The organism is Marinospirillum alkalitolerans, assembly GCF_045055655.1.
Taxonomy (GTDB): domain Bacteria; phylum Pseudomonadota; class Gammaproteobacteria; order Pseudomonadales; family Halomonadaceae; genus Marinospirillum; species Marinospirillum alkalitolerans.
In genome coordinates, this window is sequence record NZ_JBANFI010000001.1 from 229,266 (window position 1) to 459,951 (window position 230,686).

The window sequence follows — 230,686 nt, forward strand, 5'->3', positions numbered from 1 at the left end:
CTTGCCCAGGACGGTAGAAGCGAGCGGCCCTCTGGCCCAGGAATAAAAAGATTTCGATCTTGGCTACACCGCTCAGCGGTGCCGAGCCAGCGACAGAATAGGTTATTGAAGCATGATGGTAAAAAAGAAAACTGGGGCGAGCAGTCAGATACGGATTATTGCTGGTGAGTGGCGCGGCCGCAAACTGCCTGTTGCCGAGGTCAAGGGGTTACGCCCAACGCCAGATCGAGTGCGTGAAACCCTGTTTAACTGGTTACAGTTTGAAGTGGCCGGTCGGCGCTGCCTGGATGCCTTTGCCGGTACTGGTGCCTTGGGTGCAGAGGCGTTGAGTCGAGGTGCCGCTGGGCTGGTGTTGCTTGAGCGTGATGCCAAGGCGGTCGCGCACCTGCGCCAACATCTGCTCCCTCTTGCGGGTGAGCGTGCGCAGTTGATCGCACAAGATGCTGTGCACTGGTTAGCTACTGCGCCTGTCACGCCCTTTGATCTGGTGTTTCTTGATCCGCCCTTTGCTGCTGGGTTGCATCAACCGGCGTTGGATCAGCTGATCCTGCGTGGCTGGTTGGCACCAGGTGCGCTGGTTTATCTAGAGCAAGGTGCACGCCAGTCGGATGTGCTGCTGCCAACGGGTTGGATCGAAGAAAAAACACGTCAGGCCGGGGAAGTGCGCTACAGCTTATGGCGTCAAGCAGCGTCTTGAGCCGCAGGGGTGGAGAGTCGCTTCGTGTGGTGGCTTTTGGTAAAATAAGCAATCTGGTGGAACCTTAAGATGAAAACAGCCGTCTATGCAGGAACCTTTGATCCGCTCACCTTGGGGCATCAGGATATCATTGAGCGCGCTAGCGAACTCTTTGATCGTCTGATTATTGCCATTGCCGCCAGCCCAGCAAAGCGCCCTTTGCTGAGTTTGCAAGAAAGGGTGGATCTGGCCAAAGAGGTGCTTCAGGCGCACCCGCAGATTGAAGTCTGTGGCTTCTCTGGCTTGTTGATCGATTTGATGCAAGAGCAGGAGGCTCGCTTTATTGTGCGCGGTGTACGCAGTGGGGCCGATGTGGATTACGAACTGCCTTTAGCCCAGTTAAACCGTCAGCTGGCGGGTGTCGAAACGCTGTTCCTTGCACCAACGCCCAGTAAAAGCTTTATTGCTGCATCCTATGTGCGTGAGGTAGCCAGTCTTGGAGGCGATATCTCCGCTCTGGTCAGCCCAAAAGTCGCACAAGTTATTCATAAAAAATATAATGCGGCCAATCCTATTGCGTCGCAAAGCAACTTATAATCTGGCTCAATTGCCACACTCGCTATTTTGAAAAGAGAGGACAAGGTGTATGGCTTTGTACATTACCGACGAATGCATTAATTGCGATGTCTGCGAACCCGAATGCCCCAATGGAGCCATCTCCCAAGGTGACGAGATTTATGTCATTGACCCGAACCTCTGTACTGAGTGTGTCGGTCACTATGACGAACCTCAGTGTGTTGATGTCTGCCCTGTTGAGTGTATTCCTAAAGATCCCAACCATGTTGAAACCAAAGATGAGCTGATGGAGAAGTATCACACCATTACGGCCGCCTTAGGTTAAGATCAGGCCAATCGATCAATCAGGCACTGAGCTTTCAGTGCCTTTTTTTATTTTTTCGATCAGCTTGGCTGTATCGGGATTGCAGTGTCCCCTAGTGGGTCATTATACTTTTTGATCAACTCTTGCTTGGCTTGGTCACGTGAAACCGACTCCTCTGCTGAATAGCTGCTTCACCCTCTTGATGCTGACCGTACTGGTCAGTCGGGTGCTGCTGCCTTTTTCAGTCCCACCTCTGGTGGTGCATCAGAGTGGCTATATTGAGATCTGCTCCTGGCAGGGTGGTTGGTCACGCGTCCTGATTGATGCTGAAGGTCAGCGGATTGAGTCTGAAGAACCTTTCAGCTATTGCCCTCAGTGTGCGCTGGCGGGGTTCACTAGCCCTCCCGAGCGCCCTTATCTAGCAGAACAGCCCTTAGTCTGGTCTTTACGGCACTGGCTTGATCTTGAGGCTAGGCAACCTGCTTCTTTGTCCCTTTCTTTGCCGCCTGCTCGTGGCCCACCTGCTTTTTCCTTGTTGTTGATCTCTTAATCTGAACATCGCTTCTGCTTTTAGAGTGCGATCTCTTCTCTGTTGTCTTGTTCGCGCCGGACTGTGGGTCTGATGCTGCGCATGACACTTATTTTTGTGATGGAAAAAGGAAAAACAATGCCACGTTTTATCGTTCTACTGGCCAGCTTACTGGTGCTTTTTTCGGCGGCGGCTTCTGCTCATGATTTTCGTCTTGGGGAACTGCGTCTGGTGCATCCCTTTGCGACCCCAACGCCGCCGACCGCTGCTGTTGGCGCGGTTTATTTAGATATTGATCATCAAGGGAGTACGCCTCGACGTTTGATCAGTGCCCGAGCGCATATCGCTGAGGTGGTTGAGCTACATGATATGTCCATGCATGACGGAGTGATGCAAATGCGCCAGTTAGAAGTCATAGCTTTACCGGCTGGTGAGGTGACGCGGATGCGCCCAGGCGGTGGTTATCACTTGATGCTGATCGGTTTAAAACAGCCTTTGGTCGCTGGTGAGCGCTTCCCCTTATGGCTGACCTTTGCTGATCTTGGTGAGATACGTGTTGAGGTTTGGGTGGAATCAGCTGCTCAGGGCGGCGCTGCTGCGGATGCGCACCATCATCACCACCATTAAATGAAGGCTGCCCCAGTTGAGCGGGGCAGTTTCAACCTAGTATCACTAAGTGCAAGCGTTAATCAGGGCCTTTTTAAGGCTGCACTAGCTTCACCACTTGAATCTCATCGCGTGGATCGGCTTGTGTCTGATTCACACGGGTGGGCAGTTCGCTGGGGGCTTCAAGTGACATGGCATCAGTAAAGCCGCACTCGATGCATTCGCGGTGCTGCTGTCCGTTTTCCTGCCAAGCTTTGAGACGGTCCATCGTCGCGCATTGTGGGCAGACGGCTCCAGCAATAAAGCGTTTTACTGGCATGGTAGGCTCCTCTCAAACAGATTATCGGATCGAACAGATGACGGGCAGGGCATCATGGATCAACCTCAGGTCCATCCACGATGCCTTGTCTTGGAGCGCTAGTTGACCCAGCGCCGTGCATTGGCAAACAAGCGCTGCCAAGGCCCTTGCGTACCCCATTCATCAGGGTGCCAGGAGTTGTTGATGGTACGCGCCACGCGCTCAGGATGCGGCATCATAATAGTGACACGGCCATCGCGTGACGTCAGACCGGTGATCCCCTCAGGTGAACCATTGGGATTGAAGGGATAGCGCTCGGTTGCACGACCATAGTGATCGACAAAACGCAAAGCCAGCTGCTGCTGAGATTGGAGTTGTTGTTGATCGTCTGCATGTGCAAATTCAGCACGCCCCTCACCGTGTGAGACAGCGATCGGCAGGCGCGAACCCTGCATGTCTTGCAGCAGGATCGAGGCTGACTTTTGCACTTCGACAAGCGCCACCCGAGCTTCAAACTGCTCTGACAGGTTGCGCACAAAGCGTGGCCAATGCTCAGTGCCTGGAATCAGCTCTTTCAGCTGCGATAGCATCTGGCAGCCATTACAGATCCCCAGAGCAAAGGTTTCTTGACGGGTAAAGAAGTTGGCAAAGGCATCGCGCGCTTGGGCGTTGAAGAGGATGGATTTAGCCCAGCCGCCGCCCGCACCCAAAACATCACCATAGGAGAAGCCACCGCAAGCGGCTAAGCCAATAAAGTCGCTCAGGTCACGTTCACCGCTGATCAGCTCACTCATATGCACATCAACGGGCGTGAAGCCTGCACGATAAAAGGCGGCGGCCGTTTCCTGATGGCTATTGACGCCCTGTTCGCGCAGAATCGCCACGCGAGGTGTCTTGTTCAGATGCAGATAGGGGGCAGCCAGGTCTTCGTTGGGATCAAAACTCAGTTTGGCATTCAGGCCCGGATCAGCGGCATCCAGCAGGTTATCAAATTCCTGTTGTGCGCAATCTGCATTATCACGCAGCGCTTGAATACGGTAGCTGGTTTCAGCCCAGAGGCGCTGCCATTGAACACGCGAGGCCTGGAGCAGGTTTTCACCTTCTAACGAGAAGTTGATCTGCTGATCCTGAGTGGGCTGTCCGATGACTTGCACACCCTCACCGAGACCAGCGGCAGCCAGTTGCATCAAGACATCTTCGGTATCGGTCTGGCGCACCTGAATGACCGCCCCCAGTTCTTCATTGAAGAGTGCTGCAAGGGCTTCTTGATGATCTTGCGCCAATAGATCCAGCTTGATCTCTAGGCCAGTATGACCGGCAAAAGCCATCTCCGCCAAACAGGCCAGCAGGCCGCCATCTGAGCGATCATGGTAAGCCAGCAGCTTGCCTTCTTGATGCAAACCTTGGATGACGGCAAAGAAGGCTTTCAGATCTTCAGGATTATCGACATCGGGTGCAAGATTGCCGAGCTGATTGTAAACCTGAGCTAAGGCTGAGCCGCCAAGGCGATTCTGGCCACGGCCCAAATCAATCAGCAGCAGATCTGTCTCACCTTGATCGAGACGCAGCTGGGGCGTGAGGGTGCCGCGTGCTTGAGTGACGGGCGCAAAGCCGCTGATCACCAGCGATAAGGGGGCAGTGATGGCCTTGTCTACGCCTTGTTCATCTTGCCAAACAGTACGCATGGACATGGAGTCCTTACCCACTGGGATGGCGATACCCAGCGCAGGGCAGAGCTCCATACCTACGGCATGAACAGCCTGGTAGAGGGCTTGGTTCTCGCCTGGGTGATCGGCAGCAGACATCCAGTTGGCTGAGAGCTTGATATCACTTAATTGGGCAATCGAGGCGGCCGCCAAGTTGGTGATGGCCTCACCGACGGCCATGCGCGCCGAAGCTGCAGGGTTGATCAGCGCCAAGGGGGTGCGCTCGCCCATCGCCATGGCTTCGCCGGTTTCGCACAGTGGCGTGGTGGTGGTGACAGCACAATCTGCCACGGGCACCTGCCACGGGCCGACCATTTGATCACGCGCTGTCATGCCGCCGACGCTGCGATCACCAATGGTGATCAAAAACTGTTTGCTGGCCACTGTCGGGAGCTGGAGAACACGCTCAGCGGCATCGCGCAGATTCATTGGCGTTAGATCCAAGGCAGGCAAATCGAGCGCTTGAGTGGTGAAGCTGCGTTGCATTTTAGGAGGCTTGCCAAACAGCAGGCTCATCGGCAGATCCACAGGCGCTGTTTTGAAGTGACCGTCTTCAACACGCAGCTCATGAGCAGCAGTGGCTTCACCAACGACAGCATAGAGGGCGCGTTCACGGCGGCACAGGGCATCAAAGGTGGCCAGTTGATCTGGCGCGATGGCCATCACATAGCGTTCTTGCGCTTCATTACACCAGATTTCGAGTGGGCTCATGCCGGGTTCAGCATTGGGCACGGCGCGCAGCTGGAACAGACCGCCACGCTCACCATCTTTGACTAGTTCAGGCAAGGCGTTCGAGAGACCACCCGCGCCCACATCATGAATAAAGCAGATAGGGTTGGCTTCACCGAGCTCCCAGCAGCGGTCGATGACTTCTTGAGCGCGGCGCTCCATTTCTGGGTTATCACGTTGGACAGAGGCAAAATCGAGATCTTCGCTTGAAGAGCCAGTCGACATGGAGGAAGCCGCACCACCGCCTAAACCGATATTCATGGCAGGGCCGCCGAGGACGATCAGCAGTGCGCCAACAGGGATCTCTCCCTTTTCAACATGCTGCGCACGAATATTGCCCAGACCACCGGCCAGCATAATCGGTTTGTGATAACCGCGACGCTCGAGGCCATTGGCACCGAAGGCGTTTTCTTCAAAGGTACGGAAGTAGCCATTGAGGTTAGGGCGGCCAAATTCGTTATTAAAGGCAGCACCACCGAGAGGGCCTTCAATCATGATATCCAGTGCTGAAACGATCCGAGCAGGCTTGCCGTAGTCTTCACCTTCCCAGGGCTGTACAAAATCAGGAATACGCAGATTCGAGACACTAAAGCCTGTCAGGCCGGCTTTGGGCTTGGAGCCTCGACCTGTTGCGCCTTCATCACGAATCTCACCACCTGCTCCAGTGGCAGCCCCCGGGAAGGGTGCAATCGCGGTGGGGTGGTTGTGGGTTTCAACCTTCATCAGAATGGGGGTGGGCTCTTCAACCGCTGTCCACTGGCGTGATGTTGGATCGGGGAAGAAGCGTGGCGCGTCAAAGCCAGCAATTACAGAGGCATTATCCTTATAGGCAGATAAAACGCCCTCAGGTGAGGCTTTAAAAGTGTTGCGAATCATGCCGAACAGCGAGTGGGGGCTGTCTTCACCATCGATGACCCAGCTGGCATTAAAAATCTTGTGGCGGCAGTGCTCAGAATTGGCCTGAGCAAACATCATCAGCTCAACATCATGGGGGTTGCGGCCAAGATCAGTGAAGCTGGTGCAGAGGTAGTCGATTTCATCTTCGGCCAGGGCAAGACCAAGATCACGATTCGCCTGCTCCAACGCCTGACGTCCTTCTTCGAGAAGGGCAATGGTAGTAAAGGGGCGAGGGGCGTTGGTCGCAAAAATCTGCGCGGCTTCCACTGCGCCCTGAAGCAGGGTTTCTGTCATGCGATCATGCAGGAGTTGCCCGAGTGCTTGCTGCTCTTGATGGCTCAGAGCCTGGCTCAGGGTGAGCTGGTACACCACGCCGCGTTCAAGGCGCTCGATCTTGGTTAAACCGCAGTTGTGCGCGATATCTGTCGCCTTTGATGACCAGGGCGATTGAGTGCCTAAGCGGGGCAGCACCACATAGGAAGCCTGTAGCGCGTCAGTGGCGGGTGTTTTGCACTCTTCTGGTGCGCCTAGGAGCTGGGTAAGAAGCTGAGTTTCCTGCTCTGTTAGGGGCGCTTGGATGGCCGCCCAGTGGCGGTATTCGGCGTCGAGTTGAATCACACTGGGGCAGCTGGCTTGAAGCTGCTGTAAGAGTTTGGTGGAACGAAAGGCAGAAAGTGCGGGTGCGCCTCGCAGTTCAAGCATTACGAAAGCCTCATTAGGAGCAGTGAAAGAAAGGATCAAAGCAGAAAAAAACTGCTGCGAATGATAGCGCAAAGCAGCCAGAAGAGCTATGCACTTGCCTGTAGAGTGGGATCTGTGACACTGCGCACAGCAGAAAAGCCATCTCTTTGCTAAAGTTACATAAAAATACGTTATTAGTTGTGAAGAGTAATAAAATCTATCTGATAGATGCAAAGTGTCAATTTTGATTGTTTTTGATGGCATGTTTTAATGCGTTATTTATAGCAGTGTGGCGGCTGCTCGGTTTCTCCTCTCTTCGACCCTGAGGTCGAAAGCTAGGTGTTATGCAAAAGAAGAAAATACTGGTCTGGGCTTTGCTGCTGGCCGGGCTGCTGTTCTGGCTGACACGCCCCAGTGATCAGGATGCCTTGGCTGAAGTGCTCAGTCGTGGTGAGCTGCGTGTGATCATGCCCAACACACCGGCCACCTTTTATGAGTATCGAGAAGGCTACGCTGGATTTGAGTATGAACTGGTGCGCGCCTATGCCGATTATCTCGGCGTCGAGCTGCGTATTCGCCGTGCCAGTTCTCCTGCTGAAATGGAGCAAGCCTTGCTGACGGGGCAGGTTGATCTGGTCGCGGGCGGGGTAGGCGTCACCCAGGAACGTTTGCTGCGCTTTACGCTTTCTCAGCCGTTGCTGCTGGTCGATCAGTTGGTGGTGTATCGTCGTGGTTCAGCGCGACCACGCAGTTGGTCCGATCTCGAAGGTGGTCAGTTGGGTGTGGTGGCTGGTTCGCGTGAAGCCGAGATACTGCGTGAGGCGCAGGCCCTCTTTCCTGAGTTAAGCTGGATGGAGACCACCGAGCTGGATGCTTTGGAGCTTTTGCGTCGTGTGCAAGAGCGAGAGCTGGATTATGCGCTGGTCACCAGTCAAGATTTTAATATTAATCGCTTTTTCTTCCCACAAGTTGGCATCGGTTTTGAACCAGAAGCCCCGACTGAACTGGTCTGGCTGTTGAGCGCGCAGGCACAGGGCGGGCTGGTCAGAACGGTCAATCATTTTCTGAACTGGGCTCAGGAAACGGGCAAGATCGAGCAGATCCGTGAACGCTATTATCAGCATGAAGAGCATCTGGAGTATGTGGGTGCGGCCTTGTTTTTGCGCCATGTTCGCAATCGCCTGCCTTTATATGAAGAGCATTTTCGACTTGCTGGTGAAGCCCAGGATCTGGATTGGCGTCTATTAGCCGCGGTAGGTTTTCAGGAGTCGCACTGGCGTCGTAATGCTGTCTCACCCACTGGTGTGCGCGGTTTGATGATGCTGACTCAGCGCACCGCCGCCGAGCTGGGGGTGAATCGCCTCGATCCTTATCAAAGTATTGAAGGTGGAGCGCGTTATTTACGCCGCTTGTATGATCGAGTGCCAGAGCGTATACCTGAACCTGATCGCCTCTATATGGCGTTGGCGGCTTACAATGTGGGCTTTGGACATTTAGAAGATGCACGCCGAATTACACAAAGCCAAGGCTTTGATCCTGATTCTTGGGAGGATGTCGCGCGCCATCTGCCGCTGCTGGCTGAGCGTGAGTGGTTTCGTCAAACGCGCTTTGGCTATGCGCGCGGGCGCGAGCCGGTGGTGTATGTCACCAATATTCGTCGCTACCTACAGCTGCTGGAATGGTACCAGCTGACGCAAGAGAACTTTATCGAACGTCTTGAAAATCCGGCAACGCGTGCCGATCCAGAAATGGCGTTTGATCATATCCCGCCTTTGAGCTAAACCTTAGTAGGTCAGAGGGATCAGGCAAAACGGCATGAGACTTTTGTTTCAGGCCGTTTTTTTGCGTTTGCACTTCCTTATCTGTACGTAAGATCAATTTTATTGATCTGGAATTAGACTGTGAGTCGAGGTGCTTATGTTTGGTGTTTCTTTCCATCAGCCTGAAAAGCAGGCTTTAGAGCAGAGTATTCTGGCTGTGATTCGGATTGATGAACAGAATCAAGTGGCCTTCTTCAATGCAGCAGCAGAGCGACTCACTGGCTACACAGCGGCGCAAGCCTTGGGCAAGAATGTCGCCTTTCTTTTACCCGATGCGATGCAGAAAAATCATGATCAATGGGTCAATCGACATCGCCAGGGTGGAGAGGATCGCATCGTAGGGAGTTCACGAGAAGTACAGATGCGCCATGCCTCGGGGCGCTTAATCTGGGTTTCTCTGGCCTTGTCTCTGGTCAAGGTAGGACGTAAAAAACACTATACGGCGATGTTGAGAGAGATCACCGCTGAACGTGAAAGCCGTGAAGCTCTGTTTCAAACACTTGAGCAGGCCATTGATGCGGTGGTTTGTATCAATGAGCATAATCTGGTCACTTTTTTTAATCAGGCAGCAGAAACCTTGTGGGGTTATCAGCGCGACGAAGTCTTGGGCCAGAATGTCAAAATGCTGGTGCCGCGTGCGATACAGGGTGAGCATGATGGTTATGTGAATGCCAATCGCACGACTGGGCGCGATAAGATTGTGGGGACCAGTCGTGAAGTGGCAATAGAGCGTAAGGATGGTGAGCAGGTTTGGGGTGCACTGTCCTTATCCAAGGTGCGCCTGCAGGATCGAATTATCTATACGGCTTTTGTGAAGGATGTGACAGAAGAGGTCAAGCAGCGCCAGGAAAGAGAGATGCTCTGCCTCGTCGCCAATGAAACAGATAACGCCGTCATTATTACTGATCCTGAAGGTCGAATCCAATATGTGAATCGAGGTTTTGAGCGTCTTACAGAATATACGCTTGATGAGGTTAAAGGGCGTAAGCCGGGTGCTTTTCTGCAAGGCCCAGAAACTGATTCAGCGACAGTAGAGGTCATTCGCCAGCATATTCAGCGTCGCGAGCCTTTTTATGATGAGATTCTTAATTACACCAAGCAGCGTGAGCCTTACTGGGTTTCTTTATCGATTAATCCCGTTTTTGCCCAAGATGGCAGTCTAAAGAGTTTTATCTCGGTGCAGGCGAATGTGAGCCGCGTGAAGGAGATGGCGATCGATTTCACGAATAAACTGCTGGCGATAGGTAAAGCCTTAATGATCTATGAGATAGATCATCAGCATCGTGTGTTGAATTACAATGAGCTATTTGCTGCGCGTTGCGCTGATCTAGGTGGTGCTGAAGCGGTAATAGGGGCTTTTTCATCTCAGTTGAGTCAGCAGGAGCAGCAGGAGTTAATCAGTCAAGATGAGCTGTCCAAGGTTTTTGAATATGATCACGGCTCAAAGCGTTTTAATCTTGATACGCGGATTGCCGTGATGCGCAACCTAAAAGGCGAGATAGAGCGTTACGTTGTTTTTGGTATCGATATTTCTGCCCGCAAAGCGGTGGTGGCTGAAACACAAAAAGCGATGCAGGGACTGATTGCCTCTAGCCAGACGATTAAAACCATCGTGAATACTATTAACGGTATTTCAGAGCAGACGAATCTGCTGGCCTTGAATGCAGCGATTGAAGCGGCACGTGCAGGTGAACTCGGACGGGGTTTTGCAGTGGTAGCAGATGAGGTTCGGACCTTAGCAGGGCATTCGCGCCAGTCAAGTAATGAAATTGATGGTTTGGTGGGTGAAACTGTTCAACAGATAGAAGCGCTGAATGATCTGTTGCAGCAGATCGATGATTAAAATAAAAAACCGCCTCACTAGGAGGCGGTTGATCTATTTGAGCCTGGGCTTAAACAGAGTAGTACATATCAAACTCAACTGGGTGAGTTGTCATGTTCAGACGGTTCACTTCTTCCATCTTCAAAGCAATGAAGCCATCAAGCATATCATCAGTGAAGACGCCGCCACGGGTTAAGAACTCACGGTCTGCTTTCAGGGCTTCAAGAGCTTCTTGCAGGCTGCCGGCAACTTGTGGAACCTGAGCGGCTTCTTCAGGTGGCAAGTCATAGAGGTTTTTATCCATCGCATCACCAGGGTGAATCTTGTTCTGGATACCATCTAAACCAGCCATCAGCAGTGCAGCAAAGCACAGGTAGGGGTTGGCACCTGGATCAGGGAAGCGCGTTTCGATACGGCGTGCTTTGGGGCTGCTGACGTAAGGAATGCGGATAGAAGCCGAGCGGTTTTTCGCTGAGTAGGCCAGCATCACCGGTGCTTCAAAACCAGGAACCAGACGCTTGTAAGAGTTGGTCAGCGGGTTGGTGATTGCATTCAGCGCCTTAGCGTGCTTGATGATACCACCGATGTAGTAGAGGGCCATTTCAGACAGGCCGCCGTAGCCATCACCAGAGAAGAGGTTGACGCCATCTTTAGAGAGAGACTGGTGAACGTGCATACCTGAGCCGTTATCGCCAACCAGAGGCTTGGGCATAAAGGTTGCTGTTTTACCAAAGGCATGCGCGACATTGTGGACGCAGTACTTCAGGCGTTGCACTTCGTCGGCTTTTTTGACCAAGGTGTTGAAAGCGACACCGATCTCACACTGGTTAGCGGTCGCCACTTCGTGGTGATGCACCTCGATTTTCAGGCCCATCGCCGTCATCGCGTTACACATGGCGCCGCGAATTTCGTGTGAAGAGTCCACAGGTGGCACAGGGAAGTAGCCGCCTTTCACGCGTGGACGGTGGCCCATGTTGCCGCCTTCGATGGTGGCATCAGACGACCAAGCTGCTTCTTCAGAATTGATGTGGTAGGAGGCGCCAGAAATGTCCTGCTTCCATTTCACATCATCAAAGATAAAGAATTCTGGCTCTGGGCCAAAGAAAGCGGTATCGGCAATGCCAGTGGACTTGAGGTATTCCTCAGCGCGGCGTGCCAAAGAGCGAGGGTCGCGCTCATAGCCCTGCATGGTGGCAGGCTCAATGATGTCACACTGTAAAATCAGAGTGGCTTCATCGGTGAAAGGGTCCAGCACAGCAGAAGAGTCATCTGGGCGCATAATCATGTCAGATTCGTTAATGCCCTTCCAACCGCCAACAGATGAGCCATCGAACATCTGCCCGCTTTCGAAAAACTCTTCGTCAACGGAGGCGGCAGGAATCGTGACATGCTGCTCCTTGCCGCGTGCATCGGTGAAACGCAGATCAATCCACTTGACGTCGTGCTCTTTAATAATAGAAAGACTCTTCTCAGACATAATCGCCTCCATCGTTTGGCGTTGGGTAAAACAAGTGATAGAAACACAAGTCCTGTTACTGGGTGTCCCTCATCGGGATACGGAAGCAGCTTGCGTTGTTAACTAAGATTAAGCAAGCTCTGTGCCAAAAAGCCTGCTGCCTCTTTTTTGCCCTTCTTTTGCGCGTTAAGGCGCATCAAATCGGCCCATGGGGTGTTCTGCAAGCCTCATGATGTAGCAAAGGCCCTTTTTTTGCGCACCCTTTTAAGGCTTCCTCTCTTTTATTGCACCAATATAGGGCTTTTGCGGTGGCTTGCCAAAAAAAACGCCCCTTTTGTTAAAAAACTATTCCTGTCATCTTCGAGGCGTTATACTGTTTCGCCCTTTTTTTTAGGTTGGCCGGGCGCGTTCATATCGGGCAGGCCTCCTTTTCGACTACTTCCGGCTGAGCCGGGGAGCTGCTTGTGATAGAAAAACTTCGTAATATTGCCATTATCGCTCACGTTGACCATGGAAAAACGACCCTGGTTGATAAACTCCTGAAGCAATCAGGTACCTTGGATCGTCGTGAAGCTGAAAATGAACGCGTGATGGACTCCAATGATCAGGAGAAAGAGCGCGGTATTACTATTCTGGCGAAAAACACCGCCATCAGCTGGAATGACTACCGCATCAATATTATCGACACCCCTGGACACGCCGATTTTGGTGGTGAGGTAGAGCGAGTACTGTCAATGGTCGACTCAGTACTGCTGATTGTCGATGCGATGGATGGCCCAATGCCACAAACGCGTTTTGTGACGCAAAAAGCCTTTGCGCGTGGCCTGAAGCCGATCGTTGTGATTAACAAGATTGACCGTCCTGGTGCACGTCCTGATTGGGTTGTGGATCAGGTATTTGATCTGTTTGCTAACCTGGATGCGACAGAAGAGCAGCTGGATTTCCCCATCATCTATGCTTCCGCACTGAACGGCATTGCTGGGGACGACCCAGAGAATATGGCCGAAGATATGACGCCACTCTTCCAGGCGGTTGTTGACCTGGTTCCCCCGCCCGCGGTGGATCCTGAGGGGGCGTTCCAGATGCAGATTTCTGCTTTGGATTACTCCAGCTATGTGGGTGTTATTGGTGTTGGCCGTGTGACCCGTGGTCGCGTTCTGCCGAATCAGCAGATCATCGTGGTGGATCGTGAAGGCAAGCAGCGTAAAGCCAAGATTGGCCAGGTCATGACCTATCATGGCTTGCAGCGCAACGAGTCACCTGAGGGTGCTGAAGCAGGCGATATTATCTGTATTACTGGTGTGGATCCGCTCAATATTTCAGACACCCTGTGTGATCCTTCTCAGGTTGAAGCCATGCCGGCCCTGAGCGTTGATGAGCCAACGGTCACCATGACCTTCCAGGTCAACAACTCGCCTTTTGCAGGTAAAGATGGCAAGTTCGTGACCAGCCGTAATATTAAAGAGCGTCTGGAAAAAGAGCTGGTTCACAACGTTGCACTGCGCGTTGAAGAAACCGACAGCCCAGATCGCTTCCGTGTTTCTGGTCGCGGCGAGCTGCACCTTTCTGTTTTGATCGAAACCATGCGTCGTGAAGGTTTTGAGCTGGGTGTATCGCGTCCTGAGGTCATCATTCGTGAGATAGATGGTGTCAAGCAAGAGCCCTATGAAGAGCTGATTGTTGATATTGAAGAGCAGCACCAGGGTTCGATCATGGAAGAACTAGGCAAGCGTAAAGCCCGTTTAACCAATATGAACCCAGATGGTAAAGGCCGTATCCGTCTGGACTTCGTGATTCCTTCACGTGGTTTGATTGGTTTCCGTAACCAGTTTATGACACTGACTTCAGGTACCGGTATTCTGACCAGTATCTTTGATCACTATGGTCCGTTGGCCGAAGGTACAGTTGAGCATCGCATCAACGGTGTACTGGTCTCCATGTGTGCAGGTAAGGTCTTGGCCTATGCCCTAACCACACTGCAAGATCGTGGTCGTTTGTTTGTGGGTCCAGGTGTTGAGGTTTATGAAGGCATGATCGTGGGCATTAACTCACGTGATAACGATATGGTCGTGAACCCCACTAAAGCCAAGAAACTGGATAACATGCGGGCCTCTGGCAACGATGAAACCATTCAGTTAACGCCTCCGGTCAAGTTTAGCTTGGAGCAGGCGCTCGAGTTTATCGATGATGATGAACTGGTTGAAGTGACGCCGAACTTTATCCGCATGCGTAAGCGTTTCTTGACTGAAAACGAGCGTAAGCGCGCGAGCAAGAACTGATTGATCCACTGAAGATCAAGAAGACCAAAAGAGCAGCTGCGAAGCTGCTCTTTTTTTATCTGCTGTGGGGTGGATTGTTGCTAGTCTGGGGATAGGCTGGCTGTTTTCTGACGGCGCTTGAGTGCGCGCAGAATAAAGCGAGCCGGGTTGAGGTGCTCAAGCAGGCTGGTCTCCAGTGGTAGTGGATCGCCCAGTATTTCGCTGGCCAGAAGTTCGGCTGACAGAGGAATACTCGCTAGGCCGCGTGAGCCATGTCCGGTATTGATCCAGAGTCCAGGGTAGTGAAGGGGTGTTGTGTGACCGCTGCCTTGTGGATCGGCTTGCTGCCAGGCTTCGGCTTGCGGTGCAGGCCCGACCAGCGGGAGGTAGTCTGGTGAACTGCAGCGTAACCCAGCACGACCACGCAGCTGGCTTAAATCCATATCACTGATATCCAGCAAATCGGGCAGGGTTGCATCAAGCATGGTGAGATTCGCCAGATGATCTTCTTCTCTGAGTTCGCAATCGATCTGATGCAGGTCAAAGGTGGCACCAAAGCTGAGCTGATCCTCCAGCGGTGGGGTGATATAGCCAGTACCGCAGACCACTGTGTTGGGGCTGGTGAGGGGATGGCCTTGAGTGGGGAGGAGCGTGACCTGACCACGAATTGGCTTGATGGGTAGCCAGGCTGTTTGTTCTAACTGGGTCATGGCATGGCCTGAAGCCAGTACCACCTGATCATAGAAGCTGGTCTGAGTGCCGCTGGTCACCTGCCAACCTTGATTGACTGGGTCATATTCAAGCTGCTCGATAGGATGCTGGGTGAAGACGCGCATTTGATGATCCAGCTTGGCCAGTTGTTGGCACAAGGCATGAGGACGAACCCAGCCTGCGCGCGGGTAAAAAAGGCCAGAATGGTGAATACGCGTTTCTGCCAGATCACTGGCTTCGCGAGCATCGACAGGGCGAACCAGTGCACTTGGAAGATCAAAGACTTCAAGAAAGCGCGCCTGACGCTGAGCTTCCTCGGCAGAATGTGCCAGCTGCAGGACACCCGTGGCTCGCCATAAGCTTTGCGTGGGATCACGCTTTTCGAGCCAGCGTCGGGAGAACTCTAAGCCCGCCAGATAAAAACGGCTGGCCGGTGTATTACTGGCCGCCAGCTTAATATAGAGCACACCTTGGCGATTGCCCGATCCGCCAGAAGCGATCTCCTCTGCTTCATAGACATCCACCTGACAGCCTTTTTTAGTGAGTGCAAAGGCCGTGCTAAGGCCAGCTAAACCCGCACCGATCACTGCAATCTTTTGCGCTGACTGAGGGGCAGGCAGGCTGAAAGCCGCTTGTGAGGTCAGGGGGTGGACTTCCCCCTGATACTGGCCACACAGCATTTCTCTTTTGCGGCCAAATCCGGGAACCTTGCGGACTTCAAAGCCCGCATCCTGCAAGCCGCGCTTGACCAGTCCTGCACTGGTAAAAGTGGCAAAGGTGGTTTGCGCATGACTGCTTCTGGCGAGCGCGTGAAAGAGCTCGGTTGTCCACATCTCTGGGTTTTTGCTCGGTGCAAAGCCATCCAGACACCAAGCATCGACTCGGGCATGGAGTTGTTGCAGGTTGGTGGTGGCATCGCCCAGCAGCAGGTCAAGGGTAATGCGCGGATGGATCTGCAGACGATGAAAGCCGCTAATCGGAAGTGGATAGGCCTCGCGCAGTCTTTTCGCTTCATCGCTGAGCTGGGGCCAGTGACTATGGGCCTGCTCCAGATCCTCCACTGTCAGTGGTAAAAGTTCGGTGCTGATCCAATGCAGGCGCGCTGTTGCTGGCGCACTGTCCAGAAACTTTTTTTGTGCCAGTAAAAAATTGAGGCCAGTACCAAAGCCGGTTTCACCCACCACAAAGGCGCGGCGCTCAGACCAGTTGAGCCAGCGATCAGGCAGCTGGTTATGGGTCAGAAAAACATATTCTGCCTCTTCAAAGCCTTGATCACGTGTAAAATACACATCATCAAAGCGCCGTGAGATGGGGGTGGCATTTTGCCATTGCAAAGAAGGCGCAGTGAGGTGTTCTGGCCTTAAGCAGCTGGGTGCTGTGGGTGAGCTCATCTGCGACACTCCTGATATGACTATTGAGGAAACACCTTCTTAAAAGGTTTGACTTCGACTGAGGCATAGACGCCCGCCAGCTGATAGGGATCAGCTGCTGCCCAAGCCTGTGCCGCTTCGAGGCTTTCAAACTCAGCCACCACCAGACTACCAGTAAAACCGGCGCTGCCTGGGTTCTCTGCATCGATGGCAGGATGAGGGCCAGCCAAGAGCAGGCGGCCTTGGTTTTGCAGGGCTTCTAAACGAGCCAAATGATCAGGGCGTGCCGCCAAGCGGGCCTCAAGACTGTCAGGACGATCGGTACAGAGCAGAGCATAAAACATCAGGCGGTCTCCAAGTAAAAATGTTAATCTAGAAGCTATTCTTCCCTATTTGACATCATTATATGCCCCTTTTGAACTCCCAGTGTGATTATCACTTTCATTCCACTGCATCTGATGGTCAGCTGAGTCCCAGTGAGGTGATCCAGTTGGCCGCTGATCGTGGTTTAAAAGAGGTCGCACTGACGGATCATGATACCTTCGCTGGTTTAGAGGCCGCGCAGCAGCAAGCGGATCAGTTGGGATTGCATCTGATTCCTGGGATGGAGTTCTCCTGCCTCTGGTCGGGAGTCACTATCCATCTGGTGGCCTTGTGGCCGCAAGGCTTGAACGATCAGGCGCGGGAGATCGAGGTCAGCCAGAATCAGGCGCGCTGGGCCAGAGCAGAGCGGATTATTGAACGCTTGAATAAGGCGGAGATGCCGATCACCCTAGATCAGGTTTTGCCCTATTCTGCTGGCCGTGTCCCAGGTCGTCCGCATTTTGCAGCCTGCCTTGTCGAACAAGGCTACAGCAAGAATATGGGGCAGGCATTTCGCCGTTGGCTGGGTGCAGGTAAAATAGCCGATGTCAAAAACGCCTGGGTTGAGCTGGAGCAAGGCGTTGCCTGCTTGAAGGCGGCAGGAGCCTTGGTGAGTCTAGCCCATCCGCTGCGCTACAAGTTGACACGCAGTAAGCGTCAGCGCTTGATCCATGCCTTTGCCCAAGCAGGAGGACAAGCGATCGAGCTGGTCAGCGGTCGTCAGGATGGGCAGCAAACTGCCAGTTTGTTGAAAACGGCCAGCGCACTGGGTTTGATCTGTACCTGGGGCAGTGATTTTCATGGGCCGGGCCCTGCCTGCCCTGCACCAGGAATGTATGCCAGCTTACCTGAGGCTTGTCAGCCAATCAGTCAGGTCAGTGCCTGTTTACTCAATGCTTGAATCAAGGTGAATCATGAGCCAGTTTTTTGAAATCCATCCAGACAACCCACAACAGCGTTTGATTCAGCAGGCCGTGGATATCCTGCGTTCTGGTGGCGTCTTGGCCTATCCAACAGACTCAGCCTATGCTCTGGGCTGCTGCGTCGGTGAGAAAAAGGCCATCGAGCGTATCAAGCGTATTCGCGAGCTGGATGATAAGCACAACTTTACGCTGATTTGTGCTGATCTTTCCGATCTGTCTGTCTATGCCAAGGTCGACAATCAGGTGTTTCGTATGCTGAAGAACACCACGCCCGGCCCCTATACTTTTATTTTGAATGCCACCAGTGAAGTGCCGCGCTTACTGCTGCACCCCAAGCGACGCACTATCGGTTTGCGGGTGCCTGATCACCAGATTACCCGCGCACTGGTGGCCGAGCTGGGCAGCGCTATGATGAGCGTCACCTTGATTTTGCCCGGTGAAACCCAGCCTCTTCATGATGCAGAAGACATCCGTGACCAGCTCTCTAAACTGGTAGATGGCATTATCGATGGCGGGGCTTGCCCGACTGAGCCAACGACTGTGGTCAATCTGTGTACTGGTGTGCCGGAAATCACGCGCGAAGGCCGAGGCGATCTGCGTCCTTTTCAATCCTGATAGGCAGAAGCTGTCTGTCGTGGATGCAAGCAAGTGATGCTCTGGCCTGTGTCTTCAGAGCAGACAGTGGCTGTAGAAGAAGACCTCCCTGCACAAGAAGAAGTGCCTAGGCATGAATGAACCCGTCATCGAGCAAGAAGCCGCTGCTGAGCTGGAGCCTCATCTGCATACCAAGATTGCAGGCGAGCCTTATTTGCAGCTGCCTGAAGACCTGTTTATTCCACCAGAGGCAATGCGGGTGTTTCTGGAAGCCTTTGAAGGGCCGCTGGATTTATTGCTCTATCTGATTCGCAAGCATAATCTCGATATTCTGACGATTAATGTCGCCGAAATTACGCGCCAGTACATGCACTATCTCGATCTCATGCAGGAACTGCAATTAGAGCTGGCAGGTGAGTATCTGGTGATGGCGGCCCTATTGGCCGAGATCAAATCACGCAGCCTGCTGCCTCGTCATCATCATGGCGAAGAAGATCAGGCCGAAGAAGATCCGCGTGCAGAGCTGATCCGTCGTCTTTTAGAGTATGAACGTTATAAAACCGCTGCTGAGCGGCTGGATCAACTGCCGCGTCAAGAAAGAGACCTCTTTCCTGTTCAGCCAGAGCGCCCTGATTTAGCGCAGCGCACCTTGCATCCTGATGTCGATCTACGAGAACTGCTGCTGGTGTTTGGGCAGCTGCTCAATAACAGCGCATTGATGGCGCATCACCAGATTAGCCGCGAACCCCTCTCAACGCGTGCGCGGATGAGCTTGATTCTGGAGCGTCTCGAACAGGCTGAAGCGCATCTCAGTCTGGCCGCTTTTTTTGATCCTGAAGAAGGGCGGGCCGGTGTCGTGGTGGCTTTTATGGCGCTTTTGGAGCTGATTAAGGAGCAGTTGGTGGAGCTGGTGCAGGTTGAGAGTTTTGCGCCGATTTATGCGCGCCTAAAAAAGGAGACCAGTCATGAATGAGACAGCTGCAGACTGGGTACAGTCCAGCCAAGGCGTGACCGACCTGGGCTTGGAGCGTATTCTTGAAGCCGTTTTGCTGGCGGCGCGAGGCCCATTAAATCTGGATCAGCTGCAAGCGCTTTTTGATCCAGAGGAACGGCCTGAACGGCGTGAGATCAAGCAAGCTCTTGAGGCTTTGCAGCAAGCAGCCTTGGGGAGCAGTCAAGAATTAAAAGAAGTCGCCGGTGGCTACCGCTATCAGATTAAGGCCGACTATGCGCCTTGGGTGAGCCGTCTTTGGGAGAGCAAGCCGCCGCGCTATTCCCGTGCGCTGCTTGAAACCCTGGCCTTAATCGCTTATCGCCAACCAGTGACGCGTGGTGAAATCGAAGAAGTGCGCGGTGTGAGTGTCAGCTCGCAGATTATTCGTACTCTTGAAGAGCGTGACTGGATACGCGTGATTGGTCATAGAGAAGTGCCGGGTCGTCCTGCTTTATATGCGACAACCCGCCACTTTCTCGACTACTTTAATTTAACCAGTTTGACGGAGTTACCCGAGCTAGATGAACTTCGTGCTCTGGCCGAACTCGAAACCGAACAATGGCAAGATGAGCTGGATCAAGCACCCGTGAGCCCCTTGCTGCTTGAAGAAGCATCCGATACGGCTATGGACGCTGAAGGCAATGAAGCTGCCGCAGCATCCCCCGTCGCATCAGAAGCCGCCCCATCAACGGCCAGTCGTGAACTGACCTTTGCTGATTTGGCGGCGCGTTTGTCTGATCCCTCAACCTCAGGTTGAAGATTTTATTGATCCCTAACCGTGTGTGAACACCTATGACGAAAAAAACACCCGCGCCGCAAAACAGCGCCGCGACTGCACCAGAGAGCGAAAAGCTCCAAAAAGTTCTTGCGCGTTCAGGCCTTGGCTCGCGTCGAGAAATGGAAGGCTATATCGATGCTGGCCTCGTCACGGTCAATGGCCGTGTTGCTCAGCTTGGCGATCGTATTTCGCCACGTGATCAAGTGACCTTTAAGGGGCGTCCTGTGCCCTTGAAGGCGGAAGAAGATCTGCCGCGTCGTGTGATCATGTACAGCAAGCCAGAAGGTGAGCTGGTGACGCGTAAAGATCCAGAAGGACGTCGTACCGTTTTTGATCACCTTCCGCGCTTGCGGGGTGAGCGCTGGATTGCGATTGGCCGTTTGGATATCAATACCAGTGGTTTGTTGTTATTGACCAATGATGGTGAGCTGGCCAATCGGCTGATGCACCCTTCGCATCAAGTAGAGCGTGAATATGCTGTGCGTGTCATGGGTGAAGTGACTGACGACATGCTCAAAGCCATGCAAGAAGGCGTGATGCTGGAAGATGGCTTGGCTGCTTTCAGTGATATTCAGCTGGTTGGCGGTGAGGGGATCAACACCTGGTACCATGTGGTGATCAAAGAAGGCCGTAATCGTGAAGTGCGCCGTCTGTGGGAGTCTCAAGGTGTGACGGTCAGCCGCTTGAAGCGTGTGCGTTATGGCTCGATTTGTCTCGATAAGCGCACTAAAATGGGTGAGTGGATTGAACTGACGCAAGCTGAGGTTGATGATTTATCCCGTCTTGCAGGTTTAGAAAGCAAAACGGTTGCTGAAATGCAGGCTTCACGTTCTGCGCAAAAGAACCGTTCCAGCGCACGCAAGCCAGTGCATGCTATTGGTCGGCGGCAGCGTTAAAAAGAGCGTCAAAAAAGGAGTTAAAAAGGTTTTTTTGGTTTTTTTTATGCCAAGGGGGTTGCAAGAAGGCAAAAAAAAGCTATTATATGCGCCGCGCTAAGGGGTCGTTAGCTCAGTGGTAGAGCAGTTGGCTTTTAACCAATTGGTCGAAGGTTCGAATCCTTCACGACCCACCAAGCGCGAAAAAAACCTGATGAGGGTCGTTAGCTCAGTGGTAGAGCAGTTGGCTTTTAACCAATTGGTCGAAGGTTCGAATCCTTCACGACCCACCAGAATTCTAAAAGAACCGCCCTCACTAGGGCGGTTTTTTTATGCCTCTATACCGCTTTTTTATGCATTCAGCGCGGCCTCTCTCGACTTTATGCTATGATCCCTTTCTTTTCCCGATCACTGCAAAAGTAAGCTCATCGACCATGACTAGTGTTTATGATCAGCTCCTTGTACGCGAGCATCTTGCCAAGGCCCAGCCTGAGCCAGAACTTTCCCCCGAACAACAGCAGTTTTGGATCGAGCAGATTAAAAAGGATCTGCACGCGCGCAATGCGGTTTTGATCGCGCACTACTACACCCCCGCGGTGATCCAGACGCTGGCTGAACAGACGGGCGGCTTTATTGGCGATTCACTGGAGATGGCCCGCTTTGGTGCCCAGCATCCAGCACAAACCTTGATTGTGGCTGGGGTGCGCTTTATGGGTGAAACTGCCAAGATCCTCTCGCCTGAAAAACAGGTCCTGATGCCGACTCTAGAAGCCACCTGCTCCTTGGATATAGGCTGTGATGCCGAAGAGTTCGCTGCTTTTTGTGCTGAGCATCCAGAGCGTGAAGTGGTGGTTTATGCCAATACCTCCGCCGCAGTAAAGGCCAAGGCTGACTGGGTGGTGACGTCCAGTATTGCCTTGAAGGTGGTCTCTCATCTGCGTGAGCAGGGCAAAAAGATCATCTGGGCACCAGATCAACACCTAGGGCAGTATATTCAGCGCTCCACGGGAGCCGACATGATCCTCTGGAATGGGGCCTGTATCGTTCACGAAGAATTTAAAGCCAAGGGCATACTGGATCTGAAGAAAATCCACCCGACTGCGGCGGTGCTGGTGCATCCTGAATCGCCCCAGAGTGTGGTCGAAGTGGCAGATGTTGTCGGTTCGACTAGCCAGCTGCTCAAGGCGGCCTCGACCTTGCCAAATGAGGTTTTTATTGTCGCGACCGATCGCGGCATCTTCTATAAGATGCAGCAGCAGAATCCGACGAAGCGCTTTTTAGAAGCCCCAACAGCCGGTCAGGGTGCGACTTGCCGCAGCTGTGCGCATTGTCCGTGGATGGCGATGAATAGCCTTGAGCGTTTGGCCGCAACGCTGACCAGCGAGGCGGAGGAGATTCAAGTGCCGCCGCAGCTGATTGAACAGGCGTTGATCCCGCTGAAACGTATGCTGAGCTTTCAGGCTGAATAGTCAGCCCGATGCCCTCAACCCAGCTTCGGCTGGGTTTTTTTATGGGTGGTCGAGGCAGGCTGAGTGCCAGCGGATGCGGGAGCGCCTAGCAGAGGGAGGCAAGCGCGTCTTAAAATGGAAGCTGCACCCTAGGGCTTTTTTATCATCTCGATCTTGCTAAACTGGGGCCAGTGGGCCGATATCAGAGATCCGGCTTCCTTCATCGAGAACAAAAAGGAGAGAAGGCAATGACGAGTCATCCAAGCGCGGTGGTGCTGCCAATTGATGGTTCTGATGGGGCTCTGCGAGCCGTTGAGGCTGCAGGTGTACTGGCGCAGCAGTTTGGCGTTGAGCTTCAGCTGGTGTATGTGTTTTCCCATGAGGCAGTCGATCCTTTTGGCCTGAATGCCTTGGGCCAAACTGGCAAGAGTGCTGATTTTATCGATCCAGATCTGCTTGCACAGATTCAGCAGGAAAAAGCCACGGCCGTTTTTAGGCAGGCAGAAGCTCGCCTTGAAGCCATCAGTGGCCTCTCTGTTGTTGAGGTGACGTTGAAAGGTGATCCGGCGACCCAGCTGTTAGATTATCTAGCCCAACAGGCTGCGCCTTGGGTTGTGATGGGGCGTCAGGGTAAATCAACGCTGAAAGAAATCTTTATCGGCAGTGTTAGTCAAAAGCTGATCCATCGGGCAGGCTGTCCGGTGACCCTGATTAACTAAGCAGCCTTGATGAACGCGGCCTCTTTGGGCCGCGTCGTTCAGCAGAGGCTCCTGAGGCTGCCTGACTTGTCTCATCCACCAGTGATCCAGATGACTAAGCGGCATCACTGGTGGGTAGAAGGGCTCAAAAGCCCGCTGCGGCCAACTCCTCTGCCAGTTGATTCAGCTGAGCCAGCCCCTGAACATCTGTCTCCAGTAATGCCAGTCGTGGACGTGGAAGAGCGGCAAACTGCTGATCGATCTCATCCAGATACAAGGCTTCTTGTGCGCGTCGAGCTTGCAAGAACTGCCCATCAGCTGTTGCCGGCAAAACGCGATTGACCAATACGGCCGCGACAGGGATCTGCGCCTCTTGCAAAGAAGTGATCGCGCGGCGCGTCTCCAGCAAGGGGAGTTTTTCCGGCGTCATGACAAACAAAAAGGCATTCAGCTCAGGGTTTTGAATGCTATGGCGTGCCTGATAAAACAAGCGCCGTCTTTCTAGCAGCACCTGGGCAACCTGCTGTGTCTTTTCTTCTAGATGACGGATGGGCTCCCCTGCATCCAGTGGGCTGGCCAAGTTCTGACCCGCGCGTGGTGTCAGGTGTTCGAGCACCTTCCCCAATTCGGATGATTTTTTGTTGTGTGCCAGCAGGCCATCTGTCCACGCGGCCATGGCTTCAGGCAAGGCCAGCAGGCGCAGGGTGTGGCCTGTGGGTGCTGTATCAAAAATCACCAAATCATACTGATCGGCTGTACTGGTCATGATCTTGGCAATACGTTCCAACAGCGCGGCTTCCTGAGTACCTGGTGAAAGGCGGGTTAGCTGCATTTGCCGCTTCAGCTCTTTGAGCATGGCGGGGGCTGCAAAGTGCTGCATCTGGTTGATAACGCGTTCAAGATGCGCTTCGACTTCCTGATCAGGATCGATCTCGATAGCGTCCAGGCCGGGAAGAATCGCTTGAGGCTGATCACTCAGAGGCTGGTCATAGGCATCCCCCAGGCTATGTGCTGGATCCGTCGAGACGACCAGACAGCGCTGACCTCTTTGGGCTGCCAGTAAGCCCAAGGCCGCAGCGGTGGTGGTTTTTCCAACACCGCCCTTACCACCCACCCATAAAAAACGCCCTTTTAGCAGAGAGGACATGCATCGGCTCCAGACCAGGCATAGCTGCCTGGTGTTATCAGGTCAATGAGGTTCCTTAACAGCAACGGAAGTGATCGAGCGGAGAGTGTTCCATCCCTTGGCGGCAATGCCAATCGTGGAAGCGCTCTAACAGCAGGGGTTGCAGTTCCAAGGTGTAATAGGAGGCAGGATTCTGTATGCCCATCATCTCGGAAAACACGAGCAGCATAAACAGATCATCTTCATCACGGCGCGCTCGGGCTAAAGCACCACGATAGCGCGAAGAGTAGGCTTCTTCGGCAAAAAAACGGGCTTGACTGAGCCAAGCCCGAAGTTTTTCTGCCCGAGAAGGTGATGCGTTTTCTCGGGACATAGGTTTAATCTCCTGGGGCAGCTTGGGCTGTTTCTTGGCGCAAGCGTTTCAAGGTCGCCAAGCATTCCATGATGACCAGCAAGGCAGCACCCAGCACCACGATATCGAGGACCAGCAGGAAGTAGTTGCCCTGTTCATAGAAGGCGCGCAGCTGGGTCAGCAGTGCCAGCACAGTCATCACCAGCAGGAAGACCAGAGGTAATAGGGTATAGATGGCTGGGCGCTTCTGGCGTACCAGAATCACGGTGATCACCAGGAGCGTTAGGCCCGCCAGCAGTTGGTTGGTGGTGCCAAATAAAGGCCAGATGATCAGGCCGCCTGTACCACTGGCACCGCCAGCGCCAAAAGCCAGTAAGAGACAGCTGGCCACAGAGAGCCCAGTGGCCCAAGAGGGTTTTTTCATCCATTCCTGCTGATAGATACTCCCCCACTCTTGGAAGATATAGCGCTGCAAGCGCAGACCTGTATCCATGGTGGTACCAGCAAAGAGCGCGGCCATGACTGTCAGCAGCGTTGCGGCAGTGGTCATATCCAAGCCAAGGCCGTTATGGATGATATAGGCACCACCATCAACAAAGGCACCCACGCCGCCTTGGCCGAAGGCAGTGTAAACTTGCTGCCAGTCAGTCAGTGAGGCAAAACCGGCTGTCGCGGCCAGAATCGCGGCCAGCGCCAGTGAGCCTTCACCCACCGCGCCAAAATACCCAACAAAGCGTGCATCGGTTTCTTTATCCAGCTGCTTGGAGGTGGTACCAGATGAAACCAGACCATGGAAGCCAGAAATCGCGCCGCAGGCAATGGTGACAAACAGCAGCGGTAGGATTGAGGGTGTCCCTGCTGGCAGGTTGTCATTCAGCATGGGTGCCACCATCACCGGATTAAACAGAATCAGCGCACCGTAGAGCACTAAAAGGCCGATAAAGAGCTGTAAGCCATTGATATAGTCGCGGGGCTGTAAGAGTACCCAAACAGGCAGTAGAGAAGCCACGGCGGCATAGGCAAACAGAATCAGTATCCAGATAGCGTTACCAGAGACAGGGCCGACTTCGCTGGGCATTTGGATAGGCGCGCTAGGACCAATGAAGATCAGCGCATAGAGTGCAATGACCCCTAACACAGAAACCAGAGGCAGGCTGAGCAGGCGGCGATAGATCAGCTGACCGATAATCAGTGCCACCAGAATTGCGCCCCAAACAGGCACGACGGCGGTGGGGTAGTTCATCATCAAGTTAGAGATAACTACGGCAAAAACAGCATTCACCATCAAGAGCACGAGAAAAATCACGATCATGAAAATACTGCGTGCTCGAGTACTGACGACTTCGCCGGTCAAAGCACCAATCGATTTGGCCTTGTTGCGTACACTGGCCCAGATGGCACCAAAATCATGCACACCGGCAAAAAAGATGGTGCCTAAAATGACCCACAGAAAAGCTGGGCCCCAGCCCCAGATGACCGCAATGGCAGGCCCAACGATCGGCGCTGCACCGGCCACTGAGGTAAAGTGATGGCCCCACAACACATAGCGGTTGGTAGGCACATAATCTATACCATCCTGATAGGTGTGAGCGGGTGTTTTGAAATTAGGGTCTAAACGATAGATTTTTTCGGCAATAAATTTCGAATAGAAAAAATAGCCGGCAGTCATGCCAGCAATGCCGAGCAAGAGGACAATTACAGCGCTCATGACGCTCTCCTTAGGTTTGTTGTTATGCTTCGCTCTAGCTGCACCGCTTTTATAGCCCAGAGAGAAGGAGCAGGTCAAATTTGCTGTTATGTAGGTGTGGGGCCTAAAACCCTTGTCAGTAAAGGGTTTTAGGCAAGAGGAAGGTTGAGCTAAAGTGGAATGAGATACGAGATGGGCTGCCCAGATTAGCTGGATGGCGTCTCTGATCCCGAGGATGCTGTTTCTTGCAAGGCACGTGGCCAGGCATTGACGATGGCCTTAATAAAGGTGGCCAGCGGAATCGCAAAGAAGACGCCCCAAAAGCCCCAGAGCCCACCAAAGAAGAGCACGGCCAGAATAATCGAGACAGGATGCAGGTTCACCGCCTCAGAAAAGAGCAGGGGTACCAGCACATTGCCATCCAATGCCTGAATAATGCCGTAGATCACGATGACCCAAACAAAATCGCTGGTAAAGCCAAATTGAAAGAGGGCAATCAGTGCGACAGGCAGGGTCACCACTGCGGCACCAATATAGGGCACCAAGACAGAAAAACCGACCAGCAGCGCCAGCAGTTCGGCATAGTTCAAGCCCAGCCAGCTGAAGCAGATCCAGGTCACACCGGCGACAATCAAGATTTCGAGGGATTTACCACGGATATAGTTGGCAATCTGTGCATCCATCTCTTGCCAGATTTGTGTCATCAGCTGGCGCTTACGTGGCATCAAGCTGATGACAAAGTCAGTCAACTTGCGCTGATCCTTGAGCATAAAAAAGACTAGAATCGGCACTAAAACCAGATAGACCAGCCAGGCTAATAGGCTTGGGAGACTGGAAAGAGATAAAGACACCAGCACTTGGCCGATATGGCGTAATTCACGGATGGCATCATTGAGCAGCGAGTTGGCCTGTTCTTGAGAGATCAGCTGTGGATAGCTCTCGTGCAAGCTATTGAGCCAGTCTTGAGTGATACGCAGCATGCCAGGTAGCTCACGAATCAGGCTGACCAGCTGATGCCAGATCATCGGTAACAGCCAGAAGATGGCCGCAACTAACAGACTCATAAACAGGCTGAAAGCGAGTAGAATAGCCAGCATTTCAGGGATCTTCAGGCGTTGCAGCTGTACCACCAGCCCCTGTAAAAGATAAGAAACAACCACCGCCGTCAGAAAGGGCATCAGCATGGAGCCGACAAAAATCAGTGCGGCAAAAAAGAGCGTCAGCAAAAGGGCAAAGATCACGGCCTCTTCATCGGAAAAGTAGCGGTGAACCCAGCCGTGGACAACACCTTTAAATGACATGTGATTTATCCCTTTTCAATTAAGAAGTAGTAGCGTTGATCCTGCTCATGACGTTCCAACATCTGGTGCTCGCTGAGCTGGGTGTAGCTGAATAAATCATCCCAAGAGCCGGGATCGCTGGCAATCACCAGCAGTTTCTGGCCGATCTCTAAACTCTGTAAGGCCAGTTTAGCCTTCAGTAGAGGCAGCGGACAGGCTAAACCTTGGGCATCGAGCTGTTGATCTGCGGTGTGCGCAAGCTGTGTAAAAAGACTGGAATCCATTGGGGTTTGCCTTGTCTGATAAAGTCACCCTAAGATACTGATAATGCCATTGAATGCAATAGGATTTGGAATGCGCCCATTGATGTTGAATCTTCTGTCTTGCTGGCGATTGCGCCTGCGCTTCTTGATCCACGCACTGCAAGGCGGATTGCTCGCCTGTCTGGTGTTGATCGCCCCCTTGCAAGCTGGAGAGGAAACACCTCTGCCAACCCTCGGGCATTCAGGCTCTTATGAGGTGAGCGTGCATCAAGAACACTGGTTGGGTCAGGCTTGGTTACGCCAGTTTCGTGCGCAGGCTCGACTCAAACATGATCCCGTCACCCAGTATTATCTCGAAGAACTGTTACAACGCCTGTCGACCTACAATCCGGCGCTAGAGATCCAGCAGTTGGATGTGCTGCTGGTGGATCAGCCACGCCTGAATGCTTTTGCGGTGCCAGGTGGTGTGGTCGGGGTGAATACTGGCCTGTGGGTCTTTGCAGTGAACGAAGATGAATTTGTCTCGGTGCTGGCGCACGAATTAGCGCATATCAGTCAAAGACACTTTGCCCGACGCCTTGAAGCCAGCCGTAACCTGCAGTGGTCGACGATGGCGGGATTGCTGGCGGGGATTCTGGTGGCCAGTCAAGGCCATGCTGATGCGGGGATTGCCACCATCGCCACAGCCCAGGCAGCCAATATTCAGTCACAACTCGCCTGGAGCCGCTCATTTGAGCAGGAGGCAGATAGAGTGGGGATGGAAACACTGACCGCAGCTGGCTATTCACCTCATGCCATGCCACGGATGTTTGAGCATATGCAGCGCCTTGCTCAATTAAGTGGGCGTGCTCCTGAGTTTTTAATGACGCACCCGTTGACGCAAAGCCGAATCGCCGATGCCTTCTCTCGTGCTGATCAAAGTGGTGAGGCTGATCGTATTACTCACGGACTGAGTTATGAACTGCTGCGGATTCGGCAGGTTTTTGCTCAGTATCCTGAGCCTGAAGAAGCCTGGTCATTCTTGCGCCGTCAGCCACTGAGTGATGTTGGTCGCGGCTATGCACAGCTGCTCAATCAGCGCGATGTCGATGCAGCTGAAGCAGTCTGGCAGACGCTGTTGGCAGCCGAGCCTGAACATTTGATTCTGCAATATCTGCGAATTGAATGGTTGATGCAGCAGCGCAGGTTTGAAAGCGCTGCAAGCCTGCTGGAAGATTGGCTGCGGGTGATGCCCGATTCGGCTTCTTTCTTATGGTTACAGGCTGAGCTGGCGCAAGAACAGCAGGATTGGCAGCAAGCCAGACGTACCCTGCAACGCCTCAGCCAGCTGCGTCCGCGTGATCCGTTTATCTGGTTTTATCTGGCAGAAGCGGCAGGGATGTCTGATCAGCGTGTGCTGGTGCATCAAGCGCGCGCTGAATACTTTCAGCTCACAGGTCGTTTAAGCCAGGCGGCCAATCAAATGGAGCTGGCGATGACGGCGGCTCAAGCTGAGCAGGCCCCTTGGGCGCGTGTTGCGGCGTTGCGTGAAAGGCAAAGAGAACTCCAGACCCTGCGTGAGCGTCTGGAGCAAACTGGCTTTTAATCAGTGGGTTGGTGTGCTGGCTTGCACAGCTTCCAGCACCGCCTGAGCATGCCCAGGGACCTTGACCTTGCGCCACTCTTGCAGCAGTACGCCCTGTTCATCAATTAAAAAGGTGCTGCGCTCTATGCCCCAGTGTTCTTTACCGTACATTTTTTTAAGGCGGATCACATCGAACAAGCGGCACAGTTCTTCGTCCTGGTCGCTGATCAATTCAAATGGGAAGGCATGTTTGGCTTTAAAATTTTCATGGCTGCGCATACCATCACGAGAGACACCGAAAATCAGCGTATTGGCCTGCTGAAAAGCGGGGTAAAGATCACGAAAATCCTGTCCCTCGGTTGTGCAACCGGGCGTGGAATCCTTCGGATAAAAATACAGCACCAGTTTTTTACCCTTCAGCTGAGCTGAGTCTAGCTGCGTTGCGCTGGTCGCGACAGCAGTGAAATGGGGTACTTCCTGGCCGAGTGTGACAGACATGTGTCCTCCAGTATTCAGTCGCTGATGATCAAGGTAGACTATAGCACACAGCTGAGTACGGCCGAATGCCAGTCGGATAGCAGCCTCTTAGGTCGCGAGGCTGGGCACAGAGAGCAGGCAAGACAGCGAGTGTTGGAGACCCCTCTGAGTCAGGGATGCAAACGGCAGGACAAGAAAGCACAGGATCAGAGATACATGACGCCCCTTTTTGGCAGCGGTTGATCAATATTGGAGAAGTAAGATGATTCAAGGTAGTTTAGTCGCACTGGTGACACCTATGACCCAAGAGGGCGAAATTGATTGGCCCGCTTTAGATCACCTGATAGATTTTCATCTTGAGCAGGGGACAGATGGTATTGTGGCCGCTGGTACGACAGGCGAGCCTTCCACCCTGTCCTTTGCTGAGCACTTTGATGTTATTCGCCGTGTTGTGGAGCGGGTACAAGGCAAGATTCCTGTTATTGCAGGTACAGGAGCTAACTCAACCAAAGAAGCAATCGAGCTGACTCGCTATGCCGGAGAAGTGGGCGCTGACTATTGCCTTTCGGCCACGCCCTACTACAACAAGCCCACCCAGGAAGGTCTCTACCTGCACTATAAGGCGATAGCAGAAGCCAGCCGCCTGCCGATTATTCTCTACAACGTTCCTGGGCGAACTGCCGTCGATATGCACAATGAAACTGTGCTGCGCTTAAGCCAGATTGACGGCATTATTGGCCTCAAGGATGCCACGGGCGATCTAGAGCGCGGCAAGGCGCTGATTGATGCTTTGGCCGATCAAGATTTTCTGCTCTTCTCTGGTGATGATGCGACGGCCTGTGATTTTATCTTGATGGGTGGTGATGGTGATATTTCGGTCACGGCCAATGTGGCACCGCGCCAAATGCATGAGATGTGTGTTGCGGCGCTGGCGGGTGATGCCAAGCGTGCACATCAAATCAACACGCGCTTGATGCCTTTGCACTCCAGTTTGTTTGTTGAATCCAACCCGATTCCAACCAAATGGGCTTTGTATGAGATGGGCATGATTGAGCGCGGCATTCGTCTGCCACTGACACCCCTGTCGGAAAAGTACCGCACCACCATCTATGAGGCCTTAGAAATGGCCGGAGTCTTAAAAGGATGAAGCATTTAACCCTGCGTGCCGCTCTGTTGGGCGGCGCTGCACTTTTGATTGTTGGTTGTGCACACCAAGATGCTGAATTTCGTGATCGTAATCGCGACTATCATCAGGCTCAGCCAGCGCACTTCCCCTTGCCGGACGCCTTCTCTGATCGTGCAACCATGCAGGTTGCTGAGCCAGAGGCACGCATTGATCGGCCGCGTCAGGTGCCACGACCAGCCAGCCTGCGTGTGCATGAAGCCGCAGAACTGGTTGAGCGTTTGCAAGAAGATCAGGGCGAATGGCTGCTGATTCAACGCAGCCCGGGTGAAGTCTGGCCAATGCTCTATGCTTTTGCGCAACAACTAGATTTGCCCTTAGAGCAGGCGCAGCCGCGTCAGGGCCTGTTGCAATGGGCTGAAGATCGCGCCAGTCGCCTGCCCGCACAGCGTATTCAGCTCCGCCAAGGTGTGCGCCGTGGTACATCCGAGGTGCGTCTCTTTTCTGTTGTCGATCAAGAGCGCTTAAGTTATAGCGATTATGATCAGGTGCGCTTGATGGCGCTGGAGCAGCATGTGCAAGCCAGCTTGCAGAGTGAGCAGCAGGGTGTTTCCTTGCAGGCTCAGGAGCTGAACACCGCACGTGTGGCCCGTCTGGTAGATCGCGATGGCCGCAAAGTGCTGCTATTGAACCTGGAATTTGAGCGCGCATGGGATGAGCTGTATCGCTTATTGCACAGTCAGTTTGATGATCAAAACCAGCAGCTGGTGGATTTCAACCGTCAGCAAGGCCAGCTCTACATTCGCTATGTGCCTGAGGCCGAACGCCAGAGCGGTTTCTGGGCTTGGCTATGGCGGCGTGCTCCAGCAGCCGATGCTCATTTTTATCAGCTTGACCTGACCGCTTATGGTGAAGAGCTCGATCTGGTGATGAATACGGAGCAAGGCGAACCCGCCCCGCTTGAAGTTGAAGAAGAGCTGCTCTTCTGGATTGAACGTCAGCTGCGCTAAGGGAGGTGGGGTGCGATCTTCAGCACATCTTCACTACACCTCTTTGGGCAGTGGCAGCCAGGGTAATGCGACCCTGGTGACCTTGGGTGCAACGGCGCTGCTGATTGATAATGGCTTTAGTGTCAAAGAACTCAAGCGGCGTCTGGCCCGTGTTGGCTATACACCCGAAGACTTAACCGCCGTACTGGTGACGCACGAACATGGCGATCATATTGCCGGCGTGGGAGCATTGGTGCGGCGCTATCGTCTGCCTCTTTACCTCACCGCAGGCACCCGTATTAGCGGTCGGCTTGGCGGTGAGGTGCCAGACTGGCGGCTCATTCAGCCTGAGCATAGCTTTGCTATTCAGGATATTGAAGTCTGGCCGATCACTGTGCCGCACGACGCCCGCGAGCCAGTGCAGTTTATCCTCGGTGATGGTGCTCATCGTTTAGGTGTACTGACGGATCTGGGCTGTATCACCCCTCATATTGTGCGCCATTATCGACGCTGCCAAGCGCTGATTTTAGAGGCCAATCATGATCCTGTGCTATTAGCCAACGGCCCTTATCCACCTTCTTTAAAAAAGCGTGTTGCGGGTGAGTATGGCCATTTGAGCAATCAACAGGCCGCTGATTTTCTTGCTCAGATGGATCAGGCCCAGCTGAAGGATGTGATTGCCTCGCACTTGAGTGAAAAGAACAATGATCAGCAGCTGGCTCGGACCACTCTGGCCCAATCCCTGTCCACGACACCGGACTGGATCGCTCTGGCGGATCAGGAGGAAGGTTTTGCCTGGCGTGCTTTGGGTGGCTAAAAACTTTGTGTGGCTAAAAACTTTGTGTGGATAAAAGAGGCCGCAGCGAAAAGACTTTTGCTGTCATGCACCAGGCTTGCTGGTAAAATGCCAGCCAATAGAAGCAACACCGAACTTGATGCGGATCGATCCACTGAACCGCCATCACTGACCAACTCTTGCGGAGATAGATGTGGAAAAGCGCGAAGAACTCTACTCAGGTAAGGCTAAGTCTGTTTATAAAACAGATGATGCTGATTTTTTGATTCTCCATTTTCGTGATGATACCAGTGCTTTTGATGGCAAGAAAAAAGAGCAGCTGGCGCGTAAAGGTCAGGTTAATAATCTGTTTAACGCTTTTATTATGGAGAAGCTCAAGGCCGCAGGCATTCCCACGCATTTTGAGCGCTGCTTAAGCGAGCGTGATGCGCTGGTCAAAAACATGCAGATGCTGCCGGTAGAGTGTGTGGTGCGCAATATCAGTGCTGGTAGCCTGTGTCGTCGTCTGGGTGTGGAAGAAGGTCTGGAGCTGAATCCGCCGACCTTTGAGCTCTTCTTAAAGAACGATGCTCAGGGGGACCCAATGATCAACACGGCCTTGTGTGTGACCTTTGGCTGGGCAACAGAAGAAGAGATTCAGCAGATGAAGGCGCTGACTTTCCAGGTCAATGCGGTGCTGAAGCAGCTCTTTGATGAGGCTGGCCTGCTGTTGGTGGATTACAAGCTGGAGTTTGGTTTGTTTAAAGGGCAGATCACACTGGGAGATGAGTTCTCACCAGATGGCTGCCGCCTGTGGGATAAGGCCACGCGTGAAAAGCTGGATAAAGACCGTTTCCGTCAGGGTCTGGGTGGCGTGGTGGAGGCTTATGAAGAGGTCGGCCGCCGTCTTGGCATCGATTTTGATCCCCGCTTCTAAAAGTTGCGGCACCCCTTTGATTCCTGCTGCACCTATCCATCCACCCCAGCCCAGTGCTGGGGTGTTTGTTGATGGGCAGGCATGGCCCTATGAGGTCAATCTAAAGGCTGGAGTTCAACGATTTCCAATGTCTCTGCGTTCAGGTAGCGAAAGCGCACATTATGCTGGGCTAAGGCGACACCGTAGAGGCGCTCAGGTTGCGGCTTTTGATAGGCAGGTTTAGGGTCTTGGCTCAAGACTTGGATCAGCAGCTGCTCTAGCCAAGCACCTTCTGGGTGCACGGCCAGCTGTGCCTGCACGCTGAGGCTGAAGTGCACTGTCAGTGATGTGGGCGCGTCAGGGGCCCAAGCGGCCTGAGCTTCAGGATGCGCATCTGACCATGGCAGATAGGGCTTGATATCAAGAATCGGGGTGCCATCAATCAAATCCACACCTGATAGATGCAGCACCAGCTTTTCTCCTTGTTCAATCCTTTCTAAGCGCACTACCGATAAGCCCAAGCCATTGGGACGAAAGGTGGAGCGACTGGCAAAGACCCCGACCTTCTGATTGCCGCCAAGACGCGGTGGCCTGACCTTGGGCTTCCAACCTTGAGCCTGAGTTTGATGAAAGACAAAAGTCAGCCATAAATGAGAGTAGGTCTCTAGCCCTGCGACGCAATCAGGATGGTTATAGGGTGCGACCAATACCAGCTGCGCGCGTGCTGCCGGTGCTAATCCGGGTTGGCGCGGCACGGCAAACTTCTCGTGATAGCAGGAGCGCAGCCAGCCGATGGGCTCCATCACCCAGCGGCGGTCTTCAGATGCGTGTCTCGACATGGCCGCTAGCTCAGGGTGCCTTGTTTCTGAGGCTGAGAATTGGCCAGCCAGCCTGTTCAGCATGGGCCTTGAGCTGGGCATCTGGATCTACAGCAACAGGATGATCAACCTTGAGCAGCAAAGGCAGATCGTTATGTGAGTCGCTGTAGAAATGGCTGCCTGTGAGATCCAGCTTTTCTGTTGCCAGCCACTCTTCTAAGCAGGTGATCTTGCCTTCACGAAAGCAGGGCGTGCCGGTGATACGGCCAGTATAGCGCTGGTCAAGGATCTCAGGGCGTACCGCGATTAGGTCTTCCACGCCAAGGCGGGCCGCAATCGGTTCGGTGATGAAAAAATTGGTGGCGGTGATGATGACGATCCGATCACCCTGCTGACGATGCTGATCTAAGAGGGCTTCGGCATGGGGCAGCAGCAGTGGCTCGATCTTGTCGCGCATAAACTCTTCGCGCCACTGGTGTAGCTGCTGCAGAGGATGGCGAGTCAGAGGCGCAAGGCTAAAGGCTAGATATTCATGAATATCCAGCGTGCCATCTTGGTAAGCCTGAAGATAAAAATCGTTACTTTTTTTGTACTCTGCGGCATCCACCAGACCGCGTTCGACTAAAAACTGGCCCCATGCATGGTCACTATCACCAGCAATCAGGGTATTATCTAAATCAAAGAGCGCTAAACTCACAGTGCAAGACTCCCAGTAGGTTGAATCAATCGGCTTTTTTTCACTTTATCTCATCGATAAATTGAATCGCTTTCAATCTTTGTGGAACAATAGGTTAAAAAAGTGTAATGAGGGCGTAGCGTGATAGATGACGATGGGTATCGCCCTAATGTTGGCATAATCATTGCGAATGACCAAGGGCAGCTGTTATGGGCCAGACGTTATGGTCAGGATGCTTGGCAGTTTCCACAAGGTGGCATCAAGTATCGCGAGAGCCCAGAACAGGCATTATACCGCGAGTTAAAAGAAGAGATAGGTCTGGCACCAGATCAAGTCAGGCTGTTGGCATCAACGCGTGGCTGGTTGCGTTATCGTTTACCCAAACGCATGATCCGACGGCACAGCCAACCCTTGTGCATTGGGCAAAAACAAAAATGGTTTTTGCTGCAAATTCGTTGCGCAGATACAAAGGTGAGCTTTGATTGCTCAACGCGGCCCGAATTTGATCACTGGCAGTGGGTGAGCTATTGGTATCCGCTAGGGCAGGTTGTTGCTTTTAAAAGAGATGTTTACCGTCGGGCCTTGCTAGAGCTGGCCCCCCACCTGCAGAAGCTGAAATCCAGCTAAGCAGGATCTAAGCCGCTTTGGCGGTCGACGAGGAGAGCTATCGAGTGATGCTGGAGACTTTGCGCAAGATTGTTCAGGAGGTGAGCACGGCACGCAATCTGCAGACGGCCTTATCCATTATTGTACGCCGTGTGCGTAAAGCGATGGGGACGGATGTCTGTTCGGTCTATCTGCTCGATGCCAAACGGGGGCGCTATGTGCTGATGGACACGCTGGGTTTGAATCCGGCGGCGATAGGTTTGGTCAGCTTGGCGCCTTCTGAGGGCTTGGTGGGCTATGTTGGGCAGCGTGAGGAGCCTGTCAATTTAGAAGATGCTCCACAGCACAGCCGTTACCGCTATCTGCCCGAAACGGGAGAAGAAAAGTACCACAGCTTTTTAGGTGTGCCGATCATTCACCAGCGTCATGCTCTGGGCGTGTTGGTGGTACAACAAAAAATCAAGCGGCGTTTCGATGAAGGCGAAGAAGCCTTTTTAGTGACCATTGCTGCGCAGCTGGCAGCCTTGTTGGCGCACGCACAAATCAGCGGCAGCATGAATCTTTTGCCAAGTGGTAAGTTCAGCTCAGCCAGCTTTGAAGGCCTACCCGCCGCACCGGGTGTGGCGATCGGGCAGGCGGTGGTGATTATGCCTGTCGCTGATCTAGATTCAGTGCCTGAGCGGCTCAGTGATGATCTTGATGCTGAAAAATCCAGTTTTCTACAAGCCTTAAGTTGGGTCAGAGAAGATATTCGTGCCGTTGGTGCCAAGCTGGCGAATCGGGTCAGTGCCCAAGAGCAAGCCTTATTTGATGCCTACCTGCAGATGCTCGATGAAGAGTCTCTGGGTGCTGAAGTCATTAAGCGCATTGAAGAAGGCCACTGGGCGCAGGGTGCGCTGGCTTATGTGGTCAAGCGGCATGTGAAGTATTTAGAGAAGGTTGAAGATTCTTATCTGCGTGAGCGTGCAGCGGATATCCGCGATTTGGGGCGGCGAGTGCTGGCCTGTTTGCAAGAAGGCGGTGAAGTCCGTCAGGAGTACCCACCGAATACGCTGTTGGTTGGCGAAGAACTCTCGCCGACGTTGCTGGGTGAAGTGCCCAAAGAAAAGCTACTGGGTTTGATCAGCGTGAAGGGCTCCAGCAACTCGCATCTTGCGATTTTGGCGCGGGCGATGGGCATTCCAGCGGTGATGGGCTTAACTGATCTGCCGTGGGCGCAGCTGGATGGCCAGCAGATGATTCTGGATGGTTACCGAGGCCAGGTGATCACCACGCCTGATGAGCGCAAGGTGCGCCAGTACGAGCTGTTTATTCAAGAAGAAAGAGCGCTGACTGAATCTCTGGAAGCTGAGGCGGGTTTGCCTTGTGTTACTCGCGATGGACATCGCATCCCGCTGATGCTGAATACAGGGCTGGCAGCCGATCATGTGCGTGCCTTGAGCTATGGCGCTGAGGGTGTGGGTTTGTATCGCACTGAAGTGCAATTCATGATGGCCGAACGCTTCCCCAGTGAGCAAGAGCAGGTCAACCTGTATCGCCAGCAGCTTTCTGCTTTTTCGCCGCGTGAAGTGACCATGCGCACTTTGGATATCGGCGGCGATAAGCCCCTTCCGTATTTTCCGATAGAAGAAGAAAACCCCTGTCTTGGTTGGCGCGGCATTCGCTTTACGCTGGATCACCCAGAGGTCTTTTTAAGCCAGGTGCGTGCCATGCTGCGCGCCAGTGAAGGCTTGGATAACCTGCGTATTCTGTTGCCGATGATTTCTTCAGTGCGCGAAGTCGAAGAAGCGCGCGCGCTGATTCGTCGTGCCTGGTCAGAGCTGCGTCAGGATGAAGGGCTGCCTTTGGTGAATCCCAAGGTGGGGGCGATGATTGAAGTCCCAGCGGCCATGTTCCAGATCCAAGCGCTGGCCGAGCGGGTTGATTATCTTTCGGTGGGCAGTAATGATTTAACCCAATATCTGCTGGCGGTGGATCGGGATAATCCGCGTGTCGCTCGTTTGTATAGCGGTTATCATCCTGCCGTGCTGCAGGCCTTGATGCATATTGCTCAGCAGGCGCATGCGGCTCGGATTCCAGTGAGCCTTTGTGGTGAACTGGCTGGCGATCCTGCTGGCGCTATTTTACTGCTGGCGATGGGTTATCAGGGTTTGTCGATGAACCTGGCCAGCCTGCCGCGTGTGAAGGCTGCCATTCGCCGTGTTGATTTACAGCAGGCGCGTGAGCTACTGGCACGGGTGCTCACCTGTGCCAGTACCGATCAGGTGGTTGGACACCTGGGTGTCTTTATGAACGAGCTGGGTTTGGGTTGGCTGGCGGGTCCGAAGGGTTAGCCAGCTGCTGGATGGCCGATGAGTAGCTGAGCTGATCTTTATGGTAGATATCCTCGCGCCACTGAATCTGCCCTTGGTCATCAACCCAGGCTGTCCAGTACATTAAATACACCGCTACGCGAGGAAACACGCGGATATAACGCTCTTCCCCGCTTGCGTAGGTCTCACTGATCCGCTCAGGTGTCCAATGACGACTGGGCGCGAGCAGCGCATCAACAAGCCGTGCTGACTCCTCTAAACGAATACACCCTGCACTGATATCTCTTTGAGCCTGCGAGAAAAACTGGCGGTAGGGGGTATCGTGCAAATAGATCGCCTGCTGATTGGATAAACGAAATTTAGCACGCCCTAGCTGATTAAAACGTCCTGGTTTTTGCACGATGCGATACTGCTGGTTGCCAGAGGTGAAGGCATCATCGGGCAGATCTTCGATATTGACGAAGCGTGCCGGCGTATGCCAGCCCTGTACCAGTGCATAATCGCGTGAGGCGAGGTATTCGGGATTGCTGCGAGCACGAGGAAAAATACGATCCTTGGCGATGCTGTTGGGCACGTTCCAGAGCGGGTTCAGCACCAAAGAGGTCAGCCACTGATTCATAATCGGTGTGCGTTGTCCATCACGTCCGATAATAATGCGCATGGCGAGAGTGCGCTCGCCGTGTTCGATAAATTCAAGCTGCTGATCGGCGAGGTTGATCATCAAATGGCGGGCTTGTAACTCTTGTGGCAAGTGATGCAGGCGTCTGAGGTTATGCGCCAAAATACGCCTTCTTTCTTCAGGGAGTCGATTGAGTGCTGCGCGGGTGGCCTCATCAACGTGTCCTGTCACTGGTAGCGCATGGCGTTGTTGAAAGCGCCTGAGTCCACTGGCTAAAGGGGCATCAAACAGATAAATGGCTTCTGCCACTTCAATCTGGGGTTCGCTTTCTGGCGTTGCTGGCTGGGTTGTTGCCGATACGGATAATGCGCTGAAGTCGGAGGCTGGCTCGATAAGCTGCGGCGTTGCTGGTAGGGGCGGCATCACAAGCTGAGGCTGATAGTCTGCCGAGAGATCGCGCAGCGCGATCAACTGCTCAGCCAGTCGGCGCACTTGTGCATGTGCCTGCTCGGGTGCCAGATCAACATCCACTTGCGGCCAAGGCTGCCCAGTCAGTGCATCGAGCTGATCAAAAGCCTGACGCCAAGGCTGATATAAGTGAGCCACAGGGCGAGTCGAGGCCAGCCGTGCTTCAACCCATCTTTGCAGATTGCCGCTATTTAACGCCCGCAGCCATTCAGGAAAAACTGCAGCGAGATCAGTCGGCACGACTTCATCGGGAAATTGATCCCAGCGTTCATAAGGGTTGGTGATGCCGTGATCCTGATCCTGATCATAGCGGGTCCAATAGCGGCTCAATAAATCCTGCTGGAAGCGAAAAAACAGATCCGTCACCAGCAGATCAACAGCTTGCACTTGGCGTGGACGCAGATCCGTCATGGGTTGTGTCAGGAGTTGATCTAGCTCGCGGTAGCGCCTGATGTAGGGGTGTTCATGATCCAGTGCGAGCCAGGGTTGGAGCTCATAACTGAGTGCGCGTGCAGCGGCAGAAGGCTCGCCTTGACGATCACGCCAGAAGTTATGGAAGGCTGCCTGACGATAGGTGAGCGCCACCAGTTCTGGATAAGTCAGCTGGACCTGCTGATCCCAGCTATCCAGTGTGGAACGCACCCAATGATCGAGAGTCGGATTACTGGCGGGCAGACTGGTTGCGCTCAACGCTGTGCAGCAGAGCCAGAGGCTGCTGATCAGAGCAAAGCGACGTGCTCGGCGGAGGATGCGGGCTGGCTGGGTGAACAAACGAAACATAAGGGCCTAAAAGGTTTTTGACATCAAGAGAATGCGTGATCAGAGCATGCAGACCAAGTCAGATGACTTGTGCTCGTCTGACCTTGAGAGTCTATACGCCGCTCTTTGAGGGTCCACTGCCCTGAGGCTGCACCTTGCTCATACCAGAGGAGTGTTGACGCCCGCGTGCCATAGAGACGCTCTGGTTGCGCTGGATCAACAGCCAAGGGTTGAATATAAAGTGCAGAGAAGGCCAGTTCAAGCCTGGGAGGCAGGCCAGTGTTCGGTAGCTGATCCGATGCAGCGACCTGATCCTGCGCCAGGATGTCCCAAAGGTGCTCAGGATCAGGCTGGGCCTGCCAGTCTTGCAGCTGTTGCTTGAGGCATGCGGTTTTGGGCCAGATCTCACCTAGAGGGGCATTACTCAAGGTGATGATGCCGGGTTCGAGGCGTTGAATGCGCATCTGTGACTGGGCATTGGTGGCATAAAAAGCCTGCTCTAGATCGCCCCAAATCAGATTAAAGCCCGCGTAGTGAGTGCCCTGCGCTGTTAACTTCTCGACCAGTGCCTGTTGGGAGAGGGTCACAGCAGCCTGTACCAGTTGGCCGCGTGATGGTGCGTTTTGTGGTGGCGCAAGATGCAGGTTGCGCAGGTTAGTCAGTGCGGCCCAGCGCCCAGAGCGATGTGCCAGTAGCCAGCTACCACCTGCCTGCTGATCCTGGCCGCCAATGAGTTCAGGCTGCTCTGGCCAGAAATCCGCCGCCCGTGTTGGGCGGGCGAAGAACTCGTCTCGATTCGCCGCCAGAACAAACGGAAAAACTGGGTCTTGCTGCCATAATAGGCCTAGAGTACACATCAGTTCACTCAGTTGAGGTGGCAAGGAAAGGGGCTTGGGTGAAGACTAAAAATTAGCGCTTCACTGCGAAAGATTTTATAGTATAGCGGTTGAGAGATCATCTGCCTGCACGCCTCTTGCGTCAAGCCAGAAGGTGACTCAGCCAATTGATATGTATCCTCTGGAGCTAGCTTTTGACTACACAAGAAAAAGGACCCCCTGTGTCTGATCAAGCGCCGACACTCCAGACATCCAGCTGGTCAACGCGCCAGCGATGGTTAGGACTCATTCTTCCTGTTGCGGGTATTGGGCTGGTACTTTTCGTGGTGATGATGGTGCTGGCTCATCTGAGTCATCGCGCCAGCCAAGACCAGCTTCAGCGGGTTACAGAAGCCAGACTCCTTGAAAGCGCTCAGTTGTATGCACAGGCTTTAGAGGCCGACCTACGTCATCTTGAAGTGCTTGGGCAGCTGGTGGTGCAAGAGACACAGCGCATCCACCATCAGTCCCCGCAAGACCACACTGCATCATTGGTGACTGACTCAGCCTTGCCCGCTGCTGTTTATTTTGCGGATCGAGTGGATCCTCAGCAACGGACCCAGCGTTATCAGCAATGGCAGGTGTTGGCACCTCTCTTGGAGACGCTGCACGCGCGCTCTTCACTGATTCAGCAGATCTACATCAACTATGTCGATACTGCGACGCTGCTTTATCCCTGGACCGATCTAGACGCGCATCTGGTGAATGACCTAGATGTGCGTGATTTTGCCTTTTTCTACCTCGCCGATCCTGAGCATAACCCTCAGCGCGAGCCTGTCTGGACAGAGGCCTACTTGGACCCAGCCGGGCAGGGCTGGGTCGTCACACTCAGTCTGCCTGTGTATGTTGATGATCAGTTCGTCGCTGTCGTGGGCATTGATGTGGCGTTAAACCGGCTGGCACAACGCTTGAAGGCGGCGCCTGTGATTCTCAATGGCTACACCCTGCTGATGTCTGAGGCGGGCCATCTGCTGGTGTTTCCGCCTCAGGTTGAAGGCAGCGGATCGCTGGATGCCTCGGCTTCAGTCCAACAGGAGCGTAACTTTTTTATGCGTCAGGGCATGCGCCCTAATCTGGCCCCCCTGCATATCGACCACTCAGGTTTAACGCCCTTGTTGATTGAAAATCAGCCCTCCTTGGTGAGTTGGGCCAGTTTGGATGTGAATGCGTGGAAGCTTTTGCTGGTGGTGCCTCAGGATCAAGCGCAGGCTATGAGCCAGCAGTTGCAGGTGGATTGGCGCAATATGGTCAGGGGAAGCCTGTTTGCTCTGGTGATGATGCTATTCAGTTTGATCTTCTTTACCGCACGTCATGATCGGCGTTGGCAGGATTTTTGGCGGGCAGGCCATGTCCTACAGCAGCATCCAGCACTCAGTGCTGAGCGTCTTGCTGCGCCGCGTCCGGCCACGAGTTTGATTCAGCAGGTTCATGGCCCATTGCTGATCTGTCATTTTGATGTTGGTGGACGTCTTGTTGAATGTAACCAAGCCTTTGAACGCTTTGCGCAAGAGACACAATCTAACCTGAAGGGTCAGCCACTGGCTCCGCTTTTGGGTATGCGCGATTTGCCGCCGCGTCCTTGGGTGCAGGAGCTAGAACTCCACGCCTCGGCGGGACAAGAGCTGAGCAGCTGGTGGGCGAGTTTGCATACTGATGAGGCTCAGGGTGGCTACCTGATCATGCTTGATATCAGTGACTATCGTCAGTTACAGCAGCAGTTGCAGAGTGAGCGTCAGCGCACGCGTTTTGCCAGCAAGATGAGAGCGGAGTTCTCTCAGGCAGTCGTGAAAGAAGTCTATCGCTTGCTGGAAGAACTCAATCAGGCTGCGGAAGAAGTCAGCAATGCCCCTTGCCAGCAGAAGTTAATCACCATCCAGCGTTTGTTAGATGATCTGAGTGATATGGCCGACACCAGCCTTGCGGAGGAAGGGCAAGAGGCTGCAGCAGAAGAACTGAATCTGCGCCCGTTGATTGATGAAGCCACGCTCAGTATTGAACAGCTATTGCACAAGCAGCAGCGCCAGCTGATCGTAGACTACGCGCCTGATTTTCCCGATCAGATCTCTGTCCAAAGGCGGCGTCTATTGCGTTTGCTGCGTCATCTTTTGCGTCAGGCAGCGCAGTTATCCACCCGTGGTGATCTGCGTCTGGAGCTGAGCTGGCAACCCCAGGAGCCCCGACTCTGCCTGCGCCTGCTCGATGAAGGTGGCGTGCTGCAAGATGAGCAGCGTATAGAGCATTTTCAGGCTGCTGGCCCGATGAGCCCACACTATGATCGTCCCCCCGGATCTTTGGGGCTGGGACAGCTGCTGGCGCGTCAATTGATTCAGGAAATGAAAGGCCAGTTTGAACTGCGTTCACGGCCAGAGGGTGGGGTTGAGTTATTGCTGGCCTTGCCTGCCTCAACGACCTCCGCTGTTGCTGCTGCCCGTGCGCCTATTCTGGTGGTCGATGATGGGCCGGTGAATGCCATGCTGGCATCGAATGTCCTGGAACGTGCAGGCTATCAAGTTGAAGTGGTTGCCAGCGGCATCGAAGCCTTACAGCGTGGTGCAGAGCAGCTTTATAGTCTGGTACTGATGGATATCTTTATGCCAGAAATGGATGGTCTGGAAACCACGCGGCGTTGGCGTCAGCTGCCTAATGCCAATGCACAGATTCCAGTGTTGGCGATTACGGCCAATGCGCTGGAAGAAGACCAGCAGGCTTTTTGGGCCGCTGGACTCAATGATTATCTTGCAAAACCCTATCGTCCACTGGCCTTGCGTCAGCTGGTAGAAAAATGGAGCCTTGGGGCTTCTCCTCTCGATTGACTAGAAGGAATAGATGTGATTTTTCTGATCTATCTTGGCTTGGGTGCCTTCGCTGGCCTCTTGGCGGGTCTCTTTGGTATTGGTGGTGGCTTGATCATTGTGCCTGTCTTGGTGGTCGCCTTTACTTGGTTGGGTTTTTCAACAGAAATTCTGGTCCATCTGGCCGTGGGCACTTCGTTAGCCACCATTATTCCAACCTCGATCAGCTCCACCTGGTCGCATCATCAAAAAGCCAGTGTTGATTGGTCTATTTTCAGTGTTCTGGCACCAGCCATCCTTTGTGGTGCGCTCTTGGGTGCCTGGACAGCCAGCCTGCTTTCGGCTGCGTTGCTGCAAGGGGTGCTCGGTGTTTTTGTGCTGCTGGTTGCCGCTAAGATGGCGTTTAAGCTTGATCCACCTGCGCGTGAGCAGCCAGTGCCACCTTGGGTACTGCTTCCAGCGGGTGGCATCATTGGCTGGGCCTCGGCCATTTTTGGTATTGGTGGCGGGACCTTGAGCGTACCCTTTTTAAGCTGGTGCCGCTTAAATATGCGCTTAGCTGTCGGCACCTCGGCGGCGCTGGGTTTGCCGATCGCTCTTTTTGGCGCACTGGGCAATCTATGGACAGGCTGGCAGCAGCCTGATCTGCCCGCAGCGGCGAGCGGTTTTATCTACTGGCCTGCTTTTCTAGGCATCGTGTTGATGAGCGTGCCCTTTGCGCGTTTGGGTGCTCGTTTGGCGCACTATCTGCCTGAGGCACGCTTGAAGCAACTTTTTGCGCTTTTACTGTTCTGTGTAGGCATCAAATTTTTATTCTTCCCTGCTTAAAGCGTTCAGGGAAGCCAGAGGAGAGACATCAGGTGTTGAATTATCCACAAATTGATCCGGTTGCCTTTAGCCTTGGCCCGATTGCAGTGCATTGGTATGGTCTGAGCTATTTGGCTGCTTTTGCGCTGGCTTGGTGGTTGGCTGAACAACGCCGCGCGCGTTTGGGCTTGAGTCGTGAGCAACTCAGTGATCTGGTCTTTTATTCAGCAATCGGTGTCGTGTTAGGCGGGCGGCTTGGTTCAGCGCTCTTCTATCACTGGGATCGTGTCATGCAAGATCCCTTGTGGCTGCTGCGTGTTTGGGAAGGCGGTATGGCCTTTCATGGTGGTTTACTGGGTGTGGTGCTTGCCTTGTTGATCTTTGCACGCCGCCACCAGCTCAAACTGCTTGCTGTTGGTGATTTCGTCGCGCCAATGGTGCCGATTGGTCTGGCTTTAGGACGTTTAGGGAACTTTGCTAATGGTGAGCTGTGGGGGCGGGTGACCCAAGTACCTTGGGGGATGGTTTTTCCTGGTGCAGGGCCAGATCCCCGTCATCCATCGCAGCTTTATCAGTTTGCTTTAGAAGGCGTGCTGCTCTTTGTTATTTTATGGTTCTTCTCACGTCGTCCGCGCCCAACAGGAAGTATCACCGGGCTCTTTTTGCTTGGTTATGGCAGTTTGCGTTTTCTCGCTGAATTTGCGCGTGAACCCGATGCCCACCTTGGATTACTTGCTGGTCAGCTGAGTATGGGACAATGGCTCTCCTTGCCCATGCTGGTGGTGGGGGGCGGTCTAATCGTCTGGGCCTATCGTTTTTCTGAGGCTGGTGAGCAGGCGACGCTCAAATCCAAAGCTAAAAAAGTATAAATCATCTATAATTTGCGATCGATTAATCAGGTGTAACGAGTTATGCAAGCCTATTTAGATTTAATGCGTCATGTGAGAGAGCAGGGCGTTTTCAAGCAGGATCGTACTGGAACCGGTACTTATAGCGTGTTTGGTTATCAGATGCGCTTTGATCTGCAAGCCGGTTTTCCGCTCGTGACGACCAAAAAACTCCATTTGCGCTCGATCATTCACGAGCTGCTGTGGTTTTTAAAAGGCGAGACCAATATTCGTTATCTGAAAGAAAATGGCGTCTCTATCTGGGATGAGTGGGCGGATGAGCAGGGTGAGCTGGGGCCGGTCTATGGCTATCAGTGGCGTTCATGGCCCAAACCAGACGGTGGATCAGTCGATCAGATTGCTCAGCTGGTTGAGCAGATCAAAACTCAACCTGATTCACGCCGCCTGATCGTATCAGCATGGAATCCTGCTCTGGTGGATCAGATGGCGTTGCCGCCTTGCCATTGTCTCTTCCAGTTTTATGTCGCAGAAGGTCGACTCTCTTGTCAGCTCTACCAAAGATCCGCGGATATTTTTCTGGGCGTGCCTTTTAATATCGCCAGCTATGCCTTACTGGTGCATATGATCGCGCAGGTGTGTGATCTTGAAGTTGGCGAGTTTATCCATACCCTGGGTGATGCACATCTCTATGCTAACCATCTTGAGCAGGCCGATCTGCAACTGACACGGGCACCGCTGGCCCTACCCCAGTTGAAGTTGAATCCAGAACGAACTTCTCTGTTTGATTTTGTTTATGATGATATCGCGATTGAAGGCTATCAAAGTCATCCGCATATTAAGGCCCCAGTTGCGGTTTAAATCGCATGAGCAAGCAAGGGTTTGAGCAGTGAAAAGGCAAAGCGATGAATAGAATAGGAGCGCAGCACGCATGAACAACCAGCGACAAACCCCGATTGCCGTTATTGTTGCTGCGGCTAAAAACTGGGTCATCGGGCATCAGCAAGCTATGCCTTGGTATCTCCCTGAAGAGCTAGGCTATTTCAAGCGTAAAACCTGGGGGAAGCCGATTATTATGGGGCGTGCGACTTTTGAGTCGATCGGTCGTCCTTTACCTGGACGGACGAATATCGTCATCAGTCGTCAGTCGGATTACGCCCCTGCGGGCGTCAAAGTTGTGCCCTCATTGGAAGCCGCTTTGACTCTGGCAGATCAACAGGCGCAAATCGATGGTGCTGAAGAGATCATGGTGATTGGCGGCGGACAAATCTATCAACAGGCCTTTGCATTGGCAGACCGTCTCTATCTGACCGAGGTGGATGCCGAGCCTGAGGGCGATACTTGGTTTCCGGCAGTGCAATGGGATGAGTGGCAGCTGGTGAGTGAGCAGGCTTTTGCAGCAGGAGAAGGCAATCGCTATGCTTACCGTCTGCTCTGCTTGGATCGTCGAGCGGTGACTCCCGCTGAATCATGATAGGGTTAAAGTGGGGCAGTTGGCTGTATCACGTGCATTGATGAGGTGAAAAGGACGTTGCAGCTGAGGCTTTCAGGGAAGTTGATAGGTGATGACAAGGCAAACAAGATGACCTCTCCACAAAAAATTGAGCAGCTTTTTGAACAGTTAAGCTATTACGCCGAGCAGAGCCAACTGACGCAGGCGCAGGCGCAGCAGAGAATTGCTGAACTTGAAGGTGAAAACTCAGCGCTCCATCAGCGAGTGAATCAGCTAGAAGAGCGTTTACAGCTGTTGCGCAGCAAGCTCACGCAGCATTTGCAGCAGGGGCAGCCGCAAACCTGGCTCGCACGCCCTGAGGCCTTGATGGCGATGATTCGTGATACCTTGGGGCTCAACGAACCTGCACCAGAGCCTAGTCAGGCGCCTCAGCAAAATTTAGATGCCCTCTCACCTCAGCAGCGTCTGGCTTATTGGGAGAAACGCTATCCGCGTGCTTTTATGCCGGGTGCACCTCAACCGCTGAAGATAGGTATTCATGAAGAGTTACTGGCGGCAGAAGGTGGTGAGCTCAAGCGGATCCATCGCGCGCTGGCGCACTATGTCAAAGTGCCACGTTATCTGCGCTCAATTCAGGCTGGGGCTGTGCGTTTGGATCTAGAGGGCAATAATGCAGGTTTTGTCACCGCGCAAGAAGCCAGTTTTGCGCAGCAGCAGCTACACCAGCTGGAGCAACAAAAAGAAGAAAAGCGCCAGCAGGCTCGCTTAGATCAGAAACTCAAGCAACTGGTGCAGCGTTAAGCCCTGTGCTGGATGCGGGGCATTTTGATCACTCGGGCAACACCTGGTCTTGTTGTTTTCAGAGCGGTTTAGCTCCAGATTTCTAAAGTTTGGTTCGCCAGTGCCAGCATCAGATCAGAGCGCGTTACCAGCCCGACCAGCTCGCCTTGTGCATCGGTAATCGGCATGGCGCGCACCTTCTGTGCCAGCATCACCCGCGCGATATCCCCGATGTCGGTTTCAGGACTGGCTGTGACCAGCGGTGCGCGGATCAGGGTTTCAGCGCTCAGGTTTTCGAGATCCTGTTCGCGCAGATCGATTTCACCCAGTCCAGAAATCTCCAGTAATAAATCACGATCTTGGAGTACGCCCACCAGCCCTTGTTGTTGATCCACGATGACCAGATAGTGGATCTCTTCCTTTCTGAGCAACGCCAGTGCATCGAGCAGCCCGCCCGTGGCAGGGTAGGTGATGACTGGTGCGCGCATGATCTGCTGTGCGGTAATACGGCGGATCGTTGATTCAGGGTGAGGCTCCATCTTTTTATAAGCGGCGACAGCAGCCCGAGCTGGCTCAGCCTGGCCTTGCTTTTCAAAGCTCTGTAGCTGCTGTTGAAAGCTCACCTGTTGATCAGAGAGGTTTTGACGGTGTTCGGCATCGTCCTGGTCTTCGACCAGTCGGCGGCTGGCCGTGATGGCTTGAGTCTGACGAATACCTGGGCGCTTGAGCAGCTGTTCTTTGGGAGTGTGGATGCGCATTCCCTGTTCGTAAACCGCAAAGACCATAATCTTGCTCTCTGAGTAAATGGGGTGGCTGATCTGCTATCCAGTAACGGATTGCTAAAACGGGTCGCTAAAAACGGGTCGCTAAAAAGGCGTCGGCATGAAAGCATATCGGCCTGATCGCCATTTAGTTTAACCTAAGGCATTGATCCTTCACCCTTCGGACATGATGAGCCAGAGATGCCCATGCAGATTCAACCTTGTGATGCAGAACGTGATGCACCCAGGATACAGGCGATTTTTAATCACGCCATCGAGCAGACAACTGCCTTGTATGAATATCAGCCGCGCTCTTTAGAACAGGTGCAGACTTGGTTGCTGCAAAAAAAGGCCGATCGGCTTCCTGTGCTGGGTCTTTATAGCGCAGCGGACACTCTGCAAGGTTTTGCCAGTTATGGCCCTTTTCGGCCTTGGCCGGCTTTTCAGTACACGGTGGAGCACTCGATTTATTTGCATCCGCAAGCTCAAGGGAAGGGCTTAGGGCGCCCCTTGCTGAGCGCGTTGATTCAAGCCGCTGAAGCCCAGCAGTATCATGTGATGATGGCGGCGATTGATGCCAGTAATCAAGCGAGCTGTGCCTTGCATCAGCGCTTAGGTTTTCAGTGTGTGGGTCGCCTTAAGCAGGTTGGCTATAAATTTGGGCGTTGGCTGGATCTGGATTTTTATCAGCTTCAGCTGATGACGCCTATAGAGCCGACTGAGGCAGGACCTGTGCGCTGAATTTGTGCAGTTGCGAAATAGAATCACTCTTAGCAACTTGCTTGAGGTATAAAAACTCTTCATCGTTCTGACATGGATTTAACTACTCCAAGTTGCTAAGCTAAAGTTAAGCCTTAGCCAAAAGTTGTAGTGAGTCAGAGTCTGTATCAGCGCTTTCTGCCTGAGCTGGATCACACAACACTAGGTTGAGTGTGAGTCCAGCGATGCGAACAACAAGAAAAAAGCGCTGGTGTTTGATAAGCGTTCAATTCAGACAGAGGGAGTCAGACGATGAATGAAGAAGTCTTGTTATTACTTGCTGAAGAACTGGCCATGCGTCAGAACTGGCAAGAAGCTTGGTGCGCTGAAGCAGAAGAGCAAGCTGAGCAGTTGGAGTTAGCTGCTTAATCCGCTGCACTCACCAAGGATAAAAAAACCGAAGCCTGATCCGCTTCGGTTTTTTTATTTGTACGAAGGTCCCTCTTCGTAGAGTGAGGCGATTAACCGAGATACATGATCATCACACCCGCAGCAACAGCCGAGCCGATGACACCGGCCACATTGGGGCCCATTGCATGCATCAGCAGGAAGTTTTGTGGGTTGGCCTCAAGCCCGAGCTTATTCGAAACCCGCGCGGCCATCGGCACTGCAGAAACACCCGCTGAGCCAATCAGCGGATTGATCGGCATCTTGCTCATCTTGTTCATAATCTTGGCCATAATGACGCCGCTGGCAGTACCGATGGCAAAAGCCACAATACCCAGTGCCATAATGCCCAGTGTTTCAACGGTCAGGAAGAGTTCTGCAATCAAACGCGAACCAACAGCCAGACCGAGGAAGATGGTGACGATGTTGATCAAGGCATTCTGCGCTGTATCCGACAGCCGCTCAACCACGCCACATTCACGCATCAGGTTACCCAGACAGAACATCCCCAGTAGAGGTGCAGCTGATGGCAGGAAGAGCGCCACCAAGCCCAGCACCGCGAGGGGGAAGATGATCTTCTCGCGCTTGCTCACAGGGCGCAGTTGCGTCATCACAATGGCGCGTTCTTCTTTGCTGGTCAGTGCCCGCATAATCGGTGGCTGGACAATCGGTACCAGCGCCATATAGGCATAGGCCGCAACCGCAATCGCACCCAATAACTCTGGTGCCAGTACGCTAGACACATAAATAGCCGTTGGGCCATCGGCACCACCGATAATACCGATTGCCGCTGCCTGATTGAGGCTGAAGTCGATGATACCCAGACTGGATAGCGCCACCGCACCCAGCACAGTAGCAAAGATGCCAAACTGAGCCGCCGCACCTAAAAAGAGGGTGCGCGGATTCGCCAGCAGTGGGCCAAAATCAGTCATCGCGCCCACACCTAGAAAGATCATCAGTGGCGCAATACCAGAAGCCACCAGCACTTTATAGAAGATATACAAGAAGCCGTGAGTATATCCCGCTGCACTGACTAGATGATCAATCCGCGCCTGCTGTGCAGGATCTTGCACAGCCGCCAGAGCCTCGAGTAAAACAGGCTTTTGGCTGATATCGGCCACTGTAGCGAAGGGCAGGCTCAGTTCGTTGGCCAGTGCTTGAATCAGTTGTGGATTGTAGTGATAAAGCGCTTGATCGAGCGCAGAAAGAGCCAGACCCGCTTCAGGAATATTGGCCAAGATACCGGCAAAACCAATTGGCAGCAGCAAGAGGGGTTCAAATTTTTTGGCAATTGCCAGGTACAACAGGATCAGACAGACACCAATCATGATCAGTTGGGGGATGGTCAGGTTATAAAGGCCTGAGTTTTCCCACAGCAGAAGGACTTTTTCCATCAGCATGGACTCCACAAAAACAGCAATTAAGAACCCTGTTGGATCAGCAGGCTCAAGCTATCTGAGCCTGCATGAGGTGCAGCAAGGTGGGGTAGATGAAAAAGGATTACAGGGTCAAGAGTGTATCGCCGACCTGAACAGCATCGCCTTCACGAACTGCAACGCTGGCCACTGTGCCTGCCGAAGCCGCACGGATTTCGGTTTCCATTTTCATCGCTTCCATAATGATGACCACCTGATTGGCTTCTACGGCCTCACCTGGCTTGACCAGAATCTTGAAGATGTTGCCGGCCAGTGGCGCACTAATGGCCTCACCTGTGCCAGCCGAAGGTGCTGCAGCGGCGGCAGGAGCGGGGCTGGCTGAGGTGGTGCTGACTTGGGTGATATCCCCACCTTCGCTGACTTCAACCACATAGCTTTGACCATTGACCTTGACTGTATAAACGCCTGAATCCTCAACAGGTGCAGCAGCCGCCTTGGCAGGGGCGGGTGCTGCGCTGGCCGCAGTAGGTGCAGGTTCAAAGGCACTGGCATCACCACGGTTTTTCAGAAATTTCAGACCAATTTGTGGGAAGAGCGCATAGGTGAGCACATCATCAATCTGATTTTCACCTGTGGCCAGCTGAATGCCTTCTTCTTTCGCTTTGGCGGCCAATTCTTCAGCCAGCTTGTCCATTTCGTTGTCGATCAGATCCGCTGGGCGGCAGGTGATGGCTTCTTTGCCTTCCAGAACGCGCGCTTGGAGTTCAGCATTGTAGGGCGCAGGTGCTGCACCATATTCACCCTTCAAAATACCTTGTACTTCTTTGGAAATAGATTTGTAGCGCTCGCCCATCAGTACGTTAATCACGGCCTGCGTGCCAACGATCTGAGAAGTTGGGGTGACCAGTGGGATATAGCCCAGATCTTCACGCACGCGTGGAATCTCAGCCAGCACTTCGTCAAACTTGTCGGCGGCGCCTTGTTCTTTCAGCTGGCTTTCCATGTTGGTCAGCATACCACCGGGCACCTGAGCGACCAGAATGCGTGAATCCGTGCCGCGCAGTGAGCCTTCAAACTGGGCATATTTTTTCCGCACTTCACGGAAGTAGGCCGCGATTTCTTCTAGGGCTTCTAAATTAAGGCCAGTATCCCGCTCAGTGCCTTGCAGCGCGGCGACAACCGATTCAGTGGCTGTGTGGCCATAGGTCATTGACATCGAAGAGATCGCGGTATCAACCCGATCGATGCCGGCTTCGACGGCCTTCAGAATGGTCATATCTGACAAACCGGCTGTGGCGTGCGCGTGGAGCTGCACTTCAAGGCCAGTTTGTGCTTTCAAGCGTGAGACCAGATCAAAGGCGGCATAGGGTGTCAAAATGCCGGACATATCTTTGATATTGATCGAATCCGCACCCATATCTTCGAGGGTTTTGGCGTAATCGACCCACATCTCGGTAGTGTGGACTGGGCTGGTAGTAAAAGAGATGGTGCCCTGTGCATGTTTACCACAGTTTTTGACGGCTTTGATGGCGCGTTCAAGATTACGTGGATCATTCATCGCATCAAAGATGCGGAACACATCAATACCGTTTTTGGCAGCACGCTCGACAAAGCGATCGACAACATCATCAGCGTAATGGCGGTAGCCGAGCAGGTTTTGCCCACGCAGTAGCATTTGTTGAGGTGTATTCGGCATCACTTTTTTCAGTTCGCGGATACGGTCCCATGGATCTTCACCTAAGTACCGGATGCAAGAATCAAAAGTCGCACCGCCCCAGCTTTCAATCGACCAGTAGCCGATTTGATCCAGCTTGGCCGCGATGGGCAGCATATCGTCTAAACGCAGACGGGTAGCAAAGAGGGATTGGTGGGCGTCACGCAGGACGACATCAGTAATACCCAGTTTTTTTGGTGCGCTCGTCATCATGAATACCTGTTGTTAAATTGAGAAATGTTAAAGCGAGAAATCAAAGCTAGTGGGTGACACACAAGCTAGCGTCGCTGGCGATGCAGACGCAGGGCGGCCGAGATCGCGGCAATCACTTCAGGCTGCTGTCCTTGTGCTACATGACCGGCCGCTGGTCGAGCTGCACTAGATGGTGTCGGCGCGGCTTGAGGAAAAAAGCGGTTGATGATTTTAGACATCAGCGTGGTGGCGATGACCAACACGGTGAGAAAGGTAAAGACAAAGCCCATACCGAGCAGCATCAAATTGAAGCCTTCGGTGATCAAATTTTGTTCTTGCATCTCAGTGCCTCTTGGCTATGTCAGATGGCGATCAGTCAAGTGCTGATGACCACTGAATCATTACACAACACGGATTGGAGCAGTTCATCTCATTAACCTTGCACCAGTTTCATTTTTGTAGCAACTACAAGACTGACTACCGGATTTCATCCTGCCCTCAGCGTGGTGGTCTGAGCCTTTGAGATCACTAGACCCTGCATTTTTTACGGGAAAATACGACTTGTGGGTCACCGATGGCAAAAAACTATCTTGTTATAGCGGTTTTTCGGCATAATTCCTTCTTTTTTATCTCTTTAAACCTGCAATGAGGTTGTTTTCACTTGAGTCCACTCCCCCAGCTGGCTTTAGCACCGATGGAAGGCGTCATGGACGCCAAGGCCCGTGATCTCTTAACTCAGCAGCCGGGCTGGGATTTTGCCGTAACTGAATTTGTTCGCGTCACACAAGAGCGTTTACCGGCGAAGGTCTATCATCGCCTCTGCCCTGAGCTGCGACAAAATGCCCGCACTGCCTCTGGAGTGCCAGTGCATTTGCAGCTGCTAGGGAGTGATCCTGAATGCCTGGCCATCAATGCGCAGGTGGCTGTGCGCTGTGGTGCTCAGGTGGTGGATTTAAACTTTGGTTGTCCTGCGAAAATTGTCAACCGTCATGGGGGTGGTGCGCGCTTACTGCGTGCGCCGGATCAGGTTTTTATGGCGGCTGAAGCCGTCGTCCAGGCCCTCGCGCACAAGGTCGATGCACAGGGTGCGCCGATTCGCGTGACGGCCAAAATGCGCCTTGGTGATGAGACCACAGATCTCGCGCTCGCCAATGCCCAAGCGCTGGAAGCCGCCGGTGTGGCTCAGCTGGTGGTGCATGCCCGCACGCGTTTGCAAGGTTATCGCCCACCAGCGCATTGGGAGTGGATCGGTAAGGTGGCCGATGCGGTGCGCCTGCCCGTACTGGCGAACGGTGATCTGTGGACCTTGGCTGATTATCAACGCTGCGTTGCTGTTTCAGGCGTCAAGGATGCGATGTTTGGACGCTCAGCGATGGCCGATCCTTGGCTGGCCGCAGAGATTAAAGCCAGCCTATCGGGTGAGCCACGGCCGCCAACTCAGCTGCGTGATGTGTTGGCTTTGATGGTCTCGAGTTTGCTTTTTGATGAGCACACGGCCGATAAGGTGAAGGTGATGCGCACTAAGCAGTGGCTACTGCTTTTAACCTACCGTTGGGGAGAAGCCGCCAGAGCGGTTTTTGATCAATGTAAGCGTTTGCAAAACACAGCGCAGATAGTGCAGTGCATTCAACTCGTGCTTAAGTCTGATTAAGGCGTTGCTGTTGCTGGTCAAGCGCCCACTGGCAGTGTTCAGCAACCAGTGGGTCGGCACCGATCGAAGAGGCTAGTTTGTGCTCAAGTGCTGCGATGACTTCTAACGAGGCAGGCGCATTCCCTAGAGCCACGGCAATATTACGCAGCCAGCGCGGATAGCCTAAGCGACGGATAGGTGAGCCTTCCGTGTTTTTCAAGAAGGTGGCCTCATCCCAGGCAAAGAGTGTCAGCAGGCTGGCTCGATCCAATGCATGTCGTGGATGAAAATCGGCTTCGGAGGTGGTCGGCGCAAAGCGGTTCCAAGGGCAGACCAGCTGGCAATCATCACAGCCATAGATCCGATTGCCGATCCCAGAACGCAAGTCTTCAGGAATACTGCCTTTGAGCTCAATCGTCAGATAACTGACACAGCGTCGCGCATCCATCTGCCCATCGCCAACAAAAGCTTGAGTTGGGCACACCTGATGGCAGGCCGTGCAAGCACCACAATGGTGGCGACTAAAGGGCGTGTCTGCTGGCAGGGGAAGACCAAGATAAATCTCGCCCAGAAAAAACCAGCTACCGGCCTTGGGGGTGATCAGCATGCAGTTCTTGCCTATCCAGCCAAGACCCGCCAGCTGCGCGATGCCTCTTTCCATGACCGGTGCTGAATCGGTGAAAGCTCGGTGCAGGGGCGCAGGAAAAGCCGCGGCCAGCTCAGGATTGGCCAGTGCCAGTTGGGTTACCTGTTCCGCCAGTTGCGCTAGACGCTTACGAATCAGCTTGTGGTAATCACGTCCAAGTGCATAGCGGCTCACATAGGCTAGGTTTTTATCGGCCAGCTGCTCCATGGCCTGGGTTTCAGGCGGCAGATAATCCATGCGCACACTGATGATTGATAAAACCCCTGGCTCCAAAGCCTGAGGATCAGCGCGCTTGTCGGCATGGCGGGCCATCCACTCCATTTCGCCGTGATAGCCAGCTGCCAGCCATGCGCGAAGATAAGCAGGATGCTCACCCAGATCAACCCCAGTGATGCCACAGGCAGAGAAGCCCAGCTCACGCGCTAGGCGTTTCACTTCTTGGCTCAGTTGAGCAAGGGCAAGATCGATGCTAGAAACAGTCACACAATACCTGGGGAGAGAGGGTCAAAGTAAGCCAAGGGGCGCCATGATAAGCTATTCAACCCACCTGAAACAAATGCACAGCGGTGGCTCGCCTGCTGGTCAGAGTTCATCGCTGAGAAAAGGAGAAAAGATGCGCATCGATTTCTTTAGTGCCCAGAAGTATGACCGTCAGTTTTTTGATGCTTTGAATCATCAGCAGCATCAACTCCACTATTGGGACGCACAGCTGAATGCTGAAACGGCGACCTTGGCACAGGGTGCGGATGCGGTGTGTGCTTTTGTCAATGATCAGCTGGATGCGGCTTGTCTTAGTGTTTTGCAGCAGTTAGGTGTGCGTTGGATAGCCTTGCGTTGCGCTGGTTTTAATCAGGTCGATCTGGCCGCAGCGGCTCGCCTTGGGTTGCCCGTGGTGCGCGTGCCGGCTTACTCGCCCGAAGCGGTGGCAGAGCACACTCTGGCCTTGATGCTGACTTTGAATCGCCATACTCATCGTGCTTTTAACCGCGTGCGTGAAAATAACTTTCAGCTTCAGGGACTCCTTGGTTTTACGCTGCATCGCAAAACCGTCGGTTTGATTGGCACTGGGCAAATTGGCATGGCCACCGCCCGTATTCTGGCCGGTTTTGGCTGCCGAATTCTTGCTTACGACCCCTATCCGCAATCTGAATTGACTGCTCTAGAAGGCCAGTATGTGAGCCAAGCTGAGCTTTTTGCACAGAGTGATGTGATCAGCCTGCATTGCCCGCTGACACCTGAGAATCACCATCTGGTGAATGCGAAGAGCCTGGCCCAGATGAAACCGGGCGTCATGCTGGTGAATACCAGTCGTGGCGGGTTGATTGATACCCAAGCCGCTTTGGATGCCTTGAAATCAGGCCAACTGGGTTATTTGGCATTGGATGTGTATGAGCAAGAAAGCAGCTTGTTTTTTCGAGACCTATCGGACAGTCTGCCAACAGATGATCTCCTCGCCCGCTTAATGACCTTCCCTAATGTGCTGATTACGGGTCATCAGGGCTTTTTTACGCATGAAGCCCTGACCGAAATCGCGCAGGTGACCCTGCGTAATCTTGAACAACTAGAGGCAACGGGGCGGTGTGACAACCAGGTCGGGTTACTCTAGGCTGCAGAAAGGCTACCCAGAGATTGTAATTGGGCCTTCAATTCCTGGGTAGAAATACTCTGGCAGCAGAGTTGAATTAAATGCACTGCAAAGCTGCGTAAATAGTGTCCTTGGCGTAGAGCAAGTTGCGTTGTTTTAAGTGGGAAAAGATTCGTTGAGTTCAGTAGCGCAAGATCACTATCTTTTTGTGGCTGCCAAGCGACCGAGGCAATGATGCCGATCCCCAATCCCAACTCCACGTAGGTTTTGATGACATCAGCATCCAGAGCCGACATGACGATATCTGGCTTCAGGCCGGCCTGTTCAAAAGCGAAATCTATTGATTGACGTCCAGTGTACCCTTGGTGGTAGGTGATGATTGAGTATTGGGCAACGGCTTCCAGTGTCAGATTTTTTTCTTCTAATAGCGGATGGTGTTTGGGTACCACCACAGCATGCTGCCAAGAATGAAAAGGAAAACAGACCAGTGATGGCTCATCATGCAGAGCTTCAGTGGCGATACCGATATCGACCTTCCCGGCCTTTAATAGGCTGACAATTTCTTCCGGCCCGCACTGGTGTAGCTCTAAGTGCACTCGAGGAAAGGTTTTCTTGAACTCAGTAATAATAGAAGGCAACACATAGCGAGCCTGGGTGTGAGTTGTGGCTAGACTGAGATGCCCTTCATCTTCTTCTGTGTATTGCTGAGCGACACGTTTGATGTTAGCGGTATCTAGCAGAATGCGTTCGACAACATCCAGAATTTCTCGCCCTGGACCAGTGAACCCCAGCAGACGCTTGCCTTTGCGCTCAAAGAGTTCGACGCCCAATTCATCTTCTAGGTCTTTAATATGTTTACTTACACCTGACTGTGATGTGAAAAGACTATTCGCGACCTCAGTCAAGTTGAAGTTCTGTCTTGCTGCCTCTCGTATAATTCGCAACTGCTGAAAGTTCATGGTGTGGTGACTTCTCTTTAACAGGAAAAAGTTTATTCTTTGGCGGAATAATAATCTTGCCTGTTTATATCTAAAAATATGATTTATGAATATCCATAGCAGTTTTTCTGCAAAGAATCAGCGTGCTCCTAGTTTAGGTTGTTTAGCATTTTTTGTGCTGAGCAATGCAGTTTTTATTCGTTTTTTTGAGAATCCTGGCGGCTTAGCATCTGCTTCAACCCTGTGATAAGAAACATAAATTTGGAGAAGCGTACGATGCTGAAAAAACTAGCTACAGCGGCTTTAACTTCCGTTCTTCTGGGAACCACCGCACTGGCAAGCGCCCAGACGGTGAGCTTGCTCAATGTGTCTTACGATCCTACTCGCGAGTTCTATCGCGAATACAACACCCATTTTGCGCAACTCTGGCGCCAAAGAACTGGACAGGCAGTGAATATTCGTCAGTCTCATGGTGGTTCAGGATCTCAGGCTCGCTCTGTTATTGATGGTTTGGATGCTGACGTCGTGACTTTAGCCTTAGCCTATGATGTTGATGCCTTGAATCAACGTGCTGATCTTATTCCTGACAATTGGCAGGATCGCCTTCCTTCTAATTCTTCACCTTATACCTCTACGATCGTTTTTTTAGTTCGCCAAGGCAATCCACTGAATATTCAGGACTGGGATGACCTAGTACGTGATGATGTACAAGTCATTACGCCTAACCCAAAGACCTCTGGTGGTGCACGTTGGAACTACCTTGCAGCCTACGGTTATGCTTTGCAACGCTATGGTGATCAAAGTGTGGCCCAAGACTTTGTGCAGCGTATTTTTAACAATGTACCCGTTTTAGACCCAGCAGCTCGCGGTGCCACCAACACCTTTGTACAGCGGCGTATCGGTGATGTGTTCATCGCTTGGGAAAACGAGGCTTTTCTTTCTGTTGAACAGCTAGGGCGGGGGCAGTATGAGATTGTTGTGCCTTCGGTGAGCATATTAGCTGAACCACCTGTCACGGTAGTCGATCGTAACGTGGATCGTAAAGGCACTCGTACCGTCGCCGAAGCCTATTTAGAAGAACTCTACTCTGATCAGGCGCAGCGTATTGCAGGTCGACACTTTTATCGTCCGAGCAATCCAGAAATTGCAGCTGAATTTGCGGATCGTTTCCCGAAAGTGAACTTCTTCACCATTGATGAAGTGTTTGGCGGCTGGGACAAGGCCCAGAACGATCACTTCAATGATGGCGGTATTTTTGATGCCATCCTGGAAAACATTGCGCGTAACCGCCGCTGATGTGAACTCTGCCCACAAGGAGGTGGGCACTGCTGAATCCCTGAGGGACCCATCACGGAGATTGTTAGTTTATGCCACTGTTCAAAAGACAACCCAGTGTACTGCCCGGCTTTCATCTGACGCTGGGTTTTTCTTTGTTGTATCTGACCTTTATCTTTTTTATCCCGGTTGGCGGGTTGTTGCTCTACACCAGCCTGATGAGCTGGGAAGAGTTCTGGCGTGCCATCAGCCATCCTCAGGTGGTGGCTTCTTACCGGCTGTCGTTTTTTGCTTCGCTGATTGGTGCCTCCATCAATCTGGTATTCGGTGCACTGGTGGCCTGGGTGCTGGTGCGTTACACCTTCCCCGGTAAACGTGTGGTGGATGCCCTGATCGACCTGCCGTTTGCCCTGCCAACCGCTGTGGCCGGTATTGCCCTGGTCACCCTTTATGCCAGCACCGGCTGGGTGGGTCAGTATCTGGAGGTCTTTGGCATCCGTGTCGCCTACACCCAACTGGGTGTGGTGGTGGCACTTACCTATATCGGGCTGCCTTTTGTGGTGCGAACCGTACAGCCAGTGCTGGAAGACTTTGAAAGCGAGCTGGAAGAAGCTTCGGCAGCACTGGGCGCTTCACGCCTGACCACCCTGCGCCGGGTGATTTTTCCTACCCTGCTGCCAGCTCTGCTGACCGGCTTTTCCCTGGCCTTTGCACGGGCGCTGGGTGAGTACGGATCAGTGGTTTTCATCTCCGGCAACATGCCCTACCTGACTGAAATCACGCCCTTGCTGATAGTCGCCAAAGCTGAACAGTACGACTACAACGGTGCTGCCGCCATCGGCACCGTGATGTTACTGGCTGCCTTTGTATTGCTGATCATCATCAATGGCCTGCAATGGTGGTCCAGCCGCCGTTTTGCCCACTGAGAAGGGAGATTCATTTCATGTCGTCATCCATCCCCGCAAACACGGCGCTGACACTGGATCGGGCCGGAAGCTGGAAACGCGCCACCGAAGAACCGGACTGGGTACGTCTGTCACTGATTGCTGTGGCACTGAGTTTTCTGGCTCTGTTTCTGGTACTTCCGCTGCTGGTGGTGCTGTACGGTGCCTTTGAACAGGGCTTAGGCGTATGGTACGCCGCCGTCACCGAGCCGGATGCTGCCCACGCCATCCGGCTGACACTATTGGTGGTGGTGATTGTGGTACCCATCAATATGGTGTTTGGTGTGGCCATTGCCTGGGCCATCGCCAAGTTTGAATTCCGTGGCAAACCCCTGCTGCTGGCTGTAATTGATCTGCCTTTTGCCATTTCTCCTGTGGTGGTCGGTTTGATCTTTGTAATTCTGTTCGGCTCGCAGGGTTGGCTGGGTGACTGGCTGAGTGCTCACAACCTGCGCATCATTTTTGCCGTACCCGGCATTGTCATTGTCATTGCCTTCGGCACCCTGCCGTTTGTCGCGCGTGAACTGATTCCGCTGATGCAACAACAGGGCAAACAGGAAGAAGAAGCCTCGCTGACACTGGGTGCCAGCGGCTGGAAAACCTTCTGGTATGTCACCCTGCCCAACATCAAGTGGGGCCTGATTTACGGTGTCATCCTGTGTAACGCCCGCGCCATGGGGGAGTTTGGTGCCGTGGCCATTGTTTCCGGTCGCATTCGCGGTGAAACCAACACCATGCCCCTGCACATCGAAGTGCTTTACAACGAATACATGTTCACTGCCGCTTTTGCCGTGTCTTCGATTCTCACCGGTCTGGCACTGGTTACCATCGCGGTGAAAAGTTTTGTCGAATGGCATGAACATCGCAGCGGCGAAACTGGCTCATCCCATTAAAGATTACAGGACACCCTCATGAGCATCCGAGTCAATCAGATTAACAAGCGTTTTAAAGACTTTGTCGCCGTTGACAATGTCTCACTGGATCTGCCCGAAGGACAACTGACCGCTTTGCTGGGGCCATCCGGTTCTGGCAAAACCACCCTGCTGCGCATCATTGCCGGACTGGAGCAGGCTGATTCCGGTAGCATTGAGTTTCACGGTGAAGACCAGACCCACCAACACGTCAGCGAGCGGGGTGTGGGCTTTGTATTCCAGCACTATGCCTTGTTCAAACACATGACGGTTTTTGAAAACGTCGCCTATGGTCTGACCGTCAAGCCTCGTAAACTGAGACCTTCCAAAGAAGCCATCCGCAAAAAAGTTATGGATTTGCTCGAACTGGTGCAGCTGGACTGGACAGCGCACCGCTTCCCCAATCAGTTATCCGGTGGCCAGCGTCAGCGCATTGCTTTGGCGCGTGCTCTGGCAGTGGAGCCCAAGGTACTGCTGCTGGATGAACCCTTCGGTGCGTTGGATGCCAAGGTACGGGCTGAACTGCGCAGCTGGTTGCGCCGTCTGCACGATGAAATTCACGTCACCAGTGTCTTTGTCACCCATGATCAGGAAGAGGCCCTGGAAGTTGCGGATCGCATTGTGGTGATGAACCACGGGCGGGTTGAACAGGAAGGCAGCCCGGAAGAGGTTTATGATCACCCGGCCAATCCTTTTGTTTATCAGTTCCTTGGCAAGGTTAACCTGTTTCATGCACGCGTGGATCAGGGACAGACCCAGATAGGTGAGCTGCAACTGGCTACTCCTCATCTCAGTGATGCTGCATCTCAGGAGGGGCTGGCCTATATTCGTCCACATGAAATTGAACTGAAAGCAAACAACCCAGAAGGGGATGGCCTGCATGCGATGATCGAAAACGTCACCGTTATCGGGCACACCGTGCGGGTTGAACTCAAGGCCGACGCAGCACCCAACCTGATCACTGCCGAATTACCAAAACAACAGTTCCGAGCACTGGGTCTGTTGCAGGGTGATGAAGCTTGGATCAAACCGCTGAACAGCAAAGTGTTTCTGAAAGAGTCCAACTCGGCGGCCTGAGCCGCCGAGTGACCGGTATCAACGCATGGCTCAGGGATGAGCCAACAATAACCTGAAGACCAAAAATACACTACTTCGTATTTTTTAATACATGCTATCCTATACACAATAAAGCACAAAATAGTGCAGAGGTGTTTTATGAGCATGCATGTAATACTTGCCGAAAAAACCGTCAGCATGACGGACTTACGCAAAAACCCAGCCCAGTACTTTATTAACGAGCCAGTTGCGGTATTGTCCAACAACAAACCTGCCGGTTACATGGTATCTGCTGCCGTTTTCGAACAGCTGCTAAAGGCCGCTGAACAACAGGGAGTACAAACCTTCCGTTCCCGCTTTCGTCCAGAAGAAACCCGGCTCAAGGAAATTGCTGAACAGGGTGCTTCCTTACTGGACAGCGCTTCTGATCAAGACCTGGTGTTTGTGGAATGATCCGGGTGTTTGCCAGTCCGTTGCTGAAACAGCAACTACCCAAACAAGAGCTGGAGAATCTATTGAGTGACTTCAGGCAATACAAGGATTCTGGTGTATTGCCTGATACCTTCGGCAAAGATGTTCCTTATGATCACCCGAACAATCTGCCACTGATCCGCAGCGAAGAAGTTCAACACCTGCATTTGAAACCTGCAAATACTCCTGATTGGCCAGCCCATCTTGCTCCCTTCCGAAGAACCAGCGATATTCATCTGGTCTATTGTCAGGGTGCAATCCACCCGCAGTATTACTACTTAATGTTGATTCTTGCGCCTGATGCGCACCAACAGGCTCGAGATAACAACAGAATGTTCAAGCTGGCCAGAATGGCAGAAAGCTTTCGGCAGCATTACTGAACCCGTTTTGGACACAGTAATGCCGGTGGTTTAGAGTGAATCATGCAACTACGCCAGGGTGGCGATGGACACTTCAGTGGATTTCACCAATGCCAGTACCGGTGTGCCCACCTGCAACCCCAGCTCTTTCACTGAACGGGTGGTGATGACTGAAGTGACAATTCCCGAAGGGGTTTCCACATCCACTTCCGAGACCACCGGACCTTCAATGATTTCCTTCACCACGCCCTGAAACTGATTGCGGGCATTGACTGATTTGATGCTCATATTGTTTCCTCATAAAAGGGTTGGTTACCAAGACCAGCGTAGTTGCGCCAGTTGATGGCCTTCCGGCGCGGATTCGCCGGACTGTTGCTGCAATACCCGGCTCAATACCTGACCGGACAGCGTAGCCACTGCCGGGCTGGAAGGCTCACGTGGACGCTTCAGCGGAATCGCTTGATCCAGCCCAACCTGTCCTTCCTCCAATACAATCACTCGATCACCCAGTTGTACCGCTTCCGCCACATCATGGGTCACCAGTACCACGGTAAAGCCGTGACGCTGCCACAGGCGCTCAATCAGTTGTTGCATTTCCAGTCGGGTCAGGGCATCCAGCGCACCTAGGGGTTCATCCAGCAACAGCAGACGCGGCTGATGAATCAAGGCACGCGCCAGCGCTACCCTTTGCCGCTGACCACCGGATAACTGTGCAGGCCAGGCATCGGCCTTCTCTGCAAGGCCAACCTCAGCCAACACTTGCTGTGCTCGCGGCTTCCAGTCGCCCTTGAGCCCCAGGCCGACATTTTCGATCACGCTTTTCCAGGGTAGCAGTCGATCATCCTGAAACATTAGCCGCACATCCTCGCGCAACGTGGTCAGCGGCTGGCTATTCAGCAATATCTCACCATCACTAGGCGCATCCAGTCCGGCCAGCAGGCGCAACAGGGTGCTTTTTCCGCAACCACTGCGCCCAACCAATGCCACAAACTCTCCGGCCTGTATTTCCAGATCGATGCCTTTGAGTACTTGCAACTCACCAAAATGACGTTTTAATCCTTGCAAGCGTATGGGGTGTCCTGTCACTGCTGGTTTTGGTTCTACCGCAGCATTCATCAGGCTTTTCCTCCGTTTAGGTAGGTGGGGTTCCAGCGCAGAAAATAACGCTCTATGCCACGCACCAGCACATCCGCTAGTTTGCCTAGCAGGGCATAGAGCAGTAGTGTCAGCACCACAATATCTGTCTGCATGAACTCGCGGGCACTCATCGCTAGATAACCGATGCCGGAGCTGGCGGCAATGGTTTCTGCCACGATCAGTGTCAGCCACATAAAGCCCAGTGCATAACGGACGCCCACAAGAATGCTGGATAGAGCACCAGGTAGAATCACCTGACGAAACAGTTCGACATTGCCCAAACCGTAAGAGCGCCCCATTTCCACCAATCCGGTATCCACCGAACGTATGCCGTGCAGGGTGTTGATATAGATTGGGAAAAAGGTGCCCAGCGCAACCAGAAATAACTTGCCCGCTTCATCTATGCCAAACCACAGAATCACCAGCGGTATCAAGGCCAGATGTGGCACGTTACGGATCATCTGGATCAGGCTATCCAGCAGTCGTTCGGAAATCCGAAAAGCACCATTTAGCAAGCCTAGCGCCAGCCCAATGCTACCGCCGATCAGAAACCCCCAACCAGCACGGACAAAGCTGGCCCAGAGGTGAGTCAACAGCTCACCCGTGAGCAGCAAACCCCAGGCAGCTGCTAGCACGTCAGAAGGTGCAGGAGCAATGCGCGTCGAAATCCAACCGTTCTGCACGGCCAGTTGCCAGATCACAACCAGCAGTAGCGGTATCAGCCAAGGCAAGAGCGGATCACCGTAGCGTGCTACTAAGGATTGTCTTGGATGATTCATCGGTTTATTTCCTTTTGCATATCAGGGTTGCCAGATGACTGAAGAGACATCTAGTCGTGTTGGTATCAGCCGTAAATCTGCAAAGGTATCCGCAATCGCCTGTTGGTTAGCCAACACTTCGGCAGACAGAGGCCATTGCACGCCGTAGCCGTAATTGCGCAATGCGGATTCAGTGATGCTCTCAGTCAGCGCGATCTGGGGTGCCAGAATCTGCGCCGCCTCAGAAAAATTTTGTATAACCCACTCACCGGTGGTACGCACTTCTTCCAGTGTCCACAGCAGCACTTCGGGATGGCGGTTGGCATAATGACGGGTGGAAAGATAGAAATTGTAGTTTTGCACCACATCACTGCCATCCACCAGCACGCGGGCGTTGGTCTGGGCAATGGCTGCTGCAGCAAAGGGGTCCCAGATCACCCAAGCATCAATCGAGCCATTCTCGAAAGCAGCCCGTGCTTCAGCTGGGGGCAAGAAAACAACACGCACATCTGAGTAAGCGATGCCTTCGTTTTCTAGCAGGCGCACCAGCAGGTAGTGCACGTTGGAGCCACGATTCAATGCAACACGCTTACCTTTCAGGTCCTTGACGCTGCGAATGCTGGAATTTTGTGGTACTAGTACTTTTTCTGCTTGGGGTGCTGGTGGTTCATTGGCGACATACACTAGGTCGGCTCTTGCCGCCTGAGCAAAAACTGGTGGTGTTTCCCCTACGCAGGCAAAGTCAATACTGCCAACATTCAGACCTTCCAGCATTTGTGGCCCAGCAGTGAATTCAATCCAACGAGTGGAAACTCCAGCGGCACTGAGGCGTGCATCTAAATTACCGCGGGCACGCAGAATCGCCAGATTAGAACCCTTTTGCCAGCCAATACGAAACTCTCTTGCCTGAGTGGTCTGGGCGCGTGCTCCCACAGACCAACTGGCAGTGGTTGCTCCCAGAACACTGGCCGCCACAGCGAGCGAAAGGCTGGAGCGCAGGAACCAGCGCCGATTTCCGATCGCATCCAGTGATGATTGATCCGAGGTCTTTTGTATTTGCTGCTCATTCATGATTTTGCCTTTCCAGAAGAGGGGTGAAATAAAATGCGTTAGAAATAAGCCAAGCCTGGTACACCCAGTAGGGCGCTTGGTTTCTGCCGTGTTGGCTCCGCCACCTGCAGATCCAGAGATTCCAGCACCTCCTCAGCCGCCAGTGCCAAACGTTGTTGCAGGGCTTCGCTCAGTTGGTAGCTACCGTAACCATCCTTTTTCAAATCCTGATCACTGACGTATACACCCGGCAATTGCGAGCGACTTCCTAGGGTGGCCAGAACTGGCTTCAACACATAATCCAGTACCAACAAATGAGCATTGGAACCACCGGTTGCCAATGACAGGGCCAGCTTGTTTTTCAGTCCTTGCTCGGGAATCACATCCAGCAGCAGCTTCAAGCCGCCAGAATAAGCCGCCTTATAAACCGGGGTAGCAAACACGACTGCATCCGCCTCACGAATGGACTGCTGAAAAGCCTTGATGCTCGGATTATCAAACTGGGTATAAACCAGTGCAGATGGATCAAAATCATCCAGCGTCCAGCTTTTCACCTGCGTTCCGGCATCTTTCAGAATCGACTCAAGCTTTCTCAGTAGAAAAATCGAGCGGGATTGTTCCGCTGGGCTGGCTGCGATGGTAACGATGTTCATGGAACCTCCTGATATTGAATTCACGCCAGAAAGCTACCATGCACAAAACCAGTAAAATAAATAATAAAAAACGCTTTGTTATGCAGAAATAAAACAAAGCTGAATCAGTATAAAAATTGCTAAGCAATGCAAGAAAATTCGTTTGTTTTGTGGGATTTAAAAAAGAAAAATGAATAAACGAAAAGTGGACTGACAACCAAGTGAGCCCATTGAATGAATCAATTAAATAAGAGGCATTGCCATGAGTCTTGAAGTTTTCTGGTTTTTACCCACTTCCGGTGATACTCGCTATCTGGGGGCCACCAATACCGGTCGCCCTGCAACTAATGGTTACCTGCGCCAGATTGCGACTACAGCTGAATATCTGGGTTATGACGGCCTGCTGATACCAACAGGTGCCAGCTGTCTTGATCCTTGGGTAGTGGCTTCTTCGCTGGTGCCGGTGACCAGCCGCATCAAACTGCTGGTGGCCTTGCGCACCTCGATCAGCGGCCCCACCGCCAATGCCCGTCAGGCAGCCACCCTGGATCAAGCTCTGAATGGTCGTTTGCTGCTGAATGTGGTGCCCGGTGGTGATGCTACTGAGCTGGCCGCGGAAGGGGTTTATCTGAGCCACGATGAGCGTTATGAAGCCGCTGACGAGTTCCTGACTGTGTGGAAAAAGGTACTGGAAGGGGAAACCGTCGACTTTGAAGGCAAGCATCACATCATCAAGGGTGCCCGCAACTTTTTCCCACCAGTACAGAAACCCTATCCGCCGCTGTATTTTGGTGGCTCTTCCGAAGCCGCCCATGAGCTGGCCGGTCAACATGTGGATGCCTATTTAAGCTGGGGTGAGCCGCCAGCAGCCGTGGCTGAAAAAATTGCTGATGTGCGTGCAAAAGCGGCCAAATACGGTCGTACCCTGCGCTTTGGATTGCGGTTACATGTGATTGTGCGTGAAACGCGAGAAGAAGCCTGGGCAGCCGCCAACCGTCTGATCGAACACCTGGATGATGAAACCATTGCCAGAGCGCAGGAGAACTTCTCTCGCATGGATTCAGTTGGACAGCAACGGATTAGTGCCCTGCATGGCGGCAAGCGTGATCAACTGGAAGTCAGTCCTGATTTGTGGGCCGGTGTCGGTCTGGTGCGCGGTGGTGCCGGTACCGCGCTGGTGGGTGATCCACAAACCATCGTCAAGCGCTTGCAGGAATATCAGGATTTGGGTGTGGATACTTTTGTGCTGTCCGGTTATCCGCATCTGGAAGAGGCTGTGCGTTTTGCTGAACTGGTGTTCCCACTGCTGCCCGGTAAAAAAGCCATCAATGCAGAAGGTGTCTTCACCGGTGGTGCCTTTGATGGGCGTGCCACTCATCGCTCAACCTGAATCACGGAGAATAGCGGCCTCATGACTTCACCCAAAATAATCGACCTGCGTTGCCGTCCAGCTTTTCTGCACGATTTTTTTGGTGCCAACCCGGGTTCGCTCGGGTATGAAACGGCTTGCCATCCTGATGCTGCTGTCTATTACCCCATTTATGAGGCGTGCTCACGTCTGGGTGTACCGGCTTTTCTGATGCCTCTGCTCACCATTCAGGTGCTGGCTGCGAGTTTCGATGCCCTCACAAACCACGCGAGCGCCCAGGTCATGAATCATGCCGCAGCAGGCGGCAGGTATTCACCACTGACCTTATCAACCGGACGCAACAAGGCTTCATGGGCTTCCGGCTGTAAGGTAGCAGCATTCAGCAGTGGCTGAAAAAAACTCTGCAATTGCAGGTGCGCAAAAAAACCGCTGATACCTTCAGGCGTTTTCTGTAGCGGATCAGTGCATCCCCAGATTTTGTGTTGTTCATTTTGAAAGTGTTGTTGCAAGGCATCTAGGGCAAGGTTCATTTTCTTTCCCAAAAAAAGCCGCCATTGTTGGCGGCAAAGTCTGACAATGATGAGGACACACCAAGTTACAGACCCAACCCCATCTCGGAGTGTAAACGACGGTTCTGAGCAAAAAGCTGACCTGCCTTTCCTGCGGTGATCAACTGCTGAAGATCACTGCTGTTGAGCAATGAGCCGCTGACCAGTTGAAAACCAAGATCCAGTAACAGATTCAGTTCCGCGGCTGTTGCAACACCTTCAACCAGCGTTTGCAGGTCATAGCAATCAGCCACTTTCGACCACTTACGAACCAGTATCCAGTCCGTATTCTTCTGCTGTAAATATTGCAGATTCAGTGATACCCACTGTACACCCAAGTCTTTTAACAGGCTTAACTGAGGTAAGTTTGGTTGCTCACAGGCAGCCAGAAGACTGTAACCACGAGCTGCAAAGCTGCTGATGGCCTGCCCTATACCGCTGCAATCATCGCAGGTCGGCAGGTTCAGGCGCAGGATAATCTGCGCTGGTGCCAACCCAAGGCTGGACAACAAACCTTCAAATACCTGGCCGTGCCCGCTGGGTACAGCACTCAGATGGCGAGCGTGCACATCCAGTATCAGTTGCTCTGTGGCACCCTGATGCTGCTGGTTGACATGGTGCAGCGCGTGCAGGGTACGCAGGAAACGATCCAGGAAAATCACATCTTCCGCATCCCAGGTTTGTAAATACAGCACTTCAACTGGTTGCTGCCTTCCAGAGGAATTCGTTACCAGTAGATGACTGTCACTGGCAACGCGTTGTGCATTGGCAATACGAAAAACACGGCTTTGTACTGGGGTGAGTCGCAGCTCGCCTAATTGGGCATAAACAGCCTGCTGCTCATACTCCAATGAAGCGTGGCGACTCAATGCTGCACTGGGATGTAGTGTTTTTAATTGCTGATTCAGATGTTCGATAACAAAGGTTAATGGCATGGCGCTGCTCCAGAAAAACGGTTGAAGGCGTAACAGATGGCAAGTAACAGCAACACATTCGTAGGTTTTTCATGGCAAGCACTCACTCTGTTCTTTTCAGTTCGATCAATTTAATGCGGCAGCGCATGGATCCCAACCAAGAAAAACTGCGTTCCATATTCTTTTTTGCGATGAATGGCTCTTCTTTTATTCTTTTGTGGTCTTAATTTTTTGCTTTAGTCTGAATGACCTTGTCTCACCTGAAAGATCTGGAGCTTTAATTAGAATGCGTTATTTCAAACTGATATCGACTCGTCTTGTTTTTGCTTTTATTTCGAGCTTGCTGTTATTGATGAGTGCAAATACGCCTGCCCGCAGCCTGACTTTAATGAATGTGTCCTATGACCCCACGCGTGAACTCTATCGAGATTACAATGCTTATTTCTCGCAATGGTGGTTAGAGCAAACTGGCCAGCGTGTACAGGTGCGTTTATCCAATGGCGGTTCTGCCAGTCAGGCACGTTCTTTAATGGAGGGGCTGCCAGCGGATGTGGCTACGCTGGCGCTGGCTTATGATATTGATCAGCTGGCTCGTCAGCGCCAGTTGATTCCTGAAGACTGGCAGCACAGATTGCCACACAACAGTGCGCCTTATCAGTCAACCATTGTGTTTTTGGTGCGTGCAGGTAACCCTAAGAATATTCAGGATTGGTCTGATTTGGTGCGTGAGGATGTGCAGGTCATCACGCCGAATCCTAAAACCTCAGGTGGTGCGCGTTGGAACTATCTGGCGGCTTGGGCGTATGCAGAGCAGACCTATGGTGAAGCCGAGGCCTATGCGTTTATGCGTCAGCTTTTCTCACGTGTGCCGATTTTAGACCCAGGTGCGCGCGGGGCGACCAATACCTTTATTCAACGTGGGCAGGGTGATGTGTTGTTGGCTTGGGAGAACGAGGCACATCTTGCGGTGAACAATCTGGCTCCTGGTCGCTTTGAGATTCTGACCCCCTCCGTCAGCATTCTGGCGGAGCCTCCAGTCACGATTCTTGATGCCAATGTTGATCGTCGTGGAACACGGGCGGCTGCACAGGCGTATCTTGAGCAGTTGTATTCCGATGCTGGGCAACAGATCATTGCCCAGCATTTTTATCGTCCCGTTAATCTAGTGATTTTAGAGCAATGGCGTGATCGCTTTCCGCCCCTGCATTTGATCACGCTTGAAGAATACTTTGGTGATTGGCAAACAGTGCATGAACGGCATTTTGCTGCTGGGGCTCTTTTTGATCAGCTTCTGGCCGAGATCGCGAATCAGCGTTAGCGCTGGATGAGTCTGAGGCTCGAATCCCCGCTGCAGAGCTTGATCTTGCAGCGGGGATAGCTTGTCTGAACTTGTTGTGATGAAGGCTTGGTGATCTAGTGGGCAGGCTTCCTAGGCTTCCTAGGCTTCCTAGGCTTCCTAGGCTTCCTAGGCTTCCTGGACTTTCATTTGTGTTGTGGTGAGTAGTTGATCGAGATACTGCCAGCCCTGCTCCCAGCGATGATGGCCAGAGGCACTATTGATATGCCCGACCTGCTCCAGAATCAGGCAGGGTGCTTGCCAGGCGTGCGCTAGGGCGTTGACCCGCGCTGCACTGGCGGCTGGATCATTGGTCGAGCCGATGACTAAAGCCGGGAAGGGCAATGGCTGGCGAGCGATGGGAGCAAAGGGCAGCAGCGCGGCTGGGCAGTTGGGGCGCTCAACATCAGCGGGGGCCACCAGTAGGGCGGCTTGAATCTGAGCGCGCTGTATGGGTGAGGCTTGTGCAGCCCAGTTGACGAGATTGACACAGCCAAGGCTATGCGCAATCAGCACAACAGGGGCATCCAGTTGAACCAGATGCGCACTTAAAGCCTGCTGCCAGTCAGCTGGATCAGGTGCATCCCAGCTTGCTACGCTCAGGCGTGAAGCCGGTTGTAAATGCGTCTGCCAGTGGCTTTGCCAGTGATCAGCCGCTGAGCCTTGCCAGCCAGGAAGAATCAGATAATGGATTGGGCGCATGGTCTTCACCTCGTTGATTTACTCTGGGCGAACTCTAGCGAAAAAAGATCTTCTCAAGAAGGAATAAGAAAAGCTGTTTTTATTCTTTTTAGCGATAAAGGGTGGCTGGGGGGATGCATCAAACCGCGTTGAACGGCACTGGATCAACCCTTCTGGAAGATCTCTAGATAACCGGAAGGCTTTTAGATCACTGGGCAGCTTTTGGATAACAGGAAGGCTTTTGGATAACAGGAAGGCTTTTGGATAACAGGAAGGCTTTTGGATCACTTGGAAGGTGGTGGAGAAAAAGATTGGAGCTTGAAAGTGCAGAGACACTGGGCCTCTGCACTCTTGATCAGCGTATTGACTAGAGCAGCATTGCCGCAGCCCAGCCAAAGGCCAGTAAGGGCAGATTGTAGTGAATAAAGGTGGGCACGACCGAATCCCAGATATGATCATGCTGACCATCCGCGTTCAGACCAGCGGTTGGACCCAGTGTTGAATCCGAGGCAGGAGAGCCAGCATCACCCAGTGCCGCTGCGGTGCCGACCAGAGCAATTGTCGCCAGAGGCGAAAAGCCAAAGCTGATTGCTAAAGGCACATACAGCGCAGCAATAATCGGGATGGTCGAGAAGGAAGAGCCAATACCGAGCGTAATAAATAAGCCCACCAGTAGCATGATCAGAGCGGCTAGCCCCTTATTATCACCGATCAGCTCAACCGAGCTTTCCACCAGCGCGGGGACTTCTCCGGTGGCCTGCATCACACTGGCAAAGCCAGAGGCGGTGATCATAATAAAGCCGACCAGCGCCATCATGCGCATGCCCTCAGTAAACAGATCATCCTGTTCTTTCCAGCGAAAAACACCGCTAAGAGACAAAATAGCAAAGCCGATCAGACCGCCGAGCACCATCGAATCATATTTTAACTGCACCACCAGTGTGGCCAGTACCGCCGCGATGATTATCCCCCACTGCCAAGGTTGCAGGCGTGGTGGCACCGTCGTGGTTTCTGCGTCTGAACCTGCCTGCTGCACACCAACTGGGCGAGCCTCATACTGTCTTTTCTTGCGATAGCTAAAGAAAACAGCCGTGATCAGGCCAAGCAGCATACCGCTAATCGGAATCAGCATCGCCAAGGGCACTGTTGCGGCCTCAAAGGTGATCTCAAATTCTTCTGCTGCGGCGTTCAAATTGCTAAGCAGAATATCGTTTAAGAAAATCGCACCAAAACCTACAGGCAGCAGCATATAGGGTGCGGTAATGCCGAAGGTAATGACACAGGCGACAGCGCGGCGATCCAGCTCCAGACGATTAAAGATTGCCAGTAATGGCGGAATCAGCACCGGGATAAAAGCGATATGCACTGGCAGAATATTCTGGGAACTGATCGAGACCAGCAGAATCAGACCCAGCAGGCTGATCGCAAAAAAACGGCCTGTCTGTGCAGCATTTTGATTGGCACGGCCAATCAGCAGTGAGGCCAGACGCTCAGTGACCCCAGAGCGGGCCAGTGCCACCGCGAAAGCTCCCAGCGCAGCATAGGCGAGTGCAATACCTGCACCCTTGCCTAAACCAGCATGAAAGGCTTCCATGACTTGATCTAAACTCAGTCCACTGACCAGACCGCCCAATAATGCTGCAACGATCAAGGCGAACACCACTGAGATGCGCGCGAGACTGAGCACCACCATGACCAAAACGGCCAAAATGACTGCGTTCATGATTTTTCCTTCATTTAAAAATGCGCTAGGGTAGCAGAAAGGTTTTTGACTGTCTCTGAGCGTCAAACGTCAGTTTAAAATAAGGAGATGTCGATATGGCTCTTTTCGCTTGGCCACCTGCTTCTGGCAATCTAGCTGTCAGTTGGCCGCTGTATTCTGCTGCAGCCATTCAGACGCTGGATCGTTTGGCGATAGAGGCAGGCGTCGCTGGTTTTAGTCTGATGCAAGCCGCTGCACGCCAAGCCTGGCAGCTAGTACAGCAGCGCTGGCCGAAGTGTCAGCGTTTGGCGGTCATCTGCGGTGCGGGCAAAAACGGGGGCGATGGTTTGATGCTGGCGGTCTTTGCTCAGCAGGCTGGTGTTGAGGTGGATATCTACTTGGCGCAGCCGATGCAGCTACAGATCGAAGAGGTCGCCTTGGCCTGGCAGGCGCTACAAGCAGCGGGATTGCAAGCAAGACAGGTGGCCGCGCATCAGGCTGATTTAGAAGGCTATGATGTGTTGGTCGATGGTCTATTGGGTGTCGGGCTACAGGCTGAGTTGCGGGATCCCTATGTGGCGTGGATAGAGCAGATCAACAGCGCTAGTTGTCCTGTCTTGGCACTGGATCTCCCCTCGGGTTTAAATGCCAATACGGGTCAGCCGAGTCCAATCGCTGTGGTCGCGGAAGTCACCTTAACTTTTATTGGCTGGAAGCTCGGGCTCTTTACTGGGCGCGGGCGAGATTATGTTGGCGCCCTCTTTTTGGCTGATCTGGGGGTGCCTGCGCGTGTTGCCACTCCACCTGCGCCGCTGGCCGAGCTCAGAGACAAGCTGCCCGCACTCAAGCGTCCAGCCAGTGCCCATAAGGGGCAGCAGGGCAAGGTGTTGGTTTTAGGTGGTGAGATGGCCGGTGCGGCGCTATTGGCGGCCCAGGCAGCTTTGCGCTCAGGGGCGGGGCGGGTCAAATTATTGCTGCCTCCTGATCTGGTGACGCTAGTGATTGCCGCTCAGCCAGAGCTGATGGTACAAAGCTGGACGCCCTCTCAAGCAGAGGTGCTCAAGGCGGCGCTCGCCTGGTGCGATGTACTGGTGATCGGTCCGGGTCTGGGGCAGCAAGCCGATGCCCAGACTTTATATCAGGCCGCTCTGGCTTGGTCTGGCCCGACAGTGATGGATGCGGATGCATTGAATCTGTTGGCGCAGCTGGGAGGGGTGTTGGATGCTGAGACAGTGATCACGCCGCATCCGGCGGAAGCTGCGCGTGTGCTGGGTTGCTCTGTCGAGGTTGTAGAGCAGGATCGCCTAGCTGCGGTGAAGCAGTTGGCGCAGCAGACGCAGGCTCAGGTGGTGCTAAAAGGCTCAGGAAGCTTGATCGCCAGTGCCTCAGGTGAGCGACCCTGTTTATGTCCCTTGGGTAACCCAGGTATGGCGGTGGCTGGGATGGGGGATCTGCTCACTGGTTGTATTGCCGCCTTAATGGCGCAAGGGCGCACGCCTTATGAGGCCGCCTGTCAGGGTGTGCTGCTCCATGCTTGGGCAGGAGATCAGGCTGCGGGATCATCTCCTGTCGGACTCCTTCCCAGTGATCTGTTAACATATCTAAGACTTGGCGTGAATGGCATGAAGGAGTCAGCGCAAGCATGAAAAAAAGCTATTTTCTTGCCGATGAGGCCGCCCAGCTGGCGTTGGGTGCTCAGCTGGCGAATGTTCTCCATCAAGGTGTGGTTTTTCTTGAGGGCGATCTGGGTGCGGGTAAAACCACCTTGGTTCGCGGCATCATCCAGGCCTTGGGGCATCAGGGAGCAGTAAAGAGCCCGACCTATACGCTGGTCGAGCCTTATCTACTGGCAGAGCGCCAGGTTTATCATTTTGATCTCTATCGTCTGGCTGATCCTGAAGAGCTGGAGTACATAGGTATTCGTGATTACTTGCAGCAGGAGGCCTTGTGCCTGATCGAGTGGCCCCAAAAAGGGCAGGGTTTCTTGCCCCAGCCTGATGTGCTGCTCACCCTGCATGTGCAGTCTTCTGGTCGTTTGTTGGAAATTCAGGCGCTGACTGAGTCAGGGCGTTCGGTGCTGACGCACTTGATGGACACTGAGTCGAGCTTTTTATGAAGTCTGTTTGTGCACTGTTGAATCGGCGCTGGCTCTCACTCTGCTTGTTGCTGCTTTTTTTTACGGCGGATCTGCAAGCCCAGCAGCGTATTGAAGGCTTGCGTGTCTGGCCCGCGCCGGATCATACGCGCTTGGTTTTTGATTTAAATGGCCCGATCCAGCATCGGGTTTTTATGCTGGAGAATCCGCGCCGCTTGGTCATTGATATGCAACAGGTGCGCCTGAATAGTCCCCTCAGCCCAAGCCTAGATGGCACGCCGATTCAGCGGGTACGCTCTGCGGTGCGGGATCAGCATCATCTGCGTGTGGTCTTGGATTTATCGCAAGAGGTACAGCCGCGCAGCTTCTTATTGCGCCCGAATCAGCAGTATGGGCATCGTCTGGTTGTTGATCTGGTGATGCCTGACCAGGTGTCTCCGACCCAGCGTGCGGCCAGTGTTGCGCGACAGGCACAGCGGGGGCGTGATCCAAGACGGATCGTGGTCGCGATCGATCCAGGGCATGGCGGTGAAGATCCAGGGGCCATCGGGCCAGCAGGAACGCGTGAAAAGTTGGTAGTCTTTGCGATCGCGCAGGAAGTCGCGCGTCTTTTGGATGCCGATCCTGCGTTTGAGACCGTCCTGACGCGAACCGGTGATTACTATGTTGGGTTGCGTCAACGGGTCGAAATAGCGCGTGAGGCGCGTGCTGATCTTTTTGTCTCGATCCATGCGGATGCCTATCGTTCACCCCAGCCACGCGGCTCGTCTGTATATGTGCTTTCTCAGCGTGGGGCAACTTCAGAATCCGCGCGCTGGCTGGCTGATGCAGAAAACCGTGCGGATTTGATTGGCGGTGTTGAGGGCTTGCTCACCTTGGATGATAAGGATGAAGTGCTGGCGAACGTGCTGGTGGATTTGTCGATGACCGCGACCCTGTCAGAAAGCCTCAATGCGGGTGGGCGTGTTTTGCGCCAGATGGGGCAGATTAATCGCCTGCATAAGCGCAATGTGGAGCAGGCCAATTTTTTGGTCCTGCGCTCGCCTGATCTACCCTCGATGCTGATTGAGGCCGGATTTATCTCGAATCCGCAAGAAGAGCAGCGGCTGCGTGATCGTCAGTATCAACGCCAGATGGCACGCCAGATTGCACAGGGTATCCAAGAGTATTTTCGTGATCACCCTCCACCCAACACCCTGTTGGCGGCACAAGAGTCTCCTGCGCGTGATTACGTGATTCGCCGAGGGGATACCCTGTCAGAAATTGCGCGGCGCAATGGTGTGGATATCGGAGAGTTACGCCGCTTAAACGGCTTGAGCAATGATGTGATTCAAGTTGGGCAACGTTTAAGGATTCCCGCTTCATGAGCCAGAATCTTGATGTTTTAAACCACAGTATTCATGTTTTATCGCCTCGCTTGGCGAACCAGATCGCCGCAGGTGAAGTGGTCGAGCGTCCGGCATCCGTGCTCAAGGAACTGGTCGAAAACAGCCTGGATGCTGGCGCCACCCAAATTGATATTGAACTGGATCAAGCCGGCATTAAGCGTCTGCAAGTCAGGGATAATGGACGGGGGATCTCTGAAGCGGATTTACCTCTGGCTCTCGCTCGTCACGCCACCAGCAAGATCACCACGCTGGATGATCTGGAGGGTGTCGCCAGTCTGGGGTTTCGTGGTGAGGCCCTGGCCTCGATCAGCTCCGTCTCGCGTCTTGAACTCACCTCGGCCACTGCCAGTAAGGCGCAGGGCTGGCGTGTAGTGGCCGAGGGGCGTGAGATGCAGGCGCGGGTTTCACCTGCCCCTCACCCGCAAGGCACAACGCTGGTGGTGCGTGATTTATTCTTCAATACGCCAGCAAGACGCAAGTTTCTGCGCACTGAAAGAACAGAACTCAATCATCTAGAAGAAACCTTTCGCCGTTTGGCCTTATCGCGCCATGATGTGGGTTTTACACTCCAGCATCAGGATAAGTATTTATATCGCCTGCCTGCTCTGGCGGCATCGGAGGGCTTGGATGCGCCGCCGCTCGCGGCCCGTTTGGGGCAACTCTTGGGGCGTGAGTTTTTAAGCCAATCCTTGCAGCTGGATCAGCAGGCCAGCGGGATACGCCTCTGGGGCTGGGTTGGCCTGCCAGTCTATGCGCGTGCTCAGGCAGATCGTCAGTATTTCTTTGTGAATGGTCGTGCGGTACGCGATAAGCTGGTGGCACATGCGGTGCGTCAGGCGTATAAAGATGTGCTCTATTCTGGTCGTCATCCGGTGTTTGTGCTTTATCTCGAACTCGACCCGCGTGTGGTGGATGTGAACGTGCATCCCACCAAACATGAAGTGCGTTTTCGCGATGGGCGCTGGGTGCATGATTTTATCTTTTCCAGCTTGCATAAGCGCTTGTCGGGTGCCTTGATCGGACAGGAGTCCTTGTCGGTTGAGCCATCGAGCCAGCAGGCAGCTGATAGCTTGTTGCACAGCAGTAGCTCACCTGCTGCGGCTGCACCGTCGCCTTGGCCGACATTGAGTGAACAGTCAGCGCTCAGCCTGCAGGTGCGAGAAAGTGCGCCGGTACAGCGTCCATCGCCTACAGCTGATGGCAGCACCTTGGCTTTTTATGCGGCTCTGGCTGAGCCTGCAACCGCTGGGGTGCCAGAAACCGCGCCGTCTACGACTCAGCAGCCTGCGGCCAACACCCTGCCGCCTTTGGGTTATGCGCTGGCCCAATTACATGGCATTTATATCCTGGCGCAGAATCAGCAGGGGCTGGTGGTGGTGGATATGCATGCCGCGCATGAGCGTATGACCTACGAGCGCCTGAAACAAGGTTGGCTAGAGCGGCCCTTGGTGGCTCAGCCTTTACTCGTGCCGCAAAGTCTTTCGGTGACTGAAGAGCTGGTGCAGGTGGCGCAAGAGCAGCAGGCAATTTTGGCTGATCTGGGTGTGGAGCTGGCGGTGCTGGGCCCGGATACGCTCGCGGTGCGCTGCCTTCCTGCTCTACTGAGGCAAGAGCGAGGTTTTGAGCCTCTGGTGATTGCCCTGCTGGAGGAGCTGGCGCGCTTTGGCACCAGTCATCAGCTGGAGGCGGCTATCAATGAAGTGCTGGCAACATTGGCTTGTCACACCTCAGTGCGTGCAGGCCATCAGCTGAGCCTGGCCGAGATGAACGCGCTCCTTCGCCAAATGGAAAGCACTGAACGCAGTGATCAATGTAACCATGGTCGCCCAACCTGGTATCAATTGAGCATGAAAGATTTGGATCAACTTTTTCTAAGAGGGCGCTAATGCCAGCTTTTCCCCCCGCTATTTTTCTGATGGGTCCCACGGCTTCCGGAAAAACAGACCTGGCCGTGCGCCTTGTTCAAACCTTGCCATGTGACATTATTAGCGTGGATTCAGCGCTGGTCTATCGTCAGATGGATATCGGCACGGCCAAGCCAGATGCGGCGACGCTGGCCATCGCCCCGCATCGTTTGCTGGATATTCGCGATCCGGCTGAAAGCTACTCAGCGGGTGATTTTCGCCGCGATGCCTTGGCTGAGATGGCGGCGATCACCGCTGCTGGGCGTGTGCCTTTGCTGGTAGGCGGGACGGCCTTGTATTTTCAGCGCCTGCTGGCAGGCGAGGCAGATCTACCTGCTGCCGATCCTGAAATACGGGCTGCATTAGAGGCCGAGCTGGCAGAGCAAGGCTGCGTGGCCTTGCATGCGCGTTTACAGCAGCTCGATCCTGAATCTGCGGCAAAAATTTCCTGCCATGATCCACAGCGCACTGTCCGTGCTTTGGAGTTGTGGCAGCTCACAGGCAAAACCCGTAGCCAGCTATGGCAGGAGCAGCAGAGCGAGCCCTTCCCTTGGCAGGTGTTGCAACTGGGTTTGGCTCCCGCCGATCGCGCTTTTCTTCATCAGCGTATCGGTCAAAGATGGGACATGATGATGGAACAGGGGCTGATTCAAGAGGTCGAAGCCTTGCGACGTCGGGATGATTTGCATTTAGGTCTACCCTCGATGCGTGCAGTCGGGTATCGTCAGGTCTGGCAGTATCTTGATGGCGATTTCAGCCTGGCTGAGTTGCATGAAAAAGCCAAGGCCGCTACCCGTCAATTAGCCAAGCGTCAGCTGACTTGGATGCGCTCTTGGTCCGGCTTGGTCTGGCAAGAGAGTCAGCAGCCACAGTTGCTTGATCAGGTACAAAAGCAGGTCGCGGAGTTTATCGGCAAAGCAGGACAGACAGCGCTATAATGAGCCTGTTTGGGTTGAGCAAGACTAAAAAATCAAAAAAACTCTAAATTATTGAAGGGAGAAAAGAATGTCTAAAGGGCAAACACTACAAGATCCTTATCTGAATTTACTGCGTAAAGAGCGCGTACCTGTATCGATCTTTCTGGTCAACGGCATCAAGTTGCAAGGTCAGATTGAATCCTTTGATCAGTTTGTGATTTTGCTGCGTAATACCGTCAGCCAGATGGTTTACAAGCATGCTATCTCAACAGTGGTCCCATCGCGGAATGTCCGTCTGCCTGCTCAGGATGAAGAAGAGAGCTAGGCCGGCGTATCACGAGGAGTTGCTATTTGTTTTTTGAACGCGAAAAGGGCGGCGAACGTGCCGTCCTTGTCCATATCGAATTGCCAGACGATAAAGACAAAGAAGATACCCAGGAATTTCTTGAGCTAGCACGCTCGGCTGGCGCAGAAACCATGGCCTTAATAGAAGGCAAGCGCTCACTGCCCTCGCCACGCTATTTTGTTGGTGAAGGCAAGCTGGATGAGATCCGTCAGGCGATTAAAGAGCATGATGCTGATCTTGTGCTGTTCAACCATAGTTTGAAGCCCTCTCAGGAACGCAACCTCGAAGCTGAGCTGCAATGCCGCGTGCTGGATCGTACCGGCTTGATTCTCGATATTTTTGCTCAGCGCGCGCGCACCTATGAAGGCAAGTTGCAGGTGGAGTTGGCGCAGCTGGAGTTTATGAGCACGCGTTTGATCCGTGGCTGGACACACCTTGAACGCCAAAAAGGCGGTATTGGCCTTCGCGGGCCAGGGGAAACCCAGCTTGAGACAGACCGGCGCTTATTACGCCTTCGCATCAGTGCGATTCATCGCCGTCTCAAAAAAGTGCGCGTTCAGCGTGAAAACAGCCGTCGCGCGCGCGTGCAAGCCGAGATTCCGGCCGTGTCGCTGGTTGGCTATACCAATGCGGGTAAATCCACACTGTTTAATAGCCTCACTGCCGCGAAGGTCTATGCTGCTGATCAGTTGTTTGCAACACTCGATCCCACCTTGCGACGTCTTGATTTGCCAGATGTGGGGCCGATTATTTTGGCCGATACTGTCGGCTTTATTCGCCATCTGCCGCACAAGCTGGTCGAGGCGTTTCAAGCCACTTTACAGGAAGCGGCAGCTGCAACCCTCTTGTTGCATGTCGTGGATGCGGCGAGTCAGGAACGAGAAGACAATCAACATCAGGTCGAAGAAGTACTGCGTGAGATCGAAGCCCACGAAGTCCCTGTCTTGTTGGTTTTCAATAAGTTGGACTTATTAGAACAAGCGCCACGCATCGATCGCGACGCCAGCGGCCAGCCTGTCGCTGTTTGGTTGTCTGCCGTGACCGGCGCAGGTTTGGATCTGCTCCTCGAGGCCATTCGCGAGCGCCTCGTGCCTCCTTTGTTTAGTGCTGAGCTGCGTGTTAAGCCTGAGCAAGGGCGGCTGCGCGCAGCACTCTTTGCCTTGGGTGCAGTCCAAAATGAGGTGCATGATGAACAAGGCGATAGCCTGCTCAGTGTGCGCTGCTCACTGAAGGACTGGCGTCAACTGCTCACTGCACAACAGTTAGATGAGGCCGACTTATTAGCGAACAACCAGCCAGCAATGACAAAACCATGACCTGATACACTTTTTCAGGTAGCATGGCGTCAATTTTGCGGTAGCAGTTTTGGGTCAAAATAACTTTCCATTTCTCTTAGCGGGAGCAAATCTATGGCGTGGAATGAGCCGGGTGGTCATGGCAATCAACACGATCCTTGGGGAAGCGGTGGGCGCAAGCCAGATCGTAACTCTGGACAGCAAAAAGGCCCGAATCAAGGCCCACCAGATCTCGATGAAGCTTTAAAGAAGTTTCAGGATAAGCTGGGTGGTGTGTTTGGCGGGGGTGGTCAAGGTGGCTCAGGCCAGAAGAAGCCTTCACGCTTTGGCGGTTTTGGCTTAACCCTGCTGGCGGGCGTCCTCGTGCTGGCCATCTGGGTTGCCAGCGGCTTCTATCTGGTGGATGAAGCCGAGCGTGGCGTTGTCATGCGTTTGGGTAAATACCATGAAACGGTCAATCCGGGTTTGCGTTGGAATCCGCCGCTGATTGATTCAGTCACCAAGGTCAACGTGACGCGTATTCGCTCGCAGAGCCAGCGTGCCACCATGCTGACGCGCGATGAAAACCTGGTGCAGGTTGCGGTATCGATCCAGTATTTGGTGGAAAACCCCAAGGACTTTATCATCAACGTCCGTGATCCAGAACGCAGCCTGGAGTTTGCACTGGATTCGTCTTTGCGTCATGAAGTGGGTACCACCAACTTGACGGCCATTCTGACCGAAGGCCGTGAGGTCCTAGCGACAGGCTTATTCGATCGTCTGCAACGCTATTTGAATAACGAAAATCTTGGTCTGGGTATTCGCCTGCAAACAGTCAACATTGAAGGCACCTCAGCACCTGATGAAGTGCAGTCAGCTTTTGATGACGTGATTCGCGCGCGTGAAGATCGTGAGCGCAGCATCAACCAAGCTAATGCCTATGCGCAGAGTATTCTGCCTGAGGCACAAGGTCGTGCAGAGCGGATTCGCCAAGAAGCGGAAGCCTACCTGGAAGCGGTCGTAGCACGCGCAGAAGGTGAAAGCAGCCGCTTTGTGGCCCTGCTGAACGAGTACAGCCAAGCTCCTGAAATCACTCGCGAGCGTCTCTATATCGAAGCGATTCAGGCAGTTTTGTCGAACTCTAGCAAGGTACTGCTTGATACAGATGAGGGCAGCAACAATATGCTCTATCTGCCTCTGGATCGCCTTGGTCAGGGCTCTTCTGCGCCTCGTTCTGCGGCTTCGTCCAGCAATAGCTTGCAGGATCAGGATTTAGAGTTGCTGACTGATCGGGTTCTGGAAAGAGCGCGTGAGCGCCAATCGACCGGCAATACAACTCGTAGGGAGGGCCGCTAAATGCATGCTCGTTCAATGGTAGCCTTAACTATCCTAGCTGGTCTGGCCTTGTTAGCCAGTAGCAGCTTGTATGTGGTAAAAGAAACCCAGACAGGGATTCGCCTCCAATTTGGTAAAATTGTTGAAACAGATATCGGTGCAGGTCTGCACATGAAAATCCCTGTTTACAACACAGTGCGTCTTTTCGATACACGCGTTCAGACACTGGATACACGTCCTTCACGTTACCTGACTGGGGACCGTAAAGGGGTGATTGTTGACTCCTTCGTCAAGTGGCGTATTGTAGATGTAACGCGCTTTTACCAAGCGACTTCAGGTGATCAGCAGGTCGCTGCCAGTCTGATTGCTCCTCGGGTCGATCAGGCTCTGCGGAATGAGTTTGGTCGTCGTTCACTGCAAGAAATTGTCAGCGAGCAGCGTGATGAGCTGATGGCAGGCCCGATGGTAACGCTGAACCGTGCGCTTGCTGAAGAAATGGGTATTGCCGTGATCGATATGCGCGTCAAGCGAATCGAGCTGCCAACAGAAGTCACCGCCTCGGTCTATGAGCGGATGCGTTCTGAGCGTCAGCGTGAAGCGCGTGAGTATCGTGCTCAAGGTCAGGAAGAGGGTGAGCGTATTCGCGCCCGTGCTGACCGTGCGCGTGAGGTGCTGTTAGCTGAAGCTCAGCGTGATTCTGAAATCATGCGCGGTGAGGGTGATGCGATTGCCACGCGGACTTACGCAGCGGCCTTTGGCCAAGACCCTGAGTTCTTCAGCTTCCTGCGCAGCACTCAGGCTTATCAAGCGGCCTTTAATAGCCCAGATGATCTGATCGTGGTGAGCCCAAGAAGCGAATTCTTCCGCTTTTTGGATAATTCATCAGGCCGTCAGTAGTTAGGCTAAAAAGAGGTCCATGCCTCTGACCGGGAGTTCATCTCCCGGTTTTTTATGTTTTCTAAGACCAGGAGAAGAGGATGAGCCTAGCTGATTCTTGGCTTTTACCTGATGGGATGGGCGAAGTCTTGCCGCCTCAGGCCCGTCAAATCGAAAATCTACGGCGTCAGCTATTAGATGTGTTTCACAGCTGGGGTTATGATCTGGTTTTGCCTCCCAAGGTTGAGTTTTTGGAGTCCCTGCTCACTGGCGCAGGGCATGATCTTGATTTGCAAACCTTTAAAGTGATGGATCAACTCACTGGCCGGATGATGGGCGTCAGTGCCGACGTGACGCCACAAGTCGCGCGGATGGATGCCCACTCTATGCGCCAGCAGGGTGTGACGCGTTTTTGCTATTCCAGTGAGGTGCTGCGCACGCATGCAGATAACCTGCTGGGTTCGCGCTCACCGATTCAAATTGGTGCTGAAATGTTCGGCCATGCTGGATTGCAAAGTGATCTTGAGATTCTGTCCTTGATGACCGACAGTCTGCTATTGGCCGGTGCCGAGCAGCTTTGTCTGGATCTTGGGCATGTTGGTATTTATCGCGCGTTGCTGAGCGCCGCCTCGTTGCCGAGCGAGACCCAGGCTGAGTTGTTTGATCTCCTCCAGCATAAGCGTCTGGATGAGCTGCCTGCGCTGCTTGCGCCTTGGCAGGATCAGCCTGCGGTGGCTTGGCTGCAGGGCTTATCGCAGCTGAATGGTGGCCCCGAGGTGCTGGCGCGCGCGCGTCAGGTACTCAGTGGTGCGCCTGAGTCGGTCATCACTGCCATCGATGAGTTAGAGGCTCTGGTGCAGGCTTTGAGCGCAGCCTATCCACAGGTGCAGCTCTATCTGGATCTATCCGAACTGCGCGGCTTTCATTATCATACAGGGTTGGTTTTTGCGGCCTATGTCCCGCAACTGGGGCAGGCGCTGGCCAAGGGTGGACGCTATGATGATATCGGCCGTGCTTTTGGTCGTGCGCGTCCAGCCACAGGTTTTTCGACGGATTTGAAGATTCTGGCCAGCTTGCAGGCCGAATGTCATCTGGCCACACCGATTTATGCACCCGCCAGCATTCTCACGGATGCAGCAGGTCGGGCACAGGTCAGCCAATTGCGTCGTCAGGGTGAGCGCGTCATTTTAACCCTGCCAGATGAAGCTGAGCACGGAGCACGTCGTCTGGTTTGGCAGGAAGGTCAATGGATGCTTCAAACTTTTGAGTCTGAAGTTCAGGCTTGAGTTTTCAATTAATCGTCAGCTGCAGAGATAAGATCATGGGCAATAATGTTGTGGTATTGGGCACCCAGTGGGGTGATGAAGGCAAGGGCAAGGTCGTTGACCTGTTAACTGAGAATGCGCAGGCCGTCGTGCGCTTTCAAGGTGGGCACAATGCAGGTCATACCCTGGTGGTGAAGGGGGAGAAAACCGCCCTGCATTTGATTCCATCCGGTATCTTGCGTGATCGTGTGACTTGCGTGATAGGCAACGGTGTTGTGCTGGCTCCCGATGCCTTGATCAAAGAAATTCTGATGCTAGAAGAGCGTGGCGTGCCCGTGCGTGAGCGCCTCAAGCTCTCTGCAGCCTGCCCTTTGATTCTTGAATACCATGTGCGTTTGGATTTAGCGCGTGAAAAAGCCCGTGGCGAAGCCAAGATCGGCACCACAGGTCGTGGTATCGGCCCAGCTTATGAAGACAAGGTCGCGCGTCGTGGCTTGCGTGTTGGTGATCTGATGCATCGTGAGCGTTTTGCAGCCAAGCTGGGCGAAGTGCTTGATTATCATAACTTTGTGCTGAAAAACTACTTCAAAGAAGAAGCGGTGGATTTCCAGCAGGTGCTCGATCAGTGCATGGAATATGCAGAAATTCTGCGTCCAATGGTGACGGATACGACGGCTTATTTGCATCAGCTGCGCCGTGAAGATGCCAACATCATGTTTGAAGGCGCGCAGGGTTCACTGCTGGATATCGACCATGGTACCTATCCCTTTGTGACCAGCTCGAACACCACCGCAGGTGGAACGGCCACTGGCTCAGGCTTTGGCCCTATGTATCTGGATTATGTTCTTGGTATCACCAAGGCCTATACCACGCGTGTGGGTTCTGGCCCAATGCCGACTGAGCTGTTTGATGCAGATGGTGAGCACTTGGCGGCAAAAGGTCACGAGTTTGGCACCACGACTGGCCGTGCACGCCGTTGTGGTTGGTTTGATGCGGTGGCGCTGCGCTATGCGGTTCAGATTAACTCGGTGACTGGCATCTGCCTGACCAAGCTTGATGTACTGGATGGTCTGGATACGCTGAAGGTGTGTGTGGGCTATAAAGACAAAAATGGCCAGCTGCTGGATACCCCGGTTGATGCAGAAGGCTTTGCTGCTGTTGAGCCGGTTTACGAAGAGCTGCCCGGCTGGCAGGGCTCCACTGTTGGTGCCAAACAACTCAGTGAGTTGCCTGTTGAAGCGCAAAACTATATCCAGTTCCTGCAAGCACAAATCGGTGTGCCGATTGATATCATCTCGACGGGCCCAGATCGCGAAGAGACGATTATTCTACGCCATCCATTTGAGCAGTAAACTCTGCTCTTCAAGGCTCTTGTTGGGGCTTTGAGTGTACAAAACACCTAGGGTTCGCCCTGGGTGTTTTTTTATGCAGCGCGCTTGGCCGCGCTTCGGTGTTAACGAGGTCGATCCAGATGTCAGCTTCACAAGATCGCTATTTTAATCAAGGTATGGCCGCCCGCTTTGCACGCAATATCTACGCGAGTCAGAAGGGGCGAGTCCGCCTCAAGATGCTACGCCGCTTGATGCGTGCCGAGCTTCCCTTGGATCGTCCTCTGAGAGTCTTGGATGTCGGTGGTGGCCTAGGGCAGATTGCCTGCTGGCTGGCTGCTCAGGGTCATCAGGTCACGCTGGCTGAGCCGGCTCAGGAAATGCTGGATTATGCACAGCGACGCTTAACGCGCTATCCGATTCGGGTGTTGCCGCTGGCACTGCAAGATCTCCAAGGTGTTCTCGAAGAGGAGGCCCCCTTTGATCTGGTTGTCTGTCATGCGGTTTTAGAGTGGCTACAGGATCCTGCTCAGGCAGTTGAGCGACTCAAAAGCTGGGTGGCCCCAGGGGGATATCTGTCATTAATGTATTTTAATGCTGAGGCGCTGTTTCTCGCGAATGTGCTGCGTGGTAATTGGCAGCGGGCATTAGAGAAGGATTTGCGTGGTCAGGGCAAGGGCAAGCGCCTGACACCGATTTCACCCTTGCCACCGACGGCCTATCAAGCCTGGTTGGCCGATTGGCAGTGTGCGCCGCCTGCTGGCATCCGTGTTTTTAGTGACTACCTGCGCTTAAAACTTCCGCCTGAGGCAACGCAGGAGCGCTTACTGGCACTGGAGGCAGGCTACTGTCAGCAGGAGCCTTGGTGGCGCTTAGGGCGTTATATTTTGATTCAGGCGCAAAAACCGGCTGCGCGGGGCTAGCCGTGCGCTGCCAACCACCTTTTGATCGGACCAAAGCTACGTCGATGGGCATCCAAGAGACCATGCTGTTCAATGGCGGCCAGATGCAAGGCCGTGGGATAGCCCTTATGGCGATCGAGGCCATACTCTGGATGCTGTTGATGCAGAGCCAGCATCTGCTGATCTCGATGCACCTTGGCCAAAATAGAGGCCGCTGAGATGGCCGCATTGCGCGCATCTCCCTGAACAACCGCCAAGCCGGGTTGATGCAGTTGTGGGGGCAGACGGTTACCATCGACAAGCACCCACTCAGCGGCTGGATCAAGCTGATCTATCGCTCTTTGCATGGCCAGCAGGCTGGCATGGAGAATATTCAGCGTGTCTATTTCTGCAACACTCGCCTCACCTAGGGCCCAAGCCAGACTCTGCTCACGAATCTGCTCGGCCAGCCTTTCACGTTTCTTTTCGCTGAGTTTTTTGGAGTCCATCAGGCCATCAATCGGCTTCTCAGGGTTGAGGATGACGGCAGCAGCGACGACCGAGCCAATCAGCGGGCCGCGACCAACTTCATCGACACCCGCCAGCCAGCGGCCTGAATAGGGGATGTCCTGCGCGGTTAAGGCAGGGAGTTGTATTTTCTTAGTCGACATGGATTATTCCGTGCTGGACACTGAGGGCAGCAGTGGCTTGATGGCTTGAACAGCCGTTTCACTGGCCTGACATTGAAGCTGCTGATGCAGCGCATAAAAGGCTTGTGTCTGCGTCAGTGCCACCTCAGGGTTGAGGATCAGTGTTTCGATATCTTCAACCAGTAGTTCAAGCTGCGCCTGATCTTGCAAGCGTTCAGGCACCAGTGTTTTTTGCGCGAGCAGATTAGGCAGACTCACCCAAGGCGTTTTGAGCAGCTTCTTACCCAGCCACCAGGTCAAGGGAGCAACCTTATAGCTGACCACCATCGGTGTTTTGCAGAACATGGCTTCAAGCGCCACGGTGCCAGAAGCCAGTAAACAGGCATCGGCCGCTTGCAGCGCAAGATCAGCCTGGCCTTGTAACAGCCTTAGCCCCTCAACAGGCCATTGGGCTAAATGCGCCTCGAGCTCTTGATGGCGCTGAGGGGAGGCCGCCGGTAGTACAAACTGCCAGCTTGGGTGTCGCCGGTGCAAGCGTTGCGCTACCTGTAAAAAGAGGGGAGCAAGCCGGGCCACTTCACCTGCCCGTGAGCCAGGCAGAAGGCTGATCAAAGGTGCTGAGTTGGTGATTTGGAGAGCGGCGCGTGCGGCATTCTTATCGGGTTGGAGCGGAAAGTGATCTGCCGTAGGGTGTCCCACAAAACAGACAGGCATTTGATGTTGTTGATAAAAAGCCGCCTCAAAGGGCAGCAGCGTCAGCATTAAATCGCAGCTTTTTTTGATGCCCTTGATTCGTCCCTGACGCCAAGCCCAGACCGAGGGGCTGACATAGTGGACGGTTTTGATGCCCTGACGACGCAGTTTTTTCTCCAGTCCGAGATTAAAATCAGGCGCATCGATGCCTATCATCAGGTCTGCACGCCAATCCAAGGCCGCTTGATAGAGATGCTTTCTGACTTTCAGCAGCTTAGGCAGGTGCTTGAGCACTTCAACCAGCCCCATCACGGAAAGGGTTTCAAGCGGATAAAGACTTTTTAAACCTGCCGCCTGCATCTTCTCACCGCCGAGGCCGAGAAATTCGGCCTCAGGGTAATGTTGCTTCAGCCTACGCAGCAAATCTGCGCCGAGAATATCGCCAGAGAGTTCGCCTGCAACGACAAAAATCTTCACCGGGTGATGCCACGCTGAGAGTTTTTGATCGAATCGATAAACAGCTGTACTTCGGGTAAACGCGGTGCGGCCTCAAGCTGATCCAAGGCTTCTTGCAAAGGCAGGCCCTGGCGGAAGATCAGCTTATAAGCTGAACGCAGGGCTTGCATGGCCTCTTTTGAGACGCCACGGCGCTTCATGCCTTCATAGTTCAGACCGTGGGTTTCGGCTGGATGACCACTGACCAGTGCATAGGCAGGGATATCCTTCAGAATGATGGAGCCACCGCCACACATGGCATAGGCACCAACACGACTAAACTGATGGACCGCAGACAAGCCGCCGAGGATCGCACCATCACCAACGCTGACATGCCCAGCCAAGGTGGCCTGGTTAGCCAGAATACAATCATTGCCAACCACACAGTCATGCGCGACATGGGCATAGGCCATAAACAGATTGCGGCTGCCAATGCGAGTCAAGCCCTGGTCTTGAACCGTCCCACGGTGCACGGTGACGCCCTCACGGAAGACGTTATCATCACCGACTTCCAGGCGTGTTGCTTCACCCTTGTACTTCTTGTCCTGGCACTCTTCACCAATGCTGGCAAACTGAAAAATGCGATTACGTTCACCGATGACGCTGGGTCCCTGAATCACCACATGAGGCCCAATACGAGTGCCAGCACCGATGCTGACATCGGCGCCAATGATCGAGAAGGCACCCACCTCAACGTCTTCAGCCAGCTTGGCGCTGGCATCGATCAAGGCTGTTGGATGAATCAAGCTCACACCTTTTTCTCCGCACAGGTGATTTCTGTTTCACAAACCAGCTCACCATCGACATGCGAGCGGCAGGCAAAAACCCAGATACCACGTTTTTCGCGCAAGACTTTGGCTTCTAAAGTCAGACGATCTCCTGGCACCACAGGGCGTTTAAAGCGTGTTTTTTCGCTGCCAACAAAGTAGTAAAGATGGCCATCTTTAGGCAGTTTATTGACAGTACGAAAACCAAGAATACCGGCTGCTTGCGCCATTGCTTCAATGATCAGCACACCAGGGAAGATGGGGTGATCAGGGAAGTGGCCAAGAAAGTAAGGCTCATTCACCGTGATATTTTTATAGGCCACGATGGATTGACCGAGCTCCATTTCGGTGACGCGATCCACCAACAAGAAAGGATAGCGGTGGGGAAGGTAGTTCTTGATTTCGTTGATATCCATAACCATGGATCTTCTGCCTCTGTGTATGGGCCCAGTGGGCTGGGCTATTTTTTAGTTGCTTTTTGATGGCACCGCTTCAGTCCTGAATGCGGTGCTGGTGCAAGAGCCTGAGTCAGCTCACCCTGCAAAGTGATTAGTTACTTAGATGCATTCTGCCCTTGCTGACACTTCTTCTCTAAATCGCGCACCTTGTGGTGCAAGTCATCCAGTTGACGAAAACGTACCGCACTTTTACGCCACTGCTGGCTCGGCAGCAGGCCCGTTCCTGATGAGTAGGTGCCAGGTTCAGTAATGGAGCCAGTGACCATGCCCATGCCTGTAATCTGCACATGATCACAAATGCTGATATGACCAGCATAACCAGAGCTGCCACCCAGTAAGCAGTGCGCCCCGATCTTGGTGGAGCCAGAAATGCCGACAAAGGCCGCCATCGCCGTGCCCTGACCAACCTGCACATTATGGCCAATCATCACATGGTTATCGATTTTGACCTGATCACCGATGATGGTGTCACCCAGCGCACCTCGGTCGATAGTCGAGTTGGCCCCCACTTCGACCTCGTCCCCGAGCAGCGTACGACCTAGCTGAGCGATTTTCTCCCAACCACCCTGGCCGTCAGGAGCAAAACCAAAGCCATCAGCACCGATGACGACACCTGAGTGAAGAATACAGTTTTTGCCCAGCTGGGAACGGCGATAAAGTGTCACTCTGGGGTAAATTTTTGTGCCTGCACCGATGACACAATCACGATCAATAAAGCTTTGCGCACCAATCAGGCAGCCTTCTTCGATCACGCAACCAGCCTCAATGACAGCATGAGGGCCTACGCTGACGCTGGGATGGAGCTGCGCTGTTGGATGAATCACTGCACTGGGGTGGCGCTCTGCCTGAGCCGGAGCGGGATCATCAAAAAGATGGGTCAGGCGCGCAAAGGCCAGATAGGGATTGGGCACGATCAGTGCATTCCCCTGAACCTGATCGGCCTGTTTGGGGTGCACCAGTACGGCTCCTGCTGCGGTGGTCTTGAGCAGCGGCGCATACTTGGGGTTACTTAAAAAGCTGAGCTGTTGTGCCGTGGCCTCAGCCAGACCTGCCAAGCCGGTGATGGTCTGTTCGGCATTGCCACGCAGTTCTGCGTTCAGCTGTTGTGCAATCTGCGCCAGTGTCAAGGACATACTCATCTCTCTTCTTTCTGCTGGGTGCGACTATTGCGCTGCGTTGAGCTTTTCAGCGACAGCGGGTGTGAGATCATACTGAGGACGAACAAAGGCCACAGCCTGGCGATCGAGCAGCAGATCGATCTGGTGTTCCTCGATCAGTTCATTGACGGCCTGCTCCAGTGCAGGGCGATGGCGCTCTACGATTTCTTGCTGCATTTCCTGCTGCTGACGTTGCAAGCGACTCATCAGGAATTGGAACTCCTGGGCTTTCTGCTCAATCTCTTGGTTCAGGCGGCGGCGTTCATCACTGCTCATAATATCACCATCACGCTGCATCCGTTCCTGCAGTGCATTGGCTTCTTCACGGAGTTGGCGCGCTCGGCTTTGATCGTTGCTGAGGCGTTCTTCGGCGGCTTGCAAATCAGCACGTGCTTGCTGGCTGCTCATCAAGGCTTGCTGCCAATCGAGTACAGCGATGCGCTGAGCACGAGCAGGCTGGTCTGCTGCAGCGGTTAAGGAAAAAACAAGACTGGTCGCTAAAATCAATAAAAGTGAACAACGTTTCATGGTCTACTCCTTCAATCAAAAAAAAGATGACATCCAACAGACAGATGTCCGTTAGGCCGCTGAGCGCGCGGCAGCGGCATCATCCGTTAAAAGGTTTGTCCTAAAGAGAACTGGAACACCTCAGTGCGGTCATTGGCATCATCATTCAGGGGGCGAGCCAAGCTGAATGTCAGGGGGCCAATGGCGGTAATCCAGGTCAAACTCACACCGGCAGAATAGCGAACTTCATCCCATAAAATGCCGTCTTCACAGCCTTGCTCGATGCTGGCCTGGTAGCACTGATCGGTAAAGACACCACCTGCATCAATAAAGAGGCTGGTCTGCAATGCGCGTTGATCTTCAATAAAGGGCAAGGGGAAGATCAGTTCAGCCGAGCCTTCGAGCAGAATATTGCCCCCAAAGGCCGCATTGGTGGTGTTGTCTGGGCGATAGCCCAAACTATTGGAGCGGTAGCCACGTACAGAGCCGAGACCACCTGCATAATAGTGTTCGTAGAAGGGCAGGCGTGTATAGTCACTACCTAGTCCACGGCCATAGCCTAGATCGGTACGCAGCTTCAAAGACCAGCCTGAGCCGAAGGGGAAGAAGCGCTGCCCACGATAATCGAGCTTATAGAACTGGTAGTCAGAACCTGGGGTAGCGACTTCTAGACTGACGCGCTGGAAGCTGCCTGCGGTGGGCAAGACGCCACGGTTCAGGCGGTTTTGTGTCCAGCGGCCGGTGAGCTTGTAGTTGAAGAAGCTCAAGCCATATTCATCAGTAAACTCTTGGATTTCAGGGGTGGTTGGACGACCGAGATAGACATCGGTTTGATCAAAGCCCAACGACAGGCTCACGCGGCTATCACGCGATATAGGATAGCCATAGGTGACATTGGCGCCATAGGCATCAGTCGCAAAGCGGGTTACATCCATCTCGCCAAAATCTGTTTCGCGATAGAAGAGGTTAAAGCCACGCGAGACGCCATCAATGGTGTAGTAAGGATTGAGATAAGAGAAGTTATAGCTGGTTCTGAAGTCGCTCTTGTTGGCCGACATGCTGACTGTATTGCCCGTCCCAAGGAAGTTACGCTGTGAGATGGACGCGCCATAAACGATACCGCTGTTCTGCGAATAGCCGATGCTGGCCTGAATCGAACCAGAAGGCTGTTCTTCTACACTGTAGGTAATATCGAGCAGATCCTCGCTACCCGGGACAGGACGTAAATCGACACTGACCTGACTAAAGAAGCCAAGGCGCTCTAAGCGCGCGCGTGAGGCATCGATCAGATCGCTATTGGCTGAGGCCCCTTCCATTTGCAGCATTTCACGGCGCAGGACCTCATCTTGAGTCGAGGTATTGCCACGGAAGTGAATACGGCGCACATACATTCTGCGCCCTGGTTGTACCTGATAAACCAGCTTCACCTCGAGCTGTTCATCATCAATAATCGGCTGGGCGTTGATATCCGCAAAGGTATAGCCTTCGCCGCTGAGGCGACTGCGCAAGGCATCGGTTGAGCCTGTCATCGCGCTACGCGAGAAGGGCTGACCCACTTGGGTACGAATCAACGGACGCAGCTGCTCTTCTTCAAGAATCAGATTGCCTGCCAATTCAACTTCGCTGATGGTGTAGCGCTCACCTTCATGGACATTGACGGTAATATAAATATGTTGCTTGTCTGGGCTGATGCTGACCTGGGTGGATTCGATATTAAAACGCAAATAGCCGCGATCCAAATACCAGGAGCGTAGACGTTCGAGATCTCCATTCAGCTTCTCGCGTGAATACTGATCAGCAGAGGACATGAGGGTCCAGCCGCGATCTTCTTTCAGCTCCATGCGGGCCAGCAGGGTGGCATCATCAAAGGCCTGATTGCCCACAATATTGATCCGTTGAATGGTGGCGACGCTGCCTTCGTTGATCTCTAGATGCACGCGTACTTGATTGCGCGGTAGTTCTTCAACACGGCTGGTGATACTTGCGGTATAGCGGCCTTGGGCATGATACATGCGCTGCAGCTCAAGGTTGATCTGCTCCAGTGTGGAGCGCTGGAAAATCTGTCCTGTCTCCAAGCCAGCTTGGGTGAGACCCTGACGCAGATCATCGCTGGAGACCTTCTGATTGCCGGTGATTTCGAGGCTCTGGAGTGTGGGGCGCTCACTGACTCGCAGAATCAACAAGCCATCTTGCTCGTAAAAGGCCAGATCATCAAACAGGCCGGTGGCATAGAGCTGCTTGGAAAGACGGGTGATATCAGCACGCGAGATGCGATCCACACCGATCAGATCCAACTCAGCAAAAACGCTACCAGGGGAAACACGCTGTAGACCTTCAAGGCGTAAGTCATTGATATGGAAGCTTTCGTCTGCCGCTGCGCTGGAGAGTCCAAACAAACAACAGAGTAGTAATGCAGCGATTTTTTTTGTTGAGGTCACAATACAGGATTCCACTCTTCAAATGTTGATGAGCCCTTGAAGGGCTGGCCACGCATAGCAAGAAAGTCGACAACAATAAATGATATCGCCCCTCGCCTACAAGTAGGGAAGGGGGTTCCTGCTGTGCCTGGGCTAGCCAAGGCGCAATAAATCAAAATAAAAGGCCATCAGCATTAGGCTGCCGAGTATCGCAAGACCAAAACGGGTGGCGACAGCCTGAGCCTGTTCTGATACTGGCTTGCCACGTACGGCCTCGATGGCATAAAAGAGCAGATGACCACCATCGAGCACCGGAATGGGCAGCAAGTTGAGGATCGCCAGGCTGATGCTGACATAGGCCAGAAAAGTAATAAAACTCTCCCAGCCAGATTTGACTGAATCATTGGCGACGCGTGCGATGGTGATCGGGCCAGAAAGATTGGTTGGACTGATCAGGCCGGAAATCATCTTGCCGATGGACACCAGAGTGAGCTGACTCATTTCACCTGTTTTCTGCACGGCTCGCCAGCTGGCTTCAAACGGGCCAAAGCGCTGCTCGCGCAGTCGCTCTTCTGGCCAGCTGGGCATCTCGACGCCGGCTCCGATAAAGCCAACCTGCTGCCCTGTTTCGAGTGTGCGTGCCGCTGGAATGATCCTTCTTTCCTGCTCGAAACCATCGCGTTCTAGCTTGAGTGTCAGGGCTGTTTCGGGATGACCTTGTAACCAGTCGACTAGCTCAGCCCAGCTGGAGATGGGCTGTTGATTGACCTGAAGGATGCGGTCACCAGGGCGTAATCCGGCTTGTGCCGCTGCCCCGCCAGACTGGATCGTGGCCAGAATGGGTTGGACCTCGGGTCGCCAAGGACGAATGCCAAGACTGGTAAAGGGATCAGGATCAGTTTGACCGGCCAGAAAACGATCCAGTTCGAGTGTGAGCTGACGCTGCTGGCCGAATTCGTCACGCACTTCAATCGCCAGATGGCGACTTTCTCCCATCCGGCTCAACAGGGCCAGGCCAACCGCCTGCCAACCGGGCGTGGCGCGACCATCAATACTGAGCAGTTCATCTCCCGCTTGTAAACCAGCGACGGCCGCAGGTGAATTCTCTTCTACCTGGCCAATAATGGGAGCCACAACCTGCGTGCCAATGACAAAAACCAACCAGTAGGCAAAAATAGCAAGCAGAAAATTAGCCAGGGGGCCAGCGGCGACAATCGCAAAGCGCTGTCCAACCGTTTTACGGTTAAAAGACTGCTCGGCCAGTTCAGGCGGCACATCGCCTTCACGTTCATCGAGCATTTTGACATAGCCGCCGAGAGGAATGGCAGCAAGCACGAACTCGGTGCCTTCCTTGTTATGCCAGCGCAGCAGCGGACGGCCAAAGCCGACAGAAAAGCGCAGCACCTTCACACCACAGCGGCGCGCAACCCAGTAGTGACCATACTCATGAAAGGTAATCAACACCCCAAGGGTGACAGCTAACGCGGCAAGTGTTTGTATAAATTCCATAGGCTTCGCTATTCAGTCACAAGGTTGTAGACAAATGCGGGATCAGCTGTTGAGCGCGTTGGCGCGCCTGACGATCCTCAGACAATAAAAAGTCCAGATCGTTTGCTGCCTGCACAGAAGAAGCGGCTAAAGTCCGTTCGACCAGCTCTGCGATGGCCAAAAAGGGGATCTGTCGCGCGAGAAAAGCCTCTACAGCCACTTCATTGGCGGCATTCAAAATGGCGGGTGCCGTTCCGCCCGCACTCATGGCCTGGCGCGCCAGATTGAGACAGGGAAAGGCCTGGTGATCAGGTGCCTGAAACTCAAGCTGGCTGAGCTGCATAAAATCCAGCGCCGCGACCCCTGAGTCGATCCGCTCTGGCCAGGCCAGGGCATGGGCAATCGGGGTGCGCATATCGGGTTGCCCCATCTGCGCCAGTACACTGCCATCGGTATAGCGCACCATTGAATGAATAATGCTTTGTGGATGCACCACCACATCGATCTGCTCTTGCGGCAGATCAAACAGCCAACAGGCTTCGATCAACTCCAGCCCCTTATTCATCAAGGTGGCAGAATCCACCGAAATCTTTTGGCCCATCGACCAGTTGGGGTGAGCGATGGCCTGCTCTGGCGTGACGGATTGAAGCTGCGCTCGCGACTTGCCACGGAAGGGGCCACCTGAGGCGGTCAGCAGCAGCTGAGTGATGCCCTGCTCGGCGAGTGGAGCCTGCTTCCAGTGGGTTGGGAGACACTGGAAGATCGCATTGTGTTCTGAATCTAGCGGCAAGAGTTGGGCACCTGAGCGGCCAGCGCGATCCATAAACAGCGCGCCCGACATGACCAGTGCTTCTTTGTTGGCCAAGAGGACCTGCTTGCCTTGCTCGACGGCGGCCAGCGTAGGCAGCAGCCCCGCTGCCCCAACAATGGCGGCGATCACGCAATCAACCTGCGCCTGTTGCGCCAGTGTCATCAAACCCGCTTCACCTGCCAGCACCTGAGTCGTGAGGCCCGCATGGCGAAGGCGTTGTTCAAAGGCCAAGGCAGCGGCATCGGGAACCACAGCGATCTCAGGGCGTGTTGCAAGGCAAATGTCAAATAGGCGATCCAGGCGCTGGTGTCCGCTCACACCGAAAATCTGATAGCGATCTGGATGACGCAGCAGGACATCCAGGCTGGATTCACCAATCGAGCCAGTTGCACCTAAGAGGGCGACGCGCTTCACTAGAGGCCCCCGTAGAGCAGCAGAAGAGCAAAAAGTGGTACGGCAGAAGTCAGGCTGTCAATCCGATCCATAAAGCCACCATGCCCCGGCAGCAGCTGGCTGGAATCCTTCATACCGGCTTCGCGTTTAATCAGGCTTTCCATCAGATCACCCAAGACCGAAGCTGCGGTGATGATCAGTGTGATGATCCACAGCTGGAGGATATCTGCCCAGCCATAGCTCAGATAGTAGCCAGCGCCTAGACTCAGCAGGCTGGTTCCTAACAGGCCGCCGTAAACGCCTTCCCAGGATTTACCAGGGCTGACAGCCGGAGCCAGTTTGCGGCGACCCAAGGCACGCCCTGCAAAATAAGCGCCGATATCGGCCATCCAAGTCAGCAACAGGACGTAGAGCAGCCAAAAGAAGCCATCCACGCGTAGAATTTGCAGGCCACACCAGGCTGGGACCAGTACCATCAAGCCTAAAAAGGCGCGGCGTGCGGGGCAGCGCCACCAGCTGACCCAGCGCGGATGAGTCATCACCAGAATCAAGGCCAGGGGCCACCAGATAGCCGCGACCCATAAAGCCTGATACTGCAGATGAGGCTGATGATAGGCGCTGGCCAGCAGTGCAAGAATGGCGGCAGGGTAGAGGATTTGACCTAATGCAGGTAGCTGCGAGAGGCGCGCCCATTCCCAAGCGGCGATGCCGATCACTACTGAGGTAAAGAGGGCAAAAGAGAGACCCTCTAGGTAAAAGAGTCCCCAGAGTGCAACAGGGGCCAGCAGCAGCGCAGTGAGCAGACGTTGCTTTAACATAGAGATTCCTTATTCAGGCTGGATTGGCTGAGCAGCAGGTTGGCGACCACCAAAGCGGCGTTCACGCTGGCCAAAGGCATGGAGGGTGTCATAAAAGGCCTGTTGGCGAAAATCTGGCCAGTGGAGTTCAGGAAACACAAATTCGGTATAGGCCATCTGCCACAGCAAAAAATTGCTGATACGCTGTTCACCGCTGGTGCGGATGCACAGATCAGGATCAGGGAATTCAGCGAGGGCGAGATGCTTGGCGAGGGTCGCCTCAGAAAGCTGTTCAGGCTCAAGTTGACCTTGTTGGCTAAGCTGGCAGAGTTTTTGTGTGGCTTGGAGTAGATCCCAGCGGCCGCCATAGTTGGCTGCAATAATCAGCGTGAGCTTACGATGCTGGGCCGTTTGGGCTTCGGCCTTCGCCATCAGCTCTTGCAGATCCGCACTAAAGGCGCTGCGATCGCCAACGATTTTGAGGCGGACTTGATATTTATGAAGACGCTTGGCTTCGCGCTTGAGCGCCCATTTAAAGAGCTCCATCAAGCCTGAGACTTCATCTTGTGGGCGCGACCAGTTCTCGCTTGAAAAGGCAAAGAGCGTGAGGTACTCAATACCCTGGCGCAAAGCCACTTCGATCACCGCGCGCACAGATTCGACGCCGGCCTTGTGTCCAGCCAAGCCAGGTAAATGACGTTGCTGAGCCCAGCGATTATTGCCATCCATGATAATGGCAACATGGCGAGGCAGGTTGGTTAATTGGGGTTCAGCCATGAGATTCGGCATCCTTAGCATGGTGCGCCCAAGGTGAAACCTCAAGCCGCTGAATCAGAATCCTGAGCAGGAAGGGGTGCTTAAGCACCCCTGCTGCACTAGATTTGCATCAAGTCTTCTTCTTTGCTGGCCAGAGTGCGATCGACTTCGCTGATATGCTGATCGGTCATCTTCTGGATCTCATCCTGCGCACGGCGCTCTTCGTCTTCGCTGATTTCTTTGTCTTTCAGCAAGGCCTTGAGCTGATTGTTGGCATCACGGCGGATATTCCGTACAGCAACACGTGCATGCTCAGCTTCAGCCTTGGCTTGCTTGATATAGCCCTTGCGGGTTTCTTCAGTCAGCGGCGGCATAGGCACACGAATATTGGTTCCGGCAGTATTGGGGTTGAGGCCCAGATCTGACTTCATGATGGCCTTTTCAACCGCAGGCACCATGTTTTTTTCCCAAGGAATCACGACCAGAGTCCGGTTGTCTTCGACGTTGACATTCGCGACCTGACTGATAGGCACTTCGCTGCCGTAGTAGTCCACACGCACTGAATCGAGAATGCTGGGATGCGCTCGGCCAGTACGGATTTTATTGAATGCAATGCTGAGCGACTCTAAGGACTTGTCCATGCGCTCTTGAGTGTCTTTTTTGATTTCGTTAATCACGGTATTCGCCTCGTTAGAATCAAGCTTCACCCTGATCGATCAGAGTGCCTTCTTGGCCGCCCACCACCAGATTGAGGAGCGCACCGGGTTTGTTCATGTTGAAGACGCGGACTGGCATGCCTTGGTCGCGGACCAGACAAATCGCAGTGAGATCCATGACTTCCAGTTTTTGATCCAGCGCCTCGTCGTAGCTCAGGCGCTGATACTTCACCGCATCAGCAAAACGCACTGGGTCTTTATCATACACGCCATCGACCTTGGTGGCTTTGATCACCACATCGGCATCGACTTCGATACCGCGCAAGCAGGCGGCTGAATCGGTTGTAAAGAAGGGGTTGCCTGTGCCTGCAGAGAAGATCACGACATCGCCAGCCGTCAGATAGCGAATCGCAGAGCGGCGATCATAGTGTTCGACAACACCACTCATGGGGATGGCCGACATGACCCGGGTGCGAATATTACAGCGTTCTAGTGCATCGCGCATCGCGAGGCCGTTCATGACTGTTGCCAGCATGCCCATGTGATCGCCTGTGACCCTTTCCATGCCAGCAGCATGCAGGGCAGCACCCCGGAAGAGGTTGCCCCCACCGATCACCAGGCCGATCTGAACACCGATACCGACCAGCTGGCCTATTTCTAGTGCCATACGATCAAGCACCTTGGGATCGATACCAAATTCCTGATCGCCCATCAGCGCTTCGCCACTGAGTTTGAGCAGAATACGCTTGTATTTAGCGTTGCGTTCATTGGTGTTCATGTTAGGTCTCCTGGCTGGGTCGAATATCCATGATGCAAGGCTCTGGCTGAGCGGCATCAGGTGGGTCATGCGGATGCAAGCAAGGGGCAGTAAGAAGCAAAAGCCCCAGTTGCGCAAAAACGTGCTGGTTGGAGCCAGCACGTTTCTGTGGGTGCCTCAGTGATTTCATGAGCTGAAATCCGAGACAAGAAGGGTCTTACTTGCTGGCCGCCGCTTGAGCAGCTACCTCAGCAGCAAAATCCACTTCTTCTTTTTCAATGCCTTCGCCAACTTCAAAGCGAACAAAGCTCAGCAGCTCGCCGCCCGCTGCTTTAACATAAGCCGCGACAGTTTGCTCTGGGTTTTTGATGAAGGCTTGCTCAGTCAGGCTGTTTTCAGCCAAGAACTTCTTGATACGACCGCCAACCATCTTTTCAGCGATTTCAGCAGGCTTGCCCGCCATATCAGGTTGCGCCAGGATGATTTCTTTCTCTTTATCCAGCACTTCTTGAGGCATGTCTTCTGGCTTGCAGACGCGTGGGTTAACAGCCGCAGCATGCATCGCCACATCTTTAGCCGCTTCTTGTGTGCCGCCTTTCAGCTGAGTCAGTACGCCGATACGGCCGCCGTGAACATACTCACCAATTACTTCGCCTTCAACAACAACGGCACGACGTACAGTGATGTTCTCGCCGATTTTTTGTACCAGTGCTTCACGTGCTGATTCCAGCTCGCCTGCAGTCAGAGTAGCGATATCGGTTTCGCGTGTTTCCAGCAGCTTGTCAGCAACTTGGCTAACGAAGTTCAGGAAGTTGTCATCACGTGCAACGAAATCAGTTTCAGAGTTGATTTCGATCATCACGCCGTAGCTACCATCGGCAGCAACGCGCGTTGCAATGGCGCCTTCAGCAGCGATACGGCCTGCTTTTTTGGCGGCTTTCAGACCTGAAGATTTGCGCAGGTTTTCAATCGCCAGCTCGATGTCACCATCGGCTTCTTGGAGTGCTTTTTTGCACTCCATCATTGCCAGACCGGTACGCTCGCGTAATTCTTTCACTTGGGAGGCGCTAATGGCAGCCATGTTCTATCCCCTTGTTGAGATGTTAGAAAATTATTCTGCAGCGTTATCTTCAGCAGCGACTTCAACCAGCTCTTCTGGAGTGGCATCGCCTGCTTTGCTGCACGCATTCGCAATGGCGCTGACGTAGAGCTTCACGGCACGGATCGCGTCATCGTTACCAGGAATAACGAAATCAACGCCATCTGGGTTAGAGTTGGTATCAACAATACCGATGACAGGAATGCCCAGCTTGTTGGCTTCGTTGATGGCCAGACGCTCGTGGTCTACGTCAACAACAAACAGTGCGTCAGGCAGACCGCCCATGTTTTTGATACCGCCGATAGAACGCTCCAACTTTTCCATTTCGCGCTGGTTCATCAGCACTTCTTTTTTGGTCAGCTTGTCAAAAGTGCCATCTTGCTGTTGCGTTTCTAAGTCACGCAGACGACGGATAGACTGACGAATAGTTTTGTAGTTCGTCAGCATACCGCCCAACCAGCGGTGGTTAACATAAGGCATGTTCACCCGGTCTGCTTCTTCACGGATGATTTTGCTGGCAGCGCGCTTAGTACCAACAAACAGAATTTTGTTTTTGCCGTTAGCCAGTTTCTCAACAAAGCTGATCGCTTCGTTGATAGCAGGAACGGTTTTTTCCAAGTTGATGATGTGGATCTTGTTACGTGCACCAAAGATGTACTTGCCCATCTTGGGGTTCCAGTAACGAGTTTGGTGACCAAAGTGAGCACCGGCTTGCAACAGATCGCGCATTGAAACTTGAGACATGATAAAACTCCGAATATTAGGGTTAGGCCTCCATACACCCCAGCCATCAACCTTGGATAGGCTGACTTCATCTTGAGTCTTGCCTAGCCTCAGCACCCAGATGACTGTGTCGGTCTATGTGTGACTTGGTTTAAGTGCTCAGCCTGATGGCCTGCACTGGATCGAGAAAAACAGCACGTTGGCGGGCAAAAGTTGACTAGAACGCGAGGATTTGCCTTCGTCTTAGCCTTGCCGTATCCTTCGGGGGTTCTTTCGAGCGCGCACTTTATAGCACAAAGCCGCTTCGATATAAAGCATTCATCCAAGACAGAGCTCAAGATTATGAATATCCCAATTAAAACGGCGGATGAAATCGTCAAGATGCGCGCCGCAGGTCGACTGGCAGCCGAAGTGCTGGAGATGCTGGAGCCTTTTATCCAGCCGGGGGTCAGTACGGGTGAGTTGGATCGTATTAGTCACCAGTATATTGTTGAACGTGGAGCCATTCCTGCGCCGCTGAATTATCACGGTTTTCCTAAGTCGATCTGTACTTCGGTCAATCATGTGATCTGTCACGGTATTCCAGATGATGCCAAGCTGCTCAAAAAAGGCGACATAGTGAATATTGATGTCACTGTGATAGTGGATGGCTATCACGGCGATACCAGCAAGATGTTCTATGTTGGCGAGCCGAGTATCATGGCGCGTCGTTTATGTGAGTTTACGCAGCAAGCCCTGTATGCAGCGATAGATCTGGTGCGTCCAGGTACACGCCTCTCCACCATCGGTCAGACGATTGCAGAGATGGCCAAAAAAGAGCGCTTTGCGGTCGTGCAAGAGTATTGTGGTCATGGTATTGGCGCGGTTTTTCACGAAGATCCGCAGGTGCTGCATTATGATGGCTATACCCAGCGAACCGATGTCGCCTTAAAGGAAGGCATGTGTTTAACCATTGAGCCGATGATTAACGCTGGCCAGCGTCATTGTAAGCTGCTGAAGGATGGCTGGACGGTGGTCACCAAGGATCACAGTCTGTCTGCCCAGTGGGAGCATACCTTGCTGGTCACGGCGGATGGGGTTGAGGTGTTGACCCGACGCCAGGAAGAACACTTCTAGTCTCAGCCCAGCTCTCGCCTGCGCGCTGCCAAGGAGCCATCATGAGTTCGGTTTATCGTTTTCAACCCGATGTGCAGCTCTATGATTTCGCGAAGCTGCAGCAGCAGTTGCATGCCGCGCAGGAATCACGGGTGGTGTTGCTGAAAAAAGCGCTGGGTGTGATCGATCAGCGTCTGGCGCAAGCCTTTTATGATGGCGCGGATATTCGTGATCTGGTCTATGGACGTGCCTGGGCCATGGATCAGCTGCTGAAAGCCATCTGGTCGCTTTTTGAATGGCCAGAGGGTGAGATTGCGCTGTTGGCTGTCGGTGGCTATGGCCGCGGCGAGCTGCATCCTAAATCCGATATCGATCTGCTGTTTTTATTAAAGCAGGATGATGATGGGCCAGTGCGTGACCAGCTGACAGCCTTGATCACGCTTTTATGGGATATCAAGCTGGATGTTGGGCAGAGCGTGCGCTCATTAAATGATTGTGAGCGAGAGGCGCGGGCTGATTTAACCGTGATCACCAACCTGTCTGAGAATCGAACTCTGGCCGGCGAGGATGGCCTGCGTCAGGAAATGGTGCAGCGTTTAAGCACTGAATGCATGTGGCCTTCAGCCAAGTTCTTTAAGGCGAAGTGGCAGGAGCAGATCGCGCGGCATCATCGTTTTAATAATAGTGAGTATCACCTCGAACCCAACGTCAAAAGTTCGCCAGGCGGCCTGCGCGATATCCAGATGATCGGCTGGGTCGCCAAACGTCACTTTCAGGCTGACTCCTTGCAGGATCTGCTGTCATCCGGTTTTTTAACGGCCAGTGAAATGCGTATTCTTGAGCAGGGGCAGTGTTTTTTATGGCAGGTGCGCTTTGCTCTTCATCTTTTAGCGCCACGGGCTGAAGATCGCTTGCTGTTTGATTACCAGCGCCAATTGGCGATGCTGTTTGGCTATTTGGATACGGATAAGCGCCTGGCTGTTGAGCAGTTTATGAAGCGCTATTATCGCGTAGTCACCAGTTTGAGTGAGCTGAACGATGTGCTGCTGCAACATTTTGAGCAGGCCCTGCTGGCATCGTCGGCTCCTGCTGAACCACCACGTATCTTGAATCGTCGTTTTCAGATGGCTGAGCAGTTTATTGAGGCCAGATCGCCCGATGTGTTTGAGCAGCAGCCCTTTGCCCTGATCGAGATCTTTTTGTTGATGGCGCAGCACCCAGAAATTCAAGGCGTGCGTGCGACAACTATCCGCGCTATTCGAGATGCCCGTTATCTTGTCGATGAAGCTTTCCGACGTGATTTGCGCGCGCGCAGCTTGTTTATGGCTTTGCTGCGTAGCGAGGGGAATGTGGCCTTACAGCTGCGCCGGATGAGCCGCTATGGCATCTTGGGGCGCTATTTGCCTGAGTTTGGTCATGCTGTTGGACTGACTCAGCATGATCTTTTTCATATCTATACTGTGGATGCCCATACGCTGAAACTGCTCAAATTCTTGCAGGTGTTTCGTACTCCTGAAGCTGAGCAAGACTACCCGCTGGCAACACGCTTGATACAGCATATCCCGAAGCTGGAGTTATTATGGATTGCAGGCCTCTACCATGATTTAGGTAAAGGGCGCGGTGGCGATCACTCCGAACTGGGTGCTGAGGATGTGCTACGTTTTGCAAAGCAGCATCAGCTGTCCTTGCGCGATCAGCGCTTATTGGTCTGGCTGGTTGAGCAGCACCTGCTGATGTCGATGACTGCGCAGAAGCAGGATCTTTCTGATCCGGATGTGATTCTGCATTTTGCCGAGCAGGTTGGCAGCCAGATGCATCTAGATTATCTCTATCTGCTGACTGTGGCGGACTTAAATGCCACCAATCCGCGTCTTTGGAATGGCTGGCGCGCCGCCTTATTGAATCAGTTGTATGCCGAAACAGCGCGCACCTTCCGCCGTGGGCTAGAGAATCCAATCGATCCGCAAGAGTGGATCGCCGAAACTCAGCAGGAGGCGATGGCCCTGCTGATCAATATGGGTGAAGAGCCAGAAGCCGTGCGCGCGCTTTGGTCGACGCTGGATGAAGACTACTTCCTGCAGGATGCCCCGAGTGAGGTGGCTTGGCATACTCAGGGTATCTTGCATCACCAGCGAGATGAGCCGCTGGTTTTGGTGGCCGCGCCTACGCAAGATATGCGTGAAGGGGGCACCAAGGTCTTTATTCATGCCCCTGATGCGGCTTTTGGTTTTGCGGCCACCGCCACGATGATGGATCGCCTGGGTTTATCGATTCATGATGCGCGTTTTTGTACCAGTCGTCAGGGTTATACCCTGAATACCCTGATTGTCTTGGAACAGGATGGTCAGGTGCCGCGTGATCCAGCGCGTTTAGAGGAAATTCGCCTCGAAATGGTGCGTGCATTAAAAGATCCAGAGCAGTTTCCGGCGCTAGTGCAGCTGCATACCCCGCGCCAGCTCAAGCATTTTACGCTGCCAACGCAGGTCTATATCAGCAATGATGCCAATCAGCAGCGTACGCTAGTGGAGGTGGTCACGCCGGATCGGCCGGGGTTGCTGGCCAGAATCGGTCGTATTTTTGTTGAGTTTGATCTGCTGCTGCAGAACGCCAAAATTGCCACCTTAGGTGAGAGGGTGGAAGACGTCTTTTTTGTGACCCAGCGCGATGGTGCTCCCATTGCTGATCCAGATCTCTGTCTCAGGCTGCAGCAGCGCCTGTGTGATGAGCTGGATCGGCAGGCAGGACGCTAATATGGGCGCGCCCCGCCCCGCCCTGTGTTCATTGAAATGAGAGCCATTGAAATGAGAGTGATTGAAATAAGAGCCATTGAAATGAGAGCCTATGAATCCCAATCTTGAAAAACTCCATCCCTATCCTTTTGAAAAGCTGGCTCAGCTGACCGCCGAGATTCAGCGTCCTGCCGATCTGGCGCCTATCGCCTTGACTATTGGTGAGCCTCAGCATCCCGCGCCAGCCAAGGTGCTGGAGGCATTACAGCAGGGCTTAAGCCAAGTCAGCCACTATCCGGCGACGCAGGGCAGTTTGGCCTTGCGTCAAGCGATTGCTGATTGGTGTACTCGCCGCTTTCAGTTGGATGCCCAGCCTTTAGACCCAGCAACGCAAGTCCTGCCAGTGAATGGCACGCGTGAAGCGCTGTTTGCTTTTGTGCAAGCGGCGATCGATCCCACTCGCCCTGCCAAGGTGGTGATGCCCAACCCCTTCTATCAGATTTATGAGGGTGCGGCCTTATTGGCTGGCGCAGAGGCACATTATCTGGCGTGTGAAGAAGAAACAGGTTTTCAGCCTGATTTTACTCAGGTGCCAGCTGAAGTTTGGGCCGCTACCCAGCTGGTCTTTATCTGTGCGCCAGGCAATCCTACGGGGGCTTTGCTTTCTGTGGAGCAGCAAAAGCAGCTGATCGCGCTCGCTGATGAGCATGATTTTGTGATCTGCGCTGATGAATGCTATTCCGAGATTTATCATGATGAAGCCCAGCCGCCAGTTGGTTTATTGCAAGTCTGTGCTGAGCTGGGTCGGCAGGATTATGCCCGCTGTCTGGTGTTCCATTCTCTCTCTAAGCGCTCGAACCTGCCTGGTTTGCGTTCCGGCTTTGTGGCGGGGGATGCTCAGTGGGTGCAGCGCTTCTTGCGTTATCGTACCTATCATGGCTGTGCGATGCCGCCTCATCACCAGCTGGCTTCAATCGCCGCTTGGCAGGATGAAGCGCATGTGCGCGAGAATCGTGCCCTGTATCGGCAGAAGTTTGATGCGGTGCTCGATATTTTGACGCCCGTGATGGATGTTCAGCGCCCAGATGCAGGGTTTTATCTGTGGCCGCGCACACCAATTGATGACAGGCTTTTTACCCAGCGCTTGCTGGCCACCCAGAATCTCGCCGTCTTGCCGGGTCGTTATTTATCGCGCGAAGTGGAGGGCCATAACCCTGCAGCAGGGCGCATTCGCCTCGCGCTGGTGGCTGAATTAGCCGCCTGTATCGAAGGCGCGCAGCGGATTCGACGTTTTATTGAAGCAGGCTGCGAGGAAAAAAGGTAAAATGCTCACCGTTTATGGTATCCCGAATTGTCAAACCGTCAAAAAAGCGCGCCAATGGCTGCAAGATCAGGGCCTAGAGTATGCTTTTCACGACTACAAGAAACAGGGCGTTGATGCAGACTGGCTGCGCGATTGCGTTGATCAGCTCGGCTGGGAAGTGCTGGTGAATCGTCGCGGCACCACCTGGCGTCAGCTGCCTGCAGAAGAAAAACAAGCGCTATTGGAGGCACTCGAGCCCTCCGCCCAGCAGGCCTTAGCGATTCAGCTAATGTCCGCTCACCCCAGTTTAATCAAGCGCCCGCTGGTGACAGGCTGTACGCCACTGCTGGTGGGTTTTGATGCCGAGATCTGGCAGCAACAGCTACTGAGCTGAGTAGGGGCTGGGCTGGCTTAACCAATTTATTGATCAATGAGGACAAGAAATGAGCACAACTAAGATTTTTGCCTGTGGCTTTGGTGTAGGCACACAGAATGCAAAAGGTGAGTGGTTGGAAGTCTACTATCCGAAACCTCTGCTGAATCCAGCGCCTGAAATTGTGGAAGCCCTGCAAGCCGCTTGTCAGTACTCAGAAGGCAATCAATCTTGCACTTTGACTGTTGATCGTCTGAGCGCTTTATCTGAAGCGCTGGATGCAGTGAATGCGCATGATTTGGCCGTGATCGCTGAGCAGATGAAGCGCAGCCACCGCCCTCTGGTGATTACGCTGTTGGCAGAAGATGCCGATCCGCAAAGCACGCCTGAAGTCTATTTAAAACTGCACCTGTTATCGCATCGTCTGGTGAAGCCGCACCAAATCAATCTGACTGGCGCTTTTGGTCTGCTGAAGAATGTGGCTTGGACGACCGATGGCGCGATTGACCTTGAAGAGCTACCCGCGCGTCAGCTGCAAGCGCGCATGGAAGGCCGTATCCTCACCGTAGAAAGCATCGATAAATTTCCGCGTATGGCCGATTATGTGATCCCCACAGGTGTGCGGATTGCCGATGCCTCTCGTGTACGCCTGGGTGCCTATTTGGGTGAAGGCACCACGATCATGCATGAAGGTTTCGTCAACTTTAATGCAGGCACTGAAGGTCCCAGCATGATTGAAGGCCGCGTTAGCGCTGGCGTCTTTATTGGTGCCGGTTCTGATTTGGGCGGTGGCTGCTCGACAATGGGCACCCTCTCAGGTGGCGGCAGTATCATCATCAGCGTTGGCGAGCGTTGCTTGCTCGGTGCCAACTCAGGTATCGGTATTCCTCTTGGTGATCGTTGCACCGTTGAGGCAGGCCTGTATTTGACTGCGGGCACCAAGGTGGTGTTGCTGGATGCGGCAGGTCAGGAAGTCAAAACGCTGGCGGCGCGTGAACTGGCAGGCCAGACGGATCTGCTTTTCCGTCGTAACTCACTCAATGGTCGTGTTGAATGCCTCGCTAATCGCTCTGCCGTTGAACTGAATGCCGCACTGCATAAGAACTAGGCTGCTACTTGTTCTTCACGCCTAAGACGGTGTTGCGGATGCCTTCTTGATGTCCATCAGGAAGGCATTTTTGTTCATCTGCACAAGACAAGGTGATTTCTTTTGCTGAGCAGCAGGAGATCTCTTGGTTTCCTACGCAGAAGTGCGCATAATGCACAGCATTCACTTGTCGGAGAAACACCATGAAAATGCTGAACCGCTCAGCCATCAATATCAAGCTGAAGCAGCCATTTGTTGACTGGATTAATGGCTTAGATGATGAGAGCGATGACCTGGTGACCTTGGCTGAAGTTAACCAAGAAGCCACCACCTATCTTGTTCCAGAGTTGGAAGACGGCGAAGATCTCCAAGTGTTTTTGGAAGAACGCTATGTGGATCTGTTTGAGAACGAACTCCTTTCTTGGGAAGAAGATCCTGCCTACTGGCCTGAAGAGCTTTCGCGTGAAGTCTTTGATGCCTTTATTCAGGTTGAGCTGTCTTTCATGGTGTTTGACTTAGATGACCAGGCCCCTCTTTTGGCGCAGGTCGTTGATGAAGATGAAGACCTTGACGAAGAGCGCGAAGACTAAGGAAGTGCGGCGCTGTCTTTGATACAGCGCCTGTTTTTTGCCTGGATGCCCCTTGGGTTGATCTAGGCTTGGTGAGCAGAAGAGAAGACGATGGGACAAGATTGGTTACTCAGTTTCTTCCTGCCCGCGGCGCTCTTTATGATGATGCTCGGGATGGGCATGACCTTATCCGTGGCTGATTTTATGCGTATTGGTCAGGCTCCGCGTGTGATTTTAGCCGGCCTGGCAGGCCAGTTTCTGCTTCCGCCACTGGCCGCTTTGCTGGCCATTTGGGTCTTCGATCTTCCCCCTGTTTTTGCCGCTGGCTTATTGATTCTGAGTTTTGCGCCTAGCGGTGCTTCTTCAAATTTGATGACGTTTCTTTCGCGCGGTGATGTGGCCTTGTCGGTCACCTTGACCGCGATCACCAGCTTGCTTGTTCCCTTTACTTTGCCACTTTTAGCCAGCTGGGTGCTGAACGTCTGGCTCAATCATGATCTGGCGATTCATCTACCACTGCTGCAAACCTGGGCGCAATTGATGCTGGTGTCGCTGCTGCCGATATTCCTTGGTATGCTGCTTGCCGCGCTCTACCCCCGTCTTGCCACTTGGTTGATGCCAAAGATGAAACCGGCATCTGTTGTTTTCTTATTGTTGGTCTTGCTGGCCTTGACTCACAAACACTGGGACAACATGCCGGAGTTCTTGCGTTTGACTGCACCTGCTGTGCTGCTGATGAACTGTGTCGCTTTGGCGGCGGGTTGGTGCTGGGGGCGGCTCTGGCAGATGTCAGCCAAACAGCGTTTGACACTCGGGCTAGAAGTTGGTGTGCAAAATGGTGGTACAGCCTTGGTCGTCACGCTGGTGGTGCTGAATAATCCGGCGATGTCGGTGCCACCGGTGATCTACGGTATTCTGATGCTGGGCCCGAGCCTGGCCTTTGGGTTGGGCTTGTCTTTTTGGCAGCGGCATCTGACTGTCAAGAAGATGCAAACTAGCATAAAATAGACGCTTAAATTAGGCTCGGCCTTCGCTGTGGTGGCTCTATGTATTGCCCTTTATGTGGTGCTCAGGAAACAAAAGTCAATGACTCTCGCCTTGTTGCGCAGGGTGGACAGGTGCGTCGGCGTCGAGAATGCCTCAGCTGTGGTGAGCGCTTTACGACCTATGAAACAGCCGAGCTACACATGCCGCGCATTGTCAAACGAGATGGATCGCGCGAGAGTTTTGAGGAATCCAAACTCCGTGCAGGTCTTTTACGCGCGTTAGAAAAGCGGCCAGTGAAAACAGAAGCGCTGGAAGCCGCCATAGAAAAAATTCGCCAAGAGCTGCGTGCCAGCGGTGAACGAGAAGTCGCCTCCTTGCAGCTTGGCGAGCTGGTGATGCAGCAGTTGAAACAGCTGGATCAGGTGGCCTATATCCGCTTTGCTTCAGTGTATCGTCAGTTTAAAGATCTCAATGAGTTTCGGGCCGAGATCGATCAGCTCGCCCCGCATGAAGCCTTATCCCACAAGGGTGGCTAAGCTGTGTGGCTGGCCGTGCCCTTAATGATCTGCAGGTCAAATCCGTGACGCATGAATTCTATATGGCGCGTGCTTTGCACTTAGCGCGCCAAGCCTATTACACCACCCGCCCGAATCCGCGCGTGGGCTGCGTGCTGGTCAAAGATGGACAGGTGATTGGCGAAGGCGCGCACCAGCGTGCAGGTGAGCCTCATGCTGAGGTCCATGCTTTGCGTGCGGCAGCAGGCCGAGCGCAGGGGGCAACAGCCTATGTGACCTTGGAGCCTTGCAGCCACTTTGGACGTACCCCCCCCTGTGCCGATGCGCTGATTCAAGCTGGCATTGCACATCTGGTGGTGGCGATGCAAGATCCTAACCCCTTGGTGGCAGGGCAGGGCTTGGCTCGGATTGCTGCTGCTGGTATCCAAGTGACCAGTGGGATATTAGAAGACGAAGCGCGTGAGCTGAACCAAGGTTTTGTGCACCGAATGCAAACAGGCCAGCCGTGGGTGATCGCCAAGCAGGCGATGAGTCTGGATGGGCGCACGGCGATGGCCTCAGGTGAGTCGCAATGGATTACCGGCCCAGAGGCCAGAAGTGATGTCCAGCGTTTACGCGCTGAATCCTGCGCTGTGATCACTGGGGTGTCGAGTCTGCTGGCCGATCAATCACGCTTGACGGTGCGTGAAGGTCCTTGGTTAGCGCAGACTGGCTTTATGCAGCCCACGCGCATTATTTTGGATTCTTCCTTACGCACGCCAACCGATGCTGCCTTGTTCCAGGATGCGGCTCCGGTGATGCTGGTGGCTTGTGCGCAAGCGGCACAGCGGCATCCAGAGCGTGTTGAAGCGCTGGTGGGTGCTGGCGCTGAGGTTGTACTCCAACCTAGGCGTTGTGACGAGCGCATTGATCTGCACGCACTGCTGAACCAGCTGGGCCAGCGTCAGATGAATCAAGTGATGATTGAAGCTGGCGCAGCGTTGAGTGGTGCTTTTTTGCAAGCTGGCCTGATCCAGCAGCTTTACTTATATATGGCCCCTCAGTTTTTAGGGGATGCGGCACGAGGTTTATTAAGCCTGCCAGGTGTGGTGCAGCTGCAACAAGCCGCGCAGGTGAGAGTACAGGATGTGCGGGCCGTGGGTCGGGATTGGCGTTTTACCTTGCTCTGTGAGCACCAGAATCGATAAACAAGAGGCAGTTATGACCCTGAATAGTATTGAAGAGATTATTGAAGATCTGCGTCAAGGTAAGATGGTGATCTTGATGGATGATGAAGATCGCGAAAACGAAGGCGATCTGATTATGGCTGCTGAAAAAGTGACGCCAGAGGCGATCAACTTTATGGCGCGTCATGCCTGTGGTCTGATTTGTTTGACGTTGACTTCTCAGCGTTGTGAACAGCTGCGCCTGCCCTTGATGGTGGATCAAAATGGTGCTCAGTTCTCAACCAACTTCACCCTGTCGATAGAAGCCGCCACCGGCGTCACGACCGGTATTTCAGCGGCAGATCGTGCGCGAACTGTCCAGGTGGCCGTCGCACGCAATGCGCAGGCGACGGATATTGTGCAACCTGGGCATATCTTCCCACTGCGCGCCCAGCCCGGTGGTGTGCTGCAGCGTGCTGGACATACAGAGGCAGGCTGTGATCTGGCGGCACTGGCGGGTTTTGAGCCAGCGGCGGTGATTGTCGAAATCATGAATCCTGATGGCACCATGGCGCGTCGCCCTGATCTGGAAGCCTTTGCTGCCGAGCATCAGCTCAAAATTGGCACCATTGCGGATTTGATCCACTATCGCGTGACCAATGAGCATACTGTCACCCCAGGTGAGCGTTATACCCTAGAGACTGAGCATGGTGAGTTTGCTGTGCAGGTTTTTCAGGATCATGTGCAGAAGGTCAATCATCTGGCGCTGGTTAAGGGGCAGCCCAGCCCTGAGCGTCCAACGCTGGTGCGCGTGCATCAAGCGGATACCTATAAGGATTTGCTCGATGCACGTCAGCCAGGCAAAGCCAGCTGGAATGTGCGTCGTTCTTTGCAAGCGATTGCTGAAGCGGGCGAAGGTGTGCTGGTCCTACTGGCCCCTGCTGGAGCTCCAGCGGATCTTGAAGTGCAGCTGAAGCGCTTCCTGGGTCTGGAGCGTGAAGTGCGTACCAGTGCCCAAGATGGCGCAGGCACTTATTTAACCATTGGAACCGGCGCGCAGATTTTACGTGCTTTGGGTGTGGGTAAGATGCGCCTGCTCTCTTCGCCGTTGAAGTTTGGAGCCTTGTCTGGCTTTGATTTAGAAATTGTCGAAACACTGGGTGCAGAATAAGCGCTGATGGGTTTTGATTCTCCACCCTCCTTTAACTTTAGGTTATTGAATATGCAGCAGATTAAAGAAATCCAAGGTCAACTTGGTGCCGTGCAGGGTCAGTTTGTCCTGGTGGTTGGCCGTTTTAATCACTTTGTTGTTGAGAGTCTGGTCGCGGGTGCGGTTGATACCTTGACCCGTCATGGCATTGCGCGCGAGCAGCTAGAAATCGTGCGGGCACCCGGTGCATGGGAGCTGCCTCTGGCCGTTCAGCAGGTGTTAAAGCAGCGTCAGCCAGCGGCGGTGATCGTGCTCGGTGCGGTGATTCGTGGTGGTACGCCCCATTTTGAATATGTGGCCGGCGAGTGTAACTCTGCTCTAGGACGCCTCATGATGGAAAGCAGCACACCGATTGCCAATGGCGTACTGACCGTGAACTCGATCGAGCAGGCAATTGAGCGTTCAGGTACCAAAATGGGTAACAAGGGTTCTGAAGCCGCTGAAGCTGCTCTAGAGATGGTGCATCTGCTGCAGGCGCTGGGACGTTAATATGACCGCTGCAAAGAAAAAGCCCTCTCGTAGTCAGGCCCGCTCTGCGGCACGTCAGCTGACCTTGCAAGCCCTTTATCAATGGCAGATCAGCGGCAATCCTATGCATCAGGTCGAGGCGGCCATTCGCGCTTCTGTCCCAGATGATGGCTTGGAGCCGCATGAGGAAATCACGCTGGTATTACAGCGCGCTGACTTGGCTTACTTTCATGAGTTGGCTCAGCAGATACCGCAAAAGGTGCAAGAGCTGGATAACAGCTATAGTCATTTCCTCGACCGTCGTCTTGAAGAACTCGATCCTGTTGAGCTGGCCTTGCTCCGCTTGGCGGCCTATGAATTGATCTTTCGTCTTGATGTGCCTTATCGCGTCATTATCAATGAGTCTGTTGAGTTGGCGAAGCGCTTTGGTGCCACTGCCAGTCACAAGTACATCAACGGGATTGTGGATAAGCTCGCCCAGCATCAGCGTCGAGCTGAAATCCAAGCGAAGCGCCAATCGCAATAGGCCAAGATCATGGATGAATTTGCACTGATCCAGCAGTACTTCTCTGGTATCGGCACACCGAGTCAGCAGGTGGTGCTGGGTATTGGGGATGATTGCGCCTTGCTCGCAGGGCACACAGGGGAGCAGCTGGCCTTGTCAGTGGATACCTCCTTGCCGGATCGGCATTTTCCCGCTCAGGCTGATCCTTGGGCTATCGGTTGGCGGGCACTGTCTGTTGCTTTTTCTGATCTGAGTGCGATGGCCGCTGAGCCTGTTGGGTTCACCCTGGCACTCAGCCTGCCTGAGCAGGATCCAGCGTGGCTGCAGGCTTTTAGCCAAGGCTTGCGCGCCTTTGCTGAGGCCCAGAGCTGCCCATTGATCGGTGGCGATACGACACGCGGGCCGCTGGCGATTAGTGTACAGGTGATAGGCCGTGCGCCAGCGCATCGTGTATGGCGGCGTCAGGGGGCTCAAGCGGGTGATCTGATCGCCGTGCTGGGTGATCTTGGTGCGGCCTATGCCGGTTTGCAAAGCCTGCTGGGTGATCCTGAATTGGCCCGAGATCGCCATCAATGGGGGGCTGTCGAGCAGGCCTATATGCTGCCAGAAAGTCGCATGCAGGAAGCCTTGCGTCTGCGTGATCAGGTGCCCGTCACTGCTTGTATTGATATCTCAGATGGTCTGCTTGCCGACTGTCAGCACTTATTAGCGGCCTCTGCCGTGGCGGCTGAGCTGGATTTAGCGGCCCTGCCGATTCATCCCTGGTTAAAACACCACTGGACCCCAGAGCAGCAGCTGGATGCCGCCTGTGAAGGGGGGGATGATTATGCCCTGTTGCTGACTTTGCCTGCGACAGCCTGGCCACGCGCTCATCAGCTCTGCCCTCACCTTACCATCATTGGCCGCTGTGTCGCTGGCGCGGGTATGCGCAATCAAGCCGGTGCGCCTTTAGCGCCGCGTGGATTTAAGCACTTCTGAATAACGCGGCGCACTTGCCGTAAGGATCAACACTATGCCCAGAAATCAAGTTCCAGCTTCCGTCTGGCGTCATCCCGTGCATTTTTTGGCCTTTGGGCTGGGTAGTGGTGCCGCACCCTGGGCACCAGGTACCTTTGGGACCTTGGCCGCTGTGCCCCTGTATTTCTTGTTAGCACAGCTGACGCCTGTCTTGTATGTCCTGCTGACCTTACTGGCTTTTCTGCTTGGCTGCTGGCTCTGTGGTAAAACATCGCGTGATATTGGTGTGCATGATCATGGCGGTATTGTATGGGATGAGTTTGTCGGTTATTGGATCACGATGGCTTTTTTACCTGTGAATTGGATATGGGCGTTGGCAGGATTTATCTTGTTTCGTTTTTTCGATATTATTAAACCTTGGCCGATTCGTTGGTTAGATCAACGCGTTTCTGGTGGTTTTGGTATTATGATTGACGATGTCCTCGCAGGTATTTATGCGTGGATTATATTGTTTTTTGTCTATTATGTTGTTTTCTAGTATGGATATTATGTCGAGGTGGGGATGAAAAAGTATTTGGCAATAGGTGGTGCGGCTCTGGTTGTGCTGGGTGGCGTGACGTTGAAGACAGGTTCGACCTATGAGGCAGAAAGTCGTCGTGCGCTCGAACTGGCCTTGTCTGATCCAACTCTGGAACTAGTGAGCCATCAGGTTGACTCAGGCTTCTTCGGTTCGCAGGAGGCGTTGGTTCTGGCAATGGATCTGGGCTATGGTGATCGTTTATTGCTGCGCTCAACAAGCCAGGCGCGTTACTTCCCTGGCTGGGCCAGTTTTAAAGGTGGTATGGAAATCGAGATAGAAGAAGAGTATGGCAAGATCACGAGTATTAATGATTTCTTAAATCAGCCTGCTTTTCCTTATCAGGGTACGGCCAATTGGCGTGGTGCTCAGCTGAGTTTTGATATTCCTGATATTGATATTAATGAAGAGGGTATTGAAATTGCTCTACGTGATTTAAACCTCGAAATGCGTTATCGCTTTGGTGGTGAAACCAAGCTCGAACTGGGCATTGGTGCGATTGATATTGCTGAGGCCAGGAGTGAAGATGGTTTGCGCTTACGCCATTTGAGCGCTGTTGCTGAGCAGGAAGGCGAGTATCCCTGGGTCCGTTCCAGCCTGACACTGGATCTGGAATCCTTGGACTTTGTAGAGCAAAGCGGTTGGAATTCCACCAGTCTGAGCTTGGCCGGTTTAACCTTGCAGCAGCAGATGAGCCTGACGCCTGCGGCGCTGGACTATGCAATAACAATGAGTCAGGACACTTTCAGTATGAATGATGTTTTCATGCTGAATGACTTCGCTCTAGAGATGCATACAGAGAATATTCCAGGAGAGCCTGCTGCTAATCTGCTTGATATCTTTGTCAATGAGATACGTGGTGAAGAAAAATCGGCAGATGCTGTGAATATGATGCGCTATGTCACTGAGCTTCTCGCGGCTTCTCCGGCTCTGGTCGTGGATCAAATGCGCTTTCAGATGGATATGATGGGTGAAGAGATCAGTGAAAACCTCTTTGCTCGTTTGGGATTCAATGGGGAAGGCTTAGAGCCAGCTTTGGTCGAATCAGTGCTGTTTGATATGGGGCCTCGTCATCAGCGTTATGAAAACGAAGAAGCCTTCTTTGCGCGTCTTCAGTTGCGTGCAGAGTTACAAGAGCTGAGTGCCAGCCTGCTGAATGGCATGATGCTGCCTATCCCTACTGACTACCTAGTTGACGAAGGTCCACAGGTCTTTTTGCTCGAAAACGGTGAGTTCACCCTAAATGGACAGCCGCTCAGCCTCTAGTTTTTGACTAGATGCAGAAATAAAAAAACCGCTGTCATTGCAGCGGTTTTTTTTGAGCCCAGCTTTTAGTCATCAAAATCAAAGTCATCTTCAATTTGACGCCGCAAGCGCCTTTCTTCGAGCAGCGCTTCTATCATGCGCCGCTTGGCCAAAGGTGAGATCTCCTTCTCTGCGAGCTTGTCCTTACTACTCAGTTCGAGCTCATAGTCTTCATCATTGACAGCAGATTCAAAGACATCATCATCATCGACATAGCTGGTTTCTTCACTACCCATAAGGCGGCTCCAAAAGTGGTCTGTTTCACACCTGCTATATAGGATTTTTTAGCTCAGAAGACAAGCTTTTTTTATTCGCCAGAGGCTGGGTAGTCGCTTTCGCCTGTATGGCGCATTTTGAATTCCATCAGCTCAGTGACATCTTTTTGTACGCCAATATAGTATTGCAGCTGATCTTCTTCATTGTAGACGGGGGTAATAGAAAGCTCATTCCAGAATAAAGAGCCGTCTTTACGATAGTTGCGCAGGACTTCACGGCAGGGGCGGCCTTGCTTAAGGGCTTCGCGTACACGATCAAGGCCCTGCTGATCTTGATCGCCATTTTGCAAAAAGCGGCAATCCTGATAAAGGATCTCATCAGCAGTATAACCTGTGAGCCGCTCAAAGCCTTGATTGACGTAGATCAGGATATGCTCGTCGCCTTCTAGCTCAGCAACAACAATGCCGTCCTGCGATTCGTTGACGATTTTTTCAAGCAGCTCTGGGCTAATGGTGGGGGTTCGGCTCATAGCGAGGAGGTTCCTGGTCAAAAGGGTGCTGCCACTATGCCGATTTCTGCTACAAAACTCAATACAGCACAGGTCTGAGGCGGCAGGACCTGTGCTGGATTCTAAGAAACTGCCATGATTTGCAGCGGTAGCTCATCTGATTCTGGAAGATCGAGCAGGCTGCGCAGATCAGCAGGATTGTTGAGCAGTTGGGCCAAGGTATAGCCCTCAAGTACCGCCAGAAAAGCTTCCTGAGCTTGACGCAGCATTGGCTTCAGCTCACAGGCACTGGTGATCGGGCAGGTCAGCTTTTGACAATCGACGACTTCAAGCGTGGTTTCAAAATCGCGTACCAGTTGTGCCAGATTAATGGTGTGTGGATCGCGTTCGAGCCGTAAGCCACCGTACTTGCCACGCACTGTCTGGATATAGTCCATCTGGCCAAGTTTATGTACGATTTTCATCAGGTGATTGCGGGAGATCGCAAAGTGATAGGCGATATCGCTAATGGTGACCAAGCGTTCATCCTTTTGTACGCCTAGAAACATCAGCACACGCAAAGCATAGTCAGTTTGTCGTGTGAGTTGCATCTCAATTCCTCCGTGGATTGATAGTCCAAGCCTGGCTGCTGAAAATCAAAAAAAGTGACTCAGGCGCAACCTTGCCAGAGCCACCTACAGTCATGTTATGACACATCAAACACAAGCATCATAACATTCACGCGCTGGCGTCTTGTGAGCTTTTGCAGCCAAAACGTGCTTTCTTATGCTCTTTTGTTAATCCAGTTTTGTTTGTTGCGCCAGCCTGGGCTTTTAGTGGCTATACTCCGCTGCACGGAGTGCCTTGGCGAAGGTTTCGAGCTGCTGGGCACAGTCCTCACGCGATTGGTTGACAGCAGTTGCAATCGCCAGCTCGATCAGCAGTTCCAGTTCTTCAAAATGCTTGATCCCAACATGATCGCGTCCACTTTGGCTGAGCTTGTCCTTGAATGCAGCCACAACCCGCTGAGCATGGTCAGTATGTTCACCTTTGGCGAGAGGGAGATCACTCATCATCAACTCCTTGTTGAATGCAGTTAAATATTGGGGTTCGAGAGGACTTCAGCCGCACTGGCGACCAACAGAGGATCAGGCGCTGCCACGACTTCATCATCACGATTCGCATAGGGGATGCTGGATAACAGCTGACGCATGGCGGCTAAGCGTGCCCGTTTTTTATCATCCGACTTAATCACTGTCCAAGGTGCTTGGCTCTTATGGGTGTGCAAGAACATGGCTTCTTTGGCGCGGCTATAGTCATCCCATTTATCGAGTGAGGCCAGATCAACAGGGGAGAGCTTCCATTGCTTGAGTGGATCTTTGCGCCGTGCCATAAAGCGGCGGAACTGCTCATTGCGTGAGACAGAGAACCAGAATTTAAAAAGCCGGATACCACTATCGACCAGCATCTGCTCAAAAACCGGCGTTTGGTGTAAAAACTGGACATATTCTTCTTGAGTACAAAAGCCCATCACCCGCTCGACACCCGCGCGGTTATACCAGGAGCGGTCAAACAGAATGATTTCGCCTGCCGCGGGTAAATTCTGGATATAGCGCTGGAAGTACCATTGGGTTTTCTCGCGCTCAGAGGGCTTTTCCAGTGCAACAACATGCGCGCCCCGTGGGTTGAGATGTTCCATCATCCTTTTAATCGTGCCGCCCTTACCTGCAGCATCACGGCCTTCAAATAAAATAACCACACGCTCGCCTTCTTCTTTGATCCAGCGCTGCATCTTCAGCAGCTCGATCTGGAGCAGGCGTTTTTGCGCCTCATACTCACGGCGGGTGATTTTCTTGCTGTAAGGATATTGGCCTGTCTCAAAAGGACTGGCTGGCGCTTCATTGGCTTCAAGCGGATGGGCGGTTGCCGCAACGGGGGCTGGACTGAGATGCTCAGTGGTGTCAGCAGTGGTTGCGGCTTCGGTGGGGGTGACCGTGGTGTTCATCAAAGACCTCCTGTTGTCTTGCTGATTAGGGCTGGATGCAAAGCGGTTCTGGTGGCCTCAGCAGGGCCGAGGTCAGGGGTGATCATCCGCATGAGTCACCCGAATGGATCAGAGATACCTTAATCGAGCAGCGGCGCTAACTCAAGCCAAACCAGCTCGAGGATATGGGGTTGTGCCTCTGCTGTGGGATGTATGCCATCAGCCTGCATCAAGTGAGGTTGATCCGCGATGCCCTCTAATAAGAAAGGGACAAAAGGAAGCTGATAACGCTCGGCAAGACGCGAGAAGACCTGGCGGAATTCTTCGCTATAGCGCGAACCATAATTCGGTGGGATTTGAATTCCGATCAGCAGAGGTTGCGCATTGGCTTCTTGAGTCAGCAGAATCATCCGCTCGAGTTGCTGTTCGATGCGGGCGGTGGGCAGGCCGCGTAGGCCATCATTGCCACCAAGCTCAATCAGAACCAGTTGGGGTTGATGCTGTCTGAGCAAAAACGGCAAGCGATTGAGTCCGTTGGCACTGGTATCGCCACTGATCGAGGCATTGATCACCTGCCAGTGGGGGGCCTGCTCAGCAAGGCGATCTGCCAGCAAACTGACCCAGCCTTGGTTTTCTGGCATATTGTAGGCCGCACTTAAACTATCCCCAACCACCACAAGGCGAGCCGTCGCTGGCTCAGCTGGATCGCTGGCGGCAAGCAACAGGCTGGGTTGCAGCAGACTCAGCACACAGCAGATCAACATGACGAGTCGAAGCGATGTCCATCCTTGGGTGAGGCGTTGGGCCCTTGATGCTGATGGTCGATCCCCCCTTGGCGAAGCTGCATCACCCTTATAGCGGTCTGGATGGGCAAGATGATCAACAAGATCTTTATTGATAACAGGATAGAACATGGATACCACTCCCCCGAAAAGCGAATTATCAGCCGTTGTCTTGGAAGCCCAAGGTTTGGGTTATCGTCTCACACAAGAGGCCGGAGAGCTGATTATTCTTGATGATATCCACTTATCTGTCTATCAGGGAGAAAGTGTAGCCATCCTCGGGCCTTCTGGTTCTGGCAAGTCCACCCTCTTGGCTTTACTGGCGGGTTTGGATGTCCCAACCCAGGGTCAGTTGACCTGGCGACAACAGCCCTTTAGTCAATTAGATGAGGATGCCCGTGCGCTGATTCGTGCGCAAGAGGTGGGATTTATCTTTCAATCCTTTCAGCTGCTGCCTGAACTGACGGCCCTTGAAAATGTGGCCCTGCCACTGGAATTGCGTGGCGAGAAGCAAGCCCTGCATCTGGCGCGTCAGCAGCTAGAGCAGGTCGGTTTGGCTGCACGGGCGCAGCATCGCCCTCATCAGATGTCAGGTGGTGAGCAGCAGCGTGTGGCCATTGCGCGGGCTTTTGCGGCCCAGCCCCAGGTGCTTTTTGCGGATGAACCCACTGGCAATCTGGATGGAGACAATGGTGCCAAGGTTGCGGATCTGTTGTTTGCATTGAATGACCAGACACATCAGCCTTTAACGCTGATTTTGGTCACCCATGATGAAGCCTTGGCGCAGCGTTGTCAGCGTATTGTGCGGCTCAAATCTGGCCGTATCGCCGCTATCGAAGCTGGAGGCGCAGCATGATGCAAGAGGCCGCTCTGGCTGCACGCTTGCTGTGGCGCGGTGTGCGTGCAGGTGAATACCGTGTCTTGATTTTGGCGCTGCTATTGGCCGTCAGTTGCTCAACACTGCTGGCTGTTCTCGGTGAGCGTATGCAGGGTGCGCTGTCTTTTGAGGCTTCGCGTCTGGCTGGAGGGGATCTGGTGGTGTCGGGTCGTCAACCGGCTGATCCCGAGCTGATCTCTTGGCTGGAAGCCTCTGGCTTGGCCTATAGCGAAAGCGCAAGCATGACCAGTATGGCTGCGACAGAGGCGGATCTGTTGCTGGTCAGTGTGCAGGCGGTGGGCGATCGCTACCCGCTGCTGGGTCAGGTGCGGCTCAGTGACGCCGAGGGTGAGCGGCGCGTCAGCCATCCCCCCGCCGTGGGCGAGATCTGGATAGAGCCAGCTGTCGCCATACGTTTGGGTCTTGAGCTAGGGCAAACGCTGACGTTGGGAGATACTGATCTGCAGGTTACCCATTGGTTGCTTGAAACGCCTGAGCAGCGCGGGGGTTTTAGCCAGTTTTCGCCCAGTGTGATGGTGCATCTGGCAAGTTTAGAACAGAGCGCCTTGCTGGCGGCCCTCAGTCGCGCCCAGTGGCGCTTAGGGCTCAGGCTGGATGCCGCTGAGTCAGAGCCTCTTATCACTGAGCTACGCCAACGTTTGCGTGATGATCAACGCTTGCGCCTGTTGGAGGAGGATCAGCCTGCCTTGGCCCGCGCCTTGGATGAGGGGCAGCGTTTCCTCAATATGGCCGGTTTAGTGGCGATTCTGCTGGCGGCGCTGGCGATTGCGCTGGCTATGCAAAGACAGGTTCGGCGTCAAGCCAAAGAGGTGGCCCTGCTGCGTTGCATGGGGCGCACGCGCGGACAGGTGGCCCGCTTGTTGGTATTCCAGTTTGTCTGGCTGGGTCTGCTGGTCGGGCTATTGGGCGGCGCACTGGGTTATCTGGCGCACCTGGGTTTGGTCGCGCTCTTGGCCCCCTTGCTCCCGTTGACCCTGCCCGAGCCTAGCTTATGGCCTTTGCTGCTGGCGCTTGTTTCATCTTGGTTGCTGCTTTTAGGACTGGCGCTGGCTCCGATTCTCTCTTTGGCGCAGGTCAGCCCGCTGGCTGTTTTGCAAGCTCGCCCTTGGAAGATCAGCTTGGCTTCGGGTTTGACCTATAGCCTCGCGCTGCTGAGCGTGGTGTTGATAGGTTATGCTTTGTCAGGAGATCTACTGCTCAGTGCAGCAACGCTCCTGGGTCTGCTGCTGGTCGGGCTTTTGGTGGCCGCTTGTGGCTGGTTGTTGCTCAAGCTGTTCGGCATGAGTTTGCAAAGCCTCAGCTGGAGCTGGCGTCAAACCTACCGTCGATTGATGGGGCATCCAAACGAAACCCTGCTCCAGCTGGGCACCTTTACCCTGGCCTTTACTGCGATTTTGCTGGTGGGCCGTGCAGGCACTCAGCTGGTCGGCGACTGGCAGGCACAGCTACCGCAAGAAGCACCCAATCACTTTGCTGTCGATATCCAGCCCTATGAAAAAGACGACTTTGTGGATTTTCTAGATACGCGTGGCTTGATGCATAGTCGTATCTACCCGCTGGTGAGAGGGCGGCTGACGGAGATTAATGATCAAGCCGCTTTAGAGGCTGTACCGCCTTCTGGTCGAGAAGACAACACGCTTCGGCGTGAGCTGAATCTCACATGGACATCGGCCTTGCCAGAAGGCAATCAGCTGCTAGAAGGACAGTGGTGGCCTGATCTTGCCACCCCTCTAGAAGGCCGAGCGCCGATTTCGATCGAGCAAGGCATGGCCGAGCGTTTGGGTTTGACGCTGGGTGATCAGCTGCTGTTTCAGGTGGCTGGCACGCCGGTTCTGACTCAAGTCGTCAGTGTGCGTGAAGTGGATTGGCAGAGTTTTCAGCCCAACTTTTATGTGATCTTTCCGCCAGATGTGCTTGAGGTCTATGGCTACACCTATCTAGCAAGCTTTTATCTGGATGCGCAGCAGAACCTGTTGATCCGTGATCTGGCACGGGCTTTTCCAGGTGTGGCGCTTCTGGATATTCGTGCGATTCTTGATCAGGCAGAAGGCGTGCTGCGTCAGCTGAGTCAGGGCATTCACTATTTGCTGGCTTTTGTCCTGTTGGCGGGTTTGCTGGTGACCTGGGCGCTGATGATGGCCAGTCTGGATGCGCGCCAGAAGGAGCAAGCACTGCTGAAAGTGCTGGGCCTGACACGTCGGCGTTTATTGATCCGTCAACTGCTGGAGTTTGCTGCCATCGGCTTGATTGCTGGATTATTAGCGGCTGGGCTGGGGGAGCTGCTCTATGCGTTGATAGCCGATCAGCTGCTGAATCTGCACTGGCGTCCGGCACCGAGTTACTGGTTGCTGCCGCCTCTGGTGGGGGCGCTGCTGCTGAGTGCTTGTGCTTATCTGGCCTTGCGTCCGACCTTTGAGATGGCACCGCATCGATTGATGCAGCGCCTCAGTGGTTCGGGTTAAAGGCCTGCTTGTGAGCTCACTCAGCCCCACCGCCAAGGGTTGCCTTGCGGCGGGGCGAGCGCACGGAGGGACTTGCTACCTGATCAGCCGCATTGCATTATGAGCCTTTACTGAACAAAGAGTCGAGGTTCGAGTGGCTGATTCACCCCTATTACCGCGTGTGAATGCATTAACCCAGCATCCAGCGCGTGAAAGTCTCTATCAAGAGCTGCACGCGCGCCCTTTTCCTGTCATTGCTTCACCAGTGCGTGTCTCTCATCTGGCGTTGTTGGTCGATGAGCAGCAGCGTGAACAAGATTACCACCACCTCTGTCAGCTCTGCGCCCGCTATGGCGTGCATCCGCCAACACCAGAAGAAAACAGCTATACCCAGAAACTCGGTGAGCTTGAAGTGCGTTGGGAAAGGCACCTTGAATTTGTGACCTATACCTTTATTCGCCCCGGTCGTCAGGGCCTGCCCTTCTCACAGCAAGCCCTCGCACTCTTGCCTGCAGATTGGCTAGAAAAGATACCTGGCCTGTTAGTTGTGGCGCTGCATCTTGAAGTCCTGTCTCCAGAAGATAGTCTCTTGGATCGTGAAACCCTGGCCAGCTGCTTTGAAGGCCAGCGTTTGGTCAGTGGCCGCTTGATGGAGGGAGCCGCGACCTTGTGGAGTGCGTTTCGTCTGCATGGCGATGCGTGTGGACGGATTCTGCTCCACAATCACGGCTTGAATGATAATCAGACAGGACGCCTGATTCTGCGTGTACTGGAGCTAGAAACCTACCGCTTGATGGCTTTGCTGGGCGCGCGGCCCTCGCGTGAGTTAGCGCCAGTATTGCGCCAGCTGGATCAGCGTCTGGCCACGATTATTGCACAGCTTTCCGAAGCAGAAGGGCTAGAAGAAGAGCGCCATCTGTTGCGTCAGCTGACATCAATGGCTGCAGAAATCGAGCGCTATAGCGCCGATACCCTATCACGCTTTTCTGCGACTCAGGCGTATTACCAGCTGGTGATGCGCCGTTTAGAAGAACTCAAGGAAAGACAGTCAGGCCCTAACTTTACACTCAGTGCTTTTTTCAGTCGGCGTTTAACGCCAGTGGCCCATACCTGCTCTTCGATCAGTGAACGCTTGCAGGATCTGGCCTCGCGGATTGAGCGCGCAGGTGATCTGATCCGCACGCGTGTCGACCTTAAGCTGGAAGAGCAGAACCGGCGCTTGCTGGCCTCAATGAACCGCCGTTCGCGCTTACAGCTCAGGATGCAAGAGACGGTAGAAGGTTTATCTATTGCGGCAATCAGCTATTATGGCATCAGCCTTTTGCGCTATGTTTTTGGTGCGATGGAGCCGCTTGGCGTGCCACTTAACAAGGATATCGCGACAGCGCTTGCCGTGCCGGTGGTGATTACCGGTGTCTGGTGGATTACGCATCGTATCAAGCGCTTTATTGTCGAAGCGAGTGATCCTGATCGCGAGCACTCATCCAAGCCATAAGCGCTCGCTAGTTTTGCTGCACCAATCACACCCTAATCTTGCTTTGATGGAGAACACCACAATGGGTCAAGTACAACAGCAAATACAGACCAAACTGGAGCAGGCCTTATCTCCTCAGTGGCTGACGATAGAAAATGAAAGTGATCAGCACAGTGGGCCAGCAGGCCGAGAGAGTCATTTTAAGGTCACTTTGGTCAGCCCACTTTTTGCAGGGCTGTTGCCAGTGAAGCGTCACCAGAAGGTTTACAGCCTGCTTTCAGAAGAGCTGGCGGGTTCAGTGCATGCGCTGGCGCTGCATCTTTACACGCCGCAAGAGTGGGAGCGGGCGGGTGCGCAGCGCCCTGATTCGCCCTCCTGTCTTGGAGGTGGCCGCTAGGCGTTGAGGCAAGCTAGGTCTCGCGCTCGCCCTTGAGGAGAGCCGTGCGGCCAAAGGCTAGTAGTGAGGTGGTTTTTCATCCATTAAGCTTTGCAATAAGCTGCCGCCCTGTTGTTGAGATGCCGTGCCATCGACATTCTGGCGAGAAGAAAGGTTTTCTAGACGCGCATGGAGGACACGCAGCTGCTCCTGTAACTGCAAGAGTTCCAAGCTTTGATGGGTGACCTGTTGATTAAGCTGCTCGAGCAGGTCATCCTGAAAAGCCAGTTGAGATTCAAGCGTGATGAGTCGGTCTTCGTATTGATTCATGATAAATTAGCGCTTACCTTGTTCGGGCATTTTGAGGGCAGGATGGGTATAATGCTCCTGATGGATAAGAACTTCATTCTATTTTGTTGTAAGGATTCTGAGAAAATCTATGCTGAATAATACACTGATAAGAAATATTGTGGTGAGTCTCGTTGTGGCTTTACTGGCACCTTTGGTGCTCCCGATTTTACTGATTGAGCCTGCCAATCTGGGTGGGACAACGGGTCAGGTGAAAGCCTATCTGCTGGTTTTTGTTTTGCTGATGTTTGGCGCCAGTATCAACGAAGCACTGCGCCTCAAGGCTCAGCAAAAAAAGTCCTACTCTTCTTCTGCGCAAGCAGCAGATGACGATTTTGATGATGAAGATGACCAAGACACCAGCCGTGAAGAAGGTGTGGTCAAGTGGTTTAACGTCAACAAGGGCTTTGGTTTTATTATTCGTGATCTGGGTGGCGAGGTTTTTGTGCACTTTCGCTCGATTCGTGGTTCAGGTCATCGCACCCTTAGAGAAGGCCAGCGTGTACGCTTTGTCGCTGTTGATGGTGAAAAAGGCTTACAGGCAGAAGACGTTTCTATTCTGAATCGTTAAGCTTAATTTTATTGCTGGCCCTGCTTCTTCTATAGAGAAACAGGGCCTTATTGTTATACGTTGGCTTGAGAGACCTCAATCGAAGCGGCGAGCGATTCCAGCAACCCGCTATAGATTTCGCTCAGCTGCTCTAAATCAGCAGCGGCCACTCGTTCATTGACTTGATGAATGGTCGCGTTGACTGGCCCCAGTTCAACCACCTGAGCACCGGTTGGCGCAATAAAGCGTCCATCCGAGGTGCCGCCAGAGGTCGAAAGCTGCGTCTGACGTCCTGTCACCTGCTTGATGGCTGTTTGGGCGGCGGCCACGAGGCTGCCTTCTGCGGTTAAAAAGGGCAGGCCACTCAATTGCCACTCGATCACATAATCCAATTGATGGGCTTTTAGGATGGCCTCGGTACGCGCTTGAATGGCTTCGGCCGTCAGCTCGGTTGAGAAGCGCCAGTTAAATAGCACTTCTAGCTCACCTGGCACCACATTCGTTGCCCCCGTTCCGGCATGGATATTCGAAATCTGAAAGCTGGTCGCGGGGAAGAAGGCATTCCCCTGATCCCAGACTTCCTCGGTCAGCGCGGTGAGCGCTGGCGCGGCCAGATGAATGGGGTTGCGTGCCAGATGTGGGTAGGCAACATGGCCCTGCTTGCCCTTGATGATCAGGCGACCGCCGAGTGATCCACGGCGTCCGTTCTTGATCACATCGCCCACCTGGGTTGTACTGGAAGGCTCGCCCACCAGACACCAGTCGATTTTCTCATTGCGCTCTTCTAGCCATTCGACCACCTTCACCGTGCCGTTTTTGGCTGGACCTTCTTCATCGCTGGTCAGCAGTAAGGCCAGATCTATTTGCGGATGGGGATGGCGTGTCAAAAAGACCTCTAAAGCCTCAATAAAGGCGGCAATACTGCCTTTCATATCGGCCGCACCACGGCCGCGCAAAAAACCTTCGCTATCGATTTCAGGTGTAAAAGGGTCTGTCTCCCAGCGCTCTTGTGGGCCTGGGGGCACAACATCCGTATGTCCGGCAAAGCAGAATAAAGGCTGCTGCTGGCCACGGCGTGCCCATAGATTATCCACCTCACCAAAGGGGAGGCGATAGAGGGTGAAGCCCAGCTTCTCAAGGCGTTGGCTCAGGTAATCCAAACAGCCTGCATCTTCTGGTGTGACGGAGGGGCGGCGAATCAGTTCAAAAGCGGTCGTCAGGGTCGGGGAGAGTGAGGTCATGATTTCTCTTATTCAGTAGGCAGTCAAAAAAGCAAAAATAGCTTATAGTGGAACGTTATTTTTTAAGATGGCTGGGCTTATCGTAAACTAAACAGGCTGGTTCTATCCAGCGTGTCGGATGGAGTAGGGTGGATGAGGATAAAAAGGCAGTGGGGATGGGCTTTGGGTGTGCTCCTTGCCTGCGTGGTGTTTTCGGCTCAAGCGGTGCAGGAGATCGATAACCCCTTTGGTGTGCGTATTGCGCTGCCTGAGCATTGGTTGAAGCTGACGCAAGAACAGTTAAGCACTGTCGATCCTGTTGAGGGAGAGAACAGCATCGATTTACCACTTGAGACACGCCAGCTGCTTTCTGCACAACTGCGTGCCGGTGGCGTGATGCTGATTTTCAATACCCAGCCCAGCGAGCAGGATTTTTACGACAATATCACCGTGATTGAGATCGAAGATCAGGTGCCAGAAGCAGCGGCGCAGATTCGCCAGACTTGTCAGGCCTTACCGCGCGTGCTGAGCCAGCGTTTAGGTCAAACGATCCGCTTGGATCAGTGCGCTGGGCGTGAAATCTCTGGTTTTCCGGCTTTTATTCTTGCCTACCCAGGCAAAACACCAGCCACACAGATTGTGCAGTATATGATTCAGATCGGACAAAACCGCAGTCTGGTTTTTACACTCGCCTATCATCAGCAGCGCCCTGAAAGCCTCGCCGCTTTTGAACAGTTGATCACCGATTTAGAACTGCGTGCGCCTTAATCTCGTTCAGATTCAAGTCGATCAGAACGCGTTGGTCGACTTGAATGCGCAAGAGGTGCCCTATACGCAAGAAGTGCCCTAGAGGGATCAAATGGCCGCTGATGCGCAGTAGGGCACAGGCGGATTGGAGTGGAGTTCATCCTGCCCCTTAGGTAAAATGATCTGTTTTCTTCATGGCTCTGGTGTCATCGAGACGCCAAGAATCTTGCCAACCATTTATTTGCCAACCTAGTGGAGAGCTTTCCAGATGCTGGAAATCAACCCTTTTGTCTCCCTCAGTAAAGATATGCAGGCACGCGCAGACGTGTTGAGGGGGTATCTTTGACTATGCCGAAAAGAAAGAGCGTCTTGAAGAAGTCACGCGCGAACTAGAGCAGCCGGATGTCTGGAACGAACCAGAACGCGCTCAGGCATTGGGTAAAGAACGTGCCCAGCTTGAACAGATAGTGCACACGCTGGATACGCTGGATGCGGGTTTAACAGATGCGCGTGATTTGCTTGAATTGGCCGCTGCTGAAGATGATCAGGATACCCTGGATGCCGTCGATGCCGATTTGCAAGCTCTGCTCAAGCAGCTTGAGGGCCTGGAGTTTCGGCGCATGTTCTCCGGTGAAATGGACCCAATGAATGCCTATCTGGATATTCAGGCCGGTTCTGGTGGCACTGAAGCCCAAGACTGGGCCAGCATGATGCTGCGCATGTATCTGCGCTGGGCTGATGCACACGGCTTCAAAACAGAAGTTGTCGAGCTTTCCGATGGTGAGGTGGCGGGTATTAAATCTGCCACGCTGCGCATTGAAGGCGACTATGCCTATGGCTGGCTCAGAACAGAGACCGGTGTGCATCGTCTCGTGCGCAAAAGTCCTTTTGACTCTGGCGGACGCCGTCATACCTCTTTCAGCTCAGTTTTTGTGGCACCTGAGGTCGATGATAGCTTTGAAATCGATATCAATCCCGCCGATTTACGTGTGGATGTTTATCGTGCCTCCGGAGCGGGTGGTCAGCACGTTAACCGGACTGAATCTGCGGTACGGATCACCCACTTGCCGACCAATACTGTTGTTGCCTGTCAGACACAGCGCTCGCAGCATGCCAACAAGGATTTTGCGATGAAGCAGCTCAAAGCCAAGCTTTGGGAGCTGGAAATGCAAAAGCGCAATGCAGAAAAGCAAAAGCTCGAAGACTCGAAGGCCGATATCGGCTGGGGTAGCCAGATCCGCTCTTATGTTCTGGATGATTCGCGCATTAAAGATTTACGCACAGGGGTAGAGAATCGCAACACCCAGGCCGTGCTGGATGGCGATCTTGATAAATTTATTGAAGCCAGCTTAAAACAGGGGCTATAAAATGACTGAAACAACCGCAGCAGAGCCAGAGAGCCATCGTCTTAGTGAAGAAGATAACAAGCTGATTGCGGAGCGACGCCAGAAGCTGGCCCAACGACGCGCTCAGGGTCAGGCCTTTCCTAATCATCTGCGCCGCGATGCCCTTGCTGGTGATTTGCAGCAAGAACTGGGCGCTTTGAGCAAAGAAGAGCTAGAAGCGCTGGGACGTCGTGCTCAGGTGGCTGGCCGTGTGATGCGGATGCGTGGCCCCTTTATTGTGATTCAGGATGTCAGCGGCCAGATCCAGCTGTATGTGGATAAAAAAGGCCTTGAAGAAAGCCAGCGTGACGATATCAAAACCTGGGATCTGGGTGATCTGGTCTATGCACAAGGGGTGATCCACAAATCAGGCAAGGGCGATTTGTATGTGCATATCGAACACAGTCAGCTGCTGACCAAGAGCCTGCGTCCGCTGCCTGATAAGTTTCATGGCTTGGCGGATCAGGAAATGCGCTATCGTCAGCGCTATGTCGATCTGATCGTGAATGCCGAATCGCGCCACTGCTTTGCCGTGCGTTCTAAGGTCATCAGTGGCATTCGCCGCTTTATGGAAGCGCGTCAGTTTATGGAGGTCGAAACCCCCATGCTGCAAGTGATTCCCGGTGGTGCCACGGCGCGGCCTTTTGTGACTCATCACAATGCCTTGGGTCAGGATATGTACCTGCGTATCGCGCCCGAGCTTTACCTCAAGCGCTTGGTGGTGGGCGGCTTTGAGAAGGTTTACGAGATCAATCGTAACTTCCGCAATGAAGGCCTCTCCACCCGTCATAACCCAGAATTTACGATGATCGAGTTCTACTGGGCCTATGCGGACTACCGTGATTTGATGGACTTCACCGAAGCGCTGCTGAAAAATCTGGCTGAAGAAGTGCTGGGCACCACTCAGGTTCCTTATCAGGGTGAGGTGTTCGAGTTTGGTCAGCCCTTCCAGCGTTTGACAATGCAAGAAGCCATTATCCAGTATGGTGAGGGCATCAGTGCGGCGGATCTGGCCACGCGTGAGGCCGCAGCGGCTGTCGCTGAGCGTCTAAAAATCCAGGTGAAGCCTATTTGGGGTCTGGGGCGCATCATCACCGAAATCTTTGAAGAAGTCGCCGAGCACCAGCTGCGTCAGCCCACCTTCATTACTGAATATCCCGCCGAGGTTTCGCCTTTGGCGCGGCGTAATGATGCCAACCCAGAAGTGACCGATCGCTTTGAATTCTTTATTGGAGGGCGTGAGATTGCCAATGGCTTCTCAGAGCTGAACGATGCTGAAGATCAGCGTGATCGCTTCTTGGAGCAGGTCAAGGAAAAAGAAGCTGGAGATGATGAGGCGATGTTCTATGATGCGGATTATATTCGTGCATTAGAATACGGCTTGCCACCAACGGCAGGTGAAGGGATAGGGATAGATCGTCTGGTGATGCTGTTTACCGACAGCCCCTCGATCCGTGATGTCTTGCTCTTCCCTGCGATGCGCCCTGAAGCCGACTAAGTGTGGCTAGGCTCGTATGAGCCAGCTCACAGCTCAAGCCCTCCATGACGGAGGGCTTTTTTGTTTGGCTGGATTTTAACCACGCATGTTGCTGCAGTGCCAGCCACAAACAGCTTGGCATTAATCAGAGGTTTCTTAGCTAAATGTCAGCTCAAATCCAGCCTGAGCCTGCCAGCTGGCTTCCTGCTCTAAATCGGCTTGCAGTAACGGCTGTTCGGCTAGCCAACCCTCAGGAAACTGAAGATGCAGGCTTTCTTTGGGTGTGGTGTTATCGACACTGAGTTGCATGTTCTGCAGCGGGGCATCAGGTCGGCTGTGGTGGAAAAGGACAGATAGACGCAAAAGACGCGCTAGACGCTTGAGCTTGAGTGCATCTTCAGGCGAAAAGCTTTTGAAATCGCCCTGCGCAAACTTGCGTCGATGGGTACGAATTAAAACAGCGAGCTTTCTTTGTTCGAGGCGGGTATAACCGGGAAGATCGGCATACTGCATTAAATAAGCGCCATGCTTATGATATTGCGTATGGGCTACACTGAGCCCGATTTCATGTAAGGCCGCGGCCCGTGCGAGTTTATCGCGCCATTTAGCTTGCATCAGCCCCCATGCGCTGTTGACCTGTTCAAGGAGATAAAGACAGCTGCTTTGCACCAGCTGGCTTTGCAGCAGATCGACTTGAAACCTTTCTTGCAATCCATTGAGCGTGCGATCACGAATATCCACATCCGCAGCCAATCCAGAAAGCTCATACAGCAGACCTTCACGCAGAGCCCCTTCGACAAAATGCATTTCTTTGATCTGCAGCGCTTCAAAAAAGGCCGAGGCAATGGCTAAACCGGCAGGCAGCACCTTGGCGCGATCAGCCCGTAAACCATAAACAGTCCAGTGATCTGCGCTCTTGTGCTTCAGCAGGTCTTTCTCTAACTCATGTAGCTTTTTGGCGGTTAAAGGTGCAAATTCGCCCTGTCCGGCAATCAGTGATAACGCTTTGAGACTGCCTGAGCTGCCTTGCGCCACCTGCCAGCCACAACCTAGATAGCTTTTTTGGATGTGCAGGAGTTCACTGAGTGCAGCCAGGCGGGCTTGCTGAAAGGCTTTGTTGGTGATCTGCCCCTGCTTGAAAAAACGCTGTGTATAGCTGACGCATCCCATATGCAGACTTTCCATCAGCGCAGGTTCTGCGCCATCACCAATAATAAATTCGGTGCTGCCGCCGCCGATATCAATCACCAGTCTGCGGCCTTCTATCTTGGGCGAGGTAAACACCACGCCGGTATAAATCAAACGTGCTTCTTCGCGGCCGGCAATAATCTCGATTGGCACACCCAGAATCTCTTCAGCGCGTTCGAGAAACTCCTGGCTATTGTGTGCAGCGCGCAGGGCATTGGTACCTACGGCCTTGACCTGCTGCTCACCCAATCCTTGTATAAAAGGAGCCATCTGCTGCAAGCAGGCAAGGCCTCTTTGCTGAGCTTCTTCGCTTAAAAGACCTTGATCATCGAGTCCGGCGGCCAGCTGTACCTTCTCGCCAAGTCGTTTAAGTAGATTAAGCTCGCCGTGCATTTTACGGGCCAGCAAGAGATGGAAGCTATTAGAGCCAAGATCTAAAGCGGCTAAAGTGGTGCCATCGGGGAGGTTGGCGTCTGTCATGAACCCTGCCTTTGTTGAGTCATCAGCAATCCTAGTGAAGTGGCTCAAGATACCACTTCAAAAGCGAATTATATATTTTAATCTGACCAGTCAGCGCAGGTGAATCACAAATCAGAGAGGACTTTAGCCCTTGCAAAGAGAGTGCTATGATAAAGCGCATCACTGAATGGCCAAGTGCCGAGACTGCATGATTTTGGGAGAGACACCATGAGTAGTACGATTGTGAATGTGACTGACGCCAGCTTTGAAGAAGAAGTTCTGCAATCCACGCAGCCAGTTTTAGTCGACTACTGGGCCGAGTGGTGTGGTCCTTGCAAGATGATTGCCCCTGTTCTGGAAGAAGTGGCCAGCGAATATGAAGGTCGTATTAAGGTGTGCAAGCTCAATATTGATGAAAATACAGAGACACCAGCCAAGTTTGGTATTCGTGGTATTCCAACGCTGATGATCTTTAAAGGCGGTAATGCCGAAGCCACCAAGGTGGGTGCCCTGTCTAAAACTCAGCTCTCTGCTTTTATTGATGCCAGCCTCTAAACGCTGAAGCTTGCCCGTCCTGCCTTGGAGCACAAAAAAACTTGCACCTCGGCAGGCACTCAGGCAAGATAGCTTGGCTTTGATACCTCGCTCGCTCTTCTGGTCTTTTTTTGATTCCGCGATCAGTTGCAGCAAGTGGCTCAGCCAAGATCCAAGCATCTGGCCTTGAGTAGGCCTACAATCACCGTCATGCCCCATATCCTCTGAGTGTTTTCCACGTTTTCTGTTTCTCCATGCCTGCAACAACGCGCTGGTGAGTCCAACGGCGGAAACGAAACCACTCGGCACTCTCAACTGGATGCAAGCACGGTATTCTTTATCCGCTCCGCTTAGACGGAATTGATCCCAGTAAGACCACCAATACAAAACTCATGAATCTGACCGAACTCAAGCAGAAACCCGTTGCCGAATTAATGGAAATTGCGAATGAAATGGGCATTGAAAGTGTCGCCCGTTCTCGTAAGCAAGATATTATTTTTGCCATTCTCAAACGTCACGCCAAAAGCGGTGAAGATATTTATGGAGATGGCGTACTGGAAATTTTACAGGATGGATTTGGTTTCCTGCGTTCAGCAGATTCCTCCTACCTTGCTGGGCCTGATGATATCTATGTTTCCCCCAGCCAGATTCGCCGCTTTAACCTGCGCAAAGGCGATACTATTTCCGGCAAGATTCGCCCCCCTAAAGATGGCGAGCGCTACTTTGCCTTGTTAAAGGTGGATTCAATTAACTTTGACCGCCCTGAAAACGCCAAACACAAGATTCTATTTGAAAACCTAACGCCGCTCTTTCCAGATGACCGCATGGTGATGGAAGTGGGCAATGGCTCTAGCGAAGATCTCACCGCACGGATCATTGACCTGGTCTCGCCAATTGGTAAGGGCCAGCGGGGATTGATTGTCTCGCCACCCAAGGCGGGTAAAACGCTGATGCTGCAAAATGTGGCCAATTCCATCAAGCGTAATAATCCAGAGTGTCATCTGATCGTGCTGCTGATTGATGAGCGCCCTGAAGAAGTGACCGAGATGCAGCGCACCGTGCGTGGCGAGGTCGTGGCCTCCACTTTTGATGAGCCGCCAGCACGTCACGTTCAAGTTGCCGAGATGGTGATCGAGAAGGCCAAGCGTTTGGTTGAGCACAAGCTGGATGTCATCATTCTTCTTGATTCGATTACTCGTCTTGCTCGTGCTTATAATACCGTAGTGCCTAGCTCAGGTAAGGTGCTGACGGGTGGTGTCGATGCCCATGCACTGGAAAAGCCCAAGCGTTTCTTTGGTGCGGCGCGTAATATCGAAGAAGGCGGCAGCTTAACCATTATTGCAACTGCGCTGGTGGATACAGGCTCGAAAATGGATGAAGTCATCTATGAAGAGTTTAAAGGCACCGGCAATATGGAAGTGCACCTGGATCGTAAAGTGGCTGAAAAGCGCATTTACCCAGCGATCAATATTCGTCGTTCAGGCACGCGCCGTGAAGATCTTCTGGCCTCTGAAGAAGATCTGCAGCGTATGTGGATTCTGCGTAAGCTGCTCAATCCTATGGAAGATGTGGCCGCGACTGAGTTCCTGATTGACCGTTTAAAAGATACCAAAACCAATATGGAATTCTTTGAGGCCATGAAGCGCAAATAGCGTGATCGGCTTGATCTGAATTTCAGTGATCAGACACAGAGGGCAAGCCATTAGGCTTGCCTTTTGCACAATTGGAGGTCAGAAATCCAGATGAACTACAAGGATTTACGTGATTTTATCGATCAGCTTGAAGCCCGTGGTGCGCTGAAGCGGATCACCCAAGAAGTCGATCCCTATCTTGAAATGACTGAGATCGCTGACCGTACCCTGCGTGCTGGCGGTCCGGCGCTGCTCTTTGAAAACCCCAAAGGGCACTCAGTGCCTGTCTTAGCCAATCTGTTTGGTACTCCTGAGCGAGTCGCCTGGGGTATGGGCGCTGAATCCACCGAAGCCCTGCGCGAAATTGGGCGTTTGCTTGCTTTTTTGAAAGAGCCAGATCCCCCCAAGGGCTTAAAAGATGCCTGGGAAAAACTGCCGATCTTTAAAAAAGTGCTCAGCATGAGTCCGAAGATCGTCAAAAAAGCACCTTGTCAGGAGGTGGTGCAAGAAGGTGAGGCGGTCAATCTCTACGACCTGCCGATCATGCACTGCTGGCCTGGCGATGCGGCGCCGCTGGTGACCTGGCCATTGGTGATCACCCAAAATCAGAAAAAAGGCCGCGAAAATCTCGGTATCTACCGTCAGCAGCTGATTGGGCGCAATAAACTGATTATGCGTTGGCTGGCTCACCGTGGCGGTGCGTTGGATTACCAAAAATTCTGCCGTGAGAATCCAGGCCAGCGCTTCCCAGTCTGCGTGGCTTTGGGGGCGGATCCGGCCACGATTCTGGGTGCTGTCACGCCGGTGCCTGATACCCTCTCTGAATATGCCTTTGCTGGCTTGTTGCGTGGTAGTAAAACCGAGCTGATCAAATCTATTGGCTATGATCTGCGTGTGCCCGCCTCAGCAGAAATCGTGCTCGAAGGCTATATCGAGCCTGGCGAAACCGCACCTGAAGGCCCCTTTGGTGATCATACTGGCTATTACAACGAAGTCGATCACTTCCCTGTTTTTACGGTTGAGCGTATCACGCGGCGTGCCGATGCGATTTATCACTCCACCTATACAGGACGGCCACCGGACGAGCCAGCCGTACTGGGTGTGGCACTGAATGAAGTCTTTGTGCCAATCCTGCAAAAGCAGTTTCCTGAGATTATTGATTTTTATCTGCCGCCTGAAGGCTGCTCCTATCGGATGGCCGTGGTCACAATCAAAAAACAATATCCAGGCCATGCCAAGCGCGTGATGCTGGGTGTCTGGAGCTTCTTGCGCCAGTTTATGTACACCAAGTTTGTGATTGTCACCGATGATGATATTAACGCGCGCGATTGGAAGGATGTGATGTGGGCGATCACCACACGCATGGACCCAGTGCGCGATACGGTGATGATCGAAAACACCCCGATTGATTATCTGGATTTTGCCTCACCGGTTTCAGGTCTTGGCTCCAAAATGGGACTGGATGCGACCAATAAATGGCCAGGTGAAACCACGCGTGAGTGGGGAACGGCCATTACCATGACCGATGAAGTGAAGAGCAAAATTGATCGTCTCTGGGATGAGCTGGATATTTGCCCAGCGGCGCCGCAAAAAAACACGATCAGTGCCGGATAATCGCGCACTGAATCCGCAGACTGGCCGTGCGCAACCTCAAGCTTGTGGCGGCCTCCTAGCAAAAAGAAGTGAAGTATGACGGACTCAACGATTCAATCTCTGCGTGCGCGGGTGCTGCACTATCAGCCCCTCAACGAGGATGTCTATCATCTGGTGTTGGCACCAGAGCAGCCCATCGCATTTCAGCCTGGCCAGTATATCGAGTTACAGGCAGCAGCCGATCAGTGGGGGGCCTTCTCTCTGGCCTGCACATCGGATGCAACACAGCTGGAGCTGCATATTCAGCATCTTCCTCATCGCCCGACTTCGGCCTTATTGCATCAGCAGTGTTTGCGCGCTTATGAGCAGCAAGACTGGATCACACTGCGTGGCCCACAAGGGGGCGCGGTGTTATCCAATACTGGCACAGAGCCTCTGACTTTGATTGCCGCCGGAACAGGCTATGCACAGATCAAATCCTGGTTGCTGGCGTTAGAAAAACAGGCCTCCGAAACGGCCATTACCCTCTATTGGGCGGTCCGTACGCCGGATGATTTTTATGACCAGCAATGGCTACACAACTGGCAGCAAGCGCCGCAGCATCAGCTGATACAGGTTGTCGAGCTGGCCGATGCACAGTGGACAGGTCGTAGTGGACGGATTACCGAAGCCCTCGCACAGGATTTTATCGGCCCGCACAGTGCGACCCACCTCAAGGGCTTGATCAGTGGCTCGCCTGCTATGGTCTATGCAGTCGAAGATCTGCTGCTGGAGCGAGGTTTATCGCCGCGCGCCTTGATCAGCGATGTGCACTTCTACGCCCCGCGTGATTATTCTGCTTAAGTTCCCTTGGAGAGCCTGACCATGCCTTGTGCCGCCAACATGCAAGACAAGACCCAACACACTTATGTGATTACTGGTGCTGGACAGCGTGCAGGCTTGGCTCTGGCCGAGCACTGGCTGGCAGCCGGGCATCAGGTGATCTTCAGCTATCGTCAGCCCAAACCGGGTGTGATGGCGCTAGAGCAGCAAGGTGCCTTGGGTATTCAGGCTGATTTCAGCACCAATGAAGGGATTTTAGCTTTTGCACAAGCGGTTCAGCAGCAAAGCGATCTGGTGCATCTGCTGGTGCATAATGCCTCTGAATGGTCTGCTGATCCCAAAAAAGAAGATCAAGAAGCCTGGCAACAGGTCGCCGCGAGGCATCAGTGTTTGTTTCAAGTGCATCAACAAGCCCCTTATCTGCTGAACCTTGCATTAGAACCTCAGCTACGCGCAGCGGCACAACAAAGCGGACAGGCCACACAAATTATTCATTTAACCGATGATGCCGTGCGCCGTGGCTCGGCCAAACATGGTGCTTATTTGGCGACCAAAGCGGCACTGGAGAATCTGACTTACTCCTTTGCTGCACGCTTTGCGCCCCAGATCCGCGTGAACGCTATTGCGCCTGCCTTGCTGGCTTTTAATGATGGCGATTCTGAAGCCTATCGAGCCGAGGCCTTGCAAAAATCGCCGCTCGGCATCGAACCTGGCTTTACTAGCCTCGTGCAAGCCGTTGATTATTTGATTCACCAGCCTTATACCACAGGCAGCATTTTACCCTTGAACGGTGGGCGGCATCTTAAGTAAACCCTTGAGTTTTATTTATAAACCCCCACCTCAGTGAAGATAGTGATGTAACTGATGTAAAGGAGCGATGATGAGCCAACATTTTGAAGCAGCCCCAGGTTTACACCCCAGCAAAGACCCAGCCACCCAGGGCTTTGTGTTTAACCAAACCATGCTGCGCATTAAAGATCCTGAAATCACGCTCGATTTTTATACGCGTGTGCTGGGGATGACACTGGTGCGCAAGCTGGATTTTCCTGAAATGCACTTCACGCTGTTTTTCTTGGCTAGCCTTGAAGAGCAAGATCTGGCCAACTGGTCACAAGATGCAGCCGAGCGCACAGTCCAAACCTTTAGCCGCCCAGCCATGCTGGAGCTGACTTGGAACTGGGGTACTGAAAGCGATGAGCAGTGCCAGTACCACAATGGCAATGAAGAGCCCAAAGGCTTTGGGCATATTGGCTTTGCTGTTCCTGATTTAGACGCCGCCTGCGCGCGTTTTACCGAGCTGGGTGTGGCCTTTGTGAAGCGCCCTGAAGACGGCAAGATGAATGACATCGCCTTTATCCGCGATCCCGATGGTTACTGGATCGAGATTTTTGAGCCTGCGCGCTTGCCCAAGGGCTTGGAAAGCCATTTGGGGTGATGGACTTGTTGAAATACCTAGTGCTACCACCTACTGCCAACGCCCTGCTGATCTTGGCAGGGTTAGGCTTGATCTGGTTCCGTTGGAAAAAAATGGGTAGCAGCTTCGTACTTGCAGGAAGCCTAACCCTAATCCTGCTATCTCTGCCTGTAGTCAGCCACGGCTTGACTCAGCCCTTGGAACGCTACCCCGCACTCAAGCTGGAAGACTTGGATCAGCAGCAAGCTATTATCATTTTGGGCGGTGGGCGAGCCTATTCAGGAAAAGAGTTTGGCTGGCAGAATGCTCCCAGTGAGGCGAATTTAAGTCGCTTGAACTATGGAGCCTGGCTGCACCGGAAAACCGGTTTACCGCTTTTACTAACCGGTGGAAGCAAACATGGAGAAACACTCAGTGAAGCCCAACTGATGCAACAAACGCTGCAAGAAAGCTTTGGCATACAAGCCCGCTGGCTTGAAGAGCAAAGCCGCACCACCCAAGAAAATGCTTACTACACTGCTGCACTCCTACAACAAGAAAACCTGAACCAAGTAATCCTCGTTAGCCATGCTTGGCACCTAGCTAGAGCCGTTCCTACTTTTGAAAACCAAGGACTCCAGGTTTTACCGGCACCCCTGCAATTTTCTACCCCGCCACCTGAAGGACTTATTGGCTGGATGCCTAGTGCCTACCACTTGAGAAAAAGCACCCTAGCCATTCACGAGTACTTGGGGAGAGTGGCGTATCAGCTGAGATGAGTGACTCCAAAGGTGTGTGTTCGCCTTTAAGCTGCTGATGCCACGCATACCACGCCTTGCTTCAGTGTTTCAGTGGCTGACTTGTTGAGATAGGCTCTGAAGCGTGTGGGACACATCGGATGCCGCGTGGATTCAACAGCTGTTTCAGTGGCTGACTTGTTGAGATAGGCTCTGAAGCGGATTCTGGAAGAAAAGATGCGTCCCGGTCGCAAGTTTCAGTGGCTGACTTGTTGAGATAGGCTCTGAAGCCTACAGAAAGGGCTGCAGAGGATGCGGCGCAAGCATGTTTCAGTGGCTGACTTGTTGAGATAGGCTCTGAAGCCCGACCAGGGCGGCGGGGCTGGGGTCGCTGGTTGCGTTTCAGTGGCTGACTTGTTGAGATAGGCTCTGAAGCAAGCAAAGCCGATCATCCATAAGCCACTCTCCGGAGTGTTTCAGTGGCTGACTTGTTGAGATAGGCTCTGAAGCGGCAGTGACTTGATTCTTCACCGTGTTCATTACAGTTTCAGTGGCTGACTTGTTGAGATAGGCTCTGAAGCCCCCACATTGCTCCTTCAGGCGCTCCTGTTCATCTGTTTCAGTGGCTGACTTGTTGAGATAGGCTCTGAAGCGTCATGCCTGATGTCAAAACGCTGGCCGCTGCGCGAGTTGTGTTTCAGTGGCTGACTTGTTGAGATAGGCTCTGAAGCGAATCAAGCCGGTCTGGATTGGTGTGGGGCAGGCTTGTTTCAGTGGCTGACTTGTTGAGATAGGCTCTGAAGCGTTTAGCGAACCCCGAAAAGCCCGACCCCTTTAGGTTTCAGTGGCTGACTTGTTGAGATAGGCTCTGAAGCCAAATTACTGACGCGATTCGAGCCACCTTGGCTCTTGTTTCAGTGGCTGACTTGTTGAGATAGGCTCTGAAGCGCCAAAAATCAGCAATTGAATCAAGGTACTCTTGTTTCAGTGGCTGACTTGTTGAGATAGGCTCTGAAGCAACGCTGCTATCACCAACGGCAATAACAAAGGTGGTGTTTCAGTGGCTGACTTGTTGAGATAGGCTCTGAAGCGCTTAATCCTGCTATTCACAAGCAAGATGTTGAGTTTCAGTGGCTGACTTGTTGAGATAGGCTCTGAAGCGCTCTTCAAACCACCAGCGACCCAGCCAGGATGGTTTCAGTGGCTGACTTGTTGAGATAGGCTCTGAAGCTTCATAGACGACTCCCTGGCTGGCTGGCGCGATGTTTCAGTGGCTGACTTGTTGAGATAGGCTCTGAAGCAGCGAAAAAACCCAGCTGGGAGAACGCGCCTGAGTGTTTCAGTGGCTGACTTGTTGAGATAGGCTCTGAAGCGTCTTCCAACTGCGCCCCCTTGCCGGCCTGTCCAGTTTCAGTGGCTGACTTGTTGAGATAGGCTCTGAAGCGCAAGAACAGGGTAAACGCTGCTGCTGTGGCTGCTTGTTTCAGTGGCTGACTTGTTGAGATAGGCTCTGAAGCCCGATCCAGAGTCTTTTGGGCTTGAGCAACGGTATGTTTCAGTGGCTGACTTGTTGAGATAGGCTCTGAAGCAGCCATGGAACATTCCCTGTTTTGGAGCGAAGACCGGGTTTCAGTGGCTGACTTGTTGAGATAGGCTCTGAAGCATCCTTGAACTGGCATCAGATTACGCCTCAGTCATGTTTCAGTGGCTGACTTGTTGAGATAGGCTCTGAAGCGCTGTGTATAGTGAAAAAGGAAGCGCACTCTCCAGTTTCAGTGGCTGACTTGTTGAGATAGGCTCTGAAGCCACTGACTGAGCAAAAGCCTCATCAGGGTAGCTGGTTTCAGTGGCTGACTTGTTGAGATAGGCTCTGAAGCCAAAACTTATTCCATCTTCCAGGAAGGGGACCCTGTTTCAGTGGCTGACTTGTTGAGATAGGCTCTGAAGCCAGTCGAAACTTGAGGTCTTCAAAACAGGCTTCGGTTTCAGTGGCTGACTTGTTGAGATAGGCTCTGAAGCTGACGCAGCGCCATGCCGAGTTATCGCGAGAGCTGTTTCAGTGGCTGACTTGTTGAGATAGGCTCTGAAGCTGTGGCGGCTGCCGTAGGTTTGGTCGTGACTGTCCAGTTTCAGTGGCTGACTTGTTGAGATAGGCTCTGAAGCCAGAAGCACGATGCTCAACGCACCACGATGGTACTGTTTCAGTGGCTGACTTGTTGAGATAGGCTCTGAAGCCAGCTTTTGGCCGCGCTTTTCTACGAAGTCTTTGAGGTTTCAGTGGCTGACTTGTTGAGATAGGCTCTGAAGCGAAGGCTTCAATGGTTTCGGCCAAGTTGTGAGAGGTTTCAGTGGCTGACTTGTTGAGATAGGCTCTGAAGCTTCCTGCACCATGCCAGCAAGGGCGCGGCCATGATGTTTCAGTGGCTGACTTGTTGAGATAGGCTCTGAAGCTGGGATGCCGTGGCTGGCGACTTTCTCAAGGAGATGTTTCAGTGGCTGACTTGTTGAGATAGGCTCTGAAGCTGATGCTGGCCGTGCCGCCGTTTTGGACGTGCAGGGTTTCAGTGGCTGACTTGTTGAGATAGGCTCTGAAGCCTCAAGCAGATGGGGTTCAGTGACAAAACTCCTTGTTTCAGTGGCTGACTTGTTGAGATAGGCTCTGAAGCATGCTTGAGCAGGCTCAACTCATGATTAGCTTGAGTTGTTTCAGTGGCTGACTTGTTGAGATAGGCTCTGAAGCAGCTGGGGATTCGCATCGTGTGGGATCGGGGGTAGTTTCAGTGGCTGACTTGTTGAGATAGGCTCTGAAGCAAGCAGAAAACAGCAAGAAAAGCGATTTAAAAGAGTTTCAGTGGCTGACTTGTTGAGATAGGCTCTGAAGCGCGATTTATACAGCAGCAGAGTCGAGCATTCCAGTACGTTTCAGTGGCTGACTTGTTGAGATAGGCTCTGAAGCGTTCGACAGCTTGCTCACTTTTCCAATCCTCTAGTGTTTCAGTGGCTGACTTGTTGAGATAGGCTCTGAAGCGAGGAAATCAACATGCAGACCCTGGTGTTAACGGGTTTCAGTGGCTGACTTGTTGAGATAGGCTCTGAAGCCAAAGGGTGAGCGCAGTTTGTGGCGCGTTCGCCTGTTTCAGTGGCTGACTTGTTGAGATAGGCTCTGAAGCCGATTGGCGGGGATGATTACAACGGCGCAGTAAAATGTTTCAGTGGCTGACTTGTTGAGATAGGCTCTGAAGCCCACCCCACAAACCTTGTAAGCCGCTGACAAAATACGTTTCAGTGGCTGACTTGTTGAGATAGGCTCTGAAGCGTGCGGCCTAACTCTGACTCTGGCGGTATCCGTGGGTTTCAGTGGCTGACTTGTTGAGATAGGCTCTGAAGCTTGCAATCAGACAGGGCATCTAGTTTTGTAAGATGGTTTCAGTGGCTGACTTGTTGAGATAGGCTCTGAAGCTAAAAAAACAAAAAAACCCCACTCATCGTTAGATGTTTCAGTGGCTGACTTGTTGAGATAGGCTCTGAAGCTATGTGGTTGTAAGGCCCGCGCAAGATGCAGAGAACGTTTCAGTGGCTGACTTGTTGAGATAGGCTCTGAAGCGTCGCTTGGGCTGAGAATACAGGCGACATCGGGAAGTTTCAGTGGCTGACTTGTTGAGATAGGCTCTGAAGCCGGCTGTAAAAAAAACACCATGGCGGCGGTGACCGGGTTTCAGTGGCTGACTTGTTGAGATAGGCTCTGAAGCCAGTCGCTCCCCGTAGTCGTTGGTGGTGCGGCCTGTGTTTCAGTGGCTGACTTGTTGAGATAGGCTCTGAAGCCAGATAAAAAAGCAGCGTAAAAACGGCCCTGCTCAGGTTTCAGTGGCTGACTTGTTGAGATAGGCTCTGAAGCGACATTCATGGAAAAAAACCCCTGCTGGAATTTCTTGTTTCAGTGGCTGACTTGTTGAGATAGGCTCTGAAGCCAATCAAGCGGCTTGAAGCTGCGCTCAGCAAGGCGGTTTCAGTGGCTGACTTGTTGAGATAGGCTCTGAAGCGCCTCGGCCAGTTGCGCTCTTGCCAAAACGGGGGCGGGTTTCAGTGGCTGACTTGTTGAGATAGGCTCTGAAGCCGGTGGCGGTTCAGGCGATGGTGATGGCGATGGTGAGTTTCAGTGGCTGACTTGTTGAGATAGGCTCTGAAGCGGTTGTTGCCTTGCCCGTTTTGCGGCGGAAATATAGTTTCAGTGGCTGACTTGTTGAGATAGGCTCTGAAGCGAAAAAGCCAGCAATGCTCCAACACTGAGTTTTCTTCGTTTCAGTGGCTGACTTGTTGAGATAGGCTCTGAAGCTTCTGGCGGTGGCGGTTCAGGCGATGGTGAGGGTGAGTTTCAGTGGCTGACTTGTTGAGATAGGCTCTGAAGCAGGACCGTACCACTCGTATTCGATGCGACCTTGCGTGTTTCAGTGGCTGACTTGTTGAGATAGGCTCTGAAGCCCCAAAAACTTTCTGCGTAACAACAGTTAGTTAGCGGGGCACAGAGCCTAACTTTTTCCGAAAACTCTTCCAATGCTCAAAAACATTTAGATTTTGCGAAAAAACTTCTAACGATCATTGCAGTACCTCAGATATTCACATTGATCACATTTTGCCTCTGTTGCGCTGGATGCTGGCATCCGGTGAATGCTGGTTGTCTTTCTCAGTTCTGCCACTACTTTGAACAAGGCCAGTCTCAGCTCACTGCTCAGGTCAACCGGATACTGCTTTCTGGCATCCCCTTTTAGAAGTACAGCGGCCGCCACCTTGAGATAAAGTGACTCTTCAACTCCGATAGCATAGGCCATCAATTGGAGTTTCTGGGCAAGCGTGGGCTTATTTTTATCTACCTTGTACTCGATCACCACCCCCTGATCGCCATTACTGATCAATTCATCTATATAGCCATGTACACCTAGGCTTCTGGAGCAGACATAAACATCAACCTCATGCTTGGAAGGGCCCTTAATATACTGGTTTAGTCGCCTTTTATGACGTGGGTTTTGCGACGCATGCCAGCGTTTACCCTGAGAAACCCACCCCTGTTCAGGTGGCTCGAAGCTCATCACTTGTTTGAACCAGGGAATGCGCGGGCAAAACAAAAACTGGCGAATATGGCTGACAGGGATCAGCTCATCAGTAGATGTCATGGCTGTCATACTCCTCAAAATTCGGTTTACTGCCAAAGAACAGGGTGTTTTCGGACATTTTGCTGACCATGATGAAGGCTTTGTCCGTATTCTGGTCAATCTCCGTGGCCAGAATACGCTTAGCCAACTTGATATCAGCAGGCAGCAAACGACCCCACATCACCGACTTCTGAACAGATATCATGCCGACATCCTTTAATTGGTTAAAAAGTCGTGTTCGCATTTTGTTGTCTTCGATGTCGTAGGCAATGAGCACTTCTGTTGTTTTTGCCATCTTGAGCCTCACCAGCGGAATAACAAGGGGCGGTATTTTTGTTCATCAGCAAAAAGGCCGCATAGTCGGTAGCATTGCCGCTGGATCACGCTTTCCAGCCTGATTTTTCGACCACGGTAATGAATGGGTTTCGCCAGAGTCGTCAGGATTTCTCCAGTGAGCTTTTTGCGGATTTTTGGCTTGAGGCTGGGGCCGCTCAAGTGGCTTCTGAGTTTAATCACGGCACGGTCTACCACCCAAGCGCGGTATTCCTCCATCACATCCAGAACCAGAGCAGGTTTTCCGGGTCGGACTGCATGTAAGGCCCCGAGGTAAACCTCTAGTCCGGCATTCGTCAGACTATTCCAGATCACGCTAGAGAGAATGCCATAACCATAATTCAAAGCTTGATTAGCTGGATCTTGAGCGCCTCTGCCCGTTCTACCTTTAAACTCGCTCCCTAACCATTCGTGTTCAGCCAAAACCTGCCAGTAGCTGGCTGCAGCTTTTCCTTCCAGCCCCATCAGGGTCGCGTTCCAGTTGTCTGTGTAAGGCAAGTCTCGTACTTGTTGAGAAAGCAGTTCAAGACCATTAGCCAAAACTGCCGCAGCGGCTTTTTTCTCAGCACTGCATTTTTGTTTATTAAAATAAAGCGCCGTTGTTCTCTGGTTACGGATTTTGCCGTAGATAAAAGCTCTGGCAATTCTGTAACGCTGTTCGTCACTCGCCAGGAATTGGAATTGGTGCATTCTGTTTTGCACTACTGCATGCTGGGCATTACCCTGGAGGCAACAAAGTTCTTGGGCACGATTACCAATAAAGACCTTGATGCCATAACGGGCACAAGCACTGAGCAGATTGGATGAAAGGCTAACACCTGATTTTTGTACGGAGAGGGTGCTGATTTTACGTAGGGGAATTTCTTTGGTGGGTGTGTCGGCGTCTCTTATGACGAGTCTTTCTGAAGTGACTCCAAGTGCTTTGCCATATTCCTGAATGACAACGTGCTGCATAAATCATCTCCTTTATGATTGTATTGGTGCGCAATTCAGATTAAGATCAAGGTTCAACAAGTCAGCCGTAAAGCTGAAATCACTTTACGGTCAACTATGAACAAGGCTCTGCATTGCGCACCCTTGCTACAGAAAAAGCGCCCCTGATGCGCTTTTTCTGTTTCTTCACTCCTTCAATAATTTTGTCAGACTGGCCGATTTGTAAGGTAGCCGCAATACCAGTTGCTCCCCATCAATAGCTATTCCTGCACTCTTGTCACTACAGGCAAGGGACAGCAAACTTGTTAGGAGCTTCCGATTGATAGAAACCTCTGATGTGGGATCTGTGCTAATTGCCAGGGCTTTAAGTTTTTGCCAAGGCTTAGCATCTTCAGCAGCACCTGCCTGCACCAGATGCTCTGCAAACCAGGCTGCTGGGAGGTTACGTACTTCAACTTGAGTTGCTTTGGTCGCAAACACTTCCAGACGATCCAATTCCAGCCCCAGTTCAGCACTTGGTTCTGCTTTAAAGAATTGATTGGCAGGTATCACCTGCGGTTTAAATACCTTTTTCTCTTTGAGTTCCTGAGGGTAACCTTGGGTGATACGCTCTTTTTTCATCAGAGCCACATTGGGTGAATTCAAGGCAAATACAGGAATTTCGTCACTCCCCAAAGTGCCATTATGAAAAGAGTGCAACTGGTAAAGGGGTTCCCCACTGTCAGAAAACCTGCGAACCAAAGCCATGGCACCACTGCCCTGAGTTTCCACCTTCATTGCATAGTCTTTGACCGCTCGGTGTGACCGTTCATTGGCTTCAATTGAAAGAAAGGCTCGGCAATGCTGGTGCCACTGAGCCATCCGGTCAGCCGAAATATCCCAAGCACCATTCTTAACCTTGGTGTCCGGTGCTATCTCTAACCACTGGTCGTAATGTTGCTTCCATTGATGGTAGTAGGGTGAATCTGATTGCTTCTCAACAATTGCCGGTGCCTCCAGCAAGGGCGCACTATTGGTATAGAAAAACAGTTGACCGGCACCACCTGCTCGACCAAATAGCCAGAGTGCCAGCTTCGCTTCCTGGGTGTCTGTTGAAAAACTTGCCCGATCCTTGGCTGCATTCAAGGTGGTAAACAGCAGTTCTGTGAGCCTGTACTTATTGGGGTGATAAATAGACTGATCGCCATGCTGCTGTAGGCGGTAGTAGCCTGCCTGGTGCGCAAACTGAATCATGTCCGTTTTTTTGTCTGCCGGTTTTTCTTTGGCTTTTCTAAAAACAGCTCTGTCCTTGTCTGGCTGCATAAAGCCTTTGTATAGCTGGCCTTCAAGCAGGCAAAGATCAAAGAAATCCAGCCCTATTGCATTTTTTCTGAATACAGGTCGACTGATGGCCTGATGAGGCTTGGCCCCTTTTTGTAAGGCTTGGACATTTTCCAGGCTGCTGCGGGGTACAACTTTAACTGGAGGTGCCAGCTTTTCTGGCTCTACAGCGATTTGTTCATATACTTTTGCGGTCACTAAGCCGTCATCATCCACTTCTCCCCATACGGTTTGCCCTTCAGGTAAGAGCATTTTCAGAGCACCTTCATCCTGATGTCTTTCCAGTGCAATCATGAATGCCATAGTGGCATCAATGACATGGGAGTAATCATCTTGTGACTGCCCCGCTTTCTTATCGAAAGCCTTTAAATCCAGTTCCGGTTTAACATTTGAGGTACGGATCAGCTTGCGTAGGGCAACGGTGGAATCTTCGTCCAGTCCATTACTGCTGACTTCAAAGTAATCAAATTCCAGTTTTCCTTCCAGCTCAGTGCCCTTGGCCTTGGCAGTCAGCACATCGGCCAGTAGCTGTGCCATATATCGCTGGGTGCCATTTACCTTGGCTTTATGACGGTGGCCCAAGGCATCGATCACCTTGGCTCTTAATGGGTGATCCTGGTTCAGGAAAAGAGCATGGCGAAAGGCCGTTTTGCTCGGCTCATCCAGCGCTATAAACTGCCGATAGCTACCGAAACGGAACGCCGTTTTATCATCTGACCAAAGCGTTTTTTCAATCTGCTGAGTGATGGCCTGAGGGTCAGCCGTTCCAAATTGCTGTTTCAAGTAAGCCGGGCTCAGGTCGGCGAGCGTGAACAAGCGATCCTGTTTTATTTTTCGGTTACCGTTCACGGAGGCGTAAATCAAGTTTGCTTCATCATTGAGCACACCATAGCCACTGCTGCGTGGAATAATGTGATCGATATCACCTGAGTGTTCTGTCAGCACTTCTGCGGTATAGGGGCAGATGCCTTGGGAGGCCAACTGTATGCGCTCGTTCTTTTTGCCTTTCAGATCGATTGTTTTTGCGGTTTTTTTCGGAGCAGGCTGGCCTTTAAGAGCCGGCAGATTTTCTGTGAAATCAAACCGATTCTGCTCAAGTATTAAAGGAAGAGTGACCTTGCTGGCTCCTTTTGCCTGCTCCTCAATGCTCGGCCAGACTCGGTTAGCAATATGGTGCGCTTGGTGAGTCAGCAAACGTTTTAAGGCTCCATCAATTAAGCGCATGGACAGGGTCGTTAAGCGCGAAGCCTGCGGCTGGTTGTTGGTATCTGACATTCTGGCAGCATTATCCTGTGCACATACAGGGCAAGTTTTACCGAAGCCACTGCGATCTCCCCATACCAAGGGGTAAAGCTGTGCAAGAACATAAAAAGAGCGGTTACGTTCGCAGAAGGTTTGGGTGTTCTCGATTGATAATTTCATGGCTGCGGCAAGCTGCGTGATCAGGCCGGGCACCTTGGCGTTAAGTTTGATCAGTTCAGAATCTGCATGCAGAAGCATTTTCAGGTCAGCACCGTGGCTTTTTTGCGCACGGTAAGCCAATTCGCAGGCTCTTTTAAGGCCACGGATATTGCGAAAAAAATCCTGTAACTGGTCAATATCTGTGGCTGGCAGCTGCTGGTGACCAACCCCCAGCAGGACGGCTACATCCATCAGCGCCTGATGGCTCAGCTGACGGGGGCGATGTTGGCACATCATCAAAAGTTTGCCGTGATGCTGCCAGCGCTGAGATTCGGGCTGCTGCCTGTCGTAATGCAGAAAGTAGCGACCAGCTCTGGCCCGTCTGCGTATTTGGTAATAGCGGTTAACGAGATGCCAGAAATCGCCCGGACTGGCCTCATTTTGAAGATCAGGATGCAGCTGAGTGGGCAGGCGGGTTGCTTGCAAGACCTCCTTAAGCTGGCTATCTATAGAAGCCGTGTCCTTTTTTTTACGTTGTAGCTCTTTGCGTTTTTTCAGTTTTGACCAGATTTCATTCAGCTGGAAGGGATCACGTGCCTTGCTGGTATCCAGTAGAAGCTGCAGCTGTCGAGCTGCCAGTTCTTGCTGACCCACCAAGGCATTGCCTTTGCTACTCATCACCTGGCTAAGCTGGTGTCGGTAAGCAGATTGCGGAGCTTTAACCTCTTCCAGAGCGGTCAGCTGCTCTAGCCAAGTCTTCCATTCAGGGTAGCTTTGATCCAGCTCGTCAGGGTTGAGTTTAAGGGTCTGACAACGCGGTGGTCGGCGATTTGTGTGACTTTCATAGGGCGGGATCGTCTGTTCAGGCGGTGTTTGAATCAAAAAATCAAACACCTTGCCGGGTGCCTGCTGCTCAAACGCTTTCCAGGCCTGTTGCAGTTTCTTGATTTCAATCAGGCGAGCTTCACCATTGGCTTTGGATAACGACCAGTGTTTGCAGATCCACTGACCAAAATGCCGACTGATGATCTCTTCAGCTTGATTGACACCACTTTTTCCATTGATCTCCTTGTGAATGCGATTGAGTAGCTTGAGGTCAAAATTGTTCACATGACATAGCAGCTGGTAAAAAATGCTGGGCATATTGACTTGATGCCGCTTGCCATAATCACCCAATGCAAAAAAGAGTTTGCGGCAGGCTTTAACTGGGTGGCGTTGCATCAGGCGAAGGTCCTGCTTTACCGCCTTGAAATACTTGGCCCGAAACTTGGCCCCAGCGGTGAGGTCCTTGATGTAGAAACTCAAAGCATCCTGAAGTGGCTTGGTCTGGGATTGACGTTTTTTATCTCTGCTCACCCATGCAGATAGATTGGTTCGTGTTAGCTCCAGATCGGCGGCATGATGGCAAACCAATTCATTCAGCGCATCACTGAGCGCCTGGCTCTCAAACAGTTCGGCAACACTGGTTTGCCCTTTTGCCTTTAATTCTTGAATCAGTTCATCCCGTATTTCTGGCTCCAGACTGTCCAGCTTGTCGTTATCAATCTGGCTTTCCAGATAAGTGAACCCCCTGCGATTCATCAGGTGGCTGATCGCTTCACGGTGTTTTTCTACGGGGAAGCGATAAACAACATCCAGAATCAAGGTGAATAATTTTTTTGCTTGTTTGTTGCGGGTGCGCCCACGGATGGTATGACGATTGGCTGTTCTGCCTGTCTGAAGCAGGGTATAGCCGTTTTTATCAATATCGGCCACAAAGGCCGTTTTGCTGGTATTTTTTGAGAAGGCAGCCAGATCAGTGTTGGCTGCATAAATGGCAGTGAATACGCCTGTTTTTGATGCGCCCAAATCTAGAGCGAGGGGTGCAATCAGGTGTCCATGTGACATGATGATCTCCTAAATAGTTATCTTAAGTATCAGGGCCCGCGTGATTAACCACCCGCTTATAAAATAATTTTGGGCCTTTTTCTTGATAATTCTTCGGTGTTCTTCTGAATCCTGTTTGGCATGAGCAATATAGGTTTTGTCATCCATTTTACCTTTTCCTTTTATATCAGCTATTGCTACCTTGCCGCCTTCCTTTGAAACCTGCAACCTAGACAAAAGCCGACTGTTATCACCTCGGAGCTTTTTGTTGATGATGGGCTGCGGAGTGCCTTATCGCTTCTCCCACCCCTCTGCCACCAGCAGATCACCCACTGCGATTAGCTCATCTTGATGCCAAATCAGCGGCAGCTGTTGGCGCTGCCAGGGGGGGAGGCCGCTTTCTTGCAGTAGGCGCTTGAGATCACGTCGTCCACGTTGGGCAAGACGGAGGCTTTCGCCACCTTGACGGGCGCGCAGAGTAAAGTATGTGGGGGCCTCACCTTGCAGGGGGGTGAGCGTCAGCGTCCAGGTGCCGCAAGGGGTGACGAGAGGCGTTCCATTTTGCCACTGCAGTTGCCAGTCGGCAGGAAGGGGCGCGAAGTGAGCGGCGGGCTGAATAAAGAGCTGATCACCAAAGCGGCGGGCTTGAATCTGGCCCCAACTGACGAGGGGTTGTGCATCTTGTCGAGCGTGGAGGAGTTGATCAAGCTGTGCCCACTGGTGATGGCTGGGGTGGGGGTAGCCCTGCTGGTTCAGCCAGTAGCGCAACAGGTTGATGCGTCGTATGGGGCGCAGCTGCATCAGGGTGCTGAGGCTAAAGCGTCCTTGTGCTGGCTGGTGCGGGGCGGGGCAGGTTTGCGCCAGATCAAGCGCAGCCAAATCATCCTGCAAGCTATGGCTGTGTGCGGCCAGTTGCGCGCTCAGTGCCAGATTGGCCTCGGCATGCGCAAAACGCTGGTTGAGTAGGGGCAGAACATGCAGGCGAATAAAGTTGCGATCAAAGTGGTCTTGTTGATTGCTTTCATCTTCAACCCAATCGAGTCCGGCTTGATGAGCATAGTCTTCCAGCTGGCTTCTGGGAGAGTGCAGCAGTGGCCGCAGTAGCTGGCCGGCACCAAGAGGTCGCTGCTGGGGGATGGCGCGTAGCCCTTGAGTGCCTGCACCGCGCAGCAGTCGCAGTAAGAGGGTTTCTGCTTGATCTTGACGATGATGGGCCTGGAGCAGGTATTCATCCTGTTGGAGCTGGGCGGTAAACACGCGATAGCGCGCTGTGCGGGCACGGGCTTCTAGGCTGGCGCCATCTTCTGTAGCCGGATCAACCTTCACCACCGCGCAAGGCAGGCCCGCTTGGCGGCAGAGATCAACACAAAAATCAGCCCACTGATCGGCATGAGGAGATAGGCCATGATGGATATGCAGTGCGCGCAGCTGAGGTCGGCTCTCGCTTGCAGGGTAGGCTTCAAGTAGCAGGGCCAGTAAAACGCGTGAATCCAGCCCACCACTGAGCGCTAGGCAAAGACGAGGGGGATGCGTCTTAGCCAGAAGTGGATCGAGTTGGTGGCGAAGTTGCTGAGCAAGAGGATGCATAGGCAAAGCGCGCTGACGGCGGGTCAGCACGCTCAGGGCGGCTTATTCAGCCAGTGAGGAATAGGCCATCAAACGCTGGTAGCGACGTTCGATCAGGGCTTCATCTGTCTGCTGTTCGAGCGCATCGAGACGGCTGATCAAGCTGGCTTTGAGGCTTTGGACCATCTGCTCTGGGTTGCGATGTGCACCACCCAGAGGCTCAGGAATGACCGTATCGACTAGCCCCAGTTCTTTTAGACGTGGTGCGGTGAGGCCCATGGCTTCGGCAGCATCGGAGGCTTTGCCAGCGCTTTTCCACAAAATGGAGGCGCAGCCTTCAGGGGAGATCACTGAGTAGGTGGCATATTGCAGCATCATCAGTTCATCGCAGACGCCGATTGCCAGCGCACCACCTGAGCCGCCTTCGCCGATTACGGTCGCGATAATCGGGGTTTTCAGGCGTGACATCACCGCCAGGTTAAAGGCGATGGCTTCAGACTGACCGCGCTCTTCGGCATCAATACCTGGATAGGCACCGGGGGTATCAATAAAAGTCAGGATGGGCATCTTGAAGCGTTCGGCCATTTCCATCAGGCGCAGGGCTTTGCGATAGCCTTCAGGGCGTGGCATGCCAAAATTACGTCTGACCTTTTCTTTTACATCACGGCCTTTTTGATGCCCGATGACCATCACGGGGCGGCCATCCAAGCGAGCCATACCACCGACGATGGCCGCATCATCAGCAAAGTGCCGATCACCGTGCAGCTCATCAAAATCATCAAATAGCAGATTGAGATAGTCCAGCGTGTAGGGACGCATTGGATGGCGTGACAGTTGTGAGACCTGCCATGAACTCAGATTAGAAAAGATTTGCTCGGTGAGCTTGGTGCTTTTCTCTTGCAGGCGGCTGATTTCATCGCTCAGGTTGAGATCAGAATCATTGCCAACTAAACGCAGCTCTTCAATTTTGGCTTCGAGATCGGCAATGGGTTGTTCAAAATCGAGATAATTGAGGTTCATAGGGTCAATGTGTGCCTGATTAATAGTCGTATTTAAGTCGTGTTTTGAGAAGGCCAAATCTTGGGACGCAGTTTAGCGTCTGTCAGATTGATAGGCCAATTGTATCGCGTCTTTGCCCAGCAGTTGAGCAACTTCTTCAAACACCTGTTCGTGTGGCACCAGTTGCCAAGCCGATCCAGCCACCAGTGTGACTGCGCCAAGCTGAGACTGATAGCGAATCCTCAGGGGGAGACCCTGGCCTTGTAAATGGTATTTCTGTAAGCAGCTTGCGACCTGTTGTAGCTGTTGCGCTGGGTAGTGGGCTTCATCAATCAGCAGTTCGATGGCCTCCGCATACTTACTGCGCGCTTGGGTGATGGGGGTCACTTCTTTACAACGCATGGCAAGGCCGCCAGTAAAATGGTCTTCTCTGACTTCACCTTCGACGATCACCAGTCGGTCTTTTTGTAGCTCGTCCTTGTACTGTTCATAGTCCTCACCAAAAACCGTCACTTCGAGGCGGCCACTGCGATCGTCCAGCGTCAAAAAGGCGAGGGTTTCGCCGCGTTTGTTTTTCATCGTGCGCTGGGCAACGATTAAACCGGCAATACGCTGGCTATCGCGCGAGGCTTGCACTTGAGCAATACGCTTGCTCACAAAGCGGCGCAGTTCTTGCTCATATTCATCTATGGGGTGGCCGGTGAGATACAGGCCGAGGGTCTCTTTTTCGCCAGCAAGACGGGTTTTCTCTGTCCATTGAGGTAGATGCAGATAGGGGGCATAGGGATCTTCTGTACTGGTGCTGGCGCTGCTACCCATCAGATCACCAAACAGATCGCCCATGCCCAGGCTGGCATTGCGTTTGGTTTGCTCTGCGGCCTTGAGCGCATCTTCGAGCGCAGCCATCAGCAGATGGCGACTTGGGGCAAGATCATCCAGTGCACCGCAGCGAATCAAGGCTTCAAGGCAGCGCTTGTTGAGCTTTTTGATATCCACCTGCTGGCAAAAATCAAACAGGTCACTGAAGGGACCCTGGGTCGCACGGGCCTGTACGATGGCTTCAACCGGACCTTCACCCACGCCCTTGATGGCACCCAAACCATAGACGATCTCGCCTTCTGGGTTGACGGTAAAACGCCAGCTGCCTTGGTTCACATTGGGGGGCGTGACGGTAAGCCCCATTGCGCGGCATTCTTCTACCAGCATGACCACCTTGTCGGTGTTGTTCATCTCGGTGGAGAGAACAGCCGCCATAAAAGGTGCTGGATAGTGAGCTTTCAGCCAAGCGGTTTGGTAGGACACCAAGCCATAGGCGGCGGAGTGAGACTTGTTGAAGCCATAACCGGCGAACTTTTCAACCAGATCAAAAATCTGCCCTGCCAGCGTGGGGTTGATGCCATTGTTCTGCGCGCCTTCCAAAAACAAGCCGCGCATTTTTTCCATCTCTTCTGGCTTTTTCTTACCCATAGCTCGACGCAGCATATCTGCGCCGCCGAGGGTAAAGCCGGCCATCACCTGCGCGATCTGCATGACCTGTTCTTGATAAAGAATAATCCCGTAGGTGGGTTCGAGCACCGGCTTGAGGCTATCCAGCTGATAATCTGGGTGAGGGTAGGCGAGCTCTGCCAGGCCATGCTTACGCTGGATAAAGTCATCCACCATGCCTGACTGTAGCGGGCCGGGGCGAAAGAGGGCGACCAAGGCGATCATATCTTCGAGGCAGTCGGGCTTGAGCTTTTTGATCAGCTCCTTCATGCCGCGTGATTCAAGCTGGAAGACGGCGGTGGTTTCTGCGCGTTGCAGCATCGCAAAGGTGGGCGCGTCATTCAGTGGAATACTGGTGATATCCAGGGGGGGCTGGCCTTGTTCGGCACGAATACGATCGACATCCTTCAGCGCCCAGTCGATGATGGTCAGCGTTCTTAAACCAAGGAAGTCGAACTTCACCAATCCCGCTTCTTCAACATCGTTTTTATCAAACTGGACAACGAGGCCGCCGCCTTCTTCATCAGCGAGGAGCGGCGCAAAATCAGTCAGTTTAGTGGGCGCGATGACCACCCCGCCCGCGTGCTTGCCTGTGCCACGAGTCAGGCCCTCAAGTTCACGCGCCATGCTCCAGACTTCAAGCCCTTCTTGGTCTAATGCATCGAGTTCAGCTTGGGTAAGTTCACGCTCAAGCCCCTGCTGATAGGCTTCTTCTAGGGCTTTGAGTTCTTCGACCTCAGCGGCTGCTTTTTCGAGCGTCATACCCACTTCAAATGGGATCAGCTTAGACAGGCGATCACCGACAGCATAGGGCTTGCCTTGAGCACGCGCGACATCACGTACAACGGCCTTGGCGGCCATGGTGCCAAAAGTGACGATCTGCGAGACGGCATTACGGCCATAGGTTTCGGCCACATACTCGATCACGCGATCACGGCCATCCATACAGAAGTCGATATCAAAGTCAGGCATCGAGACCCGTTCGGGATTCAAAAAGCGCTCAAAGAGCAGGCTGTATTCGAGTGGATCGAGATCGGTGATATCCAGCGCATAGGCCACGAGCGAACCCGCACCTGAACCCCGCCCTGGCCCAACTGGAACGCCGTTGTCCTTGGCCCAGCGGATAAAGTCCATCACGATCAGGAAGTAGCCAGGGAACCCCATCTGCAAGATGGTATCCAGTTCAAAATCGAGACGGGCGCGGTATTCGGGTTCGCGTTGTTGGCGTGTCTCAGGGCTGTGGGCAAAGAGCTTATCAAGGCGGCGGGTAAGGCCCTCATGGGAGACTTGACGGAAGAACTGATCTTGCGTCATACCTTCTGGAATGGGGTATTCAGGTAGAAAATACTCGCCAAGGCGCACATCAACATTGCAACGCTTGGCAATTTCAACGCTATTGGTGAGGGCTTCGGGCAGGTCATCAAACAGGGCCTGCATCTCTTCGGGGCTTTTGAAGTATTGCTCTTCTGAGTAGCGTCGTTCCCGTTTGGGATCTTCTAAAACACGTCCTTCACCGATACAGACGCGGGTTTCATGTGCCCAAAAGTCTTGGCGGCTCATAAAGCGCACGTCATTGGTCGCCACCAGTGGGCAGCCAGTGGCTTGGGCGAGTTCGACGCTGGCATGGAGGCAGTCTTCATCGCCATCACGGCCAGTACGCTGGATCTCCAGATAAAAAGCCTGAGGGAAGATCTGCATCCAGTGCTGGAGTCGCTGTTGGGCAAGCTGGGTGTGACCGGCCAGCAGCAGTTGACCTATCTCGCCTTCCTTGGCACCTGAAAGAGCCAGCAAGCCTTCAGATTGCGCGGCAATCCATTCGGCCTGTAAAAAAGCGCGCCCTTGGTGCTGGCCTTCAAGCCAGCCCCGTGAAAGCAGTTCGGTCAGGTTGCGATAGCCCTGTGCATTCATCGCCAGCAGGGTCAGGCGGCTGGGTTGCCCGCCTTCTTGACTGGGAGTGAGCCAGATATCACTGCCGATAATCGGTTTGATGCCTGCGCCCTGTGCGGCCTTGTAGAACTTGACCAGGGCAAAGAGATTCATCTCATCAGTGAGTGCCAGCGCGGGGTAGCCCAGGGCTGCACTTTTTTTGATCAGTGGCTTGAGTCTAACTAGGCCGTCACTGAGAGAGAATTCAGAATGCAGACGCAGATGGATAAAAGGTATCGACATGCAGGACATCATCACTTAGCAAGAAAACAGGGGCATAGGCTGGCTATGCAGAGTCGCTAGTTTACCAGCTCCGCCTGTCCCTATCAGCAAAACAGCGCGAGAAGCCCCTGAGCTTATATACAGACTCATCAGCTAAAAAGCGTAACAAAATCGCCAATAAAAACCCTAGTTTACGTGTAGAATAAGGCCCCTTATCCTTCTTAATATGTGATCCATCTGATCCAAGAGAGCCTGTTGCCTGTGTCGAGTTCATCATCGCAGCGTTTATCGTCTGACTTTCGTGCAGCCCTTCAGCGTGCTTCTGGCGAGCGTCAGGCCGTAGAGGCTGACTTTCACCCTCAGGGGGTGCAGCATCCTGCGCAGGCACTGGATGACCTGCTGCATGTGATTCCAGCGGGCATCGTGATGCTCAGCGCGCAGGGGGTGGTCAGCCAGGCGAATCCGGCAGCCTTGGCCCTCTTGGGCGAACCACTGGTGGGCGAGGCCTGGTTGCATGTGGTGCAAGATCGCTTTGCGCCACGCAAGGATGATGGACATGAGGTCTCGCTCAAAAATGGCCGTCGTGTGAGTCTGTCGATCAGCTCAATGACCGGCGGGCAGGGGCAGTTGATTCTTTTGCAGGATCTGACTGAGACGCGTGCTTTGCAGGCTCAGGTGGCGCGGCATGAGCGCTTGTCGTCTATGGGGCATATGGTGGCCTCTTTGGCGCATCAGTTAAGAACGCCGCTGTCCACGGCCCTGCTCTATGCTGGACATTTGCAAAAACCAGATTTAGGTGTCGCACAACAGCAAAAATTTGCCGCTAAGCTGCAAGGGCGTTTGCAGCATATGGATCAACAAATCCGTGACATGCTGATTTTTGCTAAGGGCGAAACGAGCATGGCGCAGCGGATTCCTCTGACTCAACTGGTGACGGCATTAAAAGACGCGATTCTGCCTGTGGTTGAGCGACATGCCATAAACTTTACATGGGAAGGTCGGCTGGATTCTGCTGAAATAGTGGTTAGTCTCGACTCGCTGGTCGGCGCGGTGCTGAACCTCGTGAATAATGCCGTCGAAGCCAGTGTGCCCCCGCCTGCAATGCAATTACATATGGAGTGTGTGGATCAGCTGGTACAGCAGCAGGGTGCGCATTTGTTGCTCTGCTTGGCTGATGATGGCCCAGGCATGACAGCAGAGCAGGTTCAGGCGGCACAAGAACCCTTTTTTACAACCAAGTCGCAAGGAACTGGCTTGGGTCTGGCCATCGTGCGTGCGGTGGTCGAGGCACATCAAGGTCATTTCTGGTTGCAATCAGCGCCAGGTCAGGGGGTGCGGGCATGGATCGCTCTGCCCTTGGAGTCGTCTGCGACTGTGTGAGCATCGCATCTTGGGTGCGCTGAACTCAGGTGGCGCTCATTCTTTAGCCAGTAGGATAAACAGCTATGTATGACCTTCTCATCGTTGAAGACGATGCAGACTTGCGTGAAGCCATTGAAGATACTCTAGAGCTTGAGGGCTGGACCTACTTATCGGTAGCGAATGGGCAGGAGGCGCTGGTGCAGCTAAAAAAGCAAAGCTTTGCTGCCTTGGTGTCGGATGTCAGTATGCCTGTGATGGATGGTCATGCCTTATTGCAGCAGGTGGTGACTCTCTACCCTGAGATGCCAATGGTGCTGATGACCGCCTATGGATCGGTGAGTCAAGCCGTTGAAGCCATGCGTCTAGGCGCGGCAGATTATCTGGTGAAGCCATTTGTGCCTGAAACGCTGGTGAATGTCTTGCGTCCTTTAATTGAAGCCCGTGTGGGTGCGCAGCCAGCACAGCAAGGCTTGGTGGTGGAAGATCCGCTGAGTTTGCAGCTGTTGGAATTAGCCGGTCGGGTGGCCAAGAGTGATGCGTCGGTGATGATTGGCGGTGAGTCAGGGACTGGCAAAGAAGTGCTGGCGCGCTATATTCATGCCCAGTCAGCACGCGCCCAGCAGCCTTTTGTCGCGATTAACTGCGCAGCGATTCCAGAAAATCTGCTTGAGGCCACCCTGTTTGGTTATGAGAAGGGGGCTTTTACTGGCGCCCAGTCAGGCGCACCGGGTAAGTTTGAGCAGGCCGATGGTGGCACGCTGCTGCTAGATGAGATTACAGAAATGCCCTTGGAGCTGCAGGCCAAGCTGCTGCGCGTGCTACAAGAGCAAGAAGTCGAGCGCTTAGGCTCCAGAAAAACGCTCAAATTAAATGTGCGTGTTTTGGCAACCAGTAATCGGCATCTCAAAACGGCTGTGCAAGAAGGGCTGTTTCGTGAAGATCTTTACTATCGACTGAATGTGTTTCCCTTAAACTGGCCGCCCTTGCGTGAACGGCGCAAGGATATTTTGCCGCTGGCGCGGGCGTTACTGGTTAAACATGCGCCACGCATGGGCCTGAAAACCCTTCCGGTGCTACAAGAATGTGCTGGGCAGCGCTTATTGCAGCATGGCTGGCCGGGCAATGTTCGCGAGCTGGAAAACGTGATGCAGCGCGCGCTGATTCTATCTGATGGTCAGCGCATCCTAGCAAGCTGCTTGGTGATTGAAAGCAGTGAGCAGGCTGAAGCGCTGAGCCTGCCTGCCGTTGCGGCTGCGCACAAAGGGCCGGATGATTTGCGCCAAGATTTAAAAGAGCAGGAGTTTCAGCGTATTTTGCAGGTGTTGCATGAAGAACGGGGTAAGAAGAAAGAGACCGCTTTGCGTCTTGGAATTAGCCCGCGTACCTTGCGCTATAAACTGGCAAAAATGCGCGAAGAAGGCTATTTAGTAGAAGACTAAAGTGTAGAGAAGTGTAACGCTTTGCTACCTGCAAATGACGGTGTAGAGAACAAATTATACGTCAGCAGTGTAGTCACGCTGGGTGCATTTCGGTAAAGTAGCCCTGTTTGATGAACCGTGATCTCGATGAGTAGGGTGGGTGGTCCACTCAGCACTCTGCTCTCATCAAAAACGAATAAGGAAAAGGTGAGCTGATATGGTGGAACGCGCCGATATTTCTAGTGTTTTGTCGCAGATCCGCAGTGTGCGCCATGATACATCCCATGGAATGCAAGTTCATGGGCTGGGATCGCCAAACGGCCCCCTTGTTCGTGCCTTACAAGAGGGTGGTCCAGAAGGCGTCGCCAGTATCGGAGCCACAGACCAAGTGCGCGATGTCCCCTCCTTTGCGACGATGCTGCGCCAAGCCATAGATAATGTGAATGGTCATCAGCAAACCGCCAGTGATCTCCGTACCCGCTATGAGTTAGGCGATCCAGATGTTGATATCGTCAATGTCATGGTGGCATCACAAAAAGCCAGCGTAGCCTTTGATGCGATGTCGCAGGTCAGAAATCGACTCGTCAATGCTTATCAGGAAATTATGCGTATGCCTGTGTGATGCTGGCGCTTCGCACGGGAATTATTGAGGTTATTGAATGGAAAACGCACCTGCCAATGTAGCCAGCGGCGCAGCAGATAATTTGCCTAATACGGCAAGTGCCTCTGGTAGCAGTCCGGCGGCACTGGATACAGCTGATCAACAGGACAAAGCAGCGAAGAGCAATCTCTTTAAATCGGGTAGCCGAGCCAGCACCATACTGAACAACTTTAATCAGTTGGATGTACTGCGCCAGATGGCGCTGCTGATCGGCTTTGCAGCCAGTATTGCACTGGGCTTTGCTGTAGTGCTCTGGTCGCAATCCGATAGCTATCGTCCATTGATGTCAAGCCTCAACGAGGTAGATTCTCCAGCAATTGTTGAGATTCTGGAGCGCAACCGTATTCGTTATCGTATCGATCCTTCCTCGGGCACGCTTCTGGTGCGTGAGCAGGATATCCATCTTGCGCGGATGCAAGTCGCTGGCGCAGATATTCATCAGCCTAATACCGTGGGTTATGAGCTGCTGGAGACCAGTCAAGGCTTGGGCACCAGCCAGTTTATGGAAAACGCGCGCTATCTGCGAAGCATAGAAGGTGAGCTGGCACGGACCATTGCCAGCTTGGACACTGTGCGTCAGGCGCGAGTTCACCTGGCGGTACCACGTCAATCCGTCTTTTTGCGTGATCAGCGCCGTCCCTCTGCTTCTGTATTTTTGAATCTCACTCCTGGGCGTTCGATGGACTCAACCCAGGCGAATGCGATCATGCGTCTGGTCGCTGCCAGTGTGCCATCTATGTTGCCGGCGGATGTCACCATCGTGGATCAGCGTGGCAATTTGCTCTCTCAGCGTGAAGAAAGCCAGGCTGATCAAGCTATGGCGCGCCAGTTAGAGCATACGCGCATCGTTGAACAGCGTATTAATGAGCGTATTCGCCAGATTCTGGAACCTGTCGCTGGTCCAGGACGTTTCCAAACGGCTGTCTCAGTGGATGTGGACTTTACCCAGATCGAGCAAAGTTCAGAGCAGTTTAATCCAGATATGCCGGCGATACGCAGTGAGCAAACAGTCAATGAAGAGCGGGTGGGGGATTTTGGCCCCATGGGTATCCCTGGTGCCCTGTCCAACCAGCCGCCACAAGATGGCTTTGCGCCTGAGCAGGCTATAGGTGCAGGGGGTGAAGCTGGTACACCGACTAATCGTCGTGCTCAGGCGACACGTAACTTTGAGCTGGATCGCACGCTGAGCTATTCACGTACTGATTCGGGCCGTATCGCACGCTTAACCGTGGCTGTGGTGCTGGATGATTTGATACAGCGCAACCCAGAAACTGGCCGTGCTGAGCGTATGCCTTGGAATGAAAACGAGCTGGAACGGATTAATGCACTGGTGCGTAATGCTGTTGGCTTCTCAGCCGTGCGTGGAGACAGCGTCAGTGTGATTAATTCTCCTTTTGTTGAGAGTACCTTGGACGAGCTGCCCGAACTCCCTTTCTGGGAGCAGCCTTGGTTCTGGGATTTGGCCAAGCAGATACTGGCAGGTTTGTTTGTTCTAATCTTGATCTTTGGTGTGCTGCGCCCGATTCTGCGCAATCTGGCCACCAAAGCCGATGCCGATATCGAAGGTGCAGAACTGGATGAGCTGGCACCGCTGGATGGCGGCCTCTCTGATGATCAGGTGACGCTCAGTGCTTCCGATGATCCGCTGTTGGCACCGCCAAGTGACTTGTATGAGCGCCAGTTGAACGCCATTCGTGCCCTTATAGCTGAGAACCCAGGTCGGGTGGCTCAGGTAGTCCGTCAATGGATAGCAAACGATGACTGATGAAGATCTCTATGCGGAAAGCCTCTCTTCGTTAGAGAGAGCGGCCATTTTGTTGATGTCGCTGGGCGAGACGGATGCGGCTCAGGTGCTGAAACACATGGGCCCGAAAGAAGTCCAGAAAATTGGTTTAGCCATGTCGCAGCTGCAGAATGTCAGTCGTGCTCAGGTTGAAGAAGTGCTGGGTGACTTTCTTGAAGATGTCGGCGAGCAAACTGGCCTCGGTGTGGGGGCAGACAGCTATATTCGCCGGATGCTCAGCGAAGCCTTGGGTGAAGATAAGGCAAATGGTCTGATCGATCGGATTCTGCTCGGCGGGAACACGACAGGTCTGGATACGCTGAAGTGGATGGAGCCGCGTGCTGTGGCCGATATCATTCGCTTTGAGCATCCGCAGATTCAAGCGATTGTGATGTCCTACCTGGATTCTGATCAGGGTGCAGAGATTCTCCGTTTCTTTGATCCTAAAGTTCGCTTAGATGTGATGCTGCGTGTAGCTGCTTTGGAATCTGTGCAGCCGCAGGCTCTGCAGGAGTTGAATGATATTCTCGAGAAGCAATTCTCGGGTTCAGGCGGCACACAGACCACCAGCATGGGTGGTGTGAAGGTGGTTGCGAATATTATGAACAACCTGGATAGCACCATCGAAGGCGATCTGATGGATGCGATTAAAGAAGTCGATGAAGCGCTGGGTGAAGAGATCGAAGATCTGATGTTTGTCTTTGATAACCTTGCTGATCTGGATGATAAAGATCTGCAGACTCTGCTGCGCGAAGTCAAACCGGAAACCTTGACGCTGGCGCTCAAAGGAGCCGAAGCCCGTGTTCAGGATAAAATTTTCAAGAATATGTCCAAGCGTGCTGCAGAGCTGCTGCGTGATGATCTTGAAGCACAAGGACCTGTTCGTGTCAGTGAAGTGGAAGTTTCACAAAAAGAAATCCTCGGTGTGGCACGCCGTCTTGCAGAAGAAGGTACGATCAACCTGGCATCCAGTAACGATGAGATGGTTTAAGCTGTCTTTTGATACAAGCAATGCCAGTTGCTGGACGCATTTATATCAGGGGGTGATCTGTGACATCTAGAAAACGTATCCCCGCTGAAGAGCAGGTGCCTTTTCGCCGCTGGGAGATGCCCGATCTGACTGGCATTAAGCGCAGCATAGCACGCCGCTTAGATGAGCTTGAGGCACAAACCGCCGCTGCAGAACAGGAAGAAGCACCTGCTGAGCCACAACTGCCTACGGCTGAAGAAGTCGAAGCCTTGCGAGCAGAAGCTGAGCAGGCTGGCTATCAGGCGGGTCAAGAAGCTGGTCATGCGGCTGGCTATGAGGCCGGTCGTGCGCTGGGCTATCAAGAAGGTGAGGCACAAGGGCAGGAGGCTGGCTTTCAGGTTGGCTACCAACGTGGCCTCGACGAAGCTCAGCATGAAATCGATGCCCAGTTAGCGCGCTTGGCTTCTTTGATTCATCAGTTGCAAGGGCCGATTCAAGAACTCGATTTTGAAGTAGAGCAGGCGCTCTTGGGCCTGGTCGACCAGCTTTGTCGTGCCTTGATTCGCCGTGAAGTGGCGCTGGATCGTGACTATCTGCGCGATATCATCAAAGAGTCGATTGCAGCTCTGCCACCTGGCTATCAACGTCTCAATATCCATTTTCATCCTGATGATCTCCCTTTGGTCGAAGCTGCCTGTGCTTCTTTGCTTGATCGTTACCAGCTGACGCCGAATGTGAATATCACACCCGGTGGAGTCGAGCTCGAAACACGCCAAAGCCTCGTAGATGCAACGCTAGAGCAGCGCTACAAAAAACTGGTTGGGCAACTGGTGGCGGGTCAATACCAACAGCGTCTTGGCGAAATGGACAGTCTGGCTGACGAGCAGCTCGATACACCAGAGCCTGTTTCAGCGGTTCAGAGCACTGCGCCCACTAGTGAGTCATCCTCTGTGGAACCCCTCTCTGTGGAGCCAGCGGCTATGACGCCAGTGGCTGATGGCACTTCGCTAGATCCAATGCCAGAAGCCGTCTCAATGCCCGATGCCGTGACTGAGGCAGAACCTGATTTAGAGCAAGCTGCTCGCCCAGCCCATTCGGTGAGTGAGGCAACGGCCTCGTCTGCTGCTGCGCAGGCTGAACAGCCAGCAGAGAACGCTGCAGCGCCTGTCTCGCGTGTGAGCTTGCAGCGTCAGGCCGCACCCCGTCAGCCGATTCCAGCGACTCCCGAGCCGCTAGTGAATACAACTCCAGCGGCAGAAGTAGGGGAAGAAGAGACATCTCTCGATTCTGCCCAGCTTGTATCGCCGATGGCTGAACTCGAGCCTGAACAGGCTGCAACCTCAGCGGCTCTGTCTGCCGAGGCTGAATTGGAGGCTGCCGCTGATGCGTCTCTAGCTGAGTCAGCTTTAGCGCAGCAGGCACCGGGTACAGAACAGAGTTCTCTTGCACAACACGGCCCTCTTGCAGAAAACGCAGCTTCGATTAAAAGCGCAAGCGCTGATGAGCCAGAGCCGGAGACCGAACAAGCGATGCACGCGCAGCCTGCGACTGAACTGACCGAGACAGAAGAGGTTGCCGTTCCGTCAGCGCCAGTCACTGATCTTGATGACCTGAGTGAAGACGAGTTTTTTGCACAGGCCTTAGAAGCGCTCGATAGTGAGATGGAGCTGGTAGATGAAGATATCGATGCCGAACTCGATACTTTGCTTTCTTCGGTTGGGCAGGAAGAGCCTGCCGCAGCAGAGGAGGGCGATGACCAGCCGCAGTTCGAGACAGAGACACCTGAGTCCGCTGAAGCAACTTGGGCGCCCGAATCAGTGCATGAAGGGCGTTATTTGCAAGAAGACAGCCAAGATGCTTGGGCCGATGATTTTCTTAGCGATCTCGATGAGCCACTAGAAGAGATGACGCCAAAGTCTCAGGGGCCAGTGAGTGGTTAAGTCTTCTTTAGCAGAGCGCCTGCGTCAGCATCAAGCACAGATCAAGCCAGACCAGCCTTTGGTGGAAGGCCGCTTGGTGCGCATGGTTGGCCTGACCTTGGAAGCGGTAGGCTGTGCCTTGCCTGTTGGCTCTTACTGCGATATCGAATCCGTCACAGGTCATCCGGTTGAAGCCGAAGTGGTTGGCTTTTCAGGCGAGCAGTTGTATTTGATGCCGCTTGGTAATGCCGAAGGCTTGCGCCCTGGGGCTCGAGTCACGCCTAATTTGCGGGCGCTCAAGGTGCCAGTCGGTTTTAGTTTGTTGGGACGTGTGCTGGATGGCTATGGTCGTCCATTGGATTCGCTGGGGCCTTTGCAGACCGAGGCTGAGGCCAGTCTGAATGGGCGGATTATCAATCCCCTTGAGCGCCACCCGATTGATACGCCTTTGGATGTTGGTGTGGGTGCGATCAATGCCATGTTTACGGTTGGACAGGGGCAGCGCCTAGGCTTGTTTGCTGGCAGTGGTGTGGGTAAATCCATGCTCTTAGGCATGATGACACGCTTTACCAAGGCGGATATTACCGTAGTTGGACTGGTCGGTGAGCGTGGTCGAGAAGTCAAAGAGTTTATCGAATCCATCCTTGGCCCAGAAGGCATGGCGCGCTCGGTAGTTATCGCCTCTCCGGCAGATGACGCACCGTTAATGCGCCTGCGTGCGGCTCAGTTGACGCACAGTGTTGCTGAATACTACCGTGATCAGGGTAAAAATGTTCTTCTGTTGATGGATTCACTGACTCGCTATGCACAGGCCCAGCGCGAGATCGCTTTGGCTGTCGGTGAACCGCCAGCGACCAAAGGCTATCCGCCCTCCGTCTTTGCCAAAATTCCTCAGTTGGTCGAAAGAACGGGCAATGGTGCGCAGGGGCAGGGTTCAATCACCGCATTTTATACTGTTTTAACAGAAGGCGATGATCAGCAGGATCCGATTGCGGATGCAGCACGAGCGATTCTCGATGGGCACTTGGTCCTATCGCGTCGCTTGGCTGAAGAAGGCCATTATCCAGCGATAGATGTGGAGGCCTCGATTAGTCGTGTCATGCCGCAGATCGTCACACCAGAACATTTGGCGCGCGTATATCGTTTTAAACAGCTCTATGCACGCTATCAGCAAAATAAAGATTTAATCAATGTCGGGGCCTACGCCAAAGGCAGTGATCCAGAAATTGATTTGGCGATTCAGTTAATGCCGGTGATGCGCCAGTTCTTGCAGCAATCGCTGAATGAGCAGGTCGACCTGCTGACCAGTCGGCAAAGATTGGAGCTGTTAGGTAAGAATATGTTTCTAGCACAGGGATAGTCAGGCGACCCCGTGGTTGGATGTTGAGGTCAGACTTGAATTGAGCGAAGGTGAAACACAGTGAGCCGAGAAAAACGCCTCGTGCCAATTTTGCAAATGGCGCAAAAAAAAGTGGATGAAGCGAGCCGCGCGCTGGGCTATCTCAATCAAAAAATTGCCGAAGAAGAGCAGACGCGGAAACAGCTTAAAAACTATGAGTCTGAATATATGCAACTGATGCGGGGTGGAGACACCCCAGGACGCCCTGTCAATATTCAAGCGATGATGCGCTATCAGGCTTTTATTCAGCGGCTTGAGTTAGCACAAATTCAGCAGCAGCAGCAAATTAGCCTACTCGAGCAACAAAAGCAGCAGGTGACTCAGCACTGGATTCAAGTCAGGGCGAAGGCCCAAGCTGTGGAAAAAGTGATGGTTCAGCTGCGCAATGAAGAAGCCTTGATTGCAGCACGGGCCGAGCAGAAAATGCTCGATGAGTTATCGAGCCTGAAAAACTATGCACGACGCTCCTATTAATTGGCATGTTCTTTGCGATAAGCTGCTGAAAGACAGTGAACTTTGTTCCTTTCGTTCGGCTGCTGAACAGGAAGCTTTATGATGAATGCCTCAAATGCTGTGCATGCTCTACTCAATTTCTCCTCCTCTGCCACACAAAAACGCGCCTCTGCTGTGCCTTCTCTTGAGGGTGAAGGCCCGATTTTTCGAGAGCAGATGCAAGCCGCCACTCAGTCTGTTCAGCGCCGTGATCCGCCGCCTCGTGCAGAGAAAGACACCGTACAAGAGACGCCAGCTCGACAAGAGCCCTCTTCTGAAACGGCTGCAACGAGCGGACAGGATCTGCCAGCAGGAGGCGATGTATTGCCGCTCAGTGAAGAAACGCAGGCTTTATTAAGCGGCTTGAGCGAAGAACAGCGCGATGCTGTGCTGGAGGGGCTGCAAGCCTGGTTGGGCAGTCTTTCTGAGCAGGAGCTGGCCGATCTTCAGGCACAGCTAGAACAAGGTGTTGATCTGAGCCAGCTGCTCAGCGCTGATCTTTTAGCTGTCGTCGAGAGTTTGGTGGATGTCGATCTTGATCAGCAGCAAATCCTTGCTGGTATCGAAGACCTACTCAATCAGATGGCGGCCCAGCAGGAGGGCCTGTTGGCCTTTGCCCAATGGCAATGGAATCCTAGTAGTCAAGAGCTGCAAGCGGCTACACCAAGTGTCGCATCTCAGCTGAGTGATCGTACCCAGTCCTCGCTGAGAGAGGCGTTACACGCCGAAGCGCCGGAGCGTAAAGCCGCGTTGAATCAGGCCACGACGAGTAAAGCCGCGACCCAAGGTGATCCTGGTGCTCTGCCTGTGCGCGCAGAGCAGTTTAATTTGAGCAAAAGCCTGGATCAGCTGGTCAGCAGTCTTAACCAGCAGGCGGTGCAGCCACAGAGTGCGAGCAAGGTTGAAGGCCTGCAGCAGTTACTTCAGTCGGCGGGAGCTGGCCTGTCTCTGGCCCAGCCTCAGATGGCTGCGATGATGCAAGGTCGCGTTGGTATGGCGCCGGTCTCTTTGGCAGCGCAGCAGGCTGCCGCGATGGCCAATGCAGAAGCCTTGGCGAATCGCATTAGTATGATGCAGTCCAAGAACCTGCAAGCAGCGGAAATGCGCTTAGATCCTCCAGGTTTAGGAAGCATCAAGATCTCGATTCGTATGCAAGGTGATAATGCGAGTGTGTTCTTCCAATCAGCGAATGCACATGCGCGTGATTTGATTGAGCAAGCCCTGCCGCGCTTGCGTGAGATGATGGAACAAGGTGGTTTGGCACTGACTGATGCACAGGTTTCTCAAGAAGATTTGGCACAAAGACAAGCTGCGCCTTGGGAAAGAACAACAGCGTCAGGTCAGTCAGCAGAAGACGAAGCCGATGCGGATGCTCTTGCCGCGCAGGAAATCACACTACTGCAGCAGCCTTTGGGTCTGATAGACTATTATGCTTAGGCTTGAATCCAGTGCTGAAGTGGGCAAAACTGAATGCAGGCTGGGTTGATCAATTAAGAAAGGGGATGGAAGATGGCAGAAGAAGAAGGCGGCAAAAACAAAAAGCTGCTGCTGATTGGTGGCTTGGTCGTGGGTTTAGCGATTATTGCTGCTTTGGCGGTAGGAGGCACCCTGTTCTTCCTTGATCGCTCTTCAGATGAGAATGGCGAGCGACGCTCTTTGATCCCCTCTTCATCGCAGCAGATACGCAGTGCTTATTACCATGCTTTTGAAGAGCCTTTTGTTGTGCCCTTGATGTCCTCTGATCGTCGCCAGCGCTTTATGCAAGTTTCGCTAGCGGTGCGTGGAGAAAATCAAGCCGTCACCACTGCGGTGGAGCGTCACCTGCCTTTAATCAAAAATAACCTGAACTTGCTCTTTTCCCGTCAAGATTATCAGACCTTACAAACACCAGAAGGTAAAATCCAGCTCCAGATGGCGGCGGCGGAAGCGATTCAATCGGTGCTGGAGCGCGAGAATGTTCGGATAGATGAAGTGCTGATTACAGACTTTGTCTTGCAGTAGTGACTCAGGTTGATGATCGATCAATATCATGCACTCCGCTGGGGTGCTGAGCACAGACCTAAAAAATAAGGTGAGGTACTATGGCAGTTCAGGATCTGCTCTCCCAGGATGAGATCGATCTCCTATTGCATGGAGTCGATGATGATGATCTGCCCGATCCGGCAGATACAGCTGCCCCGGGTGATGTCCAGCAATATGATATTACCAGCCAAGACCGTATTGTTCGCGGTCGTATGCCAACGCTGGAGATGATCAATGAGCGTTTTGCACGTTACACGCGGATTAGCCTGTTTAATTTGCTGAGACGTAGTGCGCACGTCGCCTCTGGTGGTGTGCAGATCATGAAGTTTGGTGAGTATGTGCATACTCTTTATGTTCCCACCAGTTTGAACCTCGTGAAAATTCGCCCATTGCGGGGAACATCCTTGTTTGTCATGGATGCCAAGCTGGTGTTCAAGTTGGTTGATAACTTCTTTGGTGGTGATGGTCGCCACGCAAAAATAGAAGGGCGCGAATTTACCCCAACTGAAATTCGGATTGTGCAGAAGGTGCTCGAACAGGTTTTTGTTGATTTAAAAGAAGCCTGGGCGACTGTCTTACCTTTGAACTTTGAATACATAGGTTTTGAAGTCAACCCAGCGATGGCGAACATCGTCAGTCCGAGCGAAGTTGTGGTGGTCAGCACCTTCCATATCGAGCTGGATGGCGGTGGCGGTGATTTGCATATCACCATTCCCTATTCAATGATCGAGCCGGTACGTGAAGAGCTGGATTCGGGTGTGCAGTCGGATGTCGATGATATCGATGAGCGTTGGATTCGTGCCCTGCGTGCCGATATTATGGAAGCCAAGATTCCTTTGAATGTGAAGGTGGTTGAGAAGGATCTGACTCTGCGAGATCTGGTGCATCTTGAAGCTGGCGATATCATTCCTGTAGAAATGCCAGATCATGTCACTTTGCAGGCCAATGGTGTGCCGGTCTTTAAGTGCAAGCTAGGGCGCTCGGGTGATAACCTGGCGCTCAAAGTGAAAGAACAAGTTCGCCTAGTGCGTTAAATCTCTCTATTTATTTTAGGAAAAAAACAATGAGTGATGATAACACTGATGATTGGGCCTCTGCCCTTGATGAAAGCAATGATGGCGATGACTGGGCCTCTGCGCTAGACGAGCAAGCCACGACCGAAGCATCTGGTGTCGATGATGATTTAGCCGATGATGACTGGGGCGCAGCGCTGGAAGAGCAGACTCAGAGCAGTGCTGATGATATCACCGAGGATGATATTCAAGCCGCTCCGCTGGACTATCTAGAAGATGAGGACCAAGGTGGCTTTGATGGTGATAATGCAAACCTTGAAGTCATTATGGACATTCCCGTCACCATCGCTATGGAGGTAGGGAATACCGAAATTGCCATCCGTAACCTGCTGCAACTCAACCAAGGTTCCGTGATCGAGTTAGATCGTCTTGCTGGAGAACCTCTGGATGTGAAGGTCAACGGCACTTTGATTGCTCATGGCGAAGTCGTTATGGTCAACGAGAAGTTCGGTATTCGTTTAACGGATGTCGTGAGTCCTTCTGAGCGTATTAAGCGCCTTCGTTAATACATGAGCAGGTCATTGATGAGCAACTCTAAGCAGGCTTGGCAGGCGTTAAGCCTGCTTTTCTTATCTGGACCCGTGCTGGCGGTGGAGTCTCGTGGCTTTTCTCCGACAGGTCTCTCCGCTTTAGGTCAGGTCACCCTGGGCTTGGCCGTGGTGTTGTTGCTCTTGTTTGCCTTGGCCTGGCTGGTGCGCCGTGGTCGCTTACTGCCGCATTATCAGATGCGTGACGAGTTTAAGATTCTGGCTGTCTTGCCTTTAGGTCAAAGAGAGCGCTTGCTTCTCATCAAGGTGGGGGCTGAGCAGCTGCTTCTTGGTGCTACAGCCGAGCAGATCCGCCTGCTGCATAAGCTGGAGACGCCTTTGGATTTTACGCCTGCCGCGCATGAAGGTGCACGTTTCGCCAAGATCCTGCGTGATTGGCAAAAACCAGCTGATTCGACTTCAACACCACCGCAGGATGCTCGTTCTCATGACTGATTTACTGCGCCATTCTTCTCTACGGCCTTCTTTGATGCTTCTCCTGCCCGGGCCGCGTGCCTTTATACTGTTGCTGTTGCTTTTATCCAGCATCAGTCCAGTCTGGGCACAAACGCCGGGTATCGAGGCGTTACGTATGGTCCCCGGTGAAGATGGAAGCCAGAACTATTCGGTAACCATTCAGATTCTGGCCATCATGACAGCACTCACACTGCTGCCATCGATGATTATTATGATGACCAGCTTCACCCGAATCATTGTGGTGCTGGCAATCCTGCGTCAGGCAATGGGCTTGCAGCAAACGCCCTCGAACCAGATCCTGCTGGGCATTACCCTCTTTCTCACTATTTTTATCATGACACCTGTGTGGGAGAGGGTGAATGCCGAAGCGTTACAGCCTTATTTAGCTGAAGAAGTGAGTCCTCTTGAAGCGTTGGAGTTGGCCAAAGCACCCTTGCAGGAGTTTATGCTGGCACAAACGCGCGAGGTCGATCTAGACATGTTCGGGCGTATTGGCGGCTATGAGGTGTTTGAGTCGCCAGAAGATGTCCCTTTCGTGGTGCTGGTCCCCGCTTTTGTGACGAGTGAGCTGAAGACTGCCTTCCAGATAGGCTTTATGCTGTTTATTCCTTTTTTGATTATTGACATGGTGGTGGCCAGTATCCTGATGGCGATGGGTATGATGATGCTGTCGCCGATTATTATTTCCTTGCCCTTTAAAATCATGCTTTTTGTTCTTGTCGATGGTTGGACTTTGGTGATGGGGACATTGGCGGCTAGCTTTGGCTATTAGCGTGGCTCATTTTTTTCTTATAAGCCACAGGCTCAGCAACAGGAGAGCGACATGACTCCAGAAATGGTCGTTGATTTGATGCGCCAAGCGATACTCCTCGTGATCGTGATTGTCGCAATCGGCGTCGTACCCAGCTTGCTGGTGGGCTTGATGGTTGCCATCTTTCAGGCGGCAACGCAGATTAACGAGCAAACACTGAGCTTCTTGCCGCGTTTGATGGCAACCTTGTTGGCACTGATTATTGCTGGCCCGATGATCTTGCGTATGCTGATGGAGTTCTTTGAGCGCCTGGCGCATAACATTCCTTATATGATTGGCTAAGCCGCCATGCCTTTGTTGACTGATGCCGAGCTGACAGCCTATATCGGCACCTTTTTATGGCCCTTCTTTCGTATTGGTGCTTTTTTTATGGCCGCGCCGATCTTTGGTGCGAACTTTGTCCCTATGCCTGTGCGCATCGGTCTGGCTTTTGTTACCACGTTGCTCTTGATGCCGCTCCTGCCGCCAGTGCCAGTAGTGATGGATGCCTTGTCTCCACAAACCTGGTTGCTGGTTGCACAGCAGCTTTTGATCGGAATTAGTCTGGGCTTTATTGTTCAGCTGCTGTTTCAGGTGTTTATCATCTTTGGTCAGATAGTGGCGATGCAGATCGGTATGGGGATGGCGCAGATGGCCGACCCAAGCAGTGGTGTTAATGTTACTGTATTGAGCCAGTATGGATTGATCATGACCAATCTGGTTTTTCTGGCAGCAGGTGGGCATTTGGTGATTATTCATACACTGGCCGAAAGCTTTACCGTGATCCCCGTCGGTTGGGAGGGGATGACCCGAGAGCGTGCTTGGATCCTCGCTAATCAAGGCACTTGGCTTTTTGCTGGTGCTTTATTGATGGCGCTGCCGATTATTATTGCTAAGCTGGTAGTCAATATAGCGCTGGGTGTGGTGACGCGAGCGGCGCCCCAGCTGAATATCTTTGTGATTGGCTTCCCGGTGATGATGATGCTAGGTTTGCTCGAGCTCTGGATTTGGTCGACTGAATATCTCTTCCATTTTGATCGTATGGCGCGTGACATGTTTGAACTGTTGCGCTATTGGCTGGAGCTCAGCTAATGGCGCAGGAGAATCAAGACGGACAAGAAAAAACAGAAGAACCCACGGCGAAACGTAAAGAGGACTCGCGTCGTGATGGTGAGGTGGCGCGCTCTAAGGAGCTGAGTACCGCCCTGTTGCTCTTGTCAGCAGGTATGGCCCTGCTGGTTTTTGGTGGCTGGATGGGCGCACGCGGGATGGAGCTCTTCGCCTACAATTTTACTTTGACCCGTGCTGATGTGATGACCCATGAAGCGATGTTCACTCATTTTCGAACTTCAGTTTGGCATGCTCTGTGGGTCACCTTGCCTTTTTTGATCGTGCTGTTTTTTATGGGAGCCCTATCCCAAATCATGGTTGGCGGCTGGAATATGACCGCCAAAGCCTTGGTGCCTAAATTCAGCAAGCTGAATCCTATTTCGGGCATCAAGCGCATCTTTTCTAAAAACTCCTTAGTTGAATTTGTTAAATCCGTGGCCAAGGTGCTATTGGTTGGCACCACCTCGCTGATTATTATCTGGGGGCTGAAAGAAGAGTTTGCTGGCCTTGGAGCAATGGCCTTGGAGCCAGCGATCGCCAAGGGTAGTTATTTGATCGTTTGGTCCTTCCTCGCGATTAGCCTATCTCTGATCATTGTGGTTCTGATCGATGTGCCTTGGCAGCTTCATCAGCACAATGAAAAAATCAAAATGACCCGTCAAGAGGTCAAGGATGAGTTCAAGAATACAGAAGGTAAGCCGGAGGTCAAAAGTCGTATCCGCCGCTTGCAAATGGAGATGGCGCAAAGGCGGATGATGGCTGATGTTCCTCAGGCCGATGTCGTGATTACTAACCCGACCCACTATGCTGTGGCGTTGAAGTACAGTGAAGATGGCCAGCAGGCCCCCTTGGTGCTGGCCAAAGGAACAGACCACCTGGCTGCGAAAATTCGTGAAATCGCTGATCATTATCAAATCCCGGTGTTGCAGCAGCCACCTCTCACGCGTGCCATCTACTACACCACTGAAATAGGCGAAGAAATACCGCAAAAGCTCTATATGGCGGTCGCTCAGGTGCTTGCGTATGTATATCAGATGAAGCAACACCAGAAGGGTAAGGCGAAGCGTCCAAGCGGTTTGAAGCAGGTGGATGTGCCTAAAGACCTCGATCCAGAAGCAGAGTAATTACAAATCTACTTAGGTTAGATAAAGATCATAAGTTTATTTCATGGGAAGATGTTGGCATACTTCGCGGTCAGTGCAGCTTCGCGCGCTCGTTTACTCACCAGGTGATACATGGATCGAACTCGACTGACAGGTATATTCGATACACTGGTTAAAAGCCAGATCGGCATCCCGATTTTCCTGCTGGCATTGCTGGGCATGATGACTCTGCCGATGCCGGTTTTTTTGCTCGATGTCTTCTTTACTTTCAATATTGCTTTTGCGATTGTCATTTTGCTGGTGGCTGTGTATGCCTTACGGCCACTCGATTTTGCGGTGTTCCCAACGATTTTGCTTGTCGCCACCTTGCTGAGGTTGGCGCTGAACGTGGCTTCGACACGGATTGTGCTGCTGAACGGGCATGAAGGTGGAGATGCTGCCGGTAAGGTGATTGAGTCCTTTGGTTCGGTATTGATCGGTGGTAACTATGTCGTCGGTATGATCGTCTTCCTTATTTTGATGATCATTAACTTTGTGGTGATCACCAAAGGCGCTGGGCGTATCTCTGAAGTGAGTGCTCGCTTTACGCTGGATGCGATGCCTGGTAAGCAGATGGCGATAGATGCCGACTTGAACGCAGGCTTGATCGATCAGGAAGAAGCCAAGCGTCGCCGGGAAGAAATCGCCTCAGAAGCAGATTTTTATGGCTCGATGGATGGTGCCAGTAAGTTTGTCCGGGGTGATGCGGTTGCCGGGATTATGATTTTGGTAATCAACGTGGTGGGTGGCCTCTTGATCGGCATGTTGCAGCATGATCTGGCTTTTTCTGTCGCGACCGAACGCTATGTTTTGTTGACCATCGGTGATGGCCTGGTGGCTCAGATCCCCTCGTTGATGCTGTCTGTCGCTGCGGCCATCATGGTCACACGCGTCAACTCTTCACAAAATATCTCGAATCAGGTTTCTACGCAGATGTTTGGTACGCCCAAGGCCTTGGCGGTCGGAGCGACGCTACTGGCCATTATGGGCGTGATCCCAGGTATGCCGCATTTTGCTTTTTTAAGCCTAGCGGCCTTGGCAGGAGGTGGTGCCTACTGGATTTATCACGTTATGCAAAAGGAGGCCCAGACAGTGCAGCTGGCTGAACAAAAAGCGCAGCAGCTACCGATGACTCCGGATGCCGATGTGATCGATCAAAAAGAACTTAATTGGCAGGATGTGGCACCTGTTGATCTATTGGGGCTGGAAGTTGGCTATCGTTTAATTCCACTGGTGGATAAAACCCAGGGTGGTCAGCTGCTGGGCCGGATTAAGGGGATCCGCAAAAAACTGTCACAAGATCTGGGTTTTTTGATGCCCTCAGTACATATTCGCGATAACTTGGATCTGACGCCGAACAGCTACCGAATTATTCTCAAGGGTGTGAGCATTGGTGAAGCCGAGGTGCATCCAGAACGGGAAATGGCAATTAACCCCGGCCAGGTCTATGGTCCGATCAATGGTATTAAGGGGCGTGATCCAGCCTTTGGTTTGGAAGCCGTCTGGATTAACCCTTCACAGCGCGAAGAGGCCCAGACTTTGGGCTACACTGTTGTGGATGCCAGCACCGTGATTGCCACACAGCTCAATCAGGTGATGCATGACTATGCGCATGAACTGATCGGTCATGACGATGTGCAGAAGATGCTCGATATCTTGGCGCAGGGTGCTCCAAAGCTCTCCGAGCAGTTGGTGCCGGATAGCGTCAGCCTGTCTGTGCTGCTCAAGGTCTTGCAAAACCTGTTGATCGAGCAGGTGCCGGTACGTGATTTTCGCTCGATTGCCCAGTCTCTCGTTGAGGCTGCACACACCACGCGCGACCCGATTCAGCTCACTTCTGCCGTGCGTGTAGCGCTGTCACGCTCGATTGTACAGGCCATTACTGGCCCTAGTGAGCATTTAGCGGTTATTACGCTGGAGCCTCAGCTTGAGCAGCTGTTACTGAAAAGTGTGCAGCAGGCCGCTCAGCAGGGTGGAGAGAGCGACCAGCTTATTCTGGAACCCGCTATGGCCGAGAGGCTGCAGCAGTCGCTCAGTGAAGTGGCGCAGCAGCAAGAGATGCAAGGGAATCCTGCTGTGTTGGTCACCGCCGCGCCGGTGCGCCCGGTGATGGCGCGTTTTGTCCGTTATGGTATCCAGAATGTACACGTTTTATCCTATCAAGAGATACCTGATAATAAACAGATTACCATCGTGGCGACCATCGGCGGCGAAGGGTGAAAGCCATTATGAAAGAGGTTAAGGAATGCGGGTAAAACGCTTTTTTGGCGCCGACTCTCGGCAAGCCATGCGTCTAGTGAGAGAAGAACTCGGCGCTGATGCCGTGATTATCTCCAATCGCAAGGTCGAAAATGGCGTTGAAATTGTCTGCGCGCTCGATTACGACGAACAGGCCCCAGCGCAGGATTTTGCAGCGGCTTTACGCCAAGCGGATCAGGGCGATGCTTTGCAGCAGGAATTGGATGCGGCACGTCAGCGTATTCTTTCGGGTGCGAAATTTGATCCCCAAGTGGCTGAGAATGCTTTTCAGCGTAAAGCACGTATGCGACAGATTGGACAGCTGACCCATGGTGCTACGGGTTTGGGTATTGATGATGAGGATGATCGCTATAGTGCACCTGCGGCGCAGACGAGCCGTGGCGATGACCAAGCCATTCGCGCGATGCAGTCCGAGATTCAATCTCTGCGAGAGTTGATTAAAGAGCAGTTGCGTGAGCAGGATGCACTGCGCAACCCAACAGAGGCTTTGGTGCGTAATCGTTTGCTGAATGCCGGGTTTAATGAAGCCTATATAAAAAAGCTCCTTAAGTTGATGGGGTTGAGTGCCGATTTAGATGCTCGCGCTGCGTGGAGTCAGGTCCTGGATCGATTGAAAATGGAGCTGCAAACGCTGGATGAAGAACTGATCGATAAGGGTGGTATCGTTGCCTTAGTGGGGCCGACAGGCGTCGGCAAGACCACCACCTTAGGTAAGTTGGCTGCGCGTTTTGTGATGAAGTATGGCGCTGATGAGCTGGCCTTGGTGACCACCGATTGCTATCGCATTGCGGCCTATGAGCAGCTCAGAACTTTTGGGCGTATTCTTGAGGTGACTGTACGGGTAGTTGATGAAAACAACCCGCTTGATTTAACCTTGAAGTCCTTAAGGAATAAGCGCTTGGTGATGATTGATACCGCGGGTCTGAATGTACGGGATCCCAATTTGCAAAAGCAGATGGCATTATTAAATACCAGTCAGGCCAGAATTCGGCGCTTTATCGTGCTCCCTGCGACGAGTCAGGCCCGTGTGTTAAACGATACCTACGAGGCGTATCGTGAAGCTGGGCTGAATGGTTGTGTCCTCACCAAAATGGATGAAGCTGTCAATATCGGAGAAGTGCTTGGGTTGGTCTTGGAAAAGCGCCTGCCTGTGGGCTATATCACTAATGGTCAGAAGATACCAGAAGATGTTCGCCTGGCCAGTGCGACCTCCTTGCTAGGCCGTTTTGCGCGTGATGTAGAAAAAAGCGAAGAATGAAACTTTTCGGTGGACTGAATACATGACGGCAGCCAAGGGTCTTCACCTTTATTCTCGAAACCAGCAGTTGGCCGATGCGCGCTTGCTGGAGACCTATGCTGGTCTGGTGCGTAAGATTGCTTATCACCTTCTTGGTCGCTTGCCTGCCAGTGTGCAGTTGGATGATTTGCTGCAAGCGGGTTCGATGGGTTTGATCGAAGCCTCGCGTAACTTTGATGCTGAAAAGGGCGCGAGCTTTGAAACCTTTGCCTCAATTCGCATTCGTGGGTCGATGCTTGATGAGGTGCGCAAACATGACTGGACGCCACGCTCGGTGCATCGCAATAGCCGACGGGTGGCTGAAGCGGTGAAAGCGATCGAAGATCGCACAGGAAGAGATGCACAGGATGAGGAGGTGGCTGCCGAACTGGGTGTGAGTTTAGAAGATTATCATCAGTACCTTATGGATACGGCAGGTTCAAAGCTTTTTAGTTTTGATGAGTTAAATAACCAAGAGGATTCGGCTTTTGAGGTTCCTGACACTAAGGGCTCAGAGCCACATGCTGATGTTGAGGGTTCGCGCTTTCAGGATGCACTCGCAAAAGCAATTTCAGCTTTGCCTGAACGTGAACAAATGGTACTTTCACTGTACTATAATGAAGAGCTGAATCTCAAAGAGATAGGGGCTGTTCTTTCGGTGAGTGAGTCTCGTGTCAGTCAAATCCTGAGTCAAGCTGCTGCACGCTTGAGAGGGCGCTTGTCTGACTGGAAAAATGTATAGAATGCCTTCCTTTAGGAAAGGTTGTACTATAATTACTATTGCAGCTAGCAAGGTTTAACGGAGGTTGCCTTGAATAAAGATATGAAGATTCTCATCGTGGATGACTTCGCGACTATGAGAAGGATCATCAAAAATCTACTCCGCGACTTGGGCTTCAACAACACTCATGAAGCGGATGATGGTCAGACAGCCATTCCTATGCTCAACACAGGTAACTTTGACTTTGTGGTGACAGACTGGAATATGCCTGGCATGACAGGCTTTGACCTGCTCAAGCACATTCGCGCCGATCCGGATTTAAAAGACCTCCCGGTGCTGATGGTTACTGCTGAGTCGAAAAAAGAGCAGATCATTGCTGCGGCTCAGGCAGGTGTGAATGGGTATATAGTCAAGCCCTTTACTGCTGCAGTGTTAAAGGAAAAAATCGATAAAATATTTGACCGCTTACAAAAATAGTCGTGGTTCGGCTCTCTTGAGGAGTGTGCATGTCCGATCAAAGCGCTCAGACTGAAAATTTTGAGCAACTACTACGCACAACGACAGGTGAGTTAGTTGATAAAATCGAGCAAGGTCATCTCGCAGATGCCGTTAATTTGTTGCAAAAAATTAATGATGCTCGTAACTATAACTTGTACTTGGAAGTTGGGCGTCTGACTCGGGCATTACATGATGCTATTCGAGATTTTCATCTGGATACATCTAGTCACTTCCAGTCTGCTCCTTTAGCAGACATTGCTGCACAGGAAGGCGCTGAGACAGATATCTCAGAAATGGCGGATGCGAGGGATCGCCTTCACTATGTTTTGAGCCTCACACAGCAAGCAGCAGATCGCACCATGGATAAGGTTGAAGAGTCTCTGCCTCTGGTCAACAGCTGGGAGACTGAGGTGAAGTCTCTGCGTGGTGAGTGGGAACGCTTGATACGAAGAGAAATGAAGCCGGAAGAGTTTCGCCAGCTTTATCACCGCATGGATGACTTTCTGCGTAGCAGTGAGCAAGAGGCAGGCCAACTGGCAGAGAATCTATCGCAAATTACCCTCGCGCAGGATTATCAAGATTTAACTGGTCAAGTAGTGAAGAAAGTGATTACCCTTGTCCATGAAGTTGAGTCCAGCCTGGTCGGTCTTGTGCGTATGGCAAGCCAAGTGGATCAAATAACAGGCATACAGCACCCTCATGATGAGGATGCAGGCAGACATAAAGCGGTCAATGACACTAGACATCTACCTGAAGGCCCGATTGTCAATGCTGAGAAACGCGGCATTGAAGTGGTTTCAGGTCAAGACGAAGTCGATGACCTTCTCTCCAGTCTTGGGTTTTAAAGGAGCCGTTGGATGAGTCTAGATGCAGATCAGGATATTCTGCAGGATTTCCTTGTTGAGGCAGGTGAAATCCTGGAGCAACTCTCTGAACAGTTGGTTGACCTGGAGCAGTCTCCAGATGACCCAGAGTTGCTCAATGCTATATTCCGCGGTTTCCATACCGTAAAGGGTGGCGCGGGCTTCCTTCAAATATCACCTCTGGTTGACTGTTGTCATAACGCAGAGAACGTCTTTGATACGCTCAGAAAAAATCAGCGCCAGGTTACCCCTGAGCTGATGGATACCGTGCTCAGTGCATTGGATGCGGTTAATGAGATGTTTGAAACAGTGCGCGGGCAAGAAATGCCTGAACCTGCGGATGCAACCTTGTTGGAAGCACTGGCTTACTATGCCTTACCAGAAGGCGCAGCTGGTACGGCTCCGGCCCCTGTTGCTGCACCGACTGCATCTGCAGCACCAGTTGATCATTCAGGCGATATTACTGATGCCGAGTTTGAAAGCCTGCTTGATGCTCTCGGCCCAGAAGATCGTGCCGCTATGGCCGCGGAAAAAGCGCCTGCTGCGCCAACCGCGAGTGATAGCGACGAGATTACAGAAGAAGAATTTGATGCTCTGCTGGATCAGCTGCATGGCCAGGGTAAGGGGCCGGGTGCGGCACCATCAGCAGCCGCACCAGCGCCGTCTGCTGCTACATCTAGTGATGACATCACTGAAGAAGAATTTGAAGCCTTGCTCGATCAGCTGCACGGTGAAGGTAAGGGACCAGGTGTGCTGCCTCAGGGGGCCAAAGAGTCGGCTTCAGCCAAAGCACCTCAGCCTGCACAACCTCCTGCGGTGAGAGCAGCACCTCCTGCTGTTGCGGCTAAAGCACCTGCCGTGAAAAAAGAAGTGGCGGCAGCAGATAATACAGTTCGCGTGGACACCTCGCGGCTAGATGAAATTATGAACATGGTGGGTGAGCTGGTTTTAGTACGTAACCGCTTGGTTCGACTAGGTTCTGATAGCACGGATAGCGAGCTGGCTAAGGCTGTCGCCAACCTAGATGTTGTGACGGCTGATTTACAAACCTCCGTGATGAAAACCCGCATGCAGCCGATTAAAAAGGTTTTCGGCCGCTTCCCACGCGTGATTCGCGATCTCTCGCGTAAGATGAACAAAGAAATCAATCTTGAGATGATTGGTGAAGACACGGATCTGGATAAAAACCTGGTTGAGGCCTTGGCCGACCCTCTGGTTCACCTTGTGCGCAACTCGGCAGATCATGGTATCGAGATGCCTGATGTACGGGAGCAAAGAGGCAAGCCGCGTGCAGGTAAGGTTGTTTTAGCCGCAGAGCAGGAAGGTGACCATATTCTGCTGACCATCTCAGACGATGGTGCGGGCATGGACCCAGAAGTACTGAAGCGTAAAGCAGTAGAAAAGGGCCAGCTCGATCAAGATGCCGCTGATCGCCTTTCTGATTCTGAAGCCTTTAATCTGATTTTTGCCGCTGGCCTTTCTACGAAAGATGAGATCTCAGATGTCTCGGGTCGTGGCGTGGGCATGGATGTTGTGAAGACGAAAATTTCACAACTCAATGGTACGATCAATGTGTGGTCTGAACTTGGAAAGGGCAGCAAAATCATCATCAAGGTTCCGCTGACCTTGGCGATTATGCCTACGCTGATGATCAAGCTTCAGGATCAGACCTTTGCCTTGCCTTTGGTCAACGTGAATGAAATCTTCCAGTTAGATATCTCGCGTGCTAATAAGATCGATGGCCAGGAAGTGATCATTATCCGTGAGAAAACCCTGCCCTTGTTCTATCTACGACGTTGGCTGGTGCGCGATATCAGTAAGCGCCAGATCTCTAAGGAAGAGCTAGAAGAGGCACATGTTGTTGTGGTCTCGATAGGTAACCAGCAGGTAGGCTTTGTCGTCGATGACTTAATCGGTCAGGAAGAGGTCGTGATTAAGCCACTTGGGCAGATGCTGCATGGCACCCCTGGATTGGCTGGTGCCACGATTACCGGTGATGGTCGTATTGCTTTGATTTTGGATATTCCAGGCCTGTTAAAACGTTATACAGGTCGTCGCTAGCAGCGTAGTAGATCAGTTCTCTCCCTCACTCGGGGAGAGAGCCGTGATAAGAGGAGAGTGGCATGCCAATCACCGTGTTGGTGGTTGATGACTCAGGTTTTTTTCGTCGTCGTGTTTGTGAATTGATTAAGACTGATCCGCGCCTGCAGGCTATAGGAACAGCTTCAAATGGTAAGGAAGCCATAGAAAAAACACTTGAGCTGAAGCCAGATGTCATTACCATGGATTACGAAATGCCCGTCATGGATGGCATTTCAGCTGTGCGTGCGATTATGGCGCAGCAGCCAACCCCCGTATTGATGTTCTCATCCCTCACGCATGAGGGCGCGCGCGTCACCCTCGATGCGCTTGAAGCAGGCGCTGTTGATTACCTGCCTAAGAATTTTGAGGATATTTCACGCCATGTAGATAAAATGGCGAAGATCCTTTGTGAGCGGATTATAACCGTAGCCCGTAGCCGCTCGCGTCCGCCTGCGGTAGCTCGTGTCCCGCGCCCCAGTCCAGCAACCCCGATTGCACGTCCCAGCCAAGAGGCGCGGGCAACCCTGCGTGAACGGATTGCTGCGCGGCGTGAAGAGCAGCGTGACACACAGAGTAAAGAAGCGAGCCTCAAAAGCAGTGCTAAGGCCCATCTTGCTCCGGCCCCTAAACCGCGTAGCCAGCCTCGTCATTTTGATCTGGTCGCGATTGGAACTTCAACGGGTGGGCCTATGGCGCTGCAAACAGTGTTGACTGAGCTACCAGCCCACTTTCCTGCACCTATTGTTTTAATTCAGCATATGCCGGGAACCTTTACCGGTGCCTTCGCAGAGCGTCTGAATGGCCTGTGCAAGATTCAGGTGAAAGAAGCAGAAGATGGTGATCAGCTGCGCCCAGGCTTGGCACTTTTGGCTCCGGGTGGCAAACAGATGCTGATTGATAAACGTGGCGGTTGTGTGCGTATTTTACCAGGTGATGAGCGCCTCAATTATAAGCCCAGCGTGGATGTGACCTTTGGTTCTGCTGCGCAGGCTTATCCTGGTAAGGTATTGGGTGTGGTGCTGACAGGCATGGGTGCGGATGGTCGTGAAGGTGCGCGCATGCTCAAAGACACTGGCGCTGTGATTTGGGCGCAGGATGAAGCCAGCTCGGTGATCTATGGTATGCCGATGGCGATTGCCAAGGCCAACTTAGCGGATCAGATTATTAACCTGTCTGATATCGGCCAACAACTAATTAGCGATGTCACCTGAGCCGCAGGTGGTCTACAGGAGTTAAGACAGCATGCATGTCTGGGCAGTTGCCAATCAAAAAGGTGGCGTAGGAAAAACAACAACAGCCATTACGCTCGGAGGTATCCTAGCGGACAAGGGGCATCAAGTTCTTTTGCTCGACCTTGATCCTCATGGCTCTTTGACCAGCTACTTCAAATATGATCCAGACAGCGTGGACAAGAGTGTCTACGACTTGTTTCAGCATCGTCAGGTGCCTGAGTCCTTGCCTGCCAGTTTGTTGTTAGATACAGGCCATGATCGAATTAAGATCATGGCAGCCTCAACGGCACTGGCCACTCTCGAACGCCAAGTCAGTGGTAAGGGTGGTATGGGGTTGGTGATCGCTAAGTCACTGGCTCAGCTGTGGAATCGATTTGACTATGTCTTGATCGACAGCCCGCCTGTTCTGGGGTTGTTAATGATTAATGCGTTGGCTGCCTGTGAGCAGCTGATCATCCCAGTCCAAACCGAGTTTCTGGCAATTAAGGGTCTGGAGCGGATGATGCGGACCTTGAAAATGATCAATAAAGCCCGCAAGCAGGGTCTTCCTTATACTGTGGTGCCAACGCTTTACGATCGTCGAACCCAGGCTTCGATTCAAAGTCTGAGGTTGTTACGTAATACCTACGGCGATGTTATTTGGCACTCTATGGTACCAGTGGATACCAAGTTCCGTGATGCCAGTGTCGCGGGTATGCCCGCGTCGATGCTGGATCCGAACAGTCGGGGTGTCCATGCTTATAGTGTGTTACTGAAATTCCTGCAGGAAAAAGAAACTGAGTTAAGACGTCAGTCACCTGCTGCCTTGCATGAGGGGGCTGGACAATGAGCACGCACGATACACCTCAGCAGGCTATTGAGGATTATCTCGAGGCCCTGCTCTGTGATGATGGCTCTTTAGATGTGCCTGCATCTGCTTTATGGAAGGATGCCAGTGAGGCCGCTTCTGTACAGCAAAGGCCATCCTCTTTTGAGCAAGATCAGTCGATGCAGGCGCAAAGCCTTGTGGCCTCGATGGCTGAATTTAAAAAGAAAGCAGCGCGTCCTTTGGCAGAAGCGACAGCGGATGACCTGCCACAGGTGATTCTGCCTGAATTGAACTTGACGCCAGAAGCGCATCCAGCTGAGCCGGCATCTCAGCCACAGCCTGAGATGGAAACACCATCAGCCGCTCTAGAAGCGCCAGTTGAAGCCCCAGCGGCTATTCAGCAGAGCTCAGCGGATGTTGTGGTAGAGAGCATGGATGAAGCTGTGCCGCCTTCGCCTGATGTTGAAGTGCCCGAGCCAAACGCTGCAGCTGCAGCTGTACACTCAGAAGATCAAGACATCAGTTTGGATGAGCAACCGCCTGCATCTCCGCCTGGCTGGAAGAATGGTCGCCCTGTTTGGGCGCAAGAACGCTTTGAGTGCTTACTGTTTAAGGTGAAGGGCTTAACCCTAGCTGTGCCTTTGGTGGAGTTGGGTGGCATCATAAAAATCGAGAAGCAACCCACGCCGATCTTTGGTCAGCCTAGCTGGTTCTTGGGGATGCTGAGATCAAACAAATCCAATGTTTGTATGGTTGATACAGCACAATGGGTGCTGCCACCTACGTTGATCGATCAACATCCAGAGCCCTATCAGCTGGTTATTCGTATCCATGATAGCCAATGGGGGCTATCTTGTAATCAGGTCGACCGTTCGATCAGTTTACAGCCAGATCAGGTACGCTGGAGAACCTCCTTGGGTAAGCGGCCTTGGCTGGCCGGCACAGTGATTGAGCATATGTGCGCCTTGATCGATGCGGCTGCCTTTGACCGTTTGTTGAAAGAAGGACATGGTGAGCTGGAGCCTGCTAACCTTAAATCGATTGCGCATTTGGATGACTAAGCGCCCCATGTTAGCGCGCTTTTTTTCTGGTCCTGTAGTAAAGCCCTGTTTTTATCAAGGCAGGTGTATTAGCATTAGTCTGATGTCTGACTTCGATGAAGGATACTAATTATGTCGAGCCCGCAAAAAATCCAAGCTGAAACGTCTTCTGATCCAGTGCTGCAGTATGTGACTTTTCGCCTTGCGGAAGAAACCTACGGAATCAATGTGATGATGGTGCAGGAAGTGCTGCGCTATACAGAAATTGCTCCTGTACCAGGCGCACCTGATTATGTGCTCGGGATCATTAACCTGCGTGGTAATGTGGTTACGGTGATTGATACGCGTCAGCGTTTTGGCTTATTGCCAAGCGAAGTCAGTGATGCCACGCGCATTATGATTATTGAAGCAGATCAACAGGTCGTCGGGATTATGGTCGATTCAGTGGCCGAAGTGGTCTACCTGAAGCAGTCTGAGATTGAAACCGCACCGAATGTTGGTAATGAAGAAAGTGCGAAGTTCATTCAAGGTGTATGCAACAAAAACAATGAGTTGCTGATCTTGGTTGAGCTGAACAAACTGATGTCTGAAGAAGAATGGTCTGAGCTGGCTGCGATCTGATCAGGCCTGAGATTCAGCCGCACCTTTGCTAGAGTGCTCAGCAGGCTTGCGGGGTGAATCTTGGTGCTAGCAACAGGCTAGGCTTGGGTTGAATCCATTGCAAGTATGAACGAAGAGGTTGTCAAGAATGGGATTCCCGAGCTTATATGAAGGGTTAGCGCTGCTGGTTGCATTGATCGCCTGTGTTTCTGTTGTGATGATGCGCCGGACGATGCGTCAGCTCAATTTGCGTCTGGATGAATCCAAAAAAGAGATGCATTTGTTGGTCAAGGCGCTGCGCAATGAAACCCACGCCATGGGCAGTGGTGCGATAGGTGTGGGGCAGCGGCTTGTTGAGGTAGAAAAGCGCCTCAACTCGACTGTTGAGCGCCAGATGGAGATAGAACAAAAGGACCCAGGTAGTCTACCCTATGCCTATGCCGTCAGGCTTGTTGAAATGGGTGCCACGGCTGAAGATTTGATACAAAACTGTGGTCTGGCGCGTGTTGAGGCTGAGTTAATTGCTTTGGTACATACCGAGCTCAAAACTCAGCGTCAGAAGCCCATCAAAGAAGAGTTTTACTCGATCAACTAATCGACTGGCTGCTTAATTCACCTTCCTCGATCTGCTTTATTCTGATGACCCCGATTCTGCTCTGGATAGAATCGGGGTTTATTTTGGCTTGTGTGCGGCCATTTTTTCTTGTAAACGCTCCATGTCATAGACAAAGGCCAGGACTTCCGCGATCGCACGATAGAGGAGTTCGGGAACGGGATCGCCTAGCTCAAGTTGTGAGAGCGCAGCGGCAAGATGAGGATCTTCATACAGAGGCACCTCTGCCTCCTGTGCAATCGCAATAATTTTTTCGGCAATTTCTCCTGCCCCTTTGGCGGTGAGACGCGGTGCACCGACACCATCATATTCCAGCGCCAGGGCACGCTTAATAGGCTTGCGAGGTGATCGAAGGTGCATGCTAGATTCTCGTGTCGATAATCGATTGGCGGGTGGGTGGTGGCTCATCTAAGGGTGGTTGGCCAAGGTGATACTCCACAGGCTTAATCTTCGCGCCAGTGCGCTCAAGTCGCTGAACCAGCTCGGTGACATGTTCCCTGAGCTGTTGATAGCTTGATTCCTCGTTGATCCAGATCGCGGCAGTGAGCTCTTCCTCTTTGAGTTTGAGGCGCGCGGTTAATTTGCCCATCGCTTGCAAATCAAAATGCAGGTTGATTTGCCACAAGCGCGTAGCGCGGCGCTTTTCTTCACGTTCGGCTTCTGCTTCTTCCTCTTCAATCCAGCGGCGGATATCCAGCTGAACGTGCAGCCATTCACCGCGCACAGAAAATGGCAGATCCAACTGTAAAAGCTGCATTGGCTGGCCACGCTCAAAGCTAGTCTGGGTGGCCTGTAGCGAAGCCTGTTGTAGTACCTGTATTCTCGCTTCAGCGGCTTGAAGTTGCTGCTGTAGCTGCTGGAGAACAGGCTGACGGCTTGCGGGCTGGTGGGCCTGCTCGTGGCGTAATAGGCTGCTGGCTTGCTGGAGTAGGAATTTGAGATCGCCCTGCTGTGCCGGATGGATGCCACGGAGCAGATTCGCCTCCAATAGGCCGCCATGATAGGGCACAAACTGACTGATTTGTTGTGCCTGGGGCGGCTGTTCTCCTTGAATGGGACGGCTCATGAGCTGCACAAGGAGCTGGCTGAGCTGTGGGCTCAGGGGTTGCTGTGGACTGGTTGTCTGACTAGCAGGACCGGATGCAGAAACAGAGGCTGTTGTTTGTCCTGCCGGAGGTAATCCTGAGCTGCCAAGAGTCGGGCCAAGGCCAGATGCGGGGCGTCCTGCAGCCAAGGGAAGCTGGGGCAGTAGCTGGCTCAGTTGCTGAAAGACCTGACCAAGAGGTGCTTGTCGAGGCAGCGCGTGGCGTAGCTGTGCTCCAGCGCTGGCGAGCAGGCTTTGCAGGCTGGCGGCCTCTCTTGCCTGCGTGGGGGAGGCTGGCTGAGCCGCTGTACTTTGTGGCCAGTGGAGCTGCGCCTGCCCAGAGGTGGAAAGGTGCAGTGTGAGTCCCGCCTTGGATTGCGCCCATTGATCAAGACTGAGAGCTTGGGGTGCATTGAGCGTGAGCTGCGTGCCAGATGCGAGCTGGAGCGTCAGCTGTACACCCTGACCGGCTGGGAGTGCCTGCTGGTATAAAAGTTGAGCGGTCAGCTGAGCGGGTGTGGGTAACCCAGTGAGCGGGCCACCTTGGACCGGAAGAGGGGGGAGAGGCAGGTTCGATAAGGTTGGGTTGTTTGGAAGAAGGCGCACCTCTAGCTGTCCATCCTGACGCCCTGTCAACACGAGCTGTTGTCCAGCGGGCAAGGGTTTATCCATCGTCAGTGTCAGGGTTTGACCCTGGCTGAGTTGGACCTGCACTTGATACTGACCCTGAGGTCGTGCCTCACTGCTGATCACCTGCGCGCTGCTGGTCTGACCGGCAGGCAAACTGGGTTGCCCTGAAACAAGAAAACTACCTGTGCTGGTCGGCACAGAAGGAGAGGAGGTGTGACTGGTCTGAATGACGCCCTGCATGGCAGCTTCCTATTTAAAACAACTCAGCGTGTTCAACAGCTCAGTATATTGGCTCAGAACAAGGTATCGGCCTAGTGCTGTGCTTCTACAGCCTTGATCTGACTGTCTGTTGATGGAGCGCAAGCTCGTTGAGGATCCGTTGCCCGATTGGCGGCGGATTTCTGGCGGTTTATGACAGATCATAGTAAAGTGAGCCGCTTATGAAAACCGAATTTTGGTTAAGGCGTTGATCTGCATGCACACTTCTACCGCATTGAGCCAGACTTCCTCTCTGGACGCTGCACCAGCATCCCCCTGGCTTGAAGCTGTTTCCTTGTCCTGCGCACGTGAAGGCCGCTGGCTTTTTCGGGAGCTCAGCTTTCGTTTTGGTGCGGGTGAGGTCTGGCAGTTGGCCGGACCCAATGGCGTGGGTAAGACCTCCCTGATGCGCACTCTCGCCGGTTTATTGCCCATCCAGCAAGGTGAGGTGTGCTGGCGAGGTCAGACCCTCGCCGCTGTTCAGGATGATTATCAGCAGCAGTTGTTGTTTATGGGACACTTGGCGGGCATTAAAGCCGAACTGACGCCCTTAGAAAACTTGAGCTGGTATGCCGCTTTGGAAGCTCAGTGGGAAGAGGCCGAACTAGAAGAAGCACTGATGCGAGTCGGCCTGTGGCATTTGATCGATACCCCTTGCCACCAGCTCTCGGCTGGGCAAAAGCGCCGTGTTGCACTGGCGCGTCTGTTGATCACCAGAAAGCCCTTTTGGCTGTTGGATGAGCCTTTTACTGCCTTGGATAAAGAAGCCGTGCAGGCGATGGAAAGGTTGATTCGCACTCATGCTGAGCAGGGTGGATGTGTGCTGCTGACCAGCCACCACGCACTGGAAGACTTCTCAGGCTTACAACGCCTTGAGCTCACTCCGCTTGCCGCTGAGGCGGCCTTTGTTGATGGAAGCTAACATGCCCTCTTCTGTTTCACTGGGTGCGGCTGAATCCTCGCCCCCCAATACCAGCGAAGCTCGCTCTACGGCTCACTTGGGTGTGGCGTTTTGCCGCCTAGAGCAAAAAAAATCGAACCCGCCAAGTCTGTATGCTGTCTTTAAAGCAGCTTTTCGCCGCGAATGGCGTCTCAGTGTGCAAAATAAAGGGGATTTACTGAACCCCTTGGTTTTTTTTAGCTTGGTGGCGATCTTGTTTCCTCTGGGGATCGCGCCGAGTGCGGACATTCTGGCACCTGTCGCACCTGGCATTTTATGGGTGGCGGCTTTACTGGCGGTGCTCTTGTCACTGGATGCCTTATTCCGACCCGATCTGCTCGATGGGTCATTGGAACAGCTGCTGCTGAATGGCTATTCACCAACCTTGCAGGTGATGGCTAGATTGCTGGTGCACTGGTTGCTTACAGGCTTGCCGCTGGTCTTGTTGGCTCCCCTGTTGGGTGTGATGCTCTACCTACCAGGTTCAGCTTTTTGGGCCTTGATGAGTTCTTTGTTACTCGGCACACTCGCCTTGAGCCTGATCGGTGCGATTGGTGCGGCGATTACAACGGGGTTGAATAAATCTGGGGTGTTGATGACCCTGCTGGTTTTACCCCTTTATATTCCGGTATTGATCTTTGGCACAGGAGCAATAGGTGGCGCTGTTTTGGGTGACCCAATAGGGGGGCATCTAGCACTTTTAGCCGCGGTGGCCTTACTTGCGCTGGCTTTTGCTCCCTTGGCTTGTACGGCTGGGCTCAAAATCGCGGTTGCAGCGGACTAATGTAGAAGCAAGACAACAAAAGAGAAGAAGCTGGGTGCTTCTCAGTTCAGTAGTTTGATGATGGCTTGAGGTGAGATAATCGTGTGGAACAGACTGAAAACCCTCTATCACCGCTTGGGGTCGCCCAAATGGTTTTATACGCTCACCGGCCGCTGGTTGCCGTGGATTCTGGTGTTAAGCCTTGCCCTGCTCGTGACGGGCAGTATCTGGGGACTGGCAATTGCGCCGCAGGATTTTCAACAAGGCCATAGCTTCCGCATTATTTATATCCATGTGCCAGCTGCCTTTTTGGCGCAATCCATCTATGTGATGATGGCCATCTCTGGTGTGGTGCTGCTGGTCTGGAAAATCAAAATGACCGACATCATTGCCACCGCCTTAGTGCCGATTGGGGCCACGATGACTTTTATCTCCTTGGTCACTGGCGCGATCTGGGGCGTGCCAACCTGGGGTACTTGGTGGATGTGGGATGCGCGCCTCACCTCGATGTTGATTCTTTTCTTCCTTTATTTGGGCATGATTGCGCTGCGCCTGGCGGTCAAACCTCAGGAAACGGCAGCCAAAGCCTGTGCTCTGATGGCGATTGTTGGCGTGGTCAATATTCCGATTATCAAGTACTCGGTTGATTGGTGGTATACCCTGCATCAGCCAGCGACCTTCAGAATTGTTGGCGGCGCTTCCTCAGCGATGCCTGCCTCCATGGCACTTCCTTTACTGGTCATGGTCTTAGGCTTTTATTGCTTCTTGGCCTGGGTGGTGATCGTGCATGCTCGTGCGTTGATTTTACAGCGTGAAGGGCAAGCGGGTTGGGTCAAAGAGTTGATGAAGGAGAAAAACTGATGGATTTCTGGTTCCAGAGTGCGGCTGAGTTTTTTCATATGGGCGGGCATGCCATCTATGTATGGAGCGCCTATTTGATCACCTTTGTGCTGATGGCACTGAATATCGGCGTGCCATGGATGCTGTATCGTGCACAAAAACAACGTTTGGCGCGTCAGTTGAGACGTGAACACACCTTTGCAGCTTCCACAACAACGCCGGTGAGCCCATCAGCTGAGGCGTTACGCTCGTCCCAGAGCCATTGATTTTAAATGATGAGACCTTGCTTGATTGATTGAGTTTGAGGAGAACCCATGACCCCAAAGCGCAAACAAAAGCTGTTGCTGATCGGATTGATGTTTCTGGCCGTCTCAACAGCGGTTGGCCTCTCCCTTTATGCATTGAGTTCGAATATCAATGCTTTTTATGCGCCGATGCAAATCGTGCGTGGTGAAGCGCCGATGGATCGCAATATTCGTGCAGGAGGCATGGTGGTTGAAGGCAGTGTGCAGCGTGATCCGCAAAGCTTAAAAGTACGTTTTGCCGTGACGGATCATGTTGAGCAGGTCTGGATTCAATATGACAAGATTCTGCCGGATCTGTTTCGTGAAGGGCAGGGTGTGGTTGTCGTGGGGCGGCTCAATGATGAAGGCGATATTGTTGCCAGCGAAGTCTTAGCGCGCCACGATGAAAACTATATGCCACCTGAGGTGGCTGCCGCTTTAGAGGCTGCTGGGCAGATGCCAAGTCATTCCCCCTTCCGCCAAAACCAATCCTCTAGCTCAGAAACAGCCTACTAAGGGGTGATGAATGGATGTTCTTTTTTTGCCTGAAATCGGCCAGTTTGCGCTGATTCTGGCGCTCGCTCTCGCGGTTGCTCAGGCGATCCTACCGATTATTGGCAGTGTAACACGCCAGCCTCTATGGATGGCCTATGCGCAACCCGCGGCTTGGGGGCAGTTCTTCCTGCTCTGCGTCAGTTTGGCGATGTTAACAGCCAGCTTCCTGCTCGATGATTTTAGTGTGGCCTATGTTGCCAATAACTCCAACTCGGCCTTGCCTTGGTACTATAAATTTAGTGCAGTCTGGGGCGCACATGAAGGCTCGCTGTTGTTGTGGTTATGGATTCTGGCGGGCTGGACCTTTGCTGTCAGCCTCTCGCGCGGCTTGCCCCTGGAAATGCTCGCGCGCGTGCTGGCTGTGCTGGGTTGGGTCAGTGTGGGTATGCTGCTGTTTGTTGTCATTACATCTAATCCATTTTTGCGCTTTTTGCCTAATATTCCAGCTGATGGCGCTGATTTAAACCCCCTCTTGCAAGATCCTGGGTTAATCTTCCATCCACCGCTGCTTTATATGGGCTATGTGGGTTTTGCCGTCACCTTCTCCTTTGCGATTGCGGCCTTATGGACTGGGCGCTTAGATGCGGCTTGGGCACGTTGGAGTCGTCCTTGGACCACCCTGGCTTGGGCCTTTTTAACGGTGGGGATCGCGATAGGTTCTTGGTGGGCCTATTATGAGCTGGGCTGGGGTGGCTGGTGGTTCTGGGATCCAGTTGAAAATGCCTCACTGATGCCTTGGTTGCTCGGAACCGCTTTGATGCACTCTCTGGCGGTGACGGAAAAACGCGGTGTGTTTAAAAGCTGGACCGTGTTGCTGGCGATCTTTACCTTCTCACTGAGCCTGCTGGGTTTCTTCCTCGTGCGCTCAGGCGTGTTGAACTCAGTGCATGCTTTTGCGAATGATCCCGAGCGGGGCTTTTTCCTGTTGCTGCTGCTCGCCTTTACGGTCGGTGCCTCCTTGCTGATTTATGCGATTCGTGTACCGACCATGCGTGCACGCGTTAACTATAAGCTGATCTCGAAGGATGTCTTTTTGCTGGCGAATAACATCATCCTCGCGGTGGCTTGTATTACCGTGCTGTTAGGCACGATTTACCCGCTGGTACTGGATGCCTTGGATGGCAGCAAAATCTCAGTAGGCCCTCCCTATTTTAATGCGCTGTTTGTGCCACAAATGCTGCTGTTAGGCGTCTTTATGGGTCTCGGCCCACTCACTGACTGGAAGCAGATGCAATGGCAAAAGCTGAAGCGTAAGATCTGGCTCTCGGTTGTATTGACCTTTGTGCTCGGCATACTGGTTCTGCCTTGGCTCTATAACGGCACCTGGTCTTTGCTGGTGGCTGCCGGTTTGTCTCTCTTTGTCTGGATTGTGCTGACCAGTGCACGCGATGTTTGGGAGCATGCACGCGGCAAAAAAGGCTGGAAGGGTGTGACACTGAGCCGTTGGGGTATGTTCTTTGGTCATGTGGGCGCAGCCTTGATCGTGCTCGGCGCGACAATGGTGTCCAACTTTGGTGAAGAGCGGGATGTGCGCATGGCTGTTGGTGATACGGTAGAAGTGCAAGGTTACTTCTTTACCATGACCGAGCTGACGCATCGTGAAGGCCCGAACTTTATTGCTGACCGTGCCTTGGTCGAAGTACGCAACGCCAATGGACGTTTGCTGCGCACCTTGACCCCTGAAAAGCGCCTCTATCCTGTCCGCGGTATGCCAATGACGCAGGTGGCGATTGATTGGGGTCCGTTGCGTGATATTTATGTGGCGATGGGTGAAGAACTCAGTGAAGATGCCTGGGCGATGCGTGTCCACTATAAGCCTTATGTCCGCTGGCTCTGGTGGGGTTCGTTTATCGCGGCCTTCGGTGGATTGCTGGCGATACTCGATCGTCGTTATCGCATCAAGGTGGCAGAAACGCCGCGCAGTGATCGCAAGGCACTCGCCTAGGAGGCATGATGAAACGCTTAGTGCTATTTATTCCGCTGGTGATTTTTATGCTGCTCGGCCTCTTTTTGTACAAGGGGTTGAGCATGGACCCAGCTGCGCGTGATTCGGCCTTGCTGAATCGCCCGCTGCCAGAGTTCAGCCTGCCACGTCTTGATCAACCGGATCTGGTGATGACCCGCGAAGATCTGCTGGGTCAGGTCTTTCTGCTCAATGTGTGGGGCAGCTGGTGCCCAAGCTGCTATGACGAACATGATGAGATCATCCGCATGGCCAATCTGGGTGTGCCGGTCGTGGGGCTGAACTATAAAGACCAGCGTCCGGCAGCCCAGCGCTATCTAACGCAGCTGGGTAACCCTTATACACTCAACCTGTTTGAGCCAGATGGCGTGCGTGAGCTGGCCTTTAATCTTGGTGTCTATGGCGCACCTGAGACTTTTCTGATTGATGCACAGGGTTATGTGCGTTATCACTTGGCTGGGGTGATCACGCCCCGCTTGGTCGATGAAGTGATTCTTCCGGAGGTGCGTCGATGGCAGCAAGCAACGCAGTGAAGCACAAGTTGGGTCGTCATTTTTGGTCCTGCTGGCTGCTCAGCTTGGTGCTGATGGGCAGCGGAATTCAAGCGCAGGCTGCGATTGAGCTCTACGATTTCAGCAGTGAAGAACTCAGATTGCGCTATCAGCAGGTTGGAGGGCAATTACGTTGCCCGATGTGTGAAAATCAGGCCATTATCGATTCTGACTCACCCAGCGCCTTTGATATGCGCCAGGAACTCTATCGCTTGCTTGAAGAAGGCTACACCAATCAAGAAATTATGGAGTTTATGCGTGCGCGCTTTGGTGATTTTATCCTCTATCGTCCGCCCGTGCGCAGTGATACCTGGCTCTTGTGGTTTTTACCGCCCCTACTGGTGCTGCTGGGTCTTCTGTTGATCGGTTTTCTTGTGCGCCAGAATCAGCGCGCGGCTGATCAGGCAGAAGAGGCCCCCTTATCTCACTCAGAGCGCCAATTGCGTTTGAATCGAATTCTTGAACTGGAGTCCAGCTTGTCGGCTTCTCAAACGACACCTCAGGACCCCCAATCTAAGGAATCCTCATGACAAGTTTGTGGTTAGGCATGGCCCTCGTTGGCCTGTGCTGTGCATTATTTCTGCTCTGGCCCTTATGGCTGCGCCCACGTTTAACTGAGCGCCTAGAAGCGCAACAGTATGCTCGTCAGCTGGCCAATATTCAGGTCTATAAGCAAAAGCTGGCGCAGCTGGATCTTGAATTAGAAGAAAGGCGTCTGGATCAGCAAGGCTATCAGCAAGGCCGGACAGAGCTTGAAGATCTGCTGTTGGATGATGCTTCTGATGAAGTCCATGTGCGTCCTTGGGCTGTTCCCAGTCGTGGTTTGCAAGCCATCAGCACCCTGTTGATCTTGGGCTGTGTTTTTTGGGGAAGCTGGGCCTTGTACCAAAAGCTTGGCGCTGCGCAGGGGCTTGAAAGCTACTTTGCGCAACAGGCCCTGATTGAAGAAGGGCAGCGTGATTTTGGTAGCCTGCTGCGTCGTCTTGAAGAAGCGGTGCACAATAATCCTAATGATGCAGAAGGCTGGTCGCTGTTGGTGCGGATTTATATGGATCTTGGTCTGTATGAACAGGGCGCCGAGGCGATGGGTGAGCTGCTGCGTATTCAAGGTCCGCATCCACGTTTGATTGCCCAGCAGGCCCAGGCACTCTACTTTGCCGACCAAGGCCAAATTACTGCGCGGGTTCAGGCGCTGATTGATCAAGCCTTAGCAATGGATGCCTCTGAACCAGCGACACTGAGTTTGCTGGGTATGGCGGCTTACCAGAATGAGCAGTGGGATCAAGCACGTCGTCATTGGGAGGCGGCCTTAGGTCGTGTTCAGAATGTACAAGCCGCTGAATCACTGCGTGAAGGCATCAACGATGTGCGTGCGCGTTTAGGCATGGAGGCTCTGGCTGAAATTGGCCCCAACTTTATCCTTAATCTGGCCCTCAGTGATGCCGCACAGCTGCTGACCAGCCCGCGTGCTACAGTTTTTGTTTATGCTGTTTCTGAGCGTGGTGGTGCACCAGTGGCGGCCACGCGGATTCGTGCTGGTGATCTGCCGATTGCAGTGCGCTTAAGCGATGAGCAGGCCATGACACCGACCAATAACCTGTCCTCGGCCCAGCGTGTGAAGCTTTTTGCACGGGTCTCGATGAGTGGCACTCTGGAAGCTCAAGAAGGCGACTGGCAAGGCGAAAGTGATTGGTTTGAAGTGGATGGCACTCAGCAGGTCGAGTTGTTGATTAATCGTCAGCTATAATGGGCGGCTCTCTCAACCTGGATCAGCTGATTTTACGACATGCGCTTAAAAGCCATTAAACTGGCGGGGTTCAAGTCTTTTGTGGACCCCACCACCGTCACCTTCAAGAGCCAGATGACTGCGGTTGTCGGGCCGAATGGCTGTGGCAAGTCCAACATTATTGATGCCGTGCGTTGGGTGATGGGTGAGTCATCCGCAAAGTATTTGCGTGGTGAGTCGATGACCGATGTCATTTTTAATGGCTCCCAGCAGCGCAAACCGGTCAGTCAAGCCTCCATCGAACTGGTCTTTGATAACCGTGAGGGTCGCTTAGGCGGCCCTTATGCGGATTATGCCGAGTTGGCCGTCAAGCGTCTGGTGACGCGTGATGGCCAGTCCAACTATTTTCTCAATGGCAGTAAATGCCGACGGCGTGATATTACCGATCTGTTTCTGGGCACCGGCTTGGGTGCGCGCAGCTATGCAATTATTGAACAGGGCATGATCTCGCGTCTGATTGAGGCGCGGCCTGAAGAGTTGCGCGTCTACCTTGAAGAAGCGGCAGGCATTTCCAAATACAAGGAGCGGCGTAAAGAAACCGAGAACCGGATTCGTCGCACACAAGAAAATCTTGAACGCTTGGATGATGTACGCGAAGAGCTGGCCCGCCAGTTGGAGCGCTTAGGCCGTCAAGCGGCAGCAGCTCAGCGTTATCAGGAATTACGTCGCCAAGAACGCAGGCTCAAAGCCGAGCTGGCGGTGATGCGCTGGCGCACAGCGGATCAGCAGCTACAGCACAAGCTAGAAACCATCCGGCGTCTAGAAGTTGAAAAAGAAGCCGAACTGGCGCAATTGCGTCAGGGGGAGGCGCAGCTTGAGGCGCGCCGTGAGGCTCAGGAGCAGGCCGCCGCCGAGTTGGAAGCAGCGCAACAACAACTGAATCAATACGATCTGCAGATTGCTCGCCTTGAGCAAGGACTGCAACACCAGCGGCAACGTGAGCGTCAACTTCAGCAGAGTTTGGATGAGGCTCAACAGCAACAGGCCAAGGTTGAAGCCGCTTTGGCAGCAGATCAGGCCCAATTAAGTCATATCCACCAGACTTTGCAGACATTGGCTCCTCAAGTCGCAGAGCTGCAACAAGCAGAGCAACACCAGCTGGCGATACAGGATGAGCTGGAGCAGGCCTATCAGCAGTTACAAGAAACCTGGGATGCCTTTTATCGTAAGGCTGAGGCTGAACAGCAGCGCGCGACCTTAGCGCAGGCCAAAATTCAACAGCTTGAGGCGCAGCGTCAGCGCCTCACTCAGCAAGAAGAACGGCTCCAGCAGCAACAAGCTGGGCAGCAGGAAGATTGGATGGCGCTCCGTCTTGAGGAAGTCGAACTCGAGCGTGAAGCCATTGAGGAGAGCCTGCTTGAGTTACAAGAAGAGCTGCATGCGCTGCAGCAGCAACAAGAACAGCTTGAGCAGCAGAGCAAAGAACAACGTCAGCTTCAACATCAGCAAGCCACGCAGCTTCAGCAGCAACAAGGGCGCTTGGCTTCGTTACAGGCTTTGCAGCAGGCCGAGCTAGAAGGGCAGGATGCCGAGCTGGAGACCTGGTTAGAGCAGCAGGGATGGGCTGATTATCCGCGTCTTGGTGCTTGGCTGGCCACACCGCCAGGGTGGGAAAAGGCATTTGAGGTGGTTTTAGGCTCAGCCTTACAGGCTTTTTTGGTGCCACCCACTTCTGCCCTAGCCACCGCGTGGCTTGCCCCTCCTAGCGGTGAATGTCGCTGGTTTGTTCAGCCAGATCCTTTGACTTCGGCTGAGCTGGAGCCGCAGGTGGGCTGCTGGGCTGGCTCGCTTGGGGCCATGTTGGATCAAGCTGTTGAGCTGCCCGCTTCAGTGCGTCAACTTTTGGCACTCTATCGTCCTGCAGATTCCTTAGCCGATGCCTTGGCACACCAAGCGGATTTGGCACCTGGGGAGGCATGGATCACGCCCACAGGAGATCGTGTGTTGGCCGATGGCGGTATGCTGCTGGCCAGTCAACAAAGCCAAAGCGGTGTGTTGCTCAGGCAAAAGGCTCTGCGTGACCTTGAAACACAGATCGCCTCGCTCGAAGAAGCCTATGCCCTTTCTGAGGCACAGCAGGAAGCCAGTCAGCAGGCCAAAGAGGCACTGCAACACGAGCAGCAGCAATTACAGCAGCGCCTGCAAGTCGAGCAGCAGCAGCTGAATCAGTTGATGACCGAGCAGGTGCGCCTCAGTGAGCAGCAGCGTTCTGCCGCCGAGCAGCAGCGTCAACGCGAGGAGCAAGCCGCCGAGCTGGAGGCCGAACGTGAAGAGCTGAGCGAGCAGTTACAGCTGGTACGCGAAGAATGGGAAGAAGCCCTGCTGCAGCTCGAAGCCCATGCCGAAGAGCGCGCACAGCTGGATGCACAGCGTCAGCAGTTGCGTACTGAGCGCGAGGCACAAAAGATCCAGCAGCGGAGTATGACCAGTCAATGGCAGGCTGCACAGCTGAAATACCAAGAGCTGATCACCCAAGAGCAGGCCTGTCAGCAGGCCATGCAGCGTTTAAGCGAGCAGCGTCAGTTGCACCTTGAACAGACCGAACAGCTACAACTGGACCTCGAGCAGTTACGTGATCCAGATGATTTGCAGATGGCTGAACTCGAAGAACGGCTCGAGCAGCGCTTAGATCAAGAAGAGCAGGTTGCACAGATACGTCAGGTGTTTCAGCAGGTACAAGAAGCTCAAAAACAGTTGGAACAGCAACGGCAGGTTTATGAAAAGCGTCTGGATGCCTTGCGTCAGGAGCTTGAAGAGCAGCGTCTGCAGCAGCAGTCCTTGATGGTGCAAAGAGATCATCATCTTGAACATTTACAGCAAGAAGGTCTGAATTTAAAGGAAGTCCTGGAAGAGTTGAGCGATACGGTTTGTGAATCAGAATGGCAGGAAGCCTTACATAAAGCGCAGGAGCAGATACGCCGCCTTGGTGCCATTAACCTGGCTGCGATTGAAGAATACGATCAACAGGCCGAGCGTAAGCACTATCTGGATGCGCAAAATGCAGAATTGTGCGAAGCGCTGGAGACCCTCGATCAGGCGATTAAGCGGATAGATCGAGAAACACGGCAACGCTTCAAGGACACCTTTAATCAGGTCAACCAAGGACTGCAAACACTTTTCCCCAAGGTCTTTGGCGGCGGGACGGCCTGGTTGCAGCTGACGGGAGAAGATCTGCTCGAAACCGGTGTCAGTATTATGGCGCGCCCACCCGGCAAGAAAAATGCGACCATTCATCTGCTCTCTGGTGGTGAAAAGGCCTTGACGGCACTGGCGCTGGTTTTCTCGATCTTTGAGCTGAATCCTGCGCCCTTTTGTATGCTAGATGAAGTCGATGCACCGCTGGATGATACGAATGTTGGGCGTTATGCGGCGCTGGTCAAGGAAATGTCAGCCTCGATTCAATTTATTTACATTACGCATAATAAGCAGGCGATGGAAAGTGCAGAGCAGTTGATGGGGGTGACGATGCAAGAGCCTGGCGTTTCGCGTCTGGTGAGTGTGGATCTAGAAGAAGCGGCAGCTCTGGTTGGAGAGAGCTAGTGCCAGATGGAGTCTAGGCCGTATTTTCGCTATTCGCATTGCAGCAAAGTTGCTAATATCAACCGCTTGAATAGCCAGTTTTAGCGCAGAGTCAGTTTAAACACCGAATCACAGTCTATTGAGTAGGAAGGTGAGTATTGTTATGGGGTTGCAGTTAGGGTTACTTGGTTTGGGTTTGGCTGTTTTTGCGCTCATCCTTTGGGATGCCTTGCGTCGTCGCCGTCGTGCGGCTGAAGAGGCTGAACAGGATGCTGAAGAATATGCCGATCCAGAAGAGCAGGCACGTCGCGAGCAACTAGAGCGTGAATTACCGAGCCTCACTTCTGCTGAGCAGCCGCGTACTCGCCAAAGTCTCGATCCTCTTTTTGATCACGTTGAAGTCTTTGACGATGATCCGATTCCTGTATTAACGCAAAAAACACCACCGCTTGATCAAGGCTTGTTTGAGGATCGTCAGACTGGATCAACAGCAGAAACAGCTTTTAAACCAAGTTTAGAAACCATGCGAGAACTTTTTTCGCATGATCCTGGTTTTGCTGAAGCCTCACAGGCCGCAGCACAGTCGCGTCAAGTAACTGATTCAGTATCACCTAGCACGAGAGAAGATACTTTTTCGACAGCAGCCGATGCGGATTGGCTTGAGATGAGTGACTCACAGCAGGCGTTTTTTGAAGATGCTGATCTTGATGCACATGCTCGCGAAGCTGATCACCATGATCTTGAAGACTTGAACATCACACCGCCGAGTTCAGCAACATCGGCTCATCCTCAGTCGACCATGTCAACCACCATGCAACAGATTACAGAGCTTGAGAAAACCACTTGGAAGCTGGCCGAAGAATTTATCACCTTAAATGTCACGGCCCAGCCAGGTCAGTTGTTTAGTGGTGCACTTTTACAAAAGGTGGCCCAGACCATCGGTCTCGAGCTCAGTGCGAATGGTTTTTATCATTATGTGGAGCCACAAGGCACAGGCCTCGGCTATTCTTTGATGAATATGTACAGCCCAGGGCGCTTTGATCCTTCGCAGTTAGATCAAGTGGCCACCAGTGGTTTGGTGCTGGTGATGCCTCTGCCTGGCCCCAAGGATGCCAAACAGGTGTTTGAGCGTATGCTGGCGACAGCGCAGATTTTTGAGCATAACCTGCAAGCTGAATTGCAAGATGAGCAGCGTAGTAATCTGACTCAGCAAACCATCGAGCACTATCGCCAGCGCATTCAAGATTTTGAGCGCCAGAGACGTTTGAAGAAAATGAAGGCAGGTCGCCACGACGCTGCTGCTCCCTAGTTAAAGTGAATGAATCTCCATGAGTCTGTCCTCTCTTGATGCGGCATCAGCAAGCCGCTACCAGCAGCTGATCCAGCAGCTTCACTATCATAATTATCGCTACCATGTTCTCGACGACCCCCTGATTCCAGATAGTGAATATGATCAGCTGTATCGTGAACTGCAACAGCTTGAAAGCGATCATCCCCAACTCATTGATGCCTACTCCCCCACTCAGCGGGTCGGAGCACAACCTCTGGGGCGTTTTCCAGAGATCCAGCATCAGGTACCGATGCTGTCCTTGGGCAATGTGTTTGATGCGGATGGGCTGAGTCGTTTTGTCAGGCGCATTCAGCAGGCCCTTGAGGATTTAGGGCGTGCGGATCAGCCGCTGGAGTTTTGTTGTGAACCCAAACTTGATGGTCTGGCGGTCAGCCTGATCTATCAAAACGGCCGCCTGGTACAGGGTGTGACACGGGGAGATGGACAAAGCGGTGAAGGTATTACTGAGAATCTACGCACCCTGCCCAGTATTCCGCTGCTGCTGCAGGGCGAGGCCTGTCCTGAATACCTTGAAGTGCGTGGTGAAGTCTATATGCTGCGCAGTGCTTTTGAGGCGATGAATGCCCGAGCGCGTGAGCAGGATAGCAAGGTTTTTGCCAACCCGCGCAATGCGGCGGCGGGTAGCTTGCGCCAACTTGATCCGCGCATCACCGCCCAGCGGCCGCTAATTTTTACTGCCTACCAGGTCGCGCAGATCAGTCAAGAAATCACACTCGAAACCCACAGTGCGGCGATGCAACAACTCGAAGCCTGGGGGTTCAAAATCAGTCGCCAGTTGCAGCTGGTGCAGGGTGAGCAGGGCTTGATCGACTACTGCGAGCAATTAGCACAGCAGCGTGATGCCTTGCCTTTTGATATTGATGGTGCCGTTCTCAAGTTGAATAACCTGCGTTTACAGGCTGAGCTGGGCTTTCGCTCACGCGAGCCACGTTGGGCGGTGGCATATAAATATCCTGCGCAAGAAGAGACTACCCAAGTGCTGGATGTGGAGTTTCAAGTTGGACGTACAGGGGCGATCACGCCTGTCGCGCGCCTCGCGCCGGTGCAGGTGGCAGGAGTGATGGTCTCCAATGCCACCTTGCATAATATGGATGAAATCGCGCGTCTGGATCTACGCCGTGGTGATCATGTCATCATACGTCGAGCAGGCGATGTGATTCCTCAAGTCGTGCGTGTGCGCCTGGATTTGCGTCCAGCCGAGACGCAGGTCATCGCGCCACCCAAGGTGTGCCCTGTTTGTGAGTCTCGGGTCGAGCGTGCTGAAGGCGAAGCGGTTTATCGCTGTTCTGGTGGCTTGTACTGCGCTGCCCAGCGCAAAGAAGCTCTCAAGCATTTTGCCAGTCGTAAGGCGCTAGATATTGAAGGCTTAGGTGAGAAGCTGATTGATCAACTGGTTGAAAAGCAGTGGGTCACCACGCCCGCTGATTTGTATCAGCTCACTGATGCGCAGCTGAGCCAGCTTGAGCGTATGGGGCCCAAATCAGCTGCGAATTTGGTGGCGGCCATTGATAAGAGCAAACACACCAGCTTGGTGCGTTTTATCTATGCACTGGGTATTCGTGAAGTGGGTGAAACCACCGCAGCCAACCTGGCGCGCCATTTCGGCCAGCTGGAAGCCTTGATGCAGGCCGATCTTGAAAGTCTACTAAGTGTTGAGGATATCGGGCCGATTGTGGCGCAGCATCTGTTGGCTTTCTTTGCTGAGCCACATAATCGTCAGACGCTGACGCTGCTCTTACAGGCGGGCCTCCACTGGCCTGAAGTCAGCCAGCAGCGTGAAGACCTGCCTCTGGCTGGACAAACCTGGGTGCTGACAGGCAGCTTAGAAAGCCTGACACGCGATCAAGCCAAGGCGCGCCTTGAAGCCTTGGGAGCGAAGGTGTCGGGGAGTATCTCGAAAAAAACCAGCCAGCTGGTGGCCGGTGCAGCGGCAGGATCCAAGCTGACGAAGGCTGAAAGCCTGGGGGTACCCGTGATGGATGAAGCGCAATTGCTTGCACACTTGGCTGAGTTGGAAGCCTGATGATAAAAAAGCCTGCTTTTTATAGCAGGCTTTTTTAGAGTCAGATCATGACGACTGGACTGCATCTCGCCGTGTTGGCTTTAGTAGTAATAACCTGAGCTAGCAGCACCGCCAATAAATGCGAACATGGCAATGGTACTGATGATGATTAAGCCGTAGACAATCGCAGCGACCCAGATGACCCAAGAATGAAAGCCACCAAAGGAGTACATGGCATTAATTTTTTCTTGTTCTGTCCCCATCAGGGTATTTTTCAGATCAGTATAACGTTTAATAACGAAGTAGCTTGAGCTGCCACCAATTGCAATGGCAGCGATCAGTGGGCCAACAAAAGGAATAAAAGAAGATAAAATAGCGGCAAAGAAAGCACCTACTGCAGGCAGGTAAGCTTTACGATAGAGCAAAAAAGCCCAGCCAAAAAAGAAAGCCCACCAGCTCCAATGCCATTTAAAGCCAAGCACGCCGGCTTGCGTCATTTTAGCTAATCCCTGTTGGTAATAAGCCATCTTTTCGGGTTTCTGAATATAAGCCTCAAAAAGCTTACCTTCATTAACCTCTGTCGTTTCCGTGGTTGAAGTCATATCGTTCATCTTGTCCTCGATATAAAAAGAAGCATTAAAAAATTGATCATACAATAAGATTTTTAAAAAGTTGAGTGGATTTGTGTGAACGATCAATAAAAATAATCTTGTGTGATGAAATTCACTTTTTAGACTGAGGGTGGACTGAAAAGAGAGCAGCAATTTCAGCAGGTTTCTTTTGTGGGGTTACCTTAGGTTTTAAAGTGAGATCTGCTAAGATAGCTGCTTTTTGCGGCTGGAGATCATCCGATGCATCAGCGTTTTGTGGAAATTCCTTTTGGTCTTCTTGAGACAGCGACTCTGGATCAGCTGCTGGCGGCTTTTGTGACTCGTCAGGGTTATGATACGACGGCTTTGGAGCAGGTGGATCAATGGGTGGGCCAGCTCAAAGAGCAGCTAAAACGCGGTGAGTTGGTGATCATGCATGATATTGAAACTGAATCGACGGAGGTCATGACCTTGCAACAGGCCAAAAGCTTTGCACAGGGTCTGAAAGAAGAATGAAACTGACTGAATTTGCAACCCAGTTTTCTGCTCAAGCAGGCATCAACAGTTTAATGGAAGATCTGGGTAAGGCGATGGCCGGTGACCAGCCGATGATTATGATGGGGGGCGGTAATCCTGGCCACTTTGCGCCAGTTCAGGAGCGTTTGCGCGCTGAACTACAAGGCATTACTGAGCAGCCTGAGGCCTTTGCGCGTTTAATCGGTCAGTATGATGCCCCGCAAGGAGAAGCCCGCTTTATTGAGGCGCTGGTTGATCTACTCAATCGCACTTATCAATGGGATTTAACTCCCGCCCACATTGCACTGACGAATGGAAGTCAGGCCGCCTTTTTTATGCTATTTAATCTCTTGGCGGGCAAGACCCTTGAGGGTCAGCAGCGCCAGATTCTTTTTCCGCTCGCGCCAGAGTATTTAGGCTATGCCGATGCGGGTCTGGCACCCAATTTATTTCGTAGTGTGCGGCCGCAGATCGAGCAGCTGGATGCCCATACTTTTAAGTATCGTGTTGATTTTGATCGGTTGCAGCTTGATGAGTCAGTGGGTGCCCTGTGTGTATCGCGCCCCACTAATCCAACGGGTAATGTGTTGACCGATGATGAGATACATCAGCTGCATGCACTAGCGAAAACCTGGGATATCCCACTGATTATTGATGGTGCTTACGGCAGCCCCTTTCCTGAGCTGATTTATACTCAGGTTGAGCCCTTCTGGGATGAGCAGATTATTCTTTGTTTAAGCCTTTCTAAGCTAGGATTACCGGCTGCGCGTACAGGTATTGTGATTGCGCGTCCTGAATTAATTCGAGCGCTCAGTGGGGCAAACGCGATTTTAAATCTCGCGACTGGCAGTTTTGGCCCGCAATTGATAGAAGGGTTGGTGCGCTCTGGAGAGATTCTGACGCTGAGCCGCGAGCAGGTGAAGCCTTGGTATGAGGCTAAGATGCATCAGGCTGTTGCGGTGCTGAAAGACGCGATGGGCGAAGACTGCCCGTGGATGCTGCATCAACCTGAGGGCGCAATGTTCCTTTGGTTATGGTTCCCAGGCTTGCCGATCACCAGCCAAGAGCTGTATCTGCGTTTGAAAGCCCGTGGTGTGCTGGTGGTTTCTGGACATTATTTCTTTCCGGGTCTGCCGGATGAAAGCTGGCCGCATCGTCACGAGTGCTTGCGTGTGACCTACTCACAAGAGCCAGAACAGGTGGCCCAAGGCTTGCGGATTCTGGCTGAAGAGGTCAAGAAAGCTTATGCGCAGGCTCCTTCGGTTAGAGAGGGTGTTGCGCTGGCCTAGTAATCGATCCGCCAGAAGAAATCGAGTGAGCTCTCAATTGAGCTCACTGCTTCAACATAAAAACGGCGTGAAAACTCATAACGTACCGCAAAGCGCGAGATTTCTTCATAAATACCGACCCCATAGCTGACGCTGAGGCGGCTGTTCAAATAGCCGGAAGCCACCAGGCTGGCTTGGCTGCCATCGCCTTCAGTAGCCAGTTCAAACTCACGTATCCCCAAGGCATTGCCGAGACGTTCGGTGAGGCCAGAAGCACCACTTAAGCCTAAAGACAGCGCCGCTGTATTGAGCGCATTTTCATCGCGTTCAGTTTGTAGAGGTCGGCCCAGCACCAGATAGGCCAGCGCTTCTTCCGGTGCCAGTGCAGGTTCCGAGAAGATCTCCGTTTCGAGTTGGTCTATCCGTCCGGTGACACGCACTCCAGCGGTGATTTCGCCGACACTGCGGATGGCCTCGATATCGACAAAGGGCAGATCAGCCGGCCCTGTAAAGGTCAGCCGAGCGCGACGCAGTTGTAAATCCTGCCCAAAAGACTGGTAAACACCATCGACCAGACTCAGCTCGCCGCGCACCTGTTGATCCTGTGTCACTCTCAGGCGGCCACTGACTCCAGCTTCTAAGCCGAGTGCTTCCAAGAGCAGCTGATCCGGCCCCAAGCGCAGGTCTAAATCCATAGTGAAGGGGAAGCTGGCGCTTGGCGGAGGGGCCGCCGGGCCGATCACCCTGGCATCACTGGAGATCTTTTGCGCCTGCGCGGGGAGTCCACGCACCTCAATCAACCCCCGAGGGAGATGGATGTCACCGCTGAGGTGCGCGGCTGTGGCGTTGGCTTCAAGCTGCAGCTGGCTATGGGCGAAGACCTGTCCGTAGGGATCAAAGCGCAGCGCCAGATCCCTGCCTTCTAGGGTGAGTCGGGCCTCCCATTCCGGACGCCAGTTGATCTGGCCACTGAAGGTGCCTGTACCACTGGGTGAGGCGAGGTATTCACCTTCGAGCCAGGCTTGATCGCCATCCAGTGTCAGCTCCGCTTCGAGTTGACTGAGTGAGGCGGGCCAGAGGCGATCCTGCGCGCTCACCTGCTCAAGGTGCAGCTGGCCAAAGAGCTCAGGCTGCCTTAAAGGGCCACGAAAGTAGATGTCGCCTTCAAGTTGGCCGCTGAGCTCATCGATCTCGATAAAAGGTGCTAGGAGTTGCAGTTGTACATCTTGTAGGCTGAGGAGCGCATCCAGCTGTCGCTCGGTTGCGGCTGAGCGATCAATGCGGCTGTCGAGGCGTAGCTCACCTAGCTCTGGGCCTTGTAGCCAAAAGCGACTGGTGAAGGCATCATGCAGTAGATGCAGATCCAGATGCAGCTCTTGGTAGGCAAAGGTCAGCCATAAAGGGGTGGCATTGAGCGGGTCCTCGCTCAGAATCTGAAACTGGCTCGCCGGTGCATCCAAGGCCAAGCTCAAAGCCAAAAACTCATCCCAAGCGGCAACCAGATGGGCCTCCAGTTGTCCCTCCCAGCGAAAATCTTCTGGCCAGAGAAAAGCCCAGTCCTCCAACTGAATGGGGCTGCTCATATAGTGCAGCTGGGGGCCAGTTTGCCAGCCACCAGCAAAATGCAAACTCAGAGGCTGGTCTTCATAGGTCAGCGCCAAATGGAGCTGGTGTGCGCTGGGTTCACCTTCCAGTGCAAAACGCAAGGTCTCAAAACTCAGCGGTTGGCTCGACTGAGCTGCCTCTTGTTGTCGCAAACTGGCCAGATTCAGCTCCAGCATCAAGGGTAGAGTGGGGCGTCTGGCTTGCCAGACTTGATTCCAGGCCAATCCCTCTAGCTGCCAGTCTTGCCAGTGCAGCTGGTGGCTGGTCAGCGTCGTCTGAAACTCGGTTTCAGCCAGCCAAGCCAGCATTGTGCTCTGCTCTAGCGTTTGCCATGGAAAGAGCGGCCAAGCGGGAGCGTTGATCTGTCCCTCCAGTGTTAGATCCCCTTGCATCTCAAGCCAGGGCAGCTCCTCTAATCTGAGCCAATCGAGATCAAAGCTGGTGCGCCATTGGTGCTGATTGAAGCTGGCGCTGAGCAGTAAGGACTGATCTGCCTGTGCCAGCTGAATAAAATCGAGTGTTAGTTGATAGGCTTCAGGTTCCTCGGCTGACCAGAGCAAGTTTGCTCGACTCTCGAGTGACCAGTTTTGGCGACTGGCCCAAGAGCCAATGAGATCGGCCTGTGCGCTTAGCTGCTGATGCTGCCACTGGGCCTGTAAGTGCAGCCGATCATCGACCTTGGGTAAGCTATCCTGCAGCTGAGCGACCTGCTCAGGGGATAAAGGCGCAGCGGCGAGCCACTCGTTCACGGGTGAGGTCGCAAGTAGCTGGCTCAGCCCCAAGAGTTGGAGCTGGAGCTGAGTCTCTGGCCAGTGATCTTGACGCCAGGAAACCCAGTGACTCTGGCCTTGGAGTGCGATCCTTCCTGTCTCTGACCAGGACAGCGCGAGATCATCCAACCAGAGGGATTCCGTATCCAGCGTGAGCGCGAGCTGATGATGCAAGGGCAGCTGATCGATCAGCCATTGCCCTTGGCTATCGAGATGCCATCCTTGCCCTGCATGACCACGCAGGCTGAGTTGGAGCTGAGTCAGGGCGAATTCTTCAAGCGGAGCTTGTGGCCAGAAGTGGGTGATCCAAGGCGTGAGTTCGAGCTCTTGCGCCTGAAGCTCGAGTGCCATTGGCCAGTGTTGGCGTTGTAGATCAAGCTGGGCCCAGAGCTGAAGTTGTTGCTGCTGATCTTGGACATTCAGATGTAAAAAATCCAGTAGCGCGCCTTGAACCTCGAGTGTCCAAGCCCGCCCTTGGTAGCGGGTGGTCAGTGTAGCCTGCAATGGCCAGCGTTGCTGAGGCTGGAGTTCCCCTGTGAGTTCGATGGCAGAAAGATCCTTCGGCCATAGAGGGCTGCTCAGTTGAAGTTGGGCAAGATGAAGTTGATCTTGCTGCCAGCTGGCGCTGAGCTGGATTCCGTCGCTGAGCTGTGTCTGATTTAAGCTGAGTTGGTGGATCCGTAGATGATCTAACTGGATATTCAGCGGAAGGTGCAGGTCGCTGAGGTTCAGCGGAGCCAGCTGAGGTAGGCCAAATAAAGGCGCATCGCTGGCTGCTGGTGTGGGCGCTGGGTGATCTGGACGCGTGATCTCTAAGTGATGCATCTGGATAGACTGAAGGCAGGCGGTGCGCTGTAAGAGGCAGCTGAGATCCCACTCTATCTGCAGATCAGAGATATCCAGGGCCGACAAGGGCAACGCCAGATCCAAGGCACTGGCTTCCCATTGCAGTTGATCGACTTGCCAGCGATGTGCCAATTGGCCCTCAAAGCCGCGCAGCTCAACACCGGGGATCTGACGCAGAGCCCAGCTGCCGCCCGCTTCAGTGAAGAGTAGCCAGCTGGCCAACAGCAGCAGAACCAAGCTGGTGACACTGATACTGGCCGCAATTAAACGCACCACCCAACCCACGAGCAGGCGCAGTAGAAAGCTGGGTAACAGCCAGCTGCGTTGCAGACGATGCCGCCAGCGCATCCACGAAGCAGGACTCATAAATCCGGCCCCATAGAAAAGTGGATACGCCAGCCGCCTTGTTCATCATCCAATCCATAGGCGACATCCAGCTTGATCGGTCCGACGAGTGAAATCCAGCGCAGGCCAGTGCCCACACCCACCTTGGGTTCAAGCAGCTCATTCGGTGTGCGCGTGGCCTGGCCGGCATCCACATAGCCAGCCCAGCGCCAACGATCACTGAACTGATACTGGTACTCCAGCGTGGAGCTGATGAGATAGCGGCCCCCGACCAGCTCATCGCGACTATTGCGCGGTGCCAGGTCTTGATAGGCATAGCCGCGCACACTTTGATCACCACCGGCATAAAAGCGCAACGAAGCTGGGACGCGCTCAAAGTTGCTGGTGGCCAGACCACCCAGCTGGAGGCGGGCTAAAAAGCGATGCTGTAAGCGCCAGGTGGTCAACGCCTTGGCCGCCAGCTGAAGTTGGAGCAGATCGACATCAGAGAGGAGCGTCTCGCGGCTGCCAAGGAGATCCATTTGTAAGCGATAGCCTCTTTGTGGATCAAGAGGCCGATCACGTTGAACGCGTGCATAGCTGAGTCCAGGCAGGGTTAACCAGGTCGCATCTTCGGTTTCACCGACACGAAAGTCCTCGCGCTCACCACGCAGTGAAATAATGCGATCCCATTGATTGGCTTGACGATGATGCCAAGCCAAGCCCGCACCATAGCGTAGGCTTTCTTGCTCATCAAAGCTTTCTTGCGTGATGGAACTGGTCAGCCTGAGGCGATCTGTGGCTGGGCGGCCAAGGGGCTTTTGCCACCAGAGTTCGAGCCCTTGGCGGGGCTCTGAAACCTCCGTCTCAAAACCACGGCTAAAGCCTTGTTGGTTCATCCAATGCTGGGTCCACTGTGCCGTCACACGCGGCCCGATATCGGTGGAATAGCCCAGCCCCAGATTCAAGGTACGCGGAGCGCGCATCCGCAACTGGGCCTCAACACGCAATTGATGGGGTATGAGTTCATCTTCCTGGGTTTCAAGCAGCACTTCCTGAAAATAACCACTGGCGCGCAGATCACGGTTTAAATCGGCGAGCCATTGAATGTGATAAGGCGTGCCGGGAGCAAAGCGAACGAAGCGCTGTAAAAAATCATCACTCAGCTCACCCTCGTGTTGAAAGACCACTTCACCGAGTTGATAGCGGGGGCCAGGATCAAAATGCAGATGGACATCAGCGATCCCTTCTACGGGATCAATCAGAATTTCATGGCGAGTAAAACGATAGGAAAAATAACCCAGTTCTAACGCCTGATTACGCAGATTGCGCTTAGCTGCTTCATAGGCCTGATGGCTGAGGCGTTGTCCTGTCCTCAGTTGTTCAGGTTGCGGCAGGGTAATCAGTGTGTCGGTGGCATTCAGCAGCTGGAGATCGATCAGGCCAAAGCGCACTGGATCACCTGGTTGAATACGAATCAGTAGGCTAGCGGGGTTGCCTTCTTCGACGCTCAGTTCAAGTTCGGCCTGATAATAGCCGAGGGCCTCTAAGGCGGCTTGAGTTTGACGGCGTGCATAGTGCGCAAAGCGGCGCATCTCACGTGTATTGCGTGGGCTGACTTCGCCAAGGTAAGCCAGCACATTCTGTTCTATTTCTCGCTGAGGAGGCGTGATCTCAAGGCGCACCTGAGCGGTAAGGGGAAGACTGGTGAGCAGCCAACAGAGGAACAGCCCAAGGCGCAGGCTCAGGCACAGGCGCTTAGGCTGTTGAGCTGGTGAAATCAGGTGCTGTTTGGCTGCAACGCCGCAAGGCATGGGCAGGCCTAGTGCAGAATTTTAATACTGCTGACATCATCTGCGGCAGGCCGGTTTTTTTTCGGCGCGATATAGCCCACGCGTTCCGTTTCGGGCACCTGATTAACGACTTCATAGCGCAAAATGGCCTCCATGCTGATTTCACGCTGTTCAGCGGTCAGGGCTTGGCCATTCGGCCATTTGCCCAGCTCGACGCCACGTTTCAGCGCGAGATAGATTTCGGGGGACATCTTTTCAATCATTTCAGCAAAAGTCATGATGCATTCCTATGAAAACGCAGGGGAAGTAGAGCAAACAACAGGCCAGCGATCAGTCCACCGAGATGGGCTTCATTCGCCATATTCAGGCCAAAGCTTTGTGCCCAGGGCGTCATCCCGAGCAGCATCCAGCCAAGCATAAAAGCGACCAGTGCCGAGGGGATTTCCAGCCCTGAGTGTGGCAAACGGCGGCTGAGTAGCCAAGTGTACCCTAAATAGGCATAAATCACGCCGGAGAGGCCACCAAACTGGCTGGATTGATGCATCATAAACTGAGCTGTATTGGAGACCAGTGCGGCGATCACCACCAGCAGCACGAGCCTGAGGCTACCTTGGTGTCTTTCGATCGCCTCACCAAGGACCCACATCCACAACAGGTTAAAGACCAGATGCATCCAGCCAAAATGAATGAAGATCGGGCTGATCAAGCGCCACCACTGGCCGGATTCCAGTGTGGCGCTTAAGGGCAGACTAACGATTTGGCCCATCTGCACCCCCATCGGGGTATAGGAGACAGTGAGAAAAACAGCGGCTCCCCATAGGTATTGATAACTGAGCGTCACCAAGAGCGCGAAGCCCATCAGGGTCAGCGTGACCCAGCGCTGGGTGAACTCGGTCGCCCAAGCAGGAGGACGAGCTGAGGTGAAGGGAGGGCTAGCTGGCACACCCTGCTGCCAGTCTTGTATGACCTGCTGGGCCTGCACAAGATCCTGTGGCTTGAGCAGCCAAAAGTCATGCTCTGGGCGAGAAGGTGCAGCCAGAATCCGGTGCGCGATGCCTGCTCGCCAGAGGCGACGCGATAAGGGCATGGGGTCTTGATCAGCAGGCAGAGCAAAAATTTTAAGCATGGTGTTGATCCATTACTGATCTGAATCTAAGGCCTCATCTGGATGGATGACCCTCAGCCAAGGAGCTTAAGGTTAAACGATTGAGGCCACAAAAAAAAGGCGGCCAACAGGCCGCCGAATAGGGATCATCATGAGGAAACTACACTGACTTAGAAGGGTGTCATCTGTAAAAGTTTCATCAGGGTTTAAATATTTTTGATTTTTTCGGCTGTCATCTCTGCGCGCAGCTCATCTAAGGGCGGGAATTCATCACGCTGCACTTCAACCCAGACAAAGTGACGGGCATTGAGTTGTGCCTCGCCTTGATAACGATAAGCCACCAAGCGGCCATACTTCACGGCGCTGTAATCCAAACAAGCAAGATGCGGGCGAATCACGGCCGGAAAGCCTTGGCACCAGTAGTGACCAAAAAACAGCTTCTTCTGTGTGCTGTGGTAATGCACCAGATGCTGGCGATCTGCTGCGCTTAAAGGGCGACTTTCATATTGAGGATCAAGCCGATCAGGTTGAAAGAGCACATCGCCCCAGGTGTGAGGTTGATCGACCCAGAAGCTGGTCCGAAAGCGATCACGTACAAAGCCATCGCCACTTTTTTGTGTCATGCCATCAGGTAGTTTGAGCCAGGTGCCGCGTGTGGCGCGATCGACAATACGAAACTCCAGGTTGCCTGGCTGGGTGGATGCACGGAAAAAGTGCTCATCCATACAGCCTGATGGAAAGCGCGCGAAAAAGTCCGGCATGACTTCTGGGTCCCAGCAGGCATGGATAACCCGAAAGTCCTCTTCTTCAATCGCCAGAGGTTGTGTCATAAACCAGTCGAGAAATGCACGCCACTCTTGTGGATAAGCAGCAAACTGATCGAGGGTTTCTTGGATCACACGCTGGTGGCGTGGTGAGTGATCGCGCAAGGGCTGGCCTTGATCATCTTCAGTAAAGTAGGCCAGTGCGTTGTACTCATGGTTGCCCAGCACCATACGCGCTTGCCCTGCGTCAATCATGTCGTAGGCATCATGCAGGGCTTGGCGGATGCGGGGGCCACGATCCACCAGATCGCCGACAAAAATCACTTGTCGACCTTCAGGATGACGCCAGCAGCCTTGACGCTGTTGATATCCCATCAGACGCAAGAGCTGGCGCAGCGTGTTGCCACAACCGTGGATATCCCCGATCAAGTCATAACCCGGGTGGGGTGTCATGCTGGGCCTCTTCTGTTCTTTCTGCTCATCCATTGCTCTCTTCGGCTGGTCATCCACTCAGTGGGCAAGGCTGCCCTCATCTTGGGGCGGCGGCCTGATCATCGTTGGTGATTCGGCCATCGTGACTGGGTGGCTCGATGCCTATTGACTGGCGAGTGACCAAGTTAATAGTTGCTGGGTTGCGAGTTCCAGCCTAGCTTGCTGCGGCAAATATCATAAAAATCATGTCCAACGGGATGGATGAGTTTCAGCTTATGCGGCTTTTTACGAATATAAATCACATCACCAGGTTTGGTGACCAGATGGGTTTGACCATCGCAAGAAATATGCGGATAGGTGGTATTACTGGTGCTGACCAGAATTTTGATTTCGCTGCTGCCATCAACCACAATCGGGCGGCTGGAGAGGGTGTGGGGGAACATCGGCACCAGCACCAGTGCATCCAGCTTGGGATGCATAATCGGGCCACCACCAGAGAGGGCATAGGCGGTGGAGCCAGTTGGGGTAGAGACAATCAGGCCATCTGAACGCTGGTTGTAAACAAACTGTCCTTCAATATACAGATCAAACTCGATCATGCGCGCTGATTTACCCGGATGCAGCACGACATCATTCAGGCCATCTGCAGTACCGATGGGCTCACCTTCACGATAGATTTCGGCATCCAGCAAAAAGCGTCGTTCAGCTATGTACTGGCCATTCAGCACTTCTTCGACCTTTTCTTCGAGATCATCTGGGCTGATGTCGGTTAAAAAGCCCAAACGTCCACGGTTGACGCCGAGCACCGGCACGCCTGTTTTGGCCATCGCGCGTGCGGCCCCGAGCAGACTGCCATCGCCACCGACCACGATCACCAGATCACAGATTTCAGCCAGCATCTTGCGATTGGCTTCTTGGAATCCATGTCCAAGGATGACGGTCGCCGTCTGGTCTTCAACAATCACCTGATAGTGACGCTCAGAGAGAAAGTGCATCAGACGCTTCAATGTATCGACAACCCGTGTGCTGCCAAGGCGGCCAATCAAACCTATGTTTTTGAATCCGGTTTTTTTCATCTTAAACGGTAGCCCAGGCTGAGGGTAAAGGCATCCATGTCAACATCATCGGTCTCAAGGTAGCGCATATATTCAAGATCGATAAAAAACTGGCGTGTGATGTTCAGTTCAGCACCAACACCATAGCCAAATTCGAAATCAGAGCGGGTATTGTCTCCATCGCTTAGGGAGACTGAGGTCATGCCCACCTTGGCGTAGGGAGTGAAGTAGTTCAGCGGCAAGCCAAATTGAGCATAGAGGCCGAACAGACGATCCAGCGAGACGTCTTCATCCGAGCCACCAAAGGCGAGATGCGCTTCAACAGCGACAAAGCTGGTGAGCTGCTGGCCAAAACGGACTTTCAAGCCTTCAGCGCTGGCATCCGAGACCTCTTCACTCCAGCTATGCAGGCCACCACTAAAGTAAGCGTAGAGATCGTCGTATTGATCATAGTTGAGCGCGGAGCCCGTCGTAGGCAGAAGTAGTAGGCTGCACAGCGCACAGCGCAAAAGCCAAGATGGCATAAGAAAGCTCCTTGTCACTTGAAGCAGAAGTCAGCACACCTCTGCATGTTGAACGAAAAAGATTAAACAATCATCTCGTGAATTGCCAGTTTGGCCTAGCGAGTGTCGGCCTCAGTGGCAGGATCTTGAGTCAGGTTGGCCGTAGCGCGCGCCCAATAGTGATTCAGAAGCAGCGCTCCCAGCATCACCAGACAACCCAGGCCAAGGCGCAGTAGATCGACTTCTCGGTTCCAGATCAGCAGATTGACCAGTAAACCAGCAGGAATCAAGAGGTTGTTCATCACCGCCAGAGCGGCGGTATCCACCAGTGCAGCGCCCTTATTCCAGAGAAAGTAACCACAGCCTGAGGCCACCAAACCAAGCCAGAGCAGAATGCCCCATTCGATGGTTTGAGTGGGTAGGCGCGTGCTATCACCCAGCAGGAGCACACCGAACAAGGAGATCAATAAAGCACCCAAATAAAAATAACCGAAGGTATGGACGCCCGAGAAGAGATGCGCCTGCTCAGGTTCTTGCTGCACAAGAGACTTGTAGGCGATCTGCCCAAATGCAAAGCAGGCATTCGCTCCCTGAACGAGCAGAAAGCCGATGATAAATTCAGCGCTGATCTGGTTGTAGCGGATGATAGCCGCACCGAGTACCGCAATAGAGGCGACGATAAAGTAGCGGGGTGTAAAGCGCCGTTGGAGAGCATCATCCATCAGTGCGATATACAGGGGTGTAAAAATGGTGAACAGCAGGACTTCGGGTACGCTTAAAAAGCTGAAGGATTGATAAAGAAAGAGATACATCACCCCGAGCTGGATGGCGCCAATGGCCATTAGCTTGATTTGCCAGCCAAGTCGGACACCCTTCCAGCGCAGAAAAGGCAGAAAGAGCAGTGAGGCGAGCAAGGCGCGGGTGAAGACAGCAAAGTAGGCATCGACGGTGGCGGAAAGGTAGACACCGATCAAGCTAAAAGAGAAGGCCCAAAGAAAGGTAACAGCCCAGAGGTAGGTCATGCTAGGGTCCTGAGTAATGATCAATAGAGGGCCAGTATAAACAAAGCGTGCCCTTGAGTGGGCACTTGCCGTGTGGACTTGCTTTTATCTTCTGGCTTAGTAAAGATAAGTGTGAAGGACACATTCTAAGAGGAGAAGATGATGACCCAGCATATTCGTGTTAAAGATGTCATGTCGCGTGACTTGTTGCAGCTTCAAGCTGCGCTGTCAGTTGAAGAAGCCGTCGCCTTGTTGCAAGAGCATCAACTCCCCGGTTCGCCAGTCATCAACGAGCGCAAGGAGTTGGTCGGCTTTGTTTCTGAGCATGATCTTCTCTGTCAGCTGCTACAGGCCAGCTACTACAGCAGTACGCAACGTAGCTTGCTGGATGTGATGCGCACCGAGGTGCTGAGTGTTGGGCCAGAAGACAGTCTTGTGGATCTGGCGCAGCAGATGGCACGCATTGATCAGCCCAAGGTCTTTCCTGTCGTTGCACAGCAGAAGGTGGTGGGTTTGATTACTCGTAGCCATGTCCTAGGAGCGCTGTTGGCCAATCGCCAGCAACCCAGCCCGATGTGATCTCGTTCAGGTGAGTCGAATGCTTGTTGGGGCGGATGAAACTGGCTAAGATGCCGAGTCAATCAGGGTGGCTTTTCATCCTGTTGGCTCTTGTCTCTACAAAAGGCGCTATTTGTGACAGATCATCTCAACCAACAGCTCAAGTCTCTTGAAGACGCGACGCGTCAGGGTTTATTTCAATCTATTCGTCGAGGTTTAGAGAAGGAAACTCTACGGACAACGCCCCTTGGTGAGATCAGTCAACGCCCTCATCCCAAGGCGCTGGGATCCACCCTCACGCATCCGCATATCACAACGGATTATTCCGAGGCGCTGCTAGAATTTATTACGCCAGTCTGTAATAGCCGTGAAGCTACTCTTGATTTTTTGCTGGACCTCCACCGTTTTACGCTGATGCGTCTTGAGGAGCAAGAGCTGCTCTGGCCAGCCAGTATGCCTTGTCATCTACAAGGCAATGCCAGCGTGCCGATCGCGCATTATGGCTCTTCTCCAGTCGGTCGAATGAAGGAGGTCTATCGTCATGGTCTGGATTGGCGTTATGGCCGGATTATGCAGACCATTGCTGGGCTGCACTATAATGTCTCCTTTCCAGATGAACTTTGGCCGCTGCTGGCAGAACAGCAGGGCTTGGGTGCAGAAACCGCCGACGATGCTTGGCGCTCAGAGCAGTATTTTGGCCTGATACGTAACTTCCGCCGCCATTCCTGGCTATTGATTTATCTTTTTGGCGCGAGTCCGGTTTTGGATGACAGCTTTGTTGCGGCGCGTCAACCCGGCAACCTGGTTCCCTTGGCAGACCAAACCTTGGGCTATCCCTATGCCACCAGTTTGCGTATGTCTGATTTGGGTTATCAGAACAAGGTGCAATCTAGCCTGAAAATCTGCTTCAACTCGCTCGAAAACTATGTTGCCACCTTGCAGCAAGCCATTCGCACCCCTCATCCTGATTATGAAAAGATAGGTGTGCGGGTCGGTGATGAGTATCGTCAGCTGAACACTCATCTGCTGCAAATCGAGAATGAATACTATAGTGATATCCGCCCCAAGCGCGTGACACGTTCAGGCCAGAAACCGACTGAAGCCTTGCAAGAGAAGGGGGTGGAGTATATTGAGGTGCGCTGCCTGGATATCAATCCCTTCTTGCCTGGAGGGGTAGATCTGGTACAGATGTATTTCCTGGATGCCTTCTTGCTCTTTTGTTTACTAGAGCCGAGTCCGCCCTTGAGTGAAGCAGAGTGCGCCCAGATTGAAGCGAACCTTGCGAGGGTTGTGCATCATGGGCGAGACCCTGCTTGCCAGCTGACACAAGCTGGTGCTGAGGTGAGCTTGAGTGCAGCAGCTGCAGCGCTCTTAGATCGTCTGACGCCAGTCTGTGAGCTGCTCGATTTGGCGACACCTTTGGCCACACCTTTTAGTGCCGCTTTGGATCAGCAGAGGGCGAAGGTGGACAACCCAGAGCTGACCCCCTCTGCGCGCTTATTGGCCTTGACGCAGGAGTGCGGTGGTCATCTTGCAGCAGGTTTGGAGCTGGCGCGAGCGCAAAGAGAGATGCTGCTGACCCTCTCAGTGGATTCAGGGCGTGAGCAGCTTTTTGAGGGCTTAACGCGCAGCTCTTTGGATGAGCAGCAGCGTTTAGAAACCGAAGGCGATCAGGATTTTGCGGCTTATTTGCAGGCTTATTTTGCTCCCGCCTCTGTCTAAGAGAGTCTTTGGTCAACGTCATACGCGCAGCATGAGCAAGCGCAATAGTTGATCAAGGGTTTGCTCGCGCCATCTCTTGGGCCAAAAGGACAAAGAAAAACCCCGAAGCGTTGGCTGCGGGGTTTTTTGATGCAAGGGCTGAACCTAGAGTTGACTACCCAACTCGATGCCTTGCTGAATAGCTCGCTTGGCATCAAGCTCTGCTGCCAGTTCAGCACCACCAATCAGGTGCGCTGATCGACCCGCTGCAATCAGCTGATCATATAGCTGGCGCTGGCTTTCTTGTCCTGTACACAAGACGATATGATCGACTTCGAGGCAGGTTTCCTGATCGCCATAGCGCAGATGTAAACCCTGATCGTCAATCTTCAGGTATTCACAACCGGCCATCATCTTCACCTGATAAGCCTGTAATGAGGCGCGGTGAATCCAGCCTGTAGTTTTGCCCAGATTCTTGCCAGGCTTGCTGCTCTTGCGCTGTAGTAGGTAGATCTCACGTGCGGGTTGAGGAGGCTGGGGCTGACTTAACCCCCCAGCTTGGTTCACATTGAGATCAACCCCCCATTCTTGCATGAAGGCATCACTGTCCAGACTGACAGAAGGGTGATCTCCTTGTACCAGTAGCTCTGCTACATCAAAGCCGATGCCGCCAGCACCCAAGAGTGCAACCTTACGCCCAAGCTGCTGGGGTGCCTTAATGGCTTGTGCATAGGTTCGTACTTTAGCGTGATCTACGCCTGCAATCTCAGGAACACGCGGTGCAACGCCGGTAGCGATGACGACTTCATCAAAGTCCTGCAGTTGATCTACTTCGACGGGTGTATTCAGGCGCAGTTCAACGCCAGTTTCCGCCACGCGCTCGCTAAAATAGCGCAGTGTTTCTTTGAACTCTTCTTTGCCTGGAATCTGACTGGCGAGATTAAACTGGCCGCCGACTCGATCGCTGGCTTCAAAAAGTGTGACCTGATGACCGCGTGCAGCGGCTTCTGTTGCGCAGGATAAGCCAGCCATACCCGCACCAACAACGGCGACCCGCTTGGGCTCTTTGGCTGGTGTCTGGGTGATCAGCGTCTCGTGACAGGCTCGTGGATTGACCAGGCAGGAGGTGACCTGGCCGATAAAGACATGATCCAGACAGGCCTGGTTACAGGCAATACAGGTGTTGATACGCTGGGCGCTACCCTGCTGTGCCTTACTGACCCATTCGGGATCGGCAAGGAAGGGACGCGCCATAGAGATCATATCTGCATGGCCGTCAGCCAGAACGGCTTCAGCCGTCTCCGGCATATTGATGCGATTGGTGGTGATCAATGGGATCGACAGCTCAGCCTTCATTTTTTTGGTGACACGGGTAAAGGCGGCACGCGGTACACTGGTGGCAATCGTGGGTACGCGGGCTTCATGCCAGCCTATGCCGGTATTGATCAGGTTCGCTCCAGCGGCTTCAATAGCGCGACCCAGCGCGACCACTTCTTGCCAATCACTGCCATCTTCAACCAGATCGAGCATAGACAGGCGGAAGATCAGAATAAATTCTGGACCTGTTGCGGCACGGACACGACGTACGCATTCCACGGCAAAGCGAATGCGGTTTTCAAAGCTGCCGCCCCACTGGTCATCACGCTGGTTGGTGCGCTTGGCAATAAACTGATTGATCAGATAGCCTTCGCTGCCCATGATTTCTACACCATCATAGCCAGCCTGCTGGGCTAATTGAGCGCAACGTGCATAATCATTCAATTGCTGCTCGATGTCTTCTTCGCTCAGAGCGCGTGGTGTAAAGGGGTTGATAGGGGCTTGGAGGGCTGAAGGCGCGACTAGCTTAGGCGAATAGGCATAACGGCCTGTATGAAGTATCTGCATGCAGATTTTTCCACCAGCTTGGTGAACGGCTTCGGTGACGATCTTGTGCTCGCTCACTTCATGGTCGTTGGTGAGCTTAGCCGCGCCCTGAAAAACAACACCTTCTTCGTTAGGCGCAATGCCGCCTGTCACAATCAAGGCCACACCCGCTTGCGCACGAAGGGCGTAGAAGTGAGCCAGACGCTCAAAGCCACCTGGGCGCTCTTCCAGATTGGTGTGCATCGAACCCATCAAGACGCGGTTTTTGAGCTGGGTAAATCCAAGATCGAGGGGTTCAAATAGATGTGGATAGTGAGGACTGTTCACGGATTCTACTCCATCAAATTATTGTTATCGGATACCGCTTTGATCGATCAGGCGCGCTGATCAACAAGGCAAGCTGGATCTCTGATTGATCTGCTGAGTACAGCTTCTCAATCTGTCTCTCTTCTTGGTTGAACCCAAGAGGCGCAGTGGCCTGATTGATGCCGCTGTGCAGACGATTTGGCTAGTGTTGGGAAGTCGTCAAGATCTGTCAAGCGTTCGTTTGAATTTTGCTATTCAGGCTGAACCTGGAGTAGAGTCAGTTGGTCGTCTTGTATGAAGGGTTGTGAATAGAGACGAGATCAGCAGGTCGATAGCTGGATCGTGTGTTCAGTTGTCTGAGGGGGGGATTTCAGGCACAAAAAAAAAGCGCTCTGGGCGCTTGGTTTCTTGTTGGCTCTTTTAAATGGTGGGTGGTACAGGGCTCGAACCTGTGACCCCCAGCTTGTAAGGCTAGTGCTCTACCAACTGAGCTAACCACCCACGTTTTGAAATGGCGGACCGGACGGGGCTCGAACCCGCGACCTCCGGCGTGACAGGCCGGCATTCTAACCAACTGAACTACCGGTCCGCTTATTTCAAGAGCAATGAGTTTATCGTGGCGGACCGGACGGGGCTCGAACCCGCGACCTCCGGCGTGACAGGCCGGCATTCTAACCAACTGAACTACCGGTCCGCATAGATAAAACTCAACATCACCGTCATCTTTCGATGGTGGGTGGTACAGGGCTCGAACCTGTGACCCCCAGCTTGTAAGGCTAGTGCTCTACCAACTGAGCTAACCACCCCGGTCATGTGGCTGCGCATTCTACAGGCTTTTCAGGGGGTGTCAAATGTTTTTTTCAGCTTTTTGATTTTTTGTTTGCGCTGGCGATGAGCAGCGGATTTTGCCCAAGCAAAGTGGAACTTTTCAGCGTGCATTTTTTCTGATGGAAGGCTTATGTCAGATTAGCTAAATAAGAGGCTTAGGTAACCCATGATCTAGATCAAATTGCTGCAAGGATTCAGGCTCGAATCAACGCTTCTTATTGGCCTTTTGTTGGATATAGCGCAGACTTGGGTTCAGGTCATCCTCGCTCTGAGTTAGAATGACTTGGATCCATTGACTTGTATCATGGCTGGGAATTCCCAGCTCCAGGACACTTGGCGCTGGATTCTTCCAACTTAACTGCTGTAATGGGAACCTGACATGAGCACAGCAATTGAAACTTCAACTACCTATAACTACAAGGTCGTAAGGCAATTTGCCATTATGACTGTGGTCTGGGGGATCGTCGGCATGCTTGTTGGCGTGTTGATCGCGGCTCAGCTGGCATGGCCAGTACTGAACTTTGATCTACCTTGGACTAGCTTCGGCCGTTTGCGTCCGTTACACACCAATGCTGTTATTTTTGCTTTTGGTGGTTGTGCCCTTTTTGCCACTTCCTACTATGTGGTGCAACGTACCAGTCAGGCGCGTCTGATTTCAGATGGCTTAGCGGCGTTCACCTTCTGGGGATGGCAGCTGGTTATCGTTCTTGCAGCGATCACCCTTCCTTTAGGTCTGACTCAGGGTAAAGAGTATGCTGAGCTGATCTGGCCTATCGATATTTTGATTGCTGTTGTCTGGGTTTCCTATGCCTTTGTTTTCTTGGGAACCATCTACAAGCGCAAAACCTCGCATATCTATGTTGCTAACTGGTTTTTTGCCGCGTTTATTCTGACGGTTGCTGTCCTGCACATCGTGAATAGCATGGCGATTCCGGTCACTTGGACTCTGTCCTACTCCATCTACTCAGGTGCAACTGATGCGATGGTGCAGTGGTGGTATGGTCATAATGCGGTGGGCTTCTTCCTGACGGCTGGTTTCTTGGGCATGATGTACTACTTCGTCCCTAAGCAAGCTGAGCGTCCTGTTTATTCCTATCGTCTATCCATTGTTCACTTCTGGGCGCTGATCTGTGTTTACATGTGGGCGGGTCCTCACCACTTGCATTACACCGCTCTGCCTGATTGGGCGCAGTCTTTGGGTATGGTGATGTCTTTGATTCTGCTGGCACCTTCCTGGGGCGGTATGATCAACGGGATGATGACCCTGTCTGGCGCTTGGCACAAACTGCGTACAGATCCGATTCTGCGCTTTTTAGTGGTTTCTCTGTCCTTCTACGGTATGTCGACCTTCGAAGGTCCGATGATGTCGATTAAAACCGTTAACGCCCTGTCTCACTATACTGACTGGACTATCGGTCACGTCCACGCCGGTGCACTGGGCTGGGTTGCGATGATCACGATTGGTTCGATCTACCACCTGATTCCTAAAGTCTTTGCTAAGCGTGAAATGTACTCAACTGATCTGATCAACGTGCATTTCTGGCTCTCAACTGTCGGTACTGTGCTTTATATCGTCTCCATGTGGGTCAACGGTATTATGCAGGGTCTGATGTGGCGTGCAGTGAATGCTGACGGTACTTTGATGTACACCTTCGTGGAGTCAGTTGAAGCCAGCCACTTGGGTTATATCGTCCGTTGGTTGGGTGGTGTGCTCTGGCTCGTTGGTATGTTGCTGATGGCGTACAACGTCTACAAAACTGTTTCCAGCGACGCTTCTGAAAAGCAAGCTGTACCACAAGCTGCCTGAGCGAAGGAGTCCTAACGCATGAAGCATGAAATCGTAGAAAAAAACGTTGGTCTTCTGGCTGTATTGATCCTGGTGGTCATCAGCTTTGGTGGCTTGGCGGAAATTGTCCCGCTTTTTTTCCAAGATGAAACAACCCAGCCTGTAGAAGGCCTTGAGCCAGTCAATGCGCTGCAGTTGGAAGGTCGCGATATTTATATCCGTGAAGGTTGCTACAACTGCCACTCACAGATGATTCGCCCTTTCCGTGCAGAAACAGAGCGCTATGGCCACTACTCGGTCGCGGGTGAGTTTGTCTATGATCACCCCTTCCAGTGGGGCTCTAAGCGTACAGGTCCTGATCTGGCGCGTGTTGGCGGTCGCTATAGTGACGATTGGCACTATGCGCACATGTACAACCCACGTGATGTGGTGCCTGAATCCATTATGCCTGCCTATCCTTGGTTGAATTACCGTACTCTGGATGGTCGCCATACTGCGAGAAAAATGGAGCGCTTGAGAATGTTGGGCGTACCCTATACCGATGAAGATATCGCCGGGGCTGCGGACATGGTTCGCGGTAAAACTGAAATGGATGCTCTGGTTGCTTATCTGCAACAGTTGGGCACTGTCCTGAACGAAGCACGGTAAGGTTATGGATATTAATGTTTTTCGTGGAATTATGTCTGGGGTACTGATGTTTGCTTTTTTAGGCATTGTTTTCTGGGCTTATAGTAAGAGCCAGAAAAAGACCTTTGAAGAAGCAGCCAATTTACCCTTTGAAGACGAACACGAAGACAAGCCTGACCTGGGTACAAGCTCTTCACTGGAGAACAAAAAACATGACTGAAACAGCAGCCATGAGTACATTCTGGAGCCTGTGGATTACAGTAATCACCCTGGGTGTGATTGCTTTCTGCTGGTGGCTCCTTTATGCCAACCGCAAAACGGATAAGGCCCCCAATGCAAATGGGGAAGTAGAAACCACGGGCCACGCTGCCGATGGTATTGAGGAATATGACAATCCTCTGCCGCGCTGGTGGTTCATTATGTTCGTTGGGACCATTGTCTTTGGCTTGGCCTATCTGGCGCTTTACCCAGGTCTGGGCAACTACAAGGGTCTGTTGGGCTGGAGCGCTGTGCAACAGTACCAAGACGAGCGCATTATGGCAGAAGAGCGTCATGCGCCGATCTTCCAGCAGTTTGCCCAGCGCAGTGTTGAAGATCTGGCAAGCGACCCTGATGCTATGCGTGTCGCCAACCGCCTCTTCCAGAACAACTGTGCCGTTTGTCATGGTTCATCAGCACAGGGTGCCTATGGCTTCCCGAACCTGACCGATGGTAACTGGTTGTATGGTGGTAGCCCAGAAGTGATCCGTACCTCGATTATCCAGGGCCGTAATGGTTTGATGCCAGCATGGCTGAGCACCCTGGGTGAAGAAGGCGTAGATAACATGACACATTATGTGATGGGTCTTTCAGGCTTGGATCATGATGAGAGCAAGGCGCTGGTTGCTGCACCTCAGTACCAGGCGATCTGTTCTTCCTGTCATGGTGTCGAGGGTCGCGGCAGTGCCGCCATGGGCATTGATAGCATTGGTGCACCTAATCTGACTGTCAACACTTGGATTTATCAGATGCCGGGTCAATCTGTCTATGATTCAGTGGCCTTTACACTGCGTCATGGCCGGAATGGTTATATGCCTTCTCAGGCACGTTACCTCGACTTTGGTGTGCAGCTGCCTAGCAATCTGCGTTCGCTCTCACCTGAGCAAAAAGCAGAGTTGCTGCCAAAAGTCCATCTTGTCACGGCTTATATCTACTCATTAAATCGTGGCGAATAAGCTGCCTTGATGAACTGGTAGATAAACAGAGGAATGCGGCGTTGTGCCGCATTCCTTTTATTTTGAGCAGGCGTATGTTTGCTGTAACTTCTTAGATCACAATCTTCTTGAATAAAAAAGACATTTTTTGAGATGTTACACCAGACTGACTACCTGAAAATAAAATAAAAAGCCGTGTATCAACGGCTCGTGTAGTGAGTTCTCTAATCATGCTAGCTTGGTGAGAATCAAATGAGTGAGAAAATTCCAGCCCGTGATGTCACGCCAGTTGATGCTGGTAAAAAACGCCGTTCTCCTACCGAGGGCGGCCCTGGCGGACAGCTTTATGCCAGTCGCCGTCATATTTATGTTAAGCGTGTCACCGGTGTTTTTAACCGTTTTCGTAAAGTCTCCAGTTGGCTTCTCCTGCTGGCTTTCTTCTTTGGCTCTTTTGTACCCTATGGTGATCGTCAGGCGATATTGTTTGATCTCCCTAACCGCCAGTTCCATATCTTTGGTGCGACCTTCTTCCCGCATGATTTTATGCTTTTAGCCTGGCTATTGATTATCCTGGCCTTCTTGCTCTTTTTTGTGACTAACTTTGTCGGCCGCGTTTGGTGTGGCTATGCCTGTCCTCAGTTTGTCTGGACTTGGCTCTATATCTGGGTCGAAGATAAGGTTGAGGGCGCGCCGAATCAGCGTAAAAAACTCAATGAGCAGGCTATGAACGCCAATAAGTTCTGGCGTAAGTCGGCTAAGCATGGGCTCTGGCTATTGATCGCGTTGGCGACCGCGATAGCTTTTGTCGGTTACTTCTCGCCTATTCAAGATCTGCTATCGCGTCTTGTGCGTTTCGAGCTTGGCCCTTGGGAAACCTTCTGGCTGGGCTTCTTTACCTTTTTTACTTATCTTTTTGCGGGTTGGATGCGTGAGCAGGTGTGTATCTATATGTGCCCCTATGCTCGCTTTCAGTCGGTGATGTTTGATAAAGATACGCTGATCGTTTCTTATGATGCGGCACGTGGTGAGCCTCGTGGTAAGCGTAAAAAATCCGATAATCTTGCAGAAAAGGGTCTCGGCGCTTGTATCGACTGTGACTTGTGTGTGCAGGTCTGCCCAGTGGGGATCGATATACGCAATGGCTTGCAGTATGAGTGTGTGACCTGTGCGGCCTGTATTGATGCCTGTGATCAGGTCATGGACAAGATGAACTATCCACGTGGTTTGATTCGCTACACCACAGAAGAAGAGCTGGCAGGCAGAAAAACCAAGATTCTGCGTCCACGTTTGGTGGGCTATCTTGCTGTCCTTCTGGCGATGGTGGTGGCGTTTACCTTGGTACTGGGCCAGCGTGTACCTTTAGAACTTGAAGTCCTGCGTGATCGCAATCAGCTGATGCGCATCACCCCGCAGGGTCAGATAGAGAACAGTTACTTGATTCGGATCGCGAATATGGATCAGCAGCCACATACCTATGTGCTCAGTCTGCGTGATGCGCCGGAAGGTCTAGAGCTTTTGGCTGAAAGTGTTTACACTCTGGCCGCAGGTGAGGTGGTGCAGTTCCCGATTCGAATCCATGCGAATCCTGAGTTGGTCGAGTCACCCGCACCGGCTTTTGATATACAACTCCAACTCGAAGCTGAAGGTGCACCCCATATTCAGCGTACGCGTGAATCACGATTTATTATGAGGTCTCCTCGTTCATGACACAGTTAAACGCAATGAAAAAAATGCCCTGGTATAAAGAGCCGATGGTTTGGCTTGCCTTTTCGCCCGCTATCTTCGGTGTCATCGTTGGTTTGACATTGCTGACCATCGGCGTGTTGAGCTACGACGGCCCTGTGCATGAAGACTACTATCGCGAAGGACGAACGATTAATCAGTCCTTTGAGCGGGATCGTGTCGCGCGCGATCTGAGTTTACGCGCTGATCTGCGCTTTACAGCCGATCAGGTTATTTTGAATTTAACGGGTCAGCTAGAAAGCTTTCCGCCAGAGCTTGAGATTCTGATGGAAAACACCACGCGCGCTGCGTTGGATTTCAGTGTCCCGATTCGTCATATTCAAGCTGGGCAGTATGTCGGTAACCTGCCACAGCAGCCGGTCAATCAGTGGGATGTCAAGCTCTATGGGCCTGAACGCGAATGGCGTCTATATGGCCGCGCTGACTTCCCATCGCAGCAGACACTGGTTTTACAGCCGGGTCGTCGCTAGTTGGTGCTGGATTGGCGACATCGCGTTTTCCTTGAACAGCGGCATGTCCGCTGTTTTTTTTATCTTTGAATCAGTTTTACCTGATTGAGATAAATATGAACTAGGGTTCTGATCAGTTAGGTTTGGGGGGAGTGAATGACTCAGGAAGCTTGTTTTCACTGTGGTGAAGTGGTCCCAGAAAACAGTCCGTATGTGGTGCATATTCAGGATGAGGTCAAGCGCCTCTGCTGCCCTGGTTGTGAGGCGGTTTCGAATGCGATTGTGCTCGGCGGATTGGAAAGCTATTACAAGTTTCGTACTGAGCTTCCTCCTCGCCCTGAGCTGTCCGCTGAAGAGCAGGCTGAGCTGGCTGTCTATGATGCACCTGAGTTACTACAAGAGTTCGTGAGCGTCAGTGAAGAGGGGCTTGCAGAAACAACTCTCGCGATCGAGGGCATCACCTGTGCTGCCTGCGCTTGGCTGATTGAGCATCAGATCAATGACCTGCCTGGAGTGGAGTACACCGGGGTGAATCTGAGTGCGCAACGCGCGACCTTGCGCTGGAAACTGAGCGAACTGCCCTTAAGCCAGCTGCTGATTGCGTTTAAAAATATCGGCTATGGCGCTCTGCCTTGGCGTGCTGATGCACAGCAGCAGCGACAAGAGAAAGAGCAAAAGGCCGCGATTCGTCGTTTGATCGTCGCAGCCATAGGTTCGATGCAGGCGATGATGTTTGGTATCGCTTTGGAAGCGGGTATTTTGGCGAGCTATATGGAGCAGGAGTTTGTGCTGCTGTTCCAGTGGATGTCCTTTTTGGTGACGACGCCGGTTGTGCTCTATTCTGCTTGGCCCTTTTTTACCAGTGCCGCGCGGGAGTTAAAGCGTAAACGCCTCAATATTGATGTGCCCGTGTCGCTGGCGATAGGTCTGGGCTACGCTGCGAGTGTCTGGGCGCTGGTTTTTGAAACGGGTGAGCTGCATTTTTATGCGATTGCCATGTTTGCCTTTTTTCTGCTGTGCGGTCGCTATATCGAGATGCGCACGCGTCATCGCCTGGGTCAAGCCGGAAATGCGTTCCATGATTTGATTCCGCAAGCCGCGATTCGCCTGAATGAGCAAGGAGAGGAAGACTATATTCCTAGTCGTCAGCTGAAAAAGGGCGATCGTATTCTGGTTAAACCAGGCCATACCTTTCCGATTGATGGGGTGATCCTAGAAGGCCACTCCAGCGTGAACCAAGCCACTATGACCGGCGAATATCTGCCTGTGGCCTGCCATCCAGGGCATCGCGTGCTGGCGGGTACGCAAAATATAGGCAGTCCTTTGATTGTAGAGGTGCAGCAGACAGGATCAGATGTGCGCTTGGCCAGTATTTCACGTCTCAGTGAGCGAGCACTGGCAGAAAAACCGCGCATTCAGACACTGGCGACTTTTATTGCACAATACTTTGTCGCAGCGACCTTGCTGGTGGCCTTAACCGTCTTTAGTGCTTGGTGGATGATCGAGCCTGAGCGGGCTTTTTGGGTCACGCTTTCTGTTTTGGTCGTCACCTGCCCCTGTGCCTTGGCTTTGGCGACCCCAACGGCCTTGGCGGTAACGAATGCGACCCTAAATCGACAAGGCGTCTTGATTACGCGTGGGCATGTGTTGGAAGGCCTAGCGAAAGCGACCCATATCATTTTTGATAAAACTGGCACCCTGACTGAAGGACGCCTTGAACTCAAGCATCAGATTTGGTTGGGTGATCCTCAGGATGCACGCCGTGAGCGAGCTGTGGCACTGGCGGCAGCCTTAGAAAGCTACTCTGAGCATCCTATCGCGCGTGCCTTTGTGGGGCAGCGTGATCCTCAAGATCAAGTCAGTGATCTACAGGCCATCACCGGACAGGGTTTAGAGGGATGGATTCAAGGCCAGCGCTATCGCCTGGGACGGGCTGACTTTGCTGCACCTCAGGCTGCACTCACGCCACCTGAGCAAGAAGGGCAGTGGTTATTGCTGGCCGATGAGCAGGGACCACTTTGCTGGTTTGGTTTAACCGATCAACTGCGCCCAGATGCGCGTCAGGCCATTCAAGCGCTGCAAAAAATGGGCTTGTCGCTGGAGCTTTTATCCGGTGATCAGCAGCGTTCTGTCGAAGCTGTAGCGCAAGAGTTAGGCATTCAAAACTTTACCGCCAGCGCCACACCAGAGCGCAAGCTTGAACGCTTGAAGGAACTGCAAGCTCAGGGTCGTCAGGTTGTGATGGTGGGCGATGGCGTTAACGATGTCCCGGTTTTAGCCGGAGCGCAGGTATCGATTGCGATGGGAGATGCTACGGATCTGGCCAAAACCAGTGCGGATACACTGCTCCTTTCAAGCCGTCTTGAGCGGATTCCGCAAGCCATTCAAAAAGCACGCATGACGAGGATCACCATCGCGCAGAACCTGGCTATTTCACTGGGCTACAACCTGATGGCATTGCCAGCCGCTTCCATGGGTTTGATTCCACCTTGGATGGCGGCTTTAGGGATGACCGCCAGTTCGTTGGTGGTTGTTTTTAACGCCCTGCGCCTTCATGATCGAGCTAGTGAAGAGCGCTTGAGTGAACAACGCGCCCAAATTGAGCAGCAGGTGATTGCCGACTCGGCGCCAGAGGCGAAATCAGCATGAACATTCTTTTCCTACTTATCCCGCTGTCGATCGTTTTGCTGAGCTTGGCCATCTGGGCCTTCTTCTGGGCGGTTAAAAACGACCAGTTTGAAGACCTTGAAGGCCCAGCCTATTCCATTCTGTTTGATGACGACAAGCCTGAATCCAAGCCTAAGTCTAGCGAAGCTGAGCAGACCTCGGCTGAAGTGCCCGAAGCAGACCAGCAAGACGTTTCTGCGCCAAAATGATACAAGAACTCTTGGCGATGGGTGTGATGACCGCACTGATCGCTGGACTGCTTGGAGGTGGGCACTGTATTGGCATGTGTGGTGGCATTGTTAGTGCGTTGAGCTTTGCCTTACCACCAAGCCAACGCCATCCTGCGCGATTGCTGGGTTTACTACTGATGTACAACCTGGGTCGCATCTCAAGTTATGTCCTCGCTGGCGCACTGGTCGGTGGCTTGGGCCAACTGCTTGTGCAGTCCATTCAGCCTTTGGTACAGCTTCTAAGCTGGCTTGCAGTACTGATGCTGGTCTTGATGGCGGCGTATATCGGTCAGTGGTGGATGGGGCTGTTGAAGGTTGAAGCGCTGGGAAAAGGTTTATGGCGACGTCTAGAGCCGATCGGACGTCGGCTGATGCCAGTGACCCACCCTCTGCAAGCCTTGGGTATTGGCCTCGTTTGGGGCTGGTTGCCCTGTGGCTTGGTCTATTCCATGTTGATTTTGGCGCTCAGTAGCGGCAGTGCACTGCATGGCGCGATATTAATGCTCTTTTTTGGCCTTGGCACCTTGCCGACCCTGCTCTTGACCGGGGCGCTAGCGCAGCAGTTGATGACCTATCTGCGCCAAGGCTTCTGGCGTCAGTGCTCAGCACTGTTGTTACTGGTTTTTGCGCTACTGCAAGCCTGGCCTTTATTGGGATTGAACCGAATTTTTTAAATAGAGATACTGATCATGAAGAATGTTGATTTTGACCAGTTTGAATGGAATGCCGCCTTAATCGAGCGCTATAACCTCGCTGGTCCACGCTATACGTCTTATCCTACGGCACCTCAGTTTCATGCTGGTTTCGATGCCGAAGCCTATCGTCAGGCGCTGATCGACAGCAATGCCAGCCAGGCACCCTTGTCGCTTTATTTTCATATCCCCTTTTGCGCCAAGGTGTGCTTTTACTGTGGCTGCAATAAAATTGCGACGGGCGATACCTCGCGCTGCGGCCCTTATCTTGAGCGCCTGTATCAAGAAATGGATCAGATTGCCGCAGTGGTGGATACCTCGCGACCTGTGCATCAGCTGCACTGGGGCGGTGGCACGCCTACTTTTCTTTCACATCAGCAGATGCGAGAGCTGATGCAGCAGACTCGAGCCCGCTTCCAACTGCGTGATGATGACCAAGGCGACTACTCAATAGAGATCGATCCGCGCGAAATCCAGCCAGATACCCTGCCTTTATTGCGTGAGCTGGGCTTTAACCGCATGAGCTTTGGTTTACAGGATTTAAATCTGCAGGTGCAGCAGGCTGTGAACCGTGTCCAGCCGCGTGAGATGACTGAGGGGGCGTTGCAGCAAGCACGCGAGCTAGGCTTTCGCTCTTTAAATCTGGATTTGATCTACGGTTTGCCGCATCAAACCCCGGAGAGTTTTGCGCAGACCGTGGAAGAGGTGATCGACATGTCGCCAGATCGCCTCTCCGTTTTCAACTATGCGCACCTGCCTGAACGTTTTAAACCTCAGCGGCGGATTCGTGCCGAGGATCTGCCCAGTCCAGAGCATAAGCTGTTGATTCTGGAGCAAACCATTCGCCGCCTAGTCGAAGCTGGCTATGTCTATATCGGTATGGATCACTTCGCCAAGCCCACAGATAGCCTCGCGATTGCACAGCGAGAGGGGCGTTTACATCGCAATTTTCAGGGTTATACCACCCACTCAGATTGTGATTTGATCGCGATGGGCGCTTCCTCAATTAGCCAGGTGGGGCCGACCTATGCGCAGAACCATCATGATACTGAAGGCTATGAGGCACAGATCAGCCAAGGCCAGCTCGCGACTTTGCGTGGCCTGGTCTTGACGCAAGATGATATACTGCGCCGTGCAGTGATTAACCAATTAATCTGCCATTTTGCACTCGATACCCAGGCCTGGAGTCGCACTTGGGGCGTGGCATTTAACGATTATTTTGCCTCTGAGTTGGCTGCGCTGAAAACGCACGAGCAGGATGGCTTAATTGAGATTCGCCCTGAAGGATTAAGGGTGACGCCTGCTGGTCGTTTATTGATTCGCAGCCTGTGCATGGTCTTTGATGCTTATCTTGACCAGCCGAGTCTGGGCCGTGCTTTTTCACGAATTATCTGATCTGATTGCGAGAGATCAATCAGCGTGGTAAAAAGGATTGATCTCCAGCATGACATACATAAGAGGGAGACGACACCATGACGAGTCGCCAAATGAAAGGAAGTGGTCTGATATTCAGTAAGGAAACCCGCTGTATGACATGCAGCCTGAGTTCCCTGTGTTTGCCCCTCTCGTTGAACCTAGAGGATATCGATCAATTAGATCGCATTATTAAACGCCGCCAGCCACTAAAAAAGGGTGAGCATCTCTTCCGTCAGGGTGATCCCTTTGATTGTGTTTACGCGGTGCGCTCAGGCAGTCTCAAAAACTACATCATGACGAATGATGGTGAAGAACAGATCACCAACTTTCACCTGCCGAGCGAGCTGGTAGGGCTGGATGGGATCGACTGCGCCAGTTATCCCATCTCATCAAAAGCGCTTGAAACCACGACCGTTTGCGAGATCCCTTTTAGTCGTCTGCAAGAGTTGTCGCTCGAGTTGCCAGATTTGCGTCAGCAGCTGCTGAGCTGTATGAGTAAAGAAATACGCGATGATAAGCAGATGATGCTCTTGCTGTCTAAGAAAAACGCTGAAGAGCGGGTAGCCACCTTGCTCGCCAATCTCTCGAGCCGCTTTAAGCGCCGTGGCTACTCTCCTTATACCTTCCGCTTGCCTATGTCGCGTAATGAGATAGGGAACTATCTTGGCTTGGCTGTTGAAACAGTCAGCCGTGTGTTTACGCGCTTTCAGGCGATGCAGGTGATCGCAGTGAATGGCAAAGAAGTGCATATTACTGATCGCCCACAGTTGCTGGAAATGGCGGGCTTGG

At 52.9% G+C, this 230,686-nt stretch carries 209 protein-coding genes, 6 tRNA genes and 1 CRISPR repeat array (1 of these 216 running past the window's edge); of the genes, 138 read left to right on the top strand and 77 right to left on the bottom strand.

Annotation, left to right across the window (positions count from 1 at the left end):
- Positions 1-112: 112 nt before the first annotated feature.
- From rsmD to V6U78_RS01015, 5 genes are all read left to right on the top strand, one after another.
- The gene (gene rsmD / locus V6U78_RS00995; RefSeq protein ID WP_405336258.1) at positions 113-697 is read left to right on the top strand and encodes a 16S rRNA (guanine(966)-N(2))-methyltransferase RsmD; all 585 of its coding nucleotides are present in this window, start codon (positions 113-115) and stop codon (positions 695-697) included.
- A gap of 69 nt (positions 698-766) precedes the next feature.
- A complete protein-coding gene (coaD, locus tag V6U78_RS01000; protein ID WP_405336261.1) occupies positions 767-1,273 on the top strand; it encodes a pantetheine-phosphate adenylyltransferase in 507 nt (168 codons plus the stop codon).
- A 49-nt stretch (positions 1,274-1,322) separates the two neighbouring features.
- Entirely contained in the window at positions 1,323-1,577 is a 255-nt protein-coding gene (locus tag V6U78_RS01005; RefSeq protein WP_405336264.1) for a YfhL family 4Fe-4S dicluster ferredoxin, read from the top strand.
- A 139-nt stretch (positions 1,578-1,716) separates the two neighbouring features.
- Positions 1,717-2,106, top strand: a complete 390-nt coding sequence (locus tag V6U78_RS01010; protein WP_405336267.1) for a hypothetical protein — start codon at positions 1,717-1,719, stop codon at positions 2,104-2,106.
- A 117-nt stretch (positions 2,107-2,223) separates the two neighbouring features.
- Complete coding sequence (locus V6U78_RS01015; protein WP_405336270.1) at positions 2,224-2,712, top strand: copper chaperone PCu(A)C; 489 nt, start codon at positions 2,224-2,226, stop codon at positions 2,710-2,712.
- 73 nt (positions 2,713-2,785) lie between these two features.
- Here V6U78_RS01015 and V6U78_RS01020 read toward each other — a convergent pair whose 3' ends face one another.
- Both V6U78_RS01020 and purL read right to left on the bottom strand, forming a co-directional pair.
- On the bottom strand, positions 2,786-3,010 hold the full coding sequence (locus V6U78_RS01020) for a YheV family putative zinc ribbon protein (RefSeq protein WP_405336273.1): 225 nt from the start codon (positions 3,008-3,010) through the stop codon (positions 2,786-2,788).
- A 98-nt stretch (positions 3,011-3,108) separates the two neighbouring features.
- Positions 3,109-7,023: a phosphoribosylformylglycinamidine synthase gene (purL, locus tag V6U78_RS01025; RefSeq protein WP_405336276.1), complete on the bottom strand. Its 3,915-nt coding sequence runs from the start codon at positions 7,021-7,023 to the stop codon at positions 3,109-3,111.
- Positions 7,024-7,346: 323 nt separating this feature from the next.
- Between purL and mltF the strand changes: the two genes are divergently transcribed.
- Positions 7,347-8,783 (top strand): membrane-bound lytic murein transglycosylase MltF, encoded by a 1,437-nt coding sequence (gene mltF, locus V6U78_RS01030; RefSeq protein ID WP_405336279.1) that lies wholly within the window; start codon positions 7,347-7,349, stop codon positions 8,781-8,783.
- A gap of 136 nt (positions 8,784-8,919) precedes the next feature.
- Positions 8,920-10,665: a PAS domain S-box protein gene (locus tag V6U78_RS01035; RefSeq protein ID WP_405336282.1), complete on the top strand. Its 1,746-nt coding sequence runs from the start codon at positions 8,920-8,922 to the stop codon at positions 10,663-10,665.
- A gap of 49 nt (positions 10,666-10,714) precedes the next feature.
- Here the strand turns inward: V6U78_RS01035 and glnA are convergent, their stop codons facing one another.
- Positions 10,715-12,121, bottom strand: a complete 1,407-nt coding sequence (gene glnA, locus V6U78_RS01040; RefSeq protein ID WP_405336285.1) for a glutamate--ammonia ligase — start codon at positions 12,119-12,121, stop codon at positions 10,715-10,717.
- Positions 12,122-12,564: 443 nt separating this feature from the next.
- Here glnA and typA point away from each other — a divergent pair, with 443 nt between their 5' ends.
- Positions 12,565-14,379, top strand: coding sequence for a translational GTPase TypA (gene typA / locus V6U78_RS01045; RefSeq protein WP_405336288.1), 1,815 nt, complete (start codon positions 12,565-12,567; stop codon positions 14,377-14,379).
- An 80-nt stretch (positions 14,380-14,459) separates the two neighbouring features.
- On the opposite strand, the gene mnmC is transcribed toward typA, so the two are convergent.
- Together mnmC and V6U78_RS01055 are read right to left on the bottom strand one after the other, a co-directional pair.
- The gene (gene mnmC / locus V6U78_RS01050) at positions 14,460-16,460 is read right to left on the bottom strand and encodes a bifunctional tRNA (5-methylaminomethyl-2-thiouridine)(34)-methyltransferase MnmD/FAD-dependent 5-carboxymethylaminomethyl-2-thiouridine(34) oxidoreductase MnmC (protein ID WP_405336291.1); all 2,001 of its coding nucleotides are present in this window, start codon (positions 16,458-16,460) and stop codon (positions 14,460-14,462) included.
- Positions 16,461-16,480: 20 nt separating this feature from the next.
- The gene (locus tag V6U78_RS01055; RefSeq protein WP_405336294.1) at positions 16,481-16,783 is read right to left on the bottom strand and encodes a YciI family protein; all 303 of its coding nucleotides are present in this window, start codon (positions 16,781-16,783) and stop codon (positions 16,481-16,483) included.
- Positions 16,784-16,845: 62 nt separating this feature from the next.
- Here V6U78_RS01055 and V6U78_RS01060 point away from each other — a divergent pair, with 62 nt between their 5' ends.
- The 9 genes from V6U78_RS01060 (at position 16,846) to V6U78_RS01100 (ending at position 23,133) form a co-directional block, all read left to right on the top strand.
- Entirely contained in the window at positions 16,846-17,703 is an 858-nt protein-coding gene (locus tag V6U78_RS01060; protein WP_405336297.1) for a PHP domain-containing protein, read from the top strand.
- A gap of 13 nt (positions 17,704-17,716) precedes the next feature.
- Positions 17,717-18,340 (top strand): L-threonylcarbamoyladenylate synthase, encoded by a 624-nt coding sequence (locus V6U78_RS01065; RefSeq protein ID WP_405336300.1) that lies wholly within the window; start codon positions 17,717-17,719, stop codon positions 18,338-18,340.
- Positions 18,341-18,452: 112 nt separating this feature from the next.
- On the top strand, positions 18,453-19,292 hold the full coding sequence (locus V6U78_RS01070; protein ID WP_405336303.1) for a segregation and condensation protein A: 840 nt from the start codon (positions 18,453-18,455) through the stop codon (positions 19,290-19,292).
- The gene (scpB, locus tag V6U78_RS01075; protein WP_405336306.1) at positions 19,285-20,070 is read left to right on the top strand and encodes an SMC-Scp complex subunit ScpB; all 786 of its coding nucleotides are present in this window, start codon (positions 19,285-19,287) and stop codon (positions 20,068-20,070) included. The genes V6U78_RS01070 and scpB overlap by 8 nt, the downstream gene beginning before the upstream one ends.
- 35 nt (positions 20,071-20,105) lie before the next feature.
- Positions 20,106-20,987, top strand: coding sequence for a 23S rRNA pseudouridine(2605) synthase RluB (rluB, locus tag V6U78_RS01080; protein WP_405336309.1), 882 nt, complete (start codon positions 20,106-20,108; stop codon positions 20,985-20,987).
- A gap of 101 nt (positions 20,988-21,088) precedes the next feature.
- Positions 21,089-21,163, top strand: a tRNA-Lys gene (locus V6U78_RS01085).
- A gap of 21 nt (positions 21,164-21,184) precedes the next feature.
- Positions 21,185-21,259, top strand: a tRNA-Lys gene (locus tag V6U78_RS01090).
- Positions 21,260-21,400: 141 nt separating this feature from the next.
- Positions 21,401-22,435 (top strand): quinolinate synthase NadA, encoded by a 1,035-nt coding sequence (nadA, locus tag V6U78_RS01095; protein ID WP_405336312.1) that lies wholly within the window; start codon positions 21,401-21,403, stop codon positions 22,433-22,435.
- A gap of 227 nt (positions 22,436-22,662) precedes the next feature.
- Positions 22,663-23,133, top strand: coding sequence for a universal stress protein (locus V6U78_RS01100; RefSeq protein ID WP_405336315.1), 471 nt, complete (start codon positions 22,663-22,665; stop codon positions 23,131-23,133).
- 124 nt (positions 23,134-23,257) lie between these two features.
- Here the strand turns inward: V6U78_RS01100 and V6U78_RS01105 are convergent, their stop codons facing one another.
- From V6U78_RS01105 to V6U78_RS01125, 5 genes are all read right to left on the bottom strand, one after another.
- Positions 23,258-24,259, bottom strand: coding sequence for an ArsA family ATPase (locus V6U78_RS01105; protein ID WP_405336318.1), 1,002 nt, complete (start codon positions 24,257-24,259; stop codon positions 23,258-23,260).
- Positions 24,260-24,314: 55 nt separating this feature from the next.
- On the bottom strand, positions 24,315-24,611 hold the full coding sequence (locus tag V6U78_RS01110) for a cory-CC-star protein (protein WP_405336321.1): 297 nt from the start codon (positions 24,609-24,611) through the stop codon (positions 24,315-24,317).
- 4 nt (positions 24,612-24,615) lie between these two features.
- The gene (locus V6U78_RS01115) at positions 24,616-26,298 is read right to left on the bottom strand and encodes a carbon starvation CstA family protein (protein ID WP_405336324.1); all 1,683 of its coding nucleotides are present in this window, start codon (positions 26,296-26,298) and stop codon (positions 24,616-24,618) included.
- 185 nt (positions 26,299-26,483) lie between these two features.
- Positions 26,484-27,578 carry an AI-2E family transporter gene (locus tag V6U78_RS01120; protein WP_405336327.1) on the bottom strand — a complete coding sequence of 365 codons (1,095 nt, stop codon included), beginning with the start codon at positions 27,576-27,578 and terminating at the stop codon, positions 26,484-26,486.
- Between the two features lie 5 nt (positions 27,579-27,583).
- Entirely contained in the window at positions 27,584-27,841 is a 258-nt protein-coding gene (locus V6U78_RS01125; protein WP_405336330.1) for a sulfurtransferase TusA family protein, read from the bottom strand.
- Between the two features lie 70 nt (positions 27,842-27,911).
- Here V6U78_RS01125 and V6U78_RS01130 point away from each other — a divergent pair, with 70 nt between their 5' ends.
- Positions 27,912-29,405 carry a M48 family metalloprotease gene (locus tag V6U78_RS01130; RefSeq protein WP_405336333.1) on the top strand — a complete coding sequence of 498 codons (1,494 nt, stop codon included), beginning with the start codon at positions 27,912-27,914 and terminating at the stop codon, positions 29,403-29,405.
- On the opposite strand, the gene V6U78_RS01135 is transcribed toward V6U78_RS01130, so the two are convergent.
- On the bottom strand, positions 29,406-29,882 hold the full coding sequence (locus tag V6U78_RS01135) for a peroxiredoxin (RefSeq protein ID WP_405336336.1): 477 nt from the start codon (positions 29,880-29,882) through the stop codon (positions 29,406-29,408).
- A 241-nt stretch (positions 29,883-30,123) separates the two neighbouring features.
- Between V6U78_RS01135 and dapA the strand changes: the two genes are divergently transcribed.
- The 4 genes from dapA to purC all read left to right on the top strand — a co-directional run bounded on the left by dapA (position 30,124) and on the right by purC (position 33,685).
- Entirely contained in the window at positions 30,124-31,008 is an 885-nt protein-coding gene (gene dapA, locus V6U78_RS01140) for a 4-hydroxy-tetrahydrodipicolinate synthase (RefSeq protein ID WP_405336338.1), read from the top strand.
- Positions 31,005-31,994, top strand: coding sequence for an outer membrane protein assembly factor BamC (gene bamC / locus V6U78_RS01145; RefSeq protein ID WP_405336340.1), 990 nt, complete (start codon positions 31,005-31,007; stop codon positions 31,992-31,994). Before dapA ends, bamC begins: the two co-directional genes overlap by 4 nt.
- A 10-nt stretch (positions 31,995-32,004) precedes the next feature.
- Positions 32,005-32,790 (top strand): MBL fold metallo-hydrolase, encoded by a 786-nt coding sequence (locus V6U78_RS01150; protein ID WP_405336342.1) that lies wholly within the window; start codon positions 32,005-32,007, stop codon positions 32,788-32,790.
- 172 nt (positions 32,791-32,962) lie between these two features.
- Positions 32,963-33,685, top strand: a complete 723-nt coding sequence (gene purC, locus V6U78_RS01155; RefSeq protein WP_405336344.1) for a phosphoribosylaminoimidazolesuccinocarboxamide synthase — start codon at positions 32,963-32,965, stop codon at positions 33,683-33,685.
- Positions 33,686-33,780: 95 nt separating this feature from the next.
- Here purC and tsaA read toward each other — a convergent pair whose 3' ends face one another.
- Both tsaA and V6U78_RS01165 read right to left on the bottom strand, forming a co-directional pair.
- On the bottom strand, positions 33,781-34,503 hold the full coding sequence (tsaA, locus tag V6U78_RS01160) for a tRNA (N6-threonylcarbamoyladenosine(37)-N6)-methyltransferase TrmO (RefSeq protein WP_405336346.1): 723 nt from the start codon (positions 34,501-34,503) through the stop codon (positions 33,781-33,783).
- A gap of 10 nt (positions 34,504-34,513) precedes the next feature.
- Positions 34,514-35,179 carry a histidinol-phosphatase gene (locus tag V6U78_RS01165; protein ID WP_405336348.1) on the bottom strand — a complete coding sequence of 222 codons (666 nt, stop codon included), beginning with the start codon at positions 35,177-35,179 and terminating at the stop codon, positions 34,514-34,516.
- 120 nt (positions 35,180-35,299) lie between these two features.
- Between V6U78_RS01165 and V6U78_RS01170 the strand changes: the two genes are divergently transcribed.
- On the top strand, positions 35,300-35,785 hold the full coding sequence (locus V6U78_RS01170) for an RNA pyrophosphohydrolase (protein ID WP_405336350.1): 486 nt from the start codon (positions 35,300-35,302) through the stop codon (positions 35,783-35,785).
- 47 nt (positions 35,786-35,832) lie between these two features.
- On the top strand, positions 35,833-38,097 hold the full coding sequence (gene ptsP, locus V6U78_RS01175) for a phosphoenolpyruvate--protein phosphotransferase (RefSeq protein ID WP_405336352.1): 2,265 nt from the start codon (positions 35,833-35,835) through the stop codon (positions 38,095-38,097).
- Here ptsP and V6U78_RS01180 read toward each other — a convergent pair.
- Both V6U78_RS01180 and V6U78_RS01185 read right to left on the bottom strand, forming a co-directional pair.
- The gene (locus V6U78_RS01180; protein WP_405336354.1) at positions 38,051-39,943 is read right to left on the bottom strand and encodes a L,D-transpeptidase family protein; all 1,893 of its coding nucleotides are present in this window, start codon (positions 39,941-39,943) and stop codon (positions 38,051-38,053) included. The genes ptsP and V6U78_RS01180 overlap by 47 nt on opposite strands.
- Positions 39,944-39,966: 23 nt before the next feature.
- Positions 39,967-40,779, bottom strand: coding sequence for an NRDE family protein (locus V6U78_RS01185; protein WP_405336356.1), 813 nt, complete (start codon positions 40,777-40,779; stop codon positions 39,967-39,969).
- 200 nt (positions 40,780-40,979) lie between these two features.
- Between V6U78_RS01185 and V6U78_RS01190 the strand changes: the two genes are divergently transcribed.
- The 6 genes from V6U78_RS01190 (at position 40,980) to V6U78_RS01215 (ending at position 47,495) form a co-directional block, all read left to right on the top strand.
- The gene (locus V6U78_RS01190) at positions 40,980-43,610 is read left to right on the top strand and encodes a response regulator (RefSeq protein WP_405336358.1); all 2,631 of its coding nucleotides are present in this window, start codon (positions 40,980-40,982) and stop codon (positions 43,608-43,610) included.
- A gap of 15 nt (positions 43,611-43,625) precedes the next feature.
- Positions 43,626-44,417 (top strand): sulfite exporter TauE/SafE family protein, encoded by a 792-nt coding sequence (locus V6U78_RS01195; protein WP_405336360.1) that lies wholly within the window; start codon positions 43,626-43,628, stop codon positions 44,415-44,417.
- A gap of 32 nt (positions 44,418-44,449) precedes the next feature.
- Positions 44,450-45,265, top strand: coding sequence for a prolipoprotein diacylglyceryl transferase (gene lgt, locus V6U78_RS01200; protein ID WP_405336362.1), 816 nt, complete (start codon positions 44,450-44,452; stop codon positions 45,263-45,265).
- A 42-nt stretch (positions 45,266-45,307) separates the two neighbouring features.
- Complete coding sequence (locus V6U78_RS01205) at positions 45,308-46,102, top strand: thymidylate synthase (protein WP_405336364.1); 795 nt, start codon at positions 45,308-45,310, stop codon at positions 46,100-46,102.
- A gap of 70 nt (positions 46,103-46,172) precedes the next feature.
- The gene (locus V6U78_RS01210) at positions 46,173-46,715 is read left to right on the top strand and encodes a dihydrofolate reductase (RefSeq protein ID WP_405336366.1); all 543 of its coding nucleotides are present in this window, start codon (positions 46,173-46,175) and stop codon (positions 46,713-46,715) included.
- A 108-nt stretch (positions 46,716-46,823) separates the two neighbouring features.
- Positions 46,824-47,495: a ProQ/FINO family protein gene (locus V6U78_RS01215; protein ID WP_405336368.1), complete on the top strand. Its 672-nt coding sequence runs from the start codon at positions 46,824-46,826 to the stop codon at positions 47,493-47,495.
- A 68-nt stretch (positions 47,496-47,563) separates the two neighbouring features.
- Here the strand turns inward: V6U78_RS01215 and V6U78_RS01220 are convergent, their stop codons facing one another.
- Complete coding sequence (locus V6U78_RS01220; protein ID WP_405336370.1) at positions 47,564-48,259, bottom strand: CBS domain-containing protein; 696 nt, start codon at positions 48,257-48,259, stop codon at positions 47,564-47,566.
- Positions 48,260-48,436: 177 nt separating this feature from the next.
- Here V6U78_RS01220 and V6U78_RS01225 point away from each other — a divergent pair, with 177 nt between their 5' ends.
- On the top strand, positions 48,437-48,976 hold the full coding sequence (locus V6U78_RS01225) for a GNAT family N-acetyltransferase (protein ID WP_405336372.1): 540 nt from the start codon (positions 48,437-48,439) through the stop codon (positions 48,974-48,976).
- Between the two features lie 479 nt (positions 48,977-49,455).
- Here V6U78_RS01225 and V6U78_RS01230 read toward each other — a convergent pair whose 3' ends face one another.
- The 3 genes from V6U78_RS01230 to V6U78_RS01240 form a co-directional block, all read right to left on the bottom strand.
- Positions 49,456-50,775, bottom strand: a complete 1,320-nt coding sequence (locus tag V6U78_RS01230) for a sodium ion-translocating decarboxylase subunit beta (RefSeq protein ID WP_405336374.1) — start codon at positions 50,773-50,775, stop codon at positions 49,456-49,458.
- Positions 50,776-50,881: 106 nt separating this feature from the next.
- Complete coding sequence (gene oadA / locus V6U78_RS01235; RefSeq protein ID WP_405336376.1) at positions 50,882-52,681, bottom strand: sodium-extruding oxaloacetate decarboxylase subunit alpha; 1,800 nt, start codon at positions 52,679-52,681, stop codon at positions 50,882-50,884.
- Between the two features lie 68 nt (positions 52,682-52,749).
- Positions 52,750-53,004, bottom strand: coding sequence for an OadG family protein (locus V6U78_RS01240; protein ID WP_405336378.1), 255 nt, complete (start codon positions 53,002-53,004; stop codon positions 52,750-52,752).
- Between the two features lie 320 nt (positions 53,005-53,324).
- Between V6U78_RS01240 and V6U78_RS01245 the strand changes: the two genes are divergently transcribed.
- Positions 53,325-54,314, top strand: coding sequence for a tRNA dihydrouridine synthase (locus tag V6U78_RS01245; protein WP_405336380.1), 990 nt, complete (start codon positions 53,325-53,327; stop codon positions 54,312-54,314).
- Here V6U78_RS01245 and queG read toward each other — a convergent pair.
- On the bottom strand, positions 54,301-55,422 hold the full coding sequence (gene queG, locus V6U78_RS01250) for a tRNA epoxyqueuosine(34) reductase QueG (protein ID WP_405336382.1): 1,122 nt from the start codon (positions 55,420-55,422) through the stop codon (positions 54,301-54,303). The genes V6U78_RS01245 and queG overlap by 14 nt on opposite strands.
- Before the next feature lie 130 nt (positions 55,423-55,552).
- On the opposite strand from queG, the gene V6U78_RS01255 reads away from it, so the two are divergent.
- The gene (locus V6U78_RS01255) at positions 55,553-56,545 is read left to right on the top strand and encodes a 2-hydroxyacid dehydrogenase (protein ID WP_405336384.1); all 993 of its coding nucleotides are present in this window, start codon (positions 55,553-55,555) and stop codon (positions 56,543-56,545) included.
- On the opposite strand, the gene V6U78_RS01260 is transcribed toward V6U78_RS01255, so the two are convergent.
- Positions 56,542-57,483: a CysB family HTH-type transcriptional regulator gene (locus tag V6U78_RS01260; RefSeq protein ID WP_405336386.1), complete on the bottom strand. Its 942-nt coding sequence runs from the start codon at positions 57,481-57,483 to the stop codon at positions 56,542-56,544. The two genes, V6U78_RS01255 and V6U78_RS01260, sit on opposite strands and share 4 nt — an antisense overlap.
- Before the next feature lie 255 nt (positions 57,484-57,738).
- Here V6U78_RS01260 and V6U78_RS01265 point away from each other — a divergent pair, with 255 nt between their 5' ends.
- The 6 genes from V6U78_RS01265 to V6U78_RS01290 all read left to right on the top strand — a co-directional run bounded on the left by V6U78_RS01265 (position 57,739) and on the right by V6U78_RS01290 (position 62,499).
- Positions 57,739-58,758: a sulfate ABC transporter substrate-binding protein gene (locus V6U78_RS01265; RefSeq protein ID WP_405336388.1), complete on the top strand. Its 1,020-nt coding sequence runs from the start codon at positions 57,739-57,741 to the stop codon at positions 58,756-58,758.
- Between the two features lie 71 nt (positions 58,759-58,829).
- A complete protein-coding gene (gene cysT / locus V6U78_RS01270; protein ID WP_405336390.1) occupies positions 58,830-59,663 on the top strand; it encodes a sulfate ABC transporter permease subunit CysT in 834 nt (277 codons plus the stop codon).
- A gap of 17 nt (positions 59,664-59,680) precedes the next feature.
- On the top strand, positions 59,681-60,574 hold the full coding sequence (gene cysW / locus V6U78_RS01275; protein ID WP_405336392.1) for a sulfate ABC transporter permease subunit CysW: 894 nt from the start codon (positions 59,681-59,683) through the stop codon (positions 60,572-60,574).
- A gap of 18 nt (positions 60,575-60,592) precedes the next feature.
- Positions 60,593-61,669, top strand: a complete 1,077-nt coding sequence (locus V6U78_RS01280) for a sulfate/molybdate ABC transporter ATP-binding protein (protein WP_405336394.1) — start codon at positions 60,593-60,595, stop codon at positions 61,667-61,669.
- 144 nt (positions 61,670-61,813) lie between these two features.
- Positions 61,814-62,101: a type I toxin-antitoxin system antitoxin YafN gene (gene yafN, locus V6U78_RS01285; RefSeq protein ID WP_072324843.1), complete on the top strand. Its 288-nt coding sequence runs from the start codon at positions 61,814-61,816 to the stop codon at positions 62,099-62,101.
- The gene (locus tag V6U78_RS01290) at positions 62,098-62,499 is read left to right on the top strand and encodes a type II toxin-antitoxin system YafO family toxin (RefSeq protein ID WP_405336396.1); all 402 of its coding nucleotides are present in this window, start codon (positions 62,098-62,100) and stop codon (positions 62,497-62,499) included. Before yafN ends, V6U78_RS01290 begins: the two co-directional genes overlap by 4 nt.
- 48 nt (positions 62,500-62,547) lie before the next feature.
- Here the strand turns inward: V6U78_RS01290 and V6U78_RS01295 are convergent, their stop codons facing one another.
- The 5 genes from V6U78_RS01295 to ssuE are packed head-to-tail and all read right to left on the bottom strand — an operon-like array spanning position 62,548 to position 66,076.
- Positions 62,548-62,766, bottom strand: coding sequence for a TOBE domain-containing protein (locus V6U78_RS01295; protein ID WP_292256377.1), 219 nt, complete (start codon positions 62,764-62,766; stop codon positions 62,548-62,550).
- Positions 62,767-62,790: 24 nt separating this feature from the next.
- The gene (locus tag V6U78_RS01300; protein ID WP_405336398.1) at positions 62,791-63,594 is read right to left on the bottom strand and encodes an ATP-binding cassette domain-containing protein; all 804 of its coding nucleotides are present in this window, start codon (positions 63,592-63,594) and stop codon (positions 62,791-62,793) included.
- Positions 63,594-64,394: an aliphatic sulfonate ABC transporter permease SsuC gene (gene ssuC / locus V6U78_RS01305; protein ID WP_405336400.1), complete on the bottom strand. Its 801-nt coding sequence runs from the start codon at positions 64,392-64,394 to the stop codon at positions 63,594-63,596. Before ssuC ends, V6U78_RS01300 begins: the two co-directional genes overlap by 1 nt.
- 21 nt (positions 64,395-64,415) lie before the next feature.
- Complete coding sequence (locus tag V6U78_RS01310) at positions 64,416-65,444, bottom strand: sulfonate ABC transporter substrate-binding protein (RefSeq protein ID WP_405336402.1); 1,029 nt, start codon at positions 65,442-65,444, stop codon at positions 64,416-64,418.
- 38 nt (positions 65,445-65,482) lie between these two features.
- Positions 65,483-66,076 carry an NADPH-dependent FMN reductase gene (gene ssuE, locus V6U78_RS01315; RefSeq protein ID WP_405336404.1) on the bottom strand — a complete coding sequence of 198 codons (594 nt, stop codon included), beginning with the start codon at positions 66,074-66,076 and terminating at the stop codon, positions 65,483-65,485.
- 241 nt (positions 66,077-66,317) lie between these two features.
- Here ssuE and ssuD point away from each other — a divergent pair, with 241 nt between their 5' ends.
- Positions 66,318-67,445, top strand: a complete 1,128-nt coding sequence (gene ssuD, locus V6U78_RS01320) for an FMNH2-dependent alkanesulfonate monooxygenase (protein ID WP_405336406.1) — start codon at positions 66,318-66,320, stop codon at positions 67,443-67,445.
- A 266-nt stretch (positions 67,446-67,711) separates the two neighbouring features.
- On the opposite strand, the gene V6U78_RS01325 is transcribed toward ssuD, so the two are convergent.
- Together V6U78_RS01325 and V6U78_RS01330 are read right to left on the bottom strand one after the other, a co-directional pair.
- Positions 67,712-67,954: a hypothetical protein gene (locus V6U78_RS01325; RefSeq protein WP_405336408.1), complete on the bottom strand. Its 243-nt coding sequence runs from the start codon at positions 67,952-67,954 to the stop codon at positions 67,712-67,714.
- Positions 67,955-68,019: 65 nt separating this feature from the next.
- Positions 68,020-68,907, bottom strand: a complete 888-nt coding sequence (locus V6U78_RS01330; protein ID WP_405336410.1) for a hypothetical protein — start codon at positions 68,905-68,907, stop codon at positions 68,020-68,022.
- Positions 68,908-69,172: 265 nt separating this feature from the next.
- Between V6U78_RS01330 and V6U78_RS01335 the strand changes: the two genes are divergently transcribed.
- Positions 69,173-70,204, top strand: a complete 1,032-nt coding sequence (locus V6U78_RS01335) for a sulfate ABC transporter substrate-binding protein (RefSeq protein ID WP_405336412.1) — start codon at positions 69,173-69,175, stop codon at positions 70,202-70,204.
- 147 nt (positions 70,205-70,351) lie between these two features.
- Here V6U78_RS01335 and V6U78_RS01340 read toward each other — a convergent pair whose 3' ends face one another.
- Positions 70,352-70,924, bottom strand: coding sequence for an RBBP9/YdeN family alpha/beta hydrolase (locus tag V6U78_RS01340; RefSeq protein ID WP_405336414.1), 573 nt, complete (start codon positions 70,922-70,924; stop codon positions 70,352-70,354).
- A 346-nt stretch (positions 70,925-71,270) separates the two neighbouring features.
- Positions 71,271-72,626: a Na+/H+ antiporter family protein gene (locus V6U78_RS01345; RefSeq protein WP_405336416.1), complete on the bottom strand. Its 1,356-nt coding sequence runs from the start codon at positions 72,624-72,626 to the stop codon at positions 71,271-71,273.
- A 95-nt stretch (positions 72,627-72,721) separates the two neighbouring features.
- Here V6U78_RS01345 and V6U78_RS01350 point away from each other — a divergent pair, with 95 nt between their 5' ends.
- The 12 genes from V6U78_RS01350 (at position 72,722) to V6U78_RS01405 (ending at position 86,256) form a co-directional block, all read left to right on the top strand.
- Positions 72,722-74,251 carry an NAD(P)H-hydrate dehydratase gene (locus V6U78_RS01350; RefSeq protein WP_405336418.1) on the top strand — a complete coding sequence of 510 codons (1,530 nt, stop codon included), beginning with the start codon at positions 72,722-72,724 and terminating at the stop codon, positions 74,249-74,251.
- Complete coding sequence (gene tsaE, locus V6U78_RS01355) at positions 74,248-74,721, top strand: tRNA (adenosine(37)-N6)-threonylcarbamoyltransferase complex ATPase subunit type 1 TsaE (protein WP_405336420.1); 474 nt, start codon at positions 74,248-74,250, stop codon at positions 74,719-74,721. The genes V6U78_RS01350 and tsaE overlap by 4 nt, the downstream gene beginning before the upstream one ends.
- Complete coding sequence (locus tag V6U78_RS01360) at positions 74,718-76,067, top strand: N-acetylmuramoyl-L-alanine amidase (protein WP_405336422.1); 1,350 nt, start codon at positions 74,718-74,720, stop codon at positions 76,065-76,067. Before tsaE ends, V6U78_RS01360 begins: the two co-directional genes overlap by 4 nt.
- Positions 76,064-77,974, top strand: a complete 1,911-nt coding sequence (mutL, locus tag V6U78_RS01365) for a DNA mismatch repair endonuclease MutL (RefSeq protein ID WP_405336424.1) — start codon at positions 76,064-76,066, stop codon at positions 77,972-77,974. The genes V6U78_RS01360 and mutL overlap by 4 nt, the downstream gene beginning before the upstream one ends.
- Positions 77,974-78,930, top strand: a complete 957-nt coding sequence (gene miaA, locus V6U78_RS01370; protein WP_405336426.1) for a tRNA (adenosine(37)-N6)-dimethylallyltransferase MiaA — start codon at positions 77,974-77,976, stop codon at positions 78,928-78,930. The genes mutL and miaA overlap by 1 nt, the downstream gene beginning before the upstream one ends.
- 67 nt (positions 78,931-78,997) lie before the next feature.
- A complete protein-coding gene (gene hfq, locus V6U78_RS01375) occupies positions 78,998-79,234 on the top strand; it encodes an RNA chaperone Hfq (RefSeq protein WP_405336428.1) in 237 nt (78 codons plus the stop codon).
- Between the two features lie 26 nt (positions 79,235-79,260).
- Positions 79,261-80,571 (top strand): ribosome rescue GTPase HflX, encoded by a 1,311-nt coding sequence (gene hflX / locus V6U78_RS01380; RefSeq protein ID WP_405336430.1) that lies wholly within the window; start codon positions 79,261-79,263, stop codon positions 80,569-80,571.
- Between the two features lie 93 nt (positions 80,572-80,664).
- The gene (gene hflK, locus V6U78_RS01385) at positions 80,665-81,885 is read left to right on the top strand and encodes an FtsH protease activity modulator HflK (protein ID WP_405336432.1); all 1,221 of its coding nucleotides are present in this window, start codon (positions 80,665-80,667) and stop codon (positions 81,883-81,885) included.
- Positions 81,886-82,761 carry a protease modulator HflC gene (hflC, locus tag V6U78_RS01390; protein WP_405336434.1) on the top strand — a complete coding sequence of 292 codons (876 nt, stop codon included), beginning with the start codon at positions 81,886-81,888 and terminating at the stop codon, positions 82,759-82,761.
- Positions 82,762-82,841: 80 nt separating this feature from the next.
- Positions 82,842-84,026 (top strand): ATP phosphoribosyltransferase regulatory subunit, encoded by a 1,185-nt coding sequence (locus V6U78_RS01395; protein ID WP_405336436.1) that lies wholly within the window; start codon positions 82,842-82,844, stop codon positions 84,024-84,026.
- Between the two features lie 35 nt (positions 84,027-84,061).
- Positions 84,062-85,357, top strand: coding sequence for an adenylosuccinate synthase (locus tag V6U78_RS01400; RefSeq protein ID WP_405336438.1), 1,296 nt, complete (start codon positions 84,062-84,064; stop codon positions 85,355-85,357).
- A 119-nt stretch (positions 85,358-85,476) separates the two neighbouring features.
- Positions 85,477-86,256: a methyltransferase domain-containing protein gene (locus tag V6U78_RS01405; RefSeq protein WP_405336440.1), complete on the top strand. Its 780-nt coding sequence runs from the start codon at positions 85,477-85,479 to the stop codon at positions 86,254-86,256.
- Here the strand turns inward: V6U78_RS01405 and rnhB are convergent.
- The 15 genes from rnhB to rpsB form a co-directional block, all read right to left on the bottom strand.
- Positions 86,253-86,885, bottom strand: coding sequence for a ribonuclease HII (gene rnhB / locus V6U78_RS01410; RefSeq protein WP_405336442.1), 633 nt, complete (start codon positions 86,883-86,885; stop codon positions 86,253-86,255). The two genes, V6U78_RS01405 and rnhB, sit on opposite strands and share 4 nt — an antisense overlap.
- A gap of 3 nt (positions 86,886-86,888) precedes the next feature.
- Positions 86,889-88,034, bottom strand: a complete 1,146-nt coding sequence (lpxB, locus tag V6U78_RS01415; RefSeq protein WP_405336444.1) for a lipid-A-disaccharide synthase — start codon at positions 88,032-88,034, stop codon at positions 86,889-86,891.
- A complete protein-coding gene (lpxA, locus tag V6U78_RS01420) occupies positions 88,031-88,798 on the bottom strand; it encodes an acyl-ACP--UDP-N-acetylglucosamine O-acyltransferase (RefSeq protein WP_405337070.1) in 768 nt (255 codons plus the stop codon). The genes lpxB and lpxA overlap by 4 nt, the downstream gene beginning before the upstream one ends.
- Positions 88,799-88,800: 2 nt before the next feature.
- Entirely contained in the window at positions 88,801-89,241 is a 441-nt protein-coding gene (fabZ, locus tag V6U78_RS01425; RefSeq protein ID WP_405336446.1) for a 3-hydroxyacyl-ACP dehydratase FabZ, read from the bottom strand.
- A gap of 131 nt (positions 89,242-89,372) precedes the next feature.
- Positions 89,373-90,416: a UDP-3-O-(3-hydroxymyristoyl)glucosamine N-acyltransferase gene (gene lpxD / locus V6U78_RS01430; RefSeq protein WP_405336448.1), complete on the bottom strand. Its 1,044-nt coding sequence runs from the start codon at positions 90,414-90,416 to the stop codon at positions 89,373-89,375.
- Between the two features lie 24 nt (positions 90,417-90,440).
- Complete coding sequence (locus V6U78_RS01435; protein WP_405336450.1) at positions 90,441-90,962, bottom strand: OmpH family outer membrane protein; 522 nt, start codon at positions 90,960-90,962, stop codon at positions 90,441-90,443.
- A gap of 86 nt (positions 90,963-91,048) precedes the next feature.
- On the bottom strand, positions 91,049-93,382 hold the full coding sequence (bamA, locus tag V6U78_RS01440) for an outer membrane protein assembly factor BamA (protein ID WP_405337072.1): 2,334 nt from the start codon (positions 93,380-93,382) through the stop codon (positions 91,049-91,051).
- A 129-nt stretch (positions 93,383-93,511) separates the two neighbouring features.
- The gene (rseP, locus tag V6U78_RS01445) at positions 93,512-94,867 is read right to left on the bottom strand and encodes an RIP metalloprotease RseP (protein ID WP_405336452.1); all 1,356 of its coding nucleotides are present in this window, start codon (positions 94,865-94,867) and stop codon (positions 93,512-93,514) included.
- Between the two features lie 16 nt (positions 94,868-94,883).
- Positions 94,884-96,071 (bottom strand): 1-deoxy-D-xylulose-5-phosphate reductoisomerase, encoded by a 1,188-nt coding sequence (ispC, locus tag V6U78_RS01450; protein ID WP_405336454.1) that lies wholly within the window; start codon positions 96,069-96,071, stop codon positions 94,884-94,886.
- Positions 96,071-96,868, bottom strand: coding sequence for a phosphatidate cytidylyltransferase (locus V6U78_RS01455; protein ID WP_405336456.1), 798 nt, complete (start codon positions 96,866-96,868; stop codon positions 96,071-96,073). The genes ispC and V6U78_RS01455 overlap by 1 nt, the downstream gene beginning before the upstream one ends.
- A 9-nt stretch (positions 96,869-96,877) precedes the next feature.
- Positions 96,878-97,624, bottom strand: coding sequence for a polyprenyl diphosphate synthase (uppS, locus tag V6U78_RS01460; protein WP_405336458.1), 747 nt, complete (start codon positions 97,622-97,624; stop codon positions 96,878-96,880).
- Between the two features lie 98 nt (positions 97,625-97,722).
- A complete protein-coding gene (frr, locus tag V6U78_RS01465; RefSeq protein WP_405336460.1) occupies positions 97,723-98,280 on the bottom strand; it encodes a ribosome recycling factor in 558 nt (185 codons plus the stop codon).
- Between the two features lie 19 nt (positions 98,281-98,299).
- Positions 98,300-99,037, bottom strand: a complete 738-nt coding sequence (gene pyrH, locus V6U78_RS01470; RefSeq protein ID WP_405336462.1) for a UMP kinase — start codon at positions 99,035-99,037, stop codon at positions 98,300-98,302.
- 196 nt (positions 99,038-99,233) lie between these two features.
- Positions 99,234-100,097, bottom strand: a complete 864-nt coding sequence (gene tsf / locus V6U78_RS01475; protein ID WP_405336464.1) for a translation elongation factor Ts — start codon at positions 100,095-100,097, stop codon at positions 99,234-99,236.
- A gap of 30 nt (positions 100,098-100,127) precedes the next feature.
- Complete coding sequence (rpsB, locus tag V6U78_RS01480; RefSeq protein ID WP_405336466.1) at positions 100,128-100,859, bottom strand: 30S ribosomal protein S2; 732 nt, start codon at positions 100,857-100,859, stop codon at positions 100,128-100,130.
- Between the two features lie 267 nt (positions 100,860-101,126).
- Between rpsB and map the strand changes: the two genes are divergently transcribed.
- From map to V6U78_RS01555, 15 genes are all read left to right on the top strand, one after another.
- Positions 101,127-101,954 carry a type I methionyl aminopeptidase gene (map, locus tag V6U78_RS01485; RefSeq protein ID WP_405337074.1) on the top strand — a complete coding sequence of 276 codons (828 nt, stop codon included), beginning with the start codon at positions 101,127-101,129 and terminating at the stop codon, positions 101,952-101,954.
- A gap of 41 nt (positions 101,955-101,995) precedes the next feature.
- Complete coding sequence (locus V6U78_RS01490) at positions 101,996-104,683, top strand: [protein-PII] uridylyltransferase (protein ID WP_405336468.1); 2,688 nt, start codon at positions 101,996-101,998, stop codon at positions 104,681-104,683.
- Positions 104,684-104,774: 91 nt separating this feature from the next.
- Positions 104,775-105,986, top strand: a complete 1,212-nt coding sequence (dapC, locus tag V6U78_RS01495) for a succinyldiaminopimelate transaminase (RefSeq protein ID WP_405336470.1) — start codon at positions 104,775-104,777, stop codon at positions 105,984-105,986.
- A 1-nt stretch (position 105,987) separates the two neighbouring features.
- The gene (locus V6U78_RS01500) at positions 105,988-106,359 is read left to right on the top strand and encodes an ArsC family reductase (protein WP_405336472.1); all 372 of its coding nucleotides are present in this window, start codon (positions 105,988-105,990) and stop codon (positions 106,357-106,359) included.
- 49 nt (positions 106,360-106,408) lie between these two features.
- Positions 106,409-107,446, top strand: coding sequence for a 2,3,4,5-tetrahydropyridine-2,6-dicarboxylate N-succinyltransferase (gene dapD / locus V6U78_RS01505; RefSeq protein ID WP_405336474.1), 1,038 nt, complete (start codon positions 106,409-106,411; stop codon positions 107,444-107,446).
- Positions 107,447-107,628: 182 nt separating this feature from the next.
- Complete coding sequence (locus V6U78_RS01510) at positions 107,629-108,015, top strand: hypothetical protein (protein WP_405336476.1); 387 nt, start codon at positions 107,629-107,631, stop codon at positions 108,013-108,015.
- A gap of 90 nt (positions 108,016-108,105) precedes the next feature.
- The gene (locus V6U78_RS01515) at positions 108,106-109,002 is read left to right on the top strand and encodes a bile acid:sodium symporter family protein (RefSeq protein WP_405336478.1); all 897 of its coding nucleotides are present in this window, start codon (positions 108,106-108,108) and stop codon (positions 109,000-109,002) included.
- 38 nt (positions 109,003-109,040) lie between these two features.
- Complete coding sequence (gene nrdR / locus V6U78_RS01520) at positions 109,041-109,517, top strand: transcriptional regulator NrdR (RefSeq protein ID WP_405336480.1); 477 nt, start codon at positions 109,041-109,043, stop codon at positions 109,515-109,517.
- 5 nt (positions 109,518-109,522) lie between these two features.
- Positions 109,523-110,683 carry a bifunctional diaminohydroxyphosphoribosylaminopyrimidine deaminase/5-amino-6-(5-phosphoribosylamino)uracil reductase RibD gene (ribD, locus tag V6U78_RS01525; RefSeq protein WP_405336482.1) on the top strand — a complete coding sequence of 387 codons (1,161 nt, stop codon included), beginning with the start codon at positions 109,523-109,525 and terminating at the stop codon, positions 110,681-110,683.
- Between the two features lie 13 nt (positions 110,684-110,696).
- On the top strand, positions 110,697-111,812 hold the full coding sequence (ribBA, locus tag V6U78_RS01530; RefSeq protein WP_405336484.1) for a bifunctional 3,4-dihydroxy-2-butanone-4-phosphate synthase/GTP cyclohydrolase II: 1,116 nt from the start codon (positions 110,697-110,699) through the stop codon (positions 111,810-111,812).
- A 51-nt stretch (positions 111,813-111,863) separates the two neighbouring features.
- Entirely contained in the window at positions 111,864-112,340 is a 477-nt protein-coding gene (ribH, locus tag V6U78_RS01535) for a 6,7-dimethyl-8-ribityllumazine synthase (RefSeq protein WP_405336486.1), read from the top strand.
- 1 nt (position 112,341) lies between these two features.
- Positions 112,342-112,845 (top strand): transcription antitermination factor NusB, encoded by a 504-nt coding sequence (gene nusB, locus V6U78_RS01540; RefSeq protein WP_405336488.1) that lies wholly within the window; start codon positions 112,342-112,344, stop codon positions 112,843-112,845.
- A 9-nt stretch (positions 112,846-112,854) separates the two neighbouring features.
- Complete coding sequence (gene thiL, locus V6U78_RS01545) at positions 112,855-113,802, top strand: thiamine-phosphate kinase (protein ID WP_405336490.1); 948 nt, start codon at positions 112,855-112,857, stop codon at positions 113,800-113,802.
- 34 nt (positions 113,803-113,836) lie between these two features.
- Positions 113,837-114,319, top strand: a complete 483-nt coding sequence (locus V6U78_RS01550; RefSeq protein WP_405336492.1) for a phosphatidylglycerophosphatase A family protein — start codon at positions 113,837-113,839, stop codon at positions 114,317-114,319.
- Positions 114,320-114,343: 24 nt separating this feature from the next.
- Positions 114,344-115,624, top strand: coding sequence for a YdgA family protein (locus tag V6U78_RS01555; protein WP_405336493.1), 1,281 nt, complete (start codon positions 114,344-114,346; stop codon positions 115,622-115,624).
- 65 nt (positions 115,625-115,689) lie between these two features.
- Here the strand turns inward: V6U78_RS01555 and V6U78_RS01560 are convergent, their stop codons facing one another.
- The 6 genes from V6U78_RS01560 to V6U78_RS01585 form a co-directional block, all read right to left on the bottom strand.
- Complete coding sequence (locus V6U78_RS01560; RefSeq protein ID WP_405336494.1) at positions 115,690-115,899, bottom strand: PA3496 family putative envelope integrity protein; 210 nt, start codon at positions 115,897-115,899, stop codon at positions 115,690-115,692.
- 71 nt (positions 115,900-115,970) lie between these two features.
- Positions 115,971-116,408 carry a PAS domain-containing protein gene (locus tag V6U78_RS01565; protein WP_405336496.1) on the bottom strand — a complete coding sequence of 146 codons (438 nt, stop codon included), beginning with the start codon at positions 116,406-116,408 and terminating at the stop codon, positions 115,971-115,973.
- Positions 116,409-116,509: 101 nt separating this feature from the next.
- On the bottom strand, positions 116,510-116,977 hold the full coding sequence (locus tag V6U78_RS01570; RefSeq protein WP_405336498.1) for an RrF2 family transcriptional regulator: 468 nt from the start codon (positions 116,975-116,977) through the stop codon (positions 116,510-116,512).
- Positions 116,978-117,199: 222 nt separating this feature from the next.
- On the bottom strand, positions 117,200-117,439 hold the full coding sequence (locus tag V6U78_RS01575) for a hypothetical protein (protein WP_405336500.1): 240 nt from the start codon (positions 117,437-117,439) through the stop codon (positions 117,200-117,202).
- Positions 117,440-117,462: 23 nt separating this feature from the next.
- Entirely contained in the window at positions 117,463-118,371 is a 909-nt protein-coding gene (gene ppk2, locus V6U78_RS01580) for a polyphosphate kinase 2 (RefSeq protein ID WP_405336502.1), read from the bottom strand.
- A gap of 119 nt (positions 118,372-118,490) precedes the next feature.
- Positions 118,491-119,264 (bottom strand): arylesterase, encoded by a 774-nt coding sequence (locus V6U78_RS01585; RefSeq protein WP_405336504.1) that lies wholly within the window; start codon positions 119,262-119,264, stop codon positions 118,491-118,493.
- Between V6U78_RS01585 and V6U78_RS01590 the strand changes: the two genes are divergently transcribed.
- The 4 genes from V6U78_RS01590 to V6U78_RS01605 all read left to right on the top strand — a co-directional run bounded on the left by V6U78_RS01590 (position 119,263) and on the right by V6U78_RS01605 (position 124,342).
- A complete protein-coding gene (locus tag V6U78_RS01590; RefSeq protein WP_405336506.1) occupies positions 119,263-119,988 on the top strand; it encodes an ABC transporter ATP-binding protein in 726 nt (241 codons plus the stop codon). The two genes, V6U78_RS01585 and V6U78_RS01590, sit on opposite strands and share 2 nt — an antisense overlap.
- Complete coding sequence (locus V6U78_RS01595) at positions 119,985-122,492, top strand: ABC transporter permease (RefSeq protein WP_405336508.1); 2,508 nt, start codon at positions 119,985-119,987, stop codon at positions 122,490-122,492. Before V6U78_RS01590 ends, V6U78_RS01595 begins: the two co-directional genes overlap by 4 nt.
- 133 nt (positions 122,493-122,625) lie before the next feature.
- Entirely contained in the window at positions 122,626-123,966 is a 1,341-nt protein-coding gene (locus V6U78_RS01600) for a DUF3422 family protein (protein WP_405336510.1), read from the top strand.
- 61 nt (positions 123,967-124,027) lie between these two features.
- Positions 124,028-124,342 carry a BolA family protein gene (locus V6U78_RS01605; protein WP_405336512.1) on the top strand — a complete coding sequence of 105 codons (315 nt, stop codon included), beginning with the start codon at positions 124,028-124,030 and terminating at the stop codon, positions 124,340-124,342.
- A gap of 57 nt (positions 124,343-124,399) precedes the next feature.
- Here the strand turns inward: V6U78_RS01605 and V6U78_RS01610 are convergent, their stop codons facing one another.
- On the bottom strand, positions 124,400-124,651 hold the full coding sequence (locus tag V6U78_RS01610) for a SlyX family protein (RefSeq protein ID WP_405336514.1): 252 nt from the start codon (positions 124,649-124,651) through the stop codon (positions 124,400-124,402).
- A 109-nt stretch (positions 124,652-124,760) separates the two neighbouring features.
- Between V6U78_RS01610 and V6U78_RS01615 the strand changes: the two genes are divergently transcribed.
- A complete protein-coding gene (locus V6U78_RS01615) occupies positions 124,761-125,240 on the top strand; it encodes a cold-shock protein (protein WP_405336516.1) in 480 nt (159 codons plus the stop codon).
- 53 nt (positions 125,241-125,293) lie between these two features.
- Here V6U78_RS01615 and dapE read toward each other — a convergent pair whose 3' ends face one another.
- Positions 125,294-126,460, bottom strand: coding sequence for a succinyl-diaminopimelate desuccinylase (gene dapE / locus V6U78_RS01620; RefSeq protein ID WP_405336518.1), 1,167 nt, complete (start codon positions 126,458-126,460; stop codon positions 125,294-125,296).
- Positions 126,461-126,592: 132 nt separating this feature from the next.
- On the opposite strand from dapE, the gene V6U78_RS01625 reads away from it, so the two are divergent.
- The 3 genes from V6U78_RS01625 (at position 126,593) to lysS (ending at position 130,069) form a co-directional block, all read left to right on the top strand.
- Positions 126,593-127,207, top strand: a complete 615-nt coding sequence (locus tag V6U78_RS01625) for a hypothetical protein (RefSeq protein ID WP_405336520.1) — start codon at positions 126,593-126,595, stop codon at positions 127,205-127,207.
- Between the two features lie 247 nt (positions 127,208-127,454).
- Positions 127,455-128,553 (top strand): peptide chain release factor 2 gene (prfB, locus tag V6U78_RS01630; RefSeq protein WP_405336522.1). Its coding sequence is split into 2 segments (ribosomal slippage): positions 127,455-127,529 and positions 127,531-128,553, totalling 1,098 coding nucleotides; the frame shifts between segments, so codons are not numbered across the junction.
- A gap of 1 nt (position 128,554) precedes the next feature.
- Positions 128,555-130,069, top strand: a complete 1,515-nt coding sequence (gene lysS / locus V6U78_RS01635; protein ID WP_405336524.1) for a lysine--tRNA ligase — start codon at positions 128,555-128,557, stop codon at positions 130,067-130,069.
- Positions 130,070-130,204: 135 nt separating this feature from the next.
- Here lysS and V6U78_RS01640 read toward each other — a convergent pair whose 3' ends face one another.
- Entirely contained in the window at positions 130,205-131,716 is a 1,512-nt protein-coding gene (locus V6U78_RS01640; protein WP_405336526.1) for a Ppx/GppA phosphatase family protein, read from the bottom strand.
- A 207-nt stretch (positions 131,717-131,923) separates the two neighbouring features.
- On the opposite strand from V6U78_RS01640, the gene trxA reads away from it, so the two are divergent.
- The 7 genes from trxA (at position 131,924) to V6U78_RS01675 (ending at position 138,447) form a co-directional block, all read left to right on the top strand.
- Complete coding sequence (gene trxA / locus V6U78_RS01645; protein ID WP_405336528.1) at positions 131,924-132,250, top strand: thioredoxin TrxA; 327 nt, start codon at positions 131,924-131,926, stop codon at positions 132,248-132,250.
- 371 nt (positions 132,251-132,621) lie between these two features.
- Positions 132,622-133,881, top strand: coding sequence for a transcription termination factor Rho (gene rho, locus V6U78_RS01650; RefSeq protein WP_405336530.1), 1,260 nt, complete (start codon positions 132,622-132,624; stop codon positions 133,879-133,881).
- 90 nt (positions 133,882-133,971) lie between these two features.
- Positions 133,972-135,474, top strand: a complete 1,503-nt coding sequence (gene ubiD, locus V6U78_RS01655; protein WP_405336531.1) for a 4-hydroxy-3-polyprenylbenzoate decarboxylase — start codon at positions 133,972-133,974, stop codon at positions 135,472-135,474.
- 75 nt (positions 135,475-135,549) lie between these two features.
- Positions 135,550-136,296: a ferredoxin reductase domain-containing protein gene (locus tag V6U78_RS01660; RefSeq protein ID WP_405336533.1), complete on the top strand. Its 747-nt coding sequence runs from the start codon at positions 135,550-135,552 to the stop codon at positions 136,294-136,296.
- 21 nt (positions 136,297-136,317) lie between these two features.
- Entirely contained in the window at positions 136,318-137,085 is a 768-nt protein-coding gene (gene folM, locus V6U78_RS01665) for a dihydromonapterin reductase (protein ID WP_405336535.1), read from the top strand.
- Between the two features lie 70 nt (positions 137,086-137,155).
- Positions 137,156-137,710: a lactoylglutathione lyase gene (gene gloA, locus V6U78_RS01670; protein WP_405336537.1), complete on the top strand. Its 555-nt coding sequence runs from the start codon at positions 137,156-137,158 to the stop codon at positions 137,708-137,710.
- Positions 137,710-138,447, top strand: coding sequence for a YdcF family protein (locus V6U78_RS01675; RefSeq protein ID WP_405336539.1), 738 nt, complete (start codon positions 137,710-137,712; stop codon positions 138,445-138,447). The genes gloA and V6U78_RS01675 overlap by 1 nt, the downstream gene beginning before the upstream one ends.
- Before the next feature lie 66 nt (positions 138,448-138,513).
- Positions 138,514-142,884: direct repeats of the CRISPR family, unit length 37 nt; unit sequence GTTTCAGTGGCTGACTTGTTGAGATAGGCTCTGAAGC.
- A gap of 107 nt (positions 142,885-142,991) precedes the next feature.
- On the opposite strand, the gene cas4 is transcribed toward V6U78_RS01675, so the two are convergent.
- The 7 genes from cas4 to dnaE all read right to left on the bottom strand — a co-directional run bounded on the left by cas4 (position 142,992) and on the right by dnaE (position 155,624).
- Complete coding sequence (gene cas4, locus V6U78_RS01680; protein WP_405336541.1) at positions 142,992-143,573, bottom strand: CRISPR-associated protein Cas4; 582 nt, start codon at positions 143,571-143,573, stop codon at positions 142,992-142,994.
- A complete protein-coding gene (gene cas2, locus V6U78_RS01685; protein ID WP_405336543.1) occupies positions 143,560-143,847 on the bottom strand; it encodes a CRISPR-associated endonuclease Cas2 in 288 nt (95 codons plus the stop codon). The genes cas4 and cas2 overlap by 14 nt, the downstream gene beginning before the upstream one ends.
- Positions 143,848-143,855: 8 nt before the next feature.
- Positions 143,856-144,839 (bottom strand): CRISPR-associated endonuclease Cas1, encoded by a 984-nt coding sequence (cas1, locus tag V6U78_RS01690; RefSeq protein ID WP_405336545.1) that lies wholly within the window; start codon positions 144,837-144,839, stop codon positions 143,856-143,858.
- Between the two features lie 165 nt (positions 144,840-145,004).
- Positions 145,005-149,387 carry a hypothetical protein gene (locus V6U78_RS01695; protein ID WP_405336547.1) on the bottom strand — a complete coding sequence of 1,461 codons (4,383 nt, stop codon included), beginning with the start codon at positions 149,385-149,387 and terminating at the stop codon, positions 145,005-145,007.
- A 309-nt stretch (positions 149,388-149,696) separates the two neighbouring features.
- On the bottom strand, positions 149,697-151,022 hold the full coding sequence (tilS, locus tag V6U78_RS01700; RefSeq protein WP_405336549.1) for a tRNA lysidine(34) synthetase TilS: 1,326 nt from the start codon (positions 151,020-151,022) through the stop codon (positions 149,697-149,699).
- 12 nt (positions 151,023-151,034) lie between these two features.
- Positions 151,035-151,991, bottom strand: coding sequence for an acetyl-CoA carboxylase carboxyl transferase subunit alpha (gene accA / locus V6U78_RS01705; RefSeq protein ID WP_405336551.1), 957 nt, complete (start codon positions 151,989-151,991; stop codon positions 151,035-151,037).
- Between the two features lie 72 nt (positions 151,992-152,063).
- Positions 152,064-155,624 carry a DNA polymerase III subunit alpha gene (gene dnaE / locus V6U78_RS01710; protein ID WP_405336553.1) on the bottom strand — a complete coding sequence of 1,187 codons (3,561 nt, stop codon included), beginning with the start codon at positions 155,622-155,624 and terminating at the stop codon, positions 152,064-152,066.
- Between the two features lie 240 nt (positions 155,625-155,864).
- Between dnaE and V6U78_RS01715 the strand changes: the two genes are divergently transcribed.
- The 28 genes from V6U78_RS01715 (at position 155,865) to V6U78_RS01850 (ending at position 184,722) form a co-directional block, all read left to right on the top strand.
- Entirely contained in the window at positions 155,865-156,983 is a 1,119-nt protein-coding gene (locus V6U78_RS01715) for a sensor histidine kinase (RefSeq protein ID WP_405336555.1), read from the top strand.
- 65 nt (positions 156,984-157,048) lie between these two features.
- Positions 157,049-158,404, top strand: coding sequence for a sigma-54-dependent transcriptional regulator (locus V6U78_RS01720; protein WP_405336557.1), 1,356 nt, complete (start codon positions 157,049-157,051; stop codon positions 158,402-158,404).
- Positions 158,405-158,600: 196 nt separating this feature from the next.
- Positions 158,601-159,005 (top strand): flagellar hook-basal body complex protein FliE, encoded by a 405-nt coding sequence (fliE, locus tag V6U78_RS01725; protein WP_405336559.1) that lies wholly within the window; start codon positions 158,601-158,603, stop codon positions 159,003-159,005.
- A gap of 37 nt (positions 159,006-159,042) precedes the next feature.
- Positions 159,043-160,809: a flagellar basal-body MS-ring/collar protein FliF gene (gene fliF, locus V6U78_RS01730; protein WP_405336561.1), complete on the top strand. Its 1,767-nt coding sequence runs from the start codon at positions 159,043-159,045 to the stop codon at positions 160,807-160,809.
- Positions 160,802-161,818 carry a flagellar motor switch protein FliG gene (fliG, locus tag V6U78_RS01735; protein WP_405336563.1) on the top strand — a complete coding sequence of 339 codons (1,017 nt, stop codon included), beginning with the start codon at positions 160,802-160,804 and terminating at the stop codon, positions 161,816-161,818. Before fliF ends, fliG begins: the two co-directional genes overlap by 8 nt.
- A gap of 59 nt (positions 161,819-161,877) precedes the next feature.
- Positions 161,878-163,737: a flagellar assembly protein FliH gene (locus tag V6U78_RS01740; protein ID WP_405336565.1), complete on the top strand. Its 1,860-nt coding sequence runs from the start codon at positions 161,878-161,880 to the stop codon at positions 163,735-163,737.
- Positions 163,730-165,076 (top strand): flagellar protein export ATPase FliI, encoded by a 1,347-nt coding sequence (fliI, locus tag V6U78_RS01745; protein ID WP_405336567.1) that lies wholly within the window; start codon positions 163,730-163,732, stop codon positions 165,074-165,076. Before V6U78_RS01740 ends, fliI begins: the two co-directional genes overlap by 8 nt.
- 60 nt (positions 165,077-165,136) lie before the next feature.
- On the top strand, positions 165,137-165,589 hold the full coding sequence (gene fliJ, locus V6U78_RS01750; RefSeq protein WP_405336569.1) for a flagellar export protein FliJ: 453 nt from the start codon (positions 165,137-165,139) through the stop codon (positions 165,587-165,589).
- 78 nt (positions 165,590-165,667) lie between these two features.
- A complete protein-coding gene (locus V6U78_RS01755; RefSeq protein ID WP_405336571.1) occupies positions 165,668-167,044 on the top strand; it encodes a flagellar hook-length control protein FliK in 1,377 nt (458 codons plus the stop codon).
- Between the two features lie 72 nt (positions 167,045-167,116).
- Entirely contained in the window at positions 167,117-167,608 is a 492-nt protein-coding gene (locus V6U78_RS01760; RefSeq protein WP_405336573.1) for a flagellar basal body-associated FliL family protein, read from the top strand.
- Between the two features lie 80 nt (positions 167,609-167,688).
- A complete protein-coding gene (gene fliM, locus V6U78_RS01765) occupies positions 167,689-168,663 on the top strand; it encodes a flagellar motor switch protein FliM (RefSeq protein ID WP_405336575.1) in 975 nt (324 codons plus the stop codon).
- Positions 168,664-168,692: 29 nt separating this feature from the next.
- Positions 168,693-169,208 (top strand): flagellar motor switch protein FliN, encoded by a 516-nt coding sequence (gene fliN / locus V6U78_RS01770; RefSeq protein ID WP_405336577.1) that lies wholly within the window; start codon positions 168,693-168,695, stop codon positions 169,206-169,208.
- Positions 169,209-169,226: 18 nt separating this feature from the next.
- A complete protein-coding gene (fliO, locus tag V6U78_RS01775) occupies positions 169,227-169,685 on the top strand; it encodes a flagellar biosynthetic protein FliO (protein WP_405336579.1) in 459 nt (152 codons plus the stop codon).
- A 34-nt stretch (positions 169,686-169,719) separates the two neighbouring features.
- Entirely contained in the window at positions 169,720-170,478 is a 759-nt protein-coding gene (gene fliP / locus V6U78_RS01780) for a flagellar type III secretion system pore protein FliP (RefSeq protein WP_405337076.1), read from the top strand.
- 51 nt (positions 170,479-170,529) lie between these two features.
- Complete coding sequence (gene fliQ / locus V6U78_RS01785; RefSeq protein ID WP_405336581.1) at positions 170,530-170,799, top strand: flagellar biosynthesis protein FliQ; 270 nt, start codon at positions 170,530-170,532, stop codon at positions 170,797-170,799.
- 6 nt (positions 170,800-170,805) lie between these two features.
- Positions 170,806-171,588 (top strand): flagellar biosynthetic protein FliR, encoded by a 783-nt coding sequence (fliR, locus tag V6U78_RS01790; protein WP_405336583.1) that lies wholly within the window; start codon positions 170,806-170,808, stop codon positions 171,586-171,588.
- Positions 171,588-172,730: a flagellar biosynthesis protein FlhB gene (flhB, locus tag V6U78_RS01795; protein ID WP_405336585.1), complete on the top strand. Its 1,143-nt coding sequence runs from the start codon at positions 171,588-171,590 to the stop codon at positions 172,728-172,730. Before fliR ends, flhB begins: the two co-directional genes overlap by 1 nt.
- Positions 172,731-172,841: 111 nt before the next feature.
- Positions 172,842-174,968: a flagellar biosynthesis protein FlhA gene (gene flhA / locus V6U78_RS01800; protein WP_405336587.1), complete on the top strand. Its 2,127-nt coding sequence runs from the start codon at positions 172,842-172,844 to the stop codon at positions 174,966-174,968.
- A 25-nt stretch (positions 174,969-174,993) separates the two neighbouring features.
- Positions 174,994-176,265, top strand: a complete 1,272-nt coding sequence (flhF, locus tag V6U78_RS01805) for a flagellar biosynthesis protein FlhF (RefSeq protein WP_405336589.1) — start codon at positions 174,994-174,996, stop codon at positions 176,263-176,265.
- A 22-nt stretch (positions 176,266-176,287) separates the two neighbouring features.
- A complete protein-coding gene (locus V6U78_RS01810) occupies positions 176,288-177,025 on the top strand; it encodes an RNA polymerase sigma factor FliA (RefSeq protein WP_405336591.1) in 738 nt (245 codons plus the stop codon).
- An 81-nt stretch (positions 177,026-177,106) separates the two neighbouring features.
- On the top strand, positions 177,107-177,481 hold the full coding sequence (cheY, locus tag V6U78_RS01815; RefSeq protein WP_452312084.1) for a chemotaxis response regulator CheY: 375 nt from the start codon (positions 177,107-177,109) through the stop codon (positions 177,479-177,481).
- A gap of 29 nt (positions 177,482-177,510) precedes the next feature.
- Entirely contained in the window at positions 177,511-178,347 is an 837-nt protein-coding gene (locus V6U78_RS01820) for a protein phosphatase CheZ (protein WP_405336595.1), read from the top strand.
- Positions 178,348-178,359: 12 nt separating this feature from the next.
- Entirely contained in the window at positions 178,360-180,426 is a 2,067-nt protein-coding gene (locus tag V6U78_RS01825; RefSeq protein WP_405336597.1) for a chemotaxis protein CheA, read from the top strand.
- Positions 180,427-180,488: 62 nt separating this feature from the next.
- The gene (locus tag V6U78_RS01830; protein ID WP_405336599.1) at positions 180,489-181,658 is read left to right on the top strand and encodes a protein-glutamate methylesterase/protein-glutamine glutaminase; all 1,170 of its coding nucleotides are present in this window, start codon (positions 180,489-180,491) and stop codon (positions 181,656-181,658) included.
- Between the two features lie 31 nt (positions 181,659-181,689).
- Positions 181,690-182,508 carry a ParA family protein gene (locus V6U78_RS01835; RefSeq protein ID WP_405336601.1) on the top strand — a complete coding sequence of 273 codons (819 nt, stop codon included), beginning with the start codon at positions 181,690-181,692 and terminating at the stop codon, positions 182,506-182,508.
- The gene (locus V6U78_RS01840) at positions 182,505-183,548 is read left to right on the top strand and encodes a chemotaxis protein CheW (protein WP_405336603.1); all 1,044 of its coding nucleotides are present in this window, start codon (positions 182,505-182,507) and stop codon (positions 183,546-183,548) included. The genes V6U78_RS01835 and V6U78_RS01840 overlap by 4 nt, the downstream gene beginning before the upstream one ends.
- Positions 183,549-183,659: 111 nt before the next feature.
- Positions 183,660-184,148, top strand: coding sequence for a chemotaxis protein CheW (locus tag V6U78_RS01845; protein ID WP_405336605.1), 489 nt, complete (start codon positions 183,660-183,662; stop codon positions 184,146-184,148).
- 127 nt (positions 184,149-184,275) lie between these two features.
- A complete protein-coding gene (locus V6U78_RS01850) occupies positions 184,276-184,722 on the top strand; it encodes a DUF2802 domain-containing protein (protein WP_405336607.1) in 447 nt (148 codons plus the stop codon).
- Positions 184,723-184,800: 78 nt separating this feature from the next.
- Here the strand turns inward: V6U78_RS01850 and V6U78_RS01855 are convergent, their stop codons facing one another.
- Positions 184,801-185,100, bottom strand: coding sequence for an EscU/YscU/HrcU family type III secretion system export apparatus switch protein (locus V6U78_RS01855; protein ID WP_405336609.1), 300 nt, complete (start codon positions 185,098-185,100; stop codon positions 184,801-184,803).
- A 1-nt stretch (position 185,101) separates the two neighbouring features.
- The gene (gene fliK / locus V6U78_RS01860) at positions 185,102-186,694 is read right to left on the bottom strand and encodes a flagellar hook-length control protein FliK (protein ID WP_405336611.1); all 1,593 of its coding nucleotides are present in this window, start codon (positions 186,692-186,694) and stop codon (positions 185,102-185,104) included.
- Between the two features lie 235 nt (positions 186,695-186,929).
- Here fliK and ccmA point away from each other — a divergent pair, with 235 nt between their 5' ends.
- The 12 genes from ccmA (at position 186,930) to ligA (ending at position 201,287) form a co-directional block, all read left to right on the top strand.
- Positions 186,930-187,634 carry a cytochrome c biogenesis heme-transporting ATPase CcmA gene (gene ccmA, locus V6U78_RS01865; protein ID WP_405336613.1) on the top strand — a complete coding sequence of 235 codons (705 nt, stop codon included), beginning with the start codon at positions 186,930-186,932 and terminating at the stop codon, positions 187,632-187,634.
- 1 nt (position 187,635) lies between these two features.
- Positions 187,636-188,436, top strand: a complete 801-nt coding sequence (ccmB, locus tag V6U78_RS01870) for a heme exporter protein CcmB (protein WP_405336615.1) — start codon at positions 187,636-187,638, stop codon at positions 188,434-188,436.
- 81 nt (positions 188,437-188,517) lie between these two features.
- Complete coding sequence (locus V6U78_RS01875; protein WP_405336617.1) at positions 188,518-189,276, top strand: heme ABC transporter permease; 759 nt, start codon at positions 188,518-188,520, stop codon at positions 189,274-189,276.
- Positions 189,276-189,521 carry a heme exporter protein CcmD gene (ccmD, locus tag V6U78_RS01880; RefSeq protein ID WP_405336619.1) on the top strand — a complete coding sequence of 82 codons (246 nt, stop codon included), beginning with the start codon at positions 189,276-189,278 and terminating at the stop codon, positions 189,519-189,521. Before V6U78_RS01875 ends, ccmD begins: the two co-directional genes overlap by 1 nt.
- Before the next feature lie 48 nt (positions 189,522-189,569).
- Entirely contained in the window at positions 189,570-190,055 is a 486-nt protein-coding gene (ccmE, locus tag V6U78_RS01885; RefSeq protein ID WP_405336621.1) for a cytochrome c maturation protein CcmE, read from the top strand.
- 10 nt (positions 190,056-190,065) lie between these two features.
- Entirely contained in the window at positions 190,066-192,039 is a 1,974-nt protein-coding gene (locus tag V6U78_RS01890; RefSeq protein ID WP_405336623.1) for a heme lyase CcmF/NrfE family subunit, read from the top strand.
- 8 nt (positions 192,040-192,047) lie between these two features.
- Entirely contained in the window at positions 192,048-192,590 is a 543-nt protein-coding gene (locus V6U78_RS01895) for a DsbE family thiol:disulfide interchange protein (protein WP_405336625.1), read from the top strand.
- Positions 192,569-193,138, top strand: a complete 570-nt coding sequence (locus V6U78_RS01900) for a cytochrome c-type biogenesis protein (RefSeq protein WP_405336627.1) — start codon at positions 192,569-192,571, stop codon at positions 193,136-193,138. The genes V6U78_RS01895 and V6U78_RS01900 overlap by 22 nt, the downstream gene beginning before the upstream one ends.
- The gene (gene ccmI / locus V6U78_RS01905) at positions 193,135-194,355 is read left to right on the top strand and encodes a c-type cytochrome biogenesis protein CcmI (protein WP_405336629.1); all 1,221 of its coding nucleotides are present in this window, start codon (positions 193,135-193,137) and stop codon (positions 194,353-194,355) included. Before V6U78_RS01900 ends, ccmI begins: the two co-directional genes overlap by 4 nt.
- 39 nt (positions 194,356-194,394) lie before the next feature.
- Positions 194,395-197,934 carry a chromosome segregation protein SMC gene (smc, locus tag V6U78_RS01910; RefSeq protein ID WP_405336631.1) on the top strand — a complete coding sequence of 1,180 codons (3,540 nt, stop codon included), beginning with the start codon at positions 194,395-194,397 and terminating at the stop codon, positions 197,932-197,934.
- Positions 197,935-198,076: 142 nt separating this feature from the next.
- Entirely contained in the window at positions 198,077-199,222 is a 1,146-nt protein-coding gene (locus tag V6U78_RS01915; RefSeq protein WP_405336633.1) for a cell division protein ZipA, read from the top strand.
- 25 nt (positions 199,223-199,247) lie between these two features.
- Complete coding sequence (ligA, locus tag V6U78_RS01920) at positions 199,248-201,287, top strand: NAD-dependent DNA ligase LigA (protein WP_405337078.1); 2,040 nt, start codon at positions 199,248-199,250, stop codon at positions 201,285-201,287.
- 80 nt (positions 201,288-201,367) lie between these two features.
- Here ligA and V6U78_RS01925 read toward each other — a convergent pair whose 3' ends face one another.
- Entirely contained in the window at positions 201,368-201,877 is a 510-nt protein-coding gene (locus V6U78_RS01925; protein ID WP_405336635.1) for a DUF2628 domain-containing protein, read from the bottom strand.
- A 240-nt stretch (positions 201,878-202,117) separates the two neighbouring features.
- On the opposite strand from V6U78_RS01925, the gene V6U78_RS01930 reads away from it, so the two are divergent.
- Positions 202,118-202,372: a YheU family protein gene (locus V6U78_RS01930; RefSeq protein WP_405336637.1), complete on the top strand. Its 255-nt coding sequence runs from the start codon at positions 202,118-202,120 to the stop codon at positions 202,370-202,372.
- On the top strand, positions 202,369-203,661 hold the full coding sequence (locus tag V6U78_RS01935; protein WP_405336639.1) for a valine--pyruvate transaminase: 1,293 nt from the start codon (positions 202,369-202,371) through the stop codon (positions 203,659-203,661). Before V6U78_RS01930 ends, V6U78_RS01935 begins: the two co-directional genes overlap by 4 nt.
- Here V6U78_RS01935 and V6U78_RS01940 read toward each other — a convergent pair.
- The 8 genes from V6U78_RS01940 to V6U78_RS01975 all read right to left on the bottom strand — a co-directional run bounded on the left by V6U78_RS01940 (position 203,658) and on the right by V6U78_RS01975 (position 213,859).
- Complete coding sequence (locus V6U78_RS01940; protein ID WP_405336641.1) at positions 203,658-207,227, bottom strand: translocation/assembly module TamB domain-containing protein; 3,570 nt, start codon at positions 207,225-207,227, stop codon at positions 203,658-203,660. The genes V6U78_RS01935 and V6U78_RS01940 overlap by 4 nt on opposite strands.
- A complete protein-coding gene (locus tag V6U78_RS01945) occupies positions 207,224-208,999 on the bottom strand; it encodes an autotransporter assembly complex protein TamA (protein ID WP_405336643.1) in 1,776 nt (591 codons plus the stop codon). Before V6U78_RS01945 ends, V6U78_RS01940 begins: the two co-directional genes overlap by 4 nt.
- An 8-nt stretch (positions 209,000-209,007) precedes the next feature.
- Complete coding sequence (locus V6U78_RS01950) at positions 209,008-209,256, bottom strand: YeaC family protein (RefSeq protein WP_405336645.1); 249 nt, start codon at positions 209,254-209,256, stop codon at positions 209,008-209,010.
- Positions 209,253-210,104 (bottom strand): rhomboid family intramembrane serine protease, encoded by an 852-nt coding sequence (locus V6U78_RS01955; protein ID WP_405336647.1) that lies wholly within the window; start codon positions 210,102-210,104, stop codon positions 209,253-209,255. The genes V6U78_RS01950 and V6U78_RS01955 overlap by 4 nt, the downstream gene beginning before the upstream one ends.
- A gap of 185 nt (positions 210,105-210,289) precedes the next feature.
- Entirely contained in the window at positions 210,290-211,300 is a 1,011-nt protein-coding gene (locus V6U78_RS01960) for a metallophosphoesterase (protein ID WP_405336649.1), read from the bottom strand.
- Positions 211,301-211,464: 164 nt separating this feature from the next.
- Complete coding sequence (locus V6U78_RS01965) at positions 211,465-212,355, bottom strand: NAD(+) kinase (protein ID WP_405336651.1); 891 nt, start codon at positions 212,353-212,355, stop codon at positions 211,465-211,467.
- Positions 212,352-212,858, bottom strand: a complete 507-nt coding sequence (locus tag V6U78_RS01970) for a porin family protein (protein ID WP_405336653.1) — start codon at positions 212,856-212,858, stop codon at positions 212,352-212,354. The genes V6U78_RS01965 and V6U78_RS01970 overlap by 4 nt, the downstream gene beginning before the upstream one ends.
- A gap of 95 nt (positions 212,859-212,953) precedes the next feature.
- Positions 212,954-213,859 carry a DMT family transporter gene (locus tag V6U78_RS01975; protein WP_405336655.1) on the bottom strand — a complete coding sequence of 302 codons (906 nt, stop codon included), beginning with the start codon at positions 213,857-213,859 and terminating at the stop codon, positions 212,954-212,956.
- A 141-nt stretch (positions 213,860-214,000) separates the two neighbouring features.
- On the opposite strand from V6U78_RS01975, the gene V6U78_RS01980 reads away from it, so the two are divergent.
- Together V6U78_RS01980 and gshA are read left to right on the top strand one after the other, a co-directional pair.
- Entirely contained in the window at positions 214,001-214,417 is a 417-nt protein-coding gene (locus V6U78_RS01980) for a CBS domain-containing protein (RefSeq protein WP_405336657.1), read from the top strand.
- 114 nt (positions 214,418-214,531) lie between these two features.
- Entirely contained in the window at positions 214,532-216,118 is a 1,587-nt protein-coding gene (gshA, locus tag V6U78_RS01985) for a glutamate--cysteine ligase (RefSeq protein WP_405336659.1), read from the top strand.
- 144 nt (positions 216,119-216,262) lie between these two features.
- On the opposite strand, the gene V6U78_RS01990 is transcribed toward gshA, so the two are convergent.
- The 5 genes from V6U78_RS01990 to V6U78_RS02010 all read right to left on the bottom strand — a co-directional run bounded on the left by V6U78_RS01990 (position 216,263) and on the right by V6U78_RS02010 (position 219,072).
- Complete coding sequence (locus V6U78_RS01990; RefSeq protein WP_405336661.1) at positions 216,263-218,287, bottom strand: FAD-dependent oxidoreductase; 2,025 nt, start codon at positions 218,285-218,287, stop codon at positions 216,263-216,265.
- A 404-nt stretch (positions 218,288-218,691) separates the two neighbouring features.
- Positions 218,692-218,767, bottom strand: a tRNA-Val gene (locus V6U78_RS01995).
- An 11-nt stretch (positions 218,768-218,778) separates the two neighbouring features.
- Positions 218,779-218,855: transfer RNA gene (locus V6U78_RS02000), tRNA-Asp, on the bottom strand.
- Positions 218,856-218,883: 28 nt separating this feature from the next.
- A tRNA-Asp gene (locus tag V6U78_RS02005) sits at positions 218,884-218,960 on the bottom strand.
- A 36-nt stretch (positions 218,961-218,996) separates the two neighbouring features.
- A tRNA-Val gene (locus tag V6U78_RS02010) sits at positions 218,997-219,072 on the bottom strand.
- A gap of 401 nt (positions 219,073-219,473) precedes the next feature.
- On the opposite strand from V6U78_RS02010, the gene ccoN reads away from it, so the two are divergent.
- The 11 genes from ccoN to fnr all read left to right on the top strand — a co-directional run.
- Positions 219,474-220,901: a cytochrome-c oxidase, cbb3-type subunit I gene (ccoN, locus tag V6U78_RS02015; protein WP_405336663.1), complete on the top strand. Its 1,428-nt coding sequence runs from the start codon at positions 219,474-219,476 to the stop codon at positions 220,899-220,901.
- Positions 220,902-220,919: 18 nt separating this feature from the next.
- Positions 220,920-221,528, top strand: coding sequence for a cytochrome-c oxidase, cbb3-type subunit II (ccoO, locus tag V6U78_RS02020; protein ID WP_405336665.1), 609 nt, complete (start codon positions 220,920-220,922; stop codon positions 221,526-221,528).
- 4 nt (positions 221,529-221,532) lie between these two features.
- Positions 221,533-221,727, top strand: coding sequence for a cbb3-type cytochrome oxidase subunit 3 (locus V6U78_RS02025; RefSeq protein WP_405336667.1), 195 nt, complete (start codon positions 221,533-221,535; stop codon positions 221,725-221,727).
- Positions 221,720-222,721 carry a cytochrome-c oxidase, cbb3-type subunit III gene (gene ccoP / locus V6U78_RS02030; RefSeq protein WP_405336669.1) on the top strand — a complete coding sequence of 334 codons (1,002 nt, stop codon included), beginning with the start codon at positions 221,720-221,722 and terminating at the stop codon, positions 222,719-222,721. Before V6U78_RS02025 ends, ccoP begins: the two co-directional genes overlap by 8 nt.
- 231 nt (positions 222,722-222,952) lie before the next feature.
- Positions 222,953-224,407: a cytochrome c oxidase accessory protein CcoG gene (ccoG, locus tag V6U78_RS02035; RefSeq protein WP_405336671.1), complete on the top strand. Its 1,455-nt coding sequence runs from the start codon at positions 222,953-222,955 to the stop codon at positions 224,405-224,407.
- 23 nt (positions 224,408-224,430) lie between these two features.
- Positions 224,431-224,913: a FixH family protein gene (locus V6U78_RS02040; RefSeq protein ID WP_405336673.1), complete on the top strand. Its 483-nt coding sequence runs from the start codon at positions 224,431-224,433 to the stop codon at positions 224,911-224,913.
- Positions 224,914-225,048: 135 nt separating this feature from the next.
- The gene (locus V6U78_RS02045; protein WP_405336675.1) at positions 225,049-227,541 is read left to right on the top strand and encodes a heavy metal translocating P-type ATPase; all 2,493 of its coding nucleotides are present in this window, start codon (positions 225,049-225,051) and stop codon (positions 227,539-227,541) included.
- Complete coding sequence (ccoS, locus tag V6U78_RS02050; protein ID WP_405336677.1) at positions 227,538-227,768, top strand: cbb3-type cytochrome oxidase assembly protein CcoS; 231 nt, start codon at positions 227,538-227,540, stop codon at positions 227,766-227,768. The genes V6U78_RS02045 and ccoS overlap by 4 nt, the downstream gene beginning before the upstream one ends.
- Complete coding sequence (locus tag V6U78_RS02055) at positions 227,765-228,463, top strand: sulfite exporter TauE/SafE family protein (RefSeq protein ID WP_405336679.1); 699 nt, start codon at positions 227,765-227,767, stop codon at positions 228,461-228,463. The genes ccoS and V6U78_RS02055 overlap by 4 nt, the downstream gene beginning before the upstream one ends.
- 15 nt (positions 228,464-228,478) lie before the next feature.
- Positions 228,479-229,876 (top strand): oxygen-independent coproporphyrinogen III oxidase, encoded by a 1,398-nt coding sequence (gene hemN, locus V6U78_RS02060; RefSeq protein ID WP_405336681.1) that lies wholly within the window; start codon positions 228,479-228,481, stop codon positions 229,874-229,876.
- A gap of 134 nt (positions 229,877-230,010) precedes the next feature.
- Positions 230,011-230,686 carry the 5' portion of a fumarate/nitrate reduction transcriptional regulator Fnr gene (gene fnr, locus V6U78_RS02065; protein ID WP_405336683.1) on the top strand. Its footprint extends 41 nt past the window's final position, so the window shows 676 of its 717 coding nt (coding positions 1-676); its start codon is at positions 230,011-230,013; its stop codon lies beyond the right edge, outside the window.

Excerpts from the sequence above, each read along its gene's own strand:
- V6U78_RS01960 (WP_405336649.1), bottom strand. The coding sequence starts at position 211,300 with ATGACACCCCACCCGGGTTATGACTTGATCGGGGATATCCACGGTTGT.
- flhA (WP_405336587.1), top strand. The coding sequence starts at position 172,842 with ATGGATCGAACTCGACTGACAGGTATATTCGATACACTGGTTAAAAGC.
- V6U78_RS01830 (WP_405336599.1), top strand. The coding sequence starts at position 180,489 with ATGCCAATCACCGTGTTGGTGGTTGATGACTCAGGTTTTTTTCGTCGT.
- coaD (WP_405336261.1), top strand. The coding sequence starts at position 767 with ATGAAAACAGCCGTCTATGCAGGAACCTTTGATCCGCTCACCTTGGGG.
- cas4 (WP_405336541.1), bottom strand. The coding sequence starts at position 143,573 with ATGACATCTACTGATGAGCTGATCCCTGTCAGCCATATTCGCCAGTTT.
- trxA (WP_405336528.1), top strand. The coding sequence starts at position 131,924 with ATGAGTAGTACGATTGTGAATGTGACTGACGCCAGCTTTGAAGAAGAA.
- hflK (WP_405336432.1), top strand. The coding sequence starts at position 80,665 with ATGGCGTGGAATGAGCCGGGTGGTCATGGCAATCAACACGATCCTTGG.
- V6U78_RS01820 (WP_405336595.1), top strand. The coding sequence starts at position 177,511 with ATGTCCGATCAAAGCGCTCAGACTGAAAATTTTGAGCAACTACTACGC.
- gloA (WP_405336537.1), top strand. The coding sequence starts at position 137,156 with ATGAGCCAACATTTTGAAGCAGCCCCAGGTTTACACCCCAGCAAAGAC.
- lpxD (WP_405336448.1), bottom strand. The coding sequence starts at position 90,416 with ATGAGTATGTCCTTGACACTGGCGCAGATTGCACAACAGCTGAACGCA.
- dapC (WP_405336470.1), top strand. The coding sequence starts at position 104,775 with ATGAATCCCAATCTTGAAAAACTCCATCCCTATCCTTTTGAAAAGCTG.
- uppS (WP_405336458.1), bottom strand. The coding sequence starts at position 97,624 with ATGGCTGAACCCCAATTAACCAACCTGCCTCGCCATGTTGCCATTATC.
- tsf (WP_405336464.1), bottom strand. The coding sequence starts at position 100,097 with ATGGCTGCCATTAGCGCCTCCCAAGTGAAAGAATTACGCGAGCGTACC.
- V6U78_RS01310 (WP_405336402.1), bottom strand. The coding sequence starts at position 65,444 with ATGAATGAGCAGCAAATACAAAAGACCTCGGATCAATCATCACTGGAT.
- V6U78_RS01405 (WP_405336440.1), top strand. The coding sequence starts at position 85,477 with ATGTCAGCTTCACAAGATCGCTATTTTAATCAAGGTATGGCCGCCCGC.
- V6U78_RS01890 (WP_405336623.1), top strand. The coding sequence starts at position 190,066 with ATGGATGTTCTTTTTTTGCCTGAAATCGGCCAGTTTGCGCTGATTCTG.
- V6U78_RS01325 (WP_405336408.1), bottom strand. The coding sequence starts at position 67,954 with ATGAACCTTGCCCTAGATGCCTTGCAACAACACTTTCAAAATGAACAA.
- V6U78_RS01205 (WP_405336364.1), top strand. The coding sequence starts at position 45,308 with ATGCAAGCCTATTTAGATTTAATGCGTCATGTGAGAGAGCAGGGCGTT.
- ppk2 (WP_405336502.1), bottom strand. The coding sequence starts at position 118,371 with ATGAACACCACGGTCACCCCCACCGAAGCCGCAACCACTGCTGACACC.
- V6U78_RS01760 (WP_405336573.1), top strand. The coding sequence starts at position 167,117 with ATGGCAGAAGAAGAAGGCGGCAAAAACAAAAAGCTGCTGCTGATTGGT.
- ccmD (WP_405336619.1), top strand. The coding sequence starts at position 189,276 with ATGGATTTCTGGTTCCAGAGTGCGGCTGAGTTTTTTCATATGGGCGGG.
- V6U78_RS01625 (WP_405336520.1), top strand. The coding sequence starts at position 126,593 with ATGAGGATAAAAAGGCAGTGGGGATGGGCTTTGGGTGTGCTCCTTGCC.
- V6U78_RS02045 (WP_405336675.1), top strand. The coding sequence starts at position 225,049 with ATGACTCAGGAAGCTTGTTTTCACTGTGGTGAAGTGGTCCCAGAAAAC.
- V6U78_RS01060 (WP_405336297.1), top strand. The coding sequence starts at position 16,846 with ATGCCCCTTTTGAACTCCCAGTGTGATTATCACTTTCATTCCACTGCA.
- fliO (WP_405336579.1), top strand. The coding sequence starts at position 169,227 with ATGAGCAACTCTAAGCAGGCTTGGCAGGCGTTAAGCCTGCTTTTCTTA.
- fliR (WP_405336583.1), top strand. The coding sequence starts at position 170,806 with ATGCCTTTGTTGACTGATGCCGAGCTGACAGCCTATATCGGCACCTTT.
- cheY (WP_452312084.1), top strand. The coding sequence starts at position 177,107 with ATGAAGATTCTCATCGTGGATGACTTCGCGACTATGAGAAGGATCATC.
- hemN (WP_405336681.1), top strand. The coding sequence starts at position 228,479 with ATGAAGAATGTTGATTTTGACCAGTTTGAATGGAATGCCGCCTTAATC.
- fabZ (WP_405336446.1), bottom strand. The coding sequence starts at position 89,241 with ATGGTTATGGATATCAACGAAATCAAGAACTACCTTCCCCACCGCTAT.
- scpB (WP_405336306.1), top strand. The coding sequence starts at position 19,285 with ATGAATGAGACAGCTGCAGACTGGGTACAGTCCAGCCAAGGCGTGACC.
- V6U78_RS01345 (WP_405336416.1), bottom strand. The coding sequence starts at position 72,626 with ATGAACGCAGTCATTTTGGCCGTTTTGGTCATGGTGGTGCTCAGTCTC.
- V6U78_RS01610 (WP_405336514.1), bottom strand. The coding sequence starts at position 124,651 with ATGAATCAATACGAAGACCGACTCATCACGCTTGAATCTCAACTGGCT.
- V6U78_RS01945 (WP_405336643.1), bottom strand. The coding sequence starts at position 208,999 with ATGCCTTGCGGCGTTGCAGCCAAACAGCACCTGATTTCACCAGCTCAA.
- V6U78_RS01515 (WP_405336478.1), top strand. The coding sequence starts at position 108,106 with ATGGGACAAGATTGGTTACTCAGTTTCTTCCTGCCCGCGGCGCTCTTT.
- V6U78_RS01070 (WP_405336303.1), top strand. The coding sequence starts at position 18,453 with ATGAATGAACCCGTCATCGAGCAAGAAGCCGCTGCTGAGCTGGAGCCT.
- V6U78_RS01210 (WP_405336366.1), top strand. The coding sequence starts at position 46,173 with ATGAACAACCAGCGACAAACCCCGATTGCCGTTATTGTTGCTGCGGCT.
- V6U78_RS01185 (WP_405336356.1), bottom strand. The coding sequence starts at position 40,779 with ATGTGTACTCTAGGCCTATTATGGCAGCAAGACCCAGTTTTTCCGTTT.
- V6U78_RS02025 (WP_405336667.1), top strand. The coding sequence starts at position 221,533 with ATGGATATTAATGTTTTTCGTGGAATTATGTCTGGGGTACTGATGTTT.
- V6U78_RS01595 (WP_405336508.1), top strand. The coding sequence starts at position 119,985 with ATGATGCAAGAGGCCGCTCTGGCTGCACGCTTGCTGTGGCGCGGTGTG.
- cysT (WP_405336390.1), top strand. The coding sequence starts at position 58,830 with ATGCCACTGTTCAAAAGACAACCCAGTGTACTGCCCGGCTTTCATCTG.
- V6U78_RS01290 (WP_405336396.1), top strand. The coding sequence starts at position 62,098 with ATGATCCGGGTGTTTGCCAGTCCGTTGCTGAAACAGCAACTACCCAAA.
- V6U78_RS01755 (WP_405336571.1), top strand. The coding sequence starts at position 165,668 with ATGATGAATGCCTCAAATGCTGTGCATGCTCTACTCAATTTCTCCTCC.
- nusB (WP_405336488.1), top strand. The coding sequence starts at position 112,342 with ATGACCGCTGCAAAGAAAAAGCCCTCTCGTAGTCAGGCCCGCTCTGCG.
- V6U78_RS01005 (WP_405336264.1), top strand. The coding sequence starts at position 1,323 with ATGGCTTTGTACATTACCGACGAATGCATTAATTGCGATGTCTGCGAA.
- V6U78_RS01360 (WP_405336422.1), top strand. The coding sequence starts at position 74,718 with ATGAAGTCTGTTTGTGCACTGTTGAATCGGCGCTGGCTCTCACTCTGC.
- V6U78_RS01940 (WP_405336641.1), bottom strand. The coding sequence starts at position 207,227 with ATGAGTCCTGCTTCGTGGATGCGCTGGCGGCATCGTCTGCAACGCAGC.
- cysW (WP_405336392.1), top strand. The coding sequence starts at position 59,681 with ATGTCGTCATCCATCCCCGCAAACACGGCGCTGACACTGGATCGGGCC.
- V6U78_RS01295 (WP_292256377.1), bottom strand. The coding sequence starts at position 62,766 with ATGAGCATCAAATCAGTCAATGCCCGCAATCAGTTTCAGGGCGTGGTG.
- V6U78_RS01260 (WP_405336386.1), bottom strand. The coding sequence starts at position 57,483 with ATGAACTTTCAGCAGTTGCGAATTATACGAGAGGCAGCAAGACAGAAC.
- dnaE (WP_405336553.1), bottom strand. The coding sequence starts at position 155,624 with ATGTCGATACCTTTTATCCATCTGCGTCTGCATTCTGAATTCTCTCTC.
- V6U78_RS01335 (WP_405336412.1), top strand. The coding sequence starts at position 69,173 with ATGCGTTATTTCAAACTGATATCGACTCGTCTTGTTTTTGCTTTTATT.
- hflC (WP_405336434.1), top strand. The coding sequence starts at position 81,886 with ATGCATGCTCGTTCAATGGTAGCCTTAACTATCCTAGCTGGTCTGGCC.
- yafN (WP_072324843.1), top strand. The coding sequence starts at position 61,814 with ATGCATGTAATACTTGCCGAAAAAACCGTCAGCATGACGGACTTACGC.
- rnhB (WP_405336442.1), bottom strand. The coding sequence starts at position 86,885 with ATGTCGACTAAGAAAATACAACTCCCTGCCTTAACCGCGCAGGACATC.
- tsaA (WP_405336346.1), bottom strand. The coding sequence starts at position 34,503 with ATGTCGAGACACGCATCTGAAGACCGCCGCTGGGTGATGGAGCCCATC.
- nadA (WP_405336312.1), top strand. The coding sequence starts at position 21,401 with ATGACTAGTGTTTATGATCAGCTCCTTGTACGCGAGCATCTTGCCAAG.
- flhF (WP_405336589.1), top strand. The coding sequence starts at position 174,994 with ATGCGGGTAAAACGCTTTTTTGGCGCCGACTCTCGGCAAGCCATGCGT.
- V6U78_RS01660 (WP_405336533.1), top strand. The coding sequence starts at position 135,550 with ATGACGGACTCAACGATTCAATCTCTGCGTGCGCGGGTGCTGCACTAT.
- V6U78_RS01855 (WP_405336609.1), bottom strand. The coding sequence starts at position 185,100 with ATGCACCTTCGATCACCTCGCAAGCCTATTAAGCGTGCCCTGGCGCTG.
- V6U78_RS01020 (WP_405336273.1), bottom strand. The coding sequence starts at position 3,010 with ATGCCAGTAAAACGCTTTATTGCTGGAGCCGTCTGCCCACAATGCGCG.
- miaA (WP_405336426.1), top strand. The coding sequence starts at position 77,974 with ATGCCAGCTTTTCCCCCCGCTATTTTTCTGATGGGTCCCACGGCTTCC.
- accA (WP_405336551.1), bottom strand. The coding sequence starts at position 151,991 with ATGAACCTCAATTATCTCGATTTTGAACAACCCATTGCCGATCTCGAA.
- dapD (WP_405336474.1), top strand. The coding sequence starts at position 106,409 with ATGAGCACAACTAAGATTTTTGCCTGTGGCTTTGGTGTAGGCACACAG.
- V6U78_RS01835 (WP_405336601.1), top strand. The coding sequence starts at position 181,690 with ATGCATGTCTGGGCAGTTGCCAATCAAAAAGGTGGCGTAGGAAAAACA.
- V6U78_RS01840 (WP_405336603.1), top strand. The coding sequence starts at position 182,505 with ATGAGCACGCACGATACACCTCAGCAGGCTATTGAGGATTATCTCGAG.
- purL (WP_405336276.1), bottom strand. The coding sequence starts at position 7,023 with ATGCTTGAACTGCGAGGCGCACCCGCACTTTCTGCCTTTCGTTCCACC.
- V6U78_RS01565 (WP_405336496.1), bottom strand. The coding sequence starts at position 116,408 with ATGAGCCGAACCCCCACCATTAGCCCAGAGCTGCTTGAAAAAATCGTC.
- ptsP (WP_405336352.1), top strand. The coding sequence starts at position 35,833 with ATGCTGGAGACTTTGCGCAAGATTGTTCAGGAGGTGAGCACGGCACGC.
- rluB (WP_405336309.1), top strand. The coding sequence starts at position 20,106 with ATGACGAAAAAAACACCCGCGCCGCAAAACAGCGCCGCGACTGCACCA.
- lysS (WP_405336524.1), top strand. The coding sequence starts at position 128,555 with ATGACTGAAACAACCGCAGCAGAGCCAGAGAGCCATCGTCTTAGTGAA.
- ssuE (WP_405336404.1), bottom strand. The coding sequence starts at position 66,076 with ATGAACATCGTTACCATCGCAGCCAGCCCAGCGGAACAATCCCGCTCG.
- V6U78_RS01125 (WP_405336330.1), bottom strand. The coding sequence starts at position 27,841 with ATGGATTCCAGTCTTTTTACACAGCTTGCGCACACCGCAGATCAACAG.
- fliG (WP_405336563.1), top strand. The coding sequence starts at position 160,802 with ATGACTGATGAAGATCTCTATGCGGAAAGCCTCTCTTCGTTAGAGAGA.
- ccoP (WP_405336669.1), top strand. The coding sequence starts at position 221,720 with ATGACTGAAACAGCAGCCATGAGTACATTCTGGAGCCTGTGGATTACA.
- rseP (WP_405336452.1), bottom strand. The coding sequence starts at position 94,867 with ATGGAATTTATACAAACACTTGCCGCGTTAGCTGTCACCCTTGGGGTG.
- V6U78_RS01230 (WP_405336374.1), bottom strand. The coding sequence starts at position 50,775 with ATGGAAAAAGTCCTTCTGCTGTGGGAAAACTCAGGCCTTTATAACCTG.
- V6U78_RS01980 (WP_405336657.1), top strand. The coding sequence starts at position 214,001 with ATGACCCAGCATATTCGTGTTAAAGATGTCATGTCGCGTGACTTGTTG.
- V6U78_RS01555 (WP_405336493.1), top strand. The coding sequence starts at position 114,344 with ATGAAAAAGTATTTGGCAATAGGTGGTGCGGCTCTGGTTGTGCTGGGT.
- V6U78_RS01400 (WP_405336438.1), top strand. The coding sequence starts at position 84,062 with ATGGGCAATAATGTTGTGGTATTGGGCACCCAGTGGGGTGATGAAGGC.
- ccoS (WP_405336677.1), top strand. The coding sequence starts at position 227,538 with ATGAACATTCTTTTCCTACTTATCCCGCTGTCGATCGTTTTGCTGAGC.
- V6U78_RS01615 (WP_405336516.1), top strand. The coding sequence starts at position 124,761 with ATGCTGAATAATACACTGATAAGAAATATTGTGGTGAGTCTCGTTGTG.
- V6U78_RS01055 (WP_405336294.1), bottom strand. The coding sequence starts at position 16,783 with ATGTTTTATGCTCTGCTCTGTACCGATCGTCCTGACAGTCTTGAGGCC.
- cas1 (WP_405336545.1), bottom strand. The coding sequence starts at position 144,839 with ATGCAGCACGTTGTCATTCAGGAATATGGCAAAGCACTTGGAGTCACT.
- bamC (WP_405336340.1), top strand. The coding sequence starts at position 31,005 with ATGAAGCATTTAACCCTGCGTGCCGCTCTGTTGGGCGGCGCTGCACTT.
- V6U78_RS01575 (WP_405336500.1), bottom strand. The coding sequence starts at position 117,439 with ATGAGTGATCTCCCTCTCGCCAAAGGTGAACATACTGACCATGCTCAG.
- V6U78_RS01135 (WP_405336336.1), bottom strand. The coding sequence starts at position 29,882 with ATGTCTGTCACACTCGGCCAGGAAGTACCCCATTTCACTGCTGTCGCG.
- V6U78_RS01895 (WP_405336625.1), top strand. The coding sequence starts at position 192,048 with ATGAAACGCTTAGTGCTATTTATTCCGCTGGTGATTTTTATGCTGCTC.
- V6U78_RS01955 (WP_405336647.1), bottom strand. The coding sequence starts at position 210,104 with ATGCTTAAAATTTTTGCTCTGCCTGCTGATCAAGACCCCATGCCCTTA.
- V6U78_RS01120 (WP_405336327.1), bottom strand. The coding sequence starts at position 27,578 with ATGTCATTTAAAGGTGTTGTCCACGGCTGGGTTCACCGCTACTTTTCC.
- cas2 (WP_405336543.1), bottom strand. The coding sequence starts at position 143,847 with ATGGCAAAAACAACAGAAGTGCTCATTGCCTACGACATCGAAGACAAC.
- ccmB (WP_405336615.1), top strand. The coding sequence starts at position 187,636 with ATGCCCTCTTCTGTTTCACTGGGTGCGGCTGAATCCTCGCCCCCCAAT.
- V6U78_RS01585 (WP_405336504.1), bottom strand. The coding sequence starts at position 119,264 with ATGTTCTATCCTGTTATCAATAAAGATCTTGTTGATCATCTTGCCCAT.
- ccoN (WP_405336663.1), top strand. The coding sequence starts at position 219,474 with ATGAGCACAGCAATTGAAACTTCAACTACCTATAACTACAAGGTCGTA.
- V6U78_RS01255 (WP_405336384.1), top strand. The coding sequence starts at position 55,553 with ATGCGCATCGATTTCTTTAGTGCCCAGAAGTATGACCGTCAGTTTTTT.
- V6U78_RS01240 (WP_405336378.1), bottom strand. The coding sequence starts at position 53,004 with ATGCAAGAACAAAATTTGATCACCGAAGGCTTCAATTTGATGCTGCTC.
- V6U78_RS01110 (WP_405336321.1), bottom strand. The coding sequence starts at position 24,611 with ATGTCCCGAGAAAACGCATCACCTTCTCGGGCAGAAAAACTTCGGGCT.
- V6U78_RS01970 (WP_405336653.1), bottom strand. The coding sequence starts at position 212,858 with ATGCCATCTTGGCTTTTGCGCTGTGCGCTGTGCAGCCTACTACTTCTG.
- fliK (WP_405336611.1), bottom strand. The coding sequence starts at position 186,694 with ATGCAGGGCGTCATTCAGACCAGTCACACCTCCTCTCCTTCTGTGCCG.
- V6U78_RS01675 (WP_405336539.1), top strand. The coding sequence starts at position 137,710 with ATGGACTTGTTGAAATACCTAGTGCTACCACCTACTGCCAACGCCCTG.
- V6U78_RS01180 (WP_405336354.1), bottom strand. The coding sequence starts at position 39,943 with ATGTTTCGTTTGTTCACCCAGCCAGCCCGCATCCTCCGCCGAGCACGT.
- ccmE (WP_405336621.1), top strand. The coding sequence starts at position 189,570 with ATGACCCCAAAGCGCAAACAAAAGCTGTTGCTGATCGGATTGATGTTT.
- ccoO (WP_405336665.1), top strand. The coding sequence starts at position 220,920 with ATGAAGCATGAAATCGTAGAAAAAAACGTTGGTCTTCTGGCTGTATTG.
- V6U78_RS01215 (WP_405336368.1), top strand. The coding sequence starts at position 46,824 with ATGACCTCTCCACAAAAAATTGAGCAGCTTTTTGAACAGTTAAGCTAT.
- V6U78_RS01965 (WP_405336651.1), bottom strand. The coding sequence starts at position 212,355 with ATGAAAAAAACCGGATTCAAAAACATAGGTTTGATTGGCCGCCTTGGC.
- fliN (WP_405336577.1), top strand. The coding sequence starts at position 168,693 with ATGAGTGATGATAACACTGATGATTGGGCCTCTGCCCTTGATGAAAGC.
- V6U78_RS01100 (WP_405336315.1), top strand. The coding sequence starts at position 22,663 with ATGACGAGTCATCCAAGCGCGGTGGTGCTGCCAATTGATGGTTCTGAT.
- pyrH (WP_405336462.1), bottom strand. The coding sequence starts at position 99,037 with ATGAACACCAATGAACGCAACGCTAAATACAAGCGTATTCTGCTCAAA.
- ccmI (WP_405336629.1), top strand. The coding sequence starts at position 193,135 with ATGACAAGTTTGTGGTTAGGCATGGCCCTCGTTGGCCTGTGCTGTGCA.
- V6U78_RS01975 (WP_405336655.1), bottom strand. The coding sequence starts at position 213,859 with ATGACCTACCTCTGGGCTGTTACCTTTCTTTGGGCCTTCTCTTTTAGC.
- flhB (WP_405336585.1), top strand. The coding sequence starts at position 171,588 with ATGGCGCAGGAGAATCAAGACGGACAAGAAAAAACAGAAGAACCCACG.
- V6U78_RS01130 (WP_405336333.1), top strand. The coding sequence starts at position 27,912 with ATGCGCCCATTGATGTTGAATCTTCTGTCTTGCTGGCGATTGCGCCTG.
- V6U78_RS01570 (WP_405336498.1), bottom strand. The coding sequence starts at position 116,977 with ATGCAACTCACACGACAAACTGACTATGCTTTGCGTGTGCTGATGTTT.
- V6U78_RS01035 (WP_405336282.1), top strand. The coding sequence starts at position 8,920 with ATGTTTGGTGTTTCTTTCCATCAGCCTGAAAAGCAGGCTTTAGAGCAG.
- V6U78_RS01280 (WP_405336394.1), top strand. The coding sequence starts at position 60,593 with ATGAGCATCCGAGTCAATCAGATTAACAAGCGTTTTAAAGACTTTGTC.
- V6U78_RS01720 (WP_405336557.1), top strand. The coding sequence starts at position 157,049 with ATGTATGACCTTCTCATCGTTGAAGACGATGCAGACTTGCGTGAAGCC.
- ubiD (WP_405336531.1), top strand. The coding sequence starts at position 133,972 with ATGAACTACAAGGATTTACGTGATTTTATCGATCAGCTTGAAGCCCGT.
- fliM (WP_405336575.1), top strand. The coding sequence starts at position 167,689 with ATGGCAGTTCAGGATCTGCTCTCCCAGGATGAGATCGATCTCCTATTG.
- V6U78_RS01340 (WP_405336414.1), bottom strand. The coding sequence starts at position 70,924 with ATGCGCCCAATCCATTATCTGATTCTTCCTGGCTGGCAAGGCTCAGCG.
- mnmC (WP_405336291.1), bottom strand. The coding sequence starts at position 16,460 with ATGAGCTCACCCACAGCACCCAGCTGCTTAAGGCCAGAACACCTCACT.
- ccoG (WP_405336671.1), top strand. The coding sequence starts at position 222,953 with ATGAGTGAGAAAATTCCAGCCCGTGATGTCACGCCAGTTGATGCTGGT.
- nrdR (WP_405336480.1), top strand. The coding sequence starts at position 109,041 with ATGTATTGCCCTTTATGTGGTGCTCAGGAAACAAAAGTCAATGACTCT.
- ssuC (WP_405336400.1), bottom strand. The coding sequence starts at position 64,394 with ATGAATCATCCAAGACAATCCTTAGTAGCACGCTACGGTGATCCGCTC.
- fliP (WP_405337076.1), top strand. The coding sequence starts at position 169,720 with ATGCTTCTCCTGCCCGGGCCGCGTGCCTTTATACTGTTGCTGTTGCTT.
- V6U78_RS01065 (WP_405336300.1), top strand. The coding sequence starts at position 17,717 with ATGAGCCAGTTTTTTGAAATCCATCCAGACAACCCACAACAGCGTTTG.
- V6U78_RS01550 (WP_405336492.1), top strand. The coding sequence starts at position 113,837 with ATGCCCAGAAATCAAGTTCCAGCTTCCGTCTGGCGTCATCCCGTGCAT.
- V6U78_RS01220 (WP_405336370.1), bottom strand. The coding sequence starts at position 48,259 with ATGGTCTTTGCGGTTTACGAACAGGGAATGCGCATCCACACTCCCAAA.
- V6U78_RS01265 (WP_405336388.1), top strand. The coding sequence starts at position 57,739 with ATGCTGAAAAAACTAGCTACAGCGGCTTTAACTTCCGTTCTTCTGGGA.
- V6U78_RS01350 (WP_405336418.1), top strand. The coding sequence starts at position 72,722 with ATGGCTCTTTTCGCTTGGCCACCTGCTTCTGGCAATCTAGCTGTCAGT.
- V6U78_RS01605 (WP_405336512.1), top strand. The coding sequence starts at position 124,028 with ATGGGTCAAGTACAACAGCAAATACAGACCAAACTGGAGCAGGCCTTA.
- ssuD (WP_405336406.1), top strand. The coding sequence starts at position 66,318 with ATGAGTCTTGAAGTTTTCTGGTTTTTACCCACTTCCGGTGATACTCGC.
- V6U78_RS01640 (WP_405336526.1), bottom strand. The coding sequence starts at position 131,716 with ATGACAGACGCCAACCTCCCCGATGGCACCACTTTAGCCGCTTTAGAT.
- V6U78_RS02055 (WP_405336679.1), top strand. The coding sequence starts at position 227,765 with ATGATACAAGAACTCTTGGCGATGGGTGTGATGACCGCACTGATCGCT.
- rho (WP_405336530.1), top strand. The coding sequence starts at position 132,622 with ATGAATCTGACCGAACTCAAGCAGAAACCCGTTGCCGAATTAATGGAA.
- V6U78_RS01915 (WP_405336633.1), top strand. The coding sequence starts at position 198,077 with ATGGGGTTGCAGTTAGGGTTACTTGGTTTGGGTTTGGCTGTTTTTGCG.
- fliQ (WP_405336581.1), top strand. The coding sequence starts at position 170,530 with ATGACTCCAGAAATGGTCGTTGATTTGATGCGCCAAGCGATACTCCTC.
- V6U78_RS01925 (WP_405336635.1), bottom strand. The coding sequence starts at position 201,877 with ATGAACGATATGACTTCAACCACGGAAACGACAGAGGTTAATGAAGGT.
- tsaE (WP_405336420.1), top strand. The coding sequence starts at position 74,248 with ATGAAAAAAAGCTATTTTCTTGCCGATGAGGCCGCCCAGCTGGCGTTG.
- rpsB (WP_405336466.1), bottom strand. The coding sequence starts at position 100,859 with ATGTCTCAAGTTTCAATGCGCGATCTGTTGCAAGCCGGTGCTCACTTT.
- V6U78_RS01810 (WP_405336591.1), top strand. The coding sequence starts at position 176,288 with ATGACGGCAGCCAAGGGTCTTCACCTTTATTCTCGAAACCAGCAGTTG.
- V6U78_RS01395 (WP_405336436.1), top strand. The coding sequence starts at position 82,842 with ATGAGCCTAGCTGATTCTTGGCTTTTACCTGATGGGATGGGCGAAGTC.
- thiL (WP_405336490.1), top strand. The coding sequence starts at position 112,855 with ATGGATGAATTTGCACTGATCCAGCAGTACTTCTCTGGTATCGGCACA.
- ccmA (WP_405336613.1), top strand. The coding sequence starts at position 186,930 with ATGCACACTTCTACCGCATTGAGCCAGACTTCCTCTCTGGACGCTGCA.
- V6U78_RS01225 (WP_405336372.1), top strand. The coding sequence starts at position 48,437 with ATGCCCATGCAGATTCAACCTTGTGATGCAGAACGTGATGCACCCAGG.
- V6U78_RS01900 (WP_405336627.1), top strand. The coding sequence starts at position 192,569 with ATGGCAGCAAGCAACGCAGTGAAGCACAAGTTGGGTCGTCATTTTTGG.
- glnA (WP_405336285.1), bottom strand. The coding sequence starts at position 12,121 with ATGTCTGAGAAGAGTCTTTCTATTATTAAAGAGCACGACGTCAAGTGG.
- V6U78_RS01930 (WP_405336637.1), top strand. The coding sequence starts at position 202,118 with ATGCATCAGCGTTTTGTGGAAATTCCTTTTGGTCTTCTTGAGACAGCG.
- mltF (WP_405336279.1), top strand. The coding sequence starts at position 7,347 with ATGCAAAAGAAGAAAATACTGGTCTGGGCTTTGCTGCTGGCCGGGCTG.
- V6U78_RS01490 (WP_405336468.1), top strand. The coding sequence starts at position 101,996 with ATGAGTTCGGTTTATCGTTTTCAACCCGATGTGCAGCTCTATGATTTC.
- oadA (WP_405336376.1), bottom strand. The coding sequence starts at position 52,681 with ATGACGAGCGCACCAAAAAAACTGGGTATTACTGATGTCGTCCTGCGT.
- V6U78_RS01850 (WP_405336607.1), top strand. The coding sequence starts at position 184,276 with ATGGGATTCCCGAGCTTATATGAAGGGTTAGCGCTGCTGGTTGCATTG.
- V6U78_RS01560 (WP_405336494.1), bottom strand. The coding sequence starts at position 115,899 with ATGGGTAGTGAAGAAACCAGCTATGTCGATGATGATGATGTCTTTGAA.
- V6U78_RS01590 (WP_405336506.1), top strand. The coding sequence starts at position 119,263 with ATGGATACCACTCCCCCGAAAAGCGAATTATCAGCCGTTGTCTTGGAA.
- V6U78_RS02040 (WP_405336673.1), top strand. The coding sequence starts at position 224,431 with ATGCCCTGGTATAAAGAGCCGATGGTTTGGCTTGCCTTTTCGCCCGCT.
- ribH (WP_405336486.1), top strand. The coding sequence starts at position 111,864 with ATGCAGCAGATTAAAGAAATCCAAGGTCAACTTGGTGCCGTGCAGGGT.
- V6U78_RS01330 (WP_405336410.1), bottom strand. The coding sequence starts at position 68,907 with ATGCCATTAACCTTTGTTATCGAACATCTGAATCAGCAATTAAAAACA.
- V6U78_RS01950 (WP_405336645.1), bottom strand. The coding sequence starts at position 209,256 with ATGACTTTTGCTGAAATGATTGAAAAGATGTCCCCCGAAATCTATCTC.
- V6U78_RS01500 (WP_405336472.1), top strand. The coding sequence starts at position 105,988 with ATGCTCACCGTTTATGGTATCCCGAATTGTCAAACCGTCAAAAAAGCG.
- fliE (WP_405336559.1), top strand. The coding sequence starts at position 158,601 with ATGGTGGAACGCGCCGATATTTCTAGTGTTTTGTCGCAGATCCGCAGT.
- V6U78_RS01510 (WP_405336476.1), top strand. The coding sequence starts at position 107,629 with ATGAAAATGCTGAACCGCTCAGCCATCAATATCAAGCTGAAGCAGCCA.
- folM (WP_405336535.1), top strand. The coding sequence starts at position 136,318 with ATGCCTTGTGCCGCCAACATGCAAGACAAGACCCAACACACTTATGTG.
- V6U78_RS01845 (WP_405336605.1), top strand. The coding sequence starts at position 183,660 with ATGTCGAGCCCGCAAAAAATCCAAGCTGAAACGTCTTCTGATCCAGTG.
- smc (WP_405336631.1), top strand. The coding sequence starts at position 194,395 with ATGCGCTTAAAAGCCATTAAACTGGCGGGGTTCAAGTCTTTTGTGGAC.
- V6U78_RS01435 (WP_405336450.1), bottom strand. The coding sequence starts at position 90,962 with ATGAAACGTTGTTCACTTTTATTGATTTTAGCGACCAGTCTTGTTTTT.
- V6U78_RS01115 (WP_405336324.1), bottom strand. The coding sequence starts at position 26,298 with ATGAGCGCTGTAATTGTCCTCTTGCTCGGCATTGCTGGCATGACTGCC.
- V6U78_RS01455 (WP_405336456.1), bottom strand. The coding sequence starts at position 96,868 with ATGTTAAAGCAACGTCTGCTCACTGCGCTGCTGCTGGCCCCTGTTGCA.
- V6U78_RS01935 (WP_405336639.1), top strand. The coding sequence starts at position 202,369 with ATGAAACTGACTGAATTTGCAACCCAGTTTTCTGCTCAAGCAGGCATC.
- dapE (WP_405336518.1), bottom strand. The coding sequence starts at position 126,460 with ATGACCTCACTCTCCCCGACCCTGACGACCGCTTTTGAACTGATTCGC.
- dapA (WP_405336338.1), top strand. The coding sequence starts at position 30,124 with ATGATTCAAGGTAGTTTAGTCGCACTGGTGACACCTATGACCCAAGAG.
- mutL (WP_405336424.1), top strand. The coding sequence starts at position 76,064 with ATGAGCCAGAATCTTGATGTTTTAAACCACAGTATTCATGTTTTATCG.
- V6U78_RS01105 (WP_405336318.1), bottom strand. The coding sequence starts at position 24,259 with ATGTCCTCTCTGCTAAAAGGGCGTTTTTTATGGGTGGGTGGTAAGGGC.
- V6U78_RS01015 (WP_405336270.1), top strand. The coding sequence starts at position 2,224 with ATGCCACGTTTTATCGTTCTACTGGCCAGCTTACTGGTGCTTTTTTCG.
- V6U78_RS01300 (WP_405336398.1), bottom strand. The coding sequence starts at position 63,594 with ATGAATGCTGCGGTAGAACCAAAACCAGCAGTGACAGGACACCCCATA.
- rsmD (WP_405336258.1), top strand. The coding sequence starts at position 113 with ATGATGGTAAAAAAGAAAACTGGGGCGAGCAGTCAGATACGGATTATT.
- V6U78_RS01825 (WP_405336597.1), top strand. The coding sequence starts at position 178,360 with ATGAGTCTAGATGCAGATCAGGATATTCTGCAGGATTTCCTTGTTGAG.
- hfq (WP_405336428.1), top strand. The coding sequence starts at position 78,998 with ATGTCTAAAGGGCAAACACTACAAGATCCTTATCTGAATTTACTGCGT.
- fliF (WP_405336561.1), top strand. The coding sequence starts at position 159,043 with ATGGAAAACGCACCTGCCAATGTAGCCAGCGGCGCAGCAGATAATTTG.
- ribBA (WP_405336484.1), top strand. The coding sequence starts at position 110,697 with ATGACCCTGAATAGTATTGAAGAGATTATTGAAGATCTGCGTCAAGGT.